The sequence below is a fragment of the Amphritea japonica ATCC BAA-1530 genome, from assembly GCF_016592435.1.
In the GTDB taxonomy this organism is placed as follows: domain Bacteria; phylum Pseudomonadota; class Gammaproteobacteria; order Pseudomonadales; family Balneatricaceae; genus Amphritea; species Amphritea japonica.
In genome coordinates this window covers 2,189,551-2,420,236 of record NZ_AP014545.1, presented here as the reverse complement: position 1 = coordinate 2,420,236, position 230,686 = coordinate 2,189,551, and the positions used below count along the sequence as shown (strand labels likewise).

Below are 230,686 nucleotides of genomic sequence, written 5' to 3'. Positions count from 1 at the left end.
CATAGTGCTTTCGGCAACTTGCACAGCGTTCCTATAGTGGGTGTTAAGGGAGGCGCTCTTTGATGTTGTTGAGAATAAGTTAAGGATCACGCCGAGGGTAAGGGCGGCAACAATCATGGCTACCAGAACTTCCAGTAGAGAGAAGCCTTGCTGACAACTAGAGTGTCTCATAGCTCACTCCTCCCGTTAGCCAGTTTATACTGAACCTGGCCAGGCGTTGCTGATTGTCTTTATTCTGGGAGAATAGCAACGTTGCGCCGTTACTTCCTGCTCCCGGTATAAATATGATGTAGCCGTTATTAATGGGCTCTTCCTGCGGACCTAAAAAAACTAATTGAGAATCCTCAGGCCAGCTATATAGTACTTCCCCCTCAGCGTTTAGTAAGTTGTTTTCTATTTCTGATAACTCCAGTCGCGTTATTTTACCTGTTCTTGCTGCTTTATTTCGGGCTTGTTTAAGAGAGGTGTTTAATGCCTGAGTTTGTTGTTGAAATCGAGCCCCGGCGAACGCCGAACCGAAGCGGGGAACAACCAACGCAAGCAACATCCCTGCGATGGCCATTACGACCAGCAGCTCCAGCAGTGTAAAACCGGTTTGTTGTACTTGAGATGATTGTTGTTGCATTTATCCTTGCCTGTTTTATCTATTTCCAGCTGACAATATCGGCCTTTTCACCTTCACCGCCTTCATGGTTATCGGCACCTAGAGAGAATAGGTCGTATTCACCAAATTCACCCGGAAATTTATAGTGATAGTGCTGACCCCAGGGGTCCATCCGGATCACTTTCTTTTTTAAATAGGGGCCGTTCCAGCTGTTTGCAGCTTCAGGCCGGTTAATAAGAGCGTCCAGGCCTTGTTCTGTATTGGGATAGCTACCAACTTCAAGACGATAAAGATCTAATGCTGCACCGAGTTCCTGGATTTGTAGCATCGCTGTTTTGGTTTTGGAACTGTCCAGATGCTTCAATACCCTCGGTCCCACTAGTCCTGCCAGCAGCCCGAGAATGACTAGAACAACGAGAATTTCTAATAGGGTAAAACCCCGCTGCCTGGACTTGTTATGGTTAATCACGCATCTCTCCTTAGCTAAAGTGCGATATCGTTAATACCGATGATCGCGGATAAAAGTGACAGAATCAGTACAGCAATGATCAGGCCCAACGATAAGATTAATACGGGTTCCAGAATATGTAGTAACTTTTGAGTTTGTGTCTCAATCTGACGATCGTAGATGTCAGCAATTTTCAGCAACATACTGGGTAGTTCCCCCGTTTCCTCGCCAACCTGAGTTAGTTGTACAACTAACGACGGAACTTGGTTACTGTTTCTTAGTTGGTCAGACAGACGCCCGCCTTCACGCAGATGAATAGCGGCCTGAGTCACCTCACTATTAAGGGTGCCATTACTGAAAGCTGCACTGGCCATGTCGATACTGGTGAGCATCGGTACGCCGCTGTTAATCAGGTTACCTAAACTACGGCAAAAGCGAGTGTACTCGAGTTTTATATGTAGGGGACCTATCATTGGCAGAGCTAGCCTCAATGTGTCCCACCAGGTTGCCGTAGCTCCGCTGGCTAAAGTGCGATAGAGAAGAGCGATCAAGGCTAAAAGCCCGCCCAGAAAGTAGACTCCGTAATCTATGGTTATCTGACTTAACCACAGGACGAAGCGGGTTTCGGGTGGAAGCTCCTGGCTGAACCCTGCAATGATGTCAGCAAACTGAGGCACGACATAAAGTAGGATCATTAGAATTGAAAGCAATGAAACGCCTAGTAAAATGGCTGGGTAGAGAAGGGCTGCAGACACCTTCTCTTTTAGTTGCTGGTTACGTTCAAGGTGCTGGCAGAGGGTTTCAAGCCCTCGTGCTATTTCTCCTCCGGCCTCAGAAGCGCGGATCAGGCTGATGTAGAGAGGATTGAAATATCGTGGGAATTTTTCCAGAGCCTGGCTGAAGGTTTGCCCCCCCCGCAGTTGCTGACGTAGTTCACTAATGAGTTCTTGTAAGGCAGTGGAAGGGTTATCCTGACCCAGAATCTCCAGACTCCGATCAAGAGGAATACCCGCTTCTACCAAATACATAAGTTCCTGAGTGAACTCAAGAATTAATTCGGTGTTAGCTGATCCTATACCAGATGCTTTGCTGCGCTTTTTGAGACTTTTGGGCTGTTGGCTATCGGCGTAGATAGGTACCTTGCCGCTGCTCTGTAACTGACTGATGACATCTTCACGGCTTTCCGCGGTGATACTACCCTCTGTGAGTTCACCGTTGTTACTTATCGCCTTATAGAAGAATGTCGTCATCATCAGCTTTCCTGTGTGACCCGAAGAACTTCTTTGAGAGTTGTAAGTCCAGCGAGTGCTTTGCTGCAGCCATCGCTGTACATCGTGTGCATCCCTTGTTGCATTGCTAGTTTTTGCAGCGCGCGTGCATCACAGTTTTGCATAATCTGACGCCGGATATGATCATCGACTGGAAGTACTTCGCAGATAGCGATACGTCCGTTATAGCCAGTATTTCGACAATGCTCGCAACCAACCGGTTCACAAAGTGTACTATCAGGGCCTATATTCAGGCCACTATGCTTACTTAATCGCTCTAAAAGTTCAGGCATTGGCTGATACGGTTTGGCGCAATGCTGGCAAAGCTTGCGTACCAATCGCTGACTGACGACGCAGAGTAGCGTTGATGTTAATAAATAGTCTTCGACGCCCATATCTAACAGACGGGTAATACTGCCAGCTGCTTCGTTCGTATGCAAAGTAGAGAGAACCAAGTGACCGGTTAAAGCTGACTGTACACAGATCCTGGCAGTTTCCAGATCGCGCATTTCCCCTACCATAATAATATCGGGATCTTGCCTGACAATAGATCGAAGTGTGGTTGCGAAATCCAGACCTATAGATGAACGGACCTGAATCTGATTAACACCTTCTAACTGATATTCTACAGGGTCTTCTACGGTAATTATTTTGCGCTGCTCAGTATTAAGTCCCTGAAGTGCCGTATAGAGTGTTGTTGATTTGCCGCTGCCGGTGGGTCCTGTTACCAGAATCATCCCATTTGGTTTATTAAGCGCTGCTTTGAGACGTGATAATGGCTCTCCAGTAAGGCCCAAACTGTCAAAATCCTGAACCTGGCTATCTCGTTGAAGTAAACGCATGACGACGCTTTCGCCATGTACTGTAGGGATACTGGATACCCTGATATCAATGGTCTGGCCTTGTACTCGCAGATCAATGCGGCCATCTTGAGGTAGCCGTCGCTCTGCAATATTCATATGCGCCATGATTTTGATACGAGAGATGATAGCTGCACTGAGATGAGCAGGGGGGGCCTCTACATCTTGTAGCAGGCCGTCGCACCTGAACCGTACTTTTAACTTGTCGTGGAAGGGTTCAACATGGATATCTGAAGCGTTATTTTTACATGCCCGCTGGATTAACAGATTGACCATGCGAATAACAGGCGCTTCGCTGGCCATATCTCGGAGCTGATCCACATCGGTATCGTTGTCATCAGCAGATGTTTCTACCTGATCAGCTATTTTTCCTAATTGGGACTGACCATCACTATAAAATTGCTCGTACAAACTTTCGAGATCGGTTTTGCTGATGACAACCGGTTCAACCTTGTTAGCGCCGCTGGCGAGTTTGGTGCTTTTAATAATGAATTCGTCGCTAGGATCAAGCATTGCCAGCACGAGCGTATGGTCGGTGAACTCTAGAGGAAGAACTGAGTGCTGTTTGAGAAAATTCTCTGCGATCAGATCAGAACAGGCTGGAGTGGCTGGGAAGTCTTCGAATGATACTTTTTTCAGGTTTAGAATGTCAGCTAAACACAAAGCCAGGTCCTCAGCGCTCACCTGGCCGAGTTTTAATAGCATTTGAGGCAAACGGGTAGTTTCGCCTTGCTCGTTTACTAGAGATAAAGATCGATCAAATAGTTCAGCTGTAAGCTTATTTCGGGCGCTAAACCATTCTTTAATCTGTTGCTGTATTAAATCTCTATGCTCATTGTCCGATAGTACGGCATTTTCCATCGCCACATCCTTTCGTTTTCCGCTTCTGGAATCCAAATCAAATATAAATAGGTTTCCAGCCTGTTTTAAGATTAAGCGTTTGTTTAGTTTAGTTGAGAAAAGAGAACAAAAACAATTATCTAATAGGTGCTTTTGAGGGATATAACATGAATTTATTTGTGGTTATCTGATTTTTTTATAAAAAAACTAATATGAGAGTTTTTTATCACTTATGCGAGACTGTAGGAGGCTGAAAGTATCTTGTTGAAAACAATATGTTTATTGTCTTACCGGAGCAATCTTGTAACTTTTCAAAGTTGTTGTTCTCAAGTTTGAGAACAATTCGATATATTTAGCGCTATTGCGTGCAGAGATAGAGAAAAATGTAGGGAAAATGGTAATTATTTTAATTGCTAATGGCTTATTGTTTGAAATTTCTATTAGAAAATGTTGCGTAATTTGCGTCCTTCTTGGCTTTGAAAGAGTTTCAATTTATGTTGCTTTGCCGGTGTATAAGGGCGCTTTGGTGTACAGAAGGTAATGGATAACAGGATGTCTGTTGGAAGGTTGCATGAAAGATCAAAATGTTCACTGTAACTTTTTCTCGTAAAAGGGTTCTCTATGGCTCACTGAGAACATATTGATGTTTTATTAGAGACAGATATCTAAAGCCGGGTGATACGCTGTCACCACCCGGTTTTTGGTGGGTTTTACTTAACGCCTGTTGTGTTTAGTCGAGACTAAAAATCGTGACGATAACCCAAGTTAATGTAATAACTGTTTGTTTCACTTGTATCGTCTGTTAGCTCACGGTTAGAGACCTCTCCGCCAATTTCGAACTCAAAGCGGGTTTTACGATGCCAGCGGTATTCAAAACGAACAGAAGGACGGACATACCATTGTGACGTATTGTCATCGGTGTTCTCACGCAACTCTGTTTGAAAGCGAGGATTAATACGCAGTTTGTCTGTGACAGGGTAGCGGCTGTTAAACGTCAGGCCAAGCCTTTGGCTGGTTGTTGCATCCGTCAGACGTAAACCAACAATGCCCAGATCTCCCTGTTTAATCAGGTTGTTTCCGATTGCCTGTATGAACAAAGAGTATTCATAATCGGTGCCTTCAAATCCTTCAACGCCGCCAGAGGTTTCGCTGTCGCCTTGCTTTGTAACAGTGAGGTCACCACTTATCTGGAAATCATCAGTAATTGGTTGCACCATGCCGAGAGTAGTCGTAAAACTACGGGTAGTACGGTCAAGTGCGTATTGTCGAGCTTCATCTTCGGTAATCCCTTTTGCCAGCAATTCACTTAATGTGCTTACTGACTGGCTCTGAATAGCTGTGGTAGTCATCAGAACTGGGCTGTAACGATAATCAACTGACAGGTTAAATGTCTGGTCACTTTCGTTTGTCCAGCTACCCAGAGCAAACAGAGTGTTTAATTTGTTATAGGAAATATCATAATCCAGCAGAGTAAACAGCGTTCTGCCTGGTTGAAAATAGCGAACTTCACCACCAATCGCTCGCCGGTCGAGAATGTCCTCATTTCGTTGCTCGATAATAAACAGGTTGTAGTCCCAGGCATCGTTAAAGGTGCCTAAATCAACATTTACGCCGTAGAACCAGCGATCAGTATTAATCTCATTATAGGTAGAAGACTCGACAGGAAAGCCCGTTACCAGATTGAGCTTAATCATTTCATTCAGAGAGCGTCCGACGACAAATCCATCAAAACGGCCCAAAACACCGCCAGAGCTATTAGATTGTCTTCCTAAGCGTAATGTATTTGTTGCCTGTTTATCTTGTAGGTCAATATACATCGTACTGATCCGTGTCTCACTTTCGTTGCTATCGAGGAAGTCTTCCTCGTAGCCACCCGAAAACCGGGTACGTATATCGTATTCATCACCCCGGTAGCGGCCTGTGAGATAGAGGTCGTTAGATAGCGCATCACGGTTGACCGAGGTGGTTTTAAAGTCTTCGGTTTCAGTTGAGAATTCGTCACGACGATAGAATTGAGAGATACCACCATAAACATCCCAGCGAGATGGCTCTTTACGGGCTGCCCGGGTGGTCCGTGTAGCAGGGGTTTCTGAGGCGGTGATCATTGCCGTGATGCGCTGGCGAACACGCAACGCATCGGCGCCCTCAGGGTACTTCTCTAAATATGTATCCCAGGCCACTTTTGCCTGAGCTTGTTGACCTTTTCGTTCACGCGCGACACCGGTAAATTCCAGCGCCTGACGGCTGTGTAGGTTTTCTGGTTCGCGCAGTATTTTAGTATACAGCTGGATCGCACGATCATATTCCTGAGCAATCATCGATTGTTCAGCCTGCATCATGATTTTATCAAGTGGATCGTTGCTTTCAGAATTGGTCTGAGGTGAATTGGAAGATGCTATAACGGTAATTCGTTTGCTGGGAATTGGCGGTGTCGAGCTTGTCGTTCGTTCTGTATTGTTAGTTTGAGCCAGCGGCTTGGTAGTTGAAGGATCAGTCGCCGTGAGTGGGTTCTCTACAGATTCCTGCTCTATCAGGCGCTCTCCAGCCTTAATGGGTAAAGGGGTGCTCAATCTTTTTACTTCAGTCAGCGCCGCGAGCTTTTCGCTGTTAGCAACTTTCGTAATCCAAAGTTCAGGGTGACTGCTGCGAATTGAATTTGCCACTGTTTGGGCATCATTGGCGGTCGGGAAAAAGCCAACTCTGACTCGGTACCAGGTAGTGCCTTTGACTAAGGTTTTGGTGATATAGGCTTCGTGATTTTTGAACGGTAATTCAGTTATCACCTTCTCCGCGTCTGATTGTTTAAGCAGGGATGCTACGTGAATCGCATATCGGCCACTCATCTGTATCGTTGAGCTTTCAGCGCCCAGGACCTGATCTGCAGCATAGCCAGGTAGGATGGAGAGTGATCCGCCAGCTATAACTGCAGTTATAAGTGTGGATAACAGCGTTTTGGTCGGGTTATGCATTATGTTACTCTCAGTTTCAAAGTCGGTTTACTGGCATTTAGCTTGCTTAATGCGACTGGAGGGATAGATCAATACTTTTATTGTACGGTAATCACTGCCCTGAATAACTTTAGAAAGCACTGCTTCACGGTATTCCAGCGTTAGATAGGGGCCACCGGAGAAGTCGCCTTCATAGACAACTTCATCCAGCAGGTCATGATCTTCCGGGGAGGTCGATTCACGCTGATCTTGTGAATCTTCATCGATTTGAGCTACTTGTATATGCTTAATGCGAATCCGTAGTTCGTCACTGGCTTCTTGAGGATAATGTGAAATATAGCGGACCGGATAGTGCATGCGGATGATTGCAAGGTCAGGGTCGCAGGGAGAACTACTTCGTACCAGTTCTACCTCTTCCATGATCCGCTCACCTATCGGCTGTGCCTGAACCAGACCCGTAGTAAGAATAGATGCAACTAACGCTATTGATTGAATTGTTTTCTTCATGAGTTATCTATCCCAGTCTCTATCTGTCACTCGGTGAAAACTGCTTTTCTCGTGGCAGCTGCCAGCACAATCACGTACAGAGGAAAGCGTATCTTTTTCATGTTTATTTTGTCTGAAATCGCTGGCGTGACAGCCCGCACAATCCGGTGCATAAGTGGGTGTTGGCCAGGACAAGGCTTGATTATTATTGGTATGACAATCAATACAGCTCAGGTTAACTCCGTGGTCACCAGGGTAGGAGCCTGAGCTGTGGTTGAATGAAATACCCGCAAAGTTGGTTGTGTTATGACACTCATCACACTGTAGAGAGGTGACAAAATGATTTCCCGGTTTTCCGGTTGCGGTGTTGCCATTGTGACAGCTGCTGCAAGTGCCCGGTGATACATTGTCATGATTAAATGATGCGCCTAACCAGGTATTGGTGTTATGACAGTCATCACAAGTGTTGCTGCTTTGGATATGATTAGCTGATTTACCCATCGCAATTGAACCATTATGACAACTGCTGCAGACGCCATTTACCTCTGAATGATCAACCCGTATTGCAGGTGCCCAGCCTACAGGCGAGTGGCAAGCATCGCAGTTATTAGAACTGTTTATATGAGCTGGATTTTTACCTGTTGCCGTTGTTCCGTTATGGCAGGTAATACAGGTCGCTGTAACACCGCTGTGATCGAATATCGCATCAGTCCAGTTGTTGGTGTTATGACAGTCGTCACAGGTATTGCCGCTCTGGATATGATTGTTCGATTTACCCATCGCAATTGAGCCGTTATGGCAGTTGTTACAGGTGCCGTTCACTTCCGTATGATCTACCCGGGTAGCAGGAGTCCAGCCGAACGTGGCATGACAGGCTTCGCAGGTGTTCGTAGTATTGATATGGTTGCCGTTTTTACCCGTTGCAGTACTGCCATTATGGCAGCTCGAGCAGCTACCGGTGACACTACTATGATCAAATGTTGCACCTGTAAAGCTGTTGGTGTTGTGGCAGTCGTCGCAGGTATTACCGCTTTGAATATGGTTGGCAGATTTACCTAACGCAATAGTGCCGTTATGACAGCTGTTACAAGTACCGTTGACCTCAGCATGATCTACCCGGGTTTCCGGCGACCAGGTCGTCGGTGTATGGCAGGACTCACAGCTATTAGTGGTGTTGATGTGAGAGCTGTTTTTACCAGTGGCCGTCGTGCCGTTGTGACAGCTTGAGCAACTACCGGTGACATTGCTGTGATCAAACACCGCGCCGGTGAAACTGTTGGTATTGTGGCAGTCGTCACAAGTATTACCGCTTTGAATATGGTTGGCAGATTTACCTAACGCAATAGTACCGTTATGGCAGCTGTTACAAGTGCCGTTGACCTCTGCATGGTCTACCCGGGTTTCCGGCGACCAGGTAGTCGGTGTGTGGCAGGCCTCACAGTTGTTAGTGGTGTTGATGTGAGAGCTGTTTTTACCAGTGGCCGTCGTGCCGTTGTGACAACTAGAACAGCTATCTGTGACATTACTGTGATCAAAAACTGCATCGGTAAAGGTGTTGGTGTTATGACAGTCCTCACAGGCATTACCGCTTTGAATATGATTGGCAGATTTACCTATCGCAATAGTGCCGTTATGACAGGTGCTGCAACTGCCGTTGACCTCAGCATGGTCAACCCGGGTTTCCGGCGACCAGGCAGAAGGTGTGTGGCAGGCTTCACAATTGTTAGTGGTGTTGATATGGCTGGAGTTCTTACCTAACGCTGTTGTGCCGTTATGACAACTGGTACAGGTGCCATTGACCTCAGCATGGTCAACCTGTGTTACTGGAGACCAGGTTGTAGGGGTATGACAAGCCTCACAGTTGTTAGTGGTGTTAATGTGAGCAGAGTTCTTGCCGGTGGCGGTGGTGCCGTTGTGGCAGTTTGAACAGCTACCAGTGACATTGCTGTGATCAAATACCGCGTCTGCAAAGCTAATGGTGTTATGACAGTCTTCACAAACATTACCGCTCTGGATATGATTCGCGGATTTACCTACCGCAATGGTGCCGTTGTGGCAGGTGCTGCAGCTGCCGTTGACCTCTGCATGATCAACACGGGTTTCAGGAGACCAGCTGGCTGATGAGTGACAGGCTTCACAGTTGTTGGTGGTATTTATGTGAGTTGTATTTTTCCCGGTTGCCGTGGTGCCGTTATGACAACTGGTACAGCTGCCATTTACCTCACTATGATCAACACGTGTCTCAGGAGACCAGCTGGTTGATGTGTGACAGGACTCACAGGTATTACTGGTATTGATATGATTTGTGTTTTTACCTGTCGCAGTGGTGCCGTTATGGCAACTGCTGCAGCTGCCGAGTACTTCAGCATGGTCAACCTGGGTTTCAGGTGACCAGGTAGTGTTTGCATGACAACTTTCACAACTGTTAGTTGTGTTGATATGACCGCTGTTCTTACCAGTGGCTGTGCTACCGTTGTGACAGGTAGCACAGTTTGCTGTCGTGCCTGCATGATCAAATATTGCTTCAGCCCAGCCAAGTTGTGGATTATGGCAATCCTCACAGGTATTAGCACTAGGAATATGGTTAGCGGACTTGCCTGTTGCTATCGAGCCATTATGGCAGCTTGAACAGGTCCCTAATACTTCATTATGATCGACCCGGGTTTCCGGAGACCATGTGGATGGAGTATGACAGGCTTCACAGTTATTGGTGGTATTAATATGACTGGAATTCTTACCAGTCGCTGTGGTGCCGTTATGACAATTACTACAGCTGCCGATTACCTCCCCGTGGTCAACCTGAGTGGCAGGTGTCCAGTTGGAGTTAATGTGGCAGCTTTCGCAACTGTTAGTGGTATTTATATGTCCAGAGTTTTTACCAGTGGCAGTACTGCCATTATGGCAGCTGGCACAGTTGTCGGTAATTCCAGGATGATCAAAAGTTGCTTCGGCCCAGCCAAGCTCAGGCCTATGGCAATCCTCACAGGTATTAGCACTGGGAATATGGTTTGCAGATTTCCCTTCGGCAATTGAGCCGTTATGACAGCTTTCACAAGTGCCTAGCACTTCATTGTGATCAACCCGTGTCTCCGGCGACCATGTGGATGAGGTATGACAAGCATCGCAGGTATTGGTCGTGTTGATATGGCTGGAATTTTTTCCAGTGGCTGTGGTGCCATTGTGGCAGGTGGAGCAACTACCGTTAACTTCTGTATGGTCAACCTGAGTAACCGGAGTCCAGTTGGTTGGTGTATGGCAGCTCTCACAGCTATTAGTAGTGTTAATGTGCGCAGAGTTTTTGCCAGTAGCAATGGTGCCGTTATGGCAACTGGCACAGTTGGTTGTACCGGGGGCGTGAGTAAATGTTGCATCAGCCCAGCCACGTTTAGGATCGTGGCAGTCTACGCAGGAGTTGCTACTGGGAAGATGGTTAGCAGACTTTCCGGTAGCTGTGGTGCCGTTGTGACAGCTTTCACAACTACCCACGACTTCGTCATGGTTAACCTGATTAACGGGCGACCAGGTTGTTGAAGTGTGGCAGGCTTCACAGTTGTTCGTTGTATTGATATGACCCGCGTTTTTACCAGTAGCCGTCGTGCCGTTGTGGCAACTTGCGCAGTTGGTTGCACCGTTATGATCAAAGGTTGCATCGCTCCAGCTTCCTGACGTGCTATGGCAGTCTTCGCAGCTATTGCTGCTGGGGATATGATTGGCTGATTTACCGGTCGCAGATGAGCCGTTGTGACAGCTTGCGCAGCTTCCGCCAGTTTCTTCAGGCGGGTGATTAAAGGTTGTAATTTTCCATGAGTTGATGGCGTGACAATTAGAGCAGGTATTGCTACTAGGTACATGATTAGAGGGTTTTCCCTCGACACTGAAGCTACCGTTATGACAGCTGCTACAGTTACTGGCGCTGTCTGGGTGGTTCCAGAGGCTGAGATCACTAAAGTTAGTGGGGCGATGACAATCCTCACAGATATTATTGGCAGGAATATGATTGCTGCCCTTACCTGTAGCTTTAACGCCATTATGGCAGCTGGAACAGTTGTTTTCGATACCGGTATGGTCAAATGACGAAGTCTGCCAACCACTGGTCGAGTGGCAGTTTTCACAGCTATCACTTGAAGGAGGGTGGTCACTCGGTTTACCAAAAGCGACTTGATTGTTGTGACAGGATAAGCAGCTACCGGCTACTTCATCGTGATCAACTTTCGGCACATCATTCCAGCTACCCGGGCTGTGGCAGCTGTCGCAGCTATTGCTACTATTGATATGGTCGTTGGCTTTAACGGACGCTGGAATAATGCTGGAGGAGGAATGGCAGGCAGTACAAGTGGTCGGTGTGCCTTTAAATACTCCTTTGACATGACAGCTGGAGCAATCAAGATTAGCGTGCTGACCATCGAGCATAAAGCCGGTGCTGAGATGGTCGAATACCGCTTTCGGACTATTGTTGTCCACACCCTGATTGTTGGTATCTAGTTGTTCCAGCTGTTCGAGTTGATCCGGATCGGACATCGCCTGAGCAGATGATGGCAGCACCAGACTGATTACTAATAGCATCAGCATTATAATAACGGGCCGCAAGATACCGGCGGCGAATGGAACGGATTGCGTTCTTGTTAATGACATACTGATCACCTATATCCCCTGGACTACTGACTCAGGTTGCTTGTGTCGTCAAACGATTCGGTCGTGTGGCATCGTTCACAAAAACGTCCGAAACCGCCAAAATGAATATCGTCACTACGATGGCAGCTGAAACAATCTGAAGCCTGGTCTATGTCGTCCTGGTCGTTTACAGGCTTCAAGTGGCAGGCCTCACAGGTTTGCTCCTGGTGCTTGCCAGTAAGTTTGAAATCGGTCTGGGTGTCATGGTCAAACTGCCAGATACCCCAGTCATTTGGGGTGTGGCACTGCTCACAGCGTCCACCCAGTGTTTCTTTATGTACGTCATCATCTTTGTGACAGCTAGTGCATGCCAGAGCGGTATCTTTAAAGGTTTGTTCCAGATGGCACTCTTCACAACTGGTAACGGCATGCTGCCCAATTAACGGAAAATGGGTCAGGTCATGATCAAAGCGAATGACACCAGAAAAAGATTTTTCGTCGTGACATCGATTGCAGCTGTCACCCTGTTGACCTTTATGTACATCATCACCTTTATGGCAACTGATACAGTCGCTCGGTAATTCATCCTCAAGGCTGCCTTTATGACAGCTATGACACTCTAATGGCTCATGGCTACCCTTAAGTTTGAAATCGGTATCCTTATCATGATCGAAACTACTCTTTTGCCATCTGTTCTCAGTATGGCACTCATTGCACTCATTGCCGTTCTTACCTTGATGAGAGTCATCGCTGCGGTGACAATCGATACAGCTTTCACCGGGTGATTCGTCAAAAAGAGGGTCTACATGGCAGCTATTACAACTAGTCTTTTTGTGTGACCCTTTCAGATCGAATTCTGTATCTTTGTTGTGGTCAAACTTTGATTCATCCCAGTCTTTTTCTGAGTGACATTTTTCACATTCGTTGCCGAAGTGGCCTCCATGTGCATCGTTAAGAAGATGGCAGGAAGCGCACTCTGTCGGTATATCCTCATATTGCTCGTCTGCATGACAGCTACTGCAGTTCACTTCTGCATGCTTATCCAGAAGCGGAAAATCGGTGTCGTCGTGATCGAATTTAGTTTCTTGCCAGCCTGTTTCTTTATGGCAGTCATCACATTGCTCGCCTAATTCGCCTTCATGCTTGTCATCGTCTTTGTGGCAGTCGATACACTGATTGGGTGCTTCGCGAAAGTTTTGCGAAGGCTCGTGGCAATTAGCGCATGCGGCTGTCTGGTGTTTGCCTTCGAGTGGATAGTCGGTCAGGTCATGGTTAAATGTGGAGTGTGTTAGCTGCACAATATCCGCATCTCGTCCCATGTGGTCGGAATGACATGTTTTACACTCAATGTTCTTGCTATTTTCCATGAGGCCGTGAAAGCCAGTGCCCTCATCAATATCTTTAGCGATATTCTCATGGTCGTGGCAAGCCAGACATCTGTTTCTTTGCTTACTCTGGTCAAAAGATTCATGACAGTTGTCGCATTCGAGTTCGAACTGTTCATGCCCATTAATTAATTTCCCAGGCATGAATATGGTTTCGAAAACATTTGCCTCTCCGGGCGCACTGAAGCTTAGCAGTACCAGAAGAGCAAAAGACTTCAGAGTTAAAAGACGATCAGACAGCTTCACTTAACCTCCGGTATGGTTTGCCCGTAAACCCAGATGAACGATGTAAGAGGGTTTCGGATAAGAAAACGAAGGAATAGCTATGGCCACTCCCCCGAACAGGCCTTACTTTTTCAGGGCTGAATAAATTAAGAAATGAAAATCTAAATAGGGAGTTAAGCTGCCTCTCCCTTATAACAATTCAGGCCTAACCTCTTTTATATAGCAAAAATTGAGCCTGATAATTAAAATGTCTATTTATCAAAGGGTTATCATAAAATAGCTGAGCTTCATTCATAGAATGGTAGTGAGGGGGGAGGAGGTGTTGTCTCGTAGTTCGTACAGCTATTAAGCGTTGTAGAGCTGTTTCTATACAAAACAACAGCTTAGAGTGTCTCTTTATGCAGACTCTCAATAATGAGAAAGAATTCTCATATGAAATTTAATACATATGAACTGCAGTAACATGAATGATACCGGTGATCAGTAGCATGCTAAAGAAAACGACGTGGATCTTATGCCAGTTATGAAAGAGCTTTTCATAGAAGGTGTATACTGCCATTTTTCTAATAGCGCTCAGTAGAATTCCTATAAGTATTCGGCTCTCTTTGTAATGTTGCTTCTCTTGCCGTTTATCCCAGTTACTCAGCCGAGCCTGAGTGGCCATGATTGGGCGCAAACGATGGCACAAAATGAAATAGGTAGTCCAGGTACTTACACCAATAAACACTTTGCGAGGAATGAAGCTAAGCAGGCCTCCAGTCGGTTTCAATACGTAGTCTTCAAACGACTTAATTTTGTGTTCTATAGCCGGTGCTAATCCGCCGTGGTGTCCAAGCCGCTTTCGGGCTTCTTTACTGATATCGACCAGCTCTTCAATCTTGGCATGAGCACCGAAAAGTCCGTAGTGAACCTGGGCGTATATATAACGCCCTGCAATACCGCTAGCGACTACGAAAAGCATCGAATAGAGAGCAACATTACTGTTGGTTGCACCGAGTGAAAAGTTGCAATGAAAGGCAATCATCACCGGTGCTACAACGCCCATAAACATATGTAAATTAAACCAAATTTTTATGGCACCAGCACTTCGCATGAATTTAAACTTCTTCCGAAGCGGGTAGATAAAAATAAGAATGAAAATCACACCTGCTACCAATCCTAGCCAGTAGCCAACGCCCCATTCTGCAGTGATTAAATACTCCTCTTTTTGCTGCCACCCCCAAATCAGTAGCAGGGTAAGTACTACCGAAAAAAACGGTGCTGCAAATTGCTCCAAAGGAGATAGATGGAGCTTTTCAATATCTGCTTTTCGCTGTTTATCAGCCACAATAGTATCGCTCATTAGTGGATAGGCTCAGTAGTAACTATAGATTGATTATAGGGTTATTGGCGGACCTGATTAATTTCAATAGTAACCTTATCATCACTGGCAGGGTCGACTATCTGGCTAAACCCTTCAAGGTCACCTTTAGATGCTGTAGCACTGTCATTGAAAGAGATTCGGGCGCCAATTATTACCGCATTAGATGAGGATAGTTTTCGATCGGGAATGACGGCATTTGAATCACTGAGGGTGAAGTTTAGCGGTAGTGTAGCGGGTGTTTTACGTATTGCGGCTAACGGCATTGGAGGGCCTTTGTCGGCTCGCGCGAAAATAAAAAGCGTGGCGTTTTTACCAGCCAGCTGTTCAGCGAGAAGCGGTGTTATTTTGATTTCTCCGCTGACTGATATCTGTTGAGTATCGGGGCCATCTTTCAGAGCCTGATCTATCATTACGGCGGTCAGGTTACGGGATGTTTTGGGCTCTGGAAAAACCCGTTTAGGTGGGGCCTTCTGTGTCACAGACATACCGCTGCGAACTTCTTTAAGACGGGCAGGAGTCAGCCCCAAAGCAGTTGCTTTAGCGTAAGCCTGATCAGCAGCCGACTGGTCTTTCATATATTGATAAGTGCGCCCCAATAGGACCCAGCCTTCCATATCATCAGGCTCATTTTGAAGTCTGTCTTTTAGTTTTTGAGCCATTTGGTCAAGCGGGCCGGCCTGGAGCTGGTTGTTATCAGCGGCCTCTGCTGCCATTAAGGATGTGTTGGATGACTGAGTCGTACTGGCTAAATATTCACCAGATTGAGTAGAGTTGCCGCCTTGCAATAGAAAGGCCGCAGTTACAAGGCCTGTAGCTAAAGCTACCGCAGTAAACAGGGTATTTCTCGTCATTCTGCATGAGACTCCGTATATTGGTTTCACAAGTTAATGCATAACCTATACCGGAATTTTTATTTTCAATTTAAACAAAAGCTTATCTATTGTTTTGTCGGTGGTGTTCTCATTTTTGCGAAGTGAGAGTTTCGTTAGCATCTTTAGACTGTACTTGGTTGGAGACAGTTGTTGGCATACGAATAATTCTTTAACGTATTAACTACGAAATCGGGTTTTCTTTTTAAAGGAGAATGAGTGAGAAAACTGGTTAACACCGATGTTTCAGAAGTTTTTGAATAGGTATTGCATATGAACGTACAGGCTGAATTTTATCAGTATTTGATTATAGCTACGCCATTACTGGCGATCTGGATACTGTATAACTGGTATAAAACAACTCAAACTCGGGGAAATCTTGCGATTAAATCCGAAGCGGTTGTCGCCGGCCTGACTGAGCCTGCCTCTCTTCATCCCATTATCAATAGCAATATCTGTCTGGGTTGTGGCTCCTGCGTCAATGCTTGCCCGGAAGCTAAACATCAGGTATTGGGTTTAATCGATAATAAAGCAGAGCTGCTCAATCCGGCAGACTGTATCGGTCATGGTGCCTGTAAAACAGCTTGTCCCGCTGATGCAATACAGTTGGTGTTTGGTACCGAGCGGCGCGGGTTAGATATTCCCAATGTTAAACCTGATTTTCAGACCAATATTCCCGGAATTTATATTGCGGGTGAGCTTGGTGGTATGGGGCTGATTAAAAATGCCACTGAGCAGGGTCGCAGAGCGATGGATGAAATCGCTAAAGTACCGGAAATGGGCTCAGGTGGTGATCTGTTGGACGTGCTTGTTGTTGGAGCTGGTCCCGCAGGCATAACGGCGACACTCGGCGCTATGGAGAAGAACCTGAAGGTTATGACTATCGAACAGGAATCTCTGGGAGGCACGGTCGCTCAGTTTCCCCGGGGTAAGTTGGTCATGACTGCACCAGCGAAGCTACCTATTGTCGGAGAGTTTCAATTTAAGGAAACGACCAAGGAAAAGTTGATAGAGTTTTGGTCTGAAGTTGAACGCAAGACGGGATTGAAGGTCAATTACAAAGAACGGGTTGACCATATAGACCACCTACCTGAAGGTGGTTTTGAAGTCACCACTAATAAGTCTGTCTACCGTACCCGTGCTGTTTTACTGGCTATCGGTCGAAGAGGAACTCCACGCAAATTAGGTGTGCCCGGCGAAGATCAACATAAGGTTGTGTACCGATTAGTCGATCCTGCTCAATATCAGGGGAAGCATGTGTTAATTGTTGGCGGCGGAGATAGTGCGCTGGAAGCAGCCACCAGTATTGCTGATGAGCCCGGTACTACAGTCACGTTGTCATATCGCAGTGGGGCGTTTGGACGGGCTAAAGAAAAGAATCGTCGCAAGGTAGATGCTGCAGTTGAGAGTGGACGACTGAATCTAATGCTCAGTTCTACAATCAGTGAAGTATTGGAATCTGAAGTAGTGCTGAATCAGAATAATGAGCATTACAGGATACCAAATGACGGCGTTATCGTGTGTGCCGGTGGTATCTTACCAACAGGTTTTTTGAAGCAGATAGGTATTGAGGTAGAAACGAAATATGGTACTGCCTGATTGGGCTTATTATTCGCGGTGGAAAACCATCGTTTTTTACATACTCACAATCAGTTTGTTGAGTTCTGGATTCTCTTTCTCGCCGGCGCAGGGTGCGAATCATGAGTTGGGCGAGGTAAGAGCAGCCATTAGGGTTAAGGACTATACCGGGGCTCAGGTTTTATTGAAGCCCATGGCTGATGCAGGGAGTGCTGAAGCACAGTACCTTCTTTCCACTATGTATCGTAATGGCCAAGGTGTTAAGAAAAGTCATGAGAATGCTGTTTTCTGGCTGGAAAAGGCCGCTGCGCAGAATCACCTTAAAGCGACGTATAATCTTGCCATTATGTATCAGAAAGCCTGGGGAGTTGAGCAGGATCTTGGTCGTGCAAATGAGTTGATGCAGGCTGCTGCTGATGCAGGCCATCCGTTAGCGCTAAGACAGCTGAATAAAGATTCTTCAGAGACTCGCCAGAAAAAACAGCTAAAGGAATATCGTTCGGTTGATAAAGAGGAAACGCTTCGCTGGTTGGCTCAGAAGGGGAGTAACCTCGAATTAAAACAGCTATTAGAACAAAACCCCGATGTAAATAGTCGTGACCTTAATCAGCGAACAGCGCTGCATGAGGCGGCAGAAGCGGGGCATGAAGAAACGATCAACCTGTTGCTTCAGGCAGGTGCACAGGTTGGTATGAAGGATAAATTTGCTATTACTCCGGTGATGGCGGCAGCGCAGCAAGGGCATGCTGCTGTGGTCAAACTTCTTTTGAAAGCTGGAGCGAATAAAGGTGACGAAGATGCTAATGGTAATACTTTGTTGCACTTTGCTGCCGGTAGCGGACATCTGAAAACAGTTGAGCTACTGGGTTCCGTCGGTGTTGGCTTAAATAGCCTGAATCGTAGTGAATATAGTGCGCTTGATATGGCCGTTAATCGCGGACATAAAAAAGTGGTTAGCTGGTTGAGCGCAAAGGGCGCGAAACGTAACAATATGGCTCCACCGGAACGAGATGCTTCGCTGGTCGCTCTGGAGTCACTGAGTTCTGTTGATCAGGTTGTTACGGATGATAGTAACCCCTATAAGGGCTGGTCTGTTCTGATGCTTTCAAGTTGGCGGGGGCAGGATAAGGTTGTAGCCAAATTATTGCGTGAAAAGCCTGATCTTAATCAGGTTGATAAGGAAGGCCACACCTCACTAAGTCGAGCGGTGTGGCAGGGGCATTTTGAGGTAGCTAAGCTGTTGGTTGATGCAGGCGCGGATGTGAATCATCAGTTGTCTGATGGTCATAGTGTGCTGATGCTTGCCGCAGATAAAGGTTTTGAACAAATAACAGCTCTGCTGATTAAGCATAGCGCTGATCAGCGTCCACTACTTGAAAGTGGTGACGGGGCACTGATGCTTGCAGTGAAGGGGGGCCATGATGAGGTCGTCCGGCAACTACTGGATAGTGGCTCCGGCGCACTGTTGAAGAAAGAGCAAGCTAACGTACTGCTTGAAGCAGCGGCAGCCAATCTGCCAAAGTTGATTGATCTGCTGGTAAGTTATGGTGTGTCTCCTGATACGCAGGATAAACAATCACGCTCTGCGCTTTGGCATGCTGCGGATGCTGGTGCTATTAAGGCATTGAAGGCGCTGCAGGATAAAGGTGCTAATCTGAATCTTGCTGATGTGAATGGTATCTCTCCGCTGATTCGGTCAATTACACGTAAGCGGATTGAAACACTTAAATGGCTGATCGCTGCAGGTGTGGATATTAATCAGCCGGATAATAAAGGTAATACTCCGCTGATGGTCGCAGCTGCTGCGGGTAATCGGAATAGCATGATTCTGTTGGCTGCTGAAAATGCAGCGGTCGATAGCCGTAACAATTTTACTCAAACAGCGTTGATGATGGCTGTTAATGCCGGCCATATTGAAGTGGTCCAATGGTTACTTGAAAGCGGAGCTAAGCCTCGCAGGAAAAATCAGTTGGGCCAGGATAGCTTCCGTCTTGCTGAAGCTACAGGAAATAAGCCAATGCTAGACCTGCTAAATAATTATCGCTGAATTCACTACCTTTATCGTTTTAGTCTGAATCTTTCACCACGGAAACTAAGTATCAGATAATCGGGCCTGATCTCTTCGAGCGTCAGGTCGTTATCGAGTTGTTGTCCCTGCCGGGCCATGATTCCATTGACTCTCGCCATACGTTGCTCAGGAATGTCAGCGAAGATATGTACTGAAATATTTAATTCTGGAATATCCTGTTGCAGCGCTGGTTCCAGTTCTTGATACAGCGGGACCTGTGCATGGATTTCGTCCGAGTTGTGTGAGCGCTGAAACGGTTGCTCTGCTGTCTGTTGTGGTAATGAACGTATGCTGCTTGTTGCTGCTGTCATAGTCACATCAGGGTAATTTCTATTTGACGTAGATTGCTCTTGCCTTAAAGGTGTAAGTTGCTCTATGAGAGCCTGATTCAAAAGACTCCGATTGAGCTTTTCGAGGTTTGGGATAGCCAGTTGTTGCAATGGTTTTGGTTGAGGCTTTGTTGGCGTAGGGGCTATTGCCGGCAGAGGCTTTGTTCTACCCGGTAATGGCGCAAAAGGATCGCGATGATAGCGCGATACTGAAGTAACGGGCTTTACTGTTGCAATGGAGGAAATTGGGAGCGAATCGTTGCTTTTATTGTTATGGGTAAGTTTTGGGTGCACCGGTTTTGATTCTGCAGAACTTAACTTCGCCGGCTGTTGAGCCAGCCCTTCAGCTAACTCTTCAGTAACAGGTTCTGGCGGTAAACCTTCTTTGCCCGGTTTCGGATTTGTTACTGTTGTTATTGAAGTATCAGTCTCGGGCCAGAGTAATAAGAAAATGTTGGCTGTCAGCAGTGCAGGTATTATCCATAACCATTTATGTCGCACAGCTTTTGGTTTTTCTATTTCTTCAGTCGGCTGGCTGAGATCATAAGCCGGTTGACTGGTTCGTTCCTGATCTGATTTCTTTAGGGCATCAAGTATGTATGACATTACGGCTCCCGGGAACTGAGTAACATGGGAACCTCTGCATCTATCAGGGTGTTAAGGCGGATTAGGGTTTCTGGGCCGACAACACCGTCCTGCAATAAGTTCTGACTGCGTTGAAATGCTTTTATATAGAGCACCAGTTGATCGTCAAAATAGTTATTCATCTCACTTATAAATAGTGGTGATAATCTCGCTAGTTGCTGTTTTAACCAGAGAATATGAGGGCCGGAGCTTCCCGGTTTAGTCAGTTGGTAGTAACCGGCAGGGGGATCCCATAGCAAGGTGTAATTCAATAGAGAGCTGTCATTGAGTTGCTCCAAAGGTGTTTGCCAATGCTGAATTCCATTTGAGAATTTTGCGATTCCCTGTTCAATCCGCACCAGTGCGACACTTGAAAGTCCTCCTTCACTGTTAAGTGTACGTACAATAGCTGGGCGGTTATTGCGGTTTAGCTGAGCCCAGTTACCCTGCTGGTGGAAACATCGAAGTCCACGGCTAAGCGCAAATTTACAGGGTTCAGTATTTTGAGGCATATCCTGTTGCCAGATTTTAAAGAGGGTGGAATAGGCTTGCGTCTCCGAATCCAAGTTAGTGATGGGGCTCTGTTCTTCCTGCTGAATCATAGAGGGCTTGACGGTAGCAGCTGTAACAGCTTCGGGAGATGTGATTATAACCGTTTGAGTTTCCAGGATTGAATCGGGTGTATTAGTGCTAAGGGCAACTTGTGGTGACTGGGAAGCATTATCCGAGTCGGTATCAGATGGTTTTTTTGCTATCAGGAGTGGCTCCGAAGAGGTGGGGCGAACTAATTCTGGTTGCGTCGGAATTAACTGTGTTGTTTCTGGTGGTTTTTCGTTGTTCTCAGGGCTTTCTATCGCTACGCCTGGGGTTGCGGCCAGCTCAGCTGTAGAAGCGCTTACAATACGACTTACCGGGGCTGTTTCCTTTCTGCTGTCCTCTGTTTTAGTCGGAGTAGAGGGCTGACTCTTTGTCGATGATGTCAGTGAAGCCTGGGATTGTTCAGCAGAATTCGTTAGCCAGTTGTTCGCCACTGGGTAAAATCGGTAGATAATCAGGGCTATAAAAATAACCCCCAATATGGCTGTCATCTGCTTAAAAAAGGAGATCGGTTGTCGTAATGGTTTACGGTCTTCGCCAAATACTTCTGCGGCGGCCTGATAAAGGATTTCTGAATTTATCGAGGGCTCTCCACGAGCATAGGCTCCAAGTAGTGCCCGATCACAGATAATATTGATTAACCGAGGAACACCACCACTCAGGTGATGTATTTGAGAGTGTAATTCTTTAGGGATAGGTGGAGGGCTGTGAGCAATCTGTTTATATCCGGCAATGGCCATCCGGTGACCAATATAGAGCTGGGTTTCAGGGAGCTTGAGCGGCGACAGGTGGAATCGGGCGGTGATTCTCTGGGCTAGCTGTTTTAGCTCAGGGCGCTCAACTAGCTTACGTAGTTCGGGCTGACCGAACATGACTATCTGCAACAGTTTCTTCTCGTTGGTTTCCAGGTTTGTCAGAAGCCGCATCTGCTCTAACACACCAGGGCTCAGGTTTTGAGCTTCATCGATAATCAAAACCGTATTCCTGCCTGCCGCATGGCTTTTTAGAAGATGGTGGTTGATCGCATCCGAGAGTGATTTAATACTGATATTTTGTTTGTCATAGACGATATGAAGTTCGTCACAGATACTGGCTAATAGCTCTTCAGAGTTGAGTGTTGAATTAAGTATGAAAGCAACATCAGTGTCTTCGGTGGTGTGATTTAGCATACAACGACACAGAGTTGTTTTACCGGTACCAATGTCACCGGTTAGCATCACAAACCCTCCATTGCTCTGTATACCATAGAGTAGGTGAGCTAACGCATCTCTATGCTGGGGACTCATATAGAGATAGTTCGGATCGGGTGCGATCGCGAATGGCGAAGATGTCAGTCCAAAATAGTGGTTATACATATGCCTCACCCTGGCTCTGCCGATCTTAGTAAAGATATGGCATTGGCCAGACAGAGTAAAGGAAGGTGTTAAATATCAGCGACTAAAGGCGATCTTCAGCTGCTTCTGTGAGTGGAAGTTTCTTTAACTCTGTATAGGCTGAAAGCGCGCGTTTTCTCGTCGTGTTCAGGTCTAAAATTGGTTGGGGATAGGTCGTCCCTAACGTAACCTGAGCGTCAAGAAGGATACTTTCTGGTGCGTCCCAGGGAGTATGAATATAACAATCAGGTAGGTTATTGAGTTCTGGAATATAACGTCGAACATACTCACCTTGCGGATCGAATTTAATACCCTGAACGACTGGATTGAAGATACGAAAATACGGTGCTGCATCGTTGCCACACCCTGCTACCCATTGCCAGCTAGCACTATTGGAGGCTAGATCAGCATCTACCAGCGTGTCCCAGAACCAACGAGCACCGTTATGCCAGTGCTGGAGCTGGTTCTTAACCAGAAATGAGGCGACCAGCATTCGTACTCTGTTATGCATATAACCGGTTTGCCACAGCTCTCGCATACCTGCGTCAATAATGGGGAACCCAGTCTGTCCCCGTTGCCAGGTTTGGCAGCTTTCTTTATGGTGCCTCCAGGGAAAGCGGTTGAATTTCTGATTGAGGTTCTCTTCGGTCATTGAGGGGGAGTGGTACAGCTGATAGTAAGAAAACTCCCGCCAGGCTATCTCTTTTAGAAAGGTGTCCAGTGGATGTTCAAGGCCAGGTGTGGAACATTGCTGCTGGCTATAGTGCCATACCTGTCTGGGTGAAATTTGCCCCCATCGAAGATATGGGGAAAGCGAGGAAGTTGCCTGCTTTGCCGGAAAATCTCTATTCTGGCTATATGACTTGAGCCGTTCTTCAGTAAATTTATGGAGTAATGCCCATGCCGAAGCTTCGGAGATGCTCCAGTGATCAGTTATTTGATTAGCCCAGGAATGTTCTGGCAGAAGCTTCAGCTGATCAAGCGCCAGTTGTTGACCGCTGTCTTCGCTGAAATGGATTTGTAGCTTAGGTTTGGAAACGGGTGTTTGAGGTGGCTTAGCATTTAAGCATCCTTTGCGGTAATAGGGTGTAAATACTTTATAGGGAGTACCGCTCTTCGTATAAATTTCCCAGGGTTCCCAGAGAAGAGAACCGTTGAAACTGGCAACCTCTATACCTTCCGCCAAAAGGCGCTCTTTAATATTAGTATCACGGCGGATGGCGTGGGGAGTGTAACAGCGATTCCAGACTACCGTATTTGCCCCGGTTTCTTTAATAAGCTGAATCAGGATGCTTAATGGCTCACCTTGAAACAGTTTGAGGCAACCATCTAACTGGTGGTTCAAGTCATCCAGGCTGTGATGAAGCCAACAACAGCTGGCGGCCCCAGGGCTCCACTCAGAGTTGTTAGCTCTGTCGTCAATAAATATGGGAATGACAGTCCCTTTCTGTCCAGCAAAGAAAAGGGCAGGGTTATCAGCGAGTCTGAGGTCTTGTCTGAACCAGACAATGACCGGGCTGTTAAACGAAGACATAGCTAATTACGTAGTCCTAAATGTGAGGGATAGGGCTCCAGGTATCGCTGAGTACGGATGTATTCACTACCTTTCTGGTTTATGTAGTGCGACAGCAGTGTCATAGGCGCTATCAGGTTTACCTCTCCCAGTCGGTATTGTTCAAATGTTTTTAAGATATCCCGGCGGACATGACTGTCTACAGATCGTTTCAAGTAGCCCATGATATGTTGCATTACGTTACAGTGAGAACCTCTGGATGCGGGTGTTTTTATAGCCGCCATAAACTGCTGGTGGTAAGTCGGCAACAAAGACTCTAATGGTTCTAAATGTGCCACAGCCAGCATTTTTCCTAACGTTTTGTAAGCAGTCTGGTTGTGTGCCATTAGAAGATATTTATAGCTGCTATGAAATTGAATAAGGTTATGGAGGCAGGGTTGTTCCAGCACTTCTGTTCTAAAGTTGTGATGTGCGAATACCCGCATAACAAAATTCTCTCTCAAGCAAGGATCATTTAACCGTCCATCTTCCTCGATAGGTAGATTGGGATAGCGTTCCATTAGTGCTTTGGCGAATAAGCCTGATCCTCTCTGAGCATGAGGGTAACCTGAACTCTGATAGACTTTTACTCGTTCCATACCGCAGCTGGGAGAGTCCTTTTTCAATATGAATCCATCAAGTCCACTGCATTTTTTGAGTATCGGTTGAATGGCACTCTTTAATTGTTCGGTGAGATCCTGCTCAGGGTCTTTTGTATAGGTCAGCGTTGGGCTTTCAGGCTCGCCAATCAGACGCATTGTCGGCCGGGGGATGCCAAAACCGGCTGCAACTTCGGGACAGAATGCCTGATAGTTAAAGTGCGATGCGAGTTGATTACGGCAAATTCTTGATTGGCTATGGCCGCCGTTAAAACGGACCTCTTCTCCCATAACGCATGCGCTTATGCCAACTGGAATTTCAATGACCTCATTTATATTGTTCATCTTAATCTCACCATTGCAGGGTATTTAAAACTTCATACGCCGGTAAATTGGAAACAGATCACTTTACTGTGGATGGAACGCACTAAAATTTAAGGAGAAATGAAACATGGGAATATACTTGACTAAATTACTAGGATTTATATAATAGCCTACTGAATAACTCGGGTATTAGCTGGCTAGTATTTTGTATCTGCTCTCTCACTCAGATAAATATAACCGCTAAGTGTGTCCTGGGGTGTTCAACTGCTGTGGCCAATTTCCCCTTCAAAGCTTTGAATAGAGATTGTCCTTTTTAGAGCCGCTGTATTTACAGCGGCTTTTTTTTGTCGTTTTGGGCGACCCTGGTTATCTAATTAACCTCACAGGCGCCTGCTTGTATGGCGGTTAGAGCGATAGTGAAGACAATATCATCGACCAGTGCACCTCGGGAAAGGTCATTAACGGGCTTCCGCATTCCCTGTAGCATCGGACCGATGCTGATCACATCTGCACTTCTCTGAACAGCTTTATAGGTAGTGTTGCCAGTATTCAGGTCCGGGAATATAAAGACAGTTGCCTGACCTGCAACATCGCTATCGGGAGCCTTAGACTTGGCGACACTCTCCATGACCGCTGCATCATATTGCAATGGCCCATCGATTAGCAGGTCGGGGCGTTTCTCCCGGGCGATACGAGTGGCTTCTCTTACTTTATCGACATCAACACCCTGACCCGAAGCGCCTGTGGAGTAACTGATCATCGCTACCCGGGGAGGGATGCCAAAAGCGTCGGCCGACTCTGCTGATTGAATAGCGATATCAGCCAGCTGTTCTGCGTTAGGATCAGGATTGATGGCGCAATCACCGTAGATCAATACCTGCTCTGGCAGACACATAAAGAAGATTGATGAGACAAGATTGCACCCGGGTGCGGTTTTTATCAATTGCATCGGAGGGCGAATAGTATTAGCCGTAGTATGAACAGCGCCACTAACGAGACCGTCTACGTGGCCCATTTCCAACATCAAGGTTCCCAGAACAACATTATCCTGAAGTTGCTCTTCGGCGATGATTTCAGTCATCCCTTTATGACTTCGTAGTTCAATTAATCGATCAATGTAGTCTTTGCGGATGAGCTCAGGGTCACGTATTAAAACATTATCATTGAGTAAGACCCCCTGATTCTTAGCGATCTGTACTATCTCTTTGGTGCTGCCTAAAAGAACGCAGCGAGCGATACCGCGCTCAGCACAAATTGCAGCGGCTTTGACAGTACGGGGTTCATTGCCTTCCGGAAGTACGATTGTTTTTTGAGCCTGACGGGCGCGATTGATCAATTGATACCGGAATGCTGGAGGAGAGAGGCGACGTTGATAGTTATCATCGACCAGCGTTGTCAGCCAGTCACGATTGATATGGGCAGCGGTTGCTTCCTTTATATCCCGGATGCGCGCCTGATCATCGGGCCGTGTCTCCTGATTCAGCTGAGTCATCGCAATAGCGGTCTGCCAGCTATCCTGCTCAATACTGATGATTGGCAAACCTGTCTTACATGCGCCAGCACAGAGCTTTAACACTGCAGCGGAGGGCATAAATCCACCGGTGAGAACGAGGGCGGCCAGTTCAATCCCATTAACAGCAGCCATGCAGGCGGCAACAATCATATCGTCACGGTCGCCCGGGGTAATGATCAATGCACCGGGACGCAGTTCATTGACAGCGTTAGCGACGGTACGGGCACACATAGTGATGCGGGTTACCCGGCGCGTTTTAATTTCGCCGGTATTAATCACGGATGCATTAAGGTGTTGAGCAATATCCCTGACTCTGGGCGTAATAAGGTCCCGGTTCCAGGGAATGCAGCCGAGTAAACGGAACTGGTGATCATTAAAAATTGTTGCGTGTTCTCGGATCACTTCTGCGGTAAGGCTATGAGTCACGGTGCCACTGGTACCAAGAAATGGCTGCATATAGCCTTCCCGGTTCACTGGGGCTCCTAGTTTGCTAATAATGCAGCCCAGCAGTTTCTTGTTTCTGATACCGCCATAAGCGCGGGCTGTAATATCAATGTGATCTTGCAAGGCTTCGATACTGTCGTTGCCTGGAGCCGCAACCAGCACCACCTGAGCGTCCAGTGCTTTGGCAATCTCTTTGTTTATACGGGTAGCGAAAGGCTGGCTTTCGGTATGTACCATGCCTTCAATAATGACAACTTCATTATCGGAAGGCAGGTTTTGTTCATAGCGGGCAACGATCTGTTCGAGTAGCTGGTCGCCCTTATCCTGACTAACGAGGTGTTCCGCCTCACGAATTGCCACAGGTTCCGCAATAGGGGAAGTACAATCGCCTTCTAACATCACCGTTGAGCTATCTTTGCCATTACCTTGTGCGATTGGCTTGAAAAAATGTACCTTAATTCCCTGCCTGTTCATCGCCTGGAAGAGACCTAATACGGCAGTAGTGAGACCTGCACCGACACCGGTTGGCGCAAGAAGTAATGCTTGAGACATCAGAGTTCCTTGAGGTCTTTTGTGACCTTAGTTAGTTCCCGGCACTTAAATCGGGTACTGAATCAGATTAGTAAAAAAGGAACCAGATCTGGAAGTGTTTTTATTGACTGGTATGGTGAGTGATTCTACGGGTTTGGTGTGAGACTTTACAGTTATTCCTCTAGTAGCAGAGATGTTTTTTTGTCAGTCTCAAGTCGGTGTCTGGGCTCTATTGAAATAGTAGAAAAGGGGAGATAATTGTTTGATGGCATATTTCATATAGACTGCGCAGAGGCTCTGCTGGGTATGTAAATATGATACAAAATTCCTGTTTAGATAATTGTTCCTAATATCGAACGCCTATCATCCCCTGAAAGGGGTAGGCCTGAAAATGGGCTACAATAAACGTCACCATATTTGTTTGTTCAGAGTTTTTGGTTTTATTGATTAATGTCATTAAAACAATGGATTAGGGTTGATTTGTCCGGCGTTAGGTCGTCTATTCAACGGCCTGTTTTATACCGCAAATGGAGTGGGCTTAAGGTGAGAGTTGAGGCTTGTTCGAACAGGGGCTTCTTTCTATTTATAAAAAATGGTGTTAAAAATAACGCACATCTACCCGCTAAGAGGTAGGCGAGTTATCAGGACGGTTATTGCTGTTTCTAACTTATTAGAAGAGCAGTGAGCTGACCAAGACCTTAGCCATCAGAAATATATAATAAAAGGAAGACGATAGTGAAAAGAAGAGATCTGCTTAAAGTCGCTGCTACTGGTATTGCTGCTGCACCATTGGCTCTATCCTCTACAACTGCCCAGGCGGGTGATTCGGTTCGTTTGCGGATGCAGACTCTGTATGGAACAGAAACCGATGATCTATACAAAGAATTTGCTAACGACGTAAAAACAGTTTCTAACAAAACTGTACGTATTCAGCGTTTCCGTGGTTCTGAACTGGTTCCTAATGACCAGATGCTGGATGCGGTATCTAAAGGTACTCTGGACATGTGCCAGGGTTATGCTGGCTACTGGGCTGGTCAACTTGATATTGCCAAGATCGAGTCTGGTATTCCAGGTGCATGGACTAGCTATGATGAGGCTATCTATCTGCAGCAGAAGCAGGGCCTGACGGCTCTTCTGGAAGAAGCTTACGCAGAGAAGGGCGTAAAATATCTGGGTGCTATTTTCGGTGGTCCATATGATTTGCTGACGACTAAGCCAGTTAAGAGCCTCGAAGATCTGAAAAAGATGAAGATTCGCGCAACCGCTACTGTTGCCGGAATTCTGGAAAAATTCGGTATCCCTACGGTTTACCTGCCAAGCCAGGAGCTTTATATCGCCCTGTCTACCGGTGCTATCGATGGCGTTATTTATGGCGGTTCTCTGGAATATAAAGCCCTGAAACTGCATGAGTCTGCTAAGTACTACACCCACCTGAACATGATCAACCCTGGTTATGCTGATGGCATGCTGATCAACATGAAGAAGTGGGACTCTATGTCAGCAGATCAGCAGAAGGCTATTGAACTGGCTACCGAAAAGCACGGAAAGAACATGCATGCCTGGAATGTAAACGGTTGCCTGGATGTAAACGGCGAAGGTATCTTCGAGTTTGCTTCTCTTCCTGAAGCTGATTCTAAAGCGCTGACGGCTGCAGCAATGGACGTATGGAAAGAGGAAGGAGCTAAATCGCCACGTAATGCTAAAGCAATTGAAGCTATTACAGCGACGGCTAAGGCTACCGGGAGAGTCTAATGTCAAAGCTTTCTCAATATCTTGCTTTTCAAGACAGGGTATCTGAGTGGGTCGGCCGGACCTTCTGTTGGTTGTGTCTGGTCATGATTGCAGTACTTTGCTACGAGGTGTCGGCACGTTATCTATTTAACAGCCCCACCTCGTGGGCACACGAGTCGACAACTATGCTGTACGGTACTTTCTGCATTCTGGCGGGTGTTTATACGCATAAACATCATGGCCATGTTCGCAGTGAAGTTATCTATAACTTGTTCTCTGAAAGGGTTCGAGCAGTATTTGATGTGATTACTGGTGTGATCGGTTTGGTTGTGTTTTCAGTGTTTTTCTACATATCCTTTAATTTCGCTGCAGATTCCTGGGCGATTGGAGAGGTTTCATCGAAAAGCACCTGGGGACCAATCGTATACCCATTCAAGTCTGTACTCCCTCTGGCCGTTGGCCTGATGATTTTACAGAGCATTGCTGCGCTGATTCGTAGTGCAATGATTGTTATCGGGGTACAGCCAGAACCGCAAGTCTGATTCTGGTTGTTGTCCTTGTCCTGATTGTGGCTCTGTAAGTCCCTCTGTCTGACCGGTAAATATTGTTTTTACCGATCAGACCTTCTATAAAGCAAAGGTGTTTTTGTGTTAGATCTAGATCCCTTATTGGTTACCTTTGGCATGTTTTTTTCTATGCTGATTCTGTTAGCAATAGGCGCTCCCTTAACCTGGGCACTGCTAACCGTGGGTGTAGGCTCGGCATATTTTTTGTGGGGTCCTGCCGGCCTTGAACTGCTGGCAACCAGTTCCTTCTCGGCTATGGATAACTTCCTGCTAGTAGCACTACCTATGTTTATTTTCATGGGGCTGATGTTGCAGCGTTCCGGTATTACCGATGATCTGTTCGATATGATCAATAAGCTGATGGGTGGTATCCCTGGTGGTTTGGGCATGGGAACAGTGATCATTTGCGCGATTATCGCTGCGATGGCTGGTGTCTCTGGTGCTGCAACGGTGAGTTTGGGCATTATTGCTCTACCGTCCATGCTGAAGCGTGGCTATGATAAGAAACTTGTGACAGGCACCATTATGGCTGGCGGAGCGTTGGGCTTTCTGATCCCGCCGAGTGTCTTGATGATTGTCTATGCATTTCTTGCCCGTGAGTCGGTGGGTAAGCTGTTTGCTGCGGGTATGATGCCAGGCTTGATGCTGGCTGTAATTTACATGGTGTATATTTTCCTGTTCGCATTAAAGAACCCGGAAAAAGCACCTACCATCCCTTTGTCAGAACGTCTTGGTGCGGTAGATAAGATAAAAGCGTTGAAGGCGCTGATTCTGCCGGGTGCACTGATCACAACGGTACTGGGCTTTATTATCGGTGGTGTGACTTCACCTTCTGAAGCATCAGCTATTGGTGCGGCAGGGGCGCTGGTCTGTGCTGCTATCTATCGCACTCTTAATGTGAAGATGCTGAAAGAAGTGCTAATGAGCACCACTCAGCTGATGGGTATGCTGTTGTGGATAACACTTGCTGCTGTATTCTTTAGTAAGATCTATATTGGCCTGGGTGCCGGTATGTTGATTACTGAGTTGGTGGAAGAGTCTAGCCTGTCGCCTTACATGGTGATTGTGGCGATGTTGGCAACCTACTTCATTCTGGGGATGTTTCTGGATGATTTCGCTATTGTCTTCATCACAGTGCCGTTGTTTGTTCCAATCGTTCAGGAACTTGGCTTCGATACGGTCTGGTTTGCAGTACTGTTTATTATCAGTATGCAGACAGCCTATCTGACACCTCCCTTTGGGTATAATCTCTTCTATATGCGATCGGTGGCGCCGCCCTCGATTACTATCTATGATCTGTATAAAGCGGTTATTCCGTTTATCATATTGCAGGTTATTGGATTGACGCTGGTGGTTATATATCCACAGATAGCCTTGTGGCTACCTAATCTGATCTTTGGTTCATAACGCTGAGTTAAATTGCTTAGCCAGAAATAAAAAGCTGCTCTATGAGCAGCTTTTTTTGTTTTAGTGTCGGTGAGTAGAGTGCAGGGCCGTTAGCCAGTGAATACCATCTTCCTCGGAGATAAAGCTGCGAAAATTGATCCCATGCATCATGGCAGATTGCTCCGCAATCGTATTTTCCTTACGGCTTTGCGGATCCATATCGACGTAAGCGATAGCCAGCTCAGGCCACAGCCACTCTTGGACTCCTTCAACAATATTAAAAGTATCCATAATATTGCGCATTCCTGATAGGTGGAACACTGCGAGAATCAGGTTGACGTTTTTTTCCTTACATCGCTTAGCAACGGTGCTCCACATATGTAAAGATTCATGGGTGACATCAGAGGTGTTTCTCGATCCATGTACTTCAACTTTTAGGTAGTCACCACATTCCGTGATGGTGAACTGGTAGGCCATAACATAATTCCTCTTTCCTTGAGTGATTATTGAAGCACATGTTTTCAGTTTTAGAAATATAAAACTGGAAATCGGCGGCAAGTGATCTTGTACAGTAGTCACTTTAGCTGGATGATTAAAAGGTGTTTGAATCGTTTCAGAGCGTTCAGAGCGTTCAGAGCATAAGCGGAAGTCTGATGTCTAATTATGATGCAGCTAGCCCCGTGTATCACGGGACCTGAGTGTGTCTCGGTATAGAACGATTGTTAAAGAGGCTTAGTAGTAGGAGGCTTCAGGTAATTAGTTAATGGATCGGGAGGGGAGTCTGCGGTTACCATCCGCAATGAATCAATGAATAGATGAAACATTTCCGCCTGGGAGTTGATATCTAGCTTTGCGTAGATGTTTTTCCGGTGGTGTTTGATGGTCTCCGGACTAATTTCCAGCTTCTCTGCAATGTATTTTACTGCATAGCCACGCAGTACCAGTTGTAATATCTGAGTCTCTCTCTGGGTTAGAACTGAACTGCCAAAATTACTCAGGGCGCATTCTAGATGAGAATCGAGAAAGTGCTCTTTTTGCTCGTTCTGTGATCCTGCCCACCACTTCAGTAGAATGGCCTTCACAGTAGAGAAGATACGTTGTATCAGTGCTTGTTGCGCCAGGGTAAATTTTGGTTTGTCATCCTGGCGGCTAATGGACACTTGAATGCTGGCATTCTCAGTCGGCACGATCAGACAGATTTCATCACCAAAATTAACCAAGCGATAGTAAACCCGGTAGAATTCGCTCTGCTTGAATGCCCCAGGTGCGACATCGGTGAGGCTAAATACACCTTCTGCCGGGCTGTCGACGGCTAGTCGATAAAATGGATCAAGCAGGTAGGCGCTTTCAATATAGTGGTCGATATGAATTCGAGGGTCTTCACCTTTACGTCGCTTTCGAAAAGGGCAGTATGGTTGCCCTTTTCTCGGGTAGACGATGAGCGTGCTGCCATCGGCATCAACAATCCTGCGCATGGTATCCATCAGGTTATCCAATGCATCGTCGTTAACACCATCCGTGATAATACCTGCGATGGCATCATGCCACTGCATCAGAGGTTCTTTAGCTACACGATGAAACTTCGACAAATCAGTAAACCTTAAGTAGCGATGTTTTGAATGGCTAATTAAAGCCTGCTTTTGAGGGGGAGGCAAGGGGCTGGATGGGGTTGATGCTTAAACAGGGTATTATTTTATTTAATGTTGATTGATAGGCGATTTTACTGGGGTTGAGCCTTACTTCACTCAGGCTGCTTTATTTCTAAAGTTACATGGCAAATTACCTGCATTGTCATTGGAGGCCTCTCTTGAGAAGATGAGAAGACTACTAAAGGTTGTCTAAGGAGTCATTAGCCTCCCCTGCATTCAGTGATGAAGGGCTCGTTCTGAGGCTATAGTTCATATGAAGATACAAGCACCAATACCGTGGCAGCCGCGTAGAAATATTGATGGATGACCCTGTTCGGCTGTTGTTCAAAAAGCCGGTGGGCTTTGTGATGCCGCTTAGTGTCAGCGATTAGTGTTAATGATCCGGTGTTGTGAATCACAATCTCAGGTTCAGTCTGAGTTGATGCAGTGCTGTTTTATAACGTCTCTTTTGGTGCTAGGAATTTTATTTCCTTTCTATTTTGTTTTTTTGTGGAAAAAATAAATGATTAGTCTATGCCTATATTTTCTCATAATTATTCATAATAGAGATATATCTCTTAAACTAGACTAATTTTTAGTGTGGCTATTTATTATACAATTGAGAGTTGTAGGTATTAGAGTTTCCATAAATGTTGTGTATGGGTTTTTCTATTCGCAAGAGTCTTTTGTTAGGGAAGTGGAATATGAAAATAATCAGTGTTACTTTGGCTTATTGCTTAAGTTGAATCGTATTAAATATCCATAAGTCTGTCTAAAATAAGTACTGAGAGTAAAGTAAATGCGTGGAAAAGTACTGCTGAAAAGATTTATAGTAAAATATTTTATTATATTATTCGTTGTATTCAATGCTTATGGACTAAAAATATCCCACGCAGGAGAGGGACTGAGCATAATCTCCTGGAATGTGTGGTTTGATGGTAGTACTGGTCACCGGCGATACCCTCTGATTCTTAACGAACTATACAGGCAGGATGCAGATATATTGCTATTGCAAGAAGTTACACCATACTTCATAGAACTTATGAAGCAGCACCCCTTATCAGCTAAATACAACTTAGCTCAATCCGATCAAAACGCTAACTATCAAAATATTACTCTTACCAAGCAGCTCCCAGAAATGTCTAAAGTACTGGTTCTTCAATCTAATATGCAGCGTAAGGCCTTAATTGTTCAGCTTGAATTACCAAGTTCAAAAGATCAGATTAACATTGTAAATGTTCATTTAGAAAGCCCTCTTGATGATGATTGGCTGAGAGAACAGCAACTAGAGAAGATTATCGGATTTGTTGAAGAGGACGCTTATCTATTGATTGGTGGAGATTTTAATTTCGGAAATGGATCACCTGAAGAATCTGTTTTGAATCGTACATTCTATGATTTAGCGGTTAAGGATGAGTATCAAGATAAGCCAACTTATGACATTGAAAGAAACTATTGGGCTAAGCAGACTAAATATTGGTTTGAGCCGAGTCGTCGCTTAGATCGTTTTTATCATAATTTACCGTTTTCTGTTGAAACTAAATATTCTATCTTTGCCAATGCTCCTGTGTTTGAAGATAATAAATATATGTCAGATCATTTTGGAGTTAGGGGAGATCTTTATTTTAAAATGTCTGACTGAATAGTTTTTTATTACTGTGTTAGCTGTAGATATAAAAAGGTTTAGGCTGAATTTTTTTAGAGTTAATACCACAGTTTAACCTTAGAGAGGTGCTATAAAATTTATTTTATAAAATTCTTTATATCTTTTTAACTTAACGGGGTTATACGAAAGTTTAAGAGATGCGTGAGAGATTGTGCTTCGTTATTGGGGGAAATCAGGTATTGGAGTTATTTGTGTAATTGTTTTTTTATTTATATTAGTTATATTATTCAAAGACTTTTGGTAGGTTTGTATCATCTATGCTGTAACTGGTCTGAAAATGTTGCGCTCCGGTTGCTAAAATACAGAGTAGTTGTTTTGAAAGAGACTGTTCTTGGATACTCTTAGTAAGTTAATGATAGTAAAGGGATAATTATATGAAGTTGCTTAAAAACAAAATGGCAATCGTTTCTTTTTCTGCACTAGTGCTTGCGTCTAATCCCGCATCTGCGGGGATGAATGTGGATACTGAGGCTAAAGCCGATGCTGGAGCGGTTTCTCAGTTAAATACTGCCTCGAGTCTGGCAGCTCTGGGTCTGGCTCAAGAAGATGCTTTGCTTTTGATTTCTGCCGCAAAATTACGAAAAGGGGTAGCTATCACAACGGTTCAGGCAGAGAAAACCTCGGAAGGGGGTGAAGATTCTAACAAGGACAGTGGTGTGAGTTTGTCTGCGAGTGAGTTGCTAGAGCGTGCAACGGAGCTGGCGGGCGATAACGCAGGATTGTTAGCGTTAATTGAAGATGTGAGAGATATCAAAGAGCGTGGCCGGATAGGTGGTGCTGTTAATGGGCATGATGACCGGGTTCGAGCTGATTCAGTTGATACGTATACAATGAGATTTAAAGGAGATCGTAGAGCTGAGGTATATGTAGAGGGCGATGGCGATACTGATCTAGATTTGTTTATTTATGATGAAGATGGGAATTTAATTTGTTCTGATACGGATAGAACCGATCAGATGCTATGTCGCTGGACTCCAAGTTGGACTGGTAAGTTTAGAGTGAGAATTAAAAATCTGGGCGATGTTTATAATGACTACACGCTTTATACTAATTAATTGAACTGTGGGGTTGAGATCTATTCGACCCCTTTTCCTGCCTCACCCCCCACACACATCCGGCGTAAAAATTTTTCCTCTTCTACACTGCAAATATTTTCTTGTTACTAGCCTCGTGATGTTAATAAGAAGGGAACTTGAAAATGAAAAAAAATTCTAAAATTGCAATAGTTCCTCTGTTTTTTATAGTAATGCTTTGGGCAAGTGCTGCATTCGCAACGAATAAAGCGATGCTTGTTGGCGTGACTCAATACCCTCACCTAGAGGGTGCAGATTTAGAAGGGCCTGAGAATGATGCCGCATTAGTACGCCAAGTGTTACTGAGTAGAGGCTTTGGTGTTGAAAATATCACGCTGTTGAGTGAGAGCGATTTTGCCGATGGTAAACCGACCCGACAGTCAATTGTAGATGGCCTTGAGAAACTAGTAAGTGGCGCCAGGAAGGGAGACTTCATTTATTTACATTTTGCTGGACATGGGTCCCGTCAGCCAGCGGAGTCTGTAAGTAATACGGAAACAGACGGGTTGGATGAGATTTTCTTACCCTCCGATGCAGCAGGCTGGGATGAGTATATAGGCTCTGTAAAAAATGCGATAACGGATAATGATATGGCACTCTATCTAGACCGTATTCGAGATAAGGGTGCTGATGTCTGGGTTGTTTTCGATAGTTGCCATTCAGGCACAATGACGCGAGGCGGCGGTTTTGGTGAAGTTCGTTTTCGCCAGGTTGATTCTGCCGTCTTGGGTATTCCGGTGGGTGATTCGTCATCATCACGGGGCTGGAAGGATGAAACTATTGGTGAGCAGGCAACTTTTTCAATCGTTGATGACAGCGGTGCAAATGATGGATTTCGAGGTAACTTAATTGCTTTTTCTGCTGCTCAGGCGACACAAACGGCCCCGGAAATGAAGTTGCCCCGCGGCGCCAAGGATAGGAAGTTCCATGGTCTGCTGACCTATACGATGATGAATGCTTTAGCTAAGCATCGAGGCATAAGTTATAGCCAATTGGGGCAGTACATATTGAATCAATATCGGTTGATGCCATTTAGAAGTACGCAACCTTTGATTAGCGGCACTAATTTAAATACACCTGTTTTTGGTGAAGAGTTTGCCAGCACTACTGTGCTGACTGCTAATGTAGCTAAAGATAAAAAGACTATCTCGGTCTCCGCCGGACAATTACATAACTACAACGAAGGCTCACTGATTAATTTATACAGTTCGGCACTGCTTGATGAGGATGACTTTTTAGGTCATGCCAAAATTATGGAAGCGAGTCCTTTATCTAGCGTGGCACGCGTCGTTGGGGCAACTGAGAAAGCGTTACCGCAAAAAGTCTTTACGGTGATGAAAGATCCAGTCTTGGGGTTCACTATGACGGTTAAGCCGGTCGCTTCAGCGACGATGACTGACGCTCAAGTCCTCGACCTTGATAAAGCAGTTAAAGCAGCGACGACTGCCAATCCGATGCTGAGATATTGGAAAGCAGGTGAGGTTGCCGATCTTAGGGTGTCTGTGTTTGAGAATAAGTTATGGTTTTTAACTGCAGATCAAAGCTTACCCTGTCAACAGCAGGGTCTACCAGCTAAAGAGTTTAAAAACTGCTCTGACTTACGTTCAAGGCAGCGGCTATTGAATTTAGATTTTGCACATGGAAGCTCCTCTCTATTCGAGGCGATAGTTAAACCTGTCGCGAGCGGGTTAGCGCGAATAGCCAAAGGTGAAAATATTATTAGACTGCGACAACTTGTGAATCAGGGAAGGGCGGGCAAACAATCACCTTTAAATATCGAAATGACCATAAAGGTTGCTGGTAAAGAAAGCCCGTACCCCACGACTGAGGTCCCCGTTTTTCATGAGGGGGATAGTGTTCATCTGGTAATAAAGAATCGCTCAAAGAAGTCACAAGATGTCAGTGTTCTTTATAAAGATAGCAGATACGGAATTATGCAGTTTTTTCCTGAGCATTCTGGCGAGGCTAATCGCCTTGAAGCCGGTAAAGAGTTTACTTTGGATTTAGAGCTGATCCCTGAGCCAGAGGGGGCGGAAGACCTTATTGTTCTGAGTCAGCCAGCGTCAGGTGTGTTACGTGACTTTGCTTTTTTGGAGCAGCCGCCTCTGGGGGTGACAACACGCAGCTCTGTGAGTGCCGGGGTCAGAAATCTAGCGAGTCAGTCGCAAATGCAGGTTTTGTTTGAAGCGGCGGCAACAGTCGATAGTGATCTAATGAACCACTATTCAGCAACCGTACGCGGAGCGAGAAGGTCTTCCCCCCCGGAGCTTGGTTCGATGGAAATCTATCGATGGGAAGTGAGTCAGTAGCATTAAGATAGCAAAGCTATGAAATATGTTTCATAGCAACTAACGATGGTTAAGTGCAAAAAGGTGAGAGAAGAATGCTGAATTGTCGCGATTTTATTTCTTTCGTTTGTGGATGTTTATTACTGACGGGCTCCGCTTCAGCAACAGAGCTTGTAGGAGCGGCTGTTAATCAAGATTTAGAACGCGTGGAGCAATTAATTCAGCAGGGTGTAGACCTAAATGTCCTTGATGAGGAAGAAGGGCTCGCTGCATTGCATGTGGCTGTACTTAATAATGACTTAAAGTTGGCCAGATTACTGCTTGAAAATGGCGCGGATATTAATCTCAAAACGATGAATCAATATTCCCCTATCCATATCGGAGCGCAGGCTGGATCGTTTGAAGTCATAGAGTACTTGGTGCAGTTAGGTATTGATATCAATACGCTTGATGGAGATGGTGACTCTGTCTTACAACACGCTTTATATGGTGAAAATGTTGAACTGTCCAACTGGTTGCTTGATCAGGGGGTAGTCGTTACAAATAAGCGTAGTGAGGACTCATTTCAGAGCCCTTTATTTATGGCTGTGCAGTTATCCTCCAACGAAAGTGATAATAAACAGCTGTATTCTTTAATCGAAAAAACAGTATCGCTTGGTGCTGGCCTTAACGAATTTGATGGAGATGATCATCAGACTCCTTTACAGCTAGCGATACAAACCGGCGATTTAGATCTGGTTAAACTGCTTGTTACGCTGGGGGCCGATGTCAACTTTAAAGCTGAAGGGCTATCTGCCCCTATTCATATTGCAGCGCAAGAAAGTAATAAAATATTTCATTACCTAATAGATGCCGGCGCAGATCTGAATGTGCTCGATGGTGACGGTGATTCTGTATTGCAGCATGCTCTATTCAATGAGCAAATCGAGTTGGCAACCTGGTTACTGGATCAAGGTGTTTCGGTTGTTAGTAAAGGGAATGAGAACTCATATGGAAGCCCTTTGTTTCTGGCTCTGCAGTTAATAGATAATGAAAGTGATAATAAGCAATTACTTATTTTAATCGAAAAAATAGTCTCACTAGGCGCAGACCTTAATGCTTTTGAGGGGGATGATAACCAGACTTCTCTACAACGGGCGGCACAAAGCGGCAACTTAGATCTGGTTAAACTACTGGTTATGCTTGGCTCAGATGTAAACCTAAAGACTGCAGAGCAGTCCGCGCCTATACACCTTGCGGCGGAAGAAAATAGTGAAGTGTTTCAGTATTTGATTCAAGCAGGAGCAGATATTAATACCCTTGATGTTAATGGTGCCAGCCTACTACAAGTTGCTTTGCTACACGGGGAAATTGAAGTAGCAAGCTGGTTGTTGGATAAGGGAGTCGATATTAACAGCCGTGGTCTGATCGATACTGAGAGCGAAAATGATGGCTGGAGTGAAATACCTGCTTACGATTATCCGGTGATTTTACTGTTAAATCAGATAGTGGCCACTGATGATAATCAGACTGCAATTACGCTTTTACAGAAAATGATCAGCAAGGGAGCGAATCTTGATGTAATAGATCGTGATGGATCTGCCTTTGTTTTTGCATTATTAAAATCGAACAACCAGCCGTTGATTGATGAACTACTGCCCATCATAAAGCAGCATGATGTTACTGATAGTTTTGATAATAGCCTGTTGCATGCCGCTATTAAAAACGACCAGGTTAACTATGCGGCCTCGCTCATACGAAATGGCAAGGGGTTGGCACAGGCCGATAAAGTCGGTTATACACCTGTGCATTCAGCTTATGAGAAAGGACTATTTGATATTGTTGCTCTCATTTTAGAACATGAGAACAGCCATCAAATGCTAAGTCTAAAAGGCGAAAGCATTTTTCTACGGGCATATCGTGATGGTCATCACAAGGAACTAAAACAGTGGCTGGCTGCGACATCAGGCTTTGATATTCCCGATATAAATGGTGACACTTTATTGCATGAAGTGGTGCGTAGAAATGATGCTGCTTATGTCCGCATGTTGCTCTCCCTGGGAGCAGATACTGGTGTTCTGAATGATGCTGGTCGTAGTCCTTTCATGCTGGCTATTGAAAATGAATCTCCTGAATTGCTTACGTTGTTACTGGGTGCTGCTAAGAAAGGTAATACTTCTCTCAAGAACTCTATGTTACTGCATGAGGCTGCTCGACTAGGTTCTTTGGAAATAGTAAAAGTGTTAATCGACGCGGGTATATCGGAAGATTCTCGAGATGATAATGGCTATTTACCAGCTCAGATAGCTGTCCACTTTGGACAACAGGAAGTGCTGGATTATCTGGTAGATCTGTTAGAAGAACCCGCTGTCACCAATATGTCAGGTACAACGTCTGTAGCAGATGCAAGGCTTGAGTATTGGAGCCTGCTGTATTGGGCAAACAAGAAAGATAAATTAATTAAATCGATAGAACAGGATTTACGCTCAGAGAATAGCAGTATTTTTGCGCCGTTAATCTGGGTTGAAGTTCAAAATAATAATGGCAATCTGAAAAGTGCCTATGACGCTTTAGAAGGTGTTTGGAAGAGCAAGCTTGTAGTCACCGCAGAAGCTGAACTGAACAAAGATTATCGACAATTGGTAGCACAATATCCCCCTTCTTATCCGTTTGTTGAATCGGATGTTATGGCCTTGATCGATTTAGCTTTTGTTGCTGATAAATTGGTAAATAAGTCATTAAAAATGGATTACCTTGAAGTTGCTGCCCGATTATTACCGGATTTTTGGCAGATAGCGTGGATGTACAACGATTCTGAATTAGTCGCCAATACTCAATTTAAAGCGCGCATGCAGAAATTTTCAGCCTCGGAAGGCATAAGAGGGACATTAGTAGGGAGTGCAATACGTGATTATAGCCACACCCGTAGCTGGGAAAGACCAAGCTTAGAGGAAAGGTCTAGAAACTGGTTAAAAAGGTCCCCATCAGATTGGCGTGCACTGGCTGCAAATTCAAAAGGTTTAAGTAACAGTTATCGGTATGAACAGGCACAGGCCGCTGCTCAAAAAGCAGCAACGGTATCTCCATTTTATTTTAATTTTGACCGGTTACCCAAACTGTTACTTAAGCAGGGAAAAAATAATCAGGCTGAAAACCATACTGCACTTATCGCGCGTATGTATTACAAGGCTGACGGGGAACCTGTCGCTTCAAAAGAGAGACGTTATTTGGCATCTTCATTCAGAGTCACTGGGGATAAGGGAAGAGCGCGTCAAGTATTAGAAGATGCCCTTCAACAGATGCCTGATGTAGCGAATCTACATAATGAGCTTGCAAAGCTGGAAATCGCAGATAACCGGTATGCAGAAGCTGTGGATGCAATGGAGAAGGTTTTTCAGTTATCTGATGAGATTGATAGTGATGATTATAAGCGTTATATCAGCGCCTTAAAGCAAAGTGGTGATAGTGCAGAAGCTACTAGAGTTGCAGAGCAAGGGCTCGCTCAGCTTACATTTATTCCTGAAGACTTTTATATCGCCGTATTGGAGTTGGCCTCTGCCATGGAGCAGGATGCGCTGATTGATCGTGTATATCAGTTAGCTGTGAATGAGTACCCTGATTCAATTTCATTAGGTAAATTTCATGTTGAGCGACTGTGGATTAATGATAAACAGGCTGCGCTGAAATCTGTTGAAGAGCTTCTTGAACAGCGGCCTAGTAGATATGATTTGATTCAGCTATGGAAGACATACGCGAAAGAGCTCAACGAGGAGAAGCAATTACTTGAAATAGTCCGCGAGAAGGTTGAAACATATGACTGGAGCAGGTCGTGGTGGCAGGTGCTCGTTGATTTGAAGGGAGATCAAAGTGATGCTGCTGCTTTATTGTGGCGGGAGGCAAATCAACGAAATAATAATACTTATTTTGCTTGCGATAAACTTGTCGAACTGTATGCCTATAAAAGACATGATTATGATAGGGGTCAGCAGTTATTTCATGAATGCCTAAGCGAAGATGAGACTACGGTCGGATTACCTGCGAGAAATCGTGTGCTATCGGAATTGTTTTGGTTGGTGAAAGAGAAATCGAAAAAACAACGAGTGGCTCCAGAACTTCTGGACCTTGCTGAAGGCTATCTGAGGGAGTATCGGGATAATTTTGGTGAATTGACACGATATTATGAGTTTTTAGAAAGTATTGCTCGTGCCAGAAATGATTCGCAGTCTGCCGCAAATGCGTTGGCTTTGAGAGCTGATCTTCTTAAAGATAATAGTTCTATTTATCACGATTTAGTTTCCGAATATGCTGATGAACTGACAGAAAATCAGATTCAGGGATACGGCTTTCAAATGCTTCATCGTAACCCTTACAGTACAGATGTGTTAGGTAGTTATCTGCATAAGCAGTTGTACTGGCGCGGCAGCCCAATTAATGCGCTTCGTGCGATTGAGTCTGCGAAAGAAAAGGGAATTAGTTATGACGTTTCCTATGAACGAAGAGCTTTGAATGAGTTGGGTGATACTTTAAAACTTTATGAAAGTTATTATATCGGTGCGATAGATCCAGGAGCATCAAAGCGATACATTAATTGGTTTGATAACGCCCGTAATCAAGCTTTAAATGGCGAACGAAAAGAAGTTATTTATGATTTTAATAATACTAATTCTGCAGTCCGTATTGTGCTTCCAAATGGCGAAATTGTTACCCGGCAAGACCATCCCGTTTTTGGAAAAGTTACAGGCTTTAAGAAAGGCACCTCTTTCCTTGACGTAAAATACAATGAAAATGGAAACCTTCAATCAATTAGAGATTCCAGTGGGCGTGTAGTAGAGCTGAAATACAATGCCACTCATAACATTGAAAGCATGACTGATGGTGAGCGTGTTATAGAGTTTGCCTACAATGATAATGATCAGCCTGTACTGATCAGCATTGTAGGCTCAGGCCGTTTGTATATCGAATATGATGAGCAGGGTGAAATAACTGAGACTCAGTCTGAGCAAGGCCATCTAATGGCTTTAAACATTACGCAGGCATTTCAGAGACTGCTATCGCTCACCCGTGAAGTCCAGCGTATTCATAATTTGGATGACTTACCAGCGTTAGCTGGTTCTGATATTGAGTATGATCGTTTAAAAGATGATTACTTTGAGGCGGAAGAAGGAACGGTCAAAGAAATAAAAGCCAAAATGGCTTTAGTGGAGTATTTGGTCTCCCATGTCACCGATAATTCTGCTTATTTTGATGAAGCAAGCGCGTTATTAGTTGAGATTTTCACTTCGAAAGATAATCAAAGTGAAGCTTCTATCGCTTATACTGCCAGAGTCATTTCGTTGTGGTACGAGCTTCATAAGGAGTTCAAACCTTTAGGTTTACCACAAGACGATTTTGAACAATGGTCCACCATGAAAACCTGGCTGGTTGGTGTTTCTTTTAAAAACAAAAAATATGAAAATATTTTGAACCGGCTAAATGAAGAACCGTTAGTGTTGCTGAAAGACGCTAAATGGTTAGTTACCTCGGATATACAAAACACAGGCTTTTGGCGGCGCTACGATAACAGTGAGCTATATTCTTCTGAGTTGAAAGGTGCGCAAAAACAAGCGTTACTGGTCAGAAATAACGGCGATATTCTAGTTGGTACAGATAAGGGTCTTGCCGTACTTAATGACGGCTTTTGGCAGTGGTTTGGTTACGATGCAAATCAAGCCAGATTAAGTCGTACAGCCTCCGTTACTACGTTAGATACAACGTCTAATATTCTTAGTTTGGCGGAAACTGAGGATGGTGTGTTATGGATAGGTTCTGCTAACGGACTATTAGCTCTAGATGGCGACTATCAAAGCTTACTTAAGCGCTGGCGCACTAAGAGTGATGGTTTGAAATCGCCAAGAATTAATGTATTAAAAGCATCCAAACACAAGGTTTATGTCGGCAGTGCTGATGGGCTTGTAAGCCTGACCTATAGCGACGATAAAGCGACAGTTTTAGGCGGAGTCTCGGGCAATATTCTGGATGTTTTGATAGCCGGAGAAGAGGGTAACAGGGTACCGGTAATTCTGACGGAAAATAATCTAGTGCTTCTCGATGATAGCGATGTCATTACGATAGCTGATCGAGCCGTTAGCATCGCGTATAACGAGAGAAATAATGCTCTCTATTGGCTGAAGGAAGGTAAGTTTTACACGGCAAATATTCAGGTTGTAGACGAAAAAGTAAATGTTTCTGGTGGGGAATTTATTGCACTAAAAAGTGACTTGCTGCACTCGAAAAAAATACATGAAATGAATATTTGGCCTGTGGAGGGCGAAGGTCATACATTGGTTATTAATTCCGATCTTGGCATTAATGTATTTAATGAATATTACTTTCAATCTATGCCGTTGCCTTTTGAGTTAGGGCGGGGTGGTCAAACGGTAGGTCCTGAAAAATCAACAGTCAGTGAAAATGGGGATATTGTTGTTGCGACAAGCGATGGGATATACGCGTATCAACCCTCTAATGTACAGCAATATAAAATTGGGAGAGTTTATGACACGTTAGTTGATGACAGTCTTGGAATTACTTATATCGCGACAGGTTCCGAGATTCTTTATATTGACCATGCTGCCGAAGATAAAGAACCAAAGTACTTTTCGTCCGCTAATGCTAAATATTTAAGGCAGGATGCTCAGGGAAATCTGATAACGAATGATGGTAGCCAAATACTGCGCTTTAAGCAGGGTGAAGAAAGTGCTCAGCAGTTATTTTCAACTATGCAGAATGTTGAAGGAGATCGATGGGGGAACGGTTCGTTAAACGATATCTTTGTCGATTCCAGTCAGAATATCTGGGCTGCAGCAGGCTCTTCTGTATTCCGGTATCAAGAGGGAGTAGAAGAAGCTGAAGAGTATAATTATTTCATTGATGCAGAAAAATTTCCCTCACGCAGTCAGATGATTTATCGCGTATATGAGGATCTTGACGGAAAAATCAAGGTGATTGCTTCGAATGAAAGACACTTAAGCCATCAAGGAGTTGATTTATCAGGGGGCGTCCTTGAATGGCAGGGTGATTCATTTATCAATTTGGATGAGCACAGCAGGGATTGGCTTGGTAATAAACATTGGTTTGTTACAGGTTATACCAAAATAAATGAAGATACGGCTATTGTTTCGACCAACCGTGATTTCGCTCGTGAAAAAAATGGGCGTAGGGAGTCCTTCTCTGAGTTGAATGATCCAACTTATAAGGCCATGCAAGAAAAATCATCAATGATTTGGCTAGGACAAAAAGGTGCCCGGCTAGGGGAGTCGAATACCTGGTTATTTCCTTCCGCAGGTGGTGTAACGGTTTATCATGAAGGGCAATGGTTCTACCCTGATCGATTAAATCAGCTTCTCCCTAATGATCAATCGATGGGGCAGTATGGAGCACGAACAGTGCATACTGTTTCTGTTGATGAAGTCGGAAATATCTATGTAGGAACCGATATTGGCTTATTGGTCTATGAGTCCCAGGGAGTTGCTTCATTATTAAATGATAATCACCGAGGACAAGTTGCATTTGTCGATTTTGATCTGGCACAACAGCAAGAAGTGCGTGATGTGTTTTTATCACAGATAAAACCTGAGACTGAGCAAGGTAAGCTGGTAAGGCGCTATCAACAGTTGCAAGGTGAAATAGCTGATATTGAAAGTCGTTTGCTACCTGGCAGCCATGAGGATTCAGGCGAAAAGGCTACTGATATTGCAGCAAGTGAACCCGATAGTGCTGTGGCTGAGAAGTTTAAAGCGCAATTGAAAGCACGTGAACGTAGTCGTCAGAAATTACTGGCGAACTTAGAGAGAAATCACTACGGGTTGTTCCAAATGCTTAAAATGGATCCCCGTGAAATTGCAGCTATGCATAAAAAGCTGGATGAGCGGCAAGCGTTGATTCAGTACATGCCGACAAAAGACAAGTTGTTGATTCAAGTGGTGACAAATTCCGGTGCGGTTATCAGGCAAGTGGATGTGTCCAAAAAGATTTTGGAACAGATGAGCCTTGAAGCTTCTGCTATTTTGCGAGAACAGACTTTGCAAATCGGAGTGAGTACATCTGATCGCGGTGCTAAACGAACAGATACAAGTTCATTGTTCAACCGCATAAAAGTGAAAGGCGACTCTCATATAAATCACCTGGCATGGCTTTATCATCACCTTATCAGGCCTGTGGAAAATGACCTGGAAGGCAAAGATCAGGTCTTTATTACACCCGTAGGAGCACTAACTTATGTTCCTTTCTCTGCTTTGATTAGACAGGTAACCCCTAACATTGAGTACGCTGTTGAACGCTACAATATTGGTATATTGCCTTCTATGTATCACTTCAACCTGGTTATGCATCATTCTGATTCTTTTAGTGATGGAGGTTTATTTATTGCGGATCCTGATGGCTCATTGCCTGGTGCCCGGCAAGAGGTCTCAGTCATAGCGGACACCTTCGGTGAATATAAAACGATAATTCAAGGTGAACAGGCTTCTATTGATAACATTGTTGAAGAGCTAGATGGATCACGAGTCATTCATTTTGCCACCCATGGTGTTTTAAATACCGAGTCACCGGAAGATAGTTACCTTCTATTGGCTAATAAATATCAGCTAAATGTGATCGATATTTCAATGCTGGATTTGGAACAGACAGATCTTGTTGTTTTGTCGGCTTGCGAGTCGGGTATTGGTAATTCTGGATTAGAATACGCAACGTTAGCCAGAGCCTTTGCACACGCTAAAGTACCAGCAGTGGTCGCTTCCTATTGGAAAGTACATGATGATGCGACTAAAGAGTTAATGACCAGTTTCTATGCAGGTCTGGCTGTTGAAGAGAGTGATAACTTTTCCGCAATGAGTAGTGCGATGAAATCTATGATTTCCAGCCGTACAAAATTTAGCCATCCTGCGGCTTGGGCTGGTTTTGGCGTTTTCGGAAAACCGTAATGATTTACTTTTTATTATAAAAACAAGCGTGGATAGTTACGCAGATATGATGGTGGATTTTCGATTAATAGTGAAACTTACTCTATTGAAGGAGAGGGTTGTACTGTTACAGAATTGACTGGCTTGTCGATAGGTTCAATTTTGATCACTTGAGTAAGTTCGGCACTAGTCGTGGGATTACAGTTACCGCAAACAGGCCTGGGTATACAGGCAGTCAGCACCACTGTAAGAGAGGAAAATAGAAAAACAGAGATAGATAGAGTCTTTAATTGTTTCATGATGGGATTTTATGGTTTCTGGTGAGTTATATTAATAGCATACAACAATGTACGAGCCGTGTTGGGGTTATGTAGGGAGTCTTATGGGATACTGGTATTTAGCAATAGCGATCGGGGCTGAGGTAATGGGCACTATCGCTTTAAAGGCATCAGATGGATTTAGTCGGCCCGTAGGCACTGCAGTTTGTATTGTTGGTTACTTAATAGCGTTTTATTTTCTCTCGCTGGTACTTAAAACGGTACCCGTAGGTATCGCTTATGCGATATGGGCAGGGATGGGAATTGTATTGATCGCGTCTATCAGTGCGGTCATTTATAAAGAGATACCAGATCTGCCGGCAATTATTGGTATGCTGCTGATCGTTGCTGGTGTGGGTATTATTAATGTGTTTTCTACAAGCGCTGCCCATTAAAGTTTTTATTGATGGAGTTGCTGTAGCAGCCACTGTAAACCTGGGTCATTTGAATATAGTGGATGGTGCAAAGTTATCATCTCTATTTGAGGAACACCTTTTGGTGGGTCAATCAGCCTTACTGGCAACATCTCTGTAAACAGTCTGGCCATCTCTCGGGGTAACGTCATGATGGCATCCGTGGCAGCAACTATCCGGGCGCCTGCCATATAGTTCACGGTGCGCGCGATATCCCTTCTTTTTAGCTGTTGAGATTCCAGCCAGTGATCTATCTGGTTTGAACTTACACCTGCCAGATCAGTAAACAGTACGTGTTTGAGCTGGCAATACTCTATGACTGAGACAGCGTCTTTTACCTGTTTGTTTTGGATGGCTGCCAGGCAGGCCAGAGGTTCCTGTTGCCAGCGGCGGCTGATAAGCAATGGGTCAACAGGCTGATGGCTGTCTAGCCCTACGATCAGATCTATTTCGCGGGTTTCCAGGCGTGTTGTGGTGCCCGATTCACTGATCATCTCTATCTCTATGCGAATGCCCGGGGCGATCTGCTGTAGTCGTTGCATCAGTGGGGGCAGGGTGACCGCTTCGAAGTAATCGGTGCAGGCGATTGTAAAACAGTGTCTTGAGTCCGCGTGATCGAAGGGTTCAAGAGGCTTAAGACTGCGTTCGATGATGCCGATTGCCTGTCGGATATCCGGTAAGATTGCTTCAGCCCTTGGGGTGGGTTTCAGCCCGTTACCTGTTCTCACCAATAGTGGGTCGTCCAGTTGTTGCCGTAGACGGTTGAGGGCATGACTCATGGCGGATTGGCTGAGAAACATTCGTTCTGCAGCGCGGCTGACATGGCATTCGGTCAGCAATGCTTCCAGTAGAAGTAACAAATTCAGATCGAACTGGCGCAGGGATTTCATCTATTCACTTTACTATTAATTGTGTGCATGTAGATATTATAACTATGCATTTCAATAATTTCATGCGGTTGGGTACTCTGAATTCAATAACTGGAAATTGAAATGAGTTTTGAGGTGCATAATGTGTGATAAGCAAAATACTGTGGCTAATGCCGATCTTCCGATCTATGGCTCGTTAGGTATGACCTTTATGGAGTTTCCGGTGGTGAGCGATCTGACCATGTCTGATGCTGAGGTAATCGTGGCTGGAGTTCCTTTTGATATGGCGACATCGGGTCGTTCTGGTGCCCGCTTCGGGCCGCAGGGAGTACGTCAGGCCTCATCTCAACTGATCTGGGAGGGCGCGCGCTGGCCTTGGCAGTTTGCTTTGGATGATCATTTAATAGTGGCTGATTCTGGCAATGTGCTGTTTAAGCATGGAGAGCCGCAAACGATGGTGGATAATCTTCAGGCCCATATCAGTACTATTTTAGACTCGGGGAAGTCCTCCCTAACTTTTGGTGGTGATCACTTCATCACTTTGCCGGTGTTACGAGCGTATGCAAAGAAACATGGCCCTGTAGCGCTGATACATTTTGATGCTCACACCGACACCTATTCCGGTGGTACTAAGTATGATCACGGCACGCTGTTTCATCACGCTGTCGAAGAGGGGCTAGTCGATACCGAGCACTCTATTCAGATCGGTATTCGTACCGCTTATGATCTTGATGGCCATCCATTTGAAGTGTTGGATGCCGCCTGGGTTGGTGATCATGGGCCCGGGGCTATTCTTGAACGAATTCATGCGCGCGTTGGCGATAAAAAAACCTATGTGAGTTTTGATATCGATGGCCTCGATCCATCCTGTGCCCCTGGTACTGGAACCCCTGTCGCGGGTGGTATGACAATGGATTGTGCGTTGAAAGTGATCAGGGGATTACAAGGTATAAATCTCGTAGGAATGGATGTTGTGGAAGTGGCGCCTGCCTATGATCATGCCGAGATTACGTCGCTGGCCGGAGCAACGCTGGCATTGGAATACCTCTACGTAATGGCAGCCAATAAAATGGCTTAGCAGGTTTTGTTCGTACCCTCTTTGTTTGCTTTGAGTGTTTGCTGCGACCTCTTTTAGGTGCAGCCTTTTTATTGCAGATGCCTGTCAACAATCGGCTGCAGACGATTGAGTCCCGTATCAATCTGTTCCTCATTATATCCGGAAAAACCGATAACCAGACCACTGAGGGCTGGCTGCTCATCATAGTAGTAGGATAACGGTCGAAGTCCTAAGCCGACAGCATTCGCCTGTTCTACTATCGCTTTGTCATCGGTGTCAGGTGGGAGTAAAAAGACCCCGTGCATACCGCCATCGCAGGGTTCCCATACTAAGCTGCCATTAAATCTTTTTGCGACCTGTTGCAGTAAATATTGGCGCCGGGCTTTGTAGAGTTTGCGCATTCGGCGTAGGTGACTGGCAAACAGACCCCGTGACATAAAGTCTGCCAACGCCAGCTGGGGGAGTGATGATAGTCCCCCATCGAGAAAACCGCGCATCTGGTTGAACGAGGGCACTAAAGCTGGGGGGAGTACAAGATAGCCAAGTCGGATTGCCGGGTGAAGAATTCGGGAGAAAGTACCTGAGTAGATAACAGAGTGCTCTCCGTCCAGCCCCTGAAGCGACGTAAGCGGAGGCCCGTCAAAACGGAACTCACTGTCGTAGTCATCTTCAATAATGCAACAGCCACGCTGTCTGGCCCATTGAAGAAGTTGCAGGCGTCGTTCAAGGCTCAGGGTGTAGCCCATTGGGAAGTTACGTGACGGGGTGATAAAGGCGAGGCGGGCATCCTGTGTTTCTGTCAGTGCGATATCAGTGCGAAAGCCTTGTCGATCAATCGGTACCGACACTTTGACTCCTCCAGCAGTACTGATAGCTCCGTCGATACCGGGAAACCCAGGATCTTCGACCAGCACTTTGTCTCCGGGGTTGATTAGCATCGAAAAAGCCAGTTGCATCCCCTGTTGCGAGCCTGAACAGATCATCACCTGTTCCATATCGCAGTGCACTCCCCGGGTGGTATTGAGGTAGCTTACAATTTCCTGTCTCAGTTGTGGTTCCCCCATCAAATGTCGTCCACTACTGAATTTCATCTGTTTACCGGCGTGGCTGACTGAACGTTGCCACTCGGGCCAGGGGAATTGCTCCAGAGCCGGGCTTGCTGGGAGCAATAAGTGCTGGTTACTTTGGTGATAAAGAGGGCGAATTTGCTGCAGTAACTCGCTCTTGTCTGAGACTCTGATCGGTTTAAGGTCAGGGTTAAGGTTTTTCTGTTTTGTTTTCCTGTTCAAGGAGAGCTGTGCTGAGATATAGCTACCATCACCTTGCCGGGTTTCGATATAGCCTTCTGCCTGCAGCATTTCATAAACTTGCTTGATGGTGTTGCGTGATAATTTCAGTAGCTCTGCCAGCTCTCGGCTGGAAGGTAAGCGGCTCTCTGCCGCCAGGTTTCCGCATAGAATCTGTTGTTGTATGTAATTAAATAGTGCCCGGTATCGGGGAGACTGAGTTTTATCCTGTTGTAAAAATGGGGTAAAACACTCAGTTTGCGGTTGCTGCTTATGACTTGTTTTGATCAAATTGGGCCTTAATAATATACAAATATTGGATCTTATTAAGGTCCACTATAGCGGTTAACCTTGTTCTGTCGCAAATTTGAACAGAGTTAAGGGTAGGGCTATGTGTGAGATAAGGATGACGGAACGGACCCGGGTAAAAAGGGGTCGTAAAATAGCGAGCTATGATCGAGAGGTGGTCAACAACGTTATTGATGAGTCCTGGGTCTGTAATATTGGCGTCAGTGTGGAAGGTGAAGCAATGGTGCAGCCTAGCTCGCACTGGCGGATTGGCAATGAGATTTATCTGCATGGATCGGTAAAAAATGGCCTGTTTCAAACAGTGATGAAGGGGCAGACAGCCTGTATCACTTTGTGCCTTCTGGACGGTTTGGTGTTTTCCCGTTCTGCTTATCATCACTCGGTAAATTTTCGCTCAGTGGTTATTTATGGAAAGGGTCGGTTGGTTGAAGATCCAGAGGAAAAACGGGCTGCACTGGATGCGCTGATAGATAAATACAGTCCAGGTCGTTCAGCAGAAGCGCGTCCACCAAATGAGAAAGAGATGAAGGTGACAGCGGTTTTTGCTTTTTCAATCGATGAGGTGTCTGCCAAGGTTCGTACGGGCGGACCGAATGAAGAGCCGGAAGACTTGGAATTAGACGTATGGGCTGGCGTTAAACCGGTTACATCGGTTATTGGAGAGCTGATACCTGATTGAGCAGAGATTGCGCTTTATTCTACCCGGCTATTGCTTCGCTCAATGATGCGGCAGAAGTACTTAACCAGCAGTGGGTCGTGCTTGGTACCTGATTCCGTCTCGATTGTATTGATAATATCCCGGTGGCTTCGTCCTTCATGGTATGCACGGGTGTAGGCCATCGCGTCATAGCTATCGACGATACTGATGATACGTGCGCCAACTGGAATAGCTTCTCCGGAAATTTTGTCTGGGTAACCACCGCCATCAAAATGCTCGTGGTGGTGACGGATGATATGTGCGGTTTGAGATGCCCCATCCAGTTCAGTTGATAATACGATCTGTTCACCGATGATGGGGTGCTGGTGCATCATTTTCCAATCATCTTTGTCGAGTGAGCCAGGCTTCATGAGAATGCGATCAGGAATTCCAATTTTGCCAATGTCGTGAAATTTTGAACTGATACGCAGAGCGCTGATGTCGTCCTCAGACAGCCCCGCTGCTTTAGCCAGCTCAGTCGCCATGGTTTGCACCCGATCAGAATGCTCCAGCGTTGACTTATCTCTAAAGCCCAACGCTGTTGCTAATGCTTTGGTGCGGCTTTCCAAAGCTTGATAAGTGAATTTCTCGGTCGGGCTCATTCAAGTTCCTTAGTATTTAACGACTTAAAAGTCGTACTGCTTTACTAGTGACAGTCTTTAACTGTTCGTAGTTCTATATCGTTCTCTTACATAGAATCTTTAATCGGCCAGACTAAATTCAGGTATGCAGCTTGAAGTGTTATCGGAGCTTAGCCAACCGCTAACCATATCCCGACCCCTATCATAAGGGAACCGGCAATTCTGTTCATAAGTTTTACATTTCCACGATCCAGTAGCAGGTGGCGCAGGGCTTTACCTCCACTGGCATAGATTAACAGGCAGCTAAATTCCAATATTAAAATCATTGCTATGAGTATTGAAAGCTGAGGTGCTAGCGGTTGGTTCTGGTCAAGAAAGGGTGGCAGGAGGGTGACGAAGAAGGCCCAGCCTTTAGGGTTGGCTATAGCGGTAATGAAACCGTTCAGGGCTAACTGAAAATTACCCTGCTGCTTTGTTTCTGATCCTGGCTCAGGCATCACCAGCTTACCTTTAGACTGCCACATCTGAATGCCTATCCAGCCCAGATAAGCACCGCCGCCCAGCTTCAAAAAAATAAAGGCTTCAGGAAACTGAAGCATGAGTGCAGCGACGCCAATGGCCGCGGCTGTGGCAACCAGGCCTACTCCGATCAATTCACCCCACATCATATGCAGGCTGCGTCGCACGCCGATTGACATACCCAGACTCAATGCCAGCGTCATGCACATGCCAGGTGTGATAGAGACGAAGAAAAATGTAGGTATGAAAATAGAGAGAATTGCGACTGACATCCATGCCTCAGAGGTTGATGATTAAAGCGGGAGTTTACTCTTTCGTTAGACAATAAAAAAGGCCACCCGATAATGTCGAAGTGGCCCTGATCAGGTAACAGAAGGGGGATGTACGTGCCTGATTCAGTGGTGAATAGTCTTTAGAAAGTACGTGATACGCTTAACAGTAAAGTATTATCATTGCGGAATGCACCAGAATCGATTTCGTCAGCGCTTTCGATACTGTTAAACAGATAGGTTGCAGAAAGATCCAGACCCACAGCTGAGCCAGAGATACCAATGGAGTAGTCCTGGAAATCATTGATGTCAGTGGTGCCATCCCAATAGTCGCCAGTACTGTAACCGGCATGTAGATCAAGGCTAACTTCCTCGGTTACCCCGAAGCTGTAATCAGCACTGTAGTACTGAGCAGATTCTCCAGTGTTAAAGAAGTCATCGGAGTAAGCGAAGGTTAAACCAAGATCACCATAGTACAGAGCTAGTGCTAATTCGCCATATTCCGAGTCAGAGCTGTAGCCAGGGTATGTATAGAACGCATAGGAAACGTCATAGCTCAAACCATCATTGATATCGTTACCATAGCCAACGTAGTAATCGATCTCTAGTTTAGCATCATCTTCAAAATCAACATTGCTACCCCAGACGCCAGCATAAACTCCATTATCAAAAGCAACATCAAGGCTTCCCTGGACAGCTGGATCACCCGCAGATTGTGAGATGCCGCGGAAGCGGTAGTCATTAGTGAATGATACGGTGCCGGATACTTCTGCCGCTTGAACGGTTGTGGCCAGTGCCATAGAAGCAACTAAACCTGTAAAAATCTTTTTCATCGATCTTGCCTTTCTAATTTTTAGAATGAGTCTCGATTATCGGAAAACATGAGCTACTAAATAAATACCTAGGGGGAGGTATCTATCAGGGGGTATATGGCCGGTGAATTAGCCAGGTACCTCTTCGTATATATAGAGAGGAGAGTGATGAGCTACATATACTGTCACAAATACGATGGGCTGAACTGGATGAGCCTTTCACCCTATTTTGATTGCGGCGAGCCGTGGTTACTGAGACAGAGATTGTGGAGAAGAAAATCGATGAAAAGCTATTCCGAATGGCAGACACAGAGTAAAAACCTTAGTTTCCATAATAATGCCTATATCAATGGTGGGTTTCAGGCGGCAGTCAGTGGAGATACTTTTCCCTGTATCAATCCCGCAACAGAGAAGCTGCTGGCAGATGTGGCCAGCTGTGATCAAGCGGATGTTGATATTGCTGTGGCTAATGCCCGTGAAGTCTTCAAGTCCGGAGTCTGGTCAGAAATCCCCCCTCGGGAGCGTAAAAAAGCGATGCAAAAATGGGCTAACCTGATTGAGCAGCACCAGGATGAATTTGCTTTGCTCGATACACTGGATATGGGTAAATCTATTTCTGAGATGGTGAATATTGATGTGCCGGATGCGATCGATTGTATCCGCTGGACCGCTGAAAGCATTGATAAAATATACGGAGAAATAGCACCGACAGGTGACGATACTCTGGCGATGATTCACCATCAGCCAGTGGGTGTTGTCGGTGCTATTACCCCCTGGAATTATCCGTTACTTATGGTGAGCTGGAAAATAGCGCCAGCCCTTGCAGCGGGTAATTCCGTTATTCTTAAACCTTCTGAAAAATCACCGTTAAGCGCGTTACGTCTGGCGGAACTGGCAGTTGAAGCGGGTATACCCGCTGGTGTATTTAATGTGCTGCCTGGCTTTGGTCATACTGCTGGCAAAGCATTAGCGCTGCATATGGATGTTAATGTACTGGCCTTTACCGGTTCAACCCGGGTGGCAGGCATGTTGATGGGCTACGCTGGTGAGTCAAATATGAAGCGGGTGTGGCTGGAAGCTGGGGGTAAATCGCCGAACTTAGTATTTGCGGATGCGGATATCAAAGCGGCAGCGGCGGCTTCTGCTGCGGCGATTTTTTGTAATCAGGGTGAAGTCTGTATCGCTTGCTCGCGTCTGTATGTCGACAAGAGTATTAAGGAAGAGTTTGTTGCTGCGCTGGTGGAAGCGGCCGCTAGTTTCCAGCCGGGCGATCCATTAGATCCAGCGACGACGATGGGACCGATGGTGGATGGTACTCAGTTGGCCATTGTAGAGCGTTATATTCGTTCAGCAGAAGAGGAGGGCGGTCAGGTCATTATGGGTGGCGTACCAGAATACCAGGAAGGTAAGGGATTCTTTGCTAAGCCAACCATAGTGGATGGTGCTCACAACGGCATGACCTTTGTTAAAGAGGAGATCTTCGGACCTGTGTTGGCGGTCTGTGAGTTTGAAACGGAAGAGGAAGCGATCGCTCTAGCCAATGATTCTGTCTATGGGCTGGGGGCTGCTGTGTGGACGCAGAACCTTTCCCGCGCCCACCGTGTTAGCCGTAAGGTTGAAAGTGGTATGGTGTGGGTTAATACCTGGGGAGAGGGAGATAGTACGGTGCCCTTTGGTGGTGTTAAAGCGTCCGGTAATGGTCGTGATAAATCGCTGCACGCGCTGGAAAAATATACTGATATTAAGAATGTTCTGATACGGCTGTAAGGGCAGTGGCTAGATCGCCGCTGCACCGATGGCTAGACGTCACTTCGTGACTTGCTAGTCGCTAGAAAAAAAACCGCCATTTGGCGGTTTTTTTTGTTTATGGGGAGGTTGGATTATAGTTTGACCACTTTAGTATTTGCCAACAGGTCATGCAGGCAGCGCTTGTCTTTTTTGAAGATAAAAAGGGAATCAATTAAGCCGATTGTTTGTCCAGCCGCGGGTATCTGGCTGAGAATAAAAAAGGGTATGTAGCGTACACCGACAATTTTCCAGAACGGTAGCAACTCTTCAGTTTCAAAATCAACGACTCGGATATTCAGCAGCTTCTTCCCAATGGTCTGTCCCGAGTTAGCCAGTAAATAGCTATTAAGAATAATATAAGCAACCAGAACCAGTGCACTCAGTAATATATCTGACATTGTTGATAGCTGATCTGCCATTAACTGATCCCATATACCGAGTAAGTACATCGCAGGGACGAATACGATCGATAGAAAAAGAGTGTCGAGTAAGGCAGCCCAAAACCGGGTCCACCGGCTGGCCAGTACCAGCTCAAACTCTTCAGTGACTTCTAAATTAGCTTCAGGGGCGGAATAGATATTGTCATCATTCATAGTAACCATCCTTAGTATTCTATATGTTGCTTGATCTGGCATAAGTCTGCCGGAAAACAGGAATGTTGGCAATTAGGAGGTCGGTAAGAATGATAGCGTTTATGTCTTATCGTTTTGTTTGTCTAGCTGCTAGCAGGTGCGAAGCGCCCTTCTGGCGACTCAGATGCTAGCTGTTGGATCCAGCTCTTTAAGATGCGCCAGGAACAGGGTGAAAATATCGGCCTGGGTGGAGGTATTCAGGCGGGTATGGATGTTCTTGCGATGGACTTTTACGGTGCCCAGGCTGATCTCCAGCATGTTAGCGATCGCCTTTGAGGAGTGTCCCTGCAGTATAAGACCGGCAATTTGTTGTTCTCGCGGAGTCAGAACACCGCTGCCGAAGGTGCTGATGGCCTGATTCATCGGGCCTTCTGACTTTTCGTATTTCACAAATTCCTGGGATTGAGATAACCAAAATTGACGAATAATCGATTGAACCACCGGATAAATATCGTTAAGACGGGTTAACTCCGCTCGGGTTATGGTGCCCCGGCTGGTTTTTCGCCCCAGTGAAATTGCACAGTTAACCTTAGGGTCCAGCTCGATCACCAGGTTGATCTCATCGATCAGGTCGAACTCTTTATAGCAGCTCTGATAGTAGCGGGTTGTTTCAAAACTATCCGGTGCAATGTCGATCAACCGACTGACGCCTTCCCCCAGGTTACCACTCTGGATCGCGTTGAAAAGAGGGTCGAGAATATAGGAACGGTTGATGTAGTTGTGGAGAGTCAGGCTTTGTTCGGCCGGGTTGGTTGGATGAAGAATGAGCGGCTTCAGGGACTTTTTATAGGTTACCATCAGCAGGGTATCAAAGTGACACTGGCTGGCTAGAAATTTTTCTAGCAGGCCGCCAAAGCTGGGCAGACGTATTGTGTCTATAAGTGCAGCAAGGTCCTTTTGCCAGTGGTCAGCCGCACATTGCTGAGCTCGGTTGCTTTGCATGGCGTGTCTCCTGCTTGAATGGCTGATTGAATAAAAAGATCCGGCTGCAAACGTCCAGGAACTATAGAGCCATCTTCAATAGTTCTGTTGCAACCGAATAAGGTAAGCGGGTGAGCCTTGTTCGCTCCCCGCTTTCGCCTGCATGACGATAGTGAAAAGTTATGCAGGTTTAAAACAGATGCTTAACTGACAGATTTGTGAGTCAGATCAAAGCACAGGCGAACCTTTTCACAGAGTTCGTCAACTTCAGCATGGCTGATGACCAGAGGAGGAGACAGCACCATACGGCTCCCCACTGCTCGCATTATCAGACCGTTATTGAAGCAGTGGTCACGGCAGATCATGCCGATATCCGTGTCATCGCCGAACAGCTCTTTAGTTTCTTTATCTTTGACCAGTGCGATACCGACAACCAATCCAACGCCTTCTATATGGCCGACCAGTGGATGATCCGCGACCGCCTCACGAAGTTTCTGTTGGAAGTATGGGCCAATATCATTCCCCACGTACTCAACAATATTTTCTTTTTTCATCAACTGAATGTTGGCAGTCGCAACGGCAGCGGCAACCGGATGGCCGGAATAAGTGAAGCCGTGATTGAAATCATCGTCGTGTTCGATAAAGGCGTTGGCGATTCGGTCACCTACTGCTACAGCTGCGATGGGCAGGTAACCTGATGACAGTCCTTTGGCCATTGAGATGATATCTGGTTTGATACTCAGAGTGTCGCTGCCAAACCAGCTACCCGTACGACCGAAACCACAGATAACTTCATCTGCTGCCAGTAGAATGTCATATTTATGACAAACCTTCTGGATCTCGCTCCAGTAGTTTGCCGGTGGAACAATTACGCCGCCGGCACCCTGGATAGGCTCGCCAACAAAGGCGGCTACGTTATCCGGTCCTACTTCAAGAATTTTGTCTTCAAGGGCTTTAGCGCAAGCGAGACCAAACTCTTCTTCTGACATCTCGCCAGCTTCGCCGTACCAGTATGGCTGGCGAATGCGCTCGATATTAGGTACCAGCGGGCCGCCCTGACCATGCATACCGCCCATACCACCAAGGCTTGTGCCACCAATAGTGCTGCCGTGGTAGGCGTTCTCACGGGAAATCAGGATGTTGCGGTAAGGTTTGCCTTTGATACTCCAGTACTGGCGAACCATCCGCATAATAGTATCGATGGCTTCTGAACCTGAGTTGGCAAAGAAAATGTGATTCAGGTCGTCTGGGGTTATGCTGGCGATCTCTTTGGCTAACTGAGCTACCGGAGCATGGGTGGTCTGAAAGAAGGTGTTGTAATAAGCCAGCTCTTTCATTTGTGTGTTGGCGGCCTCGGCTAATTCAGAGCGGCCGTAGCCCATATTAACGCACCATAATCCAGCCATGCCATCCAGAATTTTATTACCTTCACTGTCCCAGAGGTAAACACCTTCTCCACGGGTGATTACCCGTGCGCCTTTCTTATTCAGAGCGCCGGTATTGGTAAATGGGTGCATATGATGGTCGGCATCGATCGCCTGAATATCAGCGGTGTTTGCTGAAGTCTTGTTGTTATCGTCGAGCATTGAATCTCTCCCAGCCTGACACCGAAAGTACAATATAAACGGTGCGGTAAAATATTATGTGATCATAAAATCTGTGAAACTGGATGTGTAAATCCTGTTTGTGTTAGTTATTTTGTGATCACAAAATTTTAAAGTCAACAAAAAAATATGCTGACGAGTAAGAGTTTTCTAATCAGGCGAAGAGTTTAATCAATCAACATAGACGTTAAAATTGTAGAATATTAAGTGAAATCAAGCGCCTGCGTTCTCAATAAAGGCATGGAGCATTTCAGGGGTTCCGGCGAATGCGATTCCTTCCCGAATGTCTGCAGCTATTGCTATCTGCAGGGCAAAGGCGTCTTTCTTTTCAATAGCAGTCATCGCTTCATTGTGGCGATCAACCAGATAATGTTCCTCTAGCTGGCTCGTGGCCAGTCGCATGAAAGGGCCGAGTTGTAACCATAGGCTTTCAATGAGTGGCAATGTGACCTGGTGAGGATTAGCCGTATAAAGTGCACGATGAAAATTTTGATTGAGAATGCTGATCTGCGCCAGATCGTTGTCCTCTTGAGCCTTATCTATAAGTTTGTCTAGACTGCGTAACTGTTGGAGCTGAGCGCTATCGATGTAGGGCAGTGCCCTGGCTGCCGCGTGGGATTCAATTGCAATGCGAGCTTCGCATAACTCGTTAAATTTCATGGCCGTCATTTTGGGTACCATTACCCTGCGGTTTCCCTGAATATCCAGAGCATTCTCGGCTGCAAGCTGCCTTAAAGCCTCCCTGACAGGCATAGGGCTAACATCCAGTATTCCTGCTAGCTCACGGATAGTAAGTGCTCTTCCAGGCAGGATCTCACCATACATGACAGCGTTGCGCAGGGTCTTGTATACCCATTGGGTGATAGTTACAGAGTCATCTCGCTTGGATATGGTTATATGTATCGGAGATTTCTTGTCCATAATCTGCATAGGTATTGGCCTTGTTTCTCTGGAGAACCTGTTTACAGGTTGTTTCTTGTAATAATGCGATCACTAAATAGGCTACACGACTTTTGTGATATAAGTCGATATTGACTGACAGAAAAAAACGTGATCACATTGATATATTGTTTGTGATCACAAAAGTAGGTATGTGCCTCTTTAGTGGGTTATGCTGATTACAGCTGAGTTGTATCTCCTGCCAGGTAACGGGTGGGTATGGAAGATTTCGAGTGAGAGTCTTATGACATCTAATAAAGATAAAGAGTTTGATCTGTTTATAACTGACCTGAACGGTAACCTTCGGGGGAAACGTTTACCTGCTAACGCAGTGGCTAAGGTTTTTGAAGAGGGTGTTAAGCTGCCTCGCTCCGTTCTGGGGTTCGATTTTTGGGGCGACGATGTTTTAGATAACGGGTTGGTGTTTGAAACTGGCGATATGGATGGTATCTGTATGCCCGTGACCGATGCTGCGATCCCTGTTCCCTGGGCTGAAGAGCCCCGTGATCAGATTATGGCAATGATGTCGAATCCAGATGGAACTCCCTTTGGCTGTGATCCTCGTCAGGTACTGGCTGGGGTAGTTAAGCGTTTTAAAGGGATGGGCCTCACGCCTGTGGTCGCTACGGAGCTTGAGTTTTATCTGATGGATAGTGAGTCTGAAGAGACTCAGCGACCGAAGCCGCCGGTGCTGTCCGAAGGTCATGGGCGCCGATTGAGCGAGACCGATTGTTATTCCATTGATGAGATGGATGGCTTATCAGCGTTCTTTTCTGAGGTTCGTGAGGTTTGCGAGATACAAGGTGTCCCTGCCGATACCATTATTTCTGAGCTGGGCCCAGGGCAGTTCGAGATAAACCTGATGCATATAGATGATCCCCTTATGGCGGCTGATCAGGCGATTTTATTCAAGCGACTGGTGAAGGGAATAGCCAGAAAGCATGGTCATTCATCGACTTTCATGGCTAAGCCTTATGCGGATAAGAGCGGTAACGGTTTTCATGTTCACTTTAGTTTGTTGGATGAAGCGGGTAACAACGTTTTTGATAACGGCGGAGAAGAGGGGACCGATGTTCTTAAGAACGCCGTTGCTGGTCTGATGCATATGATGCCTGACAGTATGCTGACATTTGCGCCACACCTGAATTCATACAGGCGCTTTATGGCGGGAGCCCATGCGCCTACTTTTGCCAGCTGGGGTTATGAGAACAGGACTGTTGCGATCAGGATTCCCGAGAGTCCCGGCGTGGCTCGACGGATTGAACACCGGGTATCCGGTGCAGATGCGAATCCATACCTGGTGTTGGCATCTATTTTGGCAGGGGCACTGTACGGCATTGAAAACAAGCTGATGCCACCTGCACCTATTGAGGGCGATGCCTATGCTGAAGGCGATGGTGAGCTGGTACTGCCAACTAAGTGGGATCAGGCCACCGATCTGTTTTCCGGTAGTGACGTGCTGAAGGAGTATCTGGGTGAAGAGTTTGTTCGGGTATTCTCTGCAGCCAAGCGTCAGGAGCAGCGGAAGATTAGCGAACAGATCTCTGATATCGAGTATGAATCCTATCTTGGGTTGCTGTAATTGACTGATTTTTAACATTTTTCATTGTGATACCTATTGAGGGGTATATAGACAGCAGGGAGCTTGTCGTACATTTTTACTAGTTGCAGAAAATACTGCGACAGTCTGAGAAGCTTGAGCGCTGCTTCCTTGATCAGAGGGGCAGCCATGACAATAACAACAAAAATATGTGGCTCTGATGAGCACCGCGCTGCGGTACCAAAAGAGTTAATGCTTACATGATTAAACAGCCAGGGCTGTGATATCAGAAGCACCAGAATGGAGTAATAAAATGAATCCGAAGAAACTTGGTCTTGCAGCAGCACTGGCTGTATCAGTTTCCACTACCGCCATTGCCGAAGAGCAGGTTGTAAACTTTTACAACTGGTCTGACTATATCAGTCCGGAAATTCTGGATAATTTTACTAAAGAAACCGGTATTAAAGTTAACTACGATGTTTACGATTCCAATGAGGGGCTGGAAGCTAAGCTGATGGCGGGTGGTTCCGGTTATGACGTGGTAGTGCCAACCGGATCGTTTCTTGAGCGTCAGGTTCAGGCAGGCATTTATGCTGAGATTGATCGAGCTCAGTTAAATAATTACGGAAATCTTGATTCTGTGATGTTAGAAAAAATCGCCCGTCATGATGCAGGTAATAAACATAATGTTCCTTATGCCTGGGGCACTATAGGCCTGGGCTATAATGTTGATATGTTGAAAGAGCGATTAGGCGATATACCGGTTAACTCACTGGATATTATTTTTAAGCCAGAGGTGGCAGCCAAGCTTAAGGATTGTGGTATTACGCTGCTTGATTCACCAGCAGAGGTTGTTTCTATCGCGCTTAATTACCTGGGGCTAGACCCAAACTCGGAGAAGAAGTCAGACCTGAAACGAGCATCTGAGCTGCTTAAGTCAGTACGTGATAGCTACCGTAAGTTTGATTCATCGGGCTATATTTCCGGCCTGGCGAATGGCGATACCTGTGTAGCGCTTGGCTACAATGGCGATGTACTGCAAGCTCAGGGGCGTGCTGAAGAAGCTGGCCAGGGTGTGAATGTTGGTTATTCCATTCCTACAGAGGGGACGTTGGTGTGGTTCGATCTGCTGGCAATTCCATCCGATGCGCCACATAAGGCAGCGGCTCACCAGCTGATCGATTACATCCTTAAAGGTGAGAGCGCTGCCTCCATCTCTAATTATGCTTATTATGCCGTAGCTAATAAAGCCGCAGAGCCGATGGTCCTGGAGGAAGTGTTGAACAATCCTGGTATCTATCCTTCTGATAAAGTTAAGGCAAATCTATTCACTCAAAATGCTCATTCCGCTAAGTTTGATCGTCTGTTAACACGTACCTGGTCCGGTATCAAAACGGGTCGTTAATGGCATCATAGCGGGTGCTGATGCACCCGCTCGTGTGAGTTATTCAGTAAGCCCTTGGGTTTCGGGTATAGGCCGGGACAGGTACGCTAAAGTATCGCTCAGGGGCTTCTTAAATAATTCTCTGAGCTCGGGTTAGGGCTTGGTAGATGAAAAAGTCTTGAGGGTTTGGTATGACTTCCACTCAAAATATAGAGCAGCAGGGTGTCGCGCCGGTTTCTTCCGAGGCGGCTGTAAACCTGCCTTTGTGGAAACAGGATGGGGCAGAGCCTTTCCTGCAGATTGAAAATGTTACAAAGAACTTTGGCGAATTTACTGCGGTCGATAATATCTCGCTGGATATCTATAAGAACGAGCTGTTTTGTCTGCTGGGCGGTTCCGGTTCTGGTAAGAGTACTTTGTTGCGAATGCTGGCGGGTTTCGAGTCGCCGACCAGTGGTCGGATTATTGTTGATGGTGTTGATATGGCGGCGATTCCGCCCTGGAAACGCCCTATCAATATGATGTTCCAGTCTTATGCTTTGTTTCCTCACCTTTCAGTAGAACAGAATGTTGCTTTCGGCTTGAAAAGAGAGGGCTTGCACCGGGCTGAGGTTAAGCAGCGGGTGGCACAAATGTTGGATATGGTGCAGCTGGGTCATTTAGGTAAGCGTAAGCCTAACCAGCTTTCAGGCGGTCAACGGCAGCGGGTAGCACTGGCGCGTTCATTGGTTAAGCGGCCAAAATTGCTGTTGCTGGATGAGCCGCTGGGTGCTTTGGATAAAAAGCTGAGGGAAGAAACGCAGTTTGAACTGATCAATATACAGGAAGAGCTGGGTGTGACCTTTGTGGTCGTAACCCATGATCAGGAAGAGGCGATGACACTGGCGACCCGTATCGGTGTTATGAATCATGGTGTGATCGTCCAGACGGCTGAGCCGCATGATGTCTACGAATACCCTAATAGCCGTTTTGTCGCTGAATTTGTCGGCTCGGTTAATCTGTTCGAAGGCCGGGTGATTGAAGATCAGCCTGATTCGGTACGTATCAAATCCAAGGATGCCGGAGGGGTTCTTTATGTGAATCACGGCATCAGCTGTGCGCCGAATCAGAAGGTGCATGTTGCGTTGCGGCCTGAGAAGGCGCGGATAAGTAAGCAGAAGCCGGATCAGATTGAGAACTGCATCAAAGGTATTGTTGAAGAGATTGCCTATATGGGCAGCCTGTCGGTATATCGTGTGCGCTTAAGTAGCGGCAAAGAGGTGCGGATTACGCAGCCAAATATTACCCGGGGTACGGGCGAGCGTTTGACCTGGAATGACGAGGTTTATCTATTCTGGGATGTTGACAGTAGCGTGGTGTTAACCTCATGAGTACTCCGACAGGTTCTGCCTGGGTGGATGGCTCCGGTTCACGGCTGGCAAAGTTTAACTTTTTTAGAAGGATTAACTGGGGGCGCTTTTCCGTTGTCTCAGTGCCGACGCTGTGGCTGGCAATCTTTTTCTTTATTCCCTTTCTGGTGGTGTTCAAAATATCACTATCGGAAACGGCCATTGCAGTGCCTCCCTATACTTCATTGTTGAACTGGGATGTAGAAGAGTCGTACCTGAATCTTAAACTGAATCTTGGAAATTATTTTTATCTGTTTGAAGATACTTTCTATCTCGATGCATATCTGAGTTCGATTAAGATTGCCGGGATCTCGACAGTATTTACGCTGATAATAGCCTTTCCTATTGCTTACCTGATCGCTCGCAGTAAGCCGTCTTCCCGGGCGCTGTTACTGTCACTGGTCATTCTTCCATTCTGGACATCGTTTCTACTTCGGGTGTATGCCTGGATGGGATTTCTAAAAAAGAACGGATTGATTAACGAGTTTCTGCTGGGTGCCGGCATTATTGATCAGCCTCTGATTATGTTGCAGACCGATTTTGCTGTTTATATCGGCATTGTTTATACCTATCTACCCTTTATGGTTCTGCCGCTTTACAGCGCCCTGGAAAAGATGGATATGACGCTGCTGGAGGCCGCTGAAGATCTGGGTTCCAGGCCTGCGACCAGTTTCTTTTTGATTACGATACCGATGGCGGTGCCGGGTATTATCGCGGGCTGTATGCTGGTATTTATACCTGCAGTAGGTGAGTTTGTTATTCCATCGCTTCTGGGTGGCTCTGATACGCTCATGATTGGTCGGGTGTTGTGGGATGAATTCTTCCTCAATAGGGACTGGCCGATGGCTTCTGCTGTAGCCATTGTGATGCTGATAGTGCTGGTGTTACCGATCATGCTGATCCGGAATAGTCAGGGTAAAGAGGAGGCGGTCTGATGAAACGTAGATCACTGTTTTTAACAACGTCGGCAACATTAGGCTTTATTTTTCTATACGCACCGATGATTGCACTGGTGGTATACAGCTTTAATAAGTCCAAACTAGTTACCGTCTGGGGTGGCTGGTCTTTGAAGTGGTACGGCGAACTGTTTCGTAATGAACAGATTATTGATGCAGCGTTACTAAGCTTAAAGATCGCTTTTATCAGCGCCAGTGTCGCAGTGGTGCTGGGAACTATGGCGGGGTTTGTGCTGAGTCGTTTTGGTCGCTTCAGAGGGAAGATGGTGTTATCCGGCTGGATCAGTGCGCCGTTGGTCATGCCTGAGGTTATTACCGGTCTTTCACTGCTGCTACTGTTTGTTGCGATGGAAGGTATGTTTGGCTGGCCATCGGGTCGGGGGACCGGCACCATTATTATTGCCCATGTGACTTTTTGCATGGCTTATGTGGCTGTTATTGTCCAATCAAGGTTATCGCAGCTGGATGAAACCCTGGAAGAGGCGGCAATGGATCTGGGGGCGAAGCCTTCGTCGCTGTTCTTTCTGGTTACCATGCCGCTGATAATGCCGGCTATTATTTCTGGTTGGTTGCTGTCGTTTACGCTATCGCTGGATGATCTGGTTATTGCCAGCTTTGTCTCAGGGCCGGGTAATAGTACGTTGCCGATGGTTATCTTCTCAAAGGTGCGTTTAGGCGTGTCTCCTGAAGTGAATGCGCTGGCGACACTCATGATTGCTGTAGTAGCGATCGGTGTGATTGGTGCTATGTATCAGATGCGACGGCAGTCTAAGTTACTGGCAAGCGATGAGTGATACCGGGCTTTAAAAAATACGCCCTCTGTAAGAGGGCGTCGTTGTTTTTAGAAAGAGAAAAGATGATGAAAATTGGTATTTTGGCGACCGGTATTACCCCGGATGAACTGCTGAAGCAGTATGGCACCTATGCTGATATGTTTGTTGAGTTGTTTGCTCAGGTAGAGCAGGATTTCACCTATGAAGTGTTTGATGTTCGTGATGGTGTCTTTCCAGGCTCGCCTAAACAGTGTGAAGGCTGGGTGATTACCGGATCAAAGTTTAATGTCGATGAAAACCGGGATTGGATGCTTAAACTGAAGCAGTTGATTCTAGAAATTGATGAGACTGGCCGTCCTTTACTGGGCATCTGTTTTGGTCACCAGATAATTGCCGAAGCCTTTGGTGGAAAGGTTGAAGCTTATGAAGGTGGTTGGGGTGTTGGTCTGCATAGTTACAGGTTAATCGGTAATAACAGTTTTATCAGCGGTAATGAAGATCATTTTTCCATCAGTGCAATGCATCGTTATCAGGTGACTGAAAAACCTGAAGCGGCCAGAGTATTTGCTGAATCGGATTTTTGTAAATATGCAGGGCTCCAGTATGGCGATAATATTTTAACTTTTCAGGCGCACCCTGAATTTAACCTGGGCTATGAAACTGATCTGGTCTCGCTAAGAAAGGGCTCCGTTATTCCTGATGAGGTTGCTGACGCTGGTTTGGAGATGCTCTGTGCTGATGCTGCTGCCACCGATTCAGTCAAAGTGGCGGGCTGGATGAGCAGATTTATGAGCGGAAATTTGGTAAAAAATTAAGCGCTTAATGTAGATGCTCTTTATGGAATTAGATAACCGCTGGTAATAGCGGTTTTTTTGTCTCAGAAATGACAGGCTCTAGGATGAAGATAGGAATACTAGCAGCGGGTAGTAATGAAGGTGAGTTGCTGAAGCGGTTTGGCTCCTTTGCTCAAATGACGCAAGAGATGTTTGCAGGGAGTGATTTAAGTTTCCAATGTTGGGATGTTTGCCTGGGAGAGTTTCCTAATTCATATCGCGACTGTGATGGCTGGGTAATAACAGGTTCTCCTGCAAGTGTTTATGAGCCTTTGGAGTGGATAGATCCCCTCGAACAGTTGATCAGAGATATTAGTCAGGCAAGACAGGGGCTGGTGGGTATCTGTTTCGGGCATCAGATCATCGCGCAGGCGCTGGGAGGTGTAGTCGAAAAAGTCAAAGCGGGTTGGGGGCTGGGCGTCGATCAGTACCGCCTGACGGCAAAGGGAATGACCTGGTTTGGTGTTGAGAGCCTGTCTCTGCACGTTATCCATCAGGATCAGGTTGTTACGCTGCCAGAAGGGGCTGAGCTGTTGGCAGGTTCAGAGTTCTGTCCCTATGGCGCGCTCAGTTATCGTTCTCATATATTAACGATACAGGCCCATCCTGAGTTCTCTGGGGGATACATGCAAGCGTTGTTGCCCGCGATAGCGCCTCAGTATATAACGACATCAGAGGCTGAGTCTGGTGTCCGCTCGGTTCTCAGTACGCCAGCTAATGCCGATGTTATCGTGCAAAAAATGACTCAGGTATTGAGTCAGTCTGTTTAGTCCTGATTTTCAGGGTGCAATAGTACCTGTTGTTTAAATCTCTCCCAGCTGCGGTGGATCTCCTGAACTTCCTGTTTAAGCCAGCGTTCAAAGCGCTGTACTTTCGGGCGCTTGAAGTGATGTGCCGGGGCAACTAGAAAGTAGTTAAATGCTGTGGGACGGTACATCGGATAGGGGCAGATGAGCGTGCCCCGTTCTAAGAGCTCATATACCAGGCTGTAACGTACGGCTGCCAGACCCTGGCCGCTGATCAGCGCTTCAACGAGAATGTTCGAGTCACTCACTTCCAGGCGTGTGGCTTGTTGCGTTTGGTTGAAGCTGATAGCGGCTTCAAATTCAGGCCAGAGCGATTTCATATCGGGAGCGTCATCAATCAGTAGTGGCAGTTGTTGCAACTGTTGCTCTATCGGTCCTTCGTTGTTTATTAACGAGGGGTGGCACACTGGTATGACATGGTCTTTGAGTAACAATCGTGCGCTTAACCCTGGGTAATCTCCCATGCCGTAACGAATTGCTAAATCCAATGAGTTGTCGTCGAAGTTATCCAGCTGAAGTGTGGGAGAGATATTGATGCTCAGGTCCTGGGCTTCAGACTGAAATGAGCCAAGTTTAGGTACCAACCAGCGACTGGCAAACGAAGGAAGTGTGCTTAGGCAAAGTCGGTGGGGGTCCGGGTCATCGCTCAGTTGGTTGATTCCTTGTTCCAGGCTGGTAAAGGCTTTGCTGATATAGGGCAGTAGTTGCTGGCCTTCGGTCGTGAGCTCTATTTTCCGTGTCAGGCGTTGAAACAGGGGGACTTCAAGCTGTTGCTCAAGGGCTTTGATCTGTTGGCTGATAGCGGCCTGACTGACAAACAGTTGCTCGGCTGCTTTTTTGAAACTTTTGGATTCTGCCGCGTGACGAAACGCCTGGAGCGACTTCAGTGAAGGAAGCTGTGCCATATGAAATTCTATAATGATTAAGATTAACTTAATTATAGGAGTGTAAAACTCGTTTGTCGTTAGTTTTTAAAAAACTCATTATAACCCTTACAGGTCAGTAAATAAGAGGGTTTGGTTATGACATGCGCAGTGAATAATAAAATTGAGGTTAGGGGTGCTATTGAAAGGAAAGCTAATGTAGGTTCCGTTTTGAAGTGCTGGTTAAGAAAATATCGTAGCCGTCAGCTGTTGGCGACGCTGGATCGGCATCAACTAAAGGATATCGGCGTTACCCGGGAAGAAGCGTTGCAAGAGATCCGCAAGCCATTCTGGCGCTAGCTTAATGATGGGCGGCATGGGATATGGCAGTTGTCAGAATTATATATTTCAGACACAAAAAAGCCTGATCGTAATCAGGCTTTTTTTAAAGTAAGCAACAGATCAGTGATCTGTTAAGCTTGCTCGGTCTTAGATAGCTACGATGTTCTCAGCTTGTGGACCGCGCTGACCTTGAGTTACAGAGAACTGTACCTGCTGGCCTTCTTCAAGAGTCTTGAAGCCGTTGCTCTGGATTGCACTGAAGTGTGCGAATACGTCAGGGCCATTTTCCTGCTCAATAAAACCGAAGCCTTTATCAGCGTTAAACCATTTAACAGTACCGGTTACAGTAGACATGTTAGTTTCCTTTAAAGAATATAATGTTTTGCCATCAATGATGGCGGATGGTGCAGGAATTTTTACTATACATTATGGAAACAGGACGATGAAGCTGAAACAGGATCTTCGAAATGATGCATAAAAATATGGTGAATCTTCAAGCGGCTATAAATATATATGTGAATCTTTCAGATGGCAATCTTTTATTCGTATATTTCTGAATTACTTAGGGAAGTTACTCTGGAAAACAGAGTTTAATCGGGTATCGCTGCTGTGATTTGCTGAAAGAGTATCGAAAATGCTGATGATTGAGCGGGGAAGGGGTGTAGAAGATATAAAAAAGGCCTGATCGTAATCAGGCCTTCTTCGGAGAGCTGCAGATCAAAGATCTGCCAGCTTGCTCGGTCTTAGATAGCAGTGATGTTCTCTGCTTGTGGACCGCGCTGACCTTGAGTTACAGTGAACTGTACCTGCTGGCCTTCTTCAAGAGTCTTGAAGCCGTTGCTCTGGATTGCACTGAAGTGTGCGAATACGTCAGGGCCATTTTCCTGCTCAATAAAACCGAAGCCTTTATCAGCGTTAAACCATTTAACAGTACCGGTTACAGTAGACATGTTAGTTTCCTTTAATAAATATAATGTTAGCCATTATTCATGGCGATGATGCAGGAATTTTTACTATATATTATGGAAACAGGACGATGAAGCTGAAACAGGATCATTCGAAATGATGCATAAAAATATGGTGAATCTTCAAGCTGGATTCAATATAACAGTTTATTTTTTATTATCAACACTTTAATCCGTATCTATGACGGACATCAAATTGTTTCAGCGGGTGCGTTCACAGTACATTCAACCTGATTACGAAATTTAGCTTTGGCACGATACAGTGCTGCGTCAGTACGGCTAAACAGGCTGGCAGATGATTCATCATTAGAATATTCCGCAATGCCAAAGCTGGCGGTAATACTTAGATTCAAATTGTCTAACGCTGGCAATAACGTCTCAATCTGCAGGCGCATCTTTTCCGCTATCTCACGGGCGGCTACCTGAGTACAGTGGGGCAGAACAATCAGAAACTCATCGCCGCCCCAGCGACACAACATATCAGATTGACGCAGATTATCTGAAAGGATGTTGGCAACCTCAGTGAGTACTTTGTCGCCGGCCAGGTGGCCGTGATTATCATTTACTTTCTTGAAATGATCGATATCGACCAGCATAGTTGAGACCGGATGTTGCTCCCGTTGTGCAAAACTAAGTATCTGTGCAAAGGTGGATTCAAATGCGTAACGGCTGGCGGTACCTGTCAGAGGATCAGTATTTGCCATAAATTCTAATCGGCGCTGATATCCGCCCAGAGTATAGTAAAGCAGTAGCAATACGATCAGGGTGACTAACAGGCTGATCGACAGGTTGACCCATAGCGTTGTGGTGATAAGTGCTTCACTTTGCTGTCTGTGTTCTACGATCAGGTACCAGTCCAGTTCTGGAATAAAACGGGATTTGATCAGGTATTGCTGGTCGTTGTCGGTATAGTTAAATGACCCGCTCTGCGTCGTGAGAATTTGTGTGGCAATATCTTTCAGCCCTTCGGCCTGATGAATATCTTCGGCACCGGTATATTTACTTCCCTGCAAGGCTACTTGTCCCTGCCGGTTAATAAAGTAAACCTGACGGCCATATCTCAGTTGATAATCTTCAATTAACCCCTTAATCGTTTTTGATGCCAGCCCGACACCGATAATACCCAGAAACCGATCTTGATGGTCTTTCACTTTATGATTGACGAACAGGTTTGTCGTCGTGGTATCAACCGTATCCTGATCCAGGTTGATATTAAATTCATCGTCGAGTGACCGGGTAGCAAAGTACCAATTGTCAGCAGAATCGGAAGAGGAAACTTGTTTAATGATACCGGTGCTGTGGTAATAGTTTGATGTTTGCTCGGAAACAAAAAATGCGGTGATCGCATTATAGCGATCCTGAATAGATTTGAGGTAACGGGACATCTGTGCAGGTTGTCGTTCTCCGGCATCAATCCAGTCATGAACGAAAGTATCCTGCGCCATAAGAGAAGACACCAGAATTGGCTGTAACAAGTCGCGCTGCACTTCTGAATAGATATTGTCACTGGTCAGGGGGAGTGTATTCGTCTCAATGTGCTGGTTCAGAGAGCGATTTGCCACATAGTAGTTGGTCAGGCTGATTGCGGTAAAAGCGATGATCAATAAAACACTACTGATCAGAATGAAGGGAGGCTTACGCTTATAAGTCTGTTTCATAGATAACATCCGTAGCATTGAGTCGGGATTGTCATGGCTGACAGCCGAAATCTTCCCTAGTGTCACTATCTGATTTTAGCAGCTTTATCGATTTGGCACAGCGAACAATCGAAAGATCAAATATTGTCAGGCGACTTGCTGTGCCATATGTGGAGACGACCCGTTCTATTTTTGGATAGAGGCTATTTCATAGTGTGATTTTCTATGCAAGTATTGAGAAACTAAGGACTCAGTAGCAACGGATTTAAGGATAATCAATGAAAATGATTCTTATTAAGGCTCATTTTGTCGCATTTCTGCAGATATACGACAGGCTGTCGTCTTTCTCCAATCTTAAAAAATCCAATTTCAAAAAAATCAGACACTGCTTCAGTGGGTTAAGTGACAAAGTTAAATTGCTATTGAAGAGTCGATATACGACAGGCTGTCGTATTTCTCCAAAATCGTTGTCGTATATTTAGCTGTTAGGTGTCTGCATGGCGCAAAGTATTTGTCCTAAATGTGGGGTTGAAAATGACTCTAAGAAAAATAGAAAACCTCAACCAATAACTCTGTTTTGTACACCCTGGTCAATACATCGCGACCATGAGCAATTCGATTTAGTTGTGTGCTATAGCTGTGGTAAAGAATTCCACTCAAACGAAATCAAAATGTTTGGCCTTTTTCCAAGAAATCGTTTTTGGGTTCCATATTGTTTTTTATTTGCTCTTTTTATTTTAATGTTGGTGTTTATAAGTGCTATCTAAAAATATTCAAACACCTAACAAGCGGGTCAAATTCGTTCCGCTTCGCTGCACCGGACTGTCGCTGCGCGCCAGCCGTTTACCCGAGCGTTATACCAAAAAGAATCCAAGCAGATGCCTGAACCCGATCCATTGAAAATCATGACATTTGCAACACCGCAAGCTCTCGGCGAGTGGCTCAGGGCGAACCACGCTGTTGAAACTGAGCTGTGGGTGAAGATCTTCAAGAAAAATACCGGGGTTCAGAGCGTCACCTGGAATGATGTCGTGATCGAAGCGCTTTGCTGGGGTTGGATCGATGGGGTTAAGAAGTCAGTGGATGAGCAAACCTATGTTCAACGTATTACTCCCAGGAAAGCACGCAGTAACTGGTCTAAAAGGAATACGGAGCATGTGGAACGGTTGATAAGTGAGGGCCGGATGATGGAATCAGGGCTCGAACTTGTTCGTGCTGCTAAAGCGGATGGCCGTTGGCAGCAAGCTTACGTAGTCAGCGAAATGGAAGTGCCAGCGGACTTTTTAGCGGCATTAGATAGCCAACCGAATGTAAAAAAGTTTTATGAAACACTTAATAAATCGAGTCGTTATGTTATCGCCTACGGATTAACAAGTGCAAAGAAACCCGAAACCAGACAAAGACGATTTACAAAATACATGACAATGCTTGTTCATGAGGAAAAGCCCAAATAAATGGCATTCGCCATAGTAAGGCGCTCAATCAGGCATAAAGCATTGGCTTGACGTTATCAAATTTCATGGAGGTGCGCAGATGCTCACGAAACATCACAAAGAACTTTATGACACCTTCTATGAAGCGACTCATGAAAATGAGCACTTAGACACCAGAACAGAGGTGTTGGTTGGTTTAGCTGCTGCGATGGGAATGAACTGTCAGCCATGTACTAAATACTATCTTCATCAAGCCAAAAAAGCAGATGTGACAAAGGGTGAAGTATCAGAGGTTATTGCAAAAGTAATGGCTGTTGCCGCAGGGCAAAAAAAGCTACAGGTACAGCAAGTTATTGAAGAGCATAAAATTGATTTAAGTTCATTCAAATAAATGCCTATGGCAAGGGCAGACAGCATCAGCCAGGGTGGCGCCCTGACAGCTTTGAACTGTGATTTTTGTGCATGAATTCTGATATCTTCTATAGTTAGGTTTACCGCTATTGTGTAGCGAGAGGATAGCTAAGCGGCCAGATCAATCAGGCCATCCGCGGCTGTATTAGTGAGCGTGATAGGGATTCATCTTGGCCAGAATTTCATCCGGAAGCGGGCTGATTATTCGTAGTCGTAAAATGAAGAGACGCGTAAACTTGAGCGAGAATTTTTACAATGAGTAAAGAGCTAAAGCTAACAATACCAGCCCCAAATAAAAGCACCCGTTTGCATCTGTACGTGGCATCCGCTTGTCCTTTTTGTCACCGCGTGATTGCTGCTCTTGAATTAACCGGGCTATCCGGCAACGTTGGTTATACCTGGATGGAGAACGTAAAAGAGGTTGAAGGCTGGGCAATAGACCCCGATGCTGAGCCAGCGTTTAATGAAAGTTACTTAGCTTCAGTTTATGAGCGCTTAGACCCAAAAGCGATATATCGTCCTTCCGTACCATTGCTCGTTGATTTATCAACGAAATCGATTCTGTCGACTAGCTCTTCCGAGATGACTCATTATTTTTCCAGTGGAATGGATGGGGCTCATGAGCTATCAGTAGATTTATATCCAACTGACCTGTCTGATGAAATTGATAAGCTCAACGAATGGCTTCATGAGAGTATTAATCGAGCCGTTTACTTAGCCGGCTTTTCCAGAGATCAGGCTGATTACGAGTCAAAAGTGAAGGCTGTATTTAGCGCTTTAGATGAAATGGAAAGCCGCTTAAGCAAACAGACCTATTTGTTTGGTAAAACAATAACTGAGAGTGATCTCTACCTTTTTGCAACATTAGTGCGTTTTGATGAAATATATTTTCCTTTATTTAAATGTTCTTACCGTCTTATAAAGGACTATTCAGCTTTGTCAGCATACCTAAACAAATTGCTTTCAATTCCTGAACTCAGGGATACGGTAAATCTGAGAAGTTTTAAGGAGCACTATTATAAGAGTGTTATGCACGTTGGAGATAACCCCCTGAGCCTTAATCCGATGGGAACTGTTCCTGTTGGTATGTTCAAAGAATAAAAGTAATCAGCACCTCAATGGAAGCTGAAAGCTTCACTGTTATTACCATTGAACTGGCCCAGCTACTGTGAAAAGGATTGTTCAAGAGCTATAGCGAGGTAGAAATGTAGCTAAGAGGGATTCAAGTCTTTAGCTAAAACGCCGGTTCTAAAGAAGTTCATGTCTATGTTGGTTTTGGCGAAATTCAACTACTATCTTAAACCGTCAGTTGAAGCGAAAGACAGGTAGTGGCTATAAACTATAGATATCGTAGCTCTCGTCGGGTTAACTTTTGGGTATGTTGAAAGAAATATGCTTTGAAGTCACATCAACTTTATCAGTTGCAAGAGATTGATTTTGAATACTACTCCGAACACTATTGATCCCAATCTCTGTCCTATCTGCCAGCAAGATAATCGATGTGGAAATATCGCCTCCTGTGGTGCTGATGAAAGCTGTTGGTGCAGCGAAATAACTTTTCCTGAGGGTGTGTTAAATCAGGTACCTGACGAAGCGAAAGGCATGGCCTGTATATGCAAGTCTTGCGCTTCAAACCCTGTACATCAAAAGAATTAAGTGAGCCTGTTGAGTTGGTGTAGACTAAACTAACAAGGCGATCAGACGGTCTTATTTTAGTCCGCAGCCATAAGCTTGAGGAATTGATCATGCCTAGAAATAAGCATAAACGAAAAGCTTCAGTTCACTCTAAATCTAAAACGGTGAAAAGTGCCAAACTATCAGGGTTAAGTGCTTTAAATCCGAAGATATTTGTCTTATTGGGTTTGCTCTTTGTTGTCTTAGGGGGCTACCTATTGGTGTTTAAATCCCACGGCGGCGCAATGCCAGGCTTTGCGATGCTGTCTATTCTTATCGGTGTTGTGACTGCAATCTTTGCCAGCTTTTCTATACCTAAGAAAAAACAGATTAGATTCGTGTGAAACGGTTAGATAACAAAACAAGTGATTTGCCGTTATTTTCTCGCAAGCGGCGAAGCTTCGTCTAACCTCTAGCAAGTCGCTAAGCGACGATCTAGCAACTGCTTTAAAGAAGCAGTTCTTCTCTGATGGGGAAAAATTCGGTCGCCGAGCTGATCAGCGAATTAGCTGTCAGTGCAGGCACTCCGTATACCTGAGCTTTTACGCCGTACTTCCGTTTGACCCGCTCTAGCAGCAGATCAAAATCTCCATCACCTGAGAGAAGAATAATAGTGTCTACTTCCGGGGCCGTGTCCATCACGTCGATGGCGATGCCCACATCCCAGTCACCCTTTGCCGAGCCATCACTGCGCTGAATATAAGGCTTTAATTTTATGTTAAAACCGATATGTTTCAGGGCGTTCTGAAATTTTAGCTGACTGTCGTCACCCCGGTGAATAGCGTAGGCATTAGCGATGATAATTTCACCTTCAGCGCTGATTTTCTGCCAGAGTTTGCGATAGTTAAACTGTTGGCCATACGCCTGACGGGTGGTGTAGTAGATATTCTGTACGTCAACAAAGACTGCAATTCGGTTCACAGGTATTCCTTAGGTTTTAATCTTTTCTAGCAAGCGGCGCAACCGCGTCTAACGACTAGCAAGTGGCGAAGTCACGTCTAGTGACTGCCTTCTAATTCTTCTATAAAGGCGTCACGAATCAGATTGTTGCGCGCTCCCTTTCGGGTGATAGCGGTGAAGTGAGTGGTAAAGCTCCGCGTGTCTGGCTGAATCGCTTTGAGTCGCCCAGCTTTGACCCATTGTTCAGCATAATGGGTCGGTAGAAAGCCGATGTAACTACCGCTGAGAACCAGGAAGGCGATACCTTCCCGATCGGTTGAGCTGGCGCTGGCTTTCAGTATCGCTTGCTGCTGTTTTATCTCAGCTGACTGAGGGTAAGCGGGTAGCACTGCATCATAGTCAGCCAGTTTGCTATCGCTTAAATGATCGTTATCAGTTTCAAACAGTGGGTGTTCGTTACTGCAGTAGAGTAGCGATTGCTCATCATACAGAGGCAGGTAATTGAGGCCGGGCAGGGTGCGTTGCTCTGCCACAATACCGACCAGTAGCTGCCCATCTAACACGCCGGACTCAATATCTTTTGGTGGAATCATACGGATGTTAATAGCGACCTCAGGCCCGCGCTCTTTCAACGCGGCAAGTGCCCGGGTGGTACGCATCTGTGGCACGGTGACCATGTTGTCGGTAATGCCAATATTTAACTCACCTTTGAGTTCAGTATTGATTGCATTGATACGTGCGCGAAAGTTTTCCAGCCCGCCCAGTAATTGCAATGTCGCATCGTACACCTCTTCACCTTGCTCAGTTAAAGCAAAGCCGGCCCGGCCGCGATTACAGAGGCGCATATTGAGTAGGCTTTCGAGCTCAGATATGGCTAAACTGATAGCAGGCCGACTTATATTCAGTTCCACTTCAGCCGCCGAAAAACCGCCGCTTTCGACCACCGCTTTGTAAATACGTAATAGCCGGATATGGGCATCGCCAAGTTGGCGTGGCAACAAGTTTTCTCGCCGGGACATGTGCGCCTCTTTTTGAATCTATTGATAGGTTTGTTAATAGTTAACTTTAAGTAAATAAGTATGGATTTAATAAACTTAGTTGTTAGCGATAATGGAGTCAACTGAAAATAACAACATAAACACTGAGAGTGGTTAGCCAGTGGACTGCGTAAAACCTACTACGCAGTCCATGTTAATTAGCTCAATATTGAGGTGAGGTTCTATGACTGATACCACCAAACGTTGCGGCCTGAGTCAGGCGCAACTAGATGCACACTGGATGCCGTTTACGGCGAACCGCAGTTTTAAGCAGGACCCTCGTCTGATCGTGTCAGCTGAAGGGAATTACTACACTGATGCTGAGGGCCGTAAGATCTTTGATGGTCTGTCAGGTCTGTGGACTTGTGGTGCCGGTCATAGCCGCCCGGAAATTACCGAGGCTGTCAGCAGGCAGTTGAAGGAGCTTGATTACTCTCCGGCGTTTCAGTTTGGCCACCCCAAATCATTTGAACTGGCACATCGTATTTCTGAGCTAATGCCCGAAGGTATGAATCGAGTATTTTTTACCGGTTCGGGTTCTGAATCGGTTGAGACGGCTCTGAAAATTGCCCGCGCTTACTGGCGCAAAAAAGGGCTGGCTAGCAAGACTCGTTTTATTGGCCGGGCTAAAGGCTACCACGGTGTTAACTGGGGAGGTATCAGTGTTGGCGGTATCGGTGCTAACCGGGCAGCTTATGGCCAGGGCATTGACGCGGCTCATTTGCCTCATACGATGTTGCCAGAAAATCTGTTTACCCAGGGGATGCCGGAAACCGGTGCCCATCTGGCAGAAGAGTTGGAGCAACAAATTGCTCTGCATGATGCCTCAAACATCGCGGCAGTAATTGTTGAGCCACTGGCGGGTTCTGCCGGTGTGATTCCACCCCCGAAGGGCTACCTGAAGCGACTGCGTGAAATCTGTGATAAGCATAATATTCTCTTAATCTTTGACGAGGTTATTACGGCTTTTGGCCGCATGGGCTCAAATACCGGAGCGGAAGAGTTTGGTGTGACGCCGGATATGATGACGGTCGCCAAGCAGCTGACTAATGGTGTGGTGCCGATGGGTGCGCTGATTGCCAAACAGGAAATCTACGATACTTTTATGGCTGAAGCTGGCCCTGACTATATGTTGGAGCTACCCCATGGCTACACCTATTCTGCACATCCGGTGGCCTGTGCTGCGGCTTTGGCATCGCTGGATATTTTGGCTCAGGACAATCTGATCGAGCGTGTGAATACAGTTTCACCCCACTTCCAGGAGATGGTTCATAGTCTCAAAGGTACGCAGTATGTTGCGGATATTCGCAACTATGGTCTGGCTGCCGGTATTACTATCGAATCGGCACCGGGTGAGCCCGCATTGCGTCCTTATCAGATTGCCATGAAGTGCTGGGAGAAAGGCTTTTATGTTCGCTACGGCGGAGACACTATTCAACTGGGTCTGCCGTTTACGACAGAACTGGGAGAGATTGATAGCCTGATTAATGCCTTGGGTGAATCTATCTCCGAATTGGATTAATTCCAAGGGAGCTGTTGTGCAGGTCATAGGGCGTTTTAAATTTTTGCCCTCTCTGATCTGCGCTCGTAATGCTCCCGAATATCGATTGAAACAGGTCAATACTGCCACGGCGGTAAAAAATAAAAACATGTCAGCATATTTGGATGGCATGGCTCAAGTAAAGGTAAAAATAGATGACTAACACTGTCGGGCAACTGATTAACGGCGAAATGATGATCGATGGATCTCGCTCCCAGGACGTATACAATCCATCTACGGGTGCTGCAACTAAGCAGGTAGATCTTGCATGTGCAGGCACCGTTGAACAGGCGATTGCTGCTGCTGAAGCTGCGTTCCCTACATGGCGTAATACTCCGCCAGCCAGGCGCGCTGCGGTGATGTTCCGATTCAAGCAGCTTCTGGAAGATAATGCGGACAAGATCTGTGAAATGATCGGTGAAGAGCACGGTAAGATTGCGCATGATGCGATGGGAGAGCTGCAGCGAGGCATCGAGAACGTTGAATACGCTTGCGGCGCGCCTGAGCTATTGAAAGGTGAGCACAGCCGTAATGTGGGTCCGGGCATTGATTCCTGGAGTGAATTTCAGCCCCTGGGCGTGGTTGCCGGAATTACGCCGTTTAACTTTCCTGCAATGGTGCCACTGTGGATGTACCCCATGGCGATTGTGTGTGGTAACACCTTCGTACTGAAACCGTCTGAGCGTGATCCATCCTCAACCTTGTACATTGCTCAGTTACTGCAAGAAGCCGGTTTGCCAAATGGTGTTATTAATGTCGTGAATGGTGACAAGGAAGCCGTTGATGTACTGCTGACTGATGAGCGTGTTAAAGCAGTAAGCTTTGTTGGTTCTACGCCGATCGCTGAGTACATTTACAGCACAGCAAATGCCAACGGCAAGCGCTGCCAGGCACTGGGTGGAGCGAAGAATCACGCGATTGTAATGCCTGATGCGGATATGGATAACGCTGTAAATCAATTGCTGGGCGCTGCATTTGGTTCCTCCGGTGAGCGTTGTATGGCGTTGTCTGTTGCGGTTGCCGTAGGCGATGAAGCCGCTGATACCCTGGTCGCTAAACTGCAAGAAGCGATGGGGCCACTGAAAGTGGGAGAGTTCAGTAACCGAGATAACGATTTTGGTCCGGTTATTACTCGTGCTCATCAGCAAAAAGTTAATGGCTATATCGACAGTGCCGAAGCCGATGGTTGCAAGATCGTTGTTGACGGTCGCAACCCGCAGGTGGAAGGCTACGAAGAAGGTTTCTTTGTTGGTGCTACTCTGATCGATAATGTAACTACTCAGATGAAGAGCTATCAGGAAGAAATTTTCGGTCCTGTACTGCAGGTGGTGCGTGCTAATTCTATGGAAGAAGCTATGCAGATGATTAACGATCATGAATACGGTAACGGTACTTGTATCTTTACCCGTGACGGTGAAGCTGCACGTTACTTCTCTGATAATATTCAGGTGGGTATGGTCGGCATTAACGTACCGCTGCCAGTGCCAGTGTCTTACCACAGTTTCGGTGGCTGGAAGCGTTCTCTGTTTGGTGACCTGCATGCATACGGACCAGACGCAGTACGTTTTTACACTAAGCGTAAGACCATCACTCAGCGCTGGCCTTCCAGTGGTGTGCGTGAAGGTGTTTCTTTCGCATTCCCAAGCTAATCCCAATGTGAGATAGACCAGGTCGTTAATATGTTTGGTTTGCCAGAGCGTTGCTGTGCGGCTCACTGGTAGTCAGAATGACGGTCTGGACTTCTTTTTGCTTTCCTCTTGTTTTGAGCGATAAGGAAACACGCTTTACGCCTGAGTTTCTATTATTCGCGTCTTTTGCCGGTGTCTGTTAATACAGCTGCCGGTTTTTTTTGTCTTAATCTGTCTTTCTGCTAGGGTTAGCTCTCAACCTGCTCATGGATGAAGCAGCGTTTATTTGCTCAGGGAGGGCGAAATTATGTCTCACCGATATAATCTGATCTCATTCAATAGCCTGATCATGTTGATCAGTATCCTTACTGCGTCTCAAAGCTTAGCTGGTAAGCCAAAATTGCAGCTGGCAACTCTATACCATTCGGGGCTTGAGGTCTCAGAGTACTTTGTTAGTGAGAAACTTGATGGGGTACGTGGTTATTGGGATGGCAAACGGTTGTTAACCCGCCAGGGTTATCGTATTGACGCGCCGGACTGGTTTATTGCACCGCTACCCGAACAATCACTGGATGGTGAATTATGGATAGGACGGGGGCAGTTTGATAAAGTCTCTTCGCTTATCCGAAGCAGCGCGGCCAGAGACAATAAGGAACGTGATAATAGCTGGCGACGGGTGAAGTTTATGTTATTTGATATGCCACAGTTTCCCGGTGCTTTTAGTCAGCGAATGACGCGATTAAGACGTGTTGTTGATGAGGTTGATCGGGATTGGATTCAGCTGCTACCTCAACGGCAGATAGCCAGTGAGTCGGAATTAATGGATTGGTTAGAGCAGGTGGTCGCTGGTGGCGGTGAAGGGCTGATGCTGCACCATGAAGATGCGCTTTATCAGCAGGGGCGAAGTACTGATTTACTGAAGCTAAAAAAATGGCAGGATGCAGAAGCAATAGTTATAGGTTATCAGCCTGGCAGGGGGAAATATGCAGGTATGCTGGGGTCATTGCTGGTGGAAACAGCTGATGGAATGCGCTTCAAATTAGGCACAGGATTCAGCGATGCTCAGCGGAAAAATCCACCTGCTATTGGCAGTCAGATAAGCTATAAATATACTGGCGTCAGTGCTAAAGGCGTGCCCCGGTTTGCCAGCTTTCTACGAGTGCGCAGATAATGAGCAGCGCTGAGTATAAGGTTTAAGCTGAGATAACTGATATATGAACAGAGTTGAATCATTAAGCCAGATAATTAATTTTGGTGAACACCGAGAACAAGCATATTCCTGTTTAGTGAGAGCTTCTCATGAAAGTGTTAACGAACAGGTTGGCGTGACTAAACAACAGCTTCTTGCGGTGTTAAACAGATATATCGTCGGTGATATCTGTACCGATGATCTAGAAGAGTGGGCGATGTTTGTTGAGTGCCGTGATGATATTAATCACTCTGCGATTGAAGATTATATTTATGCGCTCTCTAACCCAATGCTGATGGGAGAAATTGATAAGGATAAGATAGTTCAGATGGCACAACTGCTGACGGATATATAGCGATTAGAAGCCAACTTGTTACTACATTGTTGTTCCTATCTGGTTAGAACCTAGTGAGTGACACAAATAAAAACCGGGCCTGAAGCCCGGTTTTGTTTTATAGCTGTGATGATGTTATCGAGGATTGATTAGTAACCCAGTAATAACTTAGGCAGGAACAGTGATAGTTCCGGCACAAAGGTCACCAGAAATACCATCGGCAGATGGCCTAAACAGAGGAACTTTAAGGTCGGCTTGATATACCTGTCTAAAGACAGCTTTCCGACCCCGCCAGCCATATAGAGCATGGGTGCGCAGGGGGGCGAAACATTACCCAGTCCCAGGTTTACACCCACAACGGCTGCAAAGTGGATCGGATCTATACCCAGTTGATTAATAATCGGCAGGAAGATAATCGCGGCCAGTACGCTGCCAGAGATATCATCCACTATCATGCCTATAAGCAGTAGCAGGATATTGATCAGGAATAGCAGTACGTACTTGTTATCCGATACCTGGAGTAAAGCGTCTGCCAAATCACGGGGTACCTGTTCAAGAATCATGGCGCGGCTCATAATAAACAGGAAGAACAAGACTGCCATAATCGAGCCGGTCATGGTCACCGCGCGTACGGTCACTGAGCCCAGATTGCTTAGGGACATTCCTTTGTAGATAAACAGCCCCACGGGAATAGCATAGATAACGGCAATCGCCGCAGCTTCAGTTGGCGTTGCGATGCCACTATAGATAGCGCCCAGAATAATTAGTGGCATGAGCAGTGCAAAGATTGCGTTGTAGCCGGTTTTTACTACTTCTTTGGTTGCGGCCTTAAAGGGGAGTGGAGGGTCTACTTTAATATCGGGATTTCCACGCAGGAACCAAATGTTCAGTGCGCAGTAGATGACTGTCAGCATGATGCCCGGAATAATAGTGGACAGAAATGCTGCGCCCACTGATAAGCCACCGGTGATCGAGAAAACGATCATCGGAATGCTGGGAGGTATCAGTAATGCAAGTACAGAGGAGCAGGCCACCAGTGCGGTGGCGTGCCCTGCAGGATAGCCTTCGCGTATCATTCTTGGAATCATGATCTGGCCTACGGCTGCGATTGCCGCAGATGAGCTGCCGGATATTGCGCCAAATAATGCGCAGGTAAGCACTGTGACAGCGCCCAGCCCACCTTTGATTCGCCCAACCAGGGAATTGACAAAGTTAAGCAGTCGTTCTGATATGCCACCTTCTGCCATCAGAAGGCCGGCAAATATAAACAGAGGCAGCGCTAGCAAGGCAAAGCCGCTGGCAGTTTTAAAACCGTGGGGAATCAGAAATGAAATATTGTTACCGGTGGTGTAAGTAAAGAGAATTGCGCCGATACCAAAGGCAAAGGCGACCGGGATCTCAATAAGGATCAGAATAACGACAATAAGCATTGAAATTAGAAACAGCGTCATCGCTTAATCCTCCTGTTCTTTCGGTTGGCGGGGCATGTTGCGTAATGCTCGAAACTCAGTAATGGTTTCAAGGAGGAAGTAGCCGATCATCATGGCAAATCCAACCACCATGCTGGCGCTCCACAAGCCTCGGGGCCAACGCAGGTTGACGCTTAAGCGGCCTCGATCTATCTCTTTTAATGCATATTTACAGGCAAAATAGCCAAAGATGCAGGCTGCAATCATGCAGGTGATAGAGCCGGCGAAGCGAATAATGTTCACCTTATAAGGGTCTTTTACAACCAGACTTACGATACCGCCGTGGATATGTTCGCGTTCCCGGGTGGCGTAGCCCATGCCGAGGAAATAGATCCATACAGCCAACAGGACGGCTACTTCTTCTATGCCGGTGAAGGGGGCTTGTAGGACGTAACGCATGATAACTTGCGAGAACATCAGTATTGCCAGCCCCAGGCCGGCGATGAGCATCATGACGCGGAAAACCCAGTTCAACAGGCGCTCAAAACGTATCAGGTAGCGGTCAGCCTTACTGTTTGATTGATCAGGTATAGCGTGCAGATGAGGTGGAATTGGATGGGTACTGAGGTCAGGATCGTAGTCATAGATCCTGGCTTCCCCCACCGGTTTTACAAGGGTATTCAGTTTTTCGTTTTGCATAGTACTGATCCTGAATTAGTATCCGGGCAATATCACCCTTGAAATCTCTGTATTCTTCCAATAGGGCAGAATACAGAGAAGGTGATACCGAGACAGTTAACGTCGGGACGGATCAGTTGATTCCAGCAATATCGCGCATCATGGTCATAATCTCAGGACCAACAATCTTTTCCATGAATGGCCATTCATTCTTGTAGAGAATAGCTTTAGCCTTATCCATCTGTTCAGGAGTCAGTTCAACTACGTTGATACCTTCATCGCGAACACGCTTCAGGAAGCCTTCGTCAATTGCTTGTGCTTCATCCCAAACCTTGTTCAGAGTTACGTCTGCAGCAGCCAGCAGCTTTTTACGTTCATCAGCTGGAAGATCTTCCAACCAGGATTTATTGACGACCCAGAATGCGTGCTCAAAATAGTCCTGGGTCAGGATGTAAGCGGACAGTACGTCACGCATCTGCCAGATCTCTACGGATGGGCCAAACGCACGACCATCAACGGTGCCTAGCTGCAAGCCTGTATATAGCTCAGAGAATGGCATTGGTACTGCGGTAAAGCCCCAGTTGTTGAAACGCTCAATACCGATTGGCACGGGGGGTACGCGCATCTGGATACCTTTGGTATCTTCCGGGAAGTTGGTGGGTACGCGATCTACGCCTTTACGGATAGCAACGGAGCCAAAGCCGGTAGGGATGGTGCCCAGTACGACCAGATCAAGATCGGCCATTATGTTGTTATAGACATCGGTCATTTTACCGTTCGGGCCATAAACTTTGCGTGCATCATCCCAGTTATCAACCACGTAACCCAGCCATGAAAGGTCCAGACGTGGATCAAATTCGGATGCAGCAAAGGTCATGCTCATTGGAACGACACCATCCATGCTCTGCTCGAAGATAGATGCCCAATCACCCAGGTCGCCACCTGGATGGTAATCGACTTCCATCCCGGAACCCTGCTTTGCCAGCTGCTCTGTAAAGGAAGTGGATGCCAGGTGAAATATGTGATCAGTAGGGTAGGCATGGGCTAACATAAAGTCATCGCCGGCCTGTGCAGACTGGATTGCCGGCACTGATAGTGCTGCGGTAACGGCACAGGTAGAGATAAGGTTTTTCAGGGATTTGTAACTTGTCATAGCGACCTCTAATATTTTTTTTATGGTCTTTCTTAAGCACTGCCATCGGCCGTTTCTGTATATAACAGAGCTAGTTAAGATGGAGCAGGTGACATTCTGCGCTATGAGTTTTGTTAGTTAAATTCCGAATTTATATATTTAACTTAAGTGAATGCTTAACTTTATTTTATATCAATACCCTTAACCGGGTACGAGGTTTAAATGAAGAGATTAAGAGGCGTTTTATGATTAAAAAGCATCACAATAAAGTTGTCTGTACTAATATTTTATCGTAAATAATCTAGAAGGGTCGAACAACATTATGCGGGTAGAGCATGTACTCCCCAGCATCGGCAGTAGCTCGATAACTTCGGATATCACTGAATTGATCTGGCGATATCGTTAGCCAGACAATGTATCTCTATCCAACGAGGGTATACCCTGAGGCTTGAATCGCAGACTATAATTAGGTTGTCTTTATAATTCCGAGTAGTAGTAATGCAGGAACTCCAATATTCCGAGCAGCGTGGACAGTTTTCAACTGATTTCTGCCATGGCCTGTCTATGTTTGGTGCTCTATCCGACGATAGCCTTGATTTTATGTTACAGCGGGGGCGACTTTTTCAGGTAGATGCTGGTGAGACGCTGTTCAGTGCGGGTGATAAATCTGATTTGTTTTATGTCGTGCTGAAAGGGGCTGTGCGTTTCTTTCAAGCTAAAGATGAGAGTGGCCTTAAGGTGCCATTACGTAAATACCAGGTCGGCGAACAGGTCGGCTTTGTTGGCATGATTGGTCTGCATCAACGACGTGGTGATGCACTGATGGAAGAATCCGGTTATTTAATGGAAATTAGTTCAGAACTGTTCCATCAACTGTGCGAGAAATTCCCTGAAATGTTTCAGATTTTCCTGATAAATATTGCCCGGGAAATGAGCCGTGAGATCAGCCACTTGGATCAGATGTATATTGAAAAAGATTAATTTGGGCGCTCAACTCTCCCTGTCTATCCTTTCTCTATATTCTACTCTTTTTGCTATTTAACAGATAAACCTGAGTAACTCAGAAGAGTAATGGCGTTCAGGCATTATGGATTAAGTGATAGCTGTGGTTTGATCTAGCGGTGCCAGCTTCACTTTACGCTTACGGTCGCCCAGCTCCGCAATGAGCATTGCGGCAATAATCAGTCCTGCACCGATAAAGCCTTTGCTGCCCAGTTTTTCGTCCAGAAACAGCCACGCAGCCAGGTAGGCAAATACTGGCTCTGTCGCAAAGATTAGTGCGACTTTGTGAGATTCTAATATCTGTTGGCAAGCTGATTGAGCCCAGTAAGCGTAGGCCGTACCTAAAACGCCTGAGATTAGAACGGCGCTGATGATGATGGGGCTTATTGCAAGGTCTTGCCAACTAAGGGGTGACGAGCCCGAGTGATAGAAAGCGGGCTCAGGGCTTAACATCGCTGACACTGAACTATAGATAGCGACAGCAAACAGCTGAAGAATACTCAAGGGAATGACTGGCAGTTTGTTAACGAATCGACCGGTCAGAATGATATGAATGGCAAAGCAAAACGCGCAGATAAGTACCAGCACGTCACCCTGGTTAAATTCTAACTTATCACCAATAGTCAGTAGATAAAGCCCGCAGGTGGCGGTGATCATACCGATCCAGACTGAGATAGCGGCGCGGGTTTTAAAGAGAAGAAAGCCTAACAGAGGTACCAGAGGTACATTCATTCCGGTGATAAAACCGGCGTTGGAAACCGAGGTGTAACGCATCCCTTCTGTTTGGGTGTAAAAACCAGCAAACAGCAGTAACCCGAGTAAAGAACTGGCTCCCAGTAGGGGAAGCCAGCATATCTCGGCATATTGCTTACGCGTCAGCCAAAGTAGTGGTAATAATGATAAAGCTGCCAGTAAAAAACGCACACTGTTAAACGTATGTGTGGGTATTATTTCAATGGCCAGATCTATCAGAACAAACTCTGCTCCCCAGATAAAGCTTACGACTAACAGCAGGATAACAGCAACTCGTGGAGATCTGATTAGCATCGGTGTCCTTTTCCATAATCTGAAAATGGAGGCCAGGCCTCCATTTTAGCGGTTATGTAATTCAGCAGCTCAGGCTACGGTGAAGCCTAGTATTAATAGTGATACAAGTGCAATGACTGCTCCGATCATCGCATAGGGGATCTGGCTGAGGGCATGCTGCATCGGCGTACAACCAGAGCCCTGGGAGGAGAGTACGGTGGAGTCACTGAAGAAGCAGGCATGGCTACCGAATGCTGAAGCAGACAATAAAGCACCTACGGTTAGCGGCATCGACATATCCAGGCTGATGGCCATAGGTATAACAATCGGTAGAGATACGACGAAGACGCCCCAGCTAGAACCGGTAGCGAAAACCACGGCAGCCATAGAGACGAATACCAACGCCGGCAGGAGTTCTTTAGATAGATAGGGTGCCAGCGAATCGATGATGTATGGGGTCATGCCCAGTTGATCGTTGACCTCTTTAACCATGAAGCCCGCGCACACCACGGCAATCGGGTGAAGCATAACCTTAAAGCCATCCAGCATGGAGTCGACCAGTTGGCCGAAGTTCATTAGGCGTTGCCAGAAGTACAGAACCATGGTGAACATTGAAGCAACCAGAGCACCCAGTAACAGATCGATTTCGTAGTAAACGCTTGCCGCAACCAGAACCGCCATCGGCATCAGGAAGTTCAGCAGGCCGACAATAGGGGTGGTTCTCTTCATCGCAGAAGTATCAAAGCCATCCTGCTGGATACCTGGAGGAATAGGCTGACCTGTCTGAGCGCGTTTCTCTGCTGTTTTCATGCTGCCAAAGTCACCTAAAATGCCACCAGCAACCAGAAAGACGACTATCAGAGCAGCCCAGCCGTAGGCCATATAAGGAATAGACTCGATATAGAGGGACATACCCTTGCCTTCAGCGGTAGCGCCGTTCTCTTCTAACAGGGCGGCAAAGTAAACTGCCCAGGTTGATACGGGTACCAGAATACAGACAGGAGCGGCTGTTGAATCGACCAGAAATGCCAATTTTTCACGGGAGATCTTGTACCGGTCAGTCAGGTTTTTCATTGAGGCGGATACCGCCAGAGAGTTCAGGTAGTCATCGATAAAGACCATGATTCCCAGAGTGCAGGTGGTCAGCATAGTACCGCGCTTGGTTTTGATTCGCCTGGCCAACATCTCGCCAAAACTGAGGACACTACCTCCCCGTTCCAGCATATTGATCAAACCTCCCATCATGCCGCATACCAATACGATCCAGGCGATGGTTTCATCCATCACAACGTTGATCGATAAGTCCCCCAAACCTGACACTATATTGGTTGGATCTAAGAGCAGCAGACCTGCAATAATGCCGGCAAAAATAGATTCCAGTGGTTTTTTGGTAATGACAGCGACAAACAGAATCAACAGGGCTGGTAGCAAGCTATAAAAACCATAGGGCTCACCGTCGACATGTTGAGTCGACAGATAAGCGAAGAATGCCATGATTGAACCGAAGAATAACATCCACTTTTGCGGGCTATTCGTGGTTTCATTTACCGTACAGGCAAGGTTGCTATCTGCTTCCGGTTGAGCGATATCAGAACTCATAAAAACACCTTATGTTGTATTTCTTATAACTGTAATTTGGGTCTAACTATATTTGCGGCTCAGATTCAGAGCACGACTGTAAGCTCTGCTCTGAGCACCGCTATATCTTCCGCTATAAGCAAAGCGATTATTTAGATTCCCAGCTTATCCCGCAGGGTGTAATACCAGGCGCCCATCGCAGTGTAAGGGATGCGCAAAGCCCGCCCGCCCGGGAAGGGGTATTGCGGCAGACCGGCAAATATATCGTAACGTTCAGCCTGACCCTGGATCGCATCGGCAAGTACTTTTCCTGCCAGGTGAGAACTGGTGACACCGTGACCGCTATAGCCCTGGGCGTAGTATATGTTGCTACCGATCCGGCCGAATTGCGGCAGACGCATGAGAGTTAGCAGGAAGTTACCGGTCCAGGCGAAATCAACCTTAACGCCTTTCAGCTGAGGAAATGTTTTCAGCATGTTAGGGACGATTAGCGATTCAATTTTATCGGGCTCTCGGGCTCCGTATGTAACACCGCCACCATAGATCAGACGCCCGTCACCGGACAAACGAAAATAATCTAGGAGGTAGTTACAGTCTTCGACACAGTTTCCCTGTGGAAGAAGCTCTTTCTGTTGAGCGTCGGTTAATGGCGCGGTAGTGATTACCTGAGTACCACAGGGCATCGCTTTCTGTTCTAGCTTAGGAATCAGACCACCCAGATAAGCGTTACCGGCTACAACGACAAAATCGGCGGTTACGGAACCTTTATCGGTGAAGATGACCGCTTTATCGCCTTCCTGAACCCGGGTGACCGCAGAGTCTTCGTAAATAACGCCACCGAGGTTTTCCAGTGCAGCAGCCTCGCCTAATACCAGATTCAGTGGATGAAAGTGGCCTCCACTTTTGTCTAGCAGGCCTCCTTTGTAACGGGATGATCCTACGTGATTCTGAATGCTGTCTTCAGATAGCATTTCCAGCTGGTTATGACCATGGGCCTCCCAGAGTGCTTTTTTTTGTTCCATCTCATGTAGTTGTTTGCTATTGCAAGCCGCAAAAATCCCGCCCTCTTTAAGATCACACTTGATATTGTACTGGTCGACTAAGCGACGGATGATTCTGCCACCCTCGAAGGCCATCTTGCCCATCTCAGTGCCGGTATGCTTTCCGTAATGTTTCTCGATAAAGTCGATATCGCGGCTGTAACTGTGAACAATCTGGCCGCCATTACGACCAGAGGCGCCAAAGCCAATTCTATTGGCTTCCAGTACGACAACTTTAAAACCCTGTTCAGCAAGATGAAGTGCAGATGACATGCCGGTATAGCCTGCACCGATAACACAGACATCAGCTGTGATATCTTCATTTAATGAGGCGCGAAGCGATTTATCATTAGCGGAAGCGGCATAGTATGACGTTGTGTGAGATGGAGTTGTCATATAAAAAAACCTGTATTACGACCCAGCGTGGGTATTGGTGATATGTGCCAGGACGTAAAATGAAAGTCCGCAGCTTGGTATATGCCACTACAATAATATTTTACAGCTGCAGGGGGCTATACCTATCAGGGGATAGAAGAGTGTTCGGGTTGTCTTTGTTATCCCTGTAGGTGCCGATATCAGGTGAGTATTAGTAAGGGGGGGCGGTTTCTGCATCGGCATGAATGGTACGGATAGTCTCAAGAAACAGATCCCTGGCCCGGTTTGGCTGCGCCGATTTTTTGCTGATGACAGCCACCCCTAAGCGGAAACTTTTCAGTTGCGTGGCAATGGCTTTTAACTGACCACGTTCTACGTAGGGTAGGGCAACTTGCTCTGGCAGGAAACTGATAAAGAAGCCGGACATTAATAACGAAATTCTGGATTCATAATGATAAGAACTGGCGGCCAGGTTCATGTGAGCCAGTTGATGGTAGACTTCTTCGTGGGGTTTTAAACCGGCATGGACTAGCTTGCTACTATTGATTATGTCATCCGTTATTTCCGTCTCTGGTAGATTGAACAGAGGGTGTCCATGGCCGCAGTATATGTAGTTTACGTCGGTAAAGAGATGGATATAATCGAGGCCTTCAAACTGGCGATGGTAGGGGATTATCGCAATATCAACTTCGTTATTCAGAACCAGTTTTTCCATCACCGTCATATGTTCTACTTCAACTTTCAGCTCAACATCCGGTGCTTGTTGATAAAATTGTCGGAATATCTCGGTTACTTTACAGCGCGGATCTGTACTGAAGGTATCGCTTAATGCAATTTTGAGTAGCCCGGCCGGGCTTGAACCTAAGTTATTAATGGTATTGCGAAACTGATTCAGTTGTTCGAGAAGCTGATTAGTTTGTTGATATACAACGGCACCTTCCTCGGTGAGTGAAAACCCCGCCCGTCCCCGTTTACACAAGGTCATATCCAGACGTGACTCGAGTGCTGCAATATGATTGCTGATAGTGGGTCGGCTGATATTCAGTTCGGTCTCAGCGGCCGAAAATCCACCGCAATCAACAACCGCTTTGAAAATCTTCAATTGCTTTATTTCAATGTCACCTAGCTGTCCCAATGCAAATTTAGTCACTAGCAGCCCCTTTTTCTATCGTTTTGATCACTGATAATCAGCCCTAATAAATAGAGTATTGTTCGTTATTTTATACCTATGGAAGGCTGTTGCGTAAAGTTTTACAAACGTTTGGGTGGATTTTTCATGATTTATCGATTGGCAGTGATTTGTAAGGATTGTTTTACCGAGTGTTTATTCCGATCCATAACTAATAAGAACTGTAGGGCTGAGTATGATTAAAAACCTCAAGAAAAAACTATCGACATCCGCGTTGGCAGTAACGTTGGGCCTGGCGACTCTGGCGGCAGATGTGTCTGCAGCAGAGCATAACTGGCGCTTTAGTAATCTGTATGGGCGTGGTACTGCTTTTGGTGAAGTATACGAGAGTCTGGCTAAGAACATTGAAGCCGCTTCAGAAGGCCGTATTAAGGTTCAGGTTCTGTATTCCGGTGAAGGTGTCGGTACCAGTGGTTTGTTGGGCGCAGTTAAATCAGGCCTGGTCACTATGGGCGCGCCTTTTCAGTCGATGCATGCCGGTGAATTACCTGCCGGTGTGGTTGAGATCGGTCTGCCAGGTGGTACTGATGATCCGGCTGAGCTACAGGCGCTGTTTCATGATCAGGGTTGGGATAAAGTCCTGACGAAAGCCTACGGTTCACAAGGTCTGGTTTGGCTTGAACCTTACATCCAGCCCCCGGTTTATATCCTGACCAAGAAAGAAATTAAGTCTGCTGCAGACTTTAAAGGTCTGAAGATTCGTGCTCCGGGTGCTTACGGTAAATTCTTGCGTAACCTGGAAGCGTCACCTGTTTCTTTGTCCTGGAGCGAGATTTATACCTCTCTGGCAACGGGCGTAATCGATGGTTCTATCGGTAGTAACATGATCGATCACCGCGATGGAAACCACGTTGAAGTCGCTAAGTACATGTACAAACTACCGTTGGCGGGCGCTCAGGTGCTGCCAATCGTTGTTAACCGTAGTGCCTGGAAGAAACTGCCAGAAGATCTGCAGGCTGTGGTACGTAAAGCAACTGAACAGCATGCGTCTGACCAGCTGCGTCTGTCTAAAAAGTGGGAAACTGAAGCGGTTGCAGAGATGGAAGCTAAAGGCCTGAAGTGGAGCCCGGAACCCTCTGACGCTGACCGTAAAGCATGGGCTGATGCCGGTGCAGGCCTGTGGGATGAATATGCCGCAGCGGATAAGTACAGCAAAGAGCTGATCGATATCCTGCGTGCAAATAGCAAGTAAGCATTTTCAGTAAGCTAAAAAGGGGTGCAGTCGTGCCCCTTTTTCTATTGCAGGTGTCGTTATGTTTAAGAAAATACTAATAAAATTCTGTTGTACTATTGATTGGGTGGTTCGCCAGGCCGGCCTGCTAGCGTCTTTCATCATGCCTGTGCTTGCGTTTGTTGTCGCTTATGAAGTGTTCTCACGCTACGTTCTGGGCAGCCCTACGATCTGGGCATTTGATCTGTCCCTGTTTATGTTTGGATATCTTGCGGCGCTTGGTGGTGCATATGCGCAGCAGCAACGAGCCCACATCAATGTTGATATTCTCTATCTGAAAGTGTCCCACAAAACCCGCTGTATTTTTAACCTGATCTCATTCTCGTTAGCCATTTTCTTCCTCGTGGTCATCGTCATGATGAGCTGGGGAAAGTACGAAGAAGCGATTGAGTTTGACTACCGTCGTCAAAGTGAGTGGGCTCCCCCAATGTTTCACTTCTGGATCATGATGATGGTCGCTGGTGGTTTGTTTATTGCCCAGTTGGCAAGAGATATGTTGGCCGAACTGTATTTTCTTCTGACCAGTACAGCGCTTATTGAGGAGGCTCAGTGATGGGTATCGAACTATTAACGGTAGTACTGCTGCTATGCATTCTGGTGTTCTTCGCGTTAGGCGCTCAGGTGGGACTGGCATTGGGCGGTATTGCCATGATGATCGGTTATATGACCTGGGGTGATGGGATATTCAACGTGATACCTACCACCCTTGAAGCAACCTATTTCAGTTTTATCCTGTTAGCGATTCCCCTTTATATCTATATGGGGCAGTTGCTGACTAAGTCAGGCATCGGCGATGCGATGTTCAACTTCAGCCAGATGTTGATTGGCCGTGTGCGGGGTTCGCTGGCGATCAGTGTTATCGGTGTTTGTTCAATGATCGGAGCAATGGTGGGTATTATCGGCGCAGGTATTATGACCTCCGGTAGCATCGCACTACGTCCAATGTTGGAACGGGGCTATAACAAGCGCCTGGCATTGGGTGTCATCATGGCCGGTGGTGGCCTGGGTATTCTTATTCCACCCAGTATACCGATGATTATGTTTGCTGCGTCGACGCAGAACTCGGTGGGCCGGATGTTCCTGGGTGCGATGATGCCTGCACTGCTAACGGTGGTGATGATGATTCTGTATGTAGCCATTAGTTGTTGGTTATTCCCGGATCGTGCGCCACGGGATATGGATAATAAAGATATCGTTAAGCTGGAAGGCCGGGAAAAATTTAAGATTGCCCGGGATGGTCTGTTTTCAATTCTGCTAATTGTGGCGGTACTGGGCAGTATTATCAGTGGTATCGCAACACCGACTGAATCCGGCGCTATCGGTGTGGTAGGAGCGCTAATTCTGGCGATTATGTTTAAGCGCTTTAAATTGGATATGTTCCTGCATTCTGGCTTCCAGACCGCCGCGTTAGTCAGCGTTGCGATGTGGATTATCTTCGGTGCCTCAGTCTTTAGTAATTTCCACCTGTTGATGGGTGTACAAAGCATGGTGGCTGATTTCACGGGCACGCTTGATCTGCCGCCGATCATGATCATCATCATGTTCCAGCTGATTATGTTGTTGTTGGGCTTCATTATTGATGAGTTCATCATCGTACTGATGTGCGCGCCGCTGTTCACGCCGATTGCGGTGTCTCTGGGCTACGATCCAATCTGGTTCGGTGTGTTGATGATTCTTAATATTCTGATTGCGGTACAAACACCACCTTATGGTTTCGCACTGTTTTATCTGAAAGGAATCGCGCCACCGGAGATCGGTATGTCAGAGATCTACAAGTCAGTGGCGCCCTTTATTATGTTGAATCTGACAGTATTGATTCTCTGTATGGTGTTTCCCGAGATTGTGCTCTGGTTACCGACACTGGTGATGGGTTAAGGAAAAAATCATGTATAAAAATATTCTAGTACCTCTGGATCTGTCACACAAAGCACAGGTGGTTGAGTTAGGGAAAATTGCGGTATCACTGGCTACCGGTGAAAACGCAGATTTGCATCTACTGTATGTTGATCAGAGTTTTGTGCACCGTGCGGGAAACCCTCAGTTCGATGAGAGGGCGCACGAAGGGCACCGTAAAGACGCTCTTAAAGAGATGGAGGGGCTGTTGTCTGAACTGCCAGAGAACCTTCGTGTCAGCACTATCTATCGTAGTGGTCCGGCCCATGATCAAATTCTGGAAACGGCTAATCAGCTGAAAGCTGATGTAATAGTGATGATGGCTCGCAAACCGGGTATCAGCAGTTATTTTATCGGCTCAAATGCTGAACGGGTGGTACGCCATGCGCCTTGCTCAGTCTTTATCGTACGCCGGGGTGAATCAGATAGCTGACTCACTCAGGCACTCGGTAAAATGTTGGATGATTAACTGATTTTTCTGTCGGTTACGCCAGACTGCTTTGAATGTGTTGCTGTAGCTATACTTCTCCGTTAACAGGGGGCGCAGATCGTTTTCGAGCCCCCAGTTACTGACCAGATGGCGAGGCAGGTATCCCAGATAGTGGCCACTTAATATTAGTGTGGCCCTGGCTTCCTGGTGATGGGCCTTGGCTTGTTTATTCCATTGTTTCATCTCTGGATGAATCTCCCGACCCGGCATAAGTCGGGGGGATTCTACAAACCGGAACTGGCGCAATTCATCTGAACTAATTTCATCATTACGATTAAAGAGCGGATGCTTTTGGGCGCAGTACAGCAACATCTCTTCATCAAAGAGTTGCAGGCTGGTGAGTTCAGGATAGGACTGGTGAAATACAGTGATACCGATGTCGATCTGATTATTGAGCAGCGCGGAGATGACATCATCAGAGCTCATTGTGCTGATACGGATATTTACATCCGGTGCTAGTTCGGAAAAGCGCTCCAGTGCCTGGATAATGCCAGCATTCTGAGCTCCAAGCATGTGCTCGGCAAACCCCAGATGAAGATCGCCTGATATACGGTGGTGGTTTTGGTTGACGGTGTTTGTAAATTGATCGATGGCACTGAGTAGTTCCAGCGTTGCGTTGTAGACAGTCTGACCTTGCTGAGTGAGTGAAAAACCTGCACGGCCGCGCTCGCATAGTCGCATATCAAGGCGTTTTTCTAAATCGGATATGTAATTTGAGATTGTAGAGTTCGCCAGGTTGAGTTGGATTTCAGCAGCGGTAAATCCACCGGACTCTACCACTGTTTTGAATACTCTCAGTAAGCGCAGATCCATATCGGCGAGCTGACCGGAGAGGGCGGCTTTTCTTCGTCCCATAACACTTGGTGCCTTTGTATTTGTTTATTCAAATGTAAATAATTAAAAGTAATTATATAAACAAAAGAGTTGTCGATCTATAAATAGGTTAATAGCAAAGCCGCTTAAACGGCTATGTGTAAGAGATGAGATACAGCATGACATTAGAACTTAAAGATAAAGCGTTGTTCCGGACTCAGGCTTTTATCAGTGGCCAGTGGGTTGATGCTGATAGCGGAGATACATTTTCGGTAACTGATCCTGCGACCGGTGAACACCTGGCGGATGTCGCCAGTGTTGGGGCCAATGAAACCCGAAGAGCGATCGCAGCGGCTCAAATCGCGATGTCTGAGTGGAAGGTATTGCCAGCTAAAGAACGCAGTGATGTGCTAGAAAAGTGGTATGACCTGATTATTGAAAGTACTGAGGATCTGGCGGTGATTATGACCGCAGAGCAGGGCAAACCCCTGGCTGAATCCCGGGGTGAAATCGCTTATGGTGCCTCGTTTATCAAGTGGTTTGCGGAAGAGGGTAAACGAATTTACGGCGATATTATTCCTACCCCGCAGATGGATCGTCGTGGTGTTGTGGTTAAGCAGCCTATTGGTGTGGTGGCTGCAATTACACCCTGGAACTTTCCCAATGCAATGATCACTCGTAAAGCAGGCCCGGCATTGGCGGTAGGGTGCGCCATTGTATTAAAGCCTGCTGCTGAGACGCCTTTATCAGCACTGGCGCTGGTTGAACTGGCAAATAGGGCAGGTATGCCAGCGGGACTGTTAAATGTATTGCCGGGTATGGATGCGCCTGCTATCGGTGGTGAGATGACCTCTAACCCGACCGTTAAGAAAGTGACTTTTACCGGCTCTACACCGGTAGGTAAGTTGCTGATGAAGCAGTGTGCTGACACCGTTAAACGGACATCGATGGAGTTGGGCGGTAATGCACCGGTCATCATTTTTGATGATGCAGACCTTGATCTGGCCGTCGCGGGAGCTTTGACCGCTAAATACCGTAACTCAGGTCAAACCTGCATCTGCGCCAACCGCCTGTTAGTACAGGATGGGATTCACGATGCTTTCGTTGAGAGATTTAGTGCAGCGGTAAGGGCGTTCAAGATCGGCAATGGCTTTGATGAAAGCACTACTCATGGCCCGGTAATTACCGAAAAAGCAGCCAAAGAGATCGATGAGAAGGTTAAGAATGCGATAGAAGAGGGTGCGACAGTGGTTGTTGGTGGCCAGCCCGGTGAACAAGGGGACTGTTTCTATCAACCTACCGTATTAACTAACGTGAATAGTTCGATGCGTGTCTTCCGGGAAGAGATATTTGGTCCGGTGGCACCAGTCTTTAAGTTCAGTACGGAAGCTGAGGCAGTACAGATGGCCAACGATACTGAGTTTGGTCTGGCGGCTTATGTTTATACCGAAAATATGGGGCGTAGCTGGCGTGTATCCGAAGCCATTGATTACGGTATGGTCGGCGTAAATGAAACCGCTATTAGCTCTGAAGTCATCCCCTTCGGTGGTGTTAAAGAGTCGGGTCAGGGCCGGGAAGGTTCGAAGTATGGTCTGGATGATTATCTGGAAACTAAGTATATCTGTTTTGGCGCATTGCAGCGTTAAGCTGTGATTAGTGGAGAAGAATTATGAGTAATATTATTTACCCAACAACTAACTTGAAAGTAACAGAAACCCTGACTATTGAACGGGGTGACGGCGCCTATGTTTATGACAGTGAAGGAAACCAGTATCTGGAAGGGTTAGCTGGGCTATGGTGTACTTCACTTGGTTACAATAATCGTGAATTGATCGACACTACCGCTGAGCAGATGGGAAAGCTGTCTTATTCGCATATGTTTGGTGGCAAAACCCATCAGGTTGGAATTGATCTGTCCGAAAAGCTAACCGCAATGGTGCCCGTGGAGAATGCGAAGGTGTTTTTCGGCAACTCTGGAAGTGATGCTAACGACACTCATGTAAAAATGCTGCGATATTACTTTAACGCGATTGGTAAGCCTGAAAAGTTTAAGATTATTGCCCGAGAACGCTCTTATCATGGCGTGACGGTTGCATCTGCCTCGTTGACCGGCTTACCACCTAATCACACCAATTTTGATCTGCCGTTCAATGCACTGGGTGTTCTGCGTACTGATGCGCCGCATTACTTCCATGGTGCGTTGCCGGGTGAAACTGAGGAACAGTTTGTTGACCGTATTGTTAATAACCTTGAGCAGCTGATTCTGAAAGAGGGTGCAGATACCATTGCAGCTTTTATCGCTGAGCCTATTACCGGTGCCAGCGGCGTTATCGTTCCACCGAAAGGCTACTATCAGAAGGTTCAGGCGATACTGAATAAGTACGATATCCTGTTCTGGGCTGATGAGGTTATCACCGGCTTTGGCCGAACCGGTAATGATTTTGGCTGTACCACTATGGGGATTGAAAGCCCTGCGTTGATGACTCTGGCTAAACAGCTTTCGTCTGCTTATATGCCGATTAGTGCTTCTGTTATCCGTGGTGATATCTATGAAGCGATGATCGAGCCCAGCGCAAAAGTGGGTGTGTTCGGTCATGGTTATACCTATTCGGGGCACCCGGTAGCTGCTGCAGTTGCACTGAAAACACTGGAAATCTACGAGCGCGATAATATCTTCGGCCATGCGGCCACATTGGGCGAGTATATGCAGAAACGCCTGCATGAATTCGAGGATCATCCGCTGGTGGGTGAAGTGCGTGGCGAAGGTATGATTGGTGCTGTGGAGATGGTCTCTGATAAGCGCTCGGGTGCAGGTTTTGAGGGCGGCGCAGTGGGTACTTTCGCTATGCAGTCCTGTCAAAAGCACGGCATGATTACCCGTGCAGTTGCAGGTAACTCACTCGCATTCTGTCCGCCGTTGATTGTGACAGAAGCGCAAGTCGACGAGATGATTGAAAAGCTGGGTAAAGCGCTGGATGAAACGCTGGACTTCGTTACTCGTGAAGGCTTGATTGCTGCTTAATGCAGTATTGAACAGCGTTTAATACTTTCTTGCGCGATCGGGCCGGTTTGGAACTGGCTTGCCCGATGACCTCTACAGTTCCATTGCAACTTACATTCGCTGTTGGAATGGTTGAGTTGTTTCTTGTCGAGCACTGGTCCTGACGGATCTCTTTGTTTGGGGGCTTTATGCCCCCTTTTTTTGTCTTTTTTCTAAGCTCTGTTTTGTGTCGAATCAACGGATTCAGTGAAACGGTAGCAGTGTTCGTGGAAGTGGTTATACTGCAAAACATTGAACTGCTGTTGTTCTTGAGTCAGTACCAAGCTGAGCAGATATGCGCTACCCCCTTAAAGCTTATAAATGGACTTAACGAGTACTCAGATGACAGTTAACCTGCACTCCCCACTTAAACAATTTTTTGGTTTTGACCAGTTCCGCCAGGGGCAGGAGCAGACGGTCTGTCAGCTATTGAATGGCAGCTCTTCGTTAGCCATCTTTCCTACAGGCTCCGGTAAATCACTTTGTTATCAGTTAACCGCAACACAGCTCCCACATCTTACGCTGGTGGTGTCACCGCTGTTGGCACTGATGAAAGATCAATTGGAGTTTCTCGCCCAAAAAGGTATTCCTGCTGCGAGTATTGACTCAACACTGACACCGGATCAGAACCGGCAGGTGATGAGTGATATTCGTAACGGTACAACGAAAGTTCTTATGGTATCGGTGGAGCGATTTAAGAATGAACGCTTTCGGCAGTTTATTCAGTCGGTTCCGGTCTCAATGTTGGTGGTAGATGAGGCTCACTGTATCTCTGAATGGGGCCATAACTTCCGCCCGGACTACCTTAAATTACCGGCTTATAGAGAAGCGCTGAATATCCCCCTGGTGTTGCTGTTAACGGCCACTGCGACCCGACAAGTTAAGCTGGATATGGCACAAAAGTTTGCGATTAAAGAAGAGCATATTGTGCAGACAGGTTTCTATCGTCCAAACCTTGACCTGACGGTACTGCCGGTGTCCAGTGACGGAAAAAACAAACAGTTGATGCAGTCTATAAGTGAACAGCAGGGCGCCGGTATTGTTTATGTGACTTTGCAACACAGCGCTGAGCAGGTTGCAGGGTTTCTGGTTCAGCAGGGGATTAATGCTGCTGCTTATCATGCGGGCTTTGAGGATAAGAAGCGTCAAAAGATTCAGTCTGACTTTATGTCGGGTCGAATTAATGTAGTGGTGGCGACAATCGCCTTCGGTATGGGGATCGATAAGAGTGATATTCGCTTTGTCATTCACTATGATCTGCCTAAATCGATTGAAAACTACAGTCAGGAGATCGGTCGGGCGGGTCGGAATGGCTTGCCATCTAACTGCATTACGCTGGCTAATCTGGATGGTTTGAATACGGTCGAAAACTTTGTCTACGGAGATACTCCCGAGCTCAGTGGCATCGAATATGTTCTGGAGAATATCCGCAGTGAATGTCAGAACAGCCAGTGGGAGTTACAACTACATGGCTTGTCTACGGCCAGTAATATTCGTCAACTGCCAATGAAAACTTTATTAGTACAGCTCGAATTATTAGGGGTGCTTCAGCCGTTGTACGCCTATTTTGCTGATTTTAAATATAAATTATTGCAGTCTGAAAGCCAGATACTAGAAGGCTTCAATGGCGAGCGAAAAGAATTTTTATCTGCTGTCCTGGCCAATACTCAGTTCAAAAGAGTCTGGGGGACGCTGGAGTTTGAGGCTCTGTTCAGGACTTATAATTGTGACCGTAAACGGGTGGTTTCAGCGCTGGATTACTTGCAAGAGCAGCGTCTGATCGAGCTTGAAACCAAGAAAATCACCGAAGTATTCCAGATAAATCTGGCAGCGTTAGCTGACCCTGGTCTGGGGCAGCGGTTATATGATTATTTTAAGGATAAAGAGGCTAAGGAGATTAAACGTATTGCTGCATTGATTCGTTTCTTTGAGTTAGAGAGCTGCCTGAGTCGCAATCTTTCTATCTACTTTGATGATCATGAAAGTGATGAAGGCTGCGGTCATTGTTCTTCCTGCAGAGGCAAGCCAGCGCGCCTTGAGTACTCGGCATCACCAGACTGGCCTTCTGATGAGCAGCTTAGAAATGACCTCTCAGGATTAGTTCAGCATCTTGCTGCTAAGCATTCAGGAAGGGTTTCGATCGATACTCAGTGCCGTTTTTTAGCGGGGATAAGCGTGCCCCTGTTTGCGCGTAATAAGGTAAGACAGTTGAGTGGTTTTGGTAGTTGTGAAAGCCTGAGGTACGCAGATCTTCTTCTTAAAGTTGAAGCGTTAACAGAGGTATAAATTATAAGTTAGCTTTTGGTTTTCAGATTAATCGGTAGGTGTTGGTGTTTTCGAGTCTGGCATATGGTTAATATTTTGTTTCTTTCCGCTTCAGATGCCGTATGCCAGGCTAAAATTTCTTCAAGTGAGCGATAGCAGCCTAAGCAGATCTCTTTCTCATTTAAACAGCAGTTTCGAGTGCAGGGTGAGTTAGCTGTTTTTGATGTATTGTCTGATTGAGGATTTGTCATAACGGTCATTGCCAATCAAAGTATGAACGAGGTCTTCAAGCGTCGACCCTGGTTTAGCAGTCGTTTATCCAATTTTCTGAACAATAAAGTAACAGTGCAGTTCTGGGTGTTGATCATATTCAAGGTGTCTGCAAATACAGCCCGATTGTTCGATGACTGTGAGAAACCCCGTTATTCCTAATGTTGAATAATAAACGTCGGTTCCCATCGTGCTGTCTTTATGATCATCTGGCTTATCCGTGCCGCCTCCGGAAAAAATACATACTCCACCAGGATTGAGGCTATTGAAAAGTTTGCTTAGCACTGCTGCTTGTCTTTCAAGAGGGACGTGCCAAATACTATCCCATGCTGAAATAAAATCATATTTGTCAGGTAATACCCAATTACAGATGTCCTGTTGATGAAATGTAATATCAGGGTGGCGTAGCCTTGCCAGCCTGATCATCTCCGTAGAAATATCGACGCCTTGGGGAGAAAAGCCGTTAGTCAGTAGAAGATCAATAAAGCGGCCAGTACTACCACAGCCGACATCCAGGGCAAGTCGATGATTCGTAGCAAATGGTATTGCTCGCTTATGCTGGGCAATACCATTATCTCTGTTGAAGTTGTTGCCTTCCCATAGGTCTGTGAGGGTGTTGTAGGCCAGGCCGATATCTTCAGGTTTCATCTGAGTATGTCCGGGATATGGTCTCAATGGGTTGTGATGCTACAGTGTTATCCGGTAGCAGATCTGCGAAGATGAAGTTATCACGCTCAACGATTTCGCCGACGGTTATCTCTATTTTGTTTCGAAACATGGGCCCATCAAAGACGAAGCTATGGAATTCACCATTCTCTCCACAGGGGTCTACAGAGTCGGCTAGCTCGTCAAGAAAGGCATGATCATACTCCCTGCCAGCCAATTCAACGGGAACTTGTTTTGGATCGATACAAGTGATGACGGTTCTTAAGCCGTTATCCAGCATCTCTCTGGATAGTTGTTTGGTTGGGATGTTCCAGAGAGGGAAAATTGGCGTAATACCGCTTCCTGCCATCGCTTCTTCTCTGTAAGCACGAATGTCCTCTAAGTACAGGTCGCCGAATGCCATGCATTCGATTCCATCTTCTTTAATTCTTGCTACAAAGTCACCCATTATCTGTTCATAGTCTTTATGGCTACAGGGGTTTGGTAACGCAAGAATCTCTAGCGGTAATCCAATGCTGCTAGCCTGGGCTTTGAGTAGTTCTACCCGTACTCCGTGCATTGCAACCCGATCGAACTCTTCATTTATAGTACAAACTAACCCCATTAGTTCGATCGTTGGATCGCGTTGCAATTGGTAGAGCGCCCAGGCGCTGTCTTTACCGCTGCTCCAGGACATGAGTGTTTTTTTCATTAGTGAGAACTTAAATTTTATGATTTTGTTAATGCTACCAAATTCTTTTCTTGTTCTCTCTGTGAATAGTTAAAGGCATAGAATTTAAGCCGTTTAGCTGAAGTATTTCCGTGCCTGTTCAATCGCGATTAAATGAACCATTGCATTTAGTTACTTGTATATCGTGTTAAGGCGAAGTATATTTCGTTATATCGCGATATAACGATTTTAAGATTAAAGGTGTGCTATGGGCGTTACAGAACTTGATGAGATGATTAAAGCGCTATCTCATCCGGTGCGCAGGGATATTTTGAATTGGCTAAAACAGCCATCGCAGTTTTTTTCTGATCAGGAGCATCCCCTGAGCTTTGGGGTTTGTGCTGGCCTGATCGATCAGAAAACGGGGCTGTCGCAGTCCACTGTGTCTGCTCATCTGGCGACTCTGCAGCGAGCAGGCTTTATCAGTAGTAAGAAAGTAGGCCAGTGGAATTTTTTCTCACGTAATGACGCTGCGATTCAGCAATTTTTGACGCGTTTAAATGAACAGCTTTAACAGGAGTTATGATGTCAACACTCTTTGATCCCGTCACTCTGGGTGACCTAACCTTGAAAAACCGTATAGTAATGGCACCGTTAACCCGTTGCCGTGCTGATAAATATCGCGTCCCCAATCAGTTAATGGCTGATTACTATACTCAACGCAGCAGTGCTGGCTTAATTCTGACAGAAGCGACATCGGTTGCTCCAATGGGAGTCGGATATCCTGATACTCCTGGAATCTGGTCGGATGCTCAGATCGAGGGCTGGAAAAGGGTAACTGACGCAGTACACCGGGCTGGCGGTCTTATTTTTCTGCAGTTATGGCATGTGGGTCGGATCTCGGATCCTCTTTACCTGAACGATAATTTACCTGTGGCTCCCAGTGCTGTCCGTCCGGCAGGCTATGTGAGCTTGGTCAGGCCTAAGAAAGCATATGTAGAGCCTCGAGCACTGACAATAGATGAGGTGAAGGAACAGGTAGAACTTTATCGACAGGGTGCTGAAAACGCCAAAGTGGCCGGCTTTGATGGTGTGCATGTGCATGGCGCCAACGGTTATCTTCTTGATCAATTTCTACAAGACAAAACAAATAGACGAGATGACGAATACGGCGGTTCTCTGGCAAACCGTGCCCGCTTACTGTTAGAAGTCACGGATGCGTGCATAGGTGTGTGGGGTAAAGGGCGAGTGGGAGTTCATCTGGCGCCCCGGATGGATGCTCATGATATGGGGGATTCGAATCGAACTGAAACCTTCAGCTATGTTGCAACAGAATTAGGAAAGCGGGATATCGCTTTTATTTCAACCCGTGAACATGCGGCTGAAGACAGTTTGACGCCGTTGTTAAAACAGTTATTTAACGGCCCTGTGATTGCTAATGAACAGTTTGACAAGGTGCAGGCAAATCATTGGCTGGCAGAAAACAAGGCGGACGCGATTGCTTTTGGAATCCCGTTTATTGCTAATCCAGATCTGCCAAAGCGACTAGCACTGGATGCTGAACTTAACGCGCCACGTCCGGAACTATTCTATGGGCAGGGACCCGTTGGTTATACGGATTATCCAGCGCTGGGATGAGTAGGTCCGATGAATCAATAAAAGGGCCTGCTTGATTCAGTCGGATTTAGTTTTTACATCTATTTTCTGAAGTAAAAAAAGCAAACACCCTTATGGACAATAACATCATGGCGACTATCGAGTGGTTGCAGCTGTTGGGTAGTACCCCTCTGGAAATTGTAGCCACCCTGAGTGCTATTCTGGGGGTGGTTCTGATAGCCAGGCAGAATATTATGGGCTGGCCGCTTGGTATCCTCTGGGCGTCAATCTCCGCATGGCTAGCGATCACCGAGTGGCAGTTAGTTTCAGATGGTATTCTTTACCTTACTTATATTCCGATTCAGTTGTATTGCTGGAAAGCGTGGGTTAACGGGAATGCGGCTCGTGAGGGTGCTCCTTTTGTTCCGGTATGGCTCTCCAGAGATAAGCAGCTAGCCCTGTTTTTTGTCACCGTTCTCTGTATCGCCGGATGGGGTTTTGGTATTACTGCATTGGCAGCGAAGGTTAGCTGGATTCCTGAGCCCTCTTTGTTGTGGCTCGATTCTGTCACTACCGTATTGAGCTTTTTTGCGCAGTTTCTTCAGGCGCGTAAGCGGATGGAAAACTGGGTCGGCTGGTGTATCGTCAATATACTGGGTATCTACATATACTGGGTTAAAGGCGCGCCAATATACTCGTTTCAATATGCCATTTTCCTGGGGCTGGGTATCTATGGCTGGATTCAATGGCACAGGTCTCTTAAAGCCCAGCCGTTGGTGAGTACTCATTCCTGATGAGGATTATTATTACGGGTGCGGAATCGTCCGGGAAAAGCACAATTGCGGAGCATCTGGGCAGGCAATTTCACCTGCCTTATGCACTGGAGTATGCGCGTTTTTATCTGGAGGAAAAGGGTCCGGAGTATGATCTGGAACTGCTAATTAGATTGAGCAGATTACATCTGAAGTATCAACGAGCAGAGGTTGATCCCGAAGTCCCAATCGGTATTTTTGATACCGATATGATCAATTATAAAATCTGGGCTGAAGAGGTTTTCGGGCATTGTCCTGGTCAGATTTTTGAGGCTGTTGAGCAAGAGTCATCCCACGTTTATTTGCTATGCAAGCCGGATCTTCCCTGGGAAGCTGACTTGCTGCGGGAGAGTCCGAACGATCGCGAGATACTCTATCAGCGCCATTTGAGTGAGGTTAAGCGGCTTAACCGACCCTACGTGATAGTGGCAGGTGACGGTTTTCAGCGGTTAGCAAATGCTGAAGCGGCTTTAGAGAGCCTGATGTCTCTGCATACAGGAAGGCTCTAAGTATATGTAGAGCTTGTTGCTGGTCTTTAACCAAAAAAAACGCACCGAGGTGCGTTTTTTTGTGAGTCAGTCAGCGACTAAAGGGTCTGGCTTTGTAGCCGGGCCTTAATAGCAGTACTTAGAAGTCGTACTTAGACGCAGTATAGATCTTGAATGCTTTTTCCCAGATCTCGCCAACTTCGCCATTACCGACCGGCTTTCCATCCAGTTGAGTCACCGGAGCAATCTCTTTAGAGGAGCTGGTAATCCATAGTTCGTCAGCGTTGCGCACTTCGTCCATGGTGATAGTACGCTCTTCCACTGTCAGAGAGCCATCTGCTTTCAGGCTGTCGATAATAATGCGACGGGTGATGCCCGGCAGAATCTGGTTATCCTGAATCGGGGTGATGATCACGCCATCTTTCACAATGAATGCGTTACAGGAACTGCCTTCTGTCAGTTCGCCTTTAGCGTTGTAGAGCAGAGCTTCATCGTGACCGGAAGAGTAGCCTTCCTGGAAGTGGATTACGTTACCCAACAGCGCTGTAGATTTAATGTGGCAACGCTGCCAGCGCAGGTCTTCAGTAGAGATCATGCTGTACTGGTGTACTTTTGTACGATCTGTCGGCTCAGGGTCTTTGATACCAAAAGTGAAACAGAAAATGGTAGGTTCAACACCTTCTGGATACGCATGGTAGCGCTTAACGTCAGTACCACGAGAGATGTGAACATAAACACCCAGGTTATCGCCTTGATCACTGTTTTTTGCAATAAGGTTGTCCAGTAGTGTTTTCCACTCATCAGCGGTGTGGCTGTTCTTGATCTCGATTTCAGCGAGACCGTTGATCATACGGGTGATATGAGGCATCAGGCCTACAGATTTACCGTTGTAATACGGAATAACTTCGTAGATACCATCGCCAAACAGAAAGCCGCGGTCCATTGGGGAGATGCGGGCTTCTTCTAGTGGCAGGTATTCGCCATTCAGGTATGCAATGCTCATATTAACCTTCCTTTAAACGTGTTGAGAGACCCTGCTTAAGTGTAAACCCAGGCTTTAATTTAGCCAGGTGGTGAAGTCTTAGCGCGTGGTCCGGAATTCTTTGACTCTGAGATGCTGGTTTTACTCGCTTGGAGGAAAGCAATCGACTCAGGCGGTCTGCAGTGAACTGAGCGGAGCTTGTGGCTGAGTGCTATAGGTTTACTGCGGTCTGGTTTATCCAATTGAGATTAGTTTCTTAGAAAAGAGGAATAGTTGCAATAGCCGCAAAAACTTAAGAAATATAGTCTGTTTTGTTGGCTGAAACAGGAATAAAAAGTGTCAAATGGGTGTTTTTGGTAATTAAACCTGTAATAAGTGTGAGTTAACTCAGTTGGGAGTTTAAATGCTTAAGCAGTAGCGACGATAATTTCCCGCCCGCTCTGAGCTAACAGTTGAGGGAGAATCCTGTCATCATCCAGTCGCCAGCACGCACAAAATGAAAGTTCCGGAGGTTTAGGGCCAGGGCTGAACTCGACTAACATCCCTCTGGACAGGTGTTCCTGAATAATGGGGGCGGGTAAAAGTGCCATTCCAGCCCCTTGAAGGGTCAGAGTTAGTAAGTTGGCGACAGAGCTGCAAGTGTGGAATATGGGCCTTTCATCAAGCGGACGAAAAAGCTGCTGCAGATAGTCCCATGGGCGGGTGTCACGGGGAAAGCTCAGAATAGGCGAGTGGCTGAGTGCTTCTAAGCTGGTGACGGGGTTATCTGCAAGTCGCTCTGGTGTAGCGACCCAGTGTTGGGGATAGCTGCATAAAGGCTCTATTACCAGTTCGGGCTGATCATAATTACCTGCGACCATCAGAGCCAGGTCCAGCTGATTCTCTTGTAATTGGCGTGTCAGTGTCGGTGTGACATCACTGATCAGCTCAAATGACATTAAAGGATGCAGCTGTTGCCAGTGTTTCAGTAGTGGAGAAAGATACAGGTTGGCTAAAGTGTCGGTAATGCCGATGCGTAGCGTACCTTTTTGTGGGCTTTTATCGCTTATTTGCTGTTTCATTTCCAGGCTAATCGCCAGCAATTTCTCAGCATAAGGCAGCAGTTGTACGCCGCGGGAGGAAAGGCGGGTTCCGCTTTTATCGCGGATAAACAGTTGAGTCCCCAGTTCCTCTTCAAGCGTATTAATCCGTGCTGAAATAGCGGGTTGAGTTGCATGCAGCTGTTGGGCTGCTGCGTGGAAACTACCCAGATTAGCTACTTTGACAAAAGTGTTCAGGTTTCTCAGGCGCATGGGGATAGTGCTCGTGTCATCATCACATCAACTATATAGAAGCCTGCGGGCGGTGCAAACTTTTAGATGTTGTTAAGTGGCAGGCAGGTTGAAAATTTAATCTCCTCCATGGCAAAGCTTGAGGTAACATCGGTTAAACCATCAATTTCAGTAATGAGCTTTTTATAGAAGCGATCAAAGGACTCGATATCTTTAGTGGCAACCCTCAGCAGGTAGTCCCACTCACCGGCCATTCGATAGCACTCCATCACCTCATCAAAGCCTTTTATACTTTCAGCAAAGCGTGCCAGCCACTGGTCTTCATGATTATGAGTTTTCAGGTGAACAAAAACAGAAACGCCTGCACCTACTTTTGCGTTGTCTAACAGCGCTACCCGGGCTTTGATGACACCAGTATCCTCAAGCTTTTTAATGCGCTTCCAACAAGGGGTTGTTGAGAGGCTAACCCGCTCGGCTATGTCGTTAACCGACAGGGTAGCATCTTGCTGTAATAGTGTGAGTATTTTCTTATCTACGCTATCCATAAAAATAATTTTCTTATTTTATTGTTAAGGAAGAAAATTATTCTATATATCGATGATTTTATCCAGAGAAAGACAAAAAAATTCTATCAATACCGTTTTATACTTTGTGTATTGAGTAATTGATTTAAGGAATTGACGATATGACGAGCTGGGTACAAGAGGCGGTAGCTTTGATTCAGGCGGATGCACAGCGATCAGCAGATACGCATCTGATTAAGTTAGATGTACCGGGCCTTACTGGAATCGACCTGTATTTGAAGGATGAGAGTAGCCACCCTACGGGCAGTCTCAAACACCGCTTAGCTCGCTCGCTTTTTCTTTATGCGCTATGTAATGGGCAGATTAGCAATGAGACAACAGTGATTGAGGCTTCGTCAGGCAGTACTGCTGTTTCAGAAGCTTACTTTGCTCGTATGATTGGTGTGCCATTTGTAGCGGTTATGCCACGTAAAACTGCTGTGGCTAAGATCAAACAGGTCGAATTTTATGGCGGCCGTTGTCACTATGTTGATTGCCCGACTCAAATGCATGATGCTGCGGTAATGCTAGCGCAGGAATGTAATGGCCATTTTATGGATCAGTTTCGTTATGCTGAACGGGCGACTGACTGGCGGGGCAATAGTAATATTGCTGAGAGTATCTTTCGGCAGATGAGTCAAGAGCCTCATCCCGTGCCTGCTGCTATCGTTATGAGTGCGGGAACGGGTGGGACAACGGCCACCTTAGGGCGTTATATTCGCTATAAGGGACTGAATAGTGAATTAGTCGCTGTGGATCCTGAAAATTCAGTGTTTTATGACGTTTGGCGCACCGGCAATCGTTGCATTGAAATAAACAAAGGTGGGCGAATTGAAGGAATAGGGCGCCCCCGGGCGGAAGAGTCGTTTCAACCTACAGTGATCGACCGGATGATCAAAGTGCCTGACGGTGCTTCAGTTGCTGCGATGCGCTGGCTGGAACAGCAAACAGGTCGCAGAGCAGGGGCATCAACCGGAACCAACCTTTGGGGGATGCTGACGCTTGCAGCGGAGATGCATCAGCAGGGCGAAAAGGGCTCTCTGGTCACGCTTATCTGTGATAGCGGTGAGCGCTATCTGGATAGCTATTATGATGCGCAATGGGTGGCACAAAATATTGGTGATATATCTCTTTATCAGGAACCTCTGAAAGTGATGACGGGGGGATAGATTTTTCAGGGGCATCGTTCAGGGGGAGACTGGTTCTTCGCTACAGTTTTCAGACATAAAAAAACCGCCATACGGCGGTTTCTTATGTGTATCATTGGTTAGTCGTTATAACCAATCAGTCCACGCAGTTCTTCTATAACACTGATTCCTTCATCAACCGGCAGACCATCTTCGGTGAGTTCGTTGATGCGGGTAACGCCATCAACACTACCAAGCTTGGACAGGTATTCAAGGATCGCTAATGGTGCGAACTCACCCAGCAGGTCGCGGCCGCTCCAGAGGCTGAAGAATGTGATCAAGCCATATGCTCCCCAGTTAGATACATCGGCGATCAGTAGTTCATCAACACAGGTTGCCGCCGCGTTGATATCCAGATCTTTAAGCGCCTCTGTAATGTTACCCATACCTATCTCGTTACCACCATCGCCGATGCCAATCGTTGGGCACTTAGCGTTGTTAACAAAGGTATCGAAACAAGCGGTGCGTTCACTGATGCTCTCGCCGCGCATATTGTAATAGCCGCCATCTGCTGCCTGTCCCGGGCGTTCGATAGATAACACTGCATCCGGGTTATAGTTGTACAGTGCCTTGAAAGCTTCAAGGGTACGTTCCTGATGTTCGCCAACGCGGATCTCATGTACCCGGTAGTTGTCCATCAGTGCCTGAGATACTGGCGGTCCACAAACGATAACCGGTGTGGCACCGAGTTTTTCCAATGCTTCGTAGAGCGCAATAGCGCCAACGGGGCCATCGGTTTCAAAGGTATCGACTACAGGAAAGCCGGTACCAATCAGTACATGGCCTTTACACTTATAAAGCGTGCGTGCTGCCCGCAGGTAGTAGCCAGTGGAAAGAGCAGGCTGAACGGTTTTCATGCCGCGCAGGTTGCGGGAAACCAGTAGGTCTTCTACCTGAAGGCTCAGGGTTGATTCGTTGATCTGATTCTTAGACATCGAGCGTTCTCTCTTTAAAATTCTGTTCGTGCAAATCTTGGTGTACGCAGGTCGTTTGCTTAATCGATGGCTTCCGGCTCGGTATTGTTGAACCGAACATGGGCCAGACAGTGAAGATTATGAGCATCGTCGATACTGATCTCTTCGAATGATATTCGAGAGCCGGGGAGCAACTGCGCCATTCGAGCCGTATCCATTGCGATCATAGAACCTATCTTCGGATAGCCGCCGATTGTCTGTCGGTCATTAAGCAATACGATTGGTTGACCATCCGCTGGAATTTGTATCGCTCCGTGGCAGATACCTTCCGATAAAATGCCATCAATCGACGGTTTAACTTCGGGGCCTTCCAATCGGTAACCCATGCGGTCGGCTCGATCAGTCACTTTGTATTCGCTACTGAAAAACAGGCGTTTTTGGTAATCACTGAAAGCCTGTTGCTGATAACCGGTAATCACCCTTAGGGATATATCGTCGAAGTAGTCAGGACGATGCTCTTCTGGCAGGCGAAAACCACCATGCTCTCCAGATGGCTTACAATAGAGAAAATCACCCTGTTGAAGTTTGTCACCGGTAAAACCGCCGATACCTTCGCGGGTAACTGTCGCGCTGCTGGAAAAACTGTGCTCTACCTGAAAGCCACCGCTGACGGCCAGGTAAGCACGTGCGCCTTGTGCCGAGAAGCTGACTTCGATTTTATCGCCTGCTTTGATCTTGTGAGCGTGCCAGCGATCTTGTTCAACTCCGTTGATCTTCAGAGGCATCTCGGCGCCGGCCAGCACGATTTGTGCGTCAGTCTCAGCTTGCATCACCAGACCGCCAAAACTAATCTCCAGCGTGGTGCTGTTCAATGGATTATCAACCAGACGGTTAGCCCATTTGAACGCCAGGCTGTCCACAGGTCCGCCGGTGGTCAGACCGATACGATGGTGGCCGAAACGTCCGGCATCCTGAATCAGAGTAAGCAGACCTGGCTGGATAACTCTAAAACCACTCATTTTATCTCTCCCAGTTCACCACCCAGAGCGAAAAACTCATCACGGCTGATTGGATTGAATTTGATGCGGTCACCTACCTGGACTGGCATGGTGGGCTCAGCTTCCGGGTCAAACATACGTGTAGGGCAGAGTCCGATCAGATTCCAGCCACCAGGAGAGACAGCCGGATAGACAGCTGTTTGGCGGTCAGCAATAGCAATAGCGCCCCGGGGAACCTTCATTCTCGGTGTAGAAAGGCGTGGAGCGGCAATTCGTTCATCGACTTCGCCAAGGTAAGCGAACCCGGGTGCAAAGCCGATGGCGTAGACCCGATATTCCATTTCGCTGTGCAATTTAATTACTTCATCAGCACTGAGTCCGGCCCGTTGAGCCAGCGCATCTAGATCGGGGCCCGATTCCCTGCTGTAATATGCAGGCAGGATAACCAGATTACCCTCTGTGTTAACGGCATCGCTCAATTGGTTAAGTACCTTGCGTATGGTGCTGCGTACTTCCAGGTGGTCAGTTGCCAACTGATCATAAATCACCAGCAATGACGCATAGGAAGGCACCATATCGATCAGCTTGCCATTTAACTCAGTCTCAAGAATGGTAACCGCTTGTTGGACCCGTGCCGACACGCTTGGGTCAGTCTTTTCACCAAAGTAGATGATCAGAGCATTTTCGCCTGCCACTTCGATTCGGATGCTGTTGTCTGCCATGCTAATCATTGGCGGATCAACTCTCTAATTTCCTCAATAGCATTAACGCCGTCCATATTGTCACCATGAACACAAAGGGTATCAGCGCGCAGGTTTAAGGTACGCCCGCTAACGGTAGTGACGGTACCTTGTTCTTTAAGCTGTTTAACCTGAGTTAGCATCTTCTCTTTGGTGTGAACGGCTCCTGGCTTGGTGCGGGCTAATAACTTGCCATCGTCGTCATAACAACGATCAGCAAAGATCTCAAACCAAAGTTCTATGCCGGCCGCTTTAGCTTCCTCAAGGTGTTGCTCAAATTGAGGCGTGCTCTGAAGCATAAGAACCAGTGGACGATGATACTCGGCGACAGCCTGCATGATGGTTTTGCGTATGGCAGCGTCAGCCATCATATCGTTGTACATAGCGCCGTGAGGCTTAACGTAGCTCAGGGTCATGCCCTGAGTTAATGCCATTCCATCGATAGCTGCGATCTGGTACTGCACCATCGCTTTTAACTCTGCAGTAGAGGCTTTGATGCTTCGACGGCCAAATCCGACTAGATCCGGATAGCCAGGGTGGGCACCGATGGTGACATTGTTTTCCTTCGCCAGGGCGAGTGTCTTCTGCAAGACCAGCGGATCACCCGCGTGAAAGCCACAGGCGATATTGGCCTGATCGATATGCGGCATGACGGCTTCATCCAGTCCCATTTTCCAGGAACCAAAGCTTTCACCCAGATCACAATTAAGACGTAATGACATAGAGAGTGCTCCTTTACAGCACAGCCAGTCGGCTGTTTGGCAGATCAGTTATCAGCATATGGCCCGGGCTGTGGGTAATACAGAATTCAGGTTTCGCTTGTTCAATTGCAACCTGTGGAGTTACTCCGCAGGCCCAGAAGACAGGAAGTTCTCCTTCTTTAATGGTGACGGCATCGCCAAAATCCGGCGTATTGATATCGTTGATTCCGATCTGAGACGGATCGCCTAAGTGAAGAGGCGCACCGTGTACTGACGGAAAACGTGTACAGATCTGTACAGCACGAATTGCATCAGCCGCTTTCATTGGACGCATACTGACAACGGTAGTACCGCTGAAACGTCCTGCGCTTTTACATTCAATGTTGGTGCGGTACATCGGTACGTTTACGCCTTCTGTGATATTTCGTACTTCGAGTCCGTCGGCGATGAGAGCTTCTTCAAAAGAGAATGAACAGCCTAAGACAAAGGTCACCAGGTCGTCGCGCCAGAAAGGTGTCAGATCAGCAACTTCCCGGGTCAGTATTCCGTGTTCGTAGATACGGTATTTTGGTACGTCACTACGGATATCTATCTCTTGCCCCAAATCTGGCAACATAAATTCGCCAGGCTGACTGGACATGCCAACGATAGGACAAGGCTTTGGGTTCTTTTGGCAGAACTGGAGAAAGTCGTTAGCCCACTCTTTTGGCATGATCGCAAGGTTTCCCTGTACAAACCCCTGTCCATACCCAGACGTATTGCCTGTGAATTCGCCGCTACGAATATGCTGGCGGATTTCAAAAGGAGTCATCTCTTTGTTCATCAGTTTTACCTTTATTCTGCGGGTCGCAATGCGACGCTATTATGTGACTTTGCTTACTCGTATGAAATGGTACGAAAAAGCAGTGGCCTGATAATGGGTGCCTCTCAGGCTAAACGATCGATACAACAGAGTAAAAGCATAGACTCTGTTGGAGTATATAGAGCGCGGTGTTGAGCTTAAGCAACGAGGGAGCTACAGAAGTAGTGGGGGGAGGCTGGACAGGATCACTGCCCAGCCGGTTAACTGAACATCCAGGGATGTTTAGAAGTCAGTTAAAATTTGTTGGCGCTTACTGTTCAGCCATCCACTCTGTTACCTGTTTTTTGCTACGCCCGAAAAATACTACGCGAGCTGTAGAGCTCAAACCTCCGTTGAAGCCGATGCTGCGACGGTATACCCACCAGCTGTTTTCTGCCTGCTCAACTATTTCATCTACGTGACGTAGTTGTTGAAATTTGTTCAGTGAAATCAGTGTAGTCATGAGTGGGTCATACTCTCTTTAAAATATTAGATCTGTGAATATGTGGTCATTGTCCCGCTACTGTTGAAACCTGTCTAATGAATAATCACTTACATAGCTGATAAAAAAAATTTATCAGCTGCCTGTTTGTGATCGAAGGCGGTGTAAATATCGATGGGATAGTCGGGTTATATTTGGGAATTAAGCCAGAGTTGATCTCAATGTCAGATCATTTTTTCAGAAATTTCAGTGACCCATTGCAGGCTATTGATATAAGACTCACTGAGTGCCTGCTCAGTCTGCAGAGCAGATAAGTGGTTCCAGCGCCCTTGAATCAAATTGTCCACGTTAGTTAGCAACTGGCCATAATTTCCTTCGCCCATGAGAATGGCAAGCTCTATCTCTTCAGTGAGGAATACTTGCTCGAGAATATCTTCAATAGGGATATCCAGCAGGGCATCGAGACCGGATACAACACCCATCATAAAAGCGGTTGAGCCGGACATTCCATCGCTTTCCTCAGCCAGAATTTCGCACATGCGGGCTCGTACAAGGGTATGACGGGTTAGCTCTTCCGGTTTTCCGTTTTGATCTGAAAAAGCGATCAGGGCGCACCAGCGTTTTACTTCTGAAATCCCCAGTAATACGATCGCTTCTTCAAGGCTATCGATTTTTCTGATCAGATTGTAGAAAGATGAATTTACTATTCGAAGAATTCTAAATGTCAGTTGAGGATCTTTTTTAACGATGCGCTCAATACTGGCAGGCGTTACGTTAGGGTCTGCCAGGGCCGACATAAGCTCGACCATGACTATTTCATTAGAATTAAGCTGTTTACCCTGAACCAGTTGAGGGCGACAAAGAAAGTAGCCCTGGAATAATTTAAATCCCAGGGCATGACAGCGTTCAAACTCAGCCTGAGTTTCAATCTTTTCGGCTAATAATGTGACACCAAACGGTTTTAATATTTTGACATGTCTGACTAACTCTTCGTCGGTCATTTCGAGTATATCTAATTTGACGATATGCGCCATGCGGATAATGGGGTCGTATTCCGGGCTGTAGATGAAATCGTCCAGCGCGACTTTGTAACCTTCATCGACAAAACGCTGAACGCCCGAGATCAGCTCATCATCTACTTCCATGCCTTCGAGAATTTCCAGCACTATGTGTTGACGGGAAAGTTCTGGTATTTGGTCAGATTTTACCATCTCTTTGGTCAGGTTAATGAACGCAGGGAGTTTGGTGAGTTTTCCGGATTGATAGATACTGGTGTAATTGTTGAGTAGAACCTGACTGGTAGCGCTGTTGCCATCCTCAATCAGATTATTTTGCAGGCTATCTTTTGAGCGGTATAACAATTCATAGGCAACAACATTGAGGTGCTGGTCATAAATTGGCTGGCGTGCCATCAGTATATCCTGCGCCATATACCACTCCAGTTAGTGAGCTTAAGCATTTAAGAAAGTAAGTTCCAGATAAGCTCTTTCTATATATATCTACAGAGGTAAAACGATTATAGCGATATATTAACAAGATAGTTCTATAACTTTCCTCAGATTGTGTAGTAATTAAACAAATGAGTATGAGTCTGGTAAGCTGTAAACGGCTTAGTAGTTCGGCTTGCCAGCGTCTGCATAATTGCTATGATGGGCTACTCAATTGATACTTTACACAGGATTTTCTTTCGTGAAGACAGCCATTGTCAAACCTGCACTGCTGGTTTTTTTATGCCTTTTCTCTAGCCTTAGTCAGGCATTTGAATATTTCATGGTTAACCGAGCTGCTGAGGTTTTTACAGATCCGGGTGGTAAGGAAGTCATGAGCCAGCTGGCAAAAGGGAACGTTTTGCTGGAAATAGATAAACAGGGCGAATGGTCAAAGGTTTTCTTTCTGACGGCTAAAAAACAGCCGCTCAAGGGTTGGGTGTTGAGCAAAAACCTTACCGCGCAACAGCAGGGAGCCACTCGGTCTGTTTCTGAGGGTAGTGGGGAATACTATACTGTCACTGTTGCAGCACTTCGGTTACGACGAGGGCCTGGTAGCGAGCACCCTGTTGTAGGTGGTTTGAAGCGTAACCAAATGGTTAAACAGCTGCACCGCGACGGTGAATGGATCAAAGTCAGGTATCGTAATGAGTCAGGAAAAACTGCTCAGGCCTGGACAGCGGCCAGGTTTTTACAACCGGCTAAAGCGGCATCAAAGGCAAATACGACGGTTTCTTCTTCTAGGGCAGCAACACCAAACGCTGATGCTACTATTTCATTCTCTCGGGTGAAGGGCACCCAGGTTAACTTTCGCTCTGGGCCTGGATCTAACTACCGGGTGGTGGGGCAGCTGAGTCACCCGCAAGAAGTTGAAGTGATAGCAAGCCAGAAGGAGTGGAAGAAAATTCGTACCGATTTAGAGGGTAAACAAGTGACCGGCTGGATTGTTGAGCGGTTACTAGAGGCACGGTAAAGATTTGCTGTTTGTTAACCGGATAATAGAAATAAAAAAGGCTGAACAAAGTTCAGCCTTTTTTGTGCAAAATGGAAGACTATTCCTCTTCGGAGATCTCTTCTTCAGGTTCAGCCATCACCGGGATGCCGGAGCCTTTTTTGTTGGTTTGAATATCGCGGATTTTCGCTAGCTGTTTATCAATTTTATGGGCTAGAGAATCCAGCGCGGCAAAAAGGTTTTCTTCGCTGGCTTTGGCGAACAGGTCTTTACCAGTCGCATGAATAGTGGCTTCAACAATCTCCTCTTTTCCATTGCTTTTTTCAACAGTGACCTGGGCGCTGGTGATGACGTTGTAGCGCTTTTGACTCTCCTCTAACCAGCTTTCAATTTTGTCTCTCAGAGCGGGAGATACTTTGTCATTTCGGTTAGTAATATTGATATTCATGATGTAGCCCTTAATGCAAACTATGCTTGATGTCACACTTACAGAATGCCCTTTTCAGATTTTATTGCAAGCGCTTGTGGAATTTAAAAATAACCATTTTGAGTTTTGTTGAGTTTGGTCCGGATCACAGTTTTATCCTCTGCGAAAATTGTTTTGACCGGTCGTGAAAAGTGTCACAATATCCGCTGCAGTGGTGACCATATAACGGAATAGAGTCAATGGCTAAAGAGCTACAAAAAATATCAACCTCCGCTCTGGCAAAAAAGTTAGGTAAAACCAGCCGGCAGATGTTTGCTGAGCTGGAAGCGCTTGGCTGGATTAAGCGGGAAGAAGATCAGTGGTTGTTAACCTCCAAAGGTGAATTTGAACAGGGAAGTTACCGGGATAGTGAGCGTTATGGACGCTATATTATCTGGCCAGAGGTGGTTATCACGCATCGCGCGTTGGTAAGTCCTGAAGATCTCATCACCAGTGCCAAAGGGCTGGGGTTAATGCTTGGATTGGACGCTCGTCTTATCAATAAACTGTTGGCAGAGCTGGGATGGATAAAGCCCTGGTTAAAAGGCTGGCAGGTGACTTCAGCAGGTAAGGTGCAGGGAGGGATCCAGAAAGAGGACCTCAAGACAGCGATCCCTTATGTTGTCTGGCCTAAGCTTTTGACTCAAAACATGCTCTTAAAACGGAGTGTTAAACAGTTTGAGCCGCATCTTGCTGCAGTTGAAACCCGCATGGGGTGCAGCTCAATGGATGGACATCTGTTGCGTTCAGAAGCAGAGGTGATGATTGATAATTGGCTGTATCTTGCGGGTATTCCCCACGCTTGTCATAAAAGATTACCTATTCATGAGGAGGTCACCGCAGATTTTTATCTACCTCAGATAAACCTGTACATTGAGTTTTGGGGCAGTGAGAACGATCCCTCTTATCTTAAAGGTAAGATGCGTAAGAAAACGCTCTATCAGGAAAATAATCTTGACGTAGTCGAGTTAGAAGAGGGAGATCTTAAGAGTCTTGATGAGCTTTTATCCCGAAAACTTCGTCGATTCGGTCTGGAGGGTTAAAGCGGCGAAAACTGTTACACTATGGAACAGCCATGCCTCGTTGAACAAATTCGATGTGATTCATTCTTTCCATCCAGGCCAGTACATGGGGAAAGTCTTCAGGGTTAATACTTTGCCATTCAAAACGTTTAGTCCAAGGGTAGATAGCAAAATCAGCAATACTCAGTTCCCGGTCAATAATAAATGTATGATCGGTTAATTGCTTATCTAGTACTCCCCAAAGCCGCTGGGTTTCATCATTGTAACGTTTAATCGCGTAAGGATTTTTTTCTTTTGCAAAACGGTTAAAGTGGTGCAACTGACCCAGCATAGGACCAAAGCCCCCCATTTGCCACATAAGCCACTGCAGGCACTCTAATCGTTTTAATGGATGGGTCGGGATGAAGTCTCCAGTCTTTTCGGCTAGATAGAGCAGAATAGCGCCACTTTCAAAAAGCTTAACGGTTTCTCCATCAGGGCCTTCATCATCGATAATGGCAGGAATTTTGTTATTAGGACTGATAGCGAGGAAGTCAGCGTCGTACTGGTCACCATCTTGAATGTCGATTGGATATACCCGATAGGGTAAGCCTGTTGCTTCGAGCATGATAGAAATCTTCCGTCCATTGGGTGTCCCCCAGGTATAGAGATCAATCATTGTTTTTCCTACTATCTTTATTGCTTGTTGAAATGATTGTAGATGTTGATAAGTTCGTCCTGTGTAAAGGAAACGATAATCAACTCCTGTCCGGGATTAATCAAGTTGGGATTGTGGCCCAGAACCCCTTTAGCGTAGTTGTAGACGTATGTATCTTTAACTTTCTCGTCCAGAATAGATCCCAGAAAAGAACTGGTGCTGTTGGCCATTCGTTCGTCAGCAACTTGTGGGATATCGGTGCTAATTTGTCTGTTTTCCAGTTGAATGCCCCGGGCAAAAGTATCGATTAGCCCGCTTTGAATAATTCCCCAAAGGCCTTGCTTGTCGGCATCACTGACACCGTGAATATAAAACAGAGTATCAGCAGCCGTGTCTGGGTTATTGAGTAGTTCCTGGAGTTTAATCTGATCTGCTTGGGGAAGTTGGCCGACAGATAACATTTTCTTTTGAGGTTGACTGGGGCTTCCTATCTGTTCCAGTTGAACGCCAAAGGTTGTTGCATTACCTGACTCGATTGCTTCAGTACCGGCGGTAGTGGTGGCCTTTCCTGCAGGAAGTTGAAGGAGCTGATCCCGGGTGACAAAATTGTTTGCCTGACCTATCTCAATTATCTGTTCAGGCTTTGAGGTTAGGTTATCAATATGCCGCTCTGCAGCCATACGCGATAATTCATCGGGCTGCTGTTTTGGCGTTCCCACGGGGGCGGCTGATTGCGGTTGTTGCAACAGCAGATAAGCTCCCAGTCCTCCAATGATTAATAACACCACAATAAGAATGCTTCGCATTTTTTCTCCATTGAAAGTCACAATCAGACTATCCGTTAATACATAAAGAGTGGTTTGTTTTCGTATAGTTCAGACTAGAACAGATCTGTTTTATATAAAAGCTAAATTGATTTAGAAAATTAAGTAAGTTTACGGTGTCTTCGTTACTCTTAAAAATACGTTTTTCTATTTTCCGCAGAAAACAGATTAAACATATCAATGTTTATATGGGTAATGTGTATTGGTTAATTCTGTTAAATTTGGAATTTGCTTTCTGCATAGCAGGGCTTCTCCTCTATACTGTTATTTGAGACGTACGAACTGAGTAGTTTCATCGAGGGAAAAGTATGACCGAGCAGATTGAAGAGGTTCTGCAGTTTTGGTTTGGTGAGCTTAAACAGGGATTTCCAGTGACAAACCGTAAGAAACTCTGGTGGTTTGGCGATGAGAAAATGGACCGGTTGATTGAAGAGCTATTTGGTCATCAGGTTAGAATGGCTATTTGGGGGCAGCTGGATGACTGGTCAGGTCAGCCTCGAGGTCGTTTAGCGCTGATTCTTTTATTAGATCAGTTTACTCGTAGTATTTATCGGGGTGCGGTAGACGCTTTTGCCGGTGACCAGAGAGCGGAACAGCTTTGCAGGGAAGGTATTAGCAACGGTCATGATACCGCCTTGGAAGCCAGTGAAAGGTTGTTTTTTTATATGCCGCTGGAGCACGCCGAAGAGATGAGCGCCCAAAACCTATGTGTTGCTCAGTTAGAAGGGATGCTTTGCGCTACGCCTCGAGAACAGAGGCACCATATAGATAATGCGCTTGATTTTGCCAATGAACACCGGGATCTTATCGCTCGCTTTGGCCGTTTCCCGCATCGCAATGAAATTCTTAGTCGCTCTTCCACACCTGAAGAACTCGCTTACCTGAATCAGCCGCATAAGCGGTATGGTCAATAGAGGTTTGCATCGGCTTAGAAAAAAGTATTTACTAAATGAAAACCTGGTCGCCATAAAGGAACATAAGTGTGATAGAAAACAGACAAACGAGCCCTCAGAGTCAACTTCAAACGATCTCAATTTGTGTGGTGTCGGTGCTGGTGTTTATCGTTTTGTTTTTTGGTGTGCGGTCCTATGAAGAACGGGTTGCTGTTCAGGCGATTCGGCTCGCAATTGAACATCGTGTAGATGAGGTCAATTATGAATTGGCGGGAGAAGCGAGAGATATTGAAACGCTCTGGCAGGCGTATGGACCGCAACAAGAGTTGACGGAAGAAGAGTTCTACAGCCTTGCGGATCCAATTGTGCAAAGCCATCATACATTTTTACCGCTGCTTATCGCGTTGATGGGGGGGGGATTAGCGTTTGTGATGCTCGGTATGTGGCTGAATATGTCGGGACGAACACGTACTTATCATAAAGTTATTAAATCGAAAGAACTGGAGTTACAACAGAGCCAGGAAAAGCTGGCTTCTCTTGTTGTCAGTGATGATTTGACAGGGCTGGCAAATGATCGTCATTTTAGCCAGATGTTGAATACGGAGTGTCGTCGGGCGGTGCGAGAATTTAGCCCATTAACGCTGATGTTGATTAATGCCGACAAAATAGAGGGAGCAGAAGACAGCTCTGCTCGTCAGAAACTGTGTCAGATCGCGACTATTCTCGAAAGTGCAATATCACGGCCAGGTGATCTGGCTGCGCGAATTGGTGATCACCGTTTTGCATTGTTATTACCCGCTACAAATGAGCAATCTCCAGTGTTAGCTGAACGACTCTGTCAGGAAGTTCGTGAAGCCCACACTGAAGGGGAAGCACTGAGTATCAGTATTGGCACCTGTACCATGCAGCCATCGGTTCAGCTGACAGCGGAAAATATCTTAGCGAGTGTAGAGGTGGCGTTGAATGATGCGGTTGCCAATGGTGGCGATCAGGTTCGTGCCAGGACTGAAGATCCTCGCGATATCCCCGTAACATTTTCCAATTAATTTATTGTTCTTTTAAGTATCTGAACCTGATGGGATGGTTTAAGCCACCCCATCAGGGGGAATTTTCAAGCGTTTAGCGTACCTGTCCGGGATTGCGCTTACCCATTTCCAATAGATCGGTTAGTCATCTAGTTTTGCAAGGTGTTCGCGGAATACTTCAAGCCATTTTTTATAACGCTCTTCGAGTGGGATATTTTCTCTAGGTGAGAATTGCGTTTCAGGTTTGAACTCTCTGTGGCTATTCGGCATAGCGTGCCAGGCAGCTCCCAGAGAGGAGAGTTCATGTTGTTCATAGCGTAATACTGAAATACCACTTAAATCTGCTATTCCCTGACAAATATAGTCTAGTTGACTCACACCTCCGCCGATGATTATCTGCTTGGCTTTAGGCAGGGCGGACATCGCCACAATATTGTTGCAGATAAGGAATATTATGCTCTCCATCACCGCGACCATTCGAGCTTTGGGGTCTTCACTGTCATTGAGCCAGCAGGATCGATCTAAGGCATTCCAGTAAGGGGAACCCACTCCTCCCACCATATTCATGAACAGAGGAGGATCAGGGAACTGAGCGGGCCACTCATCCAGATTTTGAGACTCGGGCCGGCAGATATTCAAGGCCCACTCTAAGGCGTTTGCCACACCGTTAACGGTGCCCTCAGCACTGAACAGGGGCTGCTTGCCTGATAATACAAGACTGTGAAGCAGTTTCTCCTGCGGGTGAAGCCCTCGCTCGGTTAAGACGCGATTGAGAGAGCCTCCGATGCCCAGGTTTATATGCAGGTTTTCTTGCGAGGGAGGGCCAAATGCAAACAGGGCAGCCGCTTGACCACCACTGACAAAATCGAGGGGTAATTCACATCCCGGTAGTCGTAATGTTCCGAAATGAAAAGTGCTCGGACAGATCGTGGGGAGAAGTGAGTCAGGCAGCTCGAACAGATTAAGAAGTTCCGGGTGCCAGTTTTTTTCATTGATTGAGTAAAGCATGGTGCGTGACGCATTCACGCCGTCGACCAGATCTGGTTGTTCGTGTACTAGCTGCTTTATGAGCCAGGCGGCAATAGGTCCGCCTCTGACGCGATGTTTCGCGGTAGTAAAAGACAGATGGTCTAAACACCAGCGTAGTTTCGAAGCGGCCAGGTGGGCATTCGGGTAAAGGCCTGTTAATTGCCGGATCATCGATGCCAGAGGCATTATCTCGTCAATATAATGACTACCACGCCGATCTTGCCAGCTGATGACGGGTGTCAGAGCTGAACCGCTATCAGCATCCCAGCAGAGCATGCTGGACTGTTGAGTGATTAGGGCAGCGTTTCTAAGACGAGCTCTGTCTTCCCGTTTCAGGGTGCTGATCGCTTCGAGAGCCGCCCGTTTAAGAGAGATAAGAATTTGTTCAGGTTGCTGTTCTGCCCGGTTGGGCTGTGTCAGCTGGGTCTTAATTCTAACCTGCCCCTGGCTATGACAGTGACCAAATCGATCAAAGATCATTGCCCGACTGCTATGGCTTCCCTGGTCCATGACCAAACATAAGTCAGAGTGCATGTGTTATACCTTGTATTTTATATACATAGTAGACGATTTCGCAGTGATCCTGTTTTCATTCTATTTCCTTATACCCTGACTGGCAGAATGTGTAAAATTCACACTAGGTGAGATTAAGGATAGAACAGTGAGCGGTTTTGAATCGGTTAAGAGTAACATTGAGTCATTACTGAAAACTAATCAGGGGCGTGACCACCGACTGCTGATAGTGATTAGTGGTAGTCGCGAATGGTGTCAGAGATGCATTCCCCAGCAGCAAAGTAGCCTGTCCCGGTGGGCATGGATTGGCGACCCGGCTGTTGGCATACAGCCCCCTTCAATTGTTCGACCGGTGAGCGCAAAACAAGCTCATCAGTTACTCGGACAGGAAAGTGATTGTGTTTTGTTTGACGGCTGGAGTGGCTTCAACCCCAATGGCTTTGGTCAAGTGGTCGGAACGTTGGTTGCTGGGGGAGCCTTTATCCTGGTAACGCCACTGCCTGAGGTATGGGAACGTTTTTCTGACCCTGAATATCAGCATATCGCGGTAGAGCCTTATACCGAAAAAGATGTGGGTCGCTGTTTTATTCGTCACCTGATAAATACTATAGCGGCCGATGATCAGCTAATGCATTTTTCTGAGAATAGCCTACTACCAGAAATATCTGACTTCGCCAGCCTACTGGCTACCCACAGAGTAAAGCAGGTGTCTGTGGACTTGCCATTCAAAAGCGCTGATCAGGCATTGGCGGTTAATAATGCCTTAACAGTTATGGCTCGGGCGAGAGCTGTCAGGGTTGTTACGGCAGACCGGGGGCGGGGGAAAAGTGCTGCATTGGGTATTATCGCCGCCCGGTTGATGACCGGTGGTCCTGTCGAAATTGTATTAACCGCACCCTCCCGCAGTGCGGTTCAGTCAGCCTTTGCGATGATTGAAATGCTATTACCAGTGGATCAGCTTATCCGTGATCGAGATAGCTGGATGATCGGTCAGAGTCGTTTACGTTTTATTCTACCGGATTTGTTGATTCAACAGAGACCGGCCGCAGACCTGTTGCTGGTCGATGAAGCTGCTGCTATTCCTGCCCCGGTTCTGTTAAACATGCTGGACTATCAACGAGTGATCTTTGCTTCTACTCTGCATGGCTATGAAGGAACGGGGCAGGGGTTTGCGGTTCGGTTTCTGCCTCTACTGGATAAAAAAGTTCCTGAATGGGAGCTGCTGCGCATGGAACAGCCGGTACGCTGGGCTGAGAATGATCCGCTGGAGAGATTCTCTTACAAGGCCTTGTTGCTTGATGCTGAGCCAGTGAAGCTCTCAACTGATCAGCAGGACCTGGCTGTTGGGCATGAAAGCTTGAGTTTCAGGCGGCTGGATTCAAGTCAGCTAGTCGGCAATACGCCGCTCTTGAAACAACTTTTTGGTTTACTGATTCTGGCGCACTACCGCACAACACCAGGTGATCTGCGTATTTTACTGGACAGCCCTAATGTGCAGGTCTGGGCGGGATTTATCGTCACAAACGGTGAAGAACAGCTTATCGCAACAGCCTTGCTCGCTACTGAAGGGCCCATAGCACCTGAGCTGGCTGAGGCAATTCTCAGTGGCACCCGGCGTCCCAAGGGGCAGCTTATCCCTCAGACGCTGCTGGCTCATAGTCAGATACCTGAAGCTGCCGCCTGTCGTGGTTTGAGGGTGATGCGTATTGCAGTACATCCAGCGTTGCAACAGCGGGGAATTGGTACGGCGCTGTTTAAGGCGATCGAGCAGGGTGTACCTGATATCGATTGGCTGGGAACCAGTTTCGGCGCTACACCAACGTTATGTGACTTCTGGCAGAGCCTGGGCTTACGATTACAACGATTAGGGTTTAACCGCGACAAGGTGAGTGGTACCCATGCCGCCATAATGTTGAAAGGGGTGACTGAGGCTGGTTGTGAGCTGCAGCAGAAAGGGACATGTAGAGCACAACAACAGTGGCAGCAGGATCCGGCTATACAGGCTGTTGCGGCCGCTGAATTGGCAGATGTTTTTATATTCTAGGTTGTTGGATATCGCTCAGGCTCACAAACTTCCAATACCTCTACGGCGTCACCTCGAGAGATGATGCCGTGGTTAAGGGCGATAAGATTCTGCCCGAAATGCGCCTCGCCATCGCGTCCTTTACGATATTTTTTCAGAATGCTTAAGGGTTCTCGATCAGGGTTACGCTTAAGCGTATCTGGATCGGTGGTTGTCAGTATGCAGCGTCCGCAAGGTTTGGCAATTATAAACTCAACAGTGCCGATTCTAATTCGCTTCCAGCTATCTTCAGCATAGGGAAGCGTATTTTCCACCACCAGATTAGGACGCATCTGCTCCATCACAACCGTACTTTTACAACGTTGATTCAAATCAGACAGAGAGGCTTGTGAGATAAGCAGAAGGGGATAACCATCGGCAAAAGCAACTTGCTTTTCAGGGTTTTCTGCTACTGAGCGGCTAGACTGAGAGTCAAAAAAATACAGTTTACAAGGTCGTTGCAATAGACGGCTAAACCATTGTTCTGCGGCTTTACCACAATAAGCTGCGTTGATCTGGTCCTTCCAGACAGTGATATTGTCGTAGTGTTTCTCTATCGACGTATATTTGAGTGTTAATGGCTCGGACTCTGGCGCAGACATAATGAGGCTATCATGAAGCAGAGAGGCCTTTATGCTCAGTAGTTGAGGCTGGGTGCGTGCTGTTAAGAATTTGCCATTGCTATCGCAAACCACAAACTGCCGGTCAAAAGCCAGCCCTGTATCGGCCACGGCGCAACGACTCAGATGTAACGGCGCGGTGGACTTGATAGGATAGACCGCGAGTTGTGAAAGGCGTGGTTGCATTCTGAGTTCTCTCATCCCTGGATGATGGTATCGTTTGGCGGAGCCCCGCGCCGATAAATAGTAAATGCATTTCTACTGTCCCTCAATAGGTTGCGTGTTTCTTGTATACTCAGGGCATTAATAAATCATAAGTTTAATTGAGGCTGTAATGGAAATTACCCCCCAGAGGTTGCAGAAATTGGCGAATATGCAGATGCCATTTGGTAAGTATAAGGGGCGAATATTAGTGGATCTTCCAGAGCCTTATGTGCTCTGGTTTGCTAATAAGGGCTTCCCTGAAGGGGAGTTAGGGGTTTTATTAAAAATACTCTATGAGGTGAAACTCAACGGCCTGGAGGATGTCCTCAGACCGTTGCGGCGTTAGCGATATCCAGGGGTTAGCTTGCCAGATGATGCCTTATTATGGGTAAGGCTTGTCTTCCGAGTGTTAATAACTCTGCGTTGGTCTCTGCTGAAAAATCGGCGTCAACGGCAGCCTGATACGACTCTCTGGCTGACAGAGTCGCATACCATTGTTTTACTCGCGGAGCGCTTTCAAAAAATAGCTCCCAGCCAAACTGTTTCAGCGTCTGAAAGTAGGGGGCCATAGCGCAGTCAGCCAGAGATATATCATCACCTGCCAGCCAGTTATGATTTTGAAGTGCCCGCTCCATTTTTTCTATTGTTGTCGCGTAGGTTTTTACCGCATCTATTACGTCAGGGGCGTTTAGCCCCATTTCCAGTAAGCGCCTCTGTCTTTCCCTGCGAGGCTTTTCGACTACTCTGTTGATCAGTGCTTGTTGCTCTTCTGGTGATTTTTCAAGTAATGCGGGGCGCATGATCAAAGGCCACTGAAGAGCTCCACAGGATGGGTGTAACTTAATATCAATATGCTTCATCCAGAGTCTCATGGCGGCAATCTCATGAGGGTCCTGACTACGAAGGGATATTGCAGGGTAACTATCTTCCAGGTATTCGCATATTAAAGATGATTCAATAACAGGTTTATCGTTTTCAACCAGTGTGGGAACAACCCCCAGAGGATTTAGTTCCAGATACCAGGGTTGTAGGTTCTCTTTCTGTTGCAGGTTGATCGGATGAGGTTGCCAGGATAACTGTTTCTCAGCCAACACTATCCTGACTTTTTGAGCGCAGGGAGACATAGGGTGGGTATACAAGGTAATCATGCTCATTCACCGTGATCTTATGGTTATTATTTAAGTCTTATATCAGTGTATGTCTGCATTGGTGCAGATAAAACATGGAAATATGCATGTTTATAATGCAAAATTGCAGCATGAACTGGAATGATCTCAAATACTTTATCGCGCTATATCGTTACGGCTCACTTAGCCAGGCGGGAAGTTCGCTTAAGGTAAACAGTACAACCGTTGCACGACGAATCCGGCAGTTAGAGCAGGATCTTGGCAGTACGTTGTTTATTCGCCAACATAACCGTTTTCTTCCAACCGATGAGGCTGACGCTATTCTGGCTTTAGCTGAGACATTCGAAGAGCAGGCTGCCAATATTGCGCAGCGACTTGATAGCCGTAATCAGTCGCTTCAGGGTGTCATCAGGATTACTTCGGTCAGTACTTTTATTAATGGGTACCTTCTACTCAGATTGTCTGAATTCAAAGCCTTGTACCCGGGGATTCAAGTAGAGCTAATTGCTGATTCGCAACAGCTTAGCCTGACCCGGAGAGAGGCTGATCTGGCGATTCGTATGGGGCGTCCGCAGTCAGGTAACCTGGTAATTAGTAAGCTGACCGACCTGAATTATGCGGTGTTTGGTAAAAAAGGAGATGTTGTACAGTCTGATTTAGAGAGTTATCCCTGGGTCACGCTGGAGGAATCGTATAGTCAGCTTCCGGAAGCTGTCTGGCAGCAGAGCCATTATGGTAGTGCTGACGTTGCTTTAAGCGTTAATGTTGGTCTCGGCTCTGTAGAAGCGGTGACTCAAGGCATAGGGTTAGCCTATCTGCCCTGTTTTCTTGGACGGAAGTATCAATTAGAGCAGCTCAGTAGTAGTTCACCTACACGTCAACTATGGTTGCTTCAGCACCCCGAACTCAGAGAATTGCAAAGACTCAGAGTGTTTACTGACTGGCTTCGTGAATGTCTCAGTGAAGACTATGGATTGTTTCTTTGATGAGATTGCTGTCTGAGTATTCGTAGCCCATACTTTTTAATACGATTAAGCTTGGAATACGACAGATGAGAATTTTAACTACGCTGTTTCTATTATCGCTAATTATCTGCTTTCCTGATTACTCGCAAGCGGCTTCTGCACAAGAGATTAATGCTAAAGTTAATCAGGCTCTGAAGGAGTTTTATCGACATAGCCCTGCAGGAAAAGAACTGGCTCAAAAAGCCGCAGCAGTCTTAGTGTTTCCTGAGGTTATAAAAGCGGGTATTGGTATTGGTGGGGAATATGGTGAAGGTGCGTTACGTGAAGGCGGGAAAACAACGGCGTACTATAATGTTGCATCGGCCTCAATTGGGTTTCAGTTAGGGGCCCAGTTGAAATCTGAAGTACTGTTGTTTATGAATAAGGAAGCTTTTCAAAAATTTCGCAGCAGCGATGGCTGGGAAGCTGGGGTCGATGGTAGTGTGGCGATTGCAACGCTAGGGGCTGGTGGTGAAATCGACTCTAATACAATACAGCAGCCGATCATTGGATTTATCTTTTCTAATAAAGGCCTGATGTACAATCTCAGTATTGAAGGCTCCAAAATTACCCGTATTAATCGTTAAGGATATGTCTATGAGAAGCAGAATACTGTGTTGTTTGTTAGCAACCAGTTTAATGACTGTGCCGGTAACGGTATTGGCAAAGAAGCCTGATGGGGCGGGAAAGGCTAACGCCCATAGTCAAAAGGAACATCATGAGGGCTCGGCAGGCAAACATCAGTCTACATCAGAGGATTCAGAACGAAGTGACAAAGCTCGCCGCTTTAATGATGAAGAGCAGCGTAGGGTTCGTGAACATTATCTCGGTGATCAAAGTGATCATCGGGGTAAGGGGAAGAAAAAAGAGAAGAGAATCCCTCCTGGCTTGCAAAAAAAACTGGAACGGGGAGGAGAGTTGCCACCAGGGTGGCAGAACAAAGTTGCTGTCGGTGAAGTGCTAGATAGCGACCTGTATAGCCGGTCTGAACCTTTGCCAGATGAGCTTGAATCAGTGCTTGGCAGGGTAGCCGGAGAGGAGCACCGAAGGATCGGCCATAAGGTAATTAAAGTGCTTGAAGGGGATGCTACGGTGATCGATGTTATTGATATCCTGGACGGCATGTAGAGCAGCATAAATGAGTAGCTGAGAAGATGACACCGGCAATAAATTTGGCAAAAAAAGAGGGCATACGTTTCAATACTCATGAGTATACTCATGATTCAGATAGTAGCTCTTATGGAGAAGAGGCTGCGATCGCTCTTAATATAAATCCTCAACAGGTTTATAAAACGCTGCTGGTGGCGGTAAATGGGGATAATCGACAGCTAGCGGTTGCGATAGTCCCTGTTGCGGGCCAGTTAAATCTTAAAGCAGCCGCTTCAGCGCTGAAAGCCAAGAAGTTAACCATGGCTGATCCTCAACAAGCTCAGCGTAGCACGGGATATCTGGTTGGAGGTATTAGCCCATTAGGACAGAAAAAACGATTACCAACGCTATTGGATGATACGGCGGAGTCATTCGAAACCATCTTTGTGAGTGCGGGAAGGAGGGGGCTCGAGATTGAACTGCAGCCAGCTGATCTGCTGCGGTTAACCGGAGGTCGGTTGGTAGGTATCGCGTCGTCTAAAGTGTGAACTAACTGAATAATAAAAAAGCCTGTCACTATATGATAGTGGCAGGCTTTTTTCGTTTAAGAGAGGATGGCTCAACTAGCCAGCCTTTTTCTGTTCGATAAACTCAGTCGCCTTACGCCCTGGTTTAAATTGAGAAGCTTCCAGGCTGTGCTTATTTAGCAGCTTATAAAAGTCGGTACGGTTTCGCTGTGCAATTTTTGCCGCCTGCGTCACGTTTCCGGCGGTGATATGCATCACCTTGGTCAGATAGCTTCTTTCAAAGCTTGCCCGTGCTTCGTTAAAGGAGGGGATAACCCGGTCCTGATTAGCAATAGCCTGGTTAACCAAACCTTCGCTAATAATCGGTGCACCAGATAGAGCAACCGTTTGCTCTACCACGTTCTCCAGCTGTCTGACATTACCAGGCCATGCAGCCTGAGCCAGAATGTGCAATGCACCGGGAGAAATACCTTTTACTTTAGGGTTATGCCGCTGCGCTGACTGTTCAACAAAGTAACGAGCCAGTAGAGGGATATCCTCCGGTCGGTCACGTAGCGGTGGCAGATCAAGGTTTACTACGTTCAGGCGGTAATACAGATCTTCACGGAATTCACCATCTTCCATCGCCAGCTCAAGATTTCGATGAGTGGCTGAAATAACCCGGACATCAATTTCAATAGACCGGGTGGAGCCGACTGGACGGATGATGCGTTCCTGAATGGCCCGCAACAGCTTTACCTGCAATGAGGTGGGCATATCACCGATCTCATCAAGAAACAGGGTGCCTCCCTGAGCTGATTGGAACAGGCCTTCATGTTGGGTTACAGCTCCCGTAAATGCGCCTTTAGCATGACCAAAAAGTTCAGACTCAAGTAGTTGTTCCGGCAGGGCTCCACAGTTGATCGCAACAAACGCTTCATTCTTACGATCACTGGCATTGTGGATCGCTTTAGCCATTAACTCTTTACCCGTACCACTCGGGCCAGTGATAAGAACACTGACATTCGATTTGGCAACCCGTTCAGCCTGGTTAAGGCGTTCGTTCATCAGAGGGCTTTGTGTAACGATGGCGCTGCGCCAGCTTTCATCAGGTGAGTGAGCCGACTCAAGTGCAGAATTGATAGTGCTGAGTAACTGTTCTTTATCGATAGGTTTAGTCAGGAAACCGAAAATACCTTTCTGAGTGGCTTCCACGGCATCTGGGATAGAACCGTGGGCTGTAATGATGACGACGGGAAGCGCAGGGTGGTCCTCCTGAATGGCCGAAAACAGAGCCATGCCATCCATACCATCCATTCGCAGATCACTCAGGACCAGGTCAGGCAGTTCAGTTTTGATTCGGTTCAGCGCTTCAACACCTGAGTTGGCTGTGTCAATTCGAAAGCCAGATGCACTCAGTCGCAGGCTGAGTACTTTTAAGATACCCGGGTCGTCATCTACTATCAGGATGAGTGGTTGAGTAGACTTCATAATTACTTCTCCTCTCCGTCTTTCTGGCGAGACAGATCTTTCTCAATTCGGGTCAATGCATCAATTTGTTGCTTCAGAGTATCGCGTTCTACAGATAGCTCTTTACGTTCAAGATCAGCGGTGTTTAAGGCGCGCTGTAAGGTTAATACGGCCTGTGTATATTGGTAACGAACTAATAGGTAATGTTCCGCATCACATTCGGGGTTCTTTTCGAGCTCGAGTTGTTCGAATAATTCAATTGATCTCTTTAACTGTGCTGTTGTGTTGTCCGGTTGGCTCAACAGAATAGCTCGAATAGCTGTCTGATGATTATCTTTAGCCTGTGTTAATAACTTAGATTTTCCAGTTGGCTTTGCTTGCTGATACTTTTGCTCGAGCATAAGCCACTCTTCAATGCTACCCACGGAGCAGGAAAATACGTTATCTGTTTTAGGCTCTGAAGTTGCAGCAGGTAACGTGGGGAGTAACTGCTGAAACTGGCAGCCACTGATAACTATAACTGTAAATACGGCTAACAGCGCTTTACTCATCTGTAGCTTGTCCTTGTTGTGGAAGGCTGATCATAAAACTGACATATCCATCTTGATTATTGTGAAGTTCCAAATTACCGCCCATCGCTCTTATTGCTTCACGGGCAATACTTAAGCCAATACCTGAGCCTTTAACAGATCCCTGTCGCTTGTTAACGCCTTGATAGAATGGATCGAAAAGCTTACCCAGGTCGGCCTCAGGTATTTCGGGGCCGGTGTTACCAATCTCTATTGTCAGATTATTATCGTCACTCATCAAGGATATATTAAGCGCACCATTCTCACTTCCATATACTGAAGCGTTAGAGATCAGGTTACTTAACGCTCGTTGCAGTAAGCCTTTATCGACGGCCCATGGGCTATCCTGTGTTGGGAGCTTAACTTTAATCTGCTTTTGTCGTAATAACAGCTGATGAGACGCCAGTGATTCATTAATGACAGGCAGTATGGGCTGGCTTTGCATCTCATGCTCTCCTCCATGCTGCAGTCTGTTGTAATCAAGTAACTGTTCTATCAGAGATTGCAGGGAGAAACTGTTTTCCTGCATCAGATTGATAATATCTTTCTGGTTCTCTGTCAGGGGACCGGCGAGCCCTTCTGCGAGCAAGTCAGTACCTTCTCTCAGTGTAGTCAGAGGGGTTTTTAATTCATGGGACATATGCCTTAAAAAGGCCTGCTTTTCTTGTTCCAGAAGCTGTAGGTGGGTCTCCAGCCATTCGAGTTGCTGATTAAGTGCCAGAAATTCTTTGGGCCCATTAAAGGGCTCAGACATGTCGAGCTGGCCGTGACCTAATGCTTTTATTCTAAGCATTAGCTGTTTGACTGGTTGGGTGATTCTGATGCTGAAAAACAGAATGAGAATGGTCGACAGTGTGATCAATAATCCAGCTTGTAGCCAGAGTAAGTTCTGTTGTTCTTCTGCTTTTGCGTTGAGGTATTCTAATCGTTGATCAAGTTTTTTCCGGGTATCATCATAGAGCGTCTGGGTCAAAGGAACTAAAGCGCTGACCGTTTCAGTGGAAGAGCTCCCCAGTGGCAGTTCTTCCAAATCATTGATCAGTATAAAAATCGTTTCTATATTGCCGGAATCTATCAGGAAGCTGTGGAGTTGTAATAACTCTTTATATTCGGATAACTGGCCACGGAATCTATCTTCTATCTCTGGTTTTTTGAGCACGTCAAACTGCCTGGCAGATCTTACAAGATCACCAGATAGCTCTCTAAGGTGCTGGCTCCGGCTGAAGAAATCCAGGGCTTCTTTTGCGTGCTCACGACCCTGGCGAGATAGAGTCACCATAGAGTCTGTTGCCTGATAGATCAGGATGCCTAGTGGTGCGACGACTAAGAAAAAAGCTAGCACCACCAGCTGCATAAGTGATCGGGTTTGTAATGAAGAAACCCTGACAGTATTCAAATTATTAATAGAGCGATGGTCCTTCAGCAATAAAAATTAAATAATCCTGAGAGCAGTTAATGTAAGGATGTTTCTCAGCCCTTTAACTTCCTCTTGTAACGGCTGTATCTCTTTACGATTCAGTACTCCGTCATTATTGATGTCCAGCTTATGAAAGCTATTCGCCAGTGTTGGGTGGCGGCGCATCTCTGTTAATGAGACCTCTTCATCACGGTTTTTATCCAAAGATTCAAACATTGAAAGGTAGTGAGTTCTCTGGGTGACACTTTTTTCCTTAGGCAGTTCTGAACGGATGTGTTCTATGACTTCGGTATTGGTCAGTGGTTCCAGCTTTGTCGGTTCAAATGTGCTCTCTGTATCGGCTTGAGCCAGTGAAGCGGTAAAGGTCATCGCCAATAATACAAATGCCACACGCATGTCTATCTCCCGGTAAGTGCTTAGTTACCGTCTAGATAGCAATAATTAGGCCTGTAACTAAAATTATCTTTTAAAACAATTGATTAGGCCGTTTTTCTATTGCGCATGACTAGATGTAGTATGGACTATCTTTGCGTTTTTGTCTCTTAAGTGCGACTATAAAATAGCTAAAGTCAATATTTTCTTTTAAATCAACTAGTTATGGAGTTATAAATTTACGACATAGGGTTCGGGCTAATGAAACTATTGTGTTCGGGTTCCTGTTCTATTGGGTTGCTGAGTTGGCCTATTCCTTCAATCTCAATTGTGACCCGGTCACCGGGCTTCATATAGCCCCGAGGTTTCATTTTTACGCCAACGCCACTACAGGTTCCCGTTGCAATGACATCTCCCGGCTTCAGGGTGCAGACTGCAGAAAGCGTTGCGACCAGCTGATAGCAGTTGAAAATAAGGTGGCGAGTATTTGAGTGTTGTCGTAGTTCGTTGTTCACCCAGGTTTTCAGGTCCAGATTATGAGGGTCGAGACTATCAGCGGTGACGATCCAGGGCCCCATTGGACCATGGCTGTCAAAGGACTTTCCCAGAGTCCAGGTCGGTGATTTAACTTGCCAGTCCCTGACGGATACATCATTGACGATAGTGAAACCAGCAATGGCACGTGGTGCATCTTCTACACTTATATTGCGGCAGTATTGTCCGATCACTAATGCCAATTCGCCCTCATAATCCAGTTTGTCTGATATATGTGGTCGGTAAACTGGTGCGTCCGGGTGTGCAATACAACTGGATTGTTTGTTAAATAACGTTGGGAACTCAGGTTCTTTTAGCCCTGTTTCCGCGATGTGATCGGCATAATTCAACCCGACCCCAATAAATTTTTCAGGTTGGGGAATAGGGGCAAGTAGCTGTACTTCTTGCAGGCTAATGGAGTCGCTAGTGTGCTGTGTTAAATTTTCCAGAGCGGGTTTTAGTTGAGAATACTGGCTGAGTAGTGTGGGCATAGAGCCACAGAAAATGGAATCTGGTATTGGAAAAACTCTATCTGAATCTACCACACCCAATTGTTCATTTTCTGAATGTATATATCGAGCCAGTTTCATCAGTGTTTTCCTATTTTGTTCATTTTGCCTACTGTAGCAAATTCAGCGTTCAGACGTCAGGATCTCTTTGATATACCTCCGTTGAAGGGTATGCTAACGCCTGACTTTAGTTTGTTTATTATTGAGTTACGGATAGTTATGAGCCGATCGCTTTCACTTACTGCTGCATTATTAGTACTGCTGATACTGGGCGGTTGCGCCACAGGAAATATGCGCAGTTTTCCTACAGCGATCCCAGTGAAATCACTCTCGGGTGTTATTGCTGAGAAAGATGGAACACTGTGGTTCAGGCCTTGTAATGACCGTCTCTGGTGGCCGGTACAAGACTATACAGAGGAACAGGAACTCGCGGGATATTACCGACAGTTTATTCTGGACAGCAAAGCGGAACTGTATTTTGAATTACAGGGAGCCGTGGATCCTGAACAGGAAAACAGTCTCTTGGTGAAACAGTTGGATACGATCGGTGGTACGGCTGCAACTTGTAATTTTCAATTGAGGGATGTCGAGTTTCGGGCCGCCAGCAGTTCACCCTACTGGGTTGCTGATATCGGTACAAAGATGACCGCGGTTAAAAGTGTTAACCCCGCGGGAAGCTATCATTTTTTCACCTTGGAAGAATCGACAGATGATCCATTAGTGGCGCATGTTTACCGAGAGAAAACGAAGGTTGCACAACCTCTGCAGATAAAAATTCTATCTGAAAGGTGTGTCGATCCGGAAAATGGTACGGTGCTGCCTTTTAGTGCTGAGATGAAGTTTTTTGGTAATATCTATAAAGGGTGCGCGCGTAAGGGACACCCCAGTAGTGAGTTTCTGAGTGGTTTTTACTGGCATCAGCCTCAAGATAAACCCCAGATCTTGTTTAAGCTTTCACCGAATAAACGAGTACAGCTGGTGACAAGGGATTCAGCGGGTCATGCTGTAACAGAAAGGGGAACCTGGCAATCGCTTGAGTCGGGGAAGCTGATCTTCAGTATGCTCGATTCAAACGAAAAGGAATACTTGATGCTATTTCGTTGGGAGGGGGCGGGGCGATTAATATTGCAGGCGGGGTCTGAACATTATACATCGGCGGGGGCTGCGTTCCGGCTTTGGCGTCCGTCGGGCCTGAGCGGCGGGACGCTGCTTGAAGATCAGGTTGTTAAGGTTCAGGAGTCTTCTACCAGAGAGCCTGCAGTAACGGAATCTGCCGCTACGGTTATAGATAAAGCAGAATTATTCAGCGAAACCGTACTACCGGCAAATATAGATGATGAATTGCTGAATGAAATTATCGTAACTGATTAAAATGTTATAGGAAAACCAGTCATCTTATATCCTTGTATTCTTTGAACGCTAATTAATCTTTTAATAGCAGGTCTTTAGCCTGATTTATCTCGGCTGCCAGATAATCACTACCGCCTCGGTCGGGGTGAAGTTTCTGCATTAATCGACGATGGGCCTCAATTATTTCATCCTTAGTTGCGTCAGCCTCAAGCCCCAAAATCTGGAAGGCTTTGTCTCTATCGGAGAGTTCCGATTCAGGGCCTGTCTTATCATCCATCCGCCAACTATCGCCAAAACGCTTATCCAGGTAGGTTTCCAATAGTCGTGCTGATTGAGGGTCTTTCTGACGGCAAAAATTAAGTAATTCAAGAAACTCAGTTTCACTCAGACTGCCCAGTTGTCGCCCCTGAAGTGGGCCTTCCAGTACATCTCCATCTAAGGAGCCACTGTCATGGTCTAAGTTCATTTTTAAAATGCGGCTATTAACCTCGGATTGGTTGCCGTTGGATTGTTTGTTCGCCTGGTAATGCCGGAACAGCTTCCCGGCAAAGGGAAGCAGGGGCAGCAGGCGGCGTGCAAAGGGCAGCAGCATGGCTACCAAAGCACCGACCCAGTGTAGTTTCCCAGTAACGGTCAGGTAAAAGATAGCGGCGAATAAAACGCCGAGCAGAAGCATCAGATTGGCTTTACGTTGTTGAGCTGCAGGCTTGGTTTTCAACCAAAGGAACCAACTTAGTAAAAGTAAGCAAAGCAGGATGAGGGCGATAGGGTTCAATATGGGGTCCTTATAGTTTTATCTGGTGGCTCAACTGTAGAATATCGGCATTACCATTTTTTGCATATTCTAAAAGCGCCTGACGCCCCCCGGTTGCGTAAACGGCGACTGCGCCTAATAACGCTTTGAGTGTTGCTGCACTACGATTATCAAACTGACAATATGCACCGCCAGATAGTTTAGCCATTTGGGCGAAAGCTTTGTGTGCGGTTATATCGCGCCCTTCTTGAAAAATAAAGAGTGGTGTTGAATGAATGCCTAACTGGCCAGCCAGCTGGCAGAGAAAGTCTACCGGTTCTTCTACACAGTCACCGATGAATATGACGGCCTGTACCGGCTGCTTTCGGGTCTGACTGAGGCTGTGCTGAAGTAATCGGGCAATCTGAGTATGGCCTCCCAGGCAATGGACCTGATTCATCTGCTGAAGCAGGCTGTCAGTATCCTGTAGCCATCTGCTGGCGCTGAAGTTGTTAATACCGCCGTAGTGGCAGAGTTGCACTGATAATTGTCCTAGTTCTTTCGTTTCAAGAAACATTTCACTTTGCAGGTGGCAGGCATGATCCCAGGTTCTTTCACGACTGGCCGTGGCGTCCAGAGCGAATATAAGCCGGCCATTCCCCTGAGATGAAGTACTGAGCTGCTTAGCTTGTTGCAGGAAAGCTTCTATCTCATGGTCGCTGGAAACCGGGCGCAGGGAACGTTTATCTTTCATACGGGGTTTTGCCTGAATGACTATTTATCTCAAAGTCTGGCAGAAAACAGAGGGGCTTGCAGCCTCTTAATGTTAAATACCCTGGTGATTAGTTAATCTGGCCAATGTAGCGGGCTCTCTTTTTCTGTTTAAGGTAGTCCATATCAACTAACACTAACCCGTCAACACAAAAATTAAAGTCAGCATCTACTCCGAAGTCCAGGAAGCGTACCCCGCCTTCCTGGCAAACATCAGCATATTGTTTGTAAAGCGTGGGTACCACACAGTTGAGAAAATCCATCTGCTGTTTCAGCGTGCGGAAATCTTCTTTGTAGTCTGCTCCACTGAATAGTTTTTTCAAGTCACAACTCACGTCCTGATTGATCCTGTAGGGGGCTAAAGACTTACCAAGCGCGTCCTTATCGGGAAAATAGAGACTATAAAAATACACCAGCAGGTCTTTCGCATGTTGCGGATAGCTATTACTCAGGCTTACGGGGCCAAACATGTAGCGCACTTCGGGGTGACGTTTAAGGTACGCTCCAATACCGTACCAGAGATAATCGAGGCTGCGCTTTCCCCAATATTTTGGTTGGACAAAGCTGCGTCCCAGTTCAATACCCTGTTCGAAGAACTGCTGCATTGCAGGGGAGTAATTAAACAGAGTAGAGCTGTAAAGCTGGTTATCTTCACTGTTGTTCATCTTCCAGGCTTCGGCTAGACGGTAAGCACCGACGATTTCAAGTTCTTCTTCATCCCAGAGAATCAGATGGCGGTAGTGAGAGTCATAACGGTCCAGATCAAGTTTCTCACCGGTGCCTTCACCTACACAGCGAAAAGAAACCTCTCTGAGGCGGCCGACTTCCCGCATCACGACAGAATCGGCCTGATAATCGAATAGGTAGATTCGCTTACCATCAGCAGTTTCACCTAGTAACTCAGACTGCTTAAGTTCTTTTTTTAAGGCTTGACGGTTTTGAGGGTGGGCAATGGTTTTTTCTGTTTTGAATAAGGGCTTGCGTCCCTTAGCAAGGCGATAGAGGTGCTTCCTGACAAGTTTACTTTTTTCACTGCCAGGTAATGGAAGTTTTTCAAGCTGAGAGTAGGGAATTGGTTCACCCACTTTGAATATAAGATTCATGGCGCGTTTATTGAACATTTCCCTGGGAAGTAAAAGAGAGGCGAACGCTTTGTTGATGCCCGAGACGGTATAAAAGAGCGAAGAATTCTTGCCGCCAATATAGATAGGTAATAAGGGACTGTTAGTTTTTTTTGCAAAGTGTAGGTAGCCCTGGTTCCAGTGGCTGTCTTTAATACCCATCGCACCCGCACGGGAGACTTCACCGGCGGGAAAAACAATCACTGCTTCATCGTTCTGTAGTGCGATATTAATATTGGCGATATCCTGCTTGCGAGTTGAGCGGTTTAGGTTATCAACCGGTAGGAGCAGCGGGCTTAGCTGAGTAAATGAGGCGAGCATATCATTTGCAACAATACGAACATCTTTACGTATTTCGCCGATCATCTTCAATAGGGCGAGTCCGTCGAGGGCGCCGAGTGGGTGGTTGGCGATTATTAACACTCTTCCGCTGGAGGGAATATTCATCAGATCTTTATTGGTCAGGCTGTATGTGAAATTGAAGTAATCCAGCACTTGGTCAATAAACTCAAAGCCCTCACTGTTATCGTTTTCTTCGAGAAAATTATTGACCTCCTGTTCGTGGAACAGACGTCGCAGAAGAAATAGTGTTGTTTTTTTTATCGCAGAGGGTTTTTCTGCAAAAGAAGGGTATTTATCGTTTATAACCCGTTCAACGTTGATCACTATTATGGCCTGTATTATTACTGTTTACGGGCCAAATTTATGATATTTGTGTGACAGTAAGTTGGCAGAAAAGTGACTGTTTGATTACAGGAGGAATGATGTCTGATGGACATATATGATGATTAATCGAATTCGAGTGATTCTTTCCAGGGGTCTTTGTCTTCCTGCCGGCGGCCATGATTTTTTCGACGACCTGCTTCGTAACGAATCAGATTCCGGCGGTCATTTCCAGCGCGGCGATCTTGTATTACTCGTCGTTCGTCCATTGGGTTATGCTGTTCCTGTTCAGTATTCGAAGAATCTGATTCCATATGATGCTCTCCTTATTAATAACCTTTAGCGTAGGTGGTTATTATGTTTTTTACGAATAAAACCCGTTACAAATATCCTTAGTAGCCCTACCATCGGAGGTTAACTTAATGATTAATTGCTCCGGGACAATTTTTTTAACCTGGCTGGCTTGACGCTTAGCCTGGCAAACTCCAGAATTGTGGCTGCTATTTATGCTTAACGTTCATCTAAGGGAATAGGTTTCAATGGACATACTGAATACAACATTTGCTCGCCGTCTACTAATTTCTCATCTGGTTTCCACCGTGGAGCGTCCCAGCGTACCGGTCCTGATGGCTGAAACAGGCTGGCCACGCAGAACGATTCAGGATGTAATCAAAGCGATCCCGGGTATGGGTATCAATATCTACTTCAGACAGGACGGCCGCCGTAATAACGATGGGTATTACGTGATTGATAACTGGGGAGCGATCAACCCAATCTGGCTGAATCAAAATATTGAGAGTGTGAAGAGCTCACTGATTAATGCTTAGCTGTTTTTTTATACAGTGTTTCGTAGTAGGCTTGGGCGTACAGACAGTACGTAGCCAGGCCGCCAGTAGTGATAGATCAGCCTCAACGAAAAATAATCCATTGTGATTGTGATTGTTTCTTTGCCGCAGTCGAGATGCGGGACAATCCCGCTTTAAGAGATATTCCTTTGGCGATTGGAGGCTCATCTGATCGCCGGGGAGTGCTTTCTACCTGTAATTATCAGGCACGAAAATTTGGCATACACTCGGCAATGGCGACCGCTCATGCCATGAAACTTTGCCCTAATCTTACCGTTATCCCTGGAAGTATGGATAAATACCGCGAAGCTTCAGCTGCGATTATGGCTATTTATGCAGAGTATACTGATCTCATTGAACCGCTATCACTGGATGAAGCCTATCTTGATGTATCCGGTGTATCTGTTTTTGGTGGTAGCGCGACACTGATTGCAGAGGATATTCGACGCAGGGTGAGTGAAGCCGTTGGTATAACAATTTCAGCCGGTGTGGCGCCGAATAAGTTCATAGCTAAAATTGCCAGCGACTGGAATAAACCTGATGGCCTCTGTGTAATCACTCCAGATAAGGTGGATGCCTTCATTCTGCAATTACCGGTAAAAAAAATATTTGGAGTGGGAAAGGTCACCTCTGGAAAATTGCAGCAGATGGGTATCGAAACCTGTGCCGATCTTCGCCAATTAAGTATGGCAAAACTAGTTAACCGTTTTGGTCGGTTTGGCAAGCGGTTGTATGAGTTGAGCCGGGGAGAAGATGATCGCCCGGTTAAGGTAAGCCGAGAACGTAAATCGATTAGTGTTGAGCATACGTTTGCAAGTGATCTGCCTGATCTGCAAAGTTGCATCTCTCAGTTACCTGCTATGCTTGAAGAGCTTGAGCAACGTTTCCAAAGGCACAGTAAACAAAGAGAGGTAGCGGGAGGCGTTTTAAAACTGAAATTCTCAGACTTTACTCAGACGACGGTTGAGCAAAGTGGGTCCGAATGCCCGTTGATGCTGTACGAGCATCTTTGTCGTGAAGCATGGCTACGGGGTGGTAAAACGGTCAGACTAATCGGGCTTGGTTATCGGCTGAAGCCGCGTAACCCTCAGTCGGCAGAGCAGCTAAAATTGATTGATTGAGGGGGATAGTTCGATGGCAGAAGTGCTTATAGCTGAGCTTATTCAGCGGTTGGACCAGTTAGAAGCAGATGCCGACTATCCTGATGACATTAATGGTCTCTACTGTTGTCGATTAGCGCTCGATGCGTTAGAGCAGGGTAATTACGGTATTGCGGCAATTCTGATAGATGCGCAGGGAAAAGTAATTGCTCAGGCTGAGAATCGAGTCTTTAGCGCTGGTTACAGTAGTCATGCCCATGCGGAGATGTTGTTGATTGATCAGCTTGAACAGGGGCTGGATTGTCCTCCAGAAGAGTTAACCATGTTGGTATCACTGGAGCCTTGCCCAATGTGTCTGGCACGGTTGATTCTGTCGGGGATAGCCTCCGTTAGATATATGGCGCCAGACTCTTATGGGGGAATGATGAGTCACGCTGAGCGTTTTCCTCCGGCTTGGAAGAATCTTGCGCAGCTGCAAAATCATTATGAAGCGTATATTTCTTCAGGCGTCAGGGTACTTGCAGCTGATATAGCGGCCACAAACCTGGGGCTGTTGCGTAAAAAACTACTATCCCATATCCGCCCTTAGCACTGTTTTGTGCGCCCGCACAATGCTATAATCGCGCGCTTTTACCCCCCATACTCCATTCTAAATAAGTGTTCTCATATGTTGCAGTTGATTTATAAACGTTCTCAAAGCATGAAAGCCGATGTGCTGTCTGGTCTCACCGTAGCGCTGGCGCTGGTCCCGGAAGCGGTGGCTTTTGCTTTTGTTGCGGGTGTCGATCCGCTTGTTGGTCTGTACGCTGCCTTTATGGTAGGTCTGATCACGGCATCTATCGGTGGCCGTCCGGGTATGATTTCCGGTGCAACGGGTGCGTTGGCAGTGGTAATGGTCAGTCTGGTTGCGCAACATGGCGTTGAATACTTGTTTGCTACTGTTGTTTTGATGGGGATACTGCAGATTGCAGCGGGTATATTCCGGCTGGGTAAGTTTATTCGTATGGTGCCTCATCCTGTAATGCTGGGCTTTGTTAATGGTTTGGCCATTGTCATATTCCTGGCCCAAATGAAGCAGTTTCAGATTGCGGATGCTGACGGCGTGCTGGGGTGGATGCAGGGCGAGCAGATGGCGATTATGCTGGGGCTGGTTGCGTTAACGATGGCAATTATCCATTTTCTGCCAAAACTGACAACTGCTGTTCCATCAACGCTGGTGGCGATTTTAGCAGTGACCGGTCTCGTTATCGGTCTGGATATTGATGCTGCCCGGAGTGTGCAAGATGTTCTGGCAGATATGACGGGTGACGCTAGCGCAAGTATCGCGGGCGGTCTGCCGCAGTTTCATATCCCTATGGTTGAGCTTAATATCGAAACGCTGAAAATCATTTTTCCTTACGCGTTGATCTTAGCAGCCATTGGCTTGATTGAGTCTCTGCTGACGCTGACCCTGATTGATGAAATTACTGAGACCCGTGGACGGGGTAATAAAGAGTGCGTTGGTCAGGGTGTAGCAAACGTGGCGACCGGTTTCTTTGGCGGTATGGGCGGTTGTGCCATGATTGGTCAGAGTATGATTAATATAAGCTCTGGTGGAACTGGGCGCGCGTCAGGTATCTCCGCAGCACTTTTTCTGTTGCTGTTCATTATGGTAGGTTCCAGCTGGATTGAGATTATCCCGGTTGCGGCGCTTGTCGGTGTGATGTTTATTGTTGTTATTGGTACTTTCGAGTGGGCCAGTCTCAATATGATGCGTAAAATTCCACCTTCGGATGCGATCGTTGTTGTGACTGTTACTGTTGTAACGGTATTAACCGATTTGGCCATTGCTGTGATTGTTGGTGTGATCGTGTCGGCATTAGTCTTTGCCTGGAAGCACGCGAAGCATATGCTGGTGGAAACCAGCATGCACAATAACGGCTTTCTCAAGGTTTATAAGCCAAGTGGTCCGCTGTTTTTCGGATCTGTTCAGGCATTTCGTGATAACTTCACACCTAAGTTTGACCCTCAGGAAGTGATTATTGATTTCGCAAACTGCCGTGTAATGGATCATTCCGGTGTGGAGGTGATAGATTCACTGGTTGAACGCTATCAAAAAGCGGGTATTGATATTCACATTCGCCACCTGAGTCTGGAGTGTATTCAATTGCTGAAAAAAGCTGGCAGTGTTGTAGAGATCAATCGTGCCGAAGATCCAAATTACAAAGTGGCAGATGATAAGTTAGCTTAAATAATGGTTAATTCTTGAAAAGCCGTAACAATTGTTGCGGCTTTTTATTAGTTGCAGGTATGAATGATGGAAATTGAGTTAATTATTGCATTTATCAGTCTGGGGGCTGTTGTCGGTTTTCTGGCGGGTTTACTGGGAATTGGTGGTGGTCTGGTGATGGTGCCGGTACTAACTTCCATCTTCATATGGCAGGGCATTCCTCAGGAGCAGGTTGTTCATCTTGCTTTAGGGACATCAATTGCGTCAATCGTTATTACTTCTATTTCCAGTATGCGAGCCCATCATCGAAAGGGCGGTGTCCTATGGCAAGTCGTCAGGCTGATGGCACCTGGAATTATTGTGGGTGCTTTTTTAGCAACGTTTGTTGCGGCGGTGATGAGTTCTACAATATTAGGAATGTTTTTTTCCTGCTTTCTTGTCTATGCATCGGTTCAGATGTTCCTTAATATGAAGCCTAAACCTACTCGCGTATTACCCGGTAAGCCTGGCTTGTTTGCCGCAGGTGGGGTTATTGGAAGTATCTCTGCATTGGTCTCTATCGGTGGAGGAACTTTGACTGTGCCTTTTCTTAGTTGGCATAATATTGATGTCAAAAAGGCGATAGGTACGTCAGCGGCTATCGGCTTGCCAATTTCTGTGGCGGGAACATTGGGTTATTTGGTGAACGGCTTGTCAGCTGACTTAAATATTGATTATGTATTCGGTTTCATCTATTTGCCTGGCGTGATTCTGATCTCCATGATGAGTTTTCTGACAGCCTCATTGGGTGCTCATGTCTCGCACCTGCTTCCGGTTCCGGTATTGAAAAAAGTATTTGCTGTATTGCTGCTGGGGCTGGCAATTAAAATGATCAGTTCTGTTGTTTGATTGAAAGAGGTTTCTTTCAGGCGAAAAAAAAGAGCATCAAGACTATGAGCTCTTTTTTCAACTGCAAGAATGTCCGTTAATTACCTCTTCACAATCCTGGAAGAGGTTTTCCATCCATGGAAATTTTTGCGAAATACCCGATAGCATCCTGCCAAAAGGTCATTTCCATATCGCGTTATACTTCCTTGTCCCCCAGTTTTTCTTCAGTCCTTGAAGAGAATCGATCCAACGAAATCAGTATCGCTTGATAAGGGGTTAATGAATATAGGAAAAAGTCGTATTCTGTCTTTTTTATGCGACCATGATGTTTCTTATATGCGACAGATTGTCGCAGGTTTTTTCTATGAATTAACTACCTTGTTTTTGCTGTAGTGCTGTCTCTTCGAAGTTGATGCCTGCCCAGCCTTGAGCCATGAAATTACGGATATTGCCATGATCATTGTTCTGAGGATTTTCCAACACATCCTGATGGTAAAAACGGCCAAAACAGTTGAGCGTCTGTTGTTCTGACAGGCTGTGTATTTTAGCAAATGCAAAGATCTTACAGGAGCCTTCATTCGTGCCTGCTTCATTGATCAGATCACCGTTACTGAAGCGGGCAGGGGTGTAGTCATAATGCGCTTCGATAACAGCCATGGTGTCTTCAAAGTCTATTTTTGCAGGGGTGTTAAGCTGTTGGGTGAACTGTTGCAGATCCATATGTTATTCCTGTTTTTTTATGTTCTATAAAAGGCTGGTTTACTCTTGCTGCAGTAACAGGGCGTGAACCAATTCAGTATTAGGGACGTCGATCGCCAGTTGTCGGGCTCGCTTTATAACAGCTCCGCTGATGCCGTCCAGCTCAAGCGGCCGGCCTTTCTCCTTATCAACCAGCATTGAGGTTTTGATAGCATCGAAGTTGCTAATCAGCTCAAACATTTCGTCGATGTCTTGTTGGCTTAGCTCGACACCATCAGCCAGGGATACAGCGGCGACTTCTTGCATCATCCGATACACGGTTTTGCCGTAAGTAGGGTGAGACGTCAGGCTGCGGGTATCCAGATGAGTCAGGGCTGAAAGAGGATTGACGCCATTGTTGATTAACAGTTTACGCCATAGTTCATGACGTATGTCGTCACTAATGCGGGCGGGGATGCCTGCGTTATTAAAAGCATCTGCAAATAAAGCCAGTGCAGCAGGATTGAAAATCTCTGCGCTATTGTGATTTGGCCAGCTACCAAAAACTACCTGAGCAGGGCCTGTCGCTTCGATTTTACCCGGTGCAATGATATGGCCACCGATACGAACAGCAAGGCCGCCAAGCGTGCGTTGGCGGTTCAGAGTCTGCTCGATCATCGGTTCATTATCAACGCCATTCTGAAGTGATAAAACAGGCGTGTCTGCGGCGTCAAGCCAGGACTTCAGTTGCGCCAGAATTGAGTCTGTTGAACCGGTCTTGAGTGTGAGCAGGATAAGGTCATAGTCGGTACAGCTGTGATCCTTTTTCAGGGCCTCAAGATCGACGGCTTCCACCGGTTCCGAAAACTTAAGATCCTGATGGCTGACTTGTAATCCGTGTTCTTGAAGTGCCTGTAGGTGTTCACCACGGGCCAGGTAACATACCTGGTGGCTCTTAAGTTGGAGTCTGGCGCCGTAGTAGCAACCTATGCCTCCGGCACCAATAATAAGAAATCGCATAGTTAGCTACCTTTAAGATCAGAGGTTAGAACTATACCTACAGAGAAAATTATTTTCAGTCTGTAATGTTCAGCTTAGTTAAAAAAACGCCGGTCCGGGCTTAACCCCGGGCAGGGCCCCGATTACCGGAGCGTTGGCCGGGCTTTGCTGAACTATTTCCACGATTGCCAGAGCGTCCACCGCGATTGGCGGGTTGTTGGCTGTTTCCTGCAGGTTTGGCGCTGGCAGTTTTTCTGGAACCAGGCTTGGCTTGTCCCTGTGAGGTGTTGCCGCCGGTCTGCTTTTGATCCTGATTGTTGCCAGATGCGCGATGACGTTTGTTTTTACCCGCTGGCTTATGACCGCGAGCAACATCTGCGGAACGCTGGCCATCTTTGTGCTCGATATGTGGCTTTGGTTTTTTTGGTTTCTTAGGCTTTCGTGATCGCGTATTAAGCCTTGATTCTGGCAGGTTGTGTTGCGGTTGAAAGCCAAGGATTTCTTCTCTTTCTAAGAGCTTACCAATTAAATTCTCGATCGCTGATAATTGATCAAATTCGTCAGCGCTGACCAATGATATGGCCTGTCCGGTTGCCCCGGCACGTCCGGTACGACCGATTCGGTGGACATAATCTTCAGCAACATTGGGTAGGTCAAAATTTACGACTTGAGGGAGCTGTTCAATATCCAGTCCCCGTGCCGCTATGTCAGTCGCAACTAATATCTGTATTTTACCTTGCTTGAATTCTGCAAGTGCTTTGGTTCGTGCGCCCTGACTTTTATTGCCATGGATGGCCGCAGCGTTAATTTTTTCTGAATCCAGGTGCTTAACAAGCTGGTTTGCCCCTCGCTTGGTGCGGGTAAATACCAGTACCTGATGCCATTGGTGTTCTTTCACGAGTTCAGTGAATAGACGTGCTTTCTGTTTTTTATCAACCGGGCAGATCCACTGTTTTACAGTGGTAGCTGCTGCGTTACGTGGTGTAACGGAGATCTCTACTGGATTGTTGACCAACCCTTTAGCCAGTGTGCGGATTGAGTCAGAGAAGGTCGCTGAGAACATCAGATTCTGACGCTTCTGCGGTAGCAAGCTGATGACGCGTTTGATGTCATGGATAAAGCCCATGTCCAGCATCCGGTCGGCTTCATCCAGAACCAGCACTTCAACCTTGTTAAATTTCACGGCGTTTTGGTTATAGAGATCCATTAGGCGACCTGGGGTGGCGATAAGAATATCGATACCTTTACGAAGCTGCATCATCTGAGGGTTGATACTCACCCCACCAAAGACGGCGGTAGACCGAAGCGGCAGGTGCTTACCGTAATCGTGCACACTTTCAGCAACCTGAGCGGCCAATTCGCGGGTGGGAGTGAGAATAAGAGCACGAATCTGATTGCCTTTCGCGCGTTCACCCCGGCTAAGCAATTCAAGAAGCGGCAAGGTGAAGCCTGCCGTTTTTCCGGTGCCGGTCTGAGCCGCTGCCATCAGATCCTTGCCTTCCAGTACTGCAGGAATCGCCTGCGCCTGAATGGGGGAAGGGGTCTCGTAACCTTTATCGGCAATGGCAGTGAGTATCGGTGCCGACAGGCCCAGCTCGGTAAATTTCATGCACGCTCTCTATAACTGAAGTGTCAATATGACAGGAGCGCGAAGGATACAGGAAAGGCGCTCTAAATGGCAGTATTTATGCCGTTCGCAGGCGGCAACTGAGTTGCCAGACTTCGATAGAACCGCTACTCAGATTAGCAATAAGATTGGGTGCCATCTTGTTGAAATCATCACCCAGAATTTGGGTGGGGGAGATGGGCGGAATTCTATCAGTTGAACGGTTTTCTGGGTTTGTTTCTTTATTTGCTTGCCGTTTACGCCATGCCAGCGCTTCTTCTGACCAATGGTCCGTATGATCAAGAGTAAAACCACTTGAAGTCAAAAGGTTTGTTAACTCGGTCAGAGTAATGAGGTGTGACTGTTCGGCTGCTCGTGCCCAGGGGACGGGATAACGCATCTGTTCAGGATGAGGGCCCTGGAGTACTTCATGGAGCAGAAGATTGCCGTTGCTGTCCAGAACTCTGCGGCACTCTTGCAGACAATGTTCTGTGTTGGGGATATTCAACAAACTATGCTGAAAAATAATGCAGTCGAAACTGTTGTCAGCAAAGGGTAGTTGCTGTGCATCACAGGTTGCAACTCTGATAGCACTGTCTTTTTTGAACAGTTGAGATATTGAGCTGTTCAGCGTATTAAACCGGTGAGTAATATCGATTCCGGTGATCTCTACAGAAGCGTCCTTTTCCTGAATATGGGTTGAGATCAGGCGCATCAGTCCACCAACGCCAGAGCCAACTTCAAGGATTTTTTTTGGCTGAATCTCTTGCAGTTGTAGCAATAGCTTTTCTGAGGCTTTGATACCGCCAATATGGAGCTGGTCTATGGGAGCCAGCTGATAGACTGTTGGCCCACGGGGATAGCGCTCGCGCAATTGAGCAAGTAACGCATCCTCATCCATCTGGCCGGAATAATGATTGTCTATATCCATGCTGCTGTCCTATTTGAGTTTGCCCGGTTGCGTAAGTTAAAACGGAGGCTCTTTTTAGGGAGCCTCCGTATGTGGTCAGACGACAATCAGTATCAGATATCATCCAGACCCAGTTCTTTGATGGAGACCTCTCGCATCTTGAACTTCTGGATCTTTCCGGTAACGGTCATCGGAAACTCTTCAACGAACTTGAAGTAACGCGGTACTTTAAAGTGGGTGATCTTACCTTTACAGAAGGCACGAAGTTGCTCTTCGGTAACGCTATCGGCATCACCATTGAGTTTAACCCAGGCAATTAGCTCTTCACCGTACTTCTTGTCCGGCACACCGGTAACCTGAACATCACTGATGCCTGGATGAGTGTATAGGAACTCTTCGATCTCTTTAGGATAGACGTTCTCGCCGCCACGAATAACCATATCTTTAATACGGCCTACGATCTGGATGTAACCTTCTTCATCCATAGTGGCCAGATCTTCTGTATGCATCCAGCCATTTTCGTCAATGGAGCCCTTGGTGGCTTCTTCGTTTTTCCAGTATTTCAGCATTACACTGTAACCCCGGGTGCAAAGCTCACCGATCTCACCGCGATCAACAATCCGCCCGGTGGCAGCGTTAACAATTTTAGTTTCCAGGTGTGGCTGGGTACGACCTACAGTGGTTACGCGCTTCTCAAAAGGGTCATCAGCGGCAGTCTGAGTAGAAACCGGGCTGGTTTCAGTCATGCCATAAGCGATCTGAACCTCTTGCATGTTCATCTTCGAGTTAACCGCTTTCATTACTTCAGCCGGGCAGATTGAACCTGCCATGATGCCGGTGCGCAGAGAAGACAGGTCATATTTATCGAAATCAGGATCTTCAAGTTCAGCGATAAACATTGTAGGTACGCCGTATAAAGCGGTGGCTTTTTCTTTCTCCACTGCTTCAAGCACTGCCTTAGGTTCGAAACCGTCGGTTGGGTAGATCATGGCTGCGCCATGGGTCATGCAGCCCAGGTTGCCCATCACCATACCGAAGCAGTGGTAGAGAGGAACCGGGATGATCAGGCGATCTTTATCCGTTAGATTTTGACTCTCACCAACAAAATAGCCGTTATTCAGGATATTGTGATGACTCAGCGTGGCACCCTTAGGAAAACCAGTGGTTCCCGAAGTGTACTGAATATTGATAGCGTCATCGAACTGCAGCGTTGCCTGAATTGCTTCTACTTCTGACAGTTCAACCTTGCTCGCTTCTTCAACAAAGTCGTTCCAGCGCCACATACCCGGATGCTGTTCTTCTGACAGGTTAATAATGCATTCAAGTGTTTTCAGCTTTTCTGATTTAAGCTGGCCTTTCTCGCAGTTGCTCAGTTCTGGGGCTAATTCTTGCAGCATCTGAGTGTAATTAGATGATTTGAAACTATCTGCAGTTACCAGGTATCTGGCACCAGACTGGTTAAGAGCATACTCAAGTTCGTGGAGACGGTAAGCCGGGTTAACGTTAACCAGGATGGCGCCGACTTTAGCGGTGGCGAACTGAGTAACTGTCCACTGAAAATTATTTGGTGACCACATTCCGACCCGGTCACCGGCTTTTACGCCAACCGCCAGAAGGGCGCGGGCGCACTGTTCAACTTGTTCGCGCAATTGTGAGTAGGTCCAGCGAATATCCTGATAATGTACAATCAGTGCATCGTTGTCGGGGTAGGTGGCACAGATCTCATCGAACTTATCGCCGATGGTCATGCCGAGTAGCGGTTTATTACTAGTACCGCTGGTGTAACTGGGTTTTGCATTGCTCATTGCTTTATCCCTTCTTTATTCTTTTTGACGGAGAGCCTTGTTATTCTGTCAGTCAGCTATTCGTTTAGGCGTAAGCCGCTGTACTCTCGCTTCAATTAGGTTAGTTAATTCGGTTAACGGGCCTGTGCGTGATATTCAGGATTCGGTTGCATATCAACGGCACTGGCAATTCGGTTAGTCATGTTGTAGAAACCGGCCACGTTGGCGATATCCCAAATATCCTGATCTGAAAAGCCTGCATCGCGGAGTGCCTGACGGTCTTCCTCTTCGATCGCATCTGCAGAAATAGTCATTTTCACGGCAAAATCAAGCATGGACCGGTGTCGCTGAGAAAGCTCTGCAGCACGATAATTAATCGCCATCAGTTCGCCCAAAGCAGGGTCTTCAGAATAGTTCCGTACTGCAGCACCGTGGGCGACTATGCAATAGAAACAGTGGTTCTGAGAGGACACTGCAACAGCGATCATTTCGCGTTCTAATGTGGTTAAATTACCTTCACCGAACATCAGCTCATTATAAAACTTAGAGAACACGTCTAATTGTGCTGCGTTGTGGCTATAAGCGGTCAGTACGTTAGGTACCATTCCCAGCTTTTCATCACAGACTTCGAAGTATTTTTTGAAGTCCGGTGATAGTTCATCCCGTGTCGGAAAGTTTAGATCCAGCGCGGTAACATGGTCCGGTTGAGACATCCTATTACTCCGTATTATTGTTATGTCAGAGCGGTTTTAATATTGTCTATATTAGGGTAAACCCTTATCTTCTATCAAGCGCTTCAGATAAAGGCTTACCCTGTGACCGCGGTGCTTAGTTACATCCGAGTGCCAGTGCGACTTTTGAGCCACTGGTACGGCCCAGTTGAGCCGTGATCCAGTGGCCGGTTTGCGCCAGCTTTTGAAGATCAACGCCGGTCTCAATACCGAGCCCGTTAAGCATATAAAGTACGTCTTCGGTAGCAACATTTCCAGACGCACCCTGAGCGTAAGGGCACCCGCCAAGACCAGCAACAGAAGCGTCAATGACAGCAACACCTTCTTCTACAACCGCGTATAGGTTAGACAAAGCCTGACCGTAAGTGTCATGGAAGTGAGCTGCCAGCTTTTCAACGGGCACTTGTTGTGCAACGGCTTCGAGCATTCGTTTCGCTTTCAGTGGGGTACCGACACCGATAGTGTCGCCCAAAGAAATTTCGTAACAACCCATGTCCAGAAGATCTCGACTGACCGCTGCCACTTGTGCCGGATCAATTTCACCATCATAAGGACAGCCCATCACGGTGGAGACATAGCCCCGCACCCGGATGTTATGTTCTTTGGCCATTTCGATCACGGGCGCGAAGCGCTCAAGACTTTCCTTTATTGAACAGTTGATGTTCTTCTGGGTGAACGCTTCCGAGGCGGCACCAAATACGGCAACTTCATCCGCGCCGGCAGCAATCGCCCCTTCCAGGCCTTTTACGTTAGGCGTCAGCGCTGAATAGGTAATACCCTGTTTGCGGGTAATACCAGCCATTACGGCGCTGGCATCGCCCATCTGAGGAACCCATTTGGGCGAGACAAAACTGGCCGCTTCGATATGCGTCAGACCGGTATCGCTTAGCTGGTTGATCAACTCAACCTTTATAGCTGTATCGATCACCGGGCCGGATTCGTTCTGGAGACCGTCGCGGGCCCCCATTTCGAATAGGCGAACATGCTTAGGAAAAGCCATGCTTAGTCCTCCGCAGCATTTAGCGAAATTAGCTCAGCACCATCTTCAACCAAATCACCCTCAGCGAAGTACACCTCAGCCACAGTACCGTCATGAGGTGCCTTCAGGCTGTGCTCCATCTTCATCGCTTCCATGATTACTACGGTTTCGCCTTGTTTAACTTCCTGGCCAGCTTCAACCAGTACCGCAACAACGGCACCATTCATAGGTGCAGTCAGGCTGTTATCACCAGCGCTGTCGTCGCTACTGAAGCTTTCACGATGCTGCTCACAGATAAACTGCTCGCCTTCGTGGAACAGGGTCAGATCGTCACCATCATTAAACAGATGCACGCTAAGGCGGTGGCCGTTGATGATCACATCAAGTTTGTCATCGTTAAGCTGTGCAGATACCTGATAGCTGGCATCGCCAACCTGAATCTGATACTGACCGTTCTGCTCGACAATGCTCAGGTCATATTCGGCTTCGTTATGAATAAGCTTGAGTGGACGGGCGTACTCAGAGTTAACGCGCCAGCTATTCTGATGACCAAAAGGAGAAAACGGATCATCTGGATTCGTGGCTTGCTGTTTGGTTTTTTCGCTGAAGAAGCAGGCGGCCATGACCAGGCAGTACTGGGTATCCAGATTGCTGGCTGGGAATAGCAGCTTTTCATGCTTCTCGATAAAACCGGTGTCCAGATCTAATGCTTTAAATGGCGCACTTCCTGCCAGGTTACGCAGGAATCGCAGGTTAGTCTTAAGGCCGCTGATGCGATATTCCTCAAGGGCTTTTTCCATGCGAGCGATAGCGCGGTCACGATCATCATCCCAGACAATCAGTTTGGCGATCATTGGATCGTAAAATACGCTGACTTCATCACCTTCAACTACGCCGGTATCAACCCGCACGTGCTGGCTTTCTTCCGGTGTGCGCAGGTAGTGCAGGGTGCCGGTAGCCGGCAGGAATTCGTTATCCGGGTCTTCGGCATAAATACGAGCTTCCAGAGCGTGGCCGTGGACACGGACTTCATCCTGCTGCTGTGGCAGGGGTTCACCACTGGCAATACGTAGCTGCCATTCAACCAGATCTTGTCCGGTGATGAGCTCGGTGACCGGGTGCTCTACCTGCAGGCGGGTGTTCATCTCCATGAAGTAGAAAGAGCCATCCACGTCGTACAAAAACTCGACGGTACCAGCACCAACATAATCGATTGCCTGAGCAGCACGTACAGCCGCTTCGCCCATCGCAATGCGGGTTTCATCGGCAAGGTTTGGTGCAGGCGCTTCTTCAATAACTTTCTGGTGGCGACGCTGTACAGAACAGTCACGTTCCGCCAGATAGACACCGTTCCCCTGCTTATCGCAGAACACCTGAATCTCTACGTGGCGCGGTTGTGTCAGGTAGCGTTCAATCAGCATATCGGAGTTACCAAAAGCCTTTTTGGATTCGCGACAAGCAGATGTGAGTGCTTCATCGAACTCATCAATAGAGTTCACAACGCGCATCCCTTTACCGCCACCACCGGCAACAGCTTTTAGCAGTTGTGGGAAACCACATTTTACTGACTCTTCTTTCAAAACGGCAGGGGTCTGATCATCACCGTGATAACCCGGTACCAGTGGTACAGATGCGTGAGACATAATCTCTTTTGCAGCAGATTTTGAGCCCATTGCTTCGATTGCACCGGTAGGTGGTCCGATGAACTCGATACCGTTGTCAGCACAAGCCTGAGCGAACTGGGCATTTTCAGACAGGAAGCCATAACCTGGGTGAACTGCCTGAGCGCCGGATTGCTTAGCGATCTCGAGAATTTTATCTGCCCGAAGGTAGCTTTCGCTGCTTGGTGCAGGTCCTAACAGAAAGGCTTCATCTGCCATCGCAACATGACGTGCGTTGCGGTCTGCTTCAGAATAGACAGCAACACAGCGAATACCCATGCGGTGTGCGGTTTGAATAACACGACAAGCGATCTCGCCGCGGTTAGCTATAAGAATTTTACTAAACATGCCGCTTACTCCTGGATCCAGTTCGGTTTACGCTTTTGCAGGAAAGACCCTAGTCCTTCCTGGCCTTCGTCGCTGACGCGGATGTCCGCAATGCGACGGGCAGTATCATCGATCACCTCTTTAGTGATCTCCTTCTGGCTGACTGCGTAGATCAGATCTTTGGCAGCTTTCATTGCCTGTGGGCTATTTTTACGCAAAGTTGCGATAAAACGGTCGCAGGCTTCATCCAGTTGATCCACGCTCTCTACTACTTCATGTACCAAACCAAATTCTTGTGCCGTACGGGCATTGAAAAGTTCAGCGGTAACAAAGTAGCGACGTGATTGTCGTTCGCCAATAGCGCGAACAACGTAAGGGCTGATAACCGCAGGGATCAAGCCAATCTTAACTTCAGATAGGCAGAAACCACTGCTTTCGGCGGCGATAACGATGTCACAGCAAGCGGCCAGGCCGACAGCGCCACCATAAGCGGCGCCTTGTACCAGTGCGATAGTTGGCTTGGAGTGATCGTTTAGTACTTCCATCAGACGAGCCAGACGGCCCGCATCTACCATATTCTCTTCATGGCTGTTTTGAGCCATGCGTTTCATCCAGGCCAGATCGGCACCGGCGGAGAAGTTTTTACCACGGGAGCGCAGTACGAGTACCCTGACTTCAGGGTCTTCGTTGGTCGCTTCGAGGTTGGCTATCAGCTGTTCAATTACATCGTCATCAAAAGCGTTATGAACTTCAGGACGATTAATGATTAGCTGAGCGACACCGTTATTGCTTTTTTCAAGCAATACCAGTGGGTTATTTGAATCAGTAGTCATAGTCAGACCCTCCGTTACATGCGGAACACGCCGAAACGGGTTTCACCCACCGGCTTGTTCAATGCAGCAGAAAGACTCATACCGAGAACGTCGCGGGTCTGAGTTGGATCGATAACACCATCGTCCCAAAGACGGGCAGAGGCGTAATAAGGGTGACCCTGATGCTCATAGGTTTCGATAACAGGCTGCTTGAATTCAGCCTCTTCATCGGCAGACCATTCCTGGCCAACGCGATCCATGTTGTCACGTTTTACAGTTGCCAGTACACCGGCAGCCTGTTCGCCACCCATGACCGAAATACGGGCGTTTGGCCACATGAACATCATATTAGGGCTGTACGCACGACCACACATTCCGTAGTTACCGGCGCCGAAGCTGCCGCCAATAAGTACGGTGAATTTAGGCACATCGGCGCAGGCTACCGCAGTAACCATCTTGGCGCCATGCTTAGCGATACCTTCAGATTCGTACTTCTGACCTACCATGAAGCCAGTAATGTTCTGCAAGAACAGCAGTGGAATCTTACGCTGACAGCAAAGCTCGATGAAGTGAGCGCCTTTTTGTGCAGACTCGCCAAACAGAATGCCGTTGTTTGCGACAATGCCCACTGGATAGCCGTGGATATGCGCAAAACCTGTCACCAGTGTTGTGCCGTATAGCTTCTTGAATTCATCGAATTCAGAACCGTCGACTATACGCGCGATAACTTCACGTACATCAAATGGTTTTTTCAGATCAGTACCAACAATGCCGTACAGGTCATCAGCTGGGTAAAGCGGTGCTTTAGTCGGCTGAGTCTTGATGTTGATATCTTTGCGACGATTGAGATTGGCTACACAAGTGCGTGCAATTTCGAGTGCATGATGATCGTTTTCAGCATAATGATCGGCTACGCCAGATGTTTTACAGTGAACATCGGCTCCACCGAGATCCTCAGCGCTAACGACTTCACCGGTAGCTGCTTTAACCAGCGGAGGGCCGGCCAGGAAGATAGTGCCTTGCTCACGTACAATAATAGACTCGTCTGACATAGCTGGAACATATGCACCACCAGCAGTACAGAGACCCATTACTACAGCAATCTGTGGGATGCCTTTAGACGACATACGTGCCTGATTGAAAAAGATACGACCGAAGTGGTCCCGGTCCGGGAATACTTCATCCTGCTGGGGCAGGTTAGCACCGCCGGAGTCGACCAGATAGATACAAGGCAGATGATTTTGTTCAGCGATCTCTTGAGCGCGCAGATGTTTTTTAACCGTCAGTGGAAAGTAGGTTCCGCCTTTAACGGTTGCATCGTTGGCGATGATCATACATTCCTGACCGCTAACCCGGCCAATACCGGTAATGATACCAGCCGCTGGAATATCGTCATCGTAGACGCCGTAGGCTGCCAGTTGGGAAAGCTCAAGCAAAGGCGAGCCTTCATCCAGCAGAACGTTGATACGCTCACGGGGCAGTAACTTGCCGCGGGACAGGTGACGTTCCTGATATTTGGCGCCGCCACCCTGGTGAATTTGTGCTGTCTTGTCACGCAGGTCGCTTACCGCTTCAGCCATTGAATCATAGTTGGCGCGGAAATCTTCAGCCCGGGAATTGATTTTAGAGTTTATAGTAGCCATCAATTGTCCTCTTGGAAGTTGGGTAAGGGTTATTGCGCTGGTGTATCAGGCGTGAAAGGCTGTATCAGAGTCATAGCTTATCGATGTAAGCCTCTCCTAATGTACATGTGCCTTTTAGTCTGCTTCACCTGCGCGCATAACGCGGTTACTCAACTCCTTTCTTATTGTTCTGTTGTCAGTGTGAAAAAATAAGGGGGGCTTCAGTATGAAGCGAAGGCTCCCCCTTTAAACCTTCATCTGAAGGTGTCCACTTACTTAAAAACAGTCTTACTTGTTCAGGAACAGCTCACGGCCGATCAACATACGACGGATCTCCGACGTACCAGCACCGATTTCATACAACTTGGCGTCACGTAACAGACGACCCGTTGGGAATTCGTTAATGTAGCCGTTACCGCCCAGAAGCTGAATTGCATCCAAAGCGATCTTAGTTGCCATCTCTGCGGTGTAAAGAATGACTGCTGCACAGTCTTTACGTGAAGTCTCACCACGCATTGCTGCTTGTGCAACTGTGTAAGCATAAGCTTTAGAGGCATTCATCAGGGTGTACATATCTGCAACCTTACCCTGTACCAGCTCGAACTCACCGATAGCTTTACCGAACTGAACGCGGTCGCGAGTATAAGGAACACAGATGTCCATCGCTGCCTGCATAATACCCAGTGGGCCACCAGCCAGTACCAGGCGCTCATAATCCAGACCGGACATCAGAACTTTTACACCACCACCGAGTTCGCCAAGAATATTTTCCTTAGGTACAACGCAATCTTCAAAGACCAGCTCACAGGTGTTAGAGCCGCGCATGCCCAGCTTGTCCAGCTTCTGGTGGCGAGAGAATCCAGGTGCATCGCGTTCAACGATGAATGCTGTGATTCCTTTAGGACCAGCGTGTACATCAGTTTTAGCGTAGATTACGTAAGTGCTGGCATCAGGACCGTTGGTGATCCACATCTTGTTGCCATTCAGCAAATAGTGATCGCCATTATCACGTGCAGATAGCTTCATAGAAACGACATCAGAACCTGCATTCGGCTCAGACATTGCCAGTGCGCCGATATGCTCACCGCTGAGTAGCTTAGGCAGGTACTTCAGTTTCTGCTCATGGGTACCGTTACGGTTGATCTGGTTAACACACAGGTTAGAGTGCGCACCGTAGGACAAGCCGACAGATGCGGATGCGCGGCTGATCTCTTCCATAGCGATCATATGAGCCAGGTAACCCATGCCAACACCGCCGTACTCTTCGCTGACGGTGATGCCGAGCAGACCCATGTCGCCGAATTTCTGCCACAGATCATTTGGGAATTCGTTATCGATATCGATCTGTTCTGCGCGGGGTGCGATTTCAGAGGCTGCGAAGCTGTTAACGTGTTCGCGAAGCATGTCCAGAGTTTCACCCAGGCCAAAATTTAGTGAGCTGTACTGTGCAATCATTTCCTGTCCACCTGTTTCTTAAGTGTGTTTTATTGTTGTGCTTTGTCTTACGTTTCGGCTTAGTGCAATACTATGATTGCGCTAAGCCGGTTTGTTCTTAAGTTCATTCATTGCGTCCTGACAGCGACTTTCTGCACTGTCCAGTTCGAGTTGAAGCATGGCAATATCTTTGAGTTGCTGTTCGAGTGCCATCTTCTTTTCCTGAATTTTGGTCATTAAAAGCTCGAGCTGTTTCATGCTGCCAGTCGTGCTTTCATCCCATAATTCGAAAAGCTCACGGGTTTCAGCCAGTGAAAACCCTAATCGCTTTCCTCTGAGAATCAGCTTTAATCTCACCCGGTCAGGCCCGCTATAGATACGGGTTTGTCCTCTACGGCTGGGAAAGAGCAGTTTCTGGTCTTCATAAAAGCGAATGCTGCGAGTTGTGACATCAAACTCACTGGCCAGATCGCTGATCGAAAATGTTGATGGGCTCATAACGTACTTCTTGTTTTATTGTGATGATCTAAATTTAGCGGAAGTTTACGTAAACGTAAAGCAAAAATACAATTCGTTGTAATTTCATTAAACCAGTTGGCAATTTGATAACTATATGTTTTTTAAGGATTATTTGTATATTTATGAAATATAAGGGTATTCCCTTAGACTAAAGTAGTACTTGTTAATCAGTAAGGGAAATTGCTAACTTGACGTCAAAGCTGATGTGGGCATTATTTTTTTGCCCATCTGAAAATAATAACAATTCATAAAGTGAGGCCGGTTCCGCATGAGTGCAGACTACGTTCTCGAGACCAGAAATCTGGTTAAGGAATTCAAGGGCTTTACCGCCGTTGACGATGTAAATCTCAAAGTTGAGCGAGGAACAATACACGCGCTTATCGGACCTAACGGTGCGGGTAAGACGACTGTATTTAACCTGCTAACAAAATTTCTAACACCTACTACCGGAACAATTCTGTTCAACGGTAAAGATATCACATCAATGAAATCTGCTGCTATCGCCCGTAAGGGAATAGTTCGCTCGTTTCAGATATCCGCCGTATTCCCGCACCTTACTCTGCTGGAAAATGTGCGTATTGCACTACAGCGTAATGAAGGTAACAGCTTCCATTTCTGGAAATCAGAAAAGGTGCTGGACAAACTTAATGATCGTGCGCTTGAACTTCTTGATGAAGTGGGTCTGAAAGATTATGCCAATGCGATCACTGTAGATCTTCCCTACGGAAGTAAGCGGGCATTGGAAATCGCGACTACCCTGGCTCTTGATCCTGAGATGTTGCTGCTGGATGAGCCAACGCAGGGCATGGGTCATGAGGATGTAAGCGTTGTTGCTGATCTTATCAAGAAAGTATCGGCAAACCGTACCATTCTAATGGTTGAGCATAACCTGCATGTTGTTGCACAACTCGCTGATAAAATTACTGTTTTACAGCGTGGCGCGATTCTTACTGAAGGCGATTATGCCACTGTATCCCAGGACCCACAGGTGCGCGAAGCATATATGGGGGTTGAGGCTGATGATGAGGTCGCTAACGCGATTGCTGCTGAAAGTGCTGCCGCCAGCGCTGCAGAGAAGGAGGCAGTGAAATGAGCAGTACCGGTGAAAAAATCCGCATCGTAGATCTTCATTCGTATTACGGAGAGTCACATATTCTGCATGGTATCGATATGACCATTATGCAGGGTGAACTGGTGACATTGCTGGGCCGTAACGGTTCCGGTCGATCCACTACACTGAAGTCGATTATGAATATGGTCGGCCGTCGATCTGGTGTTATCAATATCAACGGTACTGAGACCATTGATATGCCGGCGCATAAGATTGCGCATCTGGGTGTAGGTTACTGCCCGGAAGAGCGGGGTATCTTCTCTAGCTTGAATGTAGAAGAAAACCTGATGCTACCACCGAGCGTTCGTTCTGATGGTATGAGCGTCGAAGAAATTTATGAAATTTTCCCAAACCTTGCTGAACGTCGTTACAGCCAGGGTACCCGCCTTTCTGGTGGGGAGCAGCAGATGCTGGCGATGGCACGCATCCTGCGAACTGGTGCAAACATTCTGTTACTTGATGAAATAACAGAAGGTCTGGCGCCGGTAATCGTTCAAAAACTAGCTGAAGTTCTGGTGATGCTTAAAAAGCGTGGTCTGACTATCTTGCTGGTTGAGCAGAACTTCCGTTTTGCAGCGCCAATTGCTGATCGCCACTACGTTATGGAACATGGCCATATCGTAGAGCAGGTGGATAAGGATGAGCTGGAAGCTAAAACGGAAATGCTGAACACCTATTTGGGTGTGTAAAACCAGGAAGGAAACGACCTGATTTTGTACCCAATGCCCTTGAAATTCGATAACAATAAAAATGTATTAAGCAGGAGCAACACATGAAAATAATGAAAAAAACAGTACTGGCAGCAGCGATGAGTCTGGCAGCGGCAACTGGTGCACAGGCAGCCGGCGTATCAGATGATGTAGTTAAGATCGGTGTGTTGGCTGATATGGGCGGTGTATACGCTGATATCTGTGGTCCGGGTTGTGTAACTGCCGTTGAGATGGCTGTTGAAGATTTCGGTGGTACCGTACTGGGTAAGCCGATTGAAATCGTAAGCGCCGACGACCAGAACAAGCCAGATGTGGGTTCTGCTAAAGTACGTCAGTGGATTGAAGATGAGAAAGTAGACGCGGTAAACGGTCTGGTTGCATCTTCCGTTACAGGTGCAGTAACTAAAGTACTGACCGATGCTAAGAAGATAGCTCTGATCTCTACATCTGCAAGCCACGCTTTCACAACGAAGGCATGTTCACCTTATAACGTTCACTGGACGTATAACGTAGCAGCACTGGCAAACGGTACTGTTAAGCCTATGGTAGATGCGGGCAAGAAGAAGTGGTTCTTTATCACTGCTGACTACGCATTCGGTCACGCTCTGGAAGGTATTGCTTCTAAAGTAATCGAGACCAGCGGTGGTGAAGTCGTAGGTGCTGTTCGTGCACCTCTGGGCACAACTGATTTCTCTTCATATGTTCTACAGGCTCAGGCATCTGGTGCTGACGTTGTAGGTCTGGCAAATGCTGGTGCTGACTTCGTAAACGCCCTGAAAACGTCTGCTGAATTCGGTTTGACTGAGACTGCTGATGTAGCGGGTCTGCTGGTATTCACGCATAACGCTAAGGCGCTGGATCCTGCAATCGCTGCTGGCATGAAGGCAACGACTGGTTTCTATTGGGATATGGATGATCAGACTCGTGAATGGTCTGCTCGCTTTAAAGAGCGTCACGGTTCTATCCCTGCAATGGGTCAGGCCGGTGCTTACTCTATGACAATGCACTACCTGAACGCGATTAAAGCTGCGGGTACCGATGATGCTGATGCTGTAATGAAGCAGATGAAGCAGACTAAGCCTAATGACTTCTTCGCACGTAATGCATACCTGCGTAACGATGGCCGTATGGTTCACGATATGCTGCTGGTAAGCATTAAAGATGCTGCAAGCCGTAAGTCTGACGATGATATTTATAACATCGAAGCAACTATCCCAGGTGATGTGGCATTTAACCCAATGCTGCCTGCGTGTGACTTCAAGTAATCCTGCTTGACCTTCGGGGGGTGCCGTAAAGGGTAAACACCCCCCAGCTTTATCTGAAAGGAGCTGTGTGATCACAGCTTCACACAACTCCTTTGTTTCTCTAGGTGATTTTATGGCGACGATTTTTGGTATTAATCTGTTTGCGCTGTCGGGACAGTTGCTGGTGGGCCTGATTAATGGTTCATTTTATGCGCTTCTGAGTCTCGGTCTGGCGATTATTTTTGGTCTGTTAAAAATTATTAACTTCGCGCAAGGCGCGATGTATATGCTCGGCGCTTTCTTTGCCTGGATGGCTCTGAACTACATGGGTATCAACTACTGGGCTGCATTAATAGTGGTGCCTATTGCAATTGGTATCATTGCTATTCTGATCGAACGTTTTCTGGTGCGTCCGATCGCAAATGAAGATCACCTTTACAGCCTGCTGCTGACCTTCGGTATAGCGCTGGTTCTCCAAGGTATGTTTACTCATATTTACGGTTCTTCCGGTCTGCCATATCAGATCCCGGCTGAGCTGAAAGGCGGTACTAAACTGCCATTTATGTATCTGCCTAATTACCGTGCCTGGATCATCGTGAGCTCGTTGATCGTTTGTGGCAGTACCTGGTGGGTTATTGAAAAGACAAAGTTAGGTGCTTATTTGCGTGCCGGTACTGAGAATCCGCAGCTAATGCAGGGTTTTGGTATCAACGTCCCACTGATTACAACTTTGACCTTTGGTTTCGGTGTTGCGCTAGCTGGTTTCGCCGGTGTATTGGCAGCCCCTGTATATTCGGTTAGCCCTGAGATGGGGTCAAATATTCTGATTGTGGTGTTTGCGATTGTTGTTATCGGTGGTATGGGCTCCATTGGTGGCGCTATTCTTACCGGTTTGCTGATGGGTGTTGTTGAGGGATTGACTAAGTTTTTCTACCCCGAGGCTTCAACCACTGTAATCTTCCTGTTCATGGTGATCGTGCTGCTGATTAAGCCCGCCGGTCTGTTTGGTAAAGAAGCTTAGGAGTACAGCCATGAAAATTAATAAGCTTTATGTGTTTCTGATTGCCCTGGCGCTTGTGGCTCCAACCGTGGTTTATCCAGTATTTCTGATGAAGGTTCTGTGTTTCGCGCTGTTTGCCTGTGCATTTAACCTGCTGTTAGGCTTTGTTGGTCTTCTGTCGTTTGGACATGCGGTCTTCCTGGGTACCGGTGGTTATGTTACCGGCTATCTGATGATTGAAACTGGGATTAGTCCAGAACTGGGTGTGTTAGCAGGTACTGCAGCAGCTGCTGTTATCGGTGCGATATACGGTAAGTTAGCGGTTAAGCGTGAAGGTATCTACTTTGCGATGGTAACCCTGGCACTGGCTCAGCTGGCTTTCTTCTTCTATCTGCAGGCTCCGTTTACCGGTGGCGAGGATGGACTGCAAGGCGTACCACGTGGTGCACTATTCGGCTTGATCGACCTGTCTGATAACTCGGCTATGTATTACTTTGTTCTGGCAATCTTCCTGTTCGGATTCTGGTTGGTGCACCGTACCATTCACTCTCCATTCGGTCAGATTCTTAAAGCGATTCGTGAAAACGAGCCGCGCGCCGTTTCACTGGGTTACAACGTAAACGACTATAAGTGGGCTGCGTTTGTTATCTCCTCAGCATTGGCCGGTATGGCGGGTTCTACTAAGACACTTGTCTTCCAGCTGGCTTCTTTGACAGATGTGCATTGGCACATGTCCGGCGAAGTTGTTCTGATGACGCTGCTGGGTGGTATGGGAACTATCTTTGGGCCTGTTGTAGGTGCTGGTGTGGTGGTTACTATTCAGAACTACATGTCAGGTGGTGAGTTGGGTAACTACATCCATATCATTATGGGCGTAATCTTCATTGTCTGTGTACTGGCATTCCGTAGCGGTATTGTGGGTGAGTTCCAGAAGTTGATGAAGAAGAACTTTGGCTGAAGCTGAAAAGCTTCACCCTTAAAATCTACAAGGGACGTAATGCGTCCCTTTTTATTGTCTAAGATTTATCGGCGAGCCCGTTGAGCTTTCCGTCATCATTGTGTTGGAGAGAATGAGATGAGTCAGGATTCTGTAGTTATTGTAAGTGCGGCCCGTACTCCTATGGGTGGCATGATGGGCTGCTTTAGCGATGTTAGAGCCCCTGATTTGTGCGCTGCTGCGATAGAGGCTGCGGTAGAGCGTGCCGGTATCAGTGGTGCTGATGTTGACGAAGTGGTGATGGGTTGTGTACTGCCCGCGGGATTAGGCCAGGCTCCAGCACGTCAGGCTGCCCGTGCAGCTGGGATTACCGATGCAGCAGGTGCTACAACGGTTAATAAGATGTGTGGCTCGGGTATGAAAGCGGTGATGTTAGCTCACGATCAGATTGCTGCAGGGCAGGTTGATATTATGCTTGCCGGTGGTATGGAAAACATGAGTCAGTCGCCGTACTTATTACCCAAAGCCCGTGCCGGAATGCGTATGGGGCATCAGCAAGCGATTGATCATATGTTCTTCGATGGCCTGGAAGATGCCTATGAAGGTGGTCTGATGGGCAGTTTTGCCCAGAAGAGTGCAGATGATTACAGCATTACCCGTGAAGCGATGGATGATTTCGCGATCGGTTCGCTGGAAAAGGCTCTGAAAGCGATTGAAACTGGCGCTTTTAAAGATGAAATCACAGCGGTGACTATCAAGAGTCGTCGTGGTGATACTGTGGTCGATACCGATGAGCAGCCAGGCAATGCGCGTATCGATAAGATTCGTCAGCTTAAACCTGCATTCAAGAAGGATGGTACGGTTACCGCGGCTAATTCTAGCTCAATCTCCGATGGTGGTTCAGCGTTAGTGCTGATGCGCGAGTCAGAGGCGCAGAAGCGTGGATTGAAGCCTTTGGCGCGCATCGCCGCGCATTCTACCCATGCTCAGTTGCCTGCTGAGTTTACAATCGCACCTATCGGTGCGATTGATAAGGTGTTGGCTCGGGCAGGCTGGAACAAGGACGATGTTGATCTTTACGAGATCAACGAAGCTTTTGCCGTGGTATCAATTCTGGCGATCAATGAGATGGGGTTGGATGCCAGCAAGGTCAACGTCAATGGCGGTGCCTGTGCACTGGGTCATCCGATTGGCTCATCGGGCTCCCGCATTCTGGTCACGTTGCTGTATGCACTGAAAAATCAGGGTAAGAAGAAAGGTGTTGCTTCACTCTGTATCGGTGGGGGAGAAGCGACCGCTATAGCGGTTGAGATGATCTGATCTTGTGAGTTAAGATTGATTTGCACAAAAGGCTGATGCAGAGATGTATCGGCTTTTTTATTTGTTCAGTGTATTTCGTTGTGTTTAGCCGTTATTATCCATTGTTTTTAGAAGATTGTTGTTTCTGATTAAAAAAATAAGAAGAACAATTTAATGAAACTTTAGCGAAAATAAGGGATTAATTTCTCTTATTTTGAAACGATGTAGAGGTGGTTTTATATTGCTTCTACAATTAAAGATAATTTAAGGTTAGTTGGGCTTGATGAACGATCAAAGAGAACTAAATATTTCTTTGTTGAAAGTGGTTGCTGAATTCTTTTTAAAGAGAAATGTTAATTTTGTGATTGTTGCTGGACATGACCTTAATAATCTGGAAAGCCACACTGAAACTGAAAGCTGGCTTAAAAAAATAAGATTCAATCAGGATGGGGTCGGGGATAGAATTGCCTGGCTCAAAAGTGCGCCTAAGCATTTTGAGGCCTTATATTCTGATCTTCCTCAATACTCAAAAGAATATATCAATAATATATTTACGCCAGTACCAAACATCAACACAAGACGGGGAAGAGCAAATCTCGATCATAAATCACGCTACGTAAATGTTTCCAACGGCTACCGTCATACAGTAGGGCAGCCTGAAGTCTATGATAACTCAATATTCATCGTAGGAGGCTCAAGTACATATGGCTTTGGTTGCGAAGATAAGCATACGTTACCAAGCTTATTTCAGAAGTTAATTAATGAATCGAAATTCCTGCGCAATACTTACTCGGTTTTTAACCTGGGAGCCCGGGGTAATCCAAAATTTGTAGATATATACAAATTATTAAACCTTAATGTTTTACCTAATGATATTGTTGTGCTGCAAGGCGTTGATCTGGATATTGTTAAGAAGCTATCGTATTTAAGAACAGATATGTTTCACTTTGTATTCCCCAATTTTTCTGAACGAAACAATATGGAGGAGTTATTTTTTGATAACGGCCATGTTACCTATAAAGGTCATGCACTTGTAGCTAAGCAGTTATTTAAGAACTTATTTTTTTCTAGTAGTAATAATAAGCAATCAAAGCCTATTAGATTTCTGGCCGAGGAAGAAAGAGTTCGGGCTTTATGTTTATTAGATAAATTCACACATGAGTTTACCCTTTTACATAGTAATCTAGATTTCTATCCTGAGCTTCAGCACTACCTTGATGAATTAAAGTTACTAAGGGTGACAGCTGAAAGTGTTGGAGCAGTTGTTGTGAATAGTAACCCCTTTACATTGGGCCACAGGCATCTAATAGAATGTGCAGCTAGTAAAATGGATTATTTATTTGTTTTCGTGGTTGAGGAAGATTTATCTTATTTTAGCTTCAAGAATAGGCTGGCTATGGTGCAAGAAGGAACAAAGGATATTGCTAATGTTACAGTTGTACGTAGTGGTAAATATATTATGTCAACAACAACGTGTCCAAGCTATTTTTCTAGAGAGGAAAAGCAAACTGTAGAGTTAGATGCTTCTACTGATATGGATATCTTCGGTGAATATATTGCTCCGATATTAAATATTAGTGTTCGTTATGTTGGCGAAGAACCTTTGTGTAATATTACAAATCAGCATAATCAACAGATGCGTAATATATTGCCAACTTATGGTGTCAGAGTGGAGGTGATAAAAAGGATTCTCAGTAAAAATAACATAATAAGTGCTTCTTTAGTGCGTAACTATATACAAGGTTCTGCCGTTGATAGAATAGAAGATCTCGTTCCTCCAGTTACCCTTCGACATATAAACTCAATTGTAAACACATAGGGTTTGCTGAGCTTGTGATTCATCTTATCTTTCGATTCAAAGGAATAAGAACCATTGGTTAAAAGTTAATCTCTTCGCTGATTTCCAGTCTGTAGTATTTTCATCTACTATCACTCCACAAATCGAATATGAAAGGAAAACCTATGACCAGCCGTGTATATGTATTAGCTCAATTCAAGCCCAAGGAAGGTAAAGAGGCTGAGCTGTTTGAGGTGTTAAAAGCGCTTGAGCCTGATTCTTATCGGGAAGAGGGCTGTATTCAATATATGCTGACACGTCAAATTGATCACCCAAGTGCTTCACGAAATGAATACTCCATTGTTTTTAATGAAATTTGGAAAGATGCTGAAGCCTGGGCGGCACATGGTCGCAGAAAGCAGATTCAAGGTTTCTTTGAAACTCAGGTTGAGGCAGAAAAGGGCCTGGTTGAAGATGTTTTAGTGACCGCTTATTCCGATGAAAGCGTCGACTTTGATGCGCCTACCTTTGATTAAGTAGAACTCGCGAGCTATAAGTTAAAAGCCCGTGACTCAAAGAGCTGAAACTTGATTTTACAGATGGATGCTATAGTAACACTCATCAAAGTGGTGGAAGTCTCATAGACGGGAAGTTTGCTTTTGAGTTGGTCATCTTTGTTAACTTTATGGCGGGAAATGGTATGGCGGGTGGTTGGTCGCGTGATGGTGCTGTTCAGGATCAGATTGACGCGAGTGTTGAAGATGCTGTCGCGCTGGCCCGTAGCCATTTGAGCGAGGGTGAGAGTTTTACTCACTGTGAAGAGTGCGGTTGCGCTATTCCAGAAAAGCGTCGCACAGCGATTCCGGGCATCCATCTTTGTATTCAGTGTCAGGCAGAGTCAGAAAAGCATAAGGTTGGCACGAGTGGTATTAACCGCCGGGGCAGCAAGGATAGTCAGCTGAGATAACAAATACTCAGTTTCAATGCCAGGTTAAACCTTTTGGGATAACCTGACATTTTACTTATATATCTTTAACTAGCCGCAGCGCATCATAGATAGCCGCATGGGTGTTTCGTGCAGACACGGCATCGCCGATACGGAATAGCTGAAACTCTCCTTCACTGTTTCTATTCAGGGTCTGAGGTTTACCATTGATGAGATCGTTGTAGTTCACTTCGCCCTCGTTAAATGAGAGTGGGCGCAGTTCAAAATACAGATCGTCGAAGGGTAGTGTACCGTGATTGATTATTACCTGATCTACCTGGCGGGTCTGTGTAAAATCCCGGCTACCGTCATCATAGTCACTGCCGATTGTTGCCAATAGTTTTCCACCATCCTGTGTCACCGACTTTAAGCGGTAGGTAACGGTAAAAGTTACATCCTGTTTTTGCAGAGTACGCATATAGGGCACAAGATTCATCGCCATTACTTCAGGCGCAAAGCTTCTATCCGGCGTAATGATTTCTAGCTGGGCACCGCTGTTTGCGACAATTTCTGCAGCCTGTAGTGCGGCATGATCACCGGCATCATCGTATAGCAAAACATTGCTTCCGGGCTTTATGCTTCGGGAAAGGATGTCCCAGGTGGATACCACCAGATTGTTGCCACTATCCAGTACCTCGGTATCGGGTAGACCACCGGTTGCGATGATAACGACATCGGGTTTCTCGGCTTGTACGTTGTCAGCTTCAGCATATGTGTTGAAATGGAAAGTGACACCCAGCTGCTCGCACTGATTTATACGCCAGTCGATGATGCTGATCATTTCATGGCGGCGTGGGCTCTGAGCAGTTAGTCTGATCTGTCCACCCGCATCGGGTAGTGCTTCGAACACAACCACTTCATGGCCCCGTTCTGCTGCTACTCGCGCAGCTTCAAGTCCGCCCGGCCCGGCGCCGACAATAACGACCTTTTTGATTTGCTCTGCTTTTGGTATATCGTGGGGCATCGTCAGTTCACGGCCCGTTGCTGAGTTGTGTATGCAGTATGCAGCCCCACCCTGATAGATTCGATCGAGGCAGTAATTGGCGCCGACGCAAGGTCGAATATCATCCTCTTTACCGGCTATGATTTTGCGCACAATATGCGGGTCAGCCATATGGGCACGAGTCATACCTACCATATCAACTTTGCCACTTGCGATGGCGTAGCGTGCGGTTGCAACGTCAGGGATCTTAGCGCCGTGAAAAGTAGGGAAGTCTGTTTTTGCGCGGATTTCTCCGGCGAAATCCAGGTGAGGTGAGTTGCGCATTCCCTGAATTGGAATAAGGTCTGTCAGGCCTGCGTCGGTATCGATATGGCCGCGGACGATATTAAGGAAGTCCACCATGCCGCTCTCTTTTAAACGCTGAGAGATAGACATTCCGCCTGCTGGCGTCAGACCGCCTTCGAGCATCTCGTCACCGGTATAACGAAGCCCGACAATAAACTCATCGCCAACCCGCCTGCGGATCGACTTGAGCAGATCAAAGGTAAATAACAAACGGTTCTCAAGGTTGCCATTATAGGGCCCATCAAGGGTATTCGTCAGTGGGGACCAGAATTGATCCATGAGGTGACCGTAGGCTTGCAGTTCAATGCCATCTAAGCCCGCTGCCTGCATCCGTTCAGCCGCATCGGTATAGTCTTTGATAATTCGGTCTATATCCCAGTCTTCAATCTGTTTAGGGAAAGCGCGATGGGATGCTTCGCGCTTATGTGAGGGTGACACAGCGGGTAGCCATTCGCCTTTATCCCAGCGGGTACGACGCCCCAAGTGTGTCAGTTGTATCATCACAGCTGCGCCGTGCTCGTGGCATTCGTCCGTCAGCTCTTTCATCCAGGGCACAATTTCATCTTTGTACACCAGCAGGTTATCGAATACGGGAGGGCTGTCCAGCGAGACTGCCGCAGAACCGGCCGTCATTGTGAGTGCAACTCCGGCTTTTGCCCGTTCTACATGGTAGGCGCGGTAGCGTTCGGTAGGCATCCCATTCTCGGAGTATGCTGGCTCGTGAGCGGTAACCATAATACGGTTACGCAGTCGCAGATGCTTAAGTTGATAGGGTTGCAGTAATGGATCGCTGGACATTTTAGTCCTCCGTCATGGTGAGCTATAAACTCAGGATTTCTGTAATCTAGAAAAAATGTACATATATGTCAATTAAAAGTACATAAGTGTAAATCAACGCTAATGTATTGAAGATGTGGTCACAAAGCATGGGTTTACTTCGTCAGAACAGTTATGTACATTCCGTCGAGTCTTCGGAATCTTACCGGCAGACAGAGAACTGCAACGCACCATCAATGCTTAAAGCAGAGTAGTGGAGTGATCTGAGTACTATGAAAATCAATACCCGTGAGAGTATCAGTGAAGAATCGCCGGTCGATAGTGGTTGGCGTGGTTCGGCAGATGTGTGGTTGCAAGCTGCCTATGAGACACTTATTGATGCGGGTATCGACACTGTTCGTATTCAGCCCCTGGCAAAAAAACTAAAGCTCTCTCGTACCAGCTTCTATTGGTTTTTTAAGGACCGGAACGAACTACTCAGCACTTTACTGACCCAGTGGCGGGATAAAAATACCGGCAATATGGTGACTCAGACAGAGGCCTATGCAGAAAGTATTGCTGAGGCTATTCTTAATGTTTTTGATTGCTGGTTGAGTCAGGATCTGTTTGATTCACAATTTGAATTTGCGGTGCGCAGTTGGGCGTTGCAGGCATCTGATGTTGCTGAACAGGTTGGTCAGGCAGACGATGCACGACTGGAGTCGCTGCGACAGATGTTTATCCGCTTCGGGTATGAGCCGGCGAAGGCTGATGTTCGCGCTCGTACTATCTATCTTACTCAGATTGGCTACATCTCGATGAAGTCAGAGGAAGATACTCCCACCCGGCTGCGGCGAGTCTCCGATTACGTTGAAATCTTTACTGGCCAAGCGCCGACATCAGGAGAGCTGAAAAGATTTTTCTCTCGTCATCAGTAAGGCGGTCGGTGAAGTGAAAGAGAGAAAGTCTATATTCCATCTAAGTTCAGCAGGGGTGGCTTTTACTTGGGTATTTGTCATTTTCCGGTCGGTTCAGGCTTATGTTCACTTAACAGGCAATAAATGAAGTTTTTATGGCCCGGTGATCTTTTGCGTGTTTGTTCTATGGGTCAATCTATTAATTCAGCAGCGGTAAGAGTGTTGTTGTTATTAGAAACCGGTGGCGCCTGGATCGGTTAGCACACAAAGTGCATGCTATAGTGAATGGCGTTTCTTAGTCTTTTCCGGAAGGCATCACCCTTAACTTTAAAAAGGGCTACAGATGAAAACGATGAGCTGTATACAACTGGGTGGAGCTTGTGAGCTTGAGTTCAAAGCAAATACCTTTGAAGAGATTGCGCAATTGAGTAAGCAGCATGGCATGGAAATGTTTAAAGCTCAGGATGAAGCGCATCTTGCTGCGATGGAAAAGATGCAGGCTCTTATGCAAAACCCTGACGAAATGACTCAGTGGTTTGAGTCAAAGAGAGCAGAGTTTAATGCGCTGCCTACGGATTAAAACCTAACGTGTTTAAATCATATGTATTACTGATATTCATCAGTAATACATATGATTGCGAGAGTTTTAGGGTGAAAGCGCTGGCTGCTTCCATTCTACGTTGAGGCTTTTTGCTATTAATGTTCTTGGTAGCGGGTAGTTGTTTGATTATAAATCAGCACGTTCGTTCGCCAGTTCACTTCGCCTCCATACCTGCTGACCCATTAATGCCAGAGTAATTAACAGCCCCAGTATTAATGCATAAAACATCGCGGTGCCCAGGCTGTAGATAAATAACCCGCAGGCGATTAGTCCAGCCGTTATTGCCGGCCTGCAACGACGATCAAGTAACTTCCAGGCGGCCAGCATTGAAGCGGTATAAATGACGACAAATGAACCGTTTACCCAGTGGGCTATGACAGTGAAATCTATCTCTGCCAGATAACTCAGTACCAGCATTAATGCAGAAATTACAATGAAGGTCATGAGTGCAACTGATGGAATCCTGTGTTGGTTTAGCGTACGTAATGGCTCAGGCAAAATGCCATCGTTACTGAAGCTCCAGGCCAGGCGGGACAGGCTGGCAAAGTAGATATTGATTGTCGCAATCCCGCTGATAAAGCCTAAGCCTCCGATGATCCAGCGGCCACTATTACCCAGTTGCATCTCAAACAGGCCGACCATCGCCAGCGGGTGTTCGGGAGCCAGCATTGATAACCAGGTGCAACCAATATAGATCAGTCCTACCAGGGAGACTCCGATCAATGTTGCTGGGATGAAGTCTTTCTTAACATCCTTGAACTCGCCCGCCAGATGAGTGATCGCTTCAATCCCAAGAAAGCTCCAGACTGCCAGTGCTATCGCTTGCATCATGCTATCGTAATCGCCAATCTTTCTAGTGATGCTAAGTGCTTCAATGGGCTGGAATTCTGAGGATGGAATCAGTGACAAGATCAGCATCAGGGTGACAACGAAGAGAATCATTACTGTCAGCCCCATCTGTATTTTGCCAGACAGCTGCAAACCCCGACGGTTAACAAAAAACAGCAATAAGAAGATCAGCAGTTCACCGCATAACAACTGTTCTGCGGAAAGGGCGATGACCGGCTCTAGAAACTTAAAGGTCATAATGAGTGCTGCTGCCGCTCCAGGGGGGACTGCAAATAGAAATAACAAACCAATAACTCGGCCGGCAAGTGGGCCAAATGCCCGATCTGCAAAATATGCGGGGCCTGCTGTATGTGTGAAATGACGCCCCAATTCAGCAAAGACATAGGTCAAAGGGAGAATGCCCAATAATAGTAATGCCCAGGCCCAGATCGCTTTATCACCGGCAACAGCGATGGTGAGCTGAGGCAGAATAAAGACGCCAGTACCGAGTAGGGTGGTCGCAATGAGTCCTATTCCTTGCCAGCGGGTGATAGTTTGATTTAGCCTTGTCATCTTTTTGCCCAGATCGTTATAAAGAGAGTCAATAAAGTGTACGACTGATGCCAAAATCGTTATGTCGTGGTTTACTGTCGATCTGTAGGTTTTTTGTTATTTCTCCGACGTTTTGCATACTCAGGTTACTTATGGACAGTTTTGATCAGAAAATAATCGCAGCACTTCGGGACAATGCCCGCCAGAGTGTGTCTGCTATCGCAGAGCAGGTAAGTCTGTCACGCCCTGCTGTTTCAGAGCGGATAAAGCGGTTGGAAGAGCAGGGTGAGATTGTTGGGTATCAGGTACTGACAGCAAAAAAGATGGAAACCGGAGGGCTGCTCAAAGCTTACTTTGAGATTAAACAGGGGGGCTTCAAGTGTCGTCCGCTGGTTCAATTGCTGCTTCAGTATCCGGAAGTTAAGCATTGCCATGGCATCAGTGGGGAGGTGGATCTGCTGGTGTATCTGGAGTTTGCTGAGATGCAGCGATTGCATGATATTCTTGCTGAGATTGATGAAGAGCTACCTAAAGATGCCAAGGTTGTGACACATATGGTGATGCAGGAGTGGGAGCGATAAACTGCCTGTTTCCTATATTGAGAGAGATGTTTTTTTGCTTTTCAGTTCAACAGTATTTCCCTCAGGATCCCGGATATAAACCGACATACCAAAGCCTTCACTGCCATAACGCTCAGAGAAATCATCGACAGAAATTTTATGTTGTTTCAGGAATTCGCTGATCTTTTGGTCAGTTATGGGTTCAAGTAACAAGCAAAAGTGATCCACGTTGTTCTCCGTTTCAGTAGGTGCGCCACCTCCTTTACGCCCCAGTTCACTTTCTACCGTGACTATATCGATCAGAGCATTGCCTGCACGTAACTGAACCAGTCCTGTTTCTGTCGGTAAGCTCCGTTCTACTTTGCAACCCAATACCTCGCAGTAAAAATACAGCATCTCACTCAACTGAGTGGTTCGCAAAACGATATGATCTATTCCGGCGATTTTGAGAGTCATAGTGGAACCCCGATAAAAGCAGCTGTTGATGTAAGCTTAGTTGCTAGTGGTTCAGGCAGCAGGCTTAAGCCGAGTCATTTTTAAAACTTTTATAGGACCAGGCACCTACCTGTAGCTTGCGATACTGGGTGGGGGAGATACCCATTACCTTTTTAAAAATTCTCGAAAAGTAATAAGCATCTTCATAGCCCACCATAAAAGCCACTTCGGCGATGGTGCGTGTACTGATATCCAATAGATGGCATGCTCGTTCTATCTTCAGCTGAATAAAGTGATTAACCGGTGTGGTGCCGGTGACATCTTTATATTTTTTGATAAAGTGAAATTTTGATAGATTGACGCTGGCGGCCATCGTGTCAATATCGAGCTGTTCGTGAATCCTGGCCTGCATCAGGCTGTGGATTTTTTCCAGATTAAAGCTGTCGGCGTCCTGGCTTCTCACTAAAGGCTGCAGCAAAGCGATATGTGTCAGGATCTGACGCAGTTGATTTGCGGCGTTAATAAAAGCATTCAGGTGATAGCTGCTACGCCGGGCTTCGAGTAGGGCATCAAATTCGCTTACCAGGCTACTGTGCAGCCCTAAATGGAGCACTGGTTTTTGTTTTGGTAGCTGAAGGTGGTCAACGAACTCATCCGATAAGTCTCCTTCGAAGTGGCACCAGTAGATGGTCCAGGGAAAGTTAGGGCTTGAAGCATACTGATGTGCAAGCCCCCGGGGTAATACTGCAAGGTCACCGCTATTCATCGCAAAATTTTTCTGGTTTATGCGGATTTTTCCTTTGCCTTCAAGACAATAAATCACCAGATGATCGTCGTGCTCAAGGCGCTCCATCCGGTGGCCTTCCGCTTCTTTGTAGTAGCCGGCGCCGAGTGGGTACAGATCCTTTGAAAGCTTGTTCTGAGCAAGCTTTCGGATGATTTTGTGAGGCATGATAAAGCGAATGCTTTGCGGTGGTAATGGCCAGTTTGATGGAGTGCTCATTCGCAGGGCTCGACTAAGGTATTAGGTCTTTATTAGGGTATTCATGTATTCAATGGCAATATAGTCCATTATTATAGCAACATTATCAATCATACCCCGCGACAAGCTGTGCTTTAATCGATTGTTCCAGCACTTTTCAGAGCTACTGGTAGCTGCGTGTTTGGAATCACCGTGTGTGCGGTGTTGCGGAAAGTTCACGTTATTGACCTTAAGGTCGGTAATCATTGCGTTGTATTTGGAGAAGTAACTATGGCGAATCAAGATAATAAATCACCCGAAAGTCAGTTGCTGAGTTTCTTCTCCGGTAACACCCTGCTAGGTTCTAGTCTGGGACAGAAAGAGATGGATGACCTGCTGAAAGTGTTGCCTTCTCTGGCAACGCCAACGGCTAATACGGTTCAGGCATGGAGCGAAACCATGATGAATTACCAGCGTGATACATTGAAACTGTGGATGAATCCCTGGACAAGTATGGCGGGTCAGGCAAGTTCATCAGTGATCGAGCCACAGGCAGGTGATCGTCGTTTCAACGATGATGAGTGGAAAAATAATCCTGTTTGTAACTTCCTGATGCAGTCATATTTATTGGCATCACGTGCAATGTGTGAATCAGCAGATGCGGCAGAGCTGGATGCACATGACAAACGTGTGCTGAGCTTTTATTCCCGGTATGCGGCTGACGCACTTGCACCGACTAATTTTGTGCACACCAATCCTCAGGTTATTCGTGAGGCAGTTGAGACCCAGGGTCAGAGCCTGGTAGATGGTTTCAAGAACCTGACTGAAGATCTGCAATCCGGTGCCATTACGACATCTGATCCAGAGGGCTTTACGCTGGGTGAGAATATTGCTGGCACACCGGGTAACGTAGTGTTCCGCAATGAACTGATTGAATTGATTCAGTATAAGCCACTGGTTGAAAAGGTTTATCAGCGTCCGCTGGTGATCGTGCCGCCATGTGTCAATAAATTCTACATCTTTGATCTGAATGAGCGTAAGTCATTTGTTAAGCATGCGCTGGAACAGGGTCAGAATGTTTTCATTATCTCATGGCGTAATGCAACATCGGATATGCGCGATGTATCCTGGGATGATTATATTCAAAAAGGGATCTGGACTGCATTTGATGTGGCCAGGGATGTTAGCGGTATTAAGAAGGTCAATGTACTGTCCTGGTGCATCGGCGGTACTATGTTGGTTACTGCGCTGGCTGCGATGTCTGCGGCTGAACGTCGGAATATTGCTTCTGCGACCTTCCTTACCACAATGATCGACTTTTCTGATCCGGGCGAAGTTGAAGTCTTTATCGATAAAAAGCAAGTGAATAGTCTGATGGGGCCTATGGATACGTCCAGCGTTCTGCCGGGTAATGATCTTGGGCGAGCCATGGCTATGCTGCATGCGAATGAGTCTATCTGGCACTTTGTAATCAACAATTACATGCTCGGTAAGACGCCTCCTCCGTTTGATGTGCTTCACTGGAATGCTGATACCTCCAACCTGCCGAAAGAGATGTATAACTTCTTCGTTAGCAATATGTACGACCAGAACCGACTGAAAGACGTGGGCGGCGTCACTGTATGTGGTAAGGCTTTGAACGTTGCAGATATTGATGTGCCTTGTTATTTCGTTTCGGCTACCGAAGATCACATCGTGCCATGGCGTACCACCTTCCTGGCGAAGGATCTGATTGGTGACAATGTTGAATTCATCCTGACCGAAGGCGGTCATGTGTCGGGCACTGCGATCAATCATCCCGTTAAATGTCGTCGTTCTTTCTGGCAGGGTGGTGAAGCAGGCCTGAGTGGTGACGACTGGCAGACTTCGGCTGAGAAGCACGCTGGTAGCTGGTGGAACCACTGGCATGCATGGTTGGCAGAGAAGGGCGGTAAGCAGGTTTCTGCGCCTGAAAAATTGGGGAGTGACACTTATCCGGCTAAGGAAGCAGCTCCTGGTGTTTATGTTCAAGAAATGGTTAACCAGAACGGCTGATAGCGCTGAGAGGCTGTATTTATTGGAATGCAGCCTTTTAGTAGCAATGGATTATTCAAGGTGTGGTGTAAATGATGTCGGGTGCAGCTAAGAAAGAGACTCTGGTGGCAAATGTTCAGCCAGAACCTGCCTCGCATACGGTGTTGGGCTATGGCCCCGACGGTTATCATAAGATTGCCTATACCCAGTGGGGTGAGCCTGATCCTGAGCGGACTGTTATCTGTGTTCATGGGCTGACGCGCAATGCACGTGACTTTGATAAGTTGGCGGGGAAATTGTCGGCAAACCACCATGTACTCTGTCCCGATGTTGTGGGACGAGGTGATAGTGATTGGCTGAAAGACCATAGTCATTATACATTGGATCAGTTTGCGTCGGATCACCGGCAGGTTATCGCCCGTTCCGGTGCGAATGCAGTGGATTGGATTGGTACTTCGATGGGAGGGCTGATCGGAATTGTATTAGCGTCTGAAAAAAAGTCTCCACTAAGAAGGCTGGTGATCAACGATATCGGTCCCTTTATTCCTGTTCCTGCCATCAGGCGTATCAAAGATTACCTCTGTGTTGATCCGGCGTTTGATTCACTTGATGAAGCAGAAGAGTATTTTCGTAAAATATATGTTCAGACGCTGCCAATGGAGGATAAGGATTGGCAGCATTACACCCGCCACGGTGTGCGTCTGGATGAGCAGGGTAAGTATCGTTTACATAGTGACCCAAAGATCGGCGAGACGATCAAACGGTATTGGGCCTTTATGCATATAAATCTCTGGTCCCGCTGGGACCGTATTGAGTGTCCGGTACTGGTGATTCGGGGTGAGGAATCAGACTTTCTGACAGAGTCTACTGCCCAGCGGATGGCAACAACCGGCCCTAAGGCTGAGGTGATCACTATCCCGAATATCGGGCATCACCCTTCGTTACAATCCGAAGAGCAGATGGCAATGATCACAGATTGGTTGGATAGAAACGCAATATGAGCCTGTTATCGTCTGATTAAGTGAGTATTTGATATAAAGTTTTCGTAACTAAGAGTACGGAAACCGGCAGAAGATAAGGATTTATAAGGATTTTTGGACTAGAACGCGATATGCAGCAAGATAGTCCAGTAATTAAGCAATTTAATCAATCTGGCAAAACAGGTTGCTGTGCTTAAATAATGACTGAGAATTAACTTAAACGCTGTGTGGCCAGGTCGCATACACAGCCTAGCAAGGTGAAAAAAATGACCCAGCAAGTCCCTCTACTGATTAACGGCGAAATGATTCAGAGCCAGAGTGAGCAATGGCTTCCGGTGACGAACCCAGCAACTCAAGAAGTTATTGCCCAGGTGCCTTGTGCAACTGATGCAGAAGTTGAGCAGGCGGTTGAAGCAGCTAAAGTTGCATTTGAAACCTGGAAAGAGACACCAGTGGGTGAGCGGGCTCGTTTGATGCTGCGTTACCAGCATCTGCTAAAAGAAAATCACGATGAGATTGCGACCCTGCTGGCGCAGGAAACCGGTAAGACTTTTGAAGATGCTAAAGGCGACGTATGGCGCGGTATCGAAGTCGTTGAGCATGCTTGTAACATCGCTTCCCTAAGCATGGGTGAGACCGTTGAAAACGTAGCCCGTAAGATTGACTGCTATAGCATTACACAGCCACTGGGCGTGTGTGTGGGTATTACTCCCTTTAACTTCCCTGCAATGATTCCTCTATGGATGTTCCCTATGGCAATCGCCTGCGGTAACACTTTTGTACTGAAGCCTTCTGAACAAGATCCGCTGACGCCGATGCGTCTGGCTGAGCTATTCCAGGAAGCAGGTGCTCCGGCGGGTCTGTTGCAGGTAGTACACGGCACTAAAGATGCGGTAAACCAGCTGTTAACGCACAAAGATACCCCCGCAATTTCTTTTGTCGGCTCCGTTGCTGTAGGTGAGCATATCTACCGTACCGGCACTGATAAGATGAAGCGTGTTCAGGCTTTTGCTGGTGCAAAAAACCACATGGTTATCATGCCGGATGCAGCGAAAAATCAGGTTGTTAACAGCATTGCCGGAGCGTCTGTCGGTGCGGCAGGTCAGCGTTGTATGGCGATCTCTGTTGCGGTCTTTGTTGGTAAGTCGCGAGAGTGGATTCCAGAAGTACGTGATGCACTGGCTAAAGTTCGCCCGGGTGCATGGAATGATCCGGAAGCGGGTTACGGTCCACAAATTAACCCACAAGCAAAAGAGAAGGTTCTGGGCTTCATTCAGCAAGGTAAAGATGCGGGTGCTGATTGTATTCTGGATGGTTCCGATGTTGTGGTTGAAGGTTACCCAGACGGTAACTGGGTAGGCCCAACCATGTTCCGCGGTGTAACCACCGACATGTCGATCTACCAGCAAGAGATCTTTGGACCTGTGTTGATCGCCCTTGAAGTTGAAACACTTGAAGAAGCAATCGAACTGATTAACAACAACCCATACGGTAACGGTACTTCAATGTTTACCTCATCGGGTGCAGCTGCGCGTAAGTATCAGCACGAGATCAAAGTGGGTCAGGTGGGTATTAACGTACCGGTACCTGTGCCTCTGCCTATGTTCTCCTTCACGGGTTGGAGAAAATCGTTCTACGGTGATCAGCATGCTTACGGTAAGCAGGCAGTACGTTTCTACACTGAGACTAAGACTGTGACCGCTCGCTGGTTCGAGGATGATATTGATACAGGTGTAAATACCTCTATCAATCTTAAATAAAGCGACTGCGTTTAGGTTATCTGCCGGTTTGGGCTGCTCATTGACTCTTGTTAATGGTGCTGCCCAGCCGGCAGATGGCGTGATATCCCTAAGCGGTTAGTGCTTTATGATCTGCTTGAAAGAGAAGATCATTATTTTGATGAATAACTAATAAAAATCTACATGACCTGTTGTGATGCACTAGGAACAAGGTCTTTAGAACGAGGTGAATAATGGATTTTGAACTGAACGAAGAACAGGTGGCGTTTGCTGATATGGCACGCGCGTTCGCTCAGAACGAACTGGCTCCTAATGCTGGTGAGTGGGATCTGCAGCAGACTTTCCCGGTAGATGTTTTGAAAGCAGCGGGCGAGCTGGGTTTCTGCGGCCTCTATTCTCATGAGGATGTTGGTGGTCTGGGAATGAGTCGTCTGGATTCCAGTATTATCTTCGAACAGTTAGCGATGGGTTGTACCTCAACTACCGCTTTCATCACTATCCATAATATGGCCACCTGGATGATCTCTGAATTTGGCGCAGAAGATGTGCGTCAACAATGGTGTCCAGAACTTACCGCCGGTGAAAAACTGGCATCCTACTGTCTTACCGAGCCGAATGCTGGCTCCGATGCGGCGTCTCTAAAGACAACAGCCCGTCGTGATGGTGATGACTACATATTAAATGGCAGCAAGATATTTATCTCTGGTGCCGGTTCTACTGATTGTTTGGTGGTGATGGCCCGCACGGGTGTTGATGGTCCTAAAGGGATCTCCGCCTTTGCTATTGATGCCAACCTGCCAGGTGTTACCTACGGACGTAAAGAAGAAAAAATGGGTTGGAATAGTCAGCCAACTCGTATGATTACGTTTGAAGATGTGCGTATTCCTGCGTCGGCTATTCTGGGGCAGGAAGGCGATGGTTTTAAGATCGCAATGCGTGGCCTTGATGGTGGCCGTATTAATATCGCGACTTGCTCTATCGGTACTGCGCAGCAGGCATTAGATAATGCCAGCGAATATATGCATGAGCGTAAGCAGTTCGGTAAAACGCTGGCGAATTTCCAGGCGTTGCAATTTAAATTGGCTAATGCCGCGACAGAGTTGGTGGCAGCGCGTCAAATGGTCCGTATGGCGGCTTCCCGTCTGGATAATAACCACCCGGATAAAACCACATACTGCGCTATGGCAAAGCGGTTTGCGACCGATGTGGGCTTCAATGTGGCCGACGAGGCACTGCAGATCTTTGGCGGTAACGGCTACATCAAAGAATATCCGATGGAACGTTTCCTGCGGGATAACCGGGTACACCGGATCCTGGAAGGTACTAATGAAATTATGAACGTCATTATCGCCCGTCGATTGTTGCTGGAAAATGCGGCAGCGATTCTATAACGAGTTATTTTTTACGCGCGATTAAGAACATAAAAGACGCATGACGTCTGCTCAGAATATATAAGGAAGATCACCATGACCGATAAGCTGATTGTTGAAAAGCGTGGCAGTATTGCGCTGCTGACAATGAATAACCCACCGGCTAATACCTGGACAGAAGAGAGTCTGAAAGGCTTAAAAGCACTGGTGGAAGAGCTGAATGCAGATCGTGATATTTATAGTTTAGTGATTACAGGCCAGGGCGAGAAGTTTTTCTCTGCAGGTGCTGACCTGAACCTGTTTGCCGGTGGTGATCGAAGTGTTGCCCGTGATATGGCGCGTTATTTCGGTGAAGCCTTTGAAACATTGAGCCAGTTCCGCGGAGTCTCTATCGCGGCAATCAATGGTTTTGCGATGGGCGGCGGTCTGGAAGTTGCACTGGCGTGTGATGTTCGGGTTGCTGAAGAACAGTCTCAAATGGCGTTGCCGGAAGCGAAAGTGGGTTTGTTACCTTGTGCAGGTGGTACGCAGAATCTGACAATGCTGGTGGGTGAAGGCTGGACTAAACGTCTGATTTTGTGTGGCGAGCGGATTAAAGCAGCTAAAGCCCTGGAAATCGGTTTGGTTGAGGAACTGGTTCCTCAGGGACAGGCGTTAGAAAAAGCACTGGAGCTGGCAGCAAACGTAGCCCAGCAGAGCCCGACAGCAGTGGCGTCTTGTAAGCAGTTGATTCAGAACAATCGCACTCAGCACTGGGAAGCCGGTTATATTCTTGAACGTGAACTTTTTGTTGATCTGTTTTTCACTGAAGACCAGAAAGAAGGTGTTAATGCATTTCTTGGGAAGCGTGCTCCTGAGTGGAAAAACAAATAGCACCGGATTTGAAGTAGGGGTTGTTAATGAGTTGTGTTCTGTTTAACGAGTATCCGACACAGGATGGTAAAAAGGTCGTAGAGATCTGTCTGAACGCGGAGCCTTCGCTCAACGCGCTGACACTGGAGATGGTCGATCTAATTCAGCCGAAGATGGATGCGTGGAAGCGCGATGATAGTGTCGTTGCTGTGTTGTTGAACAGTAGTGGTCAGAAGGCGTTCTGTGTTGGTGGCGATGTCGTTAACCTGTATAAGGCGATGACTGGCGAGATGTACGAAGATTTTCCGTTGGATTTCTTCACCCGGGAATACACTTTAGATTACACCATCCATACCTATCCGAAGCCAATCATCTGCTGGGGCAGTGGTTTTGTAATGGGTGGGGGGATGGGGCTGATAAACGGCTGTAGCCACCGTATTGTGACTGAAACAACGCATATGGCGATGCCTGAAGTCACCATAGGTCTTTATCCCGATGTGGGCGGCAGCTGGTTCCTCAACCATATGCCGGGGCGCACAGGGTTATTTATGGGGCTGACGGGTCACCGGATGAATGCTGCCGATGCACTCTATCTGGGTCTGGCTGATCGTTTTGTCGGGGCGAAGAAGCTGTCGGAAATGATTGAGCGGCTGCAGGGCGAAAGCTGGCAGGGCGATGCTTATGCATCGGTGAACCGCGTGTTGCGTGTGATGGAGGCTGAGTCCGAAGACCAGATGGTACGCCATTCACCGGTTCAGAGTCATTTCGAGCTGATTCAGAAAGTCACCGATCATGACACTCTTAAAGACATTATTACCGCAATTCTTACTCAAGAGAGCGATGACCGTTGGTTTAAAGGTGCCCAGAAGACGCTGGCACATGGAAGCCCGATGGCACTCTATATGATCCATCAGCAATGGCTTCGTTCGCGTCACCTATCCCTGCGGGAAGTATTTCAGCATGAATTAGTGTTGTCTGTACGTGCCTGCCAGGAGCGTGAATTCCCGGAAGGTGTTCGTGCTCTGTTAGTCGATAAAGATAACTGTCCGGCGTGGACCTTCCCGTCACTGGGTGAGGTGGATACTAAGTATGTAGATAGTTTGTTTACGTCACCCTGGGACAAAAACCCGTTAGCACATTTATAGAAAATTTTCGGGACGATGTTCCCGCAGAATAAAAATTAAGGTAAATAAAATGGCAACTATTGGTTTTATTGGTTTAGGTAATATGGGTGGCCCTATGGCCATTAACCTGGTCAAAGCGGGTCACAACGTTAAAGCGTTCGACCTTTCTCAAGCAGCAATGGATACCGTTGTAGCCGAAGGTGGTCAAGCGGCATCCTCTGCGGCAGATGCCGTTACCGGAGCAGATTTCGTTGTCTCAATGCTGCCAGCGGGTAAGCATGTACAAGGCTTATTCCAGACCGGCGATGCACCGTTGTTTGATCTGATATCTAAAGATGCGTTGATCATTGACTCTTCTACTATTGATGCGGCAACGGCTCAGAGCGTATCTGCAGCAGCTGCAGAGCGTGGTCTGAGCTTTATCGATGCACCGGTATCTGGTGGTGTGGGCGGTGCGAAAGCAGGTACGCTTGCATTCATGGTCGGTGCGTCAGATGAGCAATTTGCTAAAGCTAAGCCAGTATTGGATGTGATGGGTAAAAACATCTTCCATGCGGGTCAGAGTGGTGCGGGCCAGATTGCAAAAGCCTGTAATAACATGCTGCTGTCTATCCTGATGACCGGAACCTGTGAAGCACTGAATATGGGTATGAAGAACGGTCTTGATCCGGCAGTACTGTCAGAGATAATGAAGCAGAGCTCCGGTGGTAACTGGGCGCTGAATGTTTATAACCCAGTACCGGGCGTGATGGACGGAGTACCTTCGTCAAATGACTACCAGGGCGGTTTCCAGGTGGATCTGATGTATAAGGATCTGGGTCTGGCGATGGATCTGAGCCAACAGAGTGCCTCTTCTGTACCTATGGGCTCAGCTGCTCGTTCGCTGTTTAGTCTGCACAAAGCTAAAGGCAACGGTGGTCTGGATTTTTCAAGTGTCATCAAACTGTATCAAGACCAGTAATACTAAGTATTTGACGTATAACCACTGCCGGCCCGGACGGTCGGCAGCCTCCCGATATAATAAGAAACTGGAGTAACGGCATGGGATATAACGAGGACTACAAGGCTTCAATTGAAAATCCGGAAGCCTTCTGGGCAGAGCAGGCTGACAATATTGCCTGGTACAAAAAGCCGGAAAATATTCTCGAGAAAACAGAGCATGGTAGCTACAAGTGGTACGCTGATGGAGAGTTGAATACCTGTTATTTGGCGCTTGATTACCATGTTGAAAACGGTCGCGGTGATCAGGTTGCCCTGTACTACGATTCGCCGGCTGCCGATGGTATCAAAGAAGCGATCACCTATAATGATCTGTTGGCTCGTGTTAGTCGCTTTGCCGGTGCCCTGAAAGCTCAGGGTGTTGGAAAAGGTGACCGTGTCGTTATTTATATGCCGATGATCCCTGAAGCGGCAGTGGCTATGCTGGCCTGTGCGCGTCTTGGTGCGCCGCATTCGGTGGTTTTCGGTGGTTTTGCGCCGAATGAGTTGGCAATTCGCATCGACGATGCAACGCCAAAAGTAATTATTACCGCTTCCTGCGGTATCGAATTTGATAAGAAGATTGCTTATAAGCCATTGGTTGATAAGGCGATTGAGCTCTCTACGAACAAACCGGATCACACCATCGTAGTACAGCGTCCGATGATCAAAGCCGAGATGACTGCGCCACGTGATCTCGATTGGAACGCATGTCAGGAAGGTGTTGAGCCCGCTGGTTGTACGCCGGTCAAAGGTGAAGATCCACTCTATGTGCTCTATACCTCTGGTACTACGGGACAGCCGAAAGGTATCCAGCGTGATAATGGCGGTAATGCGGTTGCGCTTAACTATGCACTCAAAAATATTTACGGCATGCAGCCCGGTGATGTTTGGTGGGCTGCATCAGATGTCGGCTGGGTTGTTGGTCATTCCCTGATTGTTTATGGACCTTTGATGGGAGGTTGCAGTGCAATCTTCTTTGAAGGCAAGCCAATCCGTAACCCGGATGCGGGAACCTTCTGGCGTATTATCGAAGAATACGGCGTGAATTCTATGTTCTGCGCCCCGACCGCATACCGTGCTGTGCGTAAAGAAGATCCTACCGGTGGTTTGTCGAAGAAGTATGATCTTTCCAGCTTGCGTTGTGTCTTCGTTGCGGGTGAGAAACTGGATTCTTCAACCTACACCTGGTTGAGTGAACTACTTGAAGTCCCAGTGCTTGATCACTGGTGGCAGACTGAAACCGGCTGGCCGATGACTGCGCCGTTGATGGGCTTACCTGATCCTTCTGATGTCCGTTTGGGGTCTACCAACAAGCCTGTACCGGGCTATGATATTCGTGTTGTCGACGGCGAAGGTAATGAAGTCGAAGCCAATGAAACCGGTAATATTGTCGTCAAACTACCGATGCCTCCAGGTGTAGCCTGGACTATCTGGAAGAGTCCTGAGCGTTTTACCAGCTCATATCTGTCTACTTTTGAAGGTTATTATCACACCGGTGACGGAGGCTTCAAAGATGACGATGGTTATGTCTTCATTACCGGCCGTACTGATGATGTAATTAACGTCTCCGGTCACCGTCTTTCTACGGGTGAGATGGAAGAGGTTGTGTCTGCACACCCAGCGGTTGCAGAGTGTGCCGTGATTGGTGTGCCTGATTCTTTGAAAGGCGAACTGCCACTGGGTCTGATTCTGCTGAAAGCGGGTGAAGATATCGCTGAAGAACAGTTGGAAAAAGAGTTGGTGCAGATGGTGCGTGATCAGGTCGGTGCACTGGCCTGTTTCCGTAAGGCCGTTGTGGTTCAGCGTTTGCCTAAGACTCGTTCCGGCAAAATCCTCCGTGCGATCCTACGAAAAATCGTTGCTAATGAAGAGTATAAAATGCCTTCGACCATCGATGATGAAAGTATCCTTGGCGAGATAACGGATCAGCTGGATCAGAGAGGCATGATCAAATAAGTGGCCAGATTGATTTAAGGTAATCTAAAACGCCAGGTAAGGGGTACAGCATAGGCCCTATGTTGTACTTCGAGTGGTCAATAATAGATTAAGAGAGCGGCTTTGCTCTTTCATTGAGTATTAAATGCTCAGTGTCTTAATGCTTTGAATAGTGCTGGTGCTTGTATAAGTACCATTTAAGGGAAGCTTGCTTCCCTTTTTTTATGCTTATATTGATGGGATCAATAACGCATGAACACAGTAATTGATGTGGAGAAAGTAGGCTGATGGATAGATATTTTGATGATTTCTCAGTAGGTGAAGTGATCAAGGGGCGCAGTGCAACCCTGACAGAAGCGCAGATCATCGATTTTGCTTTAACTTATGATCCGCAAAGTTTTCATATCGACGTGAATGCCGCAGCTGAAAGTCATTTTGGCGGATTAATTGCTAGTGGTTTCCAGACGATGGGGTTGTGTTTTCGATTGCTTGTACAGCTGGGTATATTTGAGGCTTGTTCGCTAGGCGGGCCAGGAATTGATGAAGTTCGTTTCCTTGCCCCGGTACGCCCGGGAGATACTCTCACTTCGGAATTAGAAATAATCGAACATAAAGCGTCAGCGTCAAAACCTGATTTGGGCGTTGTTCGCTATTATGTACGTGGGACTAATCAGCACGGCAATCAGGTGCTTAGTTTTATCGTGACACATATGCTCAAGCGGCGGGTTTGAAAAGCTTATTGAGGCATGTGTTTCTTAAAGGTGATACTCAAGTTTAGGGTGTTTTCTTCAACTGGTTTGCCGCAAAGGTATAAACATTGGTGTTAACACCTTGTTGTTCTGTTGAATTTGTTTTCTTCAACAGTATTTAAACCAACGGTTTATATATTCACACTGGTAATCTGCTGTGTATCACTCCCCGCGAATACTTGCAGTACGGTGCCCTGTGGCGGGTCTCTGCGGGCGAGCTCCAGATAGATGCTGTTAAGTACTTTCCACTTGTATTCGGTCCAGTCCGGAGCCAGCAGTAACTGTTTATTTGCGGTGCCGGTTAAACGATGGAAAATAAGTTCAGGCGGAGCTTCAGTCACAATGTTGGCCACCACCTGAACATACTCATCCAGAGTCATTGGTGTGACTTCGCCGTGTTTCCATTCCCGGGCCATCTGCGTACCTTTTACAATATGCAACGGGTGTAATTTTAGCCCCGTACTGCCCATTTCAACAACCTGTCGGGCAGAATTGGCAGTGGCGTTAACGGATTCGCCCGGTAGTCCGGCAATCAGATGGGTGCAGTATTGTAAGTTGCGTTGTTGTACCCGTTGTATCGCATCAACATACTCGCCAAAGCCATGGCCGCGGTTGACCCGTCGCAAGACTTTATCCGAAGTGGATTGCAGTCCCAATTCCAGCCATACCTCAAAACCTCTGTCGCGGTAACTGGCTAGCAGATCCAGAACTTTGTCAGGTACGCAATCGGGACGGGTGCCAATTGACAGTCCTATTACATCTGGAATAGCCAGTGCCTGATCGTACAATGATTTTAGTGCGCTAACCTCTGCGTAAGTATTGGTATAGGCCTGGAAGTAGGCCAGATACTTCCTTGCGCCGGTGCGTTTACGGATAATGCGCTTGCCTGCAGCTACCTGCTCGCAAACCGCCAGCGCTGCTTTGGCATTAGGGTTGAAAGATGAATTATTACAGAAGGTACAGCCGCCAATGCCTTTTGTACCATCCCGGTTGGGACAGGTAAAAGCGGCATTGATCGATACCTTATGGACCTTTTGACCGTAACGTTGATGCATCGCGTGGCCAAAAGTGTTGATATAGCGGGTGAGATCCATATCCGGTTTATGTATATCTTGCTTGGTATTAACCAACAACATTCATCTCCTGTTGATGAAACCCTCTTCATCATATGCGTTGAGGGATATAGGCAGTGCATTCATGCACCCGTTGAGATTTTCGGGGTGTTCGGACTCCGCATTAAATCTTCTGGTAACGCCAGACAAAACGAAAGCCGAACTTTAGCATTCCTCTCTCGAAAGAACGGTGATAGATATCAATTTGAGTGAGACAATTTTTTATTCAGGAGGAAGGGTGTGTGTTGGATAAAAATGCAGGGCTATAGATTCATTTTATACTGTAACGTTTTATCAGATTGTTCGCCTTGTCAGGCTTTTACGGAGGGTCACATCGGTGGGGTTAAATATCTGTTGAAGGGAAAGCTTAGAGGCTATTGTTGTGATTGTTAAAGCAAGGAGGTTCCAGGCTTCCATGAGATAGATTATGAATTAGCTGCTTATCTCGTTCTGCAGAAACTTATCTTTCCCTGTTATTAAAGAATGTGTTGTTAGTACGAAATTGATAATTCATAGGGCCTGTTCAGGCCGTAATTGATTGTGATTATAGAGTGTCAATTATCTTATTTTTTTCCATCTGTCATATGCCTGTAATCCCTATATTTCTCCCAAATTACTGTATTATAACGCCGAAATCAGTTATCTTTACGGGCTGTTTTTCGTAACAAATTCAGTGCGCGCGCTTACCTCTAAGTAATGGATAGGGCGTACGACAAGAGAGTGGATAGAGAATGATTATTAAACCGAAGATTCGTGGCTTTATCTGTACTACAACCCACCCGGTAGGTTGTGAGCGCAATATTCAGGAACAGATTGATTACACCAAAGCTCAGGGGCCGATTGAAAATGGACCTAAGCGGGTACTGGTAATTGGCTCTTCCAGCGGATACGGCATGTCGTCACGTATCTCAGCGGCATTTGGTTGTGGTGCTGCCACTATTGGTGTGTTTTTTGAAAAGCCAGCGACCGAGCGTAAAACCGGTACCGCAGGTTGGTATAACGCAGCATCATTTGATCAAAAAGCACACGAAGCCGGTCTATACGCAAAAAGCCTGAACGGTGATGCCTTTTCTAATGAGGCCAAGCAAAAGACCGTCGATCTGATTAAAGAAGATCTGGGTCAGATTGATCTGGTTGTGTACTCATTGGCTTCTCCTGTTCGTAAGCTGCCTGAAACGGGTGAAGTGATCCGTTCTTGTCTGAAGCCGATCGGGGAAACCTACCGTTCAACCGCGATTGATACTAACAAAGATCTGATTATTGAAGCAGAAGTTGAGCCGGCCTCTGAAGAGGAGGTTGCTGATACCGTTACCGTCATGGGCGGTGAGGACTGGGAACTGTGGATTAAGGCCCTGGATGATGCGGGAGTCCTGGCTGAAGGCTGCAAGTCAGTTGCGTATAGCTATATTGGTACTGATATCACCTGGCCAATCTACTGGGATGGCGCTCTGGGTCATGCTAAGAAAGATGTTGATCGTGCCGCCTCCGCACTAAATACAAAACTGGGTGAGAAGGGCGGTAGTGCAAATGTAGCGGTCTTGAAGTCTGTTGTGACACAGGCAAGCTCTGCAATACCTGTTATGCCGCTGTATCTGTCTATGGTTTTCAAAATCATGCGCGCAGAGGGCGTTCACGAAGGTTGTATGGAGCAGGTATTCCGTCTGTTTGATACAGGTATTATCGGTGATACTGGCAAGATCGACGATGCTAACCGGTTGCGTATGGATGATTTGGAGTTGCGGGATGATATTCAGCAGAAATGCCGTGAACTCTGGCCTACCATTACGACTGAAAACTTATTTGAGAACACGGATTATCAATTCTATAAGGATGAGTTTCTCAAACTGTTTGGTTTTGGCATAGACGGTGTTGACTATGAAGAAGACGTTAGTCCGCTGGTTGAGTTTGATGTGATCGATATCTAATCGTTATTTTTTTCTAAAAGCGGCTTCGGCCGCTTTTTTTCGTTTAACAGCGGCTGTATAGGAACAGCTTTTGGCCTCGAAATGGTGACTTAGGCTTTGATATATAAAGATAATATGTGTGTAATATATTAAATCTTCCGTCCAGGGACTTTATCTAATGGCACTATCTATCAGTAAGCGCCTTACAATAATGAGCACCGCTCCTATTGTTTTATTGGCAATTATTCTCTTTGCACTGACTTATATTGAGAGTAATCAACTCAAGGATGATCAGCTTAACCTGACAGAAAGTAAATTTCTGGAGATGAAGCAAACAGAGTTAAAGCTGTTAAACGAGATGGCCTATAACTCCATCCGTCATATCTATGAAACAGGTGGAGCACTTGAAGAAGCGCTACCTACCCTGCGTAATTTGAAATATGGCAAAAGTGGCTATTTCTTTGGCTATAGCAATAAGGGTGAACGGGTCTTTATGGGGACGACCAATAAAGGCATAGGTAAGAATTACTGGAACCTGCAGGATTCGAATGGCGTGTTCATAATCCGGGAGCTTATCAAAGCAGGAAAACAAGGGGGAGGCGTCGTCAGTTACCACTTCCCCAAACCGAACCAGCAAGTCCCGGAAGAGAAACTCTCTTATGCTATTTATTTAGATCGATGGAACCTGATGGTGGGTGCTGGCTTCTATCTTGATGATATGAACTTAGTTCTCGAAGAGATGGATGAAACATCGACAGAAAGCCTCAACGGATTAATGATCTATTTTGCCCTGGCAAGCCTGATTCTGCTGGCATTGGCAATAATTTTCAGTGTGATGGTTAAACGCTCTGTTATGTTGCCCTTACAGAGCATCTCCGAATCAATGAAAGAGCTTGCATCGGGAGAAGGTGATCTGACAGCGAGATTGAATGTTAAGGGTCAGCATGAATTAGCGGAGTTGGCTAATGGTTTCAATAGCTTTATTGAAACCCTGCAGAATATGGTTAGAGAGGTGGTGTCTGTGTCTGAGAGTGTGACACAACGTTCAGCTGCTATCAGTTCAAAAATTTCACAAGTGGATGAGCAACAACAGAAGCTACAGATTCAGATCGAGCATTCCGCTTCTGCGATGTCTCAGATGTCAGCGACAGCGACTGATATCGCCCATAATACGGCGGAAACGGCAACCTCAACCAATGAGTCACGAGACAATATAGGTCAGGCTGGCGCGAGTGTTAATGAATTAACCTCCGCGGTGAAAACATTAGCCGATGATGTTTCAGGTTCAAACAAAGCGATCTCTACGCTGGAGGTCAACGTTCAGGATATCATCTCGGTTGTCAGTGTAATCCAGGAGATTGCAGAGCAGACTAATCTGCTGGCTCTGAACGCTGCAATTGAAGCGGCCCGGGCCGGAGAGCAGGGGCGTGGTTTTGCGGTTGTTGCCGATGAAGTTCGCACGCTGGCAACCCGAACTCAGGCAAGTACACTCCAGGTACATGAAAGTATTGAACAGCTGAAGAAAGCCTCGGGCGAGGCTGTGAAAAGTATGCAACATAGTTTTCAGCAGACCGATCTGGCGGTTAGTCAGTCAGAGAAAGGGATGTCCGAACTGACTAAAGTAGTGGAGCATATGGATCAGATTCAGGATATGTCAGTCGTTATCGCTACTGCTGCTGAAGAGCAGAGTCAGGTCTGTGATAATTTGAATCAGACGGTTACGGAGATTGCAGGGCATTCAGAGATGTCTTCTCAGATAGCCAGCGATAACAGAGTCGAAATCAAGAAGCTATTAGAGGATGCGGACAAGTTACAGAAATTGGTTGGTCGTTTTCGTATCAATCAGTAGCAGCACGGATTAACTGAAAGGAAAAAGGGCCGGTTGGCCCTTTTTTTGTGTCTGTGGTGCTTTGAAAAATAGAGCATACCTTTGAAATTTTGTCTCTGTCAGGTGATTTCCCTTTTTGCGCTACTAAAGCAGTAAAACCGCCACAAACTTACGACTTTAGGATAACAATAAGCCTAAGGGATTATGAATTTATGCCGCAATGCACAAGATTTTTCTGCCGGAATGAGTATAATCAGCGACACAGTTTCAGTTTGAGTAAAAGGTTTCCTGCTGTTGTTTCGCGGTTATCAAATTTAACTCAACTGCCAGAGATATTTTCAGTTATATCAATTGGTTATGGCCTTACTTTTGTTAGTGCTATTTTCCTGTCGGGCCACAAGCCTTTTGCTGAAAACCTCTCTGCCTCCATTATTTATAATTGAATGGCGAAGTGAGTATGACCTCTAAATCTGTTGATGTACTGCTGGTCGGTGCAGGTGCGATGAGCACAACTCTGGGCGTTTTGCTTAAACAGTTAGACCCCTCTCTGACAATCGCTATGGTTGAACGTTTAGACCATGTTGCGAATGAAAGTACCGATGCGATGAATAATGCCGGTACGGGTCATGCAGCGTATTGCGAACTGAATTATACGTCCCAGAATGACGACGGTAGTATCAATACCGATAAAGCTTTTTCCATTAATGCTGCGTTTGAGACCAGTCTACAGTTCTGGTCTTACCTGGTTGAGCAGGGCGATCTGCCTGAGCCCCATCATTTTATCAATAATGTACCCCATGAAAGTTTCGTGATGGGTGCCGAGAATGTTGAATTTTTGCGTAAGCGCTTTGAAGCATTGAGCGCAAAGCCTCAGTTTGCTGAGATGGAATTCTCTGAAGACCCTGAAGTATTAAGTCAGTGGATGCCGCTGATAATGCAAAACCGTGCGGCTGATGAAGCTGTCGCGGCGACACGGATGCGCTACGGAGCTGACGTTAACTTCGGTGCTTTGGCACGTAACATGGTTAACTTCCTTGAAAAACAAGATGGTTTTGACTTGCTGTTGGGTCACTCAGTTGAAGAGATGTCTCAATACACCGAAGGTGATTGGCGCGTAGAGCTGAAGAATGTTGAGACAGGCCAGGTAGAAAAAATCCGGACTAAGTTCCTGTTCTTTGGTGCGGGTGGCGGGGCGTTACCGTTGCTGCAGATGTCGGGTATTCCTGAAGGCGAGGGTTACGGTGGCTTCCCTGTTAGCGGTCAGTGGTTAGTTTGTAAAAAGCCAGAGATTGTTGAACAGCATATGGCAAAGGTTTATGGTCAGGCGCCTATCGGTGCGCCACCGATGTCAGTACCTCATCTGGATAGTCGGGTGATCGATGGTGAGCGAGCATTACTGTTCGGACCATTTGCAGGCTTTACTACGAAATTCCTGAAGCAGGGATCGGCTATGGATATGCCGCTGAGTATGCGCTTGAATAACCTGAAACCTATCATGCAGGTAGGGGCCAAGAATATGGACCTTACCCGTTACCTGATTAGTGAGGTTATGCAGTCTCACGGTGACCGGGTTGATTCATTACGTCGCTTCTTTCCCGATGCTAAAAATGAAGACTGGGAATTGTCCTACGCCGGTCAGCGTGTTCAGATTATTAAGAAGAACGCAGAAGGTGAAGGTAAGCTTGAGTTTGGTACTGAGGTTATCTCGTCGGCCGATAAAACCCTGGCAGCTTTGCTAGGCGCTTCTCCAGGTGCTTCTACTGCAACCCCTACGATGATCAATGTTATTGAACGTTGTTTCCCGGAGCGACTTGCTACGCCTGAATGGCAAGCCAAGATGAAAGAGCTGGTGCCTTCTTATGGGCAGTCTCTGATCGAAGATGAAAGCCTTCTTCGTAGCGTACGAAAACGAACGCTGTCTACGCTAAATCTGGATCAGGAATATCAAGCCTGATTCGTTTTGAATTGCTAAAACCACTCTTCGGAGTGGTTTTTTTTGGTCAGAATTTAAAAATTAGACTTCACTTTATTAGAATAATCTAATATATTGTCGTTCAAATTAGCGATATCAGATGGTGAGAGACGTGAATAAGACTGTACTTCTGGCTGGGCTATTGAGTTGTATCGTAGCAGTCACCGCTGTGGCTGCAGATAAACCGAATAAGGTTAAAGCTCAGACTACCCTTGATCTATATGTCACGGCAGCTGAAGCCTGGGATAAACTGCAGAAAGATGACACCGCTATTCTGGTTGATGTGCGTGATCCTGTTGAAATTAAATTTACCGGTTCGGCAACACCAACAGGTATCCACGTTCCCTGGATGCTAGCGGATGCCGCGGGTTGGAGTGATAAGAAAAGTAGCTGGGCTATGGTTAAAAATCCCGGTTTTAATGCTCAGCTTGCAGCGAAATTAGCAGAAGCTGGAGCCACGCCGGATACCACTATCATTATTATGTGTCGTTCTGGCTCATCGCGAAGCGCGCCTGCCGTCAACCTGCTAGCTACCAAAGGCTATACGCAGGTCTGGACGGTAGTTGATGGCTTTGAAGGTAGTACATTGAAAGAGGGTAATTCAAAAGGTGTGCGAGCATTGAATGGCTGGCGCAACTCAGGCTTACCCTGGAGTTACAAAATTGATCCTGCCATTGCCTGGCACCCAACTAAATAAGGAGCTATAGACTATGAAAAAGTTATTAACGACATCGGTACTTGCAGTGGCTTTAATGTCACCAATGATGGTTTCAGCCTCAGAAGCCGTGGATAAGGTATTGATAACCCTTACTAGTTCGGAACAACAGACCCGGGGCATGGCGATGGTGCTGGGCAACATGATGCAGGCAAAAGGTGCTAAAGTCAGCGTGCTATTATGTGATACTGCGGGTGATATGGCGCTTAAAGGTCATACATCAGAGCCTCTTAAACCAAAAGATGTTACCCCTGAGCAGCTGATGCAAAAATTAATCTCTGGCGGCGCTAAAGTTGATGTCTGTGCGCTTTATCTGCCAAATAAAGGTGTGGGTACAGATGCACTGCTAAGCGGTATTGGAGCTGCAAAACCACCGGTTATGGCTGCTGCCCTGATCGATGCGGATACCCGTGTTTTTAATTTCTAAAACGGGTTTGTAAGTTTCAATATACGTAAGTTCTAGATAAAAATGCCCCCTGAGATATAAATCGAAGGGGGCATTTTTTATTGTACTTAATAAATATGTATTGATAGATGTAAAACCCTATACTCATTTGTATGAAAACCCTGCCTCTATTCCCGTTGCCACTAGTGTTTTTCCCTGGAACGGTACTGCCGTTACAGATTTTTGAAATACGTTATCGGCGGATGGTGAAGGAGCTCCTGGCTAATAATGGGCAGTTTGTCATTTTGCATACCCGTAGCCCAGGTACCTCAAGTTCTGATTTTGAAACCATAGGAACGCTATCGAAGATTATCGACTGGCAACCGATGCAGAATCAGATGATTGGTATTCAGGTAGCAGGGGAGCAACGCGTCGAGATTTCTGGTGTGACGGTGGAGTCTGATGGGCTGTTAATGGCAGAGGCGATAGCGCTTATCTCTGATCAGGGGCTAAAATCTGAGCAGTATTCAGGCAAACTGGATGAGATTTCAACTCTCCTTGGGCATCATCCTCTGCTATCATTCCGGTCTGTTCAACTTAATGCCGAAAATGTCGAAGCCGTCAGTTATCAACTGGCGTCGCTTATCCCATTTTCAGGAGCGGACAAACAGCGGTTGTTGGAGCTCGATAGCTCATTGCAGCGCCTCGAAATGATACTTTCCCTGCTCAAGGATATTTAATGCTCAACCTGATTCAAGACGCGCTGGCTCGTCGTAGCGAGCTGCTGGATGCTCTGCATGAAGAGAACACCGATTGTTACCGTTTATATCACGGTTCTAATGAGGGCTGTTCTGGTCTGACTGTTGATCGATACGGCCCTCAATTATTGATACAAACTTTTCATCAGCCGATCTCAGTTGAAGAGGCGGAAGCTATTCATAAGCTGGTAGAGGCGCAGCTTAGTTGCTCGCTAATATTGGTATATAACGATCGAAGTTCTGCTAACTCCCGCCGTGCTGATGACGCAATCGTTGATGGCTGGGAAGGGGTCGCACATGAGCTGGGTGTGTCTTACCGGGTCAGAGGTAAACACAAAGGGCAGGATCCATTACTTTTTCTTGATATGCGCGCCGGCAGACGCTGGATTCAGCAAAATGCTGCAGGTAAATCTGTGTTGAATCTATTTTCGTATACCTGTGGAGTAGGCGTGGTTGCCGCAGCAGCCGGCGCCAGCCGGGTTTTGAATGTTGATTTTTCAACCCGCTCATTAGATGTTGGGCGTGACAATGCCCGGCTTAATAATCTGGATGAGCAACAGGTTGAGTTTTTCCAGAGTGATTTTTTCACTGCCGCTAAGCAACTGGCAGGTATTCCAATTAAGCAGCGGGTGGGTCGTGGGAGAAAACCCAAGCCGTTTCCACGGATCGATCAGGAGCAGTTCGATCTGGTCTTTCTTGATCCACCCCGGTGGGCCAAAAGCGCCTTTGGCACGGTGGATCTGATTCGCGATTACCCCAGTGTCCTGAAACCTGCTTTATTAGCGACTAAACCCGGTGGCCAGTTAATCTGTGCTAATAATGTGGCCAGTGTAGGTTATGACGAGTGGGTAGATGTTGTAACGCGCTGTGCGATAAAAGCGGGTTGCCCGGTTAAACAGATTACACAATTAGCACCGGAGAATGATTTTCCTTCACCGGACGGGCAGTACCCACTCAAGCTGGTGGTATTACAGCTCTGATTGACGGGTATAATGTGGCCCGTTCACTGTTTAGATTCTGTGAGCGTCCAGAATAATACCGGTGACCCGGCCACCTAACATGGCTACCCGGCCGCGGGCCCGGTCGTCACCGGTGGCGGTAAACTCAAACAGGTATGAACGCCAGATTCTGACTTTGCCGTTGTCATCGCGCTTTAACCAGATACCCCGCAGATAAACACTCTGATCGAGCAGTTGCACATCCATTTCTTTGCAGTAGTTTCGGGCGGCTTTAAGGGCGAACTCTTTTACCTTTAATGAATGCCACCAGTGCATTAAAGCAAATACGATCAGGGTCAACCAGAATAGATCTGCAAGTTCCAGATACATCAATTACGCTCCTTTCCCAGCCATACAGAACCTATGCCGCCGCCGATGATCAGCACTGCACCTAATACAGCCATCATATCAGGAACTTGCTGCCAGAAAAGCCATCCGAGTAAACCAGCGAACAACACGCCAAAATAACTCAGTGGCGCGATGATAGTTGCTTTGGCATAGCTATATGCTTGAGTGTACAGCCACATTATCCCCCAGACTGACAGGCTGATACCCGCTAAGAATGGCAGGCTGATAAGCGGGATAGGTTGCCAGTTACTCAGCGCAAAAGGCAGAGAGAAGAGCGCTGAGAGGCTAAAGTAGTAAAATAAAATTCGATTTGTTGGTTCGGTGAGTGTCAGCACCCGGGTGCTGACGATGGATATCGTCAGGGTAAGTGCTGAGGCGAAAGCGATCAGGTGCCAGGGATTAAAGGTATTTCCATCGGGTTTTAGTACTAACCCAATACCGATAAAACCAATCCCCACCGGGAGCCAGTTTAACCAGGGCATGCGATACTTTAGCCAGACCAGCACCAACAAGGGGACTATCAAGGGTGCGGAGTTTCGCAGGAGCGAGGCTTCACCCAGTGGAATCTCTTTGAGTGCCAGATAGTAAGTGTAAAAGCACAGCCAGCCTGACAGCCCGCGAATAAGGTGGAGAATGGGTTTGTCCGTTTTCAGTGTTCTTATACCTTTACGCGCCAGCCAGGGCAGCATAAGCAGGGTGCAGACCAGATACTGTATCAGGACAATTTGCTCGATAGAGACGAATTGAGCGGTGTATTTTGTGGCAGCAGCCGCCAGGCTCATGACCAGAGTCGTGGCAAGGGCGAAGGCGGCTCCGGTAAGAAGTCTGGAATATTGGTTGCGCAAGGTTGTCTATCCTGTTGCTTAATTTACAATAGCTTGTAACTGATACTTTCCAGGAATATTCATGGAACAATTGACCGACTTCATCGTAACAAACTGGCTTAATCTGCTGGCTTTTGTCTGGTTTCTGGTCTGCTTCAAAGGCTATAACGCATACACCAAAAAACGCGCCATAGATGCTCACTGTCTGGCCAGCGTTATGCATAGCTATCGCTTGGAATGGATGACCCGTATGTTGCATAGGGAGGTCAGAATTGCTGATACGACAGCAATCGCCAATCTGGAGCGTAGCGTATCATTTTTTGCATCGTCCACCATGCTTATTTTGGCTGGCCTGATGACTGTCTTAGGCTCTACAGAGAAAGCTATTGATGTTGTGGGCGATATTCCATTCGCGAGCCATGCGACAAAAGCAGAATGGGAGTTAAAATTACTCGTCCTGATCGGGCTGTTTATCTACGCTTTCTTTAAGTTTACCTGGAGTTTGCGCCAATACGGCTTTACCTCTGTCATGATAGGAGGTGCGCCACAACCCGAAGATGCGACAGAACTTGAGTTGAATGCCCATGCAAAACGGCTGGCCATCATGAGTTCGATGGCGGCAAATAACTTTAATCTGGGGCTGCGTACCTATTATTTTAGTTTGTCGGTGCTGGCCTGGTTTATTACGCCCTGGCTGTTTATGTTACTCACTTCTGGTGTAGTCATTATTCTTTATCGTCGAGAGTTTAATTCCAGTACCTTGCGTCAACTGGTCATCAGTCAAACCGATTAATTTTTGGTAAATTTCAATTCAGTCCCCTTGAAAAGAGGGGGGCTGTCCCCATCTTATGTTCAACGCTTAAATTCGTGACTGTACATTTTTAGTACTAAGTATTTGCAACAATAAGATTGGGAAATTGATAGATGAGCACAGAAACTCAGCAGGAAACTCTTGGCTTTCAAACCGAAGTGAAGCAGCTGCTTCACCTGATGATTCATTCTTTGTATTCCAATAAAGAGATCTTTCTTCGAGAGCTGATCTCTAACGCGTCTGATGCGGCTGATAAACTCCGTTTTGAAGCGCTGTCTAAAGATGACCTTTATGAAGGTGATGGTGAGCTTCGTATTCGTATCGAGTTTGATAGCGACGCTAAAACCCTGACTATCGATGACAACGGCATCGGTATGAACCGTCAGGATGTGATTGATCACCTGGGTACTATCGCTAAATCGGGCACGTCTCAGTTTCTGTCTGAGCTGAGCGGTGATCAGAAAAAAGATTCACAGCTAATTGGCCAGTTCGGTGTGGGCTTCTACTCTGCCTTTATTGTGGCTAAAGAAGTTGAAGTGATTACTCGTCGTGCCGGCCAGCCAACCTCTGAAGGTGTGCATTGGGTATCCCAGGGCGAAGGTGAATTTACGGTTGCGACGGTTGAGAAGGCTCAGCGCGGTACAACTATTATTCTGCATCTGAAAGAGGAAGAGTCAGAGTTTGCTGATGCTTCTCGCCTGCGTACGCTGGTACGTAAGTATTCAGATCATATCTCTCTGCCGGTTATCATGCAGAAAGAAGCGGCTCCAGTGGAAGAGGGCGAAGAGCCTGCTCCTGCAGAAGATGAAACCGTTAACTCTGCGACTGCACTCTGGACCCGTTCTAAGAGTGACTTGAGCGATGAGGACTACAAAGAGTTTTATAACCATGTGTCCCATGACTTCCAGGAGCCAATGAAGTGGAGCCATAACCGGGTTGAAGGTAATCTTGAATATACCAGCCTGCTTTATGTGCCAGCACATGCCCCTTATGATCTTTGGAATCGTGATACGCCTCGCGGTCTTAAACTGTATGTTCAGCGTGTCTTTATCATGGATGAAGCTGATCAGTTCCTGCCGATGTACCTGCGCTTTATCAAGGGTGTGGTGGATACCAACGATCTGTCTCTGAACGTTTCCCGTGAGATTCTGCAGAAAGATCCGGTAGTTGATAAGCTGAAAACCCAGCTAACAAAACGTTCTCTGGATATGCTGGGTAAACTGGCGAAAAATGATCCTGAGCAGTATGCGAAATTCTGGACCGAGTTTGGTGAGGTACTGAAGGAAGGCCCTGCTGAAGATCATGCTAACCGTGAGAAAGTGTTGAAGCTGTTGCGCTTCGCGTCTACCCACAATGATTCTTCTGAGCAATCGGTTTCTCTGGAAGATTATATTGCCCGGATGCAGGAAGGTCAGGATAAGATCTACTACGCTGTAGCGGATAACTACAACACCGCTAAAAACAGCCCGCACCTGGAAATCTTCCGTAAGAAGGGCATCGAAGTATTGTTAATGTCAGATCGCGTTGACGAGTGGCTGATGGGTCAGCTGTTCGACTTCCTGGGTAAGTCATTCCAGGATGTCAGCAAGGGCGAACTGGATCTGGGTGAAACCGAGAACGAAGAAGAGAAGAAAGCTCAGGAAGAGACCGCTAAAGAGATGGAAGGTCTGACTGAGCGTCTTAAGAGCAGTCTCGAAGAGCAGGTGAGCGAAGTGCGTATCACGCACCGTCTGACAGACTCTCCAGCCTGTGTTGTTCTGGGTGCCTACGATATGGGTATGCAGATGCGTAAGATCATGGAAGCGGCGGGTCAGGCAGTGCCTGAAAGCAAGCCGATCTTTGAGATCAACCCTGAGCATCCGCTGATCAGCAAGCTGGATAATGAAGCCGATGAAGATCGCTTCGGTGAGCTGGCGTTAGTAGTGTTTGAACAGGCGCAACTGGCTGCGGGTGGTCAATTAGATGACCCAGCGGCGTATGTTAACCGCCTTAACAAACTACTGATGAATCTGATTGCCTGAGAGTAAGTGATTAAGATGAAAGGCGGCCAATGGCCGCCTTTTTTTATGTCTCTGATATTTTAGTGGTGTGAATGATTCTGTATCAAAGCAGATGAGAGCATGTTAGAAATAGTGATGGATAATATTTCTTTGCAACAATGTAGCGATGCGCTGCAAAAACTTAAGCAGGAACTAGAGCTCGAGATTGCCGATCTGGAACTGAGTGCCCGTCCTGTACAGTTAGATCAGCAAGCGGTTGGCCGGGTGTCACGGGGCGATGCGCTGCAACAGCAGAATATGGCGCTGGCAAACCTGGAGCAGTGTCGCATCAGGTTGCAGGAAGTACTTCACGCTGAGAGTAAGTTTGGTGTAACCGAATACGGTTATTGCGAAGCCTGTGATGAGGTCATTAACCTGCCCCGAATGCTGGCGCGGCCAGACAGTCGTTATTGCCTTGGTTGCCAGTCTGTTGTGGAAGAGAAAGAGAGCTAGATCGCGGCTTCGCCGCTAGCTAGTGGCTAGAATGTCGCTACGCGACTTGCTAGAAAAAGCGCAGAAAAACAGCAGTTGTAGTCATCAATAGAGCTGCTAGGATATAGTTAAATCTGGTGGGTAATTGGAGTACCCGTATCGTAGTCTGTGATTTTGATTTGCCTGTGTAGTTCGGCTAGACACTTAAGACAGTTCAGACGGATATTCAGGATGAACACCGTTGATCCTTTTTTCCTCTCTGGCAGCCCTTGCCTTCGCATATTTGGTCACATATTCCTGATACTTACGGCTTCTGCGATACATCTTTTACACGTCCTTGGATTATAGCGTACCTTGTAAGGTAGCAGAGCTTGCAAGCTTTAGAACCTTGCATGGGCACAATAATAAAGTTGTTATGTTTCAGGTGTGAATTTTGAACTTTAATCCATATGACGATTTCGTATTCTTTGACTCATGTGCTTTTGACGGTGGAGATCATGGAGAGCAGATGGCTTCCGAAAAAGCTCGGGAAGTTCTTGAACAGAACAAAAAGAAAGTGATGTTAATGCACTCTGTAGTAAGTGAGATCAAGAATCCCAATACACCAGATTGGATTCAAGAAATCGAGCCCAGATCGCGTAAAACAGTGAAGTTAGGGCTCATTGATTCCGAACAAGAGACATTAAAAGATATTCAAAGGATTATCGTAGGTAACGGAAATCTAGAAAAGCGAGAAGCTGATTGCTTCCATATATTTGAAGCTCAAAAGTATGGCGGTTGTTTCGTTACGTCTGATGTAGGCATTTATAAACATTCAGATGCTATCAAACAAGGGTATGGCCTTAATATAGTTAAGCCAAGCGAGTTTTTAGAGTTGCTAATTAAATACAGTGAACAAACATAACAAGAACATCAATGATCGCCAGCAAAGATGACTGGACGCGCATAAAGCCGCGCGCCCATTATGTAAGCGTTAATATCTGCTTTGGGTCGGTAAGCGACCTAATCACTACTGAGTCGAGTCAGATCAAGCGTTTGGGTCACATGAGGAGATACTAGAGCAAACGATATAATTCATCTCATCACGATACATGATCATATGTAAATACATCAAAAAAACATTAATTGACCGTTAGTTAGGAAACCCCTATCCACTAGTTGGTATATCTATCATTGACCATTAAGAGCTATATTTATTTAGAAACAAATCATCATGGGGTTTCCATGGAAGTAGTACGAGCTGATCTATCACATGTTGCTGAAGTAGCTAGATTATTCGATTCATATCGACAGTTTTATGACTGTAAATTTGATCGTCAACTTGCTTTTGAGTTTATCCAATCGCGAATAGAAAATAATGAATCTGTCATTTTCCTTGCGTTAGACAATCAGGGCAAAGGGCTTGGCTTTACTCAGCTATATCCATCGTTCTGCTCTGTTGAAGCAATAAAGATTTTTATTTTGTACGATTTATATGTGGATACTAATTCACGTAAAATGAATATAGGACGCTCACTGATGGAAAAAGCCAGAGAGCATGCTAAAGAAACCAGATCAGCGCGTATTGATTTGCTCACAGATAAGAACAACTATTCAGCCAAAAAACTTTATGAAAAGCTTGGATATACAAAAACCAATGAAAGCTTCCACTCTTATTCTTTGGTTGTGCAGCTTTCAACTATTTAAGTAAGTGACATCTCCTTAGATATGTCCGCTTAGGGTCTAAACTGACTGTTTTTAAAAACAGACACGTTAGGTTTTATGCTCTTATCTAGCAAGTAAAACGCAGTTTTACGTCTAGCTACTAGCAAGTTGCGCAGCAACGATCTAGTTACTAAATTATTTAATACCCATCGCTTCCATCAGGTAGATTACGCCGCAGCCTATGCCAATCATCACCAGGTTGTAGGGAAGTTGGTTACGTATAATCTCAGTGTCGGTCGCAAGAAAGCGGGCCTTCATAATAAAGTTCAGGCCGCTGAAGGTGCTGCCGGACATCGCCAGAGCTGTCCCCAGAATATAACTGATGGCCATCAGGTTCGGCGTCGTCGTGATGTCTGCTAAGAGACCTGCGAAGATCGCTACCAGTGCCAGCTGGTGAATGCCTAAATACGCCAGTCCAACAATCATCATCAGAACAAGGGATGCCACACCGGCATTGGTTTCGGTAAACGGCAGGCTGATCAGCCCTGCACTAATACATGACTTCACACCGGCAGCCAGTACGCCTGCGCTCATGAACAGGCTGATCTCGGCACGACTTTCTGAGAGTTTTCCGGTTATATGGTGAGCGGTTTTCTTGGCCGATTGACGGATACCTTCGCGCAGCATTAATAAACAGAGTGGCACCACGATTGACAGCAGGGAGACCAGAAAGACCGTTGGCAGAGAGGGGAGTTGCCAGCTGAGCAATAAAATCATCATGATCAGCGTGACAGGCAGTATCAGGGTTTTTGTTTTTAAGGGATAGCCGGCAAAGCTTTTCAGCTCACTGCTTGCCCGGAAACGGGCCTCAAGCATGCTCAGAAGGAGACCGGTTATCGCGATAGCGATTGAAAAAGGGTAAACCTGTGATAGCTCAACTCCCGGTACCTGTTCCAACACCAGTGGCAACAGGCTTAAAAAAGGTGACCAGAGTACCGCCATGCCGAAACCCCGGCTGAGTACCAGTTGGGAGAGAAAATCGATTCCCTCTTTTTTTCTGATTTGATCGCCAACGACAATAACCGCTGAGAAGTTAGCCACGGATGAAAACAGGTGCATCCCTGAGAGAGTCGTGAGAAAACTGCGTATACCGGGTCTGCTTATATCGGAACCTACCTGACTGGCCATGCCAATAAAGGTAACAGCGGCTAATAGCATCGCCAGCTTCAGGTGCTCGCCTAACAGTGCTTGCAGCGATAGGTTAGCGCCCTGGCTCCAGGCGAGGGCTGCTGCAAGAACGCCGACTGAGAAAAGTATGAGGATCTGTTTGCGTTGTTTTGGTTTTAACCGCGGCGTTTCAATCACAATATACAGCCAGGCGAGTGCCGTCGCGATGCCTTCCAACCCCAATGGAAGGGCTGTATTTAACAGTGTAAGCAAACACATCAGAAAAATGATGATGCCGGTAAAAGGGGCTCCAGGCCAGTAATAGCTTAGTTTTCGGGTGTATTCTTTGCTTGTCATTCTTAAGCCTGTAAATAAAAACTGGAAATTAGTTAATATATTAATTATATTATCAGCATATGTTAGTCCTTACCTGTGTAGAGGTAAATGGCTATAAGTAAACAAGTCAGTATTTTTGAGCGACACTTTTTGGTTGCTGCGTTCAGCGCTAGCTAGGATGGAAGGTTAGATATGTTAACAAAAGATCAGATAAAAACAGCGGCAGAGAAGCTATATCAGGCAGAGAAGGATTGTACTCAGATTCCTGCGCTTACACTTGAATACCCAGATATGACAATGGATGATGCTTATGCCGTCCAGAAAACCTGGGTTGACCAGAAGATTGCAAACGGTGCTTCTGTTAAAGGTTATAAAATAGGTCTGACCTCCCGTGCTATGCAGATGGCTGTGAATATTGATCAGCCTGATTACGGTGTGCTGTTAGATGATATGTTTTTCGCTGACGGGGCTGAAATAAAAGCCTCTGATTTCCCTGATCCACGTATCGAAGTGGAACTGGCGTTTGTGCTTAAAGAGCGTCTGGAAGGTGAGAATGTCACTATTTTTGATGTAATGAACGCGACCGATTACGTTATTCCTTCGCTTGAGCTGATCGCTGCACGCTGTCACCGAACAGACCCTGAGACGGGTTATACCCGTAAGGTATACGATACTATCTCTGATAACGCGGCAAACGCCGGTATCATTCTGGGTGGTCGGCCAATCAAACCGATGGATATGGATCTACGCTGGGCCGGTGCTTTACTGTATTTAAATGGTCAGATTGAAGAAACGGGTCTGGCAGCGGGTGTATTAGGTCATCCTGCGAACGGTATTTCCTGGGTGTGTAAACGCTTTGCGCCGCACGGTGTCGCGCTGGAGCCGGGTCAGGTGGTTCTGTCCGGATCTTTCACCCGGCCTGTCCCTGTGAAAGCAGGTGATACGGTTCATGCGGATTACGGCCCATTGGGCGGTATCTCTGTGAAATTTGTTTAAGAGGGCGTTATGGATCTTCCTGTAAATAAATTTAAGCAGGGCCTCAAAGGTGATAAGCCTATGTGGGGGCTATGGTTAGGTCTGCCAGACTCAAGCTGTGCTGAGATCGTTGCAGGCTCTGGCTTTGACTGGCTGCTAATCGATAGTGAGCACGCACCGTTTGAACTGGATTCAACGATGCGTCATCTGCAGGCAATTGCGCCTTACGGTGTGCCAGCAATTGTACGTCCTGAAGAGGGGCGCACGGCACTGTTGAAGCGTATTCTGGATATCGGTGCTCAGACAGTACTGGTGCCTATGTGTGATACCGCTGAACAGGCTAAAGAGTTGGTTAAAGCGGTTAAGTACCCGCCGCAGGGTATTCGTGGTTTGGGCAGTTCGCTCGCCCGTGCCGCTAACTGGAATCGGATTCCGGGTTATCTGCAGAAAGCAAATGATGAGATCTGTCTTATCGTGCAGGCTGAAACAGTGACTGCGATGGCTAACTTAGAAGAGATTGCTGCGGTTGATGGGGTTGATGCGGTATTTATCGGCCCGTCTGATCTGTCTGCTTCAATGGGGCATATCGGTAATCCGGATCATCCGGAAGTAGTTGCTGCGATCGAGAATGGTTTGAAGATTATCAATGATGCAGGTAAGGCCGGTGGTCTGCTCTGTATCAATCCGGCTAAAGCTCACGATTACGTGGCTAAAGGCGCTAAGTTTGTGGGTATCGGTGTTGATACCCTGCTGCTGGGCAATGCAGCAAAGCAACTGGCGGAAAGCTTTAAGTCCGGCGAAAACAAAGCTGAGTCCACTGGCTCAAGCGGTTATTAATTTTAGGTAGAGATAAATGACTAACAATCCAATCGTTAAAGGTAAGTTGGTTTGTGTTGCGCTGAATGATTCCGATCAGTTTAACGCGATGCAGGCAGAATTCGGTGAAGCACCTTACAAGAGTGCGCCAACGCAGCCAGTACTGTATTTCAAGCCGCACAATACCTGGAGCACTGAAGGTGCTGAGGTTGAGTGGGCTGTCACTGAAGGTCAGCCAGCTGAAGAGATGGTTGTAGGTGCGTCTCTGGCTGTCGTCTTTGGTAAAGAGTGCTGCCGTGTAAGCCCGGAAGAAGCATTGGACTACGTTGGTGGTTACACCCTGGTTCATGATTTCTCTCTGCCTGAGAAAAGCTATTACCGTCCTGATATCAAGGGTAAGTGCCTGGATGGTTCTGCTCCGATCGGTGGTGCTGTTGTACCAGCATCAGATATTGCTGATCCACAGTCTCTTACTGTTGCAACCAAGGTGAACGGTGAAACAGTTAATGAAATGCCGCTGAGCCGTTCAGTACGTAGTGTTGCTGAGTTGATCAGCACTATTTCTTACATTATGACTCTGCAGCCGGGTGAAGTGATCGCCGTTGCATTCCCGGGCCAGCGCGCCGCTGTTGCCAAGGGTGACAAGGTTACCTCTGAAATCGCCGGTGTTGTATCTCTTAACAACCAGCTGGGTCAATAACAGGAGCTTAAAGCATGAAACACGCACGCGTACTTTTGAACGGCTCCGAACTGGATGTAACCGTTGAAGATAATGGTCAGCTGAAATCTAAAGCAGACGGTCAGCTGATTAATGAAGCCGATGTAACCTGGCTTTCTCCAATTAAAGAGCCAGGTACTATTTTTGCCCTGGGTCTGAACTATGCCGATCACGCCCGTGAGCTGGCATTTGAACCACCAAAAGAGCCGCTGGTATTCCTGAAGGGTACTAACACTCTGACCGGTAACAAGCAGAATGCTTACCGTCCGGATAACATCGATTTCCAGCATTACGAATGTGAGCTGGTAGCGGTTATCGGTAAAGAAGGTAAGAACATCTCTCGCGAAGACGCAATGGATTACATCGCGGGTTATACCGTATGTAACGATTTCGCTATTCGTGACTATCTTGAAAACTACTACCGTCCTAACCTGCGGGTTAAGAGCCGTGATTCTCTGTTACCAATTGGCCCATGGCTGATCGACAAAGATGATGTTGGTGATATCTCTGACCTGAAAGTGACTACCCATGTTAATGGTGAGCTGACTCAGGATGGAACCACTGCAGATATCATCTTTGACGTGCCTTTCCTGGTTGAATACCTGAGTAAGATCATGACGCTGAAGCCGGGTGACATGATTGCTACCGGCACCCCTGAAGGTCTGAAGGATATGCAGCCGGGTGATACCGTAGTTTGCGAGATCGAAAAAATCGGTGCCCTGACAACCTATATCGTGTCTGAACAAGAGTTCTACGGCGACAAGTATTAAGCACTTTGAGTAATCAGAGTACGAGGAGAATAGTAGATATGAGCGAACAACTAAAACAGAATCTTGCGAAAGCTGAAGGTTACCTGGCGCGCTTTAAAGAAAACCCACTGGGCTTGTTCATCAATGGTGAGTGGACGCAGGGTACTGAAGCGAACACTTTTGATAATACTTCACCGACTGATCAGAGCTATCTGGGTAAAGTCGTTGCAGCGACAACTGAAGATGTAAACGCTGCGTGTGAAGCCGCCGCTGCGGCCGCTGCTGACTGGGCTGCTACCCCGGGTGCTGAGCGTAAGAAAATTCTGCACCGTCTGGGTGATGAGCTGGAAAAGCGTGCTGAAGAGATTGCGATGGTTGAATCGATGGACTGTGGCCAGCCGCTGCGCTTTATGCGTCAGGCTGCTGTTCGTGGTGCTGCGAACTTCCGTTTCTTTGCCGATCAGGCACCTGAAGCGCGTAACGGTTTGTCTTTGCACCAGGCTGAGCACACTAACTTCACTGTGCGTAATCCAATCGGTCCAGTGGCGGTTATTACGCCATGGAACACACCGTTCATGTTGTCTACCTGGAAGATCGCGCCAGCGCTGGCTGCCGGTTGTACTGTTGTACATAAACCTGCCGAACTGAGCCCATTGACGGGTGCTATTCTGGCTGAGTGTGCTGACGCTGCGGGCTTGCCTAAAGGTGTTTGGAACATGGTTAACGGTTTCGGTACTGTGGCGGGTAAAGCACTGACTGAGCACCCTGCTATTAAAGCCGTTGCGCTGGTAGGTGATTCTGCCACAGGTAAAATGATCCAGGCTCAGACTGCATCAACGTTGAAGCGTTTGCATCTGGAACTGGGTGGTAAGAATCCGGTTATCGTATTTGACGATGCTGACTTTGATCGTGCACTGGATGCTGTAGTCTTCATGATCTATAGCCTGAACGGTCAGCGCTGCACCAGCTCTAGTCGTCTGTTGGTTCAAAGCGGTATCAAGGATAAATTCCTGGCTGCACTGAAAGAGCGTGTTGCAAATCTGAAGGTTGGCCACTCTCTTGATCCTGAAACGGAAGTCGGTCCGCTGGTACACACTGGTCACTACGACAAAGTAACCAGCTACTTCGATATTGCTAAGCAAGATGGCGCAACTATCGCTGTTGGCGGTAAGTCTCTGCGTGACGAAATGGGCCCGGGTAACTATGTAACACCGACCCTGTTTGTAGAAGCGAAGAACAGCATGCGTATCGCTCAGGAAGAGATCTTTGGTCCTGTTCTGACGGCTATCGAATTCGATACCGAAGAAGATGCTGTTCGATTGGCTAATGATACTATCTATGGTCTGGCAGGCTACATCTGGACTAGCAATACCGGTTGCGCAATGCGCATGGCGGATAAAGTTGAAGCCGGTATGCTGTGGGTTAACTCTGAGAACAACCGTAACCTGCCATCACCGTTCGGTGGTGTGAAGATGTCCGGTATTGGCCGTGACGGCGGAGACTGGAGCTTTGATTTCTATATGGAAACGAAGAACGTGTGTATCTCCCATGATACCCATAAAGTGCCTGTCCTCGGCCGTTAAAGCTATTACGTTTGGCTATACGGCGTTAAAAACTGGCTCAGAATGCTCACCTACAATAGTAGGCTCCGCTTCTTCGCCAGTTTTTGCCTAGTCTAGCCTGCATTCATTACGCTTTAACCCTTAGCTATTGCGCTTGATCATATGGCGTTGAATGAAGGCTCAAAGTGCTCATTTAGTAAACTAAACTGCGCGCTTTTCCCTTCATTCGCCTTATCTGATCTTCGCTCTTAACGCTTAGAAGTGTTATGCACTTGATCTGTTACAGACGCTGACTAAGAGCAATCTTTGTCAGCTTTTTCTTTTCAGGCCTGTGCTCATTACGTATTATTTTATAGCTAAGTACTGAAGTACTTATCGGAGATAATTTATGCCGCATTTTATTATGGAATATTCCGCTAATTTAGAAGACGATCTGGATATCCCTGGTCTGTTCGAAAAGCTCAATGAAACAGCTATCGGGACCGGTGTATTCCCAATCGGTGGTATCCGCACCCGGGCTGTCCGTTGCGATCACTTTCGTATCGGCGAAGGCGATCCGGACAATACCTTTGTTCACCTGACCGCCAAAGTCGGCTCTGGGCGTGAACCTGAAGTACTAAAGGCCGCCTGCGATAAGATTTTTGAAACGTTCACACAATGCCTTCAGCCAACCTTTGATAAGCGTTGGATGAGCATCGGTTTTGAAATGATTGAGCTGCATCCAGAACGTAACTATCGGATGAATAATATTCATAAGAAGCTCGCTGAGAAGAAGTAGATCTCTGCTCGCAACCGGCAGCTTCGCCGGTTGCATCTTTGTGCAACGTCCGATCCCCACTTCTGGCCTACTTATATCAGCTGCTGTCCTGGTGACGGGTTATTACTTTAAGCGCTTTGCTCAGTAGATAATCTGATAAATTATCTATATTTAAACGGGTGATTTGTTGTAGATTAAGAACTCATAACCGTAATCTGGAAACTAAGTGATTCGTTTATTCGACACGTCACGTCTTAGGGTGGATGAGGCTTCTTTAAACACACCGGAGGCAGAACTGAATGCGCTTTATGCCGATGTGCTAAAGATTCTGATCCCGTCGGTTGTCGAACATCTTCCCACTCATTTTCATGATATTACATCAACAGCGGCGGCTATTCGTTGGTTCGAACGAATGACTTCTGAAAGCCGCTTGTTAATCATCAGATTGAAGAGTACGGAAGAAGTTATCGGCTTTGCTTTTATTTATAGCGATAATCTTGATGCACATATTGGCTATCTCTTCGGTGAATTTTGCTGGGGGCTTGGATACGCTAAAGAGCTTTTGTCAGGTTTGATCAAGTGGTGTCGGGAAGATGCTCATTGGTCCAGATTAATTGGTGGTGTCGATATCGCCAATGTCAGATCTTCAAACTTACTTATAGGTTTGGGTTTTGTCTCTCTTCCCGGGGCGAAGGGGACGACTCAGTTCTACGTTTATAAGCTGGATTAATACTCAAATATAAAATTCTCCAAATTTTATTATAAGAACCTGTATAACCAATTGTTTTAAATGGCTTAACCAATTGGCGATTCAAGTTGATATTGGCTATTGTATAGCGAGTGATCTTGATCGGTGTTTGGCCCTCAACTATAAATTATCGGGTAGTGAGTACCTCTGCACCAGTTCAATTATGTTCTGGCATCACTCAGCGAATCCAAAATAAGGAATTAGATTCATGCAGGAAATTATTGAAAATATAGATATCAACCAATACCTTCCGGCGGCTATCGCCTGGGCTACAAATATACTGCTAGCGATTGTTATTCTACTTATAGGCTTCTGGATAGCGAACAGTGTTAGTAAGATGATTATCGGCCTGAGTAAGAAGAGTCCGCATCTGGATGATACGTTGTTCCGTTTTTTAAGTAGCCTCGCGCGTTATGTGATTCTGGCTTTTGTGTTCATTGCGATACTGAACCGTTTTGGCGTACAGACCGCGTCTATTGTTGCACTGCTGGGTGCAGCGGGTCTGGCAGTCGGTTTAGCTTTACAGGGTGCGCTGTCTAACTTAGCAGCAGGAGTGATGTTGCTAATATTCCGACCTTATAAGGCGGGCGATTATATTGATGCGGGTGGCTGTTTCGGTAACGTCACTGAGATTGATATGTTTACTACCGTACTGAGAACGTTTGATCATCAGCAGATTATTATCCCAAACAGCAAAATCTGGGGTGAAAAGATTATCAATCACTCTCATTACGAGGTTCGTGGCGTTGATATGAGCTTTGGTGTTGCCTATGGAGAGAATACCGATGCTGTACGGGCGGTGATTGATGAGGTATTGGCTAAGCACCCGCACATTCTCGATACGCCAGCTCCATTTGTTGAGGTAAGTACATTGAATGACAGTTCAGTTGATTTTGTCGTTCGACCTTTCTGTAAGGGCGAACACTATTTCAGCGTGCTTTATTCTGTACCTGAGCAGATTAAAAAGGCGCTGGATGAAAACAATATCGAAATTCCGTTCCCTCATCGTAAAGTTATAGTTGTGAATGAAACGGCTTAAGCCGTCTTCCTATACTACAAGCTAGCGTAGGGCGTTATGGGTCAGTACCTGAGCTGATTCATAGCGCCCTTTTTATGTTTTATGTGCAGATATATCCGCTGATCGATCCCCACTGGTTTCAAGTCTTTCCGCTCTATAGTGCTCGTCTTTTGAACTTGGAGTCTTAATTTCTGAACAATTGTTTAAATACCATCTAGACTCAATAGAGTCTGATAGCTTCTATCAGTAACCATGTGGAAAATATTCGGGAGTGGAAAATGATTAGAAGTGTACTGCTCGCACTGATTGCGATCTTTATAGCTTTACCAGCCATAGCGGCTGAGGGTGTGATCAATGTTCAAAGCCCGCACAGTGTTAAAGAAACAGCCGATAGATTGAATGATGTTCTAACCTCTAAAGGCATGACGGTATTTAACCGGATAAAACACTCTGAAGCGGCAGCTGGTGTGGGTATTCAGTTAGCAGATGCTGAGCTCATTATCTTTGGCAACCCTAAAGCAGGAAGTCCATTGATGAAGTGTCAGCTAAGTGTCGCTCTGGATCTGCCTCAAAAAGCACTTGTGTGGTCTGATGATCAATCGACGGTATGGATCTCATATAATGATCCTGCTTATCTAATAAAACGGCATGCTATTTCTGATTGTGATGCTGTTATCTTAAAAATATCCAAAGCCCTGGCAGGTATAACGAAAGCGGCAGTCACTGAATAAACGGATAGCAGGCGGTTTATGCAAACTAAGTAAGTACATCCGGGCTATCGATTATCAGAACAAGCTTATGAGCTTTAATCGTAGCGATTTCTCATAGTAGATTAATAGTGACCTGTATTCAGAGCCATTCTCAGCTGTATGCTTATTGGCTTACTGAGGTGGCGTGAGTCCATAGCATAGATGAGATTTGTGCTTTGTTACTGCTTGTAAGTAACTTCGATAACTTGTCCTTAGCGTTTTATTAACAGTAAAATCGATGGTGACTTAATACTCAATCCAGATTAGGGAGGATCTTTTTAATGCTAGAACTGCGCCCAAATTGTGAAAATTGTGATATCGATCTGCCGCCTAATTCGACTGAAGCCTGCATCTGTAGTTATGAATGTACTTTCTGCCGGAATTGCGTAGATAAGCAGCTTAACAATGTATGCCCTAACTGTGGTGGGGGTTTTAGTAGCAGACCTGTACGACCAACAAGCGAATACAGAGCTGGAGTAGGGCTCAATGTTCATCCGGCATCCACGCTACGTGTGCATACTCCGTATAGTGCCGATGAACTCGCTGAATTTACAGATATGATAAATCCGATCAAACCTGAGAATAGATAAGTTTTAGGGAGATGCTTATGGATATCAGGAATCACTATATATTGATGGCTGACTATAATCAGCGCATGAACGATCAGGTATATACAGCCTCAAGTAAGCTTGATAGCGACCAATTAGGGGCGGATAGCGGTGCGTTTTTTTCGTCCATCCTTGGTACGCTTAACCATATCCTGGTGGGGGATCTTCTTTGGCTGTCCCGGTTTTCATTGCATTCTGCTCGTTATCATTCATTAAAAGGTTTAAGTGCTTTGCCAAGGCCAAAACATCTTAATGAGATCCTTTACCCGGAATTGGTTTTACTGGTAAAAGCTCGAAATTTTGTTGATGGAACAATTAACCAGTGGTTGAACGAAGAGATTCGCGAGGATGATTTTGCCCGTGGTTTAGTCTATGCCAATTCTCAAGGGGTAGTGAGCGAGCGCAATTTCGGTGAGTTGCTCAGTCATTTTTTTAATCATCAAACCCACCATCGAGGTCAGGTTAGTACACTGTTATATCAGCATGATATTGATATTGGGTGCACCGATTTTTTAATTGATATTCCAGATGTTATAAAGGATTGATATGCAGGGTACGGAAAAGTAATGCATACCTATGTTCACCTGTCAGCGGCTACATGGGTATTGGTAATTGGTTTTCTTCAGCTGCGCTGGGCCAAGGGGACTTCACTGCATAAACGGCTGGGCTGGTCTTGGATGTTAGCGATGATAATCGCTTCAATATCTTCCTTTGGAATTACTGGCTTTGTTAATTGGTTTTATGGGTATGGCCCAATTCACCTACTTTCGATCTGGGTTCTGATCTGTGTTGTCTTATCTGTTGGTTCAGCTCGAAGAGGGAATATTCGTTCTCACAGAAGCTATGCTGTGGGTGCGTATCTGGGTACGATTGGCGCTGCAGTAGGTGCTGTTTTGATGCCGGGCCGATTATTACATATGATTTTTATAAGCTAGATATTGGAGGAATAGAGCGCATTTATTTATTCCCCTTTACTGCCTTTAAGGGCAAAAAGTAACGCTAAAATAGCCAGGCATATAAGCACAACAGGCAGCATGTTGATGCTGAAATCTATTAGTAGAGGGGTTAGCTGAGCAACCAGAGACCCTAAGGTTAATTGGAAAAAACCCAGCATTCCCGTTGCTGTAGCAACAGCTCCTGTTGTCGAAGAGATCGCGGCGGCCTGAGCACTTGGCTGGCTCAGCCCTCGGCCATAAGTATAGAGGGACATCGGTACAAAAAGTGCTAGAAAGCTGAAAGGCATGAGTAAAAACAGTACTAGCATTAGCACAGCTCCGCCCGCCGAAAGACCATTCCCAAGAAACATCATCTGGCGGGTTCCTACTCTGGCTGAAATACGGCCAGCCGTAAGGCTTCCAAACCAGAACCCACCCGCGACCAGCAAAAACCAGTTGCCGTAGTCGGCAGAGTTCCCGTGCAGTTGTTCGGCGACCAGAAAGGGAGCACTGGTCATAAATATAAAAAAGCCTGATGCAATCATCGTCGCTGAGAGCGCGCAAAAAATATAGTTACGGGACGAGAGGACGGTACGGTACCGGGCGAAGCTTTGTAGCAGGGTACCGCTGTTTGCATTAGCGGAGGCTGTCTCAGGCAGCGTAAAGAGTGCTCCCAGCCAGACCAGAGTCCCCAGAGCCATGGAGACCCAAAAGACTGATTGCCAGCCTGCTGCAAGGTTCAGGTAACCTCCGAGAGTAGGGGCTAATGCCTGAGCGCTGGCGATGCCCATGGTGATGTATCCAAGCATCCCGGCGGCTTTGTCTTTACCGTGCTGGTCCAGAATAATGCTGCGCGCTAATAGCATACCGGTACATCCCCCGGCCGCCTGAAGAATCCGGGCAAATAAGAGCTGCCATACTTCGAAGGCAAAAGCCCCCAGCAGCCCACCGAGAATGTGTAAAAGAAAGCCCCAAAAGAGTACTGGGCGGCGGCCATAGCGGTCGGCTAGCGGACCACTAATCAGCTGTCCTATCGCCAGTGTTAACAGGTAAAAGGTAAAGCCCAGCTGAATGGTAAAGGAGCTGGTATTGAACTGTTCTGTTAAGACCGGCATTACTGGCGCATACAGATTGAGTGCAACAGGACTGGCGATCGCCATTCCGGCTAATAGTGCAACAGGGGTTTTAATCTGAGTATCACTGCGACTAGTGGATGTTGACATAATGGACCGGTATTGTTGTGTAATCTGTAAAATACTTAATAAGTTAACAGAATACACTGAGAAGCATAAGTCTGCTAGTTATGAAGGGGTTAGAGCTCTTTCATGAGGTCATTATATCAGTTGATTCAAGCTAGATAAAAAAAGTACTTAACTTATTAAGTAAATTGAAATAGAGTATAGACATAATAACCGGGTTGAACTGCCCGATAACGTTAAAAGAGATAGCTATGAAATTAGAACTGAAAGATTCCTCGTTGCTGAAGACTCAGGCGTTTATAGATGGGCAGTGGGTTGATGGCGATGCAGGCGAAACCTTTACTGTTATGAATCCTGCTACCGGTGATGCTATTGCCGAGGTGGCTAGTGTTGGCCAGGCTGAGACTGCACGAGCTATTGCCGCTGCTGATTCCGCGATGCTTGAGTGGAAAGCATTACCAGCGGGACAGCGTTCAGAAATACTGGAACGTTGGCACGCATTGATTATCGAAAATATCGATGATCTGGCGGCAATCATGACGCTGGAGCAGGGCAAGCCTGTTTTTGAGTCAAAGGGTGAAGTCATGTATGGCGCTTCATATTTGAAATGGTTTGCCGAAGAAGGCAAGCGTGTGTATGGCGATGTGCTGCCTTCTGCTAACGATCGTCGTAGTATTGTGATTAAACAGCCGGTAGGGGTTGTCGCAGCCATTACACCCTGGAATTTCCCGAACGCGATGATCACCCGTAAAGCTGCTCCAGCCCTGGCGGCAGGTTGTGCGATTGTGTTGAAGCCTGCAGCTGAGACGCCTCTTTCAGCGCTATCGTTGGTAGAGCTGGCTAATCGGGCTGGTTTACCTGCTGGCTTGTTCAGCGTACTGCCGAGCTCTCAGTCTTCAAAGGTTGGTGGTGAGATGACCTCTAATCCGGTGGTTAAAAAGCTGACGTTCACCGGATCGACTCCGGTTGGCAAGCTACTGATGAAGCAGTGTGCGGATACAGTAAAGCGTACTTCAATGGAGCTGGGTGGTAACGCGCCGGTTATTATCTTTGACGATGCAGATTTGGATCTGGCGGTTAAAGGTGCGCTGGTGTCTAAATACCGGAACTCAGGCCAGACCTGCATCTGTGCTAACCGACTGTTGGTTCAGGAAGGTATCTATGATGCTTTTGTTGAAAAATTTGCAGCGGCGGTAAATGACTTCCGTCTGGGGCTTGGCTTCGATGCCGACACGACTCACGGTCCTGTGGTATCTAAAAAAGCACTGGGTGATATCGATAATATTGTTCAGAACGCGGTCAAGCAGGGAGCGAATGTTGTCACCGGCGGTAAGCCTTCAGACTTGGGTAACTGCTTTTATGAGCCAACCATTCTGACCAATGTAGATGACAACATGAGTATCTTCTCTGAAGAGATCTTTGGACCGGTTGCGCCTGTCTTTAAGTTCAGTAGTGAAGAACAGGCTATTTCGATGGCGAACGATACAGAGTTTGGCCTGGCAGCCTATCTGTATACCGAGAACGTGGGTCGTATCTGGCGTGTGTCTGAAGGAATTGAGTACGGTATGGTTGGCGTGAATGAAACCGCTATCAGCTCTGAGGTCATTCCATTCGGAGGCGTGAAAGAGTCTGGGCAGGGCCGTGAAGGTTCAAAGTATGGTCTGGATGATTACCTGGAAACTAAATATATCTGTATCGGTGGTATCCAGCGTTAAAGGCTATGTTGATACTGAAGCGGTGGTAACAGCCTGTTACTTCGCTTATTTAGGTAAAAAAAGGAGCTCTTTTAGAGCTCCTTTTTTGTTAAATGAATCAGTTACAGACTGAAAACAACGTTTACCTGGCCGGTACCGGAGCTTGGGAAGTACTCACCGATAATTTCACCTTTACCTTCGTACTTATCCCAACCCAGGGCGCCGAACAGCATTGCGGTATCGTGCATACCACCTTCACCGCTACACAGGTCAGCGTATTCAGGCAGCATTTTCAGGAAAGTAGAGATTTCACCCTGCTGCCACAGATCTAACACCCGTAGGTCAACCTGGCGGTTGAACTCTTTAGAGATGGTGAATGTACCGTTATTGGCTTCGTAGTCATCATTCGCCCAGATAGCGTGTGACAGGGAACCGGATGCAATCAGCATAACCTTGCTATCACTTGCTTCGATCGCTTCACGGATCGCTTCACCCAGGATGCGGGAGGATTCGATGCTGTGAACGGTACACCAGCCGGCAACAGAAACAACTTTCAGGTCACTCTCTGGATTCATATAGCGCATTGGAACCAGGGTGCCGTATTCCAGATCCAGGGATTCAACCTGATGTGAGAGGGTGTATACACCTTTTTCAGTCGCTTTCTCAGCGATCAGGTCACCCAGTGCAGAGTTACCGGTGTATTCATATTCCATATTCTGGATGAAGTGAGGGAACTCGTTACTGGTGTAAACGCCCTTGAAGTGATCACGGGAGTTAATGTGGTAACCATTGTTGACCAACCAGTGGGTATCCAGGACAACAACTGTGTCAGCTCCCGCTTCACGTGCGCGACGGGCAATCTCTTTATGGCCGTCAATGGCTTGCTGTCGTGTGCCTTCCAGTGGGCCTGGTCGTTCAGATAATAGCATTGTTGGTACGTGGGTAACTTTTGCTGCCAGTACAATCTCGCCCATGGTCAAACCTCATTTGATTTTTATAAGTATGTTGAAAGGGCCAGATTAATCTGTATATGACCTGCACCCGGAAAATGTATTATAGTTAATATATTAACTATATGTAAGATTAGTTAGTCTGCAGATTACTGTCAAAGGCTACTATTCATTTCCTGACCCAGATCATCTAAATGTAAACTTTGACTGGGAGTACCAGAGAAATAGGTGAGTTTCTAACAGGAGAGGAACCAGGGCGCCCTGACCCAGAGAAAGCTGCAGAGGGTCAATAGGTTGCTGGATGACGATAGGGTTATAACGCAGGTTAGCCGCTGAGTGGATTTTGGAAAAATATTGGATCAGGTTGTGTCGTTTATGCCTGTGTTGTACTACTTTTCCTGTTTTAGACGCTAATTGTCTTGTGAATCTGATTCCAGTTCGGTGAGTTCTTTCAATAGTTGAGACAGTTCAGTTAATTTCTCGGTGCCGTATAGATCGGTAAAACGCTTATATTTTGCTTCTACATCGGGGCTGAGGCGAGTGAACAATACTTGAGACTTTTCAGTTAAGCGTATCAGGGTGCGGCGCTGATCTTCTTCAGACTTCTTACGGGTGATATAGCCCTGGTGCTCAAGTCGTTTGATAATGCCGGTCAGGCTTGGGCTAAGGATACAGCAGTGGTCTGCCAATTGCTTAGACTCAAGCTCACCGAACGCTTTCAGGGCTCTGAGTACACGCCACTGCTGTTCAGTAATATTATTCTCCTGAAGCAAGGGGCGGAAAAAAGCCATCGTTGCTTCTCGGGCTTTCAGGAGTTGCAGTGGTAAGGAATCTTCAAATTTTCGCATAGGATGTTCTTTTTAAGAGCTTTTTATCTATTCTTACGATTCATGCTTAGTGATGCAAACTTTTTTTTAGTTATGGCCTTTACCTGTCTTATTTTCGCCATTTTAAATAACCGTGAAGCAGTAAGGTGACAATCACTACTCCACCGCCCTGCAAAGCGGAAGGGCTTGGGGCTTCATTTATAAACAGCCAGACCAGCAGGGGACCAAATACTGTTTCCAACAGCATCAGCATACCCACCTCAGCGGCAGAAATGCGCGTGGGTCCCAGAGTAATTAAAACGAACGCTATCGGGATAACAATCACGCAAAGTAACAACATCCAACCCCAGTCTGCACCGGACAGGGCCAGCGGCGATGCGTTTGGTAAGCTGGTGATAGCGATGAATAACCCAGCGGTTATCAATGCCGGCGTCATATCCCGGTGCTTTACGGCACGATCATTGACAAATTTTGCCGATAAACAAATCGCACAACAGAAGGCCAGCAGGTCCCCGGTAAGGCTGGGGGCTGACCACGAGTCTTTCATCACCCAAACGATGCCGAGCATGCAGATAATAATTGCGACCCAGGTGGACGCTGAGGACTTTTCACCAATAAAAACGCGGGCGATGAGTGCTGCAAATAGAGGCTGAGCACTGATAATTACTAACACATTAGCGACAGAGGTGTGATTGATTGCAGAGACGAAGAAGATCGAACAGAGGGCGTAGAGTCCCGCTGAACGTATACTGGGCCAGTCTCGGTAAAAAAAGGGTTTACCTGGATATCGGTAGCGGCACCAGAAAGCAACCGTCAGGCTCATTAGTAGACCACGCCAGAACAATAAACTGAAAGAGTCTGCATCGATCAGGCGTATTAGCAGGGCATCAAAACTCAATACCAGGACGCCGAGTGCTGTCAGTAGAAAGCCTTTAAGGTATTCAGAATTCATAGAGACTCTCTCAGGCTTTTTCATGATTACACAGTGCATTCTTGAGCGAATAGCAAAGTGGATTGAGATGATCCGGCATTGTATCTGTATTTCAATTAAACAACAGTGCTGAAAGCGACTAAAACAGTACGGAAGTATCATAGTGCTTCTGTGATCAACTCCTAAACTGGAATAAATGGCTCAGGAGGTCGATGATGAAGTGTTTTTTGGCAAGCGTACTATTCTTTATTTCAATGCTTGGTTCCAGCACTGTGCTCTGGTCCATGGAGATTAGCCCGGGTTTTAAACAGCTTTATCTGCAGCAGAAAGATGGCCATGAACAGCATATTGGTGGGATAGAGTTTACTGCGTTAGAGGCTGGCCGCTATCAGTATGAAATTACATTGGATCACCATCTGTTTAAGGATTACTTTCTGTCTATGAAGGAGATGAAGTGTCTTGAAGGAGCAGAGCTCTGGTGTTTTATTCCATACCCTTATGATCAGCCAAGAACGGTGAGCGGTGATGATTTGCGCTGGCTGGAGCATGATCTGCTCTTTATGTTTAAAAAACCTGAAGCGTTTGGTGCTAACTTCTGGAACGGGATTTATTACCGAATGACGGTAACTGAGGAGGGAATGCGGGGGATTGCTCACTCTCTTGATCTGAATATGCTGGCCTCTCCTCCGGATGATCTGACTCAGCCGCCGATTGCTGAATTTGATGTAGATGAAGCAGATTTAGACAAGCGTTGGTTGCCTTACCTTGAGATTCGCTGACGCTGTTTGTGCCGGTTGCCCACTTCGTCACTGAGTTAGGATACAATGCTCTGTTTTACTGGCAGAGTAATCTCGTCTTATGTCTAAAGCACTGAAAGGAAAAGGGCCTAAAGCTGCTCTCCTGCACCCCAGAAATCCACATCAGGGGCGTTATGATTTTGAGGCGCTTGGTAGACTGTCTGCCGATTTGAAAGGCTTTATTTTGCTGAATCGATTCGATGAAGAGAGTATCGATTTTCATAATCCTGATGCTGTAAAGGCCTTGAATAAAGCGTTGTTGCTGCAAAATTATGGCATCCATTTCTGGGATATTCCTCCCGGCTATCTCTGTCCTCCCATTCCGGGAAGAGCGGACTATATTCATTATCTGGCTGATCAGCTGGCAGCTGACAATCAGGGGGTTATTCCCTCTGGCAGACGCATCAGGGGGCTAGATATTGGTGTCGGTGCTAACTGTATATATCCGCTGATTGGCTCACGTAGCTATGGCTGGCAATTTGTTGGTGCGGATATTGATCCCGTTGCAGTTAACGGCGCCAATTTAATCGTCGAGGCGAATCCTGTAGTGAAAGGTCGTATCGAGAATCGATTACAAACAGATTCTGAGAGTATGTTTAAAGGGGTTGTTAATCCGTCAGAACAATTTGATTTTACTCTGTGTAATCCGCCTTTTCACGGTTCTGCAGAGGAGGCTGAATCGGGTACCCGGCGTAAACTCAAAAATCTCGGCAAAGAGTCTTCAGATATAACGCTTAATTTTGGCGGCAGGCAAAATGAGCTCTGGTGCAAAGGAGGAGAGCTTGCGTTCATTAAGAGAATGATTCTTCAAAGCCGGGAATTTGGGGAACAGTGTTATCTATTCAGTTGCCTGATATCCAGGCAGGATAATATAGCGCCGATAAAACGAATTCTGAAGTCGGTATCCGCTAAAAATGTCAGGGTCATCGATATGGCGCAGGGACAAAAATCCAGTCGATTTGTCGTCTGGACGTTTCTTTCTAAAGCAGAACAGGCTGACTGGCGACAGCTACGCTGGGGCGATAAGTAAATTATCGCCCTCAGTGTGTAGGCGGTGATTGAGTTTAGTGCTGAGCGGGCTGCTGAAGTAGTTGTGCTGTATTTTCGAGCTCTTCCAGATAAGTTAAAAGGTCCTCAGTCATAATTTCAGGGTGAGCATTTAAAAGGTTTTTCAGCGTATCTAGCGGTGTTTGGGCACCGTCATGTAAGTTTTGAGTTATTGCGAGTAACAGCGAGGTGAGTACCTCGAGACTTTTAACACGGGACTCTAGATTATATCCGTCCACAGACATTCCCCCTTGGGTAGCCATAAAGAAAACGACAGTCGTCATCTGACTGGACTGTCCCTTGATCTATAAGGAAAGCTTAGTCAAAAAATAGGGATATGGGAGTAAAGCGCATGAGATGTTTTCAAGTACGCTGGGCTTTTGTGCCTAATCCTGGCTTAAAAGATTGCGGGTTAGCATCTCTTTACATAAGCGTCCCAGCGTTTTTATCGCTTTTTCCAGGGCGGGATCAGCGCTGTTAACACAGCAGATACGCATGAAGTTTTTGTACTTGCCTGAGGCGGAGAACAGGGTTCCCGGAGCAATACTAATGCCTTCCTGCTTAGCTTGTTGATTCAACTCGTTTGAGTCAATCTGGTCGGGCAGCTCTACCCATAAAAGGTAGCCTCCTTGTGGGTAGCTGATGCGGGTGCCTTCTGGTAGTTCGCGCTTTAGCCAGCCAATCACAGCATCACGATCCCGCTGGTAATCACGGCGTACCCGGCGCAGGTGCTTCTCGTAATACCCCTGAGCGATGAATTCAGCCACGGCCATTTGGGTAAGTTTGGGAGTCGACAGGCTCGATAGATATTTCACCATCATGATATGTTCCCGGTGGTGGCCGGGTGCGATCCAGCCAACCCGAATACCCGGAGCGATTGATTTTGAAAATGATGAGCAGAGAATAACGCGTCCCTGCGTATCAAACGACTTGATGGTTCTTGGCCGGGGTAGGGTGTAGCTAAGGTCACCATAAACATCATCTTCAATGAGAGGGATGTCGTAGTGGTTCAGGAGCTCCAGCAGGCGCAGTTTGTTTTTGTCCGGCATTGAGTAGCCGAGTGGATTGTTATTCGTAGGCGTCAGGAGGCATGCCTTGATGGGCCACTGTTCAAACGCCATTTCAAGTGCTTCTAGCGAGATGCCTGTTTCCGGGCTTGTCGGTATCTCCAGGGCTTTTACGCCATTGATCTTGATCGCTTGTACAGAGCCAAAAAAGCTGGGGGAATCAACAACGACAATATCACCGGGCTCGGTCACGGCTCTGAGACTACAGGACAGGGCTTCCTGACACCCGGAGGTGATAATGATTTCTTCAGGATTAATACGACAGCCAGAGTCCACCATGACTCTGGCAATCTGATGACGCAGGGCATCAGACCCTGCTGCATGTTCATATTCTAAGACTCGTGTTGCTGCATTTCGGCTTAGCTCTGACATAAGACGTGTTAAAGGCTTGAGAGTAGATGCCTGTGTGTCGGGCAGTGCGAGACTGAGCTTGGTCGTTGCAGTGCTGCCATATTCATTGATCATATGCTGCAGTTTTTGCCATTGTGCAACGACCAGGGGTTGAGGTGCCGGATTGCTGGTAGCGGGTAATTCAGGAGGGGCCTGGTGCTTAAGAACGTAGTATCCGGATTTTGGCCGGGACTCGATAATGCCATCATCCATGAGCAGACCATAGGCTTCCTGGACGGTGGAGATACTAACGCCGTGTTCTTGGCTCAATCCGCGCACAGAGGGTAACTTATCCCCTTCATGATAATAGCCAAGGTCAATCCGATCTTTTAATGTTGTCGCAACTTGCTCATACAGTTTCATCTGGCTGCCCCTGCACAGTGTGTTAAACAGTACAGTTTAATGTTGTTAAACCATTACAGAAGTATGATTCTGTAATCTGTATTGGTGTTTTGTTGATAATGCTGAATCTGTAATGGTAACAGATATGTTCGTAAACTGAAGCCCTGTTATGGAGGGATTCAGAATGAAAAAATTTATACGCCTGGCTAAACAATACCGGGAAACATATTACAGTCGGAGGTTGCTTAGAAACCTTGATGCGCATGCTTTGAAAGATATTGATCTTAGTCGGGCCGATGCTCTTCATGAGGCTAAGCGGCCCTTTTGGGATAACAAAGCACATCAGGTTACAGCAGCTAAAAAGCGCCCACATCTAATATATAGTGCCGTTTCTCTGCTACTCATAATGGGAGTGGGGTTAACCATCTTTCTGCGTTTTTAAAGAGCCTCCTGGAAATAAACTGGCGAAGCGGCTGAAAACAGAACTATGCTGTAGTGACGATCTGACATGTGTGTGGAGGTTTAGATGTTCGAGGAATTTTATCCCCTGCGGTTGCAGGACAACAGTGAAGTGGAAAATTTATTAACCCCGGACTATACCGGTGAACAGGTCTCTCTAAGGAGTCCGGCCAATGAAGTCATGACTGATTTTACTCTGACTTCGCCGGTAACGGTGTCCGAAGATGTCCAGGTGGATGATGCGTTGGAGCGTATGAAAAGCCAGCATGTTCGGATGTTGTTTGTCACGACTGAGGCGGATAAGTTTATCGGTGTTATTACCGCACGGGATATCTCCGGTACTAAAGCAATGGTGCACATGAACAGCTGTGGTGTTAGTAGGCAGGAAGTGCTTGTGCGCGATATCATGCTCAATAAGGCTAGTCTGCGCTCTTTGACCTTTGATCAGGTCAGACATTCAAGGATTGGAGACGTGATGTTGACACTGAAAAGCTCAGGGGATCAGCATTTACTGGTTGTTGATGAAACCGATCTGGGCATAAAGCGAATCAGAGGCGTTGTTTCGGCTAGTGATATATCGCGTAAGCTTAAGGTTGGCTTTGACATTATGTACGAAGCTAAATCCTTTGCCGATATTGAGAAAATAGTCGCGCAGGGCAGTGAGATGAGCCTATAAACTTTTTGTCACGTCTGCTAATAATTCATAACTCAGTGGTCATATTTCAGGCCCTCTTATCTAAGGGGGTATTTTACCTGGTTCAGCCTATAAATTTCACTTTACAGTCGACACTTTTAAACTATACTTCGCCGCTTTGAGTGAGCGTCGACTGACGCCTGTTATCCGCCGTCTAAACGGATTAAATCATAGGTACAACGAATATGTTGCCGGATCATATTTCTACTGAAAAATGGGCGCGCTTTAAAAAAGCGGCTGACCAATATCAGACTCCGTTCTTGCTGATCGATCTGCCAACGGTGGCAGAGAAATATCATGAATTACGCGAGGGTTTTGACTTCGCCTCTGTCTACTATGCGGTTAAGGCAAATCCTCATGCCCGCATTCTCAAGCACCTGGCAGATTTGGGATCGAGCTTTGATATTGCGTCCGTCTATGAACTGGACCAGGTTCTGGCACACAATGTTGCGCCTGAACGGATGAGCTATGGCAATACGATCAAGAAGCGAGATGATATTCGTTATTTTTATGAAAAAGGCGTGCGGTTATTCGCAACTGACTCGGAACCTGATCTGCGAAATATAGCTGAGTATGCGCCAGGCTCACGTATCTATATCCGTATTTTGACTGAGGGCTCTGAAGGTGCAGACTGGCCACTGTCCCGTAAATTTGGCTGCAACCCTGAAATGGCTGTTGAACTGGCTGTGTTGGCGAAAAAGTTGGGGCTTGAACCTTACGGTATCTCTTTTCATGTAGGCTCACAGCAGCGCCATATAGACGTGTGGGATGCTGCTATCGCAAAAGTGAAGGTGATCTTTGACAGGCTGAGAGAAGAGCAGGCGATACAGCTGCGTATGATCAATATGGGGGGCGGTTTTCCGGCCCAGTACCTGACAAAAGCTAACGAGTTTTCGGTTTACTGTCAGGAAATTATTCGTTTTTTGAAAGAAGATTTTGGTGATAACCCCCCCGAGATTATTCTGGAACCGGGCCGTTCGCTGGTAGGTGACAGCGGCATGATGGTGAGTGAGGTCGTTTTAATATCACGTAAATCTTCGACTTCGTTAAATCGTTGGGTATTTAGTGATGTCGGGCTGTTTAACGGCCTGATAGAAACGCTGGGGGAGGCGATTAAATACCCGCTGTTGAGCGAGCGAAGTGGTGAAACGGAAGAGGTTGTTTTAGCAGGCCCTACCTGTGACGGCATGGATATTATGTACGAAGATTATAAGTATGAGTTGCCCTTATCCCTGGAGATCGGCGATCGTCTCTACTGGTGCTCTACAGGGGCTTACACAACCAGTTATAGCTCAATTGAATTTAATGGTTTTCCACCTTTAAAGTCCTATGTACTTGAGTAAATAAAGGGTTCGAATACAAGAACACCCGCTCAGGCGGGTTTCTTTTTGCTTATTGTATTGATTTACCTCCACAGAATGGGACCCCTCTCTTCAGTAGAATAGCGTTGCTATGTTATAAGTTAGGCATAACCCGTATCTGCTAGTGGAGTTGAGAATGAAAAACGCCAATGTCCTTCAAACCCGTATTGATGCATTGCTCAATGTCTTGTCTGAAGATGTGCTGATATTAAGTCAGCAAGGCACTATTATTTTCTCAACCCATACGGATTCTGCTATTCCCTGGGGAAGTAGTGATGATCTCATTGGTAAAACCCTCAGTGATATCTTTCCAACGCCATTGTTTCTTTCGCTACAGGGGATGGTTGACCAATGTCTGAGTCTGAATCAATTAGCGGTAAAAGAGCTGCTGCTCGATCCACAGGAGATTACTTATCTTCGTAGCCAGGGGATGAAAGAGTCTTGCTGGGTTGAAGTGCGTATGGCTCCCTCTGCTGGTTCGGAGCCAAGCGTGGTGTGCCGAATCGATGATATTAGTCAGCGAAAAAGAGCGCAGCGAGAGAGCTCCCCGATTCAGCGAGACCTGCTGACTGGAATGTACAACCGCCGGGCGCTGATGCCGGTATTGACTCAATCCATCGCTCAGGCACTTCGCTATGATTGGATCTGTAGTCTGATGCTGATCAATGTCGATAGCCTTAGACTGATTAATGAGGAGAAAGGCTGGGATGTGGGTGACCAGATTATTAAACGTCTGGCTGAGTCCCTTAATAGCTTAAAACGAACGGCGGATTTTCTTGCCCGGGTGGGTGAGGATGGCTTTGCTATTCTATTACCGGAAACAAATGCTGAACAGGGTATCCTGGCAGCAGAGCGAGTGCGTAATATGGTGTCAGATTTGTCAGCACCTCATTCTGGTACTGAGGTCCGTTTTACCGTGAGTATTGGCGTGGCGACTCTGACTGGTGAGGGAGATAGTGCAGATGACATGTACGGTCGCGCTGAAGACTGTTTACAGCTGTCAAAACAGCAGGGCGGTAACCGTATTAGTGGCAGTGAGTAATAACGACTGAAACTGGAGTGTCGGGACGTATAGAGTAATGAGGCATTCCATACGGAAGGCTTACACTCAGCTCGTAGAGAATATGGCCTGGATGACTATTCATGGGGCTCAGGTTCAGGTGCGCTGTAGGCATTAACCTTATATTTGGCGCTGATATACTTGATCACTGCCTTCGCTAAAAATGACCCTGTATTCGCTGATTTAATCTGATGCTTCATAGAGTAGAAGGTATCAATTTCAACCTTATCATCACCTTCAAATATCCAGATCCAGGAGTCTCCCTGGAGACCGTGTTCTACAGTCGAAAACGTTTCCTTTAAATAGCTTACAAGTTCCTGATGAAGCTCAGAATAGTGGGCTTCATATTCCATCTCAGCATAAATCATATAATCGTCCGTACTTAAATAACTGGAACTATCCGTGAAATTAATCTTTTAAAAGTCGTTTGACAAGATTGAGAATTAAGACCGCATGATCCAACTCATAACAAAATTTGAGGGCAGGCAGACGAGGTTTATGTTTAACGGCCGAGCAGGTCTGCTTATCCGGTTACATACGCTTTTTAAGTTTGATGGCAATAGCGCCAACACCAAGGAAAGCAATACCTATGAGCACTAAAGTAACAGGCCATCCCAATGAGTTTGCAAAATGCTTTTCTGAAAAATATACAATGAAACTTAGCATCGCAATTACCGTCGTCAATAAGAGTGCACGGCTTTGTAGTACGACACAGGCATAGAGAGTGGAGGCCGTGACGGCGAGGTAGAGCAGTTCAATTGCACTGTTCTGAAGCAGATCGAATAACCCCACATAGGCCATGATCGAGCCTATAAAATAACCCAGGGCTATCAGGCGAGGATACCGATCTGTTTTATGCATGCCGTAAGCAGTCAACATTATGCAGGTACCTGTGATCAGGCTAGCCCAGTTGGTTGATGTGAATAGGTCTATGCGGTCGAATAAACCGCTATTGAGCCAGCAGGCGCCAATGAGCAAGGCGGGTTCTGCCAATACCCTATGGGGTGACTTTTCCAGGGCTGTAGCCACAAGAAAGATGGATGAGCCTAAAACAATGGAGATATAAGCGACGGGAACGCCGAGTAAATCGAGTCCTACCTCTAGAAAACCATAGGCAAAAAACAGGCTGGTGAATAGCAGTGCGGTACGTCTGTATTTCCCGAACAATACGCCTTGTTGCAGACCCATCACCGCAAACACAGCGAGTACGGCTGTACGCCAGTTATCGCCTTGCGGGTAAAGTTCGTGAATCAGCACAAACCAACCGCTGGTCATCATAAATACAGCGGCACAAGTCAGGGGCAGAATGAATTTGGGAAATTTTTCTTCCTGTAGCGCTGAAATGAGAATAATGAGAAGGACATAGCCAACCCCCAGGGTGATCAGAACCCGCATTACAGAGCCCATGCTATCCCAAAACATGCCGATATAGGTGCTAATACCTGCGAAAATAAAAATTGAACCGAGTAAAGCAAAGAGTATTTTTGCAATATCTCCTTTGCTGCGTGAATGGGTAGCAGAATGCTCAGAGGCAGGAATAGATAAAGCAATTTCGACCTCAGCGGGCGTAATATCGTAAGTATTCATCAGTTGGCGAATATGCCGCAACGCATCAGCTTTATTCGTTATGTTAGAGATTCCGAGGGCTCCTGCTAGCAACGGCCATCCCCAGAAACCGCCACCAATCAGTATGACTATGACGATAACGACCAAGAGTGACATCATGGTGACACGACCCAGCCAATGAAGTGGGTATTACCCCGGTAGTAGCGTCCAGTCGCATCGGGTAAATGAATGCTGCGCCCATTTTTTGTCAGTATTGCATCATGCCGATAGCGTGAAGAATAGAATAAGCCGCCAAAGATATTACGTGATGAACGATTGCCGATACTGAATTCGTAACCATCAGGTGCAATGCTGGATGAATCAACCGTCAAGCCTTTCAAGTCGGGAACTTCAATCAGAGTGTTTGGTGACAAAGTGTCGGCAGTGTTGGGCTTATGTATTGATAGAGTCGGATCAGGCGGCAGTATAAAGGCGATCTCTTTGACCGCTCCGGTGGTGGCAGTGTAACGCCAGATTCGAGGGTTTTGGTTATTTTGCGGCTGTCCCAGGTTGGTGATCTGAACCTGCTTGTTGATGACCGAAATCTTTAGCCCTTTTTGGTAATTGTAGTATTCAGTTGCGAACAGAAGATCGTATTGTGGCGGGGCAACCAGAAGAGAAGGAACACCCGAAAGCAACAGAAATACCACCACCAGGAGTAGTGGCAAAGCCAGGCCAAAAGCGATAGTAGGGTTCTCTCGGAGAAATGTTTTCATGCCTGATTATCTCGTCGTCCAGTGATGTAAACACATAGCATAAGCATTCGTAAGTAATGATTATATCAGTACAATCGCTCTCTGTTATCAAGTATTACCTGGCTGAAAGGTCAGCTAAACACCTTGACGCTGTCGGATTATTCTTTGCATGTTGCTCGTTATATTAACAATGTCAGCTATCGCCAAATAACGGACTGTCTTGAATTGTTTGCGCCAGTCTCAGGGTGGCTTCATTTACGTTTGGTGCGGTAAACAGTGTGACCTCTGTCTCAGCTAGCGAGGGGAGCTCCTTGTCTATCGTAATCAGATCTTCCTCAAGGGTATGGAGTGGAATGATGGCAACACCAATCCCGGCCCTTACCGCCGCTAGAACACCTGCCCGGCTCTGACTGGTGAAAGCGATACGATAAGGCCTGGCTGATAACTCTAATGCTTCAAGGGCATAGTTTCTGTGGTAACACCCCTCGTCGAAAACAGCTAATGGCAGAACGGCCTGCTGGTGGACGCTATGGTCTTTGGCACGAACCCACACCAGTTCATCACGCCGTAAGCGCAAGCCTCCCTCGGAGGTTACTGGCATCTCTACCAAGGCGATATCAATCTTGCCTTTTTTCAACATGTCCGTCAGATAGTTTGGTCGATGATCACAGTGGACCTCCAGTTGCGCTTCGGGATAGCTCAGAATAAATGCCTGTAGCAAAGGGGTTAGCGTCCGGCTTGCATACTGATCATGGGTGCCAAGGCGGACCTTTCCTGCAATATCAATATTCTGAAATGCCCCCACAATCTGATCATGTAAATTAAGCAGTTGCTGGGCATGGTGTTTCAATTGCATCCCCGTCGCCGTCAATCTAACACCGTGTTGTCCCCTTTCCATGAGAGGGTTTGCAACCAGCTCCTCTAGCCGATTTAACTGCATGCTGATAGTCGAAGGAGCTTTGTTAAGCCGGTTTGCAGCGACCGTGAGGTTAAGTGTTTCAGCAACGACCATAAAGGTTCGTAACAAGGCAATTGGTAAATCTCGCATATGTCAGAATTCAGTAATATTGAATGTAGTTGTCAATATTTATCGATTTACCGAACAAAGGCAAGTGCCTAGGATGACTCGTTAATTACTCATACCGACTTTATAAATTCGTTATACAACGATGTAACTGTTATGGAGAGCGTTAGATGCGCATGACCACAACGTTTGGTGTTAATCAGATAATCAGCCACGGCTTCGGCGTTTTTCTGTTTGCTGCAATGGTTCCTTTGATGCAGGAATCAATCGCCATCAGTCACTGGTACCTTGCAATGATCGGTGCCTTAACTCAATTATCATACCTGGGTGGGGCGATGCTATTGGGACTGATTGGTCATCGCGTTGATTCAGGTAGATTGGTGCTGATAACCGGTGCGTTTACCAGTGTACTGTTGTTTGTGATGGCTGCGCTTGATGAGCCGCTGCTGGTATTGCTACTGCTTAGTTTTATGGCAGCCAGCGCTGCGATTAGTTGGGGGGCTATTGTTGAATTGATTACGCGCTATGCCCGACCGGCATTGTGCTCAACTTGTTTATCGAGCGCTTCTAGTGGTACTGCCTGGGGTTATGGACTGAATGGCTTGCTTATATTGATGGTAGTGCCGTTACTGGGCTGGCGCAGTAGCTGGGTGCTGGCCGGTATGCTGGGGACGGTTACTGTTATTCTGACGATGTTTCTTTTAAAAAGTCTCAAGCAACGCGTGGTTCACCAGTCGACCAAAGCGCCTGCTGCGCTGCCGGCAGGGCAGTTGTTGAAGGTTGTGTTAGGGGAGCGGGCAGCTTTTTTTGCTTGCCTTATCTGTTTTATGGTGGGATTTGCAACAATGCCGTTCTCTACCTGGCTTAATACCTATTTGGCAGAACTTATGTTGCCGCCAGCACTGGGTGGCTACACATGGACGATGTCAGGTGTCACGGGTATGGCCGCTGGTTTTTTGTCAGGTAAGTTAGCTGATAGTAAAGGCCATGGAGTGGCACTGTTAATTGTTTTTGGTGGCTTTGCTGTGGGACAACTCGCCTTTGTCTATGATCCAGCTTCTTTTGCTGTATTAGCCGGCTTTGGATACGGCCTGATGTATTTTCCCATGTGGGGGATTATCGCTGGTTGGGTTAATAAGCATTACTCCTCGACAGTGACAATGCAGATAAATGGTATTGGAATGGTTACCTTTGGGCTGGGTGGGGCGCTGGGTAATTTTTTGGCGGGATTTGTCCGGACTCTCAGTGAGAGTCTTGCAGGTGTTTATTGGATTATCACGATCGATGCAGTGTTATTGGTGTTACTCGCCGTCTATATATGTGTAACTGAACGATCAATAGCAAACTGTGCTATGGATAGCTGTTTAGCAGAAAGTGTCCCTGAATAAACCGAGAAGAGAGCGAAGTAAGACTAAAACCAAGAGAGTTTGTCTGTACGGTGATTCAGGCAGAGCTGATTTAACGTAGCATCATAAGTATTAACAAGGCACTCAAAAAGCAGAGCAAGCGACTGCTTTTTGAGTGTCGGCCTGATGAAATCAGAATCAGATTTTCGGATGTAGTTTTAGCGTTTCAATCAGAGTATTCATCTCCTCTGGTGTACCGATAGTAATACGCAGGTGATTTTCGATACCGGGTTTACCGAAGTGACGTACCAGCAAATTGTTACTGCGCAGATAACTCATTAACTCTGCACCGCTTAACGAGCTGTGACGGGTGAATACAAAGTTAGTTTTCGAGGGGACAACATCAAAGCCCAGTTGCTCAAGTTGTGTTGTAGTCCATTCCCGACAATCGATAATTTTCTGCGTCGTTTCTTCGAAGTAGTCATTGTCTTCTAATGCCGCTACTGCGCCGATGATAGCGATGCTATCCAGAGGATAGGAGTTGAACGAGTTTTTGACCCGTTCGAGACCGGCAATAAGATCTTCATGGCCTAAAGCAAAGCCGATTCGCAGACCCGCCAGACTTCTGGATTTAGAGAAAGTCTGAATAACCAGTACATTGTCGTAGGTGCGGGTTAGTTCAACGGCAGAGTGACCACCAAAATCGATATAAGCTTCATCAACGATGACCAGTGAGTCCCGGTTGCTTTGTAACAGAGTTTCAATCTGCTCCAGTGTCGTCAGGCGCCCGGTTGGCGCATTCGGGTTTGCAAAGATAATGCCGCCATTTGGCTGGTTATAGTCAGCAAAGTCGATCTCAAACTTATCATTGAGAGGTATCTGTCGGTAGTCAATATCGTACAGGTGGCAATATAC

Annotated in this window: 212 protein-coding genes (2 of these 212 running past the window's edge); 112 read left to right on the top strand and 100 right to left on the bottom strand. The window is 46.6% G+C overall.

Features of this window, described 5'->3' with window-relative positions; translation table 11 throughout:
• From AMJAP_RS11305 to AMJAP_RS11255, 11 genes are all read right to left on the bottom strand, one after another.
• On the bottom strand, positions 1-171 hold the start of the coding sequence (locus AMJAP_RS11305; protein WP_019620455.1) for a type IV pilus modification PilV family protein. 216 nt of this gene lie to the left of the window's left edge; only the first 171 of its 387 coding nucleotides appear in the window; its start codon is at positions 169-171; its stop codon lies off the left edge, out of view.
• Positions 158-625: a type II secretion system protein gene (locus AMJAP_RS11300; RefSeq protein WP_019620456.1), complete on the bottom strand. Its 468-nt coding sequence runs from the start codon at positions 623-625 to the stop codon at positions 158-160. Before AMJAP_RS11300 ends, AMJAP_RS11305 begins: the two co-directional genes overlap by 14 nt.
• A gap of 19 nt (positions 626-644) precedes the next feature.
• The gene (gene gspG / locus AMJAP_RS11295; RefSeq protein WP_019620457.1) at positions 645-1,073 is read right to left on the bottom strand and encodes a type II secretion system major pseudopilin GspG; all 429 of its coding nucleotides are present in this window, start codon (positions 1,071-1,073) and stop codon (positions 645-647) included.
• A gap of 14 nt (positions 1,074-1,087) precedes the next feature.
• Positions 1,088-2,305 carry a type II secretion system F family protein gene (locus tag AMJAP_RS11290; protein ID WP_019620458.1) on the bottom strand — a complete coding sequence of 406 codons (1,218 nt, stop codon included), beginning with the start codon at positions 2,303-2,305 and terminating at the stop codon, positions 1,088-1,090.
• Positions 2,305-4,041 (bottom strand): type II secretion system ATPase GspE, encoded by a 1,737-nt coding sequence (gspE, locus tag AMJAP_RS11285; protein WP_019620459.1) that lies wholly within the window; start codon positions 4,039-4,041, stop codon positions 2,305-2,307. Before gspE ends, AMJAP_RS11290 begins: the two co-directional genes overlap by 1 nt.
• Positions 4,042-4,760: 719 nt before the next feature.
• Positions 4,761-6,989 carry an SPOR domain-containing protein gene (locus AMJAP_RS11280; RefSeq protein ID WP_019620460.1) on the bottom strand — a complete coding sequence of 743 codons (2,229 nt, stop codon included), beginning with the start codon at positions 6,987-6,989 and terminating at the stop codon, positions 4,761-4,763.
• Positions 6,990-7,016: 27 nt separating this feature from the next.
• Positions 7,017-7,475, bottom strand: coding sequence for a hypothetical protein (locus AMJAP_RS11275; protein WP_019620461.1), 459 nt, complete (start codon positions 7,473-7,475; stop codon positions 7,017-7,019).
• Between the two features lie 3 nt (positions 7,476-7,478).
• Entirely contained in the window at positions 7,479-12,086 is a 4,608-nt protein-coding gene (locus AMJAP_RS11270) for a cytochrome c3 family protein (RefSeq protein WP_020722873.1), read from the bottom strand.
• A 23-nt stretch (positions 12,087-12,109) separates the two neighbouring features.
• Positions 12,110-13,696: a hypothetical protein gene (locus AMJAP_RS11265; protein WP_019620462.1), complete on the bottom strand. Its 1,587-nt coding sequence runs from the start codon at positions 13,694-13,696 to the stop codon at positions 12,110-12,112.
• A 418-nt stretch (positions 13,697-14,114) separates the two neighbouring features.
• On the bottom strand, positions 14,115-15,017 hold the full coding sequence (locus AMJAP_RS11260) for a hypothetical protein (protein WP_019620463.1): 903 nt from the start codon (positions 15,015-15,017) through the stop codon (positions 14,115-14,117).
• Positions 15,018-15,058: 41 nt separating this feature from the next.
• Positions 15,059-15,889 carry a tetratricopeptide repeat protein gene (locus AMJAP_RS11255; protein WP_019620464.1) on the bottom strand — a complete coding sequence of 277 codons (831 nt, stop codon included), beginning with the start codon at positions 15,887-15,889 and terminating at the stop codon, positions 15,059-15,061.
• Between the two features lie 291 nt (positions 15,890-16,180).
• Here AMJAP_RS11255 and AMJAP_RS11250 point away from each other — a divergent pair, with 291 nt between their 5' ends.
• Both AMJAP_RS11250 and AMJAP_RS11245 read left to right on the top strand, forming a co-directional pair.
• A complete protein-coding gene (locus tag AMJAP_RS11250) occupies positions 16,181-17,506 on the top strand; it encodes an NAD(P)-binding domain-containing protein (RefSeq protein ID WP_019620465.1) in 1,326 nt (441 codons plus the stop codon).
• A complete protein-coding gene (locus AMJAP_RS11245; RefSeq protein WP_019620466.1) occupies positions 17,493-19,532 on the top strand; it encodes an ankyrin repeat domain-containing protein in 2,040 nt (679 codons plus the stop codon). Before AMJAP_RS11250 ends, AMJAP_RS11245 begins: the two co-directional genes overlap by 14 nt.
• 11 nt (positions 19,533-19,543) lie before the next feature.
• Here AMJAP_RS11245 and AMJAP_RS11240 read toward each other — a convergent pair whose 3' ends face one another.
• From AMJAP_RS11240 to pta, 5 genes are all read right to left on the bottom strand, one after another.
• Positions 19,544-20,488 carry a general secretion pathway protein GspB gene (locus tag AMJAP_RS11240; protein ID WP_019620467.1) on the bottom strand — a complete coding sequence of 315 codons (945 nt, stop codon included), beginning with the start codon at positions 20,486-20,488 and terminating at the stop codon, positions 19,544-19,546.
• Entirely contained in the window at positions 20,488-22,458 is a 1,971-nt protein-coding gene (locus AMJAP_RS11235; protein WP_019620468.1) for an AAA family ATPase, read from the bottom strand. The genes AMJAP_RS11240 and AMJAP_RS11235 overlap by 1 nt, the downstream gene beginning before the upstream one ends.
• A gap of 82 nt (positions 22,459-22,540) precedes the next feature.
• Entirely contained in the window at positions 22,541-24,010 is a 1,470-nt protein-coding gene (locus AMJAP_RS11230; RefSeq protein ID WP_019620469.1) for a cryptochrome/photolyase family protein, read from the bottom strand.
• 2 nt (positions 24,011-24,012) lie between these two features.
• Entirely contained in the window at positions 24,013-24,972 is a 960-nt protein-coding gene (locus AMJAP_RS11225) for a YbgA family protein (protein ID WP_019620470.1), read from the bottom strand.
• Positions 24,973-25,321: 349 nt separating this feature from the next.
• Positions 25,322-27,460 (bottom strand): phosphate acetyltransferase, encoded by a 2,139-nt coding sequence (gene pta, locus AMJAP_RS11220; protein WP_019620471.1) that lies wholly within the window; start codon positions 27,458-27,460, stop codon positions 25,322-25,324.
• A 714-nt stretch (positions 27,461-28,174) separates the two neighbouring features.
• Between pta and dctP (AMJAP_RS11215) the strand changes: the two genes are divergently transcribed.
• The 3 genes from dctP (AMJAP_RS11215) (at position 28,175) to AMJAP_RS11205 (ending at position 31,143) form a co-directional block, all read left to right on the top strand.
• Entirely contained in the window at positions 28,175-29,191 is a 1,017-nt protein-coding gene (gene dctP / locus AMJAP_RS11215) for a TRAP transporter substrate-binding protein DctP (protein ID WP_019620472.1), read from the top strand.
• Positions 29,191-29,712 (top strand): TRAP transporter small permease subunit, encoded by a 522-nt coding sequence (locus AMJAP_RS11210; protein ID WP_019620473.1) that lies wholly within the window; start codon positions 29,191-29,193, stop codon positions 29,710-29,712. Before dctP (AMJAP_RS11215) ends, AMJAP_RS11210 begins: the two co-directional genes overlap by 1 nt.
• Before the next feature lie 105 nt (positions 29,713-29,817).
• A complete protein-coding gene (locus tag AMJAP_RS11205; RefSeq protein ID WP_019620474.1) occupies positions 29,818-31,143 on the top strand; it encodes a TRAP transporter large permease in 1,326 nt (441 codons plus the stop codon).
• Between the two features lie 60 nt (positions 31,144-31,203).
• Here AMJAP_RS11205 and AMJAP_RS11200 read toward each other — a convergent pair whose 3' ends face one another.
• Positions 31,204-31,599, bottom strand: a complete 396-nt coding sequence (locus AMJAP_RS11200) for a hypothetical protein (protein WP_019620475.1) — start codon at positions 31,597-31,599, stop codon at positions 31,204-31,206.
• A 245-nt stretch (positions 31,600-31,844) separates the two neighbouring features.
• Entirely contained in the window at positions 31,845-32,711 is an 867-nt protein-coding gene (locus tag AMJAP_RS11195; protein WP_156815103.1) for a response regulator transcription factor, read from the bottom strand.
• 838 nt (positions 32,712-33,549) lie between these two features.
• Here AMJAP_RS11195 and AMJAP_RS11190 point away from each other — a divergent pair.
• The 5 genes from AMJAP_RS11190 (at position 33,550) to AMJAP_RS11170 (ending at position 47,404) form a co-directional block, all read left to right on the top strand.
• Positions 33,550-34,392: an endonuclease/exonuclease/phosphatase family protein gene (locus tag AMJAP_RS11190; RefSeq protein WP_019620477.1), complete on the top strand. Its 843-nt coding sequence runs from the start codon at positions 33,550-33,552 to the stop codon at positions 34,390-34,392.
• A gap of 398 nt (positions 34,393-34,790) precedes the next feature.
• Positions 34,791-35,471, top strand: coding sequence for a hypothetical protein (locus tag AMJAP_RS11185; protein ID WP_019620478.1), 681 nt, complete (start codon positions 34,791-34,793; stop codon positions 35,469-35,471).
• Positions 35,472-35,614: 143 nt separating this feature from the next.
• Positions 35,615-37,798 (top strand): caspase family protein, encoded by a 2,184-nt coding sequence (locus AMJAP_RS11180; RefSeq protein ID WP_019620479.1) that lies wholly within the window; start codon positions 35,615-35,617, stop codon positions 37,796-37,798.
• A 74-nt stretch (positions 37,799-37,872) separates the two neighbouring features.
• Positions 37,873-46,713 carry an ankyrin repeat domain-containing protein gene (locus AMJAP_RS11175; protein WP_019620480.1) on the top strand — a complete coding sequence of 2,947 codons (8,841 nt, stop codon included), beginning with the start codon at positions 37,873-37,875 and terminating at the stop codon, positions 46,711-46,713.
• Positions 46,714-47,074: 361 nt separating this feature from the next.
• Positions 47,075-47,404 carry a DMT family transporter gene (locus tag AMJAP_RS11170; RefSeq protein WP_019620481.1) on the top strand — a complete coding sequence of 110 codons (330 nt, stop codon included), beginning with the start codon at positions 47,075-47,077 and terminating at the stop codon, positions 47,402-47,404.
• A 5-nt stretch (positions 47,405-47,409) separates the two neighbouring features.
• Here AMJAP_RS11170 and AMJAP_RS11165 read toward each other — a convergent pair whose 3' ends face one another.
• Entirely contained in the window at positions 47,410-48,312 is a 903-nt protein-coding gene (locus AMJAP_RS11165) for a LysR family transcriptional regulator (RefSeq protein WP_019620482.1), read from the bottom strand.
• A 121-nt stretch (positions 48,313-48,433) separates the two neighbouring features.
• On the opposite strand from AMJAP_RS11165, the gene speB reads away from it, so the two are divergent.
• The gene (gene speB / locus AMJAP_RS11160) at positions 48,434-49,369 is read left to right on the top strand and encodes an agmatinase (RefSeq protein ID WP_019620483.1); all 936 of its coding nucleotides are present in this window, start codon (positions 48,434-48,436) and stop codon (positions 49,367-49,369) included.
• Between the two features lie 68 nt (positions 49,370-49,437).
• Here the strand turns inward: speB and pdxR are convergent, their stop codons facing one another.
• The gene (pdxR, locus tag AMJAP_RS11155) at positions 49,438-50,925 is read right to left on the bottom strand and encodes a MocR-like pyridoxine biosynthesis transcription factor PdxR (RefSeq protein WP_019620484.1); all 1,488 of its coding nucleotides are present in this window, start codon (positions 50,923-50,925) and stop codon (positions 49,438-49,440) included.
• Between the two features lie 100 nt (positions 50,926-51,025).
• On the opposite strand from pdxR, the gene AMJAP_RS11150 reads away from it, so the two are divergent.
• Entirely contained in the window at positions 51,026-51,622 is a 597-nt protein-coding gene (locus tag AMJAP_RS11150) for a pyridoxamine 5'-phosphate oxidase family protein (RefSeq protein ID WP_026339977.1), read from the top strand.
• 14 nt (positions 51,623-51,636) lie between these two features.
• On the opposite strand, the gene AMJAP_RS11145 is transcribed toward AMJAP_RS11150, so the two are convergent.
• From AMJAP_RS11145 to AMJAP_RS11135, 3 genes are all read right to left on the bottom strand, one after another.
• Complete coding sequence (locus tag AMJAP_RS11145; RefSeq protein ID WP_019620486.1) at positions 51,637-52,242, bottom strand: HD-GYP domain-containing protein; 606 nt, start codon at positions 52,240-52,242, stop codon at positions 51,637-51,639.
• 149 nt (positions 52,243-52,391) lie between these two features.
• Positions 52,392-53,012, bottom strand: a complete 621-nt coding sequence (locus tag AMJAP_RS11140) for a LysE family translocator (protein WP_026339978.1) — start codon at positions 53,010-53,012, stop codon at positions 52,392-52,394.
• Between the two features lie 140 nt (positions 53,013-53,152).
• Positions 53,153-53,842, bottom strand: coding sequence for a TorF family putative porin (locus tag AMJAP_RS11135; protein ID WP_019620488.1), 690 nt, complete (start codon positions 53,840-53,842; stop codon positions 53,153-53,155).
• Positions 53,843-54,103: 261 nt separating this feature from the next.
• Between AMJAP_RS11135 and AMJAP_RS11130 the strand changes: the two genes are divergently transcribed.
• Positions 54,104-55,588: an aldehyde dehydrogenase gene (locus tag AMJAP_RS11130; RefSeq protein ID WP_019620489.1), complete on the top strand. Its 1,485-nt coding sequence runs from the start codon at positions 54,104-54,106 to the stop codon at positions 55,586-55,588.
• A gap of 113 nt (positions 55,589-55,701) precedes the next feature.
• Here the strand turns inward: AMJAP_RS11130 and AMJAP_RS11125 are convergent, their stop codons facing one another.
• The 4 genes from AMJAP_RS11125 to AMJAP_RS11110 all read right to left on the bottom strand — a co-directional run bounded on the left by AMJAP_RS11125 (position 55,702) and on the right by AMJAP_RS11110 (position 59,696).
• A complete protein-coding gene (locus AMJAP_RS11125) occupies positions 55,702-56,202 on the bottom strand; it encodes an RDD family protein (RefSeq protein ID WP_019620490.1) in 501 nt (166 codons plus the stop codon).
• 159 nt (positions 56,203-56,361) lie between these two features.
• A complete protein-coding gene (locus AMJAP_RS11120) occupies positions 56,362-57,183 on the bottom strand; it encodes a LuxR C-terminal-related transcriptional regulator (RefSeq protein ID WP_019620491.1) in 822 nt (273 codons plus the stop codon).
• A 182-nt stretch (positions 57,184-57,365) separates the two neighbouring features.
• Entirely contained in the window at positions 57,366-58,748 is a 1,383-nt protein-coding gene (locus AMJAP_RS11115; protein ID WP_019620492.1) for an aspartate aminotransferase family protein, read from the bottom strand.
• Between the two features lie 231 nt (positions 58,749-58,979).
• Positions 58,980-59,696 (bottom strand): GntR family transcriptional regulator, encoded by a 717-nt coding sequence (locus AMJAP_RS11110; RefSeq protein WP_019620493.1) that lies wholly within the window; start codon positions 59,694-59,696, stop codon positions 58,980-58,982.
• A 253-nt stretch (positions 59,697-59,949) separates the two neighbouring features.
• Between AMJAP_RS11110 and AMJAP_RS11105 the strand changes: the two genes are divergently transcribed.
• The 7 genes from AMJAP_RS11105 to AMJAP_RS11075 all read left to right on the top strand — a co-directional run bounded on the left by AMJAP_RS11105 (position 59,950) and on the right by AMJAP_RS11075 (position 67,349).
• Positions 59,950-61,287: a glutamine synthetase family protein gene (locus AMJAP_RS11105; RefSeq protein WP_026339980.1), complete on the top strand. Its 1,338-nt coding sequence runs from the start codon at positions 59,950-59,952 to the stop codon at positions 61,285-61,287.
• Positions 61,288-61,558: 271 nt separating this feature from the next.
• Positions 61,559-62,650: a polyamine ABC transporter substrate-binding protein gene (locus AMJAP_RS11100; RefSeq protein WP_019620496.1), complete on the top strand. Its 1,092-nt coding sequence runs from the start codon at positions 61,559-61,561 to the stop codon at positions 62,648-62,650.
• Between the two features lie 170 nt (positions 62,651-62,820).
• The gene (locus tag AMJAP_RS11095; RefSeq protein WP_019620497.1) at positions 62,821-63,999 is read left to right on the top strand and encodes an ABC transporter ATP-binding protein; all 1,179 of its coding nucleotides are present in this window, start codon (positions 62,821-62,823) and stop codon (positions 63,997-63,999) included.
• Positions 63,996-64,952, top strand: coding sequence for an ABC transporter permease subunit (locus AMJAP_RS11090; RefSeq protein ID WP_019620498.1), 957 nt, complete (start codon positions 63,996-63,998; stop codon positions 64,950-64,952). The genes AMJAP_RS11095 and AMJAP_RS11090 overlap by 4 nt, the downstream gene beginning before the upstream one ends.
• Positions 64,952-65,767 (top strand): ABC transporter permease subunit, encoded by an 816-nt coding sequence (locus tag AMJAP_RS11085; RefSeq protein WP_019620499.1) that lies wholly within the window; start codon positions 64,952-64,954, stop codon positions 65,765-65,767. The genes AMJAP_RS11090 and AMJAP_RS11085 overlap by 1 nt, the downstream gene beginning before the upstream one ends.
• A 62-nt stretch (positions 65,768-65,829) precedes the next feature.
• Positions 65,830-66,561, top strand: a complete 732-nt coding sequence (locus AMJAP_RS11080; RefSeq protein WP_315972428.1) for a glutamine amidotransferase-related protein — start codon at positions 65,830-65,832, stop codon at positions 66,559-66,561.
• 83 nt (positions 66,562-66,644) lie between these two features.
• Positions 66,645-67,349, top strand: a complete 705-nt coding sequence (locus AMJAP_RS11075) for a type 1 glutamine amidotransferase (protein WP_019620501.1) — start codon at positions 66,645-66,647, stop codon at positions 67,347-67,349.
• On the opposite strand, the gene AMJAP_RS11070 is transcribed toward AMJAP_RS11075, so the two are convergent.
• Positions 67,346-68,290, bottom strand: coding sequence for a LysR substrate-binding domain-containing protein (locus AMJAP_RS11070; protein WP_019620502.1), 945 nt, complete (start codon positions 68,288-68,290; stop codon positions 67,346-67,348). The genes AMJAP_RS11075 and AMJAP_RS11070 overlap by 4 nt on opposite strands.
• A gap of 117 nt (positions 68,291-68,407) precedes the next feature.
• Here AMJAP_RS11070 and AMJAP_RS11065 point away from each other — a divergent pair, with 117 nt between their 5' ends.
• A complete protein-coding gene (locus AMJAP_RS11065) occupies positions 68,408-68,608 on the top strand; it encodes a DUF1127 domain-containing protein (protein ID WP_019620503.1) in 201 nt (66 codons plus the stop codon).
• Between the two features lie 129 nt (positions 68,609-68,737).
• Here the strand turns inward: AMJAP_RS11065 and cspE (AMJAP_RS11060) are convergent, their stop codons facing one another.
• The 3 genes from cspE (AMJAP_RS11060) to AMJAP_RS11050 form a co-directional block, all read right to left on the bottom strand.
• Positions 68,738-68,944 carry a transcription antiterminator/RNA stability regulator CspE gene (gene cspE, locus AMJAP_RS11060; protein WP_019620504.1) on the bottom strand — a complete coding sequence of 69 codons (207 nt, stop codon included), beginning with the start codon at positions 68,942-68,944 and terminating at the stop codon, positions 68,738-68,740.
• A gap of 389 nt (positions 68,945-69,333) precedes the next feature.
• Positions 69,334-69,540, bottom strand: coding sequence for a transcription antiterminator/RNA stability regulator CspE (gene cspE / locus AMJAP_RS11055; RefSeq protein WP_019620507.1), 207 nt, complete (start codon positions 69,538-69,540; stop codon positions 69,334-69,336).
• Positions 69,541-69,746: 206 nt separating this feature from the next.
• Entirely contained in the window at positions 69,747-71,213 is a 1,467-nt protein-coding gene (locus tag AMJAP_RS11050; RefSeq protein WP_019620508.1) for a sensor domain-containing diguanylate cyclase, read from the bottom strand.
• Between the two features lie 857 nt (positions 71,214-72,070).
• Between AMJAP_RS11050 and AMJAP_RS11045 the strand changes: the two genes are divergently transcribed.
• The 5 genes from AMJAP_RS11045 to AMJAP_RS11025 all read left to right on the top strand — a co-directional run bounded on the left by AMJAP_RS11045 (position 72,071) and on the right by AMJAP_RS11025 (position 75,054).
• Complete coding sequence (locus tag AMJAP_RS11045; RefSeq protein ID WP_019620509.1) at positions 72,071-72,646, top strand: YdeI/OmpD-associated family protein; 576 nt, start codon at positions 72,071-72,073, stop codon at positions 72,644-72,646.
• A 79-nt stretch (positions 72,647-72,725) separates the two neighbouring features.
• Positions 72,726-73,016: a carboxymuconolactone decarboxylase family protein gene (locus AMJAP_RS11040; RefSeq protein WP_019620510.1), complete on the top strand. Its 291-nt coding sequence runs from the start codon at positions 72,726-72,728 to the stop codon at positions 73,014-73,016.
• 275 nt (positions 73,017-73,291) lie between these two features.
• Positions 73,292-74,137 carry a glutathione S-transferase C-terminal domain-containing protein gene (locus tag AMJAP_RS11035; protein WP_019620511.1) on the top strand — a complete coding sequence of 282 codons (846 nt, stop codon included), beginning with the start codon at positions 73,292-73,294 and terminating at the stop codon, positions 74,135-74,137.
• A gap of 330 nt (positions 74,138-74,467) precedes the next feature.
• Positions 74,468-74,692, top strand: a complete 225-nt coding sequence (locus tag AMJAP_RS17870; protein ID WP_376787801.1) for a cysteine-rich CWC family protein — start codon at positions 74,468-74,470, stop codon at positions 74,690-74,692.
• Between the two features lie 89 nt (positions 74,693-74,781).
• Positions 74,782-75,054, top strand: a complete 273-nt coding sequence (locus AMJAP_RS11025; RefSeq protein ID WP_201356373.1) for a hypothetical protein — start codon at positions 74,782-74,784, stop codon at positions 75,052-75,054.
• A 103-nt stretch (positions 75,055-75,157) separates the two neighbouring features.
• Here AMJAP_RS11025 and AMJAP_RS11020 read toward each other — a convergent pair whose 3' ends face one another.
• On the bottom strand, positions 75,158-75,631 hold the full coding sequence (locus AMJAP_RS11020; RefSeq protein WP_019620513.1) for a LabA-like NYN domain-containing protein: 474 nt from the start codon (positions 75,629-75,631) through the stop codon (positions 75,158-75,160).
• A 77-nt stretch (positions 75,632-75,708) separates the two neighbouring features.
• A complete protein-coding gene (locus tag AMJAP_RS11015; protein ID WP_019620514.1) occupies positions 75,709-76,629 on the bottom strand; it encodes a LysR family transcriptional regulator in 921 nt (306 codons plus the stop codon).
• 202 nt (positions 76,630-76,831) lie between these two features.
• Here AMJAP_RS11015 and aptA point away from each other — a divergent pair, with 202 nt between their 5' ends.
• From aptA to AMJAP_RS10995, 4 genes are all read left to right on the top strand, one after another.
• Positions 76,832-78,169, top strand: a complete 1,338-nt coding sequence (gene aptA / locus AMJAP_RS11010) for an omega-aminotransferase AptA (RefSeq protein ID WP_019620515.1) — start codon at positions 76,832-76,834, stop codon at positions 78,167-78,169.
• A 173-nt stretch (positions 78,170-78,342) separates the two neighbouring features.
• Positions 78,343-79,836 carry a CoA-acylating methylmalonate-semialdehyde dehydrogenase gene (locus AMJAP_RS11005; RefSeq protein WP_019620517.1) on the top strand — a complete coding sequence of 498 codons (1,494 nt, stop codon included), beginning with the start codon at positions 78,343-78,345 and terminating at the stop codon, positions 79,834-79,836.
• Between the two features lie 286 nt (positions 79,837-80,122).
• Complete coding sequence (locus AMJAP_RS11000; RefSeq protein WP_019620518.1) at positions 80,123-80,986, top strand: DNA ligase; 864 nt, start codon at positions 80,123-80,125, stop codon at positions 80,984-80,986.
• Between the two features lie 43 nt (positions 80,987-81,029).
• Complete coding sequence (locus AMJAP_RS10995; protein ID WP_019620519.1) at positions 81,030-81,359, top strand: hypothetical protein; 330 nt, start codon at positions 81,030-81,032, stop codon at positions 81,357-81,359.
• 128 nt (positions 81,360-81,487) lie between these two features.
• On the opposite strand, the gene AMJAP_RS10990 is transcribed toward AMJAP_RS10995, so the two are convergent.
• The 3 genes from AMJAP_RS10990 to dctP (AMJAP_RS10980) all read right to left on the bottom strand — a co-directional run bounded on the left by AMJAP_RS10990 (position 81,488) and on the right by dctP (AMJAP_RS10980) (position 84,578).
• A complete protein-coding gene (locus AMJAP_RS10990) occupies positions 81,488-82,789 on the bottom strand; it encodes a TRAP transporter large permease (protein ID WP_019620520.1) in 1,302 nt (433 codons plus the stop codon).
• Between the two features lie 3 nt (positions 82,790-82,792).
• Complete coding sequence (locus tag AMJAP_RS10985) at positions 82,793-83,446, bottom strand: TRAP transporter small permease (protein WP_019620521.1); 654 nt, start codon at positions 83,444-83,446, stop codon at positions 82,793-82,795.
• A gap of 112 nt (positions 83,447-83,558) precedes the next feature.
• Positions 83,559-84,578, bottom strand: coding sequence for a TRAP transporter substrate-binding protein DctP (gene dctP / locus AMJAP_RS10980; protein WP_019620522.1), 1,020 nt, complete (start codon positions 84,576-84,578; stop codon positions 83,559-83,561).
• 477 nt (positions 84,579-85,055) lie between these two features.
• On the opposite strand from dctP (AMJAP_RS10980), the gene AMJAP_RS10975 reads away from it, so the two are divergent.
• Positions 85,056-85,538 carry a Crp/Fnr family transcriptional regulator gene (locus tag AMJAP_RS10975; protein WP_019620523.1) on the top strand — a complete coding sequence of 161 codons (483 nt, stop codon included), beginning with the start codon at positions 85,056-85,058 and terminating at the stop codon, positions 85,536-85,538.
• Between the two features lie 111 nt (positions 85,539-85,649).
• On the opposite strand, the gene AMJAP_RS10970 is transcribed toward AMJAP_RS10975, so the two are convergent.
• The 4 genes from AMJAP_RS10970 to AMJAP_RS10955 all read right to left on the bottom strand — a co-directional run bounded on the left by AMJAP_RS10970 (position 85,650) and on the right by AMJAP_RS10955 (position 90,728).
• Positions 85,650-86,606 (bottom strand): DMT family transporter, encoded by a 957-nt coding sequence (locus AMJAP_RS10970; protein ID WP_019620524.1) that lies wholly within the window; start codon positions 86,604-86,606, stop codon positions 85,650-85,652.
• 69 nt (positions 86,607-86,675) lie between these two features.
• Positions 86,676-88,184 carry a Na+/H+ antiporter NhaC family protein gene (locus tag AMJAP_RS10965; protein WP_019620525.1) on the bottom strand — a complete coding sequence of 503 codons (1,509 nt, stop codon included), beginning with the start codon at positions 88,182-88,184 and terminating at the stop codon, positions 86,676-86,678.
• 131 nt (positions 88,185-88,315) lie between these two features.
• Positions 88,316-89,599, bottom strand: coding sequence for an NAD(P)/FAD-dependent oxidoreductase (locus AMJAP_RS10960; protein WP_019620526.1), 1,284 nt, complete (start codon positions 89,597-89,599; stop codon positions 88,316-88,318).
• 190 nt (positions 89,600-89,789) lie between these two features.
• Positions 89,790-90,728, bottom strand: coding sequence for a LysR family transcriptional regulator (locus tag AMJAP_RS10955; protein ID WP_019620527.1), 939 nt, complete (start codon positions 90,726-90,728; stop codon positions 89,790-89,792).
• A 214-nt stretch (positions 90,729-90,942) separates the two neighbouring features.
• Here AMJAP_RS10955 and AMJAP_RS10950 point away from each other — a divergent pair, with 214 nt between their 5' ends.
• The 4 genes from AMJAP_RS10950 (at position 90,943) to AMJAP_RS10935 (ending at position 94,324) form a co-directional block, all read left to right on the top strand.
• Entirely contained in the window at positions 90,943-91,959 is a 1,017-nt protein-coding gene (locus tag AMJAP_RS10950; RefSeq protein ID WP_019620528.1) for a TRAP transporter substrate-binding protein, read from the top strand.
• Between the two features lie 61 nt (positions 91,960-92,020).
• The gene (locus tag AMJAP_RS10945) at positions 92,021-92,551 is read left to right on the top strand and encodes a TRAP transporter small permease subunit (RefSeq protein WP_019620529.1); all 531 of its coding nucleotides are present in this window, start codon (positions 92,021-92,023) and stop codon (positions 92,549-92,551) included.
• Positions 92,551-93,873, top strand: a complete 1,323-nt coding sequence (locus AMJAP_RS10940) for a TRAP transporter large permease (protein ID WP_019620530.1) — start codon at positions 92,551-92,553, stop codon at positions 93,871-93,873. The genes AMJAP_RS10945 and AMJAP_RS10940 overlap by 1 nt, the downstream gene beginning before the upstream one ends.
• Positions 93,874-93,883: 10 nt before the next feature.
• Positions 93,884-94,324, top strand: a complete 441-nt coding sequence (locus tag AMJAP_RS10935; protein WP_019620531.1) for a universal stress protein — start codon at positions 93,884-93,886, stop codon at positions 94,322-94,324.
• On the opposite strand, the gene AMJAP_RS10930 is transcribed toward AMJAP_RS10935, so the two are convergent.
• Positions 94,313-95,236 carry a LysR family transcriptional regulator gene (locus AMJAP_RS10930; protein ID WP_019620532.1) on the bottom strand — a complete coding sequence of 308 codons (924 nt, stop codon included), beginning with the start codon at positions 95,234-95,236 and terminating at the stop codon, positions 94,313-94,315. The genes AMJAP_RS10935 and AMJAP_RS10930 overlap by 12 nt on opposite strands.
• 137 nt (positions 95,237-95,373) lie before the next feature.
• Between AMJAP_RS10930 and AMJAP_RS10925 the strand changes: the two genes are divergently transcribed.
• The 3 genes from AMJAP_RS10925 to AMJAP_RS10915 all read left to right on the top strand — a co-directional run bounded on the left by AMJAP_RS10925 (position 95,374) and on the right by AMJAP_RS10915 (position 100,520).
• Positions 95,374-96,840 (top strand): NAD-dependent succinate-semialdehyde dehydrogenase, encoded by a 1,467-nt coding sequence (locus tag AMJAP_RS10925; protein WP_019620533.1) that lies wholly within the window; start codon positions 95,374-95,376, stop codon positions 96,838-96,840.
• A gap of 23 nt (positions 96,841-96,863) precedes the next feature.
• On the top strand, positions 96,864-98,216 hold the full coding sequence (locus AMJAP_RS10920; protein WP_019620534.1) for an aminotransferase: 1,353 nt from the start codon (positions 96,864-96,866) through the stop codon (positions 98,214-98,216).
• A gap of 360 nt (positions 98,217-98,576) precedes the next feature.
• A complete protein-coding gene (locus AMJAP_RS10915) occupies positions 98,577-100,520 on the top strand; it encodes a RecQ family ATP-dependent DNA helicase (protein ID WP_019620536.1) in 1,944 nt (647 codons plus the stop codon).
• A gap of 8 nt (positions 100,521-100,528) precedes the next feature.
• On the opposite strand, the gene AMJAP_RS10910 is transcribed toward AMJAP_RS10915, so the two are convergent.
• The 3 genes from AMJAP_RS10910 to AMJAP_RS10900 form a co-directional block, all read right to left on the bottom strand.
• The gene (locus tag AMJAP_RS10910; RefSeq protein WP_083935237.1) at positions 100,529-100,750 is read right to left on the bottom strand and encodes a DUF1289 domain-containing protein; all 222 of its coding nucleotides are present in this window, start codon (positions 100,748-100,750) and stop codon (positions 100,529-100,531) included.
• Between the two features lie 64 nt (positions 100,751-100,814).
• A complete protein-coding gene (locus AMJAP_RS10905) occupies positions 100,815-101,417 on the bottom strand; it encodes a class I SAM-dependent methyltransferase (protein ID WP_019620537.1) in 603 nt (200 codons plus the stop codon).
• Entirely contained in the window at positions 101,407-102,126 is a 720-nt protein-coding gene (locus AMJAP_RS10900) for a Dph6-related ATP pyrophosphatase (protein WP_051088385.1), read from the bottom strand. The genes AMJAP_RS10905 and AMJAP_RS10900 overlap by 11 nt, the downstream gene beginning before the upstream one ends.
• A gap of 226 nt (positions 102,127-102,352) precedes the next feature.
• Here AMJAP_RS10900 and AMJAP_RS10895 point away from each other — a divergent pair, with 226 nt between their 5' ends.
• From AMJAP_RS10895 to AMJAP_RS10880, 4 genes are all read left to right on the top strand, one after another.
• Entirely contained in the window at positions 102,353-102,658 is a 306-nt protein-coding gene (locus tag AMJAP_RS10895) for an ArsR/SmtB family transcription factor (RefSeq protein WP_019620539.1), read from the top strand.
• A gap of 8 nt (positions 102,659-102,666) precedes the next feature.
• Positions 102,667-103,722, top strand: a complete 1,056-nt coding sequence (locus AMJAP_RS10890; RefSeq protein WP_236588720.1) for an alkene reductase — start codon at positions 102,667-102,669, stop codon at positions 103,720-103,722.
• Positions 103,723-103,814: 92 nt separating this feature from the next.
• The gene (gene pnuC / locus AMJAP_RS10885) at positions 103,815-104,474 is read left to right on the top strand and encodes a nicotinamide riboside transporter PnuC (RefSeq protein ID WP_040403886.1); all 660 of its coding nucleotides are present in this window, start codon (positions 103,815-103,817) and stop codon (positions 104,472-104,474) included.
• Positions 104,474-105,001, top strand: a complete 528-nt coding sequence (locus AMJAP_RS10880) for an AAA family ATPase (RefSeq protein ID WP_019620542.1) — start codon at positions 104,474-104,476, stop codon at positions 104,999-105,001. Before pnuC ends, AMJAP_RS10880 begins: the two co-directional genes overlap by 1 nt.
• A gap of 118 nt (positions 105,002-105,119) precedes the next feature.
• Here the strand turns inward: AMJAP_RS10880 and AMJAP_RS10875 are convergent, their stop codons facing one another.
• The 3 genes from AMJAP_RS10875 to AMJAP_RS10865 form a co-directional block, all read right to left on the bottom strand.
• Positions 105,120-105,983 (bottom strand): aminotransferase class IV, encoded by an 864-nt coding sequence (locus tag AMJAP_RS10875; RefSeq protein WP_019620543.1) that lies wholly within the window; start codon positions 105,981-105,983, stop codon positions 105,120-105,122.
• A gap of 386 nt (positions 105,984-106,369) precedes the next feature.
• Positions 106,370-107,254 (bottom strand): LysR family transcriptional regulator, encoded by an 885-nt coding sequence (locus tag AMJAP_RS10870; protein WP_019620544.1) that lies wholly within the window; start codon positions 107,252-107,254, stop codon positions 106,370-106,372.
• Between the two features lie 62 nt (positions 107,255-107,316).
• The gene (locus tag AMJAP_RS10865) at positions 107,317-107,778 is read right to left on the bottom strand and encodes an Lrp/AsnC family transcriptional regulator (RefSeq protein WP_019620545.1); all 462 of its coding nucleotides are present in this window, start codon (positions 107,776-107,778) and stop codon (positions 107,317-107,319) included.
• A gap of 140 nt (positions 107,779-107,918) precedes the next feature.
• Here AMJAP_RS10865 and AMJAP_RS10860 point away from each other — a divergent pair, with 140 nt between their 5' ends.
• Positions 107,919-108,965 (top strand): PLP-dependent cysteine synthase family protein, encoded by a 1,047-nt coding sequence (locus AMJAP_RS10860; protein WP_019620546.1) that lies wholly within the window; start codon positions 107,919-107,921, stop codon positions 108,963-108,965.
• Positions 108,966-109,063: 98 nt separating this feature from the next.
• On the opposite strand, the gene AMJAP_RS10855 is transcribed toward AMJAP_RS10860, so the two are convergent.
• From AMJAP_RS10855 to AMJAP_RS10825, 7 genes are all read right to left on the bottom strand, one after another.
• On the bottom strand, positions 109,064-109,918 hold the full coding sequence (locus AMJAP_RS10855; protein ID WP_019620547.1) for a DUF4392 domain-containing protein: 855 nt from the start codon (positions 109,916-109,918) through the stop codon (positions 109,064-109,066).
• Between the two features lie 59 nt (positions 109,919-109,977).
• On the bottom strand, positions 109,978-110,916 hold the full coding sequence (locus AMJAP_RS10850; protein WP_019620548.1) for a 5-oxoprolinase subunit C family protein: 939 nt from the start codon (positions 110,914-110,916) through the stop codon (positions 109,978-109,980).
• A complete protein-coding gene (pxpB, locus tag AMJAP_RS10845) occupies positions 110,913-111,626 on the bottom strand; it encodes a 5-oxoprolinase subunit PxpB (protein WP_019620549.1) in 714 nt (237 codons plus the stop codon). Before pxpB ends, AMJAP_RS10850 begins: the two co-directional genes overlap by 4 nt.
• On the bottom strand, positions 111,623-112,357 hold the full coding sequence (locus tag AMJAP_RS10840) for a 5-oxoprolinase subunit PxpA (RefSeq protein ID WP_019620550.1): 735 nt from the start codon (positions 112,355-112,357) through the stop codon (positions 111,623-111,625). The genes pxpB and AMJAP_RS10840 overlap by 4 nt, the downstream gene beginning before the upstream one ends.
• 13 nt (positions 112,358-112,370) lie before the next feature.
• Complete coding sequence (locus tag AMJAP_RS10835; RefSeq protein ID WP_019620551.1) at positions 112,371-113,159, bottom strand: putative hydro-lyase; 789 nt, start codon at positions 113,157-113,159, stop codon at positions 112,371-112,373.
• 289 nt (positions 113,160-113,448) lie between these two features.
• The gene (locus AMJAP_RS10830; protein ID WP_019620552.1) at positions 113,449-113,640 is read right to left on the bottom strand and encodes a hypothetical protein; all 192 of its coding nucleotides are present in this window, start codon (positions 113,638-113,640) and stop codon (positions 113,449-113,451) included.
• A 203-nt stretch (positions 113,641-113,843) separates the two neighbouring features.
• Entirely contained in the window at positions 113,844-115,049 is a 1,206-nt protein-coding gene (locus AMJAP_RS10825; protein WP_019620553.1) for an EAL and HDOD domain-containing protein, read from the bottom strand.
• A 259-nt stretch (positions 115,050-115,308) separates the two neighbouring features.
• Between AMJAP_RS10825 and AMJAP_RS10820 the strand changes: the two genes are divergently transcribed.
• On the top strand, positions 115,309-116,079 hold the full coding sequence (locus tag AMJAP_RS10820; protein WP_019620554.1) for an SH3 domain-containing protein: 771 nt from the start codon (positions 115,309-115,311) through the stop codon (positions 116,077-116,079).
• Between the two features lie 79 nt (positions 116,080-116,158).
• Here the strand turns inward: AMJAP_RS10820 and hpf are convergent, their stop codons facing one another.
• On the bottom strand, positions 116,159-116,506 hold the full coding sequence (gene hpf, locus AMJAP_RS10815; RefSeq protein WP_019620555.1) for a ribosome hibernation-promoting factor, HPF/YfiA family: 348 nt from the start codon (positions 116,504-116,506) through the stop codon (positions 116,159-116,161).
• A gap of 218 nt (positions 116,507-116,724) precedes the next feature.
• Between hpf and AMJAP_RS10810 the strand changes: the two genes are divergently transcribed.
• Complete coding sequence (locus AMJAP_RS10810) at positions 116,725-117,567, top strand: hypothetical protein (protein ID WP_019620556.1); 843 nt, start codon at positions 116,725-116,727, stop codon at positions 117,565-117,567.
• 19 nt (positions 117,568-117,586) lie between these two features.
• Here AMJAP_RS10810 and AMJAP_RS10805 read toward each other — a convergent pair whose 3' ends face one another.
• Positions 117,587-118,204, bottom strand: a complete 618-nt coding sequence (locus tag AMJAP_RS10805) for a glutathione S-transferase N-terminal domain-containing protein (RefSeq protein ID WP_019620557.1) — start codon at positions 118,202-118,204, stop codon at positions 117,587-117,589.
• A 17-nt stretch (positions 118,205-118,221) separates the two neighbouring features.
• Positions 118,222-118,989 (bottom strand): hypothetical protein, encoded by a 768-nt coding sequence (locus tag AMJAP_RS10800; protein ID WP_019620558.1) that lies wholly within the window; start codon positions 118,987-118,989, stop codon positions 118,222-118,224.
• Positions 118,990-119,315: 326 nt separating this feature from the next.
• Here AMJAP_RS10800 and AMJAP_RS10795 point away from each other — a divergent pair, with 326 nt between their 5' ends.
• Positions 119,316-119,921 (top strand): DUF924 family protein, encoded by a 606-nt coding sequence (locus AMJAP_RS10795; RefSeq protein ID WP_019620559.1) that lies wholly within the window; start codon positions 119,316-119,318, stop codon positions 119,919-119,921.
• Positions 119,922-119,989: 68 nt separating this feature from the next.
• Positions 119,990-120,946, top strand: coding sequence for a GGDEF domain-containing protein (locus AMJAP_RS10790; RefSeq protein WP_019620560.1), 957 nt, complete (start codon positions 119,990-119,992; stop codon positions 120,944-120,946).
• 120 nt (positions 120,947-121,066) lie between these two features.
• Here AMJAP_RS10790 and AMJAP_RS10785 read toward each other — a convergent pair whose 3' ends face one another.
• Positions 121,067-122,488, bottom strand: coding sequence for an FGGY family carbohydrate kinase (locus tag AMJAP_RS10785; protein ID WP_083935239.1), 1,422 nt, complete (start codon positions 122,486-122,488; stop codon positions 121,067-121,069).
• 127 nt (positions 122,489-122,615) lie between these two features.
• Between AMJAP_RS10785 and AMJAP_RS10780 the strand changes: the two genes are divergently transcribed.
• A complete protein-coding gene (locus AMJAP_RS10780; RefSeq protein ID WP_019620562.1) occupies positions 122,616-124,511 on the top strand; it encodes a tRNA(Met) cytidine acetyltransferase TmcA in 1,896 nt (631 codons plus the stop codon).
• On the opposite strand, the gene AMJAP_RS10775 is transcribed toward AMJAP_RS10780, so the two are convergent.
• Entirely contained in the window at positions 124,508-125,335 is an 828-nt protein-coding gene (locus AMJAP_RS10775; RefSeq protein ID WP_019620563.1) for an MOSC domain-containing protein, read from the bottom strand. The two genes, AMJAP_RS10780 and AMJAP_RS10775, sit on opposite strands and share 4 nt — an antisense overlap.
• Before the next feature lie 148 nt (positions 125,336-125,483).
• Between AMJAP_RS10775 and AMJAP_RS10770 the strand changes: the two genes are divergently transcribed.
• Positions 125,484-125,699, top strand: a complete 216-nt coding sequence (locus tag AMJAP_RS10770) for a DUF3820 family protein (protein ID WP_019620564.1) — start codon at positions 125,484-125,486, stop codon at positions 125,697-125,699.
• Between the two features lie 13 nt (positions 125,700-125,712).
• On the opposite strand, the gene AMJAP_RS10765 is transcribed toward AMJAP_RS10770, so the two are convergent.
• Positions 125,713-126,507 (bottom strand): glutathione S-transferase family protein, encoded by a 795-nt coding sequence (locus tag AMJAP_RS10765; RefSeq protein ID WP_201356372.1) that lies wholly within the window; start codon positions 126,505-126,507, stop codon positions 125,713-125,715.
• Positions 126,508-126,587: 80 nt separating this feature from the next.
• Between AMJAP_RS10765 and AMJAP_RS10760 the strand changes: the two genes are divergently transcribed.
• The 4 genes from AMJAP_RS10760 to ybaK all read left to right on the top strand — a co-directional run bounded on the left by AMJAP_RS10760 (position 126,588) and on the right by ybaK (position 129,121).
• On the top strand, positions 126,588-127,466 hold the full coding sequence (locus AMJAP_RS10760) for a LysR family transcriptional regulator (protein WP_019620566.1): 879 nt from the start codon (positions 126,588-126,590) through the stop codon (positions 127,464-127,466).
• Positions 127,467-127,531: 65 nt separating this feature from the next.
• On the top strand, positions 127,532-128,071 hold the full coding sequence (locus AMJAP_RS10755; protein ID WP_019620567.1) for a BPSL1445 family SYLF domain-containing lipoprotein: 540 nt from the start codon (positions 127,532-127,534) through the stop codon (positions 128,069-128,071).
• 10 nt (positions 128,072-128,081) lie between these two features.
• Positions 128,082-128,612 (top strand): hypothetical protein, encoded by a 531-nt coding sequence (locus AMJAP_RS10750; RefSeq protein ID WP_051088386.1) that lies wholly within the window; start codon positions 128,082-128,084, stop codon positions 128,610-128,612.
• A gap of 26 nt (positions 128,613-128,638) precedes the next feature.
• The gene (gene ybaK, locus AMJAP_RS10745; RefSeq protein ID WP_019620568.1) at positions 128,639-129,121 is read left to right on the top strand and encodes a Cys-tRNA(Pro) deacylase; all 483 of its coding nucleotides are present in this window, start codon (positions 128,639-128,641) and stop codon (positions 129,119-129,121) included.
• 75 nt (positions 129,122-129,196) lie between these two features.
• Here the strand turns inward: ybaK and AMJAP_RS10740 are convergent, their stop codons facing one another.
• The 5 genes from AMJAP_RS10740 to AMJAP_RS10720 form a co-directional block, all read right to left on the bottom strand.
• Positions 129,197-130,570, bottom strand: coding sequence for a sigma 54-interacting transcriptional regulator (locus AMJAP_RS10740; RefSeq protein WP_019620569.1), 1,374 nt, complete (start codon positions 130,568-130,570; stop codon positions 129,197-129,199).
• A gap of 2 nt (positions 130,571-130,572) precedes the next feature.
• Positions 130,573-131,100, bottom strand: a complete 528-nt coding sequence (locus tag AMJAP_RS10735; protein WP_019620570.1) for a hypothetical protein — start codon at positions 131,098-131,100, stop codon at positions 130,573-130,575.
• Positions 131,093-132,544 (bottom strand): sensor histidine kinase, encoded by a 1,452-nt coding sequence (locus tag AMJAP_RS10730; protein WP_156815106.1) that lies wholly within the window; start codon positions 132,542-132,544, stop codon positions 131,093-131,095. The genes AMJAP_RS10735 and AMJAP_RS10730 overlap by 8 nt, the downstream gene beginning before the upstream one ends.
• A 6-nt stretch (positions 132,545-132,550) precedes the next feature.
• The gene (locus AMJAP_RS10725; protein ID WP_019620572.1) at positions 132,551-132,931 is read right to left on the bottom strand and encodes a hypothetical protein; all 381 of its coding nucleotides are present in this window, start codon (positions 132,929-132,931) and stop codon (positions 132,551-132,553) included.
• Positions 132,932-133,146: 215 nt separating this feature from the next.
• Complete coding sequence (locus AMJAP_RS10720) at positions 133,147-134,031, bottom strand: fumarylacetoacetate hydrolase family protein (protein WP_019620573.1); 885 nt, start codon at positions 134,029-134,031, stop codon at positions 133,147-133,149.
• Between the two features lie 138 nt (positions 134,032-134,169).
• Between AMJAP_RS10720 and AMJAP_RS10715 the strand changes: the two genes are divergently transcribed.
• Positions 134,170-135,321, top strand: coding sequence for a hypothetical protein (locus AMJAP_RS10715; RefSeq protein ID WP_156815107.1), 1,152 nt, complete (start codon positions 134,170-134,172; stop codon positions 135,319-135,321).
• Positions 135,322-135,373: 52 nt separating this feature from the next.
• On the opposite strand, the gene AMJAP_RS10710 is transcribed toward AMJAP_RS10715, so the two are convergent.
• From AMJAP_RS10710 to AMJAP_RS10695, 4 genes are all read right to left on the bottom strand, one after another.
• Positions 135,374-136,075, bottom strand: a complete 702-nt coding sequence (locus tag AMJAP_RS10710; protein WP_019620575.1) for a DnaJ domain-containing protein — start codon at positions 136,073-136,075, stop codon at positions 135,374-135,376.
• 10 nt (positions 136,076-136,085) lie between these two features.
• Positions 136,086-136,787 (bottom strand): hypothetical protein, encoded by a 702-nt coding sequence (locus AMJAP_RS10705; protein WP_019620576.1) that lies wholly within the window; start codon positions 136,785-136,787, stop codon positions 136,086-136,088.
• A gap of 88 nt (positions 136,788-136,875) precedes the next feature.
• The gene (gene olsF / locus AMJAP_RS10700) at positions 136,876-138,591 is read right to left on the bottom strand and encodes a bifunctional ornithine lipid synthase OlsF (RefSeq protein ID WP_019620577.1); all 1,716 of its coding nucleotides are present in this window, start codon (positions 138,589-138,591) and stop codon (positions 136,876-136,878) included.
• A gap of 122 nt (positions 138,592-138,713) precedes the next feature.
• On the bottom strand, positions 138,714-138,902 hold the full coding sequence (locus AMJAP_RS10695; protein ID WP_019620578.1) for a hypothetical protein: 189 nt from the start codon (positions 138,900-138,902) through the stop codon (positions 138,714-138,716).
• Positions 138,903-139,127: 225 nt separating this feature from the next.
• Here AMJAP_RS10695 and AMJAP_RS10690 point away from each other — a divergent pair, with 225 nt between their 5' ends.
• The 5 genes from AMJAP_RS10690 to AMJAP_RS10670 all read left to right on the top strand — a co-directional run bounded on the left by AMJAP_RS10690 (position 139,128) and on the right by AMJAP_RS10670 (position 143,630).
• Entirely contained in the window at positions 139,128-139,415 is a 288-nt protein-coding gene (locus tag AMJAP_RS10690) for a helix-turn-helix domain-containing protein (RefSeq protein WP_019620579.1), read from the top strand.
• Between the two features lie 68 nt (positions 139,416-139,483).
• Positions 139,484-140,554, top strand: a complete 1,071-nt coding sequence (dinB, locus tag AMJAP_RS10685) for a DNA polymerase IV (RefSeq protein ID WP_026339983.1) — start codon at positions 139,484-139,486, stop codon at positions 140,552-140,554.
• Between the two features lie 13 nt (positions 140,555-140,567).
• Positions 140,568-141,122, top strand: coding sequence for a nucleoside deaminase (locus AMJAP_RS10680; RefSeq protein ID WP_019620581.1), 555 nt, complete (start codon positions 140,568-140,570; stop codon positions 141,120-141,122).
• A 78-nt stretch (positions 141,123-141,200) separates the two neighbouring features.
• Positions 141,201-142,763, top strand: coding sequence for a SulP family inorganic anion transporter (locus AMJAP_RS10675; RefSeq protein WP_019620582.1), 1,563 nt, complete (start codon positions 141,201-141,203; stop codon positions 142,761-142,763).
• 66 nt (positions 142,764-142,829) lie between these two features.
• Entirely contained in the window at positions 142,830-143,630 is an 801-nt protein-coding gene (locus tag AMJAP_RS10670; protein ID WP_019620583.1) for a sulfite exporter TauE/SafE family protein, read from the top strand.
• A gap of 348 nt (positions 143,631-143,978) precedes the next feature.
• On the opposite strand, the gene AMJAP_RS10665 is transcribed toward AMJAP_RS10670, so the two are convergent.
• The 12 genes from AMJAP_RS10665 to AMJAP_RS10610 all read right to left on the bottom strand — a co-directional run bounded on the left by AMJAP_RS10665 (position 143,979) and on the right by AMJAP_RS10610 (position 157,650).
• Positions 143,979-144,329, bottom strand: coding sequence for a HopJ type III effector protein (locus AMJAP_RS10665; protein ID WP_019620584.1), 351 nt, complete (start codon positions 144,327-144,329; stop codon positions 143,979-143,981).
• 39 nt (positions 144,330-144,368) lie between these two features.
• Positions 144,369-145,307 (bottom strand): ketopantoate reductase family protein, encoded by a 939-nt coding sequence (locus tag AMJAP_RS10660; protein WP_019620585.1) that lies wholly within the window; start codon positions 145,305-145,307, stop codon positions 144,369-144,371.
• A gap of 100 nt (positions 145,308-145,407) precedes the next feature.
• The gene (locus tag AMJAP_RS10655; protein WP_019620586.1) at positions 145,408-146,895 is read right to left on the bottom strand and encodes a DEAD/DEAH box helicase; all 1,488 of its coding nucleotides are present in this window, start codon (positions 146,893-146,895) and stop codon (positions 145,408-145,410) included.
• A gap of 76 nt (positions 146,896-146,971) precedes the next feature.
• Entirely contained in the window at positions 146,972-147,823 is an 852-nt protein-coding gene (locus tag AMJAP_RS10650) for a class I SAM-dependent methyltransferase (RefSeq protein WP_019620587.1), read from the bottom strand.
• A 92-nt stretch (positions 147,824-147,915) separates the two neighbouring features.
• Positions 147,916-149,607: an AMP-binding protein gene (locus AMJAP_RS10645; protein WP_019620588.1), complete on the bottom strand. Its 1,692-nt coding sequence runs from the start codon at positions 149,605-149,607 to the stop codon at positions 147,916-147,918.
• Positions 149,608-149,720: 113 nt separating this feature from the next.
• Complete coding sequence (locus AMJAP_RS10640; protein ID WP_019620589.1) at positions 149,721-150,299, bottom strand: peroxidase-related enzyme; 579 nt, start codon at positions 150,297-150,299, stop codon at positions 149,721-149,723.
• A 115-nt stretch (positions 150,300-150,414) separates the two neighbouring features.
• Entirely contained in the window at positions 150,415-151,317 is a 903-nt protein-coding gene (locus AMJAP_RS10635) for a hydroxymethylglutaryl-CoA lyase (protein WP_019620590.1), read from the bottom strand.
• Between the two features lie 2 nt (positions 151,318-151,319).
• A complete protein-coding gene (locus tag AMJAP_RS10630) occupies positions 151,320-153,305 on the bottom strand; it encodes an acetyl/propionyl/methylcrotonyl-CoA carboxylase subunit alpha (RefSeq protein ID WP_019620591.1) in 1,986 nt (661 codons plus the stop codon).
• 5 nt (positions 153,306-153,310) lie between these two features.
• On the bottom strand, positions 153,311-154,117 hold the full coding sequence (locus AMJAP_RS10625; RefSeq protein WP_019620592.1) for an enoyl-CoA hydratase/isomerase family protein: 807 nt from the start codon (positions 154,115-154,117) through the stop codon (positions 153,311-153,313).
• Between the two features lie 14 nt (positions 154,118-154,131).
• Positions 154,132-155,739 carry a carboxyl transferase domain-containing protein gene (locus tag AMJAP_RS10620; RefSeq protein WP_019620593.1) on the bottom strand — a complete coding sequence of 536 codons (1,608 nt, stop codon included), beginning with the start codon at positions 155,737-155,739 and terminating at the stop codon, positions 154,132-154,134.
• Positions 155,740-156,006: 267 nt separating this feature from the next.
• Entirely contained in the window at positions 156,007-157,173 is a 1,167-nt protein-coding gene (locus tag AMJAP_RS10615) for an isovaleryl-CoA dehydrogenase (RefSeq protein ID WP_019620594.1), read from the bottom strand.
• Positions 157,174-157,254: 81 nt separating this feature from the next.
• Positions 157,255-157,650, bottom strand: a complete 396-nt coding sequence (locus AMJAP_RS10610; RefSeq protein WP_019620595.1) for a MerR family transcriptional regulator — start codon at positions 157,648-157,650, stop codon at positions 157,255-157,257.
• Between the two features lie 289 nt (positions 157,651-157,939).
• Here AMJAP_RS10610 and AMJAP_RS10605 point away from each other — a divergent pair, with 289 nt between their 5' ends.
• From AMJAP_RS10605 to AMJAP_RS10565, 9 genes are all read left to right on the top strand, one after another.
• Entirely contained in the window at positions 157,940-158,764 is an 825-nt protein-coding gene (locus tag AMJAP_RS10605; RefSeq protein ID WP_019620596.1) for an ABC transporter ATP-binding protein, read from the top strand.
• Entirely contained in the window at positions 158,761-159,471 is a 711-nt protein-coding gene (locus AMJAP_RS10600) for an ABC transporter ATP-binding protein (protein ID WP_019620597.1), read from the top strand. Before AMJAP_RS10605 ends, AMJAP_RS10600 begins: the two co-directional genes overlap by 4 nt.
• An 83-nt stretch (positions 159,472-159,554) precedes the next feature.
• Positions 159,555-160,757 (top strand): ABC transporter substrate-binding protein, encoded by a 1,203-nt coding sequence (locus tag AMJAP_RS10595; protein ID WP_019620598.1) that lies wholly within the window; start codon positions 159,555-159,557, stop codon positions 160,755-160,757.
• A gap of 112 nt (positions 160,758-160,869) precedes the next feature.
• Positions 160,870-161,757 (top strand): branched-chain amino acid ABC transporter permease, encoded by an 888-nt coding sequence (locus AMJAP_RS10590; protein ID WP_026339984.1) that lies wholly within the window; start codon positions 160,870-160,872, stop codon positions 161,755-161,757.
• Positions 161,758-161,767: 10 nt separating this feature from the next.
• A complete protein-coding gene (locus tag AMJAP_RS10585; RefSeq protein ID WP_019620600.1) occupies positions 161,768-162,694 on the top strand; it encodes a branched-chain amino acid ABC transporter permease in 927 nt (308 codons plus the stop codon).
• A gap of 117 nt (positions 162,695-162,811) precedes the next feature.
• Positions 162,812-163,993 (top strand): thiolase family protein, encoded by a 1,182-nt coding sequence (locus AMJAP_RS10580; protein ID WP_019620601.1) that lies wholly within the window; start codon positions 162,812-162,814, stop codon positions 163,991-163,993.
• A 262-nt stretch (positions 163,994-164,255) separates the two neighbouring features.
• The gene (locus tag AMJAP_RS10575) at positions 164,256-165,791 is read left to right on the top strand and encodes a nucleotidyl transferase family protein (RefSeq protein WP_019620602.1); all 1,536 of its coding nucleotides are present in this window, start codon (positions 164,256-164,258) and stop codon (positions 165,789-165,791) included.
• A 143-nt stretch (positions 165,792-165,934) separates the two neighbouring features.
• Positions 165,935-166,285 carry a putative quinol monooxygenase gene (locus AMJAP_RS10570; RefSeq protein WP_019620603.1) on the top strand — a complete coding sequence of 117 codons (351 nt, stop codon included), beginning with the start codon at positions 165,935-165,937 and terminating at the stop codon, positions 166,283-166,285.
• Between the two features lie 164 nt (positions 166,286-166,449).
• The gene (locus AMJAP_RS10565) at positions 166,450-166,716 is read left to right on the top strand and encodes a DksA/TraR family C4-type zinc finger protein (protein WP_019620604.1); all 267 of its coding nucleotides are present in this window, start codon (positions 166,450-166,452) and stop codon (positions 166,714-166,716) included.
• A gap of 55 nt (positions 166,717-166,771) precedes the next feature.
• Here AMJAP_RS10565 and AMJAP_RS10560 read toward each other — a convergent pair whose 3' ends face one another.
• On the bottom strand, positions 166,772-168,820 hold the full coding sequence (locus AMJAP_RS10560) for an NADH:flavin oxidoreductase (RefSeq protein ID WP_019620605.1): 2,049 nt from the start codon (positions 168,818-168,820) through the stop codon (positions 166,772-166,774).
• A gap of 251 nt (positions 168,821-169,071) precedes the next feature.
• Here AMJAP_RS10560 and AMJAP_RS10555 point away from each other — a divergent pair, with 251 nt between their 5' ends.
• Positions 169,072-169,716 carry a TetR/AcrR family transcriptional regulator gene (locus AMJAP_RS10555; RefSeq protein WP_019620606.1) on the top strand — a complete coding sequence of 215 codons (645 nt, stop codon included), beginning with the start codon at positions 169,072-169,074 and terminating at the stop codon, positions 169,714-169,716.
• Between the two features lie 331 nt (positions 169,717-170,047).
• The gene (locus AMJAP_RS10550) at positions 170,048-170,275 is read left to right on the top strand and encodes a DUF1059 domain-containing protein (protein ID WP_201356371.1); all 228 of its coding nucleotides are present in this window, start codon (positions 170,048-170,050) and stop codon (positions 170,273-170,275) included.
• A 147-nt stretch (positions 170,276-170,422) separates the two neighbouring features.
• On the opposite strand, the gene yjeH is transcribed toward AMJAP_RS10550, so the two are convergent.
• Positions 170,423-171,697 (bottom strand): L-methionine/branched-chain amino acid transporter, encoded by a 1,275-nt coding sequence (yjeH, locus tag AMJAP_RS10545; protein ID WP_019620609.1) that lies wholly within the window; start codon positions 171,695-171,697, stop codon positions 170,423-170,425.
• Between the two features lie 131 nt (positions 171,698-171,828).
• Between yjeH and AMJAP_RS10540 the strand changes: the two genes are divergently transcribed.
• Entirely contained in the window at positions 171,829-172,257 is a 429-nt protein-coding gene (locus tag AMJAP_RS10540) for an Lrp/AsnC family transcriptional regulator (protein ID WP_019620610.1), read from the top strand.
• Between the two features lie 12 nt (positions 172,258-172,269).
• Here the strand turns inward: AMJAP_RS10540 and AMJAP_RS10535 are convergent, their stop codons facing one another.
• Both AMJAP_RS10535 and AMJAP_RS10530 read right to left on the bottom strand, forming a co-directional pair.
• Entirely contained in the window at positions 172,270-172,692 is a 423-nt protein-coding gene (locus AMJAP_RS10535; protein ID WP_019620611.1) for a VOC family protein, read from the bottom strand.
• A 64-nt stretch (positions 172,693-172,756) separates the two neighbouring features.
• Entirely contained in the window at positions 172,757-173,674 is a 918-nt protein-coding gene (locus tag AMJAP_RS10530) for an AraC family transcriptional regulator (protein WP_040403900.1), read from the bottom strand.
• Positions 173,675-173,923: 249 nt separating this feature from the next.
• On the opposite strand from AMJAP_RS10530, the gene AMJAP_RS10525 reads away from it, so the two are divergent.
• The 9 genes from AMJAP_RS10525 to AMJAP_RS10485 all read left to right on the top strand — a co-directional run bounded on the left by AMJAP_RS10525 (position 173,924) and on the right by AMJAP_RS10485 (position 185,357).
• Positions 173,924-175,666 carry a PHA/PHB synthase family protein gene (locus AMJAP_RS10525; protein WP_019620613.1) on the top strand — a complete coding sequence of 581 codons (1,743 nt, stop codon included), beginning with the start codon at positions 173,924-173,926 and terminating at the stop codon, positions 175,664-175,666.
• 71 nt (positions 175,667-175,737) lie between these two features.
• Positions 175,738-176,646, top strand: coding sequence for an alpha/beta fold hydrolase (locus AMJAP_RS10520; protein WP_083935244.1), 909 nt, complete (start codon positions 175,738-175,740; stop codon positions 176,644-176,646).
• Positions 176,647-176,891: 245 nt separating this feature from the next.
• Positions 176,892-178,385, top strand: coding sequence for a CoA-acylating methylmalonate-semialdehyde dehydrogenase (locus tag AMJAP_RS10515; protein ID WP_019620615.1), 1,494 nt, complete (start codon positions 176,892-176,894; stop codon positions 178,383-178,385).
• Positions 178,386-178,597: 212 nt separating this feature from the next.
• Positions 178,598-179,755 (top strand): acyl-CoA dehydrogenase family protein, encoded by a 1,158-nt coding sequence (locus tag AMJAP_RS10510; RefSeq protein WP_019620616.1) that lies wholly within the window; start codon positions 178,598-178,600, stop codon positions 179,753-179,755.
• Between the two features lie 75 nt (positions 179,756-179,830).
• Positions 179,831-180,607, top strand: coding sequence for an enoyl-CoA hydratase (locus AMJAP_RS10505; RefSeq protein WP_019620617.1), 777 nt, complete (start codon positions 179,831-179,833; stop codon positions 180,605-180,607).
• A gap of 26 nt (positions 180,608-180,633) precedes the next feature.
• The gene (locus AMJAP_RS10500; protein ID WP_019620618.1) at positions 180,634-181,731 is read left to right on the top strand and encodes an enoyl-CoA hydratase/isomerase family protein; all 1,098 of its coding nucleotides are present in this window, start codon (positions 180,634-180,636) and stop codon (positions 181,729-181,731) included.
• 34 nt (positions 181,732-181,765) lie between these two features.
• The gene (mmsB, locus tag AMJAP_RS10495; protein WP_261872458.1) at positions 181,766-182,671 is read left to right on the top strand and encodes a 3-hydroxyisobutyrate dehydrogenase; all 906 of its coding nucleotides are present in this window, start codon (positions 181,766-181,768) and stop codon (positions 182,669-182,671) included.
• 80 nt (positions 182,672-182,751) lie between these two features.
• Complete coding sequence (locus tag AMJAP_RS10490) at positions 182,752-184,647, top strand: acetate--CoA ligase (RefSeq protein ID WP_019620620.1); 1,896 nt, start codon at positions 182,752-182,754, stop codon at positions 184,645-184,647.
• Positions 184,648-184,913: 266 nt separating this feature from the next.
• Positions 184,914-185,357 carry a MaoC family dehydratase gene (locus AMJAP_RS10485; RefSeq protein ID WP_019620621.1) on the top strand — a complete coding sequence of 148 codons (444 nt, stop codon included), beginning with the start codon at positions 184,914-184,916 and terminating at the stop codon, positions 185,355-185,357.
• Between the two features lie 149 nt (positions 185,358-185,506).
• Here AMJAP_RS10485 and mnmL read toward each other — a convergent pair whose 3' ends face one another.
• Entirely contained in the window at positions 185,507-186,511 is a 1,005-nt protein-coding gene (gene mnmL, locus AMJAP_RS10480; RefSeq protein ID WP_019620622.1) for a tRNA modification radical SAM protein MnmL/YtqA, read from the bottom strand.
• Between the two features lie 707 nt (positions 186,512-187,218).
• Between mnmL and fabV the strand changes: the two genes are divergently transcribed.
• The 7 genes from fabV (at position 187,219) to AMJAP_RS10445 (ending at position 195,029) form a co-directional block, all read left to right on the top strand.
• On the top strand, positions 187,219-188,412 hold the full coding sequence (fabV, locus tag AMJAP_RS10475; protein WP_019620623.1) for an enoyl-ACP reductase FabV: 1,194 nt from the start codon (positions 187,219-187,221) through the stop codon (positions 188,410-188,412).
• Between the two features lie 157 nt (positions 188,413-188,569).
• Positions 188,570-190,240 carry a methyl-accepting chemotaxis protein gene (locus AMJAP_RS10470; RefSeq protein WP_019620624.1) on the top strand — a complete coding sequence of 557 codons (1,671 nt, stop codon included), beginning with the start codon at positions 188,570-188,572 and terminating at the stop codon, positions 190,238-190,240.
• 436 nt (positions 190,241-190,676) lie between these two features.
• Positions 190,677-192,173, top strand: coding sequence for a malate dehydrogenase (quinone) (gene mqo / locus AMJAP_RS10465; RefSeq protein WP_019620625.1), 1,497 nt, complete (start codon positions 190,677-190,679; stop codon positions 192,171-192,173).
• Positions 192,174-192,303: 130 nt separating this feature from the next.
• Positions 192,304-192,888: a rhodanese-like domain-containing protein gene (locus AMJAP_RS10460; RefSeq protein WP_019620626.1), complete on the top strand. Its 585-nt coding sequence runs from the start codon at positions 192,304-192,306 to the stop codon at positions 192,886-192,888.
• Between the two features lie 13 nt (positions 192,889-192,901).
• Positions 192,902-193,333, top strand: coding sequence for a DsrE family protein (locus tag AMJAP_RS10455; protein WP_019620627.1), 432 nt, complete (start codon positions 192,902-192,904; stop codon positions 193,331-193,333).
• Positions 193,334-193,464: 131 nt separating this feature from the next.
• The gene (locus tag AMJAP_RS10450; protein ID WP_019620628.1) at positions 193,465-194,031 is read left to right on the top strand and encodes an LON peptidase substrate-binding domain-containing protein; all 567 of its coding nucleotides are present in this window, start codon (positions 193,465-193,467) and stop codon (positions 194,029-194,031) included.
• The gene (locus AMJAP_RS10445) at positions 194,031-195,029 is read left to right on the top strand and encodes a class I SAM-dependent rRNA methyltransferase (RefSeq protein WP_019620629.1); all 999 of its coding nucleotides are present in this window, start codon (positions 194,031-194,033) and stop codon (positions 195,027-195,029) included. Before AMJAP_RS10450 ends, AMJAP_RS10445 begins: the two co-directional genes overlap by 1 nt.
• A gap of 30 nt (positions 195,030-195,059) precedes the next feature.
• Here the strand turns inward: AMJAP_RS10445 and AMJAP_RS10440 are convergent, their stop codons facing one another.
• Together AMJAP_RS10440 and AMJAP_RS10435 are read right to left on the bottom strand one after the other, a co-directional pair.
• Positions 195,060-195,377: a DUF3301 domain-containing protein gene (locus AMJAP_RS10440; protein WP_019620630.1), complete on the bottom strand. Its 318-nt coding sequence runs from the start codon at positions 195,375-195,377 to the stop codon at positions 195,060-195,062.
• Positions 195,377-196,240 carry a DMT family transporter gene (locus AMJAP_RS10435; RefSeq protein ID WP_026339990.1) on the bottom strand — a complete coding sequence of 288 codons (864 nt, stop codon included), beginning with the start codon at positions 196,238-196,240 and terminating at the stop codon, positions 195,377-195,379. The genes AMJAP_RS10440 and AMJAP_RS10435 overlap by 1 nt, the downstream gene beginning before the upstream one ends.
• Before the next feature lie 61 nt (positions 196,241-196,301).
• Between AMJAP_RS10435 and AMJAP_RS10430 the strand changes: the two genes are divergently transcribed.
• The 5 genes from AMJAP_RS10430 to AMJAP_RS10410 all read left to right on the top strand — a co-directional run bounded on the left by AMJAP_RS10430 (position 196,302) and on the right by AMJAP_RS10410 (position 201,187).
• Entirely contained in the window at positions 196,302-197,012 is a 711-nt protein-coding gene (locus AMJAP_RS10430) for a DUF599 domain-containing protein (protein WP_019620632.1), read from the top strand.
• A 131-nt stretch (positions 197,013-197,143) separates the two neighbouring features.
• Positions 197,144-199,051: a molecular chaperone HtpG gene (htpG, locus tag AMJAP_RS10425; RefSeq protein ID WP_019620633.1), complete on the top strand. Its 1,908-nt coding sequence runs from the start codon at positions 197,144-197,146 to the stop codon at positions 199,049-199,051.
• Between the two features lie 114 nt (positions 199,052-199,165).
• Positions 199,166-199,522, top strand: coding sequence for a TraR/DksA family transcriptional regulator (locus tag AMJAP_RS10420; protein WP_019620634.1), 357 nt, complete (start codon positions 199,166-199,168; stop codon positions 199,520-199,522).
• A gap of 412 nt (positions 199,523-199,934) precedes the next feature.
• The gene (locus AMJAP_RS10415) at positions 199,935-200,405 is read left to right on the top strand and encodes a type II toxin-antitoxin system VapC family toxin (protein WP_019620635.1); all 471 of its coding nucleotides are present in this window, start codon (positions 199,935-199,937) and stop codon (positions 200,403-200,405) included.
• A gap of 320 nt (positions 200,406-200,725) precedes the next feature.
• Positions 200,726-201,187, top strand: a complete 462-nt coding sequence (locus tag AMJAP_RS10410; protein ID WP_019620636.1) for a GNAT family N-acetyltransferase — start codon at positions 200,726-200,728, stop codon at positions 201,185-201,187.
• A gap of 153 nt (positions 201,188-201,340) precedes the next feature.
• Here AMJAP_RS10410 and AMJAP_RS10405 read toward each other — a convergent pair whose 3' ends face one another.
• Positions 201,341-202,669, bottom strand: a complete 1,329-nt coding sequence (locus AMJAP_RS10405; RefSeq protein WP_019620637.1) for a hypothetical protein — start codon at positions 202,667-202,669, stop codon at positions 201,341-201,343.
• A gap of 171 nt (positions 202,670-202,840) precedes the next feature.
• Here AMJAP_RS10405 and hpaH point away from each other — a divergent pair, with 171 nt between their 5' ends.
• The 12 genes from hpaH (at position 202,841) to AMJAP_RS10345 (ending at position 212,283) form a co-directional block, all read left to right on the top strand.
• Positions 202,841-203,644 (top strand): 2-oxo-hept-4-ene-1,7-dioate hydratase, encoded by an 804-nt coding sequence (hpaH, locus tag AMJAP_RS10400; RefSeq protein WP_019620638.1) that lies wholly within the window; start codon positions 202,841-202,843, stop codon positions 203,642-203,644.
• A gap of 9 nt (positions 203,645-203,653) precedes the next feature.
• Positions 203,654-204,460 (top strand): 4-hydroxy-2-oxoheptanedioate aldolase, encoded by an 807-nt coding sequence (hpaI, locus tag AMJAP_RS10395; RefSeq protein ID WP_019620639.1) that lies wholly within the window; start codon positions 203,654-203,656, stop codon positions 204,458-204,460.
• 16 nt (positions 204,461-204,476) lie between these two features.
• Positions 204,477-205,139, top strand: a complete 663-nt coding sequence (locus AMJAP_RS10390; protein ID WP_019620640.1) for a fumarylacetoacetate hydrolase family protein — start codon at positions 204,477-204,479, stop codon at positions 205,137-205,139.
• 14 nt (positions 205,140-205,153) lie between these two features.
• On the top strand, positions 205,154-205,927 hold the full coding sequence (locus AMJAP_RS10385; RefSeq protein ID WP_019620641.1) for a fumarylacetoacetate hydrolase family protein: 774 nt from the start codon (positions 205,154-205,156) through the stop codon (positions 205,925-205,927).
• A 38-nt stretch (positions 205,928-205,965) separates the two neighbouring features.
• Complete coding sequence (gene hpaE, locus AMJAP_RS10380) at positions 205,966-207,489, top strand: 5-carboxymethyl-2-hydroxymuconate semialdehyde dehydrogenase (protein ID WP_019620642.1); 1,524 nt, start codon at positions 205,966-205,968, stop codon at positions 207,487-207,489.
• A 367-nt stretch (positions 207,490-207,856) separates the two neighbouring features.
• Entirely contained in the window at positions 207,857-208,246 is a 390-nt protein-coding gene (locus tag AMJAP_RS10375; RefSeq protein WP_019620643.1) for a 5-carboxymethyl-2-hydroxymuconate Delta-isomerase, read from the top strand.
• Positions 208,247-208,451: 205 nt separating this feature from the next.
• Positions 208,452-208,955, top strand: coding sequence for a GNAT family N-acetyltransferase (locus tag AMJAP_RS10370; RefSeq protein WP_019620644.1), 504 nt, complete (start codon positions 208,452-208,454; stop codon positions 208,953-208,955).
• Between the two features lie 226 nt (positions 208,956-209,181).
• The gene (locus AMJAP_RS10365) at positions 209,182-210,012 is read left to right on the top strand and encodes a mechanosensitive ion channel family protein (protein WP_019620645.1); all 831 of its coding nucleotides are present in this window, start codon (positions 209,182-209,184) and stop codon (positions 210,010-210,012) included.
• Between the two features lie 257 nt (positions 210,013-210,269).
• The gene (locus tag AMJAP_RS10360; protein WP_019620646.1) at positions 210,270-210,722 is read left to right on the top strand and encodes a DUF302 domain-containing protein; all 453 of its coding nucleotides are present in this window, start codon (positions 210,270-210,272) and stop codon (positions 210,720-210,722) included.
• Positions 210,723-211,021: 299 nt separating this feature from the next.
• Positions 211,022-211,330 (top strand): DUF1272 domain-containing protein, encoded by a 309-nt coding sequence (locus AMJAP_RS10355; RefSeq protein WP_083935246.1) that lies wholly within the window; start codon positions 211,022-211,024, stop codon positions 211,328-211,330.
• A 44-nt stretch (positions 211,331-211,374) separates the two neighbouring features.
• Positions 211,375-211,893: a DinB family protein gene (locus AMJAP_RS10350; RefSeq protein WP_236588719.1), complete on the top strand. Its 519-nt coding sequence runs from the start codon at positions 211,375-211,377 to the stop codon at positions 211,891-211,893.
• A gap of 21 nt (positions 211,894-211,914) precedes the next feature.
• Entirely contained in the window at positions 211,915-212,283 is a 369-nt protein-coding gene (locus tag AMJAP_RS10345) for a DUF2306 domain-containing protein (RefSeq protein WP_019620648.1), read from the top strand.
• A 26-nt stretch (positions 212,284-212,309) separates the two neighbouring features.
• Here the strand turns inward: AMJAP_RS10345 and AMJAP_RS10340 are convergent, their stop codons facing one another.
• Entirely contained in the window at positions 212,310-213,506 is a 1,197-nt protein-coding gene (locus AMJAP_RS10340) for a multidrug effflux MFS transporter (RefSeq protein ID WP_019620649.1), read from the bottom strand.
• A gap of 227 nt (positions 213,507-213,733) precedes the next feature.
• Between AMJAP_RS10340 and AMJAP_RS10335 the strand changes: the two genes are divergently transcribed.
• Positions 213,734-215,197 (top strand): NAD-dependent succinate-semialdehyde dehydrogenase, encoded by a 1,464-nt coding sequence (locus AMJAP_RS10335; RefSeq protein WP_019620650.1) that lies wholly within the window; start codon positions 213,734-213,736, stop codon positions 215,195-215,197.
• Positions 215,198-215,298: 101 nt separating this feature from the next.
• Here AMJAP_RS10335 and hpaD read toward each other — a convergent pair whose 3' ends face one another.
• The 3 genes from hpaD to AMJAP_RS10320 form a co-directional block, all read right to left on the bottom strand.
• Positions 215,299-216,150, bottom strand: coding sequence for a 3,4-dihydroxyphenylacetate 2,3-dioxygenase (gene hpaD, locus AMJAP_RS10330; protein WP_019620651.1), 852 nt, complete (start codon positions 216,148-216,150; stop codon positions 215,299-215,301).
• A 386-nt stretch (positions 216,151-216,536) separates the two neighbouring features.
• Positions 216,537-216,974, bottom strand: a complete 438-nt coding sequence (hpaR, locus tag AMJAP_RS10325) for a homoprotocatechuate degradation operon regulator HpaR (RefSeq protein WP_019620652.1) — start codon at positions 216,972-216,974, stop codon at positions 216,537-216,539.
• A gap of 88 nt (positions 216,975-217,062) precedes the next feature.
• Positions 217,063-217,905, bottom strand: coding sequence for a DMT family transporter (locus AMJAP_RS10320; RefSeq protein WP_019620653.1), 843 nt, complete (start codon positions 217,903-217,905; stop codon positions 217,063-217,065).
• A 191-nt stretch (positions 217,906-218,096) separates the two neighbouring features.
• Between AMJAP_RS10320 and AMJAP_RS10315 the strand changes: the two genes are divergently transcribed.
• Both AMJAP_RS10315 and rlmF read left to right on the top strand, forming a co-directional pair.
• Complete coding sequence (locus AMJAP_RS10315) at positions 218,097-218,663, top strand: hypothetical protein (RefSeq protein ID WP_201356370.1); 567 nt, start codon at positions 218,097-218,099, stop codon at positions 218,661-218,663.
• Positions 218,664-218,742: 79 nt separating this feature from the next.
• Positions 218,743-219,711: a 23S rRNA (adenine(1618)-N(6))-methyltransferase RlmF gene (gene rlmF, locus AMJAP_RS10310; protein ID WP_019620655.1), complete on the top strand. Its 969-nt coding sequence runs from the start codon at positions 218,743-218,745 to the stop codon at positions 219,709-219,711.
• Between the two features lie 34 nt (positions 219,712-219,745).
• On the opposite strand, the gene AMJAP_RS10305 is transcribed toward rlmF, so the two are convergent.
• Both AMJAP_RS10305 and AMJAP_RS10300 read right to left on the bottom strand, forming a co-directional pair.
• Positions 219,746-220,012, bottom strand: coding sequence for a hypothetical protein (locus AMJAP_RS10305; protein ID WP_019620656.1), 267 nt, complete (start codon positions 220,010-220,012; stop codon positions 219,746-219,748).
• Positions 220,013-220,114: 102 nt separating this feature from the next.
• Positions 220,115-221,548: an aminotransferase-like domain-containing protein gene (locus tag AMJAP_RS10300; RefSeq protein WP_019620657.1), complete on the bottom strand. Its 1,434-nt coding sequence runs from the start codon at positions 221,546-221,548 to the stop codon at positions 220,115-220,117.
• A 163-nt stretch (positions 221,549-221,711) separates the two neighbouring features.
• Here AMJAP_RS10300 and AMJAP_RS10295 point away from each other — a divergent pair, with 163 nt between their 5' ends.
• From AMJAP_RS10295 to AMJAP_RS10280, 4 genes are all read left to right on the top strand, one after another.
• The gene (locus AMJAP_RS10295; RefSeq protein ID WP_169336935.1) at positions 221,712-221,969 is read left to right on the top strand and encodes a DUF1127 domain-containing protein; all 258 of its coding nucleotides are present in this window, start codon (positions 221,712-221,714) and stop codon (positions 221,967-221,969) included.
• 84 nt (positions 221,970-222,053) lie between these two features.
• A complete protein-coding gene (locus AMJAP_RS10290; RefSeq protein ID WP_019620659.1) occupies positions 222,054-222,662 on the top strand; it encodes a CBS domain-containing protein in 609 nt (202 codons plus the stop codon).
• Between the two features lie 203 nt (positions 222,663-222,865).
• Positions 222,866-224,023, top strand: a complete 1,158-nt coding sequence (locus tag AMJAP_RS10285; RefSeq protein WP_019620660.1) for a type III PLP-dependent enzyme — start codon at positions 222,866-222,868, stop codon at positions 224,021-224,023.
• A 154-nt stretch (positions 224,024-224,177) separates the two neighbouring features.
• Positions 224,178-225,083, top strand: coding sequence for a sensor domain-containing diguanylate cyclase (locus AMJAP_RS10280; RefSeq protein ID WP_019620661.1), 906 nt, complete (start codon positions 224,178-224,180; stop codon positions 225,081-225,083).
• Positions 225,084-225,178: 95 nt separating this feature from the next.
• Here the strand turns inward: AMJAP_RS10280 and AMJAP_RS10275 are convergent, their stop codons facing one another.
• The 4 genes from AMJAP_RS10275 to AMJAP_RS10260 all read right to left on the bottom strand — a co-directional run bounded on the left by AMJAP_RS10275 (position 225,179) and on the right by AMJAP_RS10260 (position 228,449).
• The gene (locus AMJAP_RS10275; RefSeq protein ID WP_019620662.1) at positions 225,179-225,469 is read right to left on the bottom strand and encodes a hypothetical protein; all 291 of its coding nucleotides are present in this window, start codon (positions 225,467-225,469) and stop codon (positions 225,179-225,181) included.
• A 163-nt stretch (positions 225,470-225,632) separates the two neighbouring features.
• Entirely contained in the window at positions 225,633-226,826 is a 1,194-nt protein-coding gene (locus tag AMJAP_RS10270; RefSeq protein ID WP_019620663.1) for a DUF2157 domain-containing protein, read from the bottom strand.
• Positions 226,823-227,422 (bottom strand): hypothetical protein, encoded by a 600-nt coding sequence (locus AMJAP_RS10265; protein ID WP_019620664.1) that lies wholly within the window; start codon positions 227,420-227,422, stop codon positions 226,823-226,825. The genes AMJAP_RS10270 and AMJAP_RS10265 overlap by 4 nt, the downstream gene beginning before the upstream one ends.
• A gap of 172 nt (positions 227,423-227,594) precedes the next feature.
• Entirely contained in the window at positions 227,595-228,449 is an 855-nt protein-coding gene (locus AMJAP_RS10260; RefSeq protein WP_019620665.1) for a LysR substrate-binding domain-containing protein, read from the bottom strand.
• Between the two features lie 146 nt (positions 228,450-228,595).
• Here AMJAP_RS10260 and AMJAP_RS10255 point away from each other — a divergent pair, with 146 nt between their 5' ends.
• Complete coding sequence (locus AMJAP_RS10255) at positions 228,596-229,813, top strand: MFS transporter (RefSeq protein WP_019620666.1); 1,218 nt, start codon at positions 228,596-228,598, stop codon at positions 229,811-229,813.
• Between the two features lie 156 nt (positions 229,814-229,969).
• Here AMJAP_RS10255 and hisC read toward each other — a convergent pair whose 3' ends face one another.
• A protein-coding gene (hisC, locus tag AMJAP_RS10250) for a histidinol-phosphate transaminase (RefSeq protein ID WP_026339993.1) crosses the window boundary here: on the bottom strand, positions 229,970-230,686 show its 3' portion. Its footprint extends 345 nt past the window's final position; the window shows 717 of its 1,062 coding nt (coding positions 346-1,062); the start codon falls outside the window, past its right edge; its stop codon occupies positions 229,970-229,972.

Coding starts and splice junctions, on each gene's coding strand:
- AMJAP_RS10585 (WP_019620600.1), top strand. CDS start 161,768: ATGAAAATTAATAAGCTTTATGTGTTTCTGATTGCCCTGGCGCTTGTG.
- AMJAP_RS10565 (WP_019620604.1), top strand. CDS start 166,450: ATGGCGGGTGGTTGGTCGCGTGATGGTGCTGTTCAGGATCAGATTGAC.
- cspE (WP_019620507.1), bottom strand. CDS start 69,540: ATGTCTACTGTAACCGGTACTGTTAAATGGTTTAACGCTGATAAAGGC.
- AMJAP_RS10940 (WP_019620530.1), top strand. CDS start 92,551: ATGGGTATCGAACTATTAACGGTAGTACTGCTGCTATGCATTCTGGTG.
- AMJAP_RS11150 (WP_026339977.1), top strand. CDS start 51,026: ATGTGTGAGATAAGGATGACGGAACGGACCCGGGTAAAAAGGGGTCGT.
- AMJAP_RS10810 (WP_019620556.1), top strand. CDS start 116,725: ATGGCTAAAGAGCTACAAAAAATATCAACCTCCGCTCTGGCAAAAAAG.
- AMJAP_RS10500 (WP_019620618.1), top strand. CDS start 180,634: ATGAGTTGTGTTCTGTTTAACGAGTATCCGACACAGGATGGTAAAAAG.
- AMJAP_RS10405 (WP_019620637.1), bottom strand. CDS start 202,669: ATGACAAGCAAAGAATACACCCGAAAACTAAGCTATTACTGGCCTGGA.
- AMJAP_RS11200 (WP_019620475.1), bottom strand. CDS start 31,599: ATGGCCTACCAGTTCACCATCACGGAATGTGGTGACTACCTAAAAGTT.
- AMJAP_RS10580 (WP_019620601.1), top strand. CDS start 162,812: ATGAGTCAGGATTCTGTAGTTATTGTAAGTGCGGCCCGTACTCCTATG.
- AMJAP_RS10655 (WP_019620586.1), bottom strand. CDS start 146,895: ATGAAATTTACCGAGCTGGGCCTGTCGGCACCGATACTCACTGCCATT.
- AMJAP_RS10825 (WP_019620553.1), bottom strand. CDS start 115,049: ATGGCGCAGGATATACTGATGGCACGCCAGCCAATTTATGACCAGCAC.
- AMJAP_RS10470 (WP_019620624.1), top strand. CDS start 188,570: ATGGCACTATCTATCAGTAAGCGCCTTACAATAATGAGCACCGCTCCT.
- AMJAP_RS10675 (WP_019620582.1), top strand. CDS start 141,201: ATGTTGCAGTTGATTTATAAACGTTCTCAAAGCATGAAAGCCGATGTG.
- AMJAP_RS11230 (WP_019620469.1), bottom strand. CDS start 24,010: ATGTCTTCGTTTAACAGCCCGGTCATTGTCTGGTTCAGACAAGACCTC.
- AMJAP_RS11170 (WP_019620481.1), top strand. CDS start 47,075: ATGGGATACTGGTATTTAGCAATAGCGATCGGGGCTGAGGTAATGGGC.
- AMJAP_RS10590 (WP_026339984.1), top strand. CDS start 160,870: ATGGCGACGATTTTTGGTATTAATCTGTTTGCGCTGTCGGGACAGTTG.
- hpaI (WP_019620639.1), top strand. CDS start 203,654: ATGGATCTTCCTGTAAATAAATTTAAGCAGGGCCTCAAAGGTGATAAG.
- AMJAP_RS10530 (WP_040403900.1), bottom strand. CDS start 173,674: ATGAGCACTCCATCAAACTGGCCATTACCACCGCAAAGCATTCGCTTT.
- AMJAP_RS10385 (WP_019620641.1), top strand. CDS start 205,154: ATGAAACACGCACGCGTACTTTTGAACGGCTCCGAACTGGATGTAACC.
- AMJAP_RS10965 (WP_019620525.1), bottom strand. CDS start 88,184: ATGAGTTCTGATATCGCTCAACCGGAAGCAGATAGCAACCTTGCCTGT.
- AMJAP_RS10600 (WP_019620597.1), top strand. CDS start 158,761: ATGAGCAGTACCGGTGAAAAAATCCGCATCGTAGATCTTCATTCGTAT.
- AMJAP_RS10265 (WP_019620664.1), bottom strand. CDS start 227,422: ATGAAAACATTTCTCCGAGAGAACCCTACTATCGCTTTTGGCCTGGCT.
- AMJAP_RS10315 (WP_201356370.1), top strand. CDS start 218,097: ATGATGAAGTGTTTTTTGGCAAGCGTACTATTCTTTATTTCAATGCTT.
- AMJAP_RS10835 (WP_019620551.1), bottom strand. CDS start 113,159: ATGAACAAAGAGATGACTCCTTTTGAAATCCGCCAGCATATTCGTAGC.
- speB (WP_019620483.1), top strand. CDS start 48,434: ATGTGTGATAAGCAAAATACTGTGGCTAATGCCGATCTTCCGATCTAT.
- AMJAP_RS11120 (WP_019620491.1), bottom strand. CDS start 57,183: ATGCAAAGCAACCGAGCTCAGCAATGTGCGGCTGACCACTGGCAAAAG.
- pnuC (WP_040403886.1), top strand. CDS start 103,815: ATGGACAATAACATCATGGCGACTATCGAGTGGTTGCAGCTGTTGGGT.
- AMJAP_RS10715 (WP_156815107.1), top strand. CDS start 134,170: ATGAGCCGATCGCTTTCACTTACTGCTGCATTATTAGTACTGCTGATA.
- AMJAP_RS10775 (WP_019620563.1), bottom strand. CDS start 125,335: ATGCAACCACGCCTTTCACAACTCGCGGTCTATCCTATCAAGTCCACC.
- AMJAP_RS10640 (WP_019620589.1), bottom strand. CDS start 150,299: ATGTCTCAACCGGACCATGTTACCGCGCTGGATCTAAACTTTCCGACA.
- AMJAP_RS10800 (WP_019620558.1), bottom strand. CDS start 118,989: ATGCGAAGCATTCTTATTGTGGTGTTATTAATCATTGGAGGACTGGGA.
- mqo (WP_019620625.1), top strand. CDS start 190,677: ATGACCTCTAAATCTGTTGATGTACTGCTGGTCGGTGCAGGTGCGATG.
- AMJAP_RS10855 (WP_019620547.1), bottom strand. CDS start 109,918: ATGTCTAAGAATCAGATCAACGAATCAACCCTGAGCCTTCAGGTAGAA.
- AMJAP_RS10345 (WP_019620648.1), top strand. CDS start 211,915: ATGCATACCTATGTTCACCTGTCAGCGGCTACATGGGTATTGGTAATT.
- AMJAP_RS11105 (WP_026339980.1), top strand. CDS start 59,950: ATGACATCTAATAAAGATAAAGAGTTTGATCTGTTTATAACTGACCTG.
- AMJAP_RS11080 (WP_315972428.1), top strand. CDS start 65,830: ATGATGAAAATTGGTATTTTGGCGACCGGTATTACCCCGGATGAACTG.
- AMJAP_RS10795 (WP_019620559.1), top strand. CDS start 119,316: ATGACCGAGCAGATTGAAGAGGTTCTGCAGTTTTGGTTTGGTGAGCTT.
- AMJAP_RS10295 (WP_169336935.1), top strand. CDS start 221,712: ATGAAAAAATTTATACGCCTGGCTAAACAATACCGGGAAACATATTAC.
- AMJAP_RS10975 (WP_019620523.1), top strand. CDS start 85,056: ATGCAGGAACTCCAATATTCCGAGCAGCGTGGACAGTTTTCAACTGAT.
- AMJAP_RS11090 (WP_019620498.1), top strand. CDS start 63,996: ATGAGTACTCCGACAGGTTCTGCCTGGGTGGATGGCTCCGGTTCACGG.
- AMJAP_RS10360 (WP_019620646.1), top strand. CDS start 210,270: ATGATTAGAAGTGTACTGCTCGCACTGATTGCGATCTTTATAGCTTTA.
- AMJAP_RS10635 (WP_019620590.1), bottom strand. CDS start 151,317: ATGGCTTTTCCTAAGCATGTTCGCCTATTCGAAATGGGGGCCCGCGAC.
- AMJAP_RS10420 (WP_019620634.1), top strand. CDS start 199,166: ATGGATAATATTTCTTTGCAACAATGTAGCGATGCGCTGCAAAAACTT.
- AMJAP_RS10560 (WP_019620605.1), bottom strand. CDS start 168,820: ATGTCCAGCGATCCATTACTGCAACCCTATCAACTTAAGCATCTGCGA.
- hpf (WP_019620555.1), bottom strand. CDS start 116,506: ATGAATATCAATATTACTAACCGAAATGACAAAGTATCTCCCGCTCTG.
- AMJAP_RS10875 (WP_019620543.1), bottom strand. CDS start 105,983: ATGAGCATTGCATACCTGAATGGCGAATACCTGCCACTAGAAGAAGCC.
- AMJAP_RS10970 (WP_019620524.1), bottom strand. CDS start 86,606: ATGCTAATCAGATCTCCACGAGTTGCTGTTATCCTGCTGTTAGTCGTA.
- AMJAP_RS11125 (WP_019620490.1), bottom strand. CDS start 56,202: ATGAATGATGACAATATCTATTCCGCCCCTGAAGCTAATTTAGAAGTC.
- dctP (WP_019620522.1), bottom strand. CDS start 84,578: ATGACAAGTTACAAATCCCTGAAAAACCTTATCTCTACCTGTGCCGTT.
- AMJAP_RS11085 (WP_019620499.1), top strand. CDS start 64,952: ATGAAACGTAGATCACTGTTTTTAACAACGTCGGCAACATTAGGCTTT.
- AMJAP_RS10785 (WP_083935239.1), bottom strand. CDS start 122,488: ATGCACTCTGACTTATGTTTGGTCATGGACCAGGGAAGCCATAGCAGT.
- AMJAP_RS10665 (WP_019620584.1), bottom strand. CDS start 144,329: ATGGATCTGCAACAGTTCACCCAACAGCTTAACACCCCTGCAAAAATA.
- AMJAP_RS10450 (WP_019620628.1), top strand. CDS start 193,465: ATGAAAACCCTGCCTCTATTCCCGTTGCCACTAGTGTTTTTCCCTGGA.
- AMJAP_RS11210 (WP_019620473.1), top strand. CDS start 29,191: ATGTCAAAGCTTTCTCAATATCTTGCTTTTCAAGACAGGGTATCTGAG.
- AMJAP_RS10695 (WP_019620578.1), bottom strand. CDS start 138,902: ATGGAATCAGATTCTTCGAATACTGAACAGGAACAGCATAACCCAATG.
- AMJAP_RS10285 (WP_019620660.1), top strand. CDS start 222,866: ATGTTGCCGGATCATATTTCTACTGAAAAATGGGCGCGCTTTAAAAAA.
- AMJAP_RS11075 (WP_019620501.1), top strand. CDS start 66,645: ATGAAGATAGGAATACTAGCAGCGGGTAGTAATGAAGGTGAGTTGCTG.
- fabV (WP_019620623.1), top strand. CDS start 187,219: ATGATTATTAAACCGAAGATTCGTGGCTTTATCTGTACTACAACCCAC.
- htpG (WP_019620633.1), top strand. CDS start 197,144: ATGAGCACAGAAACTCAGCAGGAAACTCTTGGCTTTCAAACCGAAGTG.
- hpaD (WP_019620651.1), bottom strand. CDS start 216,150: ATGGGCGAGATTGTACTGGCAGCAAAAGTTACCCACGTACCAACAATG.
- AMJAP_RS10610 (WP_019620595.1), bottom strand. CDS start 157,650: ATGAGCCCATCAACATTTTCGATCAGCGATCTGGCCAGTGAGTTTGAT.
- yjeH (WP_019620609.1), bottom strand. CDS start 171,697: ATGACAAGGCTAAATCAAACTATCACCCGCTGGCAAGGAATAGGACTC.
- AMJAP_RS11035 (WP_019620511.1), top strand. CDS start 73,292: ATGAGTAAAGAGCTAAAGCTAACAATACCAGCCCCAAATAAAAGCACC.
- AMJAP_RS10860 (WP_019620546.1), top strand. CDS start 107,919: ATGACGAGCTGGGTACAAGAGGCGGTAGCTTTGATTCAGGCGGATGCA.
- AMJAP_RS10645 (WP_019620588.1), bottom strand. CDS start 149,607: ATGAGCAATGCAAAACCCAGTTACACCAGCGGTACTAGTAATAAACCG.
- AMJAP_RS11145 (WP_019620486.1), bottom strand. CDS start 52,242: ATGAGCCCGACCGAGAAATTCACTTATCAAGCTTTGGAAAGCCGCACC.
- AMJAP_RS10805 (WP_019620557.1), bottom strand. CDS start 118,204: ATGATTGATCTCTATACCTGGGGGACACCCAATGGACGGAAGATTTCT.
- AMJAP_RS10740 (WP_019620569.1), bottom strand. CDS start 130,570: ATGAAGTCTACTCAACCACTCATCCTGATAGTAGATGACGACCCGGGT.
- AMJAP_RS11065 (WP_019620503.1), top strand. CDS start 68,408: ATGACATGCGCAGTGAATAATAAAATTGAGGTTAGGGGTGCTATTGAA.
- ybaK (WP_019620568.1), top strand. CDS start 128,639: ATGACACCGGCAATAAATTTGGCAAAAAAAGAGGGCATACGTTTCAAT.
- AMJAP_RS11025 (WP_201356373.1), top strand. CDS start 74,782: ATGCCTAGAAATAAGCATAAACGAAAAGCTTCAGTTCACTCTAAATCT.
- hpaH (WP_019620638.1), top strand. CDS start 202,841: ATGTTAACAAAAGATCAGATAAAAACAGCGGCAGAGAAGCTATATCAG.
- AMJAP_RS11115 (WP_019620492.1), bottom strand. CDS start 58,748: ATGCTCGACGATAACAACAAGACTTCAGCAAACACCGCTGATATTCAG.
- AMJAP_RS10555 (WP_019620606.1), top strand. CDS start 169,072: ATGAAAATCAATACCCGTGAGAGTATCAGTGAAGAATCGCCGGTCGAT.
- AMJAP_RS10550 (WP_201356371.1), top strand. CDS start 170,048: ATGAGCTGTATACAACTGGGTGGAGCTTGTGAGCTTGAGTTCAAAGCA.
- AMJAP_RS11140 (WP_026339978.1), bottom strand. CDS start 53,012: ATGTCAGTCGCAATTCTCTCTATTTTCATACCTACATTTTTCTTCGTC.
- cspE (WP_019620504.1), bottom strand. CDS start 68,944: ATGTCTACTGTAACCGGTACTGTTAAATGGTTTAACGCTGATAAAGGC.
- AMJAP_RS10605 (WP_019620596.1), top strand. CDS start 157,940: ATGAGTGCAGACTACGTTCTCGAGACCAGAAATCTGGTTAAGGAATTC.
- AMJAP_RS10680 (WP_019620581.1), top strand. CDS start 140,568: ATGGCAGAAGTGCTTATAGCTGAGCTTATTCAGCGGTTGGACCAGTTA.
- AMJAP_RS11235 (WP_019620468.1), bottom strand. CDS start 22,458: ATGTATAACCACTATTTTGGACTGACATCTTCGCCATTCGCGATCGCA.
- AMJAP_RS10300 (WP_019620657.1), bottom strand. CDS start 221,548: ATGAAACTGTATGAGCAAGTTGCGACAACATTAAAAGATCGGATTGAC.
- AMJAP_RS10320 (WP_019620653.1), bottom strand. CDS start 217,905: ATGAATTCTGAATACCTTAAAGGCTTTCTACTGACAGCACTCGGCGTC.
- AMJAP_RS11015 (WP_019620514.1), bottom strand. CDS start 76,629: ATGTCCCGGCGAGAAAACTTGTTGCCACGCCAACTTGGCGATGCCCAT.
- AMJAP_RS10895 (WP_019620539.1), top strand. CDS start 102,353: ATGGGCGTTACAGAACTTGATGAGATGATTAAAGCGCTATCTCATCCG.
- AMJAP_RS10960 (WP_019620526.1), bottom strand. CDS start 89,599: ATGACAACTCCATCTCACACAACGTCATACTATGCCGCTTCCGCTAAT.
- AMJAP_RS10725 (WP_019620572.1), bottom strand. CDS start 132,931: ATGCGTGTGGCATTTGTATTATTGGCGATGACCTTTACCGCTTCACTG.
- AMJAP_RS10950 (WP_019620528.1), top strand. CDS start 90,943: ATGATTAAAAACCTCAAGAAAAAACTATCGACATCCGCGTTGGCAGTA.
- AMJAP_RS10340 (WP_019620649.1), bottom strand. CDS start 213,506: ATGTCAACATCCACTAGTCGCAGTGATACTCAGATTAAAACCCCTGTT.
- AMJAP_RS10905 (WP_019620537.1), bottom strand. CDS start 101,417: ATGAAACCTGAAGATATCGGCCTGGCCTACAACACCCTCACAGACCTA.
- AMJAP_RS10595 (WP_019620598.1), top strand. CDS start 159,555: ATGAAAATAATGAAAAAAACAGTACTGGCAGCAGCGATGAGTCTGGCA.
- AMJAP_RS11110 (WP_019620493.1), bottom strand. CDS start 59,696: ATGCAGATTATGGACAAGAAATCTCCGATACATATAACCATATCCAAG.
- AMJAP_RS11275 (WP_019620461.1), bottom strand. CDS start 7,475: ATGAAGAAAACAATTCAATCAATAGCGTTAGTTGCATCTATTCTTACT.
- AMJAP_RS11135 (WP_019620488.1), bottom strand. CDS start 53,842: ATGAAAAAGATTTTTACAGGTTTAGTTGCTTCTATGGCACTGGCCACA.
- AMJAP_RS10995 (WP_019620519.1), top strand. CDS start 81,030: ATGAACAGAGTTGAATCATTAAGCCAGATAATTAATTTTGGTGAACAC.
- AMJAP_RS10990 (WP_019620520.1), bottom strand. CDS start 82,789: ATGACGCTGTTTCTAATTTCAATGCTTATTGTCGTTATTCTGATCCTT.
- gspE (WP_019620459.1), bottom strand. CDS start 4,041: ATGGAAAATGCCGTACTATCGGACAATGAGCATAGAGATTTAATACAG.
- AMJAP_RS10445 (WP_019620629.1), top strand. CDS start 194,031: ATGCTCAACCTGATTCAAGACGCGCTGGCTCGTCGTAGCGAGCTGCTG.
- AMJAP_RS10260 (WP_019620665.1), bottom strand. CDS start 228,449: ATGCGAGATTTACCAATTGCCTTGTTACGAACCTTTATGGTCGTTGCT.
- AMJAP_RS10455 (WP_019620627.1), top strand. CDS start 192,902: ATGAAAAAGTTATTAACGACATCGGTACTTGCAGTGGCTTTAATGTCA.
- AMJAP_RS10880 (WP_019620542.1), top strand. CDS start 104,474: ATGAGGATTATTATTACGGGTGCGGAATCGTCCGGGAAAAGCACAATT.
- AMJAP_RS10365 (WP_019620645.1), top strand. CDS start 209,182: ATGCAGGAAATTATTGAAAATATAGATATCAACCAATACCTTCCGGCG.
- AMJAP_RS10935 (WP_019620531.1), top strand. CDS start 93,884: ATGTATAAAAATATTCTAGTACCTCTGGATCTGTCACACAAAGCACAG.
- AMJAP_RS10840 (WP_019620550.1), bottom strand. CDS start 112,357: ATGTCATTACGTCTTAATTGTGATCTGGGTGAAAGCTTTGGTTCCTGG.
- AMJAP_RS10830 (WP_019620552.1), bottom strand. CDS start 113,640: ATGACTACACTGATTTCACTGAACAAATTTCAACAACTACGTCACGTA.
- AMJAP_RS11045 (WP_019620509.1), top strand. CDS start 72,071: ATGCCTGAACCCGATCCATTGAAAATCATGACATTTGCAACACCGCAA.
- AMJAP_RS11070 (WP_019620502.1), bottom strand. CDS start 68,290: ATGGCACAGCTTCCTTCACTGAAGTCGCTCCAGGCGTTTCGTCACGCG.
- AMJAP_RS10515 (WP_019620615.1), top strand. CDS start 176,892: ATGACCCAGCAAGTCCCTCTACTGATTAACGGCGAAATGATTCAGAGC.
- AMJAP_RS10490 (WP_019620620.1), top strand. CDS start 182,752: ATGGGATATAACGAGGACTACAAGGCTTCAATTGAAAATCCGGAAGCC.
- AMJAP_RS10615 (WP_019620594.1), bottom strand. CDS start 157,173: ATGATTGCACAGTACAGCTCACTAAATTTTGGCCTGGGTGAAACTCTG.
- AMJAP_RS10620 (WP_019620593.1), bottom strand. CDS start 155,739: ATGGCTACTATAAACTCTAAAATCAATTCCCGGGCTGAAGATTTCCGC.
- AMJAP_RS11095 (WP_019620497.1), top strand. CDS start 62,821: ATGACTTCCACTCAAAATATAGAGCAGCAGGGTGTCGCGCCGGTTTCT.
- AMJAP_RS11005 (WP_019620517.1), top strand. CDS start 78,343: ATGACTAACACTGTCGGGCAACTGATTAACGGCGAAATGATGATCGAT.
- AMJAP_RS10540 (WP_019620610.1), top strand. CDS start 171,829: ATGGACAGTTTTGATCAGAAAATAATCGCAGCACTTCGGGACAATGCC.
- AMJAP_RS10570 (WP_019620603.1), top strand. CDS start 165,935: ATGACCAGCCGTGTATATGTATTAGCTCAATTCAAGCCCAAGGAAGGT.
- AMJAP_RS10525 (WP_019620613.1), top strand. CDS start 173,924: ATGGCGAATCAAGATAATAAATCACCCGAAAGTCAGTTGCTGAGTTTC.
- AMJAP_RS11240 (WP_019620467.1), bottom strand. CDS start 20,488: ATGTCATACATACTTGATGCCCTAAAGAAATCAGATCAGGAACGAACC.
- AMJAP_RS10870 (WP_019620544.1), bottom strand. CDS start 107,254: ATGCGCCTGAGAAACCTGAACACTTTTGTCAAAGTAGCTAATCTGGGT.
- AMJAP_RS10760 (WP_019620566.1), top strand. CDS start 126,588: ATGTTTATAATGCAAAATTGCAGCATGAACTGGAATGATCTCAAATAC.
- AMJAP_RS10850 (WP_019620548.1), bottom strand. CDS start 110,916: ATGAGTGGTTTTAGAGTTATCCAGCCAGGTCTGCTTACTCTGATTCAG.
- AMJAP_RS10900 (WP_051088385.1), bottom strand. CDS start 102,126: ATGAAAAAAACACTCATGTCCTGGAGCAGCGGTAAAGACAGCGCCTGG.
- AMJAP_RS10985 (WP_019620521.1), bottom strand. CDS start 83,446: ATGCAAAACGAAAAACTGAATACCCTTGTAAAACCGGTGGGGGAAGCC.
- mnmL (WP_019620622.1), bottom strand. CDS start 186,511: ATGTTGTTGGTTAATACCAAGCAAGATATACATAAACCGGATATGGAT.
- AMJAP_RS10510 (WP_019620616.1), top strand. CDS start 178,598: ATGGATTTTGAACTGAACGAAGAACAGGTGGCGTTTGCTGATATGGCA.
- AMJAP_RS10925 (WP_019620533.1), top strand. CDS start 95,374: ATGACATTAGAACTTAAAGATAAAGCGTTGTTCCGGACTCAGGCTTTT.
- AMJAP_RS10355 (WP_083935246.1), top strand. CDS start 211,022: ATGCTAGAACTGCGCCCAAATTGTGAAAATTGTGATATCGATCTGCCG.
- AMJAP_RS10630 (WP_019620591.1), bottom strand. CDS start 153,305: ATGTTTAGTAAAATTCTTATAGCTAACCGCGGCGAGATCGCTTGTCGT.
- AMJAP_RS10920 (WP_019620534.1), top strand. CDS start 96,864: ATGAGTAATATTATTTACCCAACAACTAACTTGAAAGTAACAGAAACC.
- AMJAP_RS11130 (WP_019620489.1), top strand. CDS start 54,104: ATGAAAAGCTATTCCGAATGGCAGACACAGAGTAAAAACCTTAGTTTC.
- AMJAP_RS11255 (WP_019620464.1), bottom strand. CDS start 15,889: ATGACGAGAAATACCCTGTTTACTGCGGTAGCTTTAGCTACAGGCCTT.
- AMJAP_RS10375 (WP_019620643.1), top strand. CDS start 207,857: ATGCCGCATTTTATTATGGAATATTCCGCTAATTTAGAAGACGATCTG.
- hpaR (WP_019620652.1), bottom strand. CDS start 216,974: ATGCGAAAATTTGAAGATTCCTTACCACTGCAACTCCTGAAAGCCCGA.
- AMJAP_RS11300 (WP_019620456.1), bottom strand. CDS start 625: ATGCAACAACAATCATCTCAAGTACAACAAACCGGTTTTACACTGCTG.
- AMJAP_RS10930 (WP_019620532.1), bottom strand. CDS start 95,236: ATGGGACGAAGAAAAGCCGCCCTCTCCGGTCAGCTCGCCGATATGGAT.
- AMJAP_RS10705 (WP_019620576.1), bottom strand. CDS start 136,787: ATGAAAGATAAACGTTCCCTGCGCCCGGTTTCCAGCGACCATGAGATA.
- AMJAP_RS11180 (WP_019620479.1), top strand. CDS start 35,615: ATGAAAAAAAATTCTAAAATTGCAATAGTTCCTCTGTTTTTTATAGTA.
- pta (WP_019620471.1), bottom strand. CDS start 27,460: ATGTCTCAAGCATTACTTCTTGCGCCAACCGGTGTCGGTGCAGGTCTC.
- AMJAP_RS11165 (WP_019620482.1), bottom strand. CDS start 48,312: ATGAAATCCCTGCGCCAGTTCGATCTGAATTTGTTACTTCTACTGGAA.
- AMJAP_RS10410 (WP_019620636.1), top strand. CDS start 200,726: ATGGAAGTAGTACGAGCTGATCTATCACATGTTGCTGAAGTAGCTAGA.
- AMJAP_RS10485 (WP_019620621.1), top strand. CDS start 184,914: ATGGATAGATATTTTGATGATTTCTCAGTAGGTGAAGTGATCAAGGGG.
- AMJAP_RS11225 (WP_019620470.1), bottom strand. CDS start 24,972: ATGAACAATATAAATGAGGTCATTGAAATTCCAGTTGGCATAAGCGCA.
- rlmF (WP_019620655.1), top strand. CDS start 218,743: ATGTCTAAAGCACTGAAAGGAAAAGGGCCTAAAGCTGCTCTCCTGCAC.
- AMJAP_RS11190 (WP_019620477.1), top strand. CDS start 33,550: ATGCGTGGAAAAGTACTGCTGAAAAGATTTATAGTAAAATATTTTATT.
- AMJAP_RS10650 (WP_019620587.1), bottom strand. CDS start 147,823: ATGGATATAGACAATCATTATTCCGGCCAGATGGATGAGGATGCGTTA.
- AMJAP_RS10255 (WP_019620666.1), top strand. CDS start 228,596: ATGCGCATGACCACAACGTTTGGTGTTAATCAGATAATCAGCCACGGC.
- AMJAP_RS11270 (WP_020722873.1), bottom strand. CDS start 12,086: ATGTCATTAACAAGAACGCAATCCGTTCCATTCGCCGCCGGTATCTTG.
- AMJAP_RS11280 (WP_019620460.1), bottom strand. CDS start 6,989: ATGCATAACCCGACCAAAACGCTGTTATCCACACTTATAACTGCAGTT.
- aptA (WP_019620515.1), top strand. CDS start 76,832: ATGACTGATACCACCAAACGTTGCGGCCTGAGTCAGGCGCAACTAGAT.
- AMJAP_RS10440 (WP_019620630.1), bottom strand. CDS start 195,377: ATGTATCTGGAACTTGCAGATCTATTCTGGTTGACCCTGATCGTATTT.
- pxpB (WP_019620549.1), bottom strand. CDS start 111,626: ATGATTAGCATGGCAGACAACAGCATCCGAATCGAAGTGGCAGGCGAA.
- AMJAP_RS10350 (WP_236588719.1), top strand. CDS start 211,375: ATGGCTGACTATAATCAGCGCATGAACGATCAGGTATATACAGCCTCA.
- AMJAP_RS10520 (WP_083935244.1), top strand. CDS start 175,738: ATGATGTCGGGTGCAGCTAAGAAAGAGACTCTGGTGGCAAATGTTCAG.
- AMJAP_RS11260 (WP_019620463.1), bottom strand. CDS start 15,017: ATGAGCGATACTATTGTGGCTGATAAACAGCGAAAAGCAGATATTGAA.
- AMJAP_RS11245 (WP_019620466.1), top strand. CDS start 17,493: ATGGTACTGCCTGATTGGGCTTATTATTCGCGGTGGAAAACCATCGTT.
- AMJAP_RS11100 (WP_019620496.1), top strand. CDS start 61,559: ATGAATCCGAAGAAACTTGGTCTTGCAGCAGCACTGGCTGTATCAGTT.
- AMJAP_RS11000 (WP_019620518.1), top strand. CDS start 80,123: ATGTCTCACCGATATAATCTGATCTCATTCAATAGCCTGATCATGTTG.
- AMJAP_RS10390 (WP_019620640.1), top strand. CDS start 204,477: ATGACTAACAATCCAATCGTTAAAGGTAAGTTGGTTTGTGTTGCGCTG.
- hpaE (WP_019620642.1), top strand. CDS start 205,966: ATGAGCGAACAACTAAAACAGAATCTTGCGAAAGCTGAAGGTTACCTG.
- AMJAP_RS10670 (WP_019620583.1), top strand. CDS start 142,830: ATGGAAATTGAGTTAATTATTGCATTTATCAGTCTGGGGGCTGTTGTC.
- AMJAP_RS10505 (WP_019620617.1), top strand. CDS start 179,831: ATGACCGATAAGCTGATTGTTGAAAAGCGTGGCAGTATTGCGCTGCTG.
- AMJAP_RS10290 (WP_019620659.1), top strand. CDS start 222,054: ATGTTCGAGGAATTTTATCCCCTGCGGTTGCAGGACAACAGTGAAGTG.
- AMJAP_RS10755 (WP_019620567.1), top strand. CDS start 127,532: ATGAGAATTTTAACTACGCTGTTTCTATTATCGCTAATTATCTGCTTT.
- AMJAP_RS10770 (WP_019620564.1), top strand. CDS start 125,484: ATGGAAATTACCCCCCAGAGGTTGCAGAAATTGGCGAATATGCAGATG.
- AMJAP_RS10335 (WP_019620650.1), top strand. CDS start 213,734: ATGAAATTAGAACTGAAAGATTCCTCGTTGCTGAAGACTCAGGCGTTT.
- AMJAP_RS10915 (WP_019620536.1), top strand. CDS start 98,577: ATGACAGTTAACCTGCACTCCCCACTTAAACAATTTTTTGGTTTTGAC.
- AMJAP_RS11185 (WP_019620478.1), top strand. CDS start 34,791: ATGAAGTTGCTTAAAAACAAAATGGCAATCGTTTCTTTTTCTGCACTA.
- AMJAP_RS10735 (WP_019620570.1), bottom strand. CDS start 131,100: ATGAGTAAAGCGCTGTTAGCCGTATTTACAGTTATAGTTATCAGTGGC.
- AMJAP_RS10575 (WP_019620602.1), top strand. CDS start 164,256: ATGAACGATCAAAGAGAACTAAATATTTCTTTGTTGAAAGTGGTTGCT.
- AMJAP_RS10945 (WP_019620529.1), top strand. CDS start 92,021: ATGTTTAAGAAAATACTAATAAAATTCTGTTGTACTATTGATTGGGTG.
- AMJAP_RS11250 (WP_019620465.1), top strand. CDS start 16,181: ATGAACGTACAGGCTGAATTTTATCAGTATTTGATTATAGCTACGCCA.
- AMJAP_RS10275 (WP_019620662.1), bottom strand. CDS start 225,469: ATGATTTATGCTGAGATGGAATATGAAGCCCACTATTCTGAGCTTCAT.
- AMJAP_RS10305 (WP_019620656.1), bottom strand. CDS start 220,012: ATGACGACTGTCGTTTTCTTTATGGCTACCCAAGGGGGAATGTCTGTG.
- AMJAP_RS10535 (WP_019620611.1), bottom strand. CDS start 172,692: ATGACTCTCAAAATCGCCGGAATAGATCATATCGTTTTGCGAACCACT.
- AMJAP_RS10765 (WP_201356372.1), bottom strand. CDS start 126,507: ATGAGCATGATTACCTTGTATACCCACCCTATGTCTCCCTGCGCTCAA.
- AMJAP_RS11175 (WP_019620480.1), top strand. CDS start 37,873: ATGCTGAATTGTCGCGATTTTATTTCTTTCGTTTGTGGATGTTTATTA.
- AMJAP_RS10890 (WP_236588720.1), top strand. CDS start 102,667: ATGATGTCAACACTCTTTGATCCCGTCACTCTGGGTGACCTAACCTTG.
- AMJAP_RS10430 (WP_019620632.1), top strand. CDS start 196,302: ATGGAACAATTGACCGACTTCATCGTAACAAACTGGCTTAATCTGCTG.
- AMJAP_RS10750 (WP_051088386.1), top strand. CDS start 128,082: ATGAGAAGCAGAATACTGTGTTGTTTGTTAGCAACCAGTTTAATGACT.
- AMJAP_RS10270 (WP_019620663.1), bottom strand. CDS start 226,826: ATGATGTCACTCTTGGTCGTTATCGTCATAGTCATACTGATTGGTGGC.
- AMJAP_RS10660 (WP_019620585.1), bottom strand. CDS start 145,307: ATGCGATTTCTTATTATTGGTGCCGGAGGCATAGGTTGCTACTACGGC.
- AMJAP_RS10690 (WP_019620579.1), top strand. CDS start 139,128: ATGGACATACTGAATACAACATTTGCTCGCCGTCTACTAATTTCTCAT.
- AMJAP_RS11050 (WP_019620508.1), bottom strand. CDS start 71,213: ATGAAACAGACTTATAAGCGTAAGCCTCCCTTCATTCTGATCAGTAGT.
- AMJAP_RS10280 (WP_019620661.1), top strand. CDS start 224,178: ATGAAAAACGCCAATGTCCTTCAAACCCGTATTGATGCATTGCTCAAT.
- AMJAP_RS11040 (WP_019620510.1), top strand. CDS start 72,726: ATGCTCACGAAACATCACAAAGAACTTTATGACACCTTCTATGAAGCG.
- AMJAP_RS10910 (WP_083935237.1), bottom strand. CDS start 100,750: ATGACAAATCCTCAATCAGACAATACATCAAAAACAGCTAACTCACCC.
- AMJAP_RS10720 (WP_019620573.1), bottom strand. CDS start 134,031: ATGAAACTGGCTCGATATATACATTCAGAAAATGAACAATTGGGTGTG.
- AMJAP_RS11290 (WP_019620458.1), bottom strand. CDS start 2,305: ATGATGACGACATTCTTCTATAAGGCGATAAGTAACAACGGTGAACTC.
- AMJAP_RS10625 (WP_019620592.1), bottom strand. CDS start 154,117: ATGACTACTGATTCAAATAACCCACTGGTATTGCTTGAAAAAAGCAAT.
- AMJAP_RS10865 (WP_019620545.1), bottom strand. CDS start 107,778: ATGGATAGCGTAGATAAGAAAATACTCACACTATTACAGCAAGATGCT.